The organism is Paenibacillus sp. JNU01, from assembly GCF_059130585.1.
Window position 1 is genome coordinate 922,741 of sequence record NZ_CP169723.1, and the last position, 230,686, is coordinate 1,153,426.

At 44.2% G+C, this 230,686-nt stretch carries 204 protein-coding genes, 2 pseudogenes and 3 riboswitches (2 of these 209 running past the window's edge); of the genes and pseudogenes, 47 read left to right on the forward strand and 159 right to left on the reverse strand.

Annotation, left to right across the window (positions count from 1 at the left end):
- The 3 genes in view from NLBNIHML_RS03695 to NLBNIHML_RS03705 are tightly spaced (at most 15 nt apart) and all read left to right on the forward strand, a layout consistent with a single transcriptional unit that may run on beyond the window.
- Positions 1-769, forward strand: partial view of an arsenic transporter gene (locus NLBNIHML_RS03695; RefSeq protein WP_339255622.1) — the 3' portion only. The gene continues 659 nt to the left of window position 1, outside the view; only the last 769 of its 1,428 coding nucleotides appear in the window; its start codon lies beyond the left edge, outside the window; the stop codon is at positions 767-769.
- 15 nt (positions 770-784) lie between these two features.
- A complete protein-coding gene (gene arsC, locus NLBNIHML_RS03700) occupies positions 785-1,210 on the forward strand; it encodes an arsenate reductase (thioredoxin) (RefSeq protein WP_339255624.1) in 426 nt (141 codons plus the stop codon).
- 1 nt (position 1,211) lies between these two features.
- Entirely contained in the window at positions 1,212-1,649 is a 438-nt protein-coding gene (locus NLBNIHML_RS03705) for a protein-tyrosine phosphatase family protein (RefSeq protein WP_494353814.1), read from the forward strand.
- A 447-nt stretch (positions 1,650-2,096) separates the two neighbouring features.
- Here the strand turns inward: NLBNIHML_RS03705 and xerS (NLBNIHML_RS03710) are convergent, their stop codons facing one another.
- The 13 genes and pseudogenes from xerS (NLBNIHML_RS03710) to NLBNIHML_RS03770 form a co-directional block, all read right to left on the reverse strand.
- Positions 2,097-3,182: a tyrosine recombinase XerS gene (xerS, locus tag NLBNIHML_RS03710; RefSeq protein ID WP_494353815.1), complete on the reverse strand. Its 1,086-nt coding sequence runs from the start codon at positions 3,180-3,182 to the stop codon at positions 2,097-2,099.
- A gap of 271 nt (positions 3,183-3,453) precedes the next feature.
- Positions 3,454-3,639, reverse strand: a pseudogene (locus NLBNIHML_RS03715) (VOC family protein); the annotation flags it as partial.
- 78 nt (positions 3,640-3,717) lie between these two features.
- A pseudogene (locus tag NLBNIHML_RS03720) lies at positions 3,718-3,813 on the reverse strand (ArsR/SmtB family transcription factor); the annotation flags it as partial.
- Positions 3,814-4,191: 378 nt separating this feature from the next.
- A complete protein-coding gene (locus NLBNIHML_RS03725; protein WP_442952320.1) occupies positions 4,192-4,485 on the reverse strand; it encodes an S-Ena type endospore appendage in 294 nt (97 codons plus the stop codon).
- A 45-nt stretch (positions 4,486-4,530) separates the two neighbouring features.
- Positions 4,531-5,421: a multicopper oxidase family protein gene (locus NLBNIHML_RS03730; protein WP_472477812.1), complete on the reverse strand. Its 891-nt coding sequence runs from the start codon at positions 5,419-5,421 to the stop codon at positions 4,531-4,533.
- A gap of 384 nt (positions 5,422-5,805) precedes the next feature.
- Complete coding sequence (locus tag NLBNIHML_RS03735) at positions 5,806-7,794, reverse strand: peptidoglycan D,D-transpeptidase FtsI family protein (protein WP_472477810.1); 1,989 nt, start codon at positions 7,792-7,794, stop codon at positions 5,806-5,808.
- A gap of 167 nt (positions 7,795-7,961) precedes the next feature.
- Complete coding sequence (locus NLBNIHML_RS03740; RefSeq protein WP_472477808.1) at positions 7,962-8,579, reverse strand: TVP38/TMEM64 family protein; 618 nt, start codon at positions 8,577-8,579, stop codon at positions 7,962-7,964.
- A gap of 158 nt (positions 8,580-8,737) precedes the next feature.
- Positions 8,738-11,122 carry a heavy metal translocating P-type ATPase gene (locus NLBNIHML_RS03745; RefSeq protein WP_217506366.1) on the reverse strand — a complete coding sequence of 795 codons (2,385 nt, stop codon included), beginning with the start codon at positions 11,120-11,122 and terminating at the stop codon, positions 8,738-8,740.
- A gap of 70 nt (positions 11,123-11,192) precedes the next feature.
- Positions 11,193-11,390, reverse strand: a complete 198-nt coding sequence (locus NLBNIHML_RS03750; RefSeq protein ID WP_024634437.1) for a cation transporter — start codon at positions 11,388-11,390, stop codon at positions 11,193-11,195.
- A 256-nt stretch (positions 11,391-11,646) separates the two neighbouring features.
- Positions 11,647-11,976 carry a four-helix bundle copper-binding protein gene (locus NLBNIHML_RS03755; RefSeq protein WP_081718281.1) on the reverse strand — a complete coding sequence of 110 codons (330 nt, stop codon included), beginning with the start codon at positions 11,974-11,976 and terminating at the stop codon, positions 11,647-11,649.
- 181 nt (positions 11,977-12,157) lie between these two features.
- Entirely contained in the window at positions 12,158-12,394 is a 237-nt protein-coding gene (locus NLBNIHML_RS03760; protein WP_024634435.1) for a glutaredoxin family protein, read from the reverse strand.
- A gap of 47 nt (positions 12,395-12,441) precedes the next feature.
- The gene (locus NLBNIHML_RS03765) at positions 12,442-12,645 is read right to left on the reverse strand and encodes a cation transporter (RefSeq protein ID WP_024634434.1); all 204 of its coding nucleotides are present in this window, start codon (positions 12,643-12,645) and stop codon (positions 12,442-12,444) included.
- Between the two features lie 311 nt (positions 12,646-12,956).
- A complete protein-coding gene (locus NLBNIHML_RS03770) occupies positions 12,957-13,277 on the reverse strand; it encodes a metal-sensitive transcriptional regulator (RefSeq protein ID WP_024634433.1) in 321 nt (106 codons plus the stop codon).
- Between the two features lie 149 nt (positions 13,278-13,426).
- On the opposite strand from NLBNIHML_RS03770, the gene NLBNIHML_RS03775 reads away from it, so the two are divergent.
- Positions 13,427-15,016: a multicopper oxidase family protein gene (locus tag NLBNIHML_RS03775; RefSeq protein ID WP_472477804.1), complete on the forward strand. Its 1,590-nt coding sequence runs from the start codon at positions 13,427-13,429 to the stop codon at positions 15,014-15,016.
- A gap of 294 nt (positions 15,017-15,310) precedes the next feature.
- Here NLBNIHML_RS03775 and asnB read toward each other — a convergent pair whose 3' ends face one another.
- From asnB to NLBNIHML_RS03850, 15 genes are all read right to left on the reverse strand, one after another.
- Positions 15,311-17,206: an asparagine synthase (glutamine-hydrolyzing) gene (gene asnB / locus NLBNIHML_RS03780; protein ID WP_175395183.1), complete on the reverse strand. Its 1,896-nt coding sequence runs from the start codon at positions 17,204-17,206 to the stop codon at positions 15,311-15,313.
- Positions 17,207-17,416: 210 nt separating this feature from the next.
- Entirely contained in the window at positions 17,417-17,890 is a 474-nt protein-coding gene (locus tag NLBNIHML_RS03785) for a C40 family peptidase (protein WP_301882202.1), read from the reverse strand.
- A gap of 5 nt (positions 17,891-17,895) precedes the next feature.
- A riboswitch (cyclic di-AMP (ydaO/yuaA leader) is annotated at positions 17,896-18,029 on the reverse strand.
- Between the two features lie 165 nt (positions 18,030-18,194).
- Positions 18,195-18,902 carry a response regulator transcription factor gene (locus NLBNIHML_RS03790; protein WP_175395185.1) on the reverse strand — a complete coding sequence of 236 codons (708 nt, stop codon included), beginning with the start codon at positions 18,900-18,902 and terminating at the stop codon, positions 18,195-18,197.
- Between the two features lie 89 nt (positions 18,903-18,991).
- Positions 18,992-20,383, reverse strand: coding sequence for a sensor histidine kinase (locus NLBNIHML_RS03795; RefSeq protein WP_472477801.1), 1,392 nt, complete (start codon positions 20,381-20,383; stop codon positions 18,992-18,994).
- 186 nt (positions 20,384-20,569) lie between these two features.
- On the reverse strand, positions 20,570-21,190 hold the full coding sequence (locus NLBNIHML_RS03800; protein ID WP_472477799.1) for a nitrite reductase: 621 nt from the start codon (positions 21,188-21,190) through the stop codon (positions 20,570-20,572).
- Positions 21,191-21,417: 227 nt separating this feature from the next.
- Entirely contained in the window at positions 21,418-22,326 is a 909-nt protein-coding gene (locus NLBNIHML_RS03805) for a WD40/YVTN/BNR-like repeat-containing protein (protein ID WP_175395187.1), read from the reverse strand.
- A 252-nt stretch (positions 22,327-22,578) separates the two neighbouring features.
- Positions 22,579-23,571, reverse strand: coding sequence for a stage II sporulation protein P (locus NLBNIHML_RS03810; RefSeq protein ID WP_175395188.1), 993 nt, complete (start codon positions 23,569-23,571; stop codon positions 22,579-22,581).
- A 361-nt stretch (positions 23,572-23,932) separates the two neighbouring features.
- The gene (locus tag NLBNIHML_RS03815; protein WP_175395189.1) at positions 23,933-24,490 is read right to left on the reverse strand and encodes a YdhK family protein; all 558 of its coding nucleotides are present in this window, start codon (positions 24,488-24,490) and stop codon (positions 23,933-23,935) included.
- Positions 24,491-24,906: 416 nt separating this feature from the next.
- The gene (locus NLBNIHML_RS03820; RefSeq protein ID WP_175395190.1) at positions 24,907-25,350 is read right to left on the reverse strand and encodes a protein-tyrosine phosphatase family protein; all 444 of its coding nucleotides are present in this window, start codon (positions 25,348-25,350) and stop codon (positions 24,907-24,909) included.
- A gap of 1 nt (position 25,351) precedes the next feature.
- Positions 25,352-25,777, reverse strand: coding sequence for an arsenate reductase (thioredoxin) (arsC, locus tag NLBNIHML_RS03825; RefSeq protein ID WP_175395191.1), 426 nt, complete (start codon positions 25,775-25,777; stop codon positions 25,352-25,354).
- A 2-nt stretch (positions 25,778-25,779) separates the two neighbouring features.
- A complete protein-coding gene (locus tag NLBNIHML_RS03830) occupies positions 25,780-27,231 on the reverse strand; it encodes an arsenic transporter (protein WP_472477795.1) in 1,452 nt (483 codons plus the stop codon).
- Positions 27,228-27,557, reverse strand: a complete 330-nt coding sequence (locus NLBNIHML_RS03835) for an ArsR/SmtB family transcription factor (protein WP_175395193.1) — start codon at positions 27,555-27,557, stop codon at positions 27,228-27,230. The genes NLBNIHML_RS03830 and NLBNIHML_RS03835 overlap by 4 nt, the downstream gene beginning before the upstream one ends.
- 293 nt (positions 27,558-27,850) lie before the next feature.
- Entirely contained in the window at positions 27,851-28,888 is a 1,038-nt protein-coding gene (locus NLBNIHML_RS03840) for a flavin-containing monooxygenase (RefSeq protein ID WP_175395194.1), read from the reverse strand.
- Between the two features lie 88 nt (positions 28,889-28,976).
- A complete protein-coding gene (locus NLBNIHML_RS03845; RefSeq protein WP_175395195.1) occupies positions 28,977-30,365 on the reverse strand; it encodes an NAD(P)-binding domain-containing protein in 1,389 nt (462 codons plus the stop codon).
- Between the two features lie 68 nt (positions 30,366-30,433).
- Positions 30,434-30,862 carry a MarR family winged helix-turn-helix transcriptional regulator gene (locus NLBNIHML_RS03850; protein WP_029881702.1) on the reverse strand — a complete coding sequence of 143 codons (429 nt, stop codon included), beginning with the start codon at positions 30,860-30,862 and terminating at the stop codon, positions 30,434-30,436.
- A gap of 159 nt (positions 30,863-31,021) precedes the next feature.
- Between NLBNIHML_RS03850 and NLBNIHML_RS03855 the strand changes: the two genes are divergently transcribed.
- On the forward strand, positions 31,022-31,510 hold the full coding sequence (locus NLBNIHML_RS03855) for an arsinothricin resistance N-acetyltransferase ArsN1 family A (protein WP_175395196.1): 489 nt from the start codon (positions 31,022-31,024) through the stop codon (positions 31,508-31,510).
- Positions 31,511-31,694: 184 nt separating this feature from the next.
- On the opposite strand, the gene NLBNIHML_RS03860 is transcribed toward NLBNIHML_RS03855, so the two are convergent.
- Both NLBNIHML_RS03860 and NLBNIHML_RS03865 read right to left on the reverse strand, forming a co-directional pair.
- On the reverse strand, positions 31,695-32,024 hold the full coding sequence (locus NLBNIHML_RS03860; RefSeq protein ID WP_443146625.1) for an ArsR/SmtB family transcription factor: 330 nt from the start codon (positions 32,022-32,024) through the stop codon (positions 31,695-31,697).
- Positions 32,025-32,299: 275 nt separating this feature from the next.
- Positions 32,300-34,954: a heavy metal translocating P-type ATPase gene (locus tag NLBNIHML_RS03865; RefSeq protein ID WP_494353816.1), complete on the reverse strand. Its 2,655-nt coding sequence runs from the start codon at positions 34,952-34,954 to the stop codon at positions 32,300-32,302.
- A gap of 204 nt (positions 34,955-35,158) precedes the next feature.
- Between NLBNIHML_RS03865 and NLBNIHML_RS03870 the strand changes: the two genes are divergently transcribed.
- Both NLBNIHML_RS03870 and NLBNIHML_RS03875 read left to right on the forward strand, forming a co-directional pair.
- Complete coding sequence (locus NLBNIHML_RS03870; RefSeq protein WP_494353817.1) at positions 35,159-36,199, forward strand: flavin-containing monooxygenase; 1,041 nt, start codon at positions 35,159-35,161, stop codon at positions 36,197-36,199.
- Positions 36,200-36,510: 311 nt separating this feature from the next.
- The gene (locus tag NLBNIHML_RS03875; protein WP_472477784.1) at positions 36,511-37,374 is read left to right on the forward strand and encodes a cupredoxin domain-containing protein; all 864 of its coding nucleotides are present in this window, start codon (positions 36,511-36,513) and stop codon (positions 37,372-37,374) included.
- A gap of 681 nt (positions 37,375-38,055) precedes the next feature.
- Here the strand turns inward: NLBNIHML_RS03875 and NLBNIHML_RS03880 are convergent.
- Both NLBNIHML_RS03880 and NLBNIHML_RS03885 read right to left on the reverse strand, forming a co-directional pair.
- Positions 38,056-40,332: an AAA family ATPase gene (locus NLBNIHML_RS03880; RefSeq protein ID WP_494353818.1), complete on the reverse strand. Its 2,277-nt coding sequence runs from the start codon at positions 40,330-40,332 to the stop codon at positions 38,056-38,058.
- Between the two features lie 130 nt (positions 40,333-40,462).
- The gene (locus tag NLBNIHML_RS03885) at positions 40,463-40,822 is read right to left on the reverse strand and encodes a helix-turn-helix domain-containing protein (RefSeq protein ID WP_175395201.1); all 360 of its coding nucleotides are present in this window, start codon (positions 40,820-40,822) and stop codon (positions 40,463-40,465) included.
- A 143-nt stretch (positions 40,823-40,965) separates the two neighbouring features.
- Here NLBNIHML_RS03885 and NLBNIHML_RS03890 point away from each other — a divergent pair, with 143 nt between their 5' ends.
- Complete coding sequence (locus tag NLBNIHML_RS03890) at positions 40,966-41,964, forward strand: DGQHR domain-containing protein (RefSeq protein ID WP_494353819.1); 999 nt, start codon at positions 40,966-40,968, stop codon at positions 41,962-41,964.
- A gap of 53 nt (positions 41,965-42,017) precedes the next feature.
- Here NLBNIHML_RS03890 and NLBNIHML_RS03895 read toward each other — a convergent pair whose 3' ends face one another.
- The 7 genes from NLBNIHML_RS03895 to NLBNIHML_RS03925 all read right to left on the reverse strand — a co-directional run bounded on the left by NLBNIHML_RS03895 (position 42,018) and on the right by NLBNIHML_RS03925 (position 49,243).
- Positions 42,018-43,490, reverse strand: coding sequence for an RING finger protein (locus tag NLBNIHML_RS03895; RefSeq protein WP_494353820.1), 1,473 nt, complete (start codon positions 43,488-43,490; stop codon positions 42,018-42,020).
- Positions 43,490-44,518 carry an ATP-binding protein gene (locus NLBNIHML_RS03900; protein WP_175395204.1) on the reverse strand — a complete coding sequence of 343 codons (1,029 nt, stop codon included), beginning with the start codon at positions 44,516-44,518 and terminating at the stop codon, positions 43,490-43,492. The genes NLBNIHML_RS03895 and NLBNIHML_RS03900 overlap by 1 nt, the downstream gene beginning before the upstream one ends.
- Positions 44,478-46,472 carry a TnsB C-terminal domain-containing protein gene (locus NLBNIHML_RS03905; protein ID WP_175395205.1) on the reverse strand — a complete coding sequence of 665 codons (1,995 nt, stop codon included), beginning with the start codon at positions 46,470-46,472 and terminating at the stop codon, positions 44,478-44,480. The genes NLBNIHML_RS03900 and NLBNIHML_RS03905 overlap by 41 nt, the downstream gene beginning before the upstream one ends.
- Entirely contained in the window at positions 46,465-47,118 is a 654-nt protein-coding gene (locus NLBNIHML_RS03910) for a PDDEXK family nuclease (RefSeq protein WP_472477775.1), read from the reverse strand. Before NLBNIHML_RS03910 ends, NLBNIHML_RS03905 begins: the two co-directional genes overlap by 8 nt.
- A 234-nt stretch (positions 47,119-47,352) precedes the next feature.
- A complete protein-coding gene (locus tag NLBNIHML_RS03915) occupies positions 47,353-47,751 on the reverse strand; it encodes an RDD family protein (RefSeq protein WP_342570134.1) in 399 nt (132 codons plus the stop codon).
- A 300-nt stretch (positions 47,752-48,051) separates the two neighbouring features.
- Complete coding sequence (locus NLBNIHML_RS03920; protein ID WP_494353821.1) at positions 48,052-48,516, reverse strand: hypothetical protein; 465 nt, start codon at positions 48,514-48,516, stop codon at positions 48,052-48,054.
- A gap of 436 nt (positions 48,517-48,952) precedes the next feature.
- Positions 48,953-49,243 (reverse strand): hypothetical protein, encoded by a 291-nt coding sequence (locus NLBNIHML_RS03925; protein ID WP_494353822.1) that lies wholly within the window; start codon positions 49,241-49,243, stop codon positions 48,953-48,955.
- A 213-nt stretch (positions 49,244-49,456) separates the two neighbouring features.
- On the opposite strand from NLBNIHML_RS03925, the gene NLBNIHML_RS03930 reads away from it, so the two are divergent.
- Together NLBNIHML_RS03930 and NLBNIHML_RS03935 are read left to right on the forward strand one after the other, a co-directional pair.
- A complete protein-coding gene (locus NLBNIHML_RS03930) occupies positions 49,457-50,014 on the forward strand; it encodes a helix-turn-helix domain-containing protein (RefSeq protein WP_307535746.1) in 558 nt (185 codons plus the stop codon).
- A 53-nt stretch (positions 50,015-50,067) separates the two neighbouring features.
- Positions 50,068-50,541: a YbaK/EbsC family protein gene (locus tag NLBNIHML_RS03935; RefSeq protein WP_339234164.1), complete on the forward strand. Its 474-nt coding sequence runs from the start codon at positions 50,068-50,070 to the stop codon at positions 50,539-50,541.
- Between the two features lie 153 nt (positions 50,542-50,694).
- Here NLBNIHML_RS03935 and NLBNIHML_RS03940 read toward each other — a convergent pair whose 3' ends face one another.
- The 10 genes from NLBNIHML_RS03940 to NLBNIHML_RS03985 form a co-directional block, all read right to left on the reverse strand.
- Positions 50,695-53,202, reverse strand: a complete 2,508-nt coding sequence (locus NLBNIHML_RS03940) for a WG repeat-containing protein (RefSeq protein ID WP_494353823.1) — start codon at positions 53,200-53,202, stop codon at positions 50,695-50,697.
- Between the two features lie 161 nt (positions 53,203-53,363).
- On the reverse strand, positions 53,364-54,764 hold the full coding sequence (locus NLBNIHML_RS03945) for a hypothetical protein (protein ID WP_494353824.1): 1,401 nt from the start codon (positions 54,762-54,764) through the stop codon (positions 53,364-53,366).
- A gap of 13 nt (positions 54,765-54,777) precedes the next feature.
- The gene (locus NLBNIHML_RS03950) at positions 54,778-55,320 is read right to left on the reverse strand and encodes a sigma-70 family RNA polymerase sigma factor (protein ID WP_339255640.1); all 543 of its coding nucleotides are present in this window, start codon (positions 55,318-55,320) and stop codon (positions 54,778-54,780) included.
- Between the two features lie 225 nt (positions 55,321-55,545).
- On the reverse strand, positions 55,546-55,824 hold the full coding sequence (locus tag NLBNIHML_RS03955; protein ID WP_494353825.1) for a hypothetical protein: 279 nt from the start codon (positions 55,822-55,824) through the stop codon (positions 55,546-55,548).
- Complete coding sequence (locus NLBNIHML_RS03960) at positions 55,811-57,643, reverse strand: hypothetical protein (protein ID WP_494353826.1); 1,833 nt, start codon at positions 57,641-57,643, stop codon at positions 55,811-55,813. The genes NLBNIHML_RS03955 and NLBNIHML_RS03960 overlap by 14 nt, the downstream gene beginning before the upstream one ends.
- Before the next feature lie 4 nt (positions 57,644-57,647).
- Positions 57,648-61,202 (reverse strand): DUF4132 domain-containing protein, encoded by a 3,555-nt coding sequence (locus NLBNIHML_RS03965; RefSeq protein ID WP_494353827.1) that lies wholly within the window; start codon positions 61,200-61,202, stop codon positions 57,648-57,650.
- A 19-nt stretch (positions 61,203-61,221) separates the two neighbouring features.
- On the reverse strand, positions 61,222-62,445 hold the full coding sequence (locus NLBNIHML_RS03970; protein WP_339255648.1) for a VWA domain-containing protein: 1,224 nt from the start codon (positions 62,443-62,445) through the stop codon (positions 61,222-61,224).
- Positions 62,430-64,898 carry a DUF5682 family protein gene (locus NLBNIHML_RS03975; protein ID WP_494353828.1) on the reverse strand — a complete coding sequence of 823 codons (2,469 nt, stop codon included), beginning with the start codon at positions 64,896-64,898 and terminating at the stop codon, positions 62,430-62,432. Before NLBNIHML_RS03975 ends, NLBNIHML_RS03970 begins: the two co-directional genes overlap by 16 nt.
- Positions 64,886-65,986 (reverse strand): ATP-binding protein, encoded by a 1,101-nt coding sequence (locus NLBNIHML_RS03980; RefSeq protein WP_494353829.1) that lies wholly within the window; start codon positions 65,984-65,986, stop codon positions 64,886-64,888. The genes NLBNIHML_RS03975 and NLBNIHML_RS03980 overlap by 13 nt, the downstream gene beginning before the upstream one ends.
- A 417-nt stretch (positions 65,987-66,403) precedes the next feature.
- A complete protein-coding gene (locus NLBNIHML_RS03985; protein ID WP_494353830.1) occupies positions 66,404-67,381 on the reverse strand; it encodes an aldo/keto reductase in 978 nt (325 codons plus the stop codon).
- A 188-nt stretch (positions 67,382-67,569) separates the two neighbouring features.
- Here NLBNIHML_RS03985 and NLBNIHML_RS03990 point away from each other — a divergent pair, with 188 nt between their 5' ends.
- The 4 genes from NLBNIHML_RS03990 (at position 67,570) to NLBNIHML_RS04005 (ending at position 70,978) form a co-directional block, all read left to right on the forward strand.
- Positions 67,570-68,769 (forward strand): cytochrome P450 family protein, encoded by a 1,200-nt coding sequence (locus NLBNIHML_RS03990; protein WP_339255654.1) that lies wholly within the window; start codon positions 67,570-67,572, stop codon positions 68,767-68,769.
- Positions 68,770-68,809: 40 nt separating this feature from the next.
- On the forward strand, positions 68,810-69,157 hold the full coding sequence (locus NLBNIHML_RS03995) for a ribosomal protein L7/L12 (protein ID WP_339255656.1): 348 nt from the start codon (positions 68,810-68,812) through the stop codon (positions 69,155-69,157).
- 130 nt (positions 69,158-69,287) lie between these two features.
- Positions 69,288-69,575: an ArsR/SmtB family transcription factor gene (locus NLBNIHML_RS04000; RefSeq protein ID WP_494354668.1), complete on the forward strand. Its 288-nt coding sequence runs from the start codon at positions 69,288-69,290 to the stop codon at positions 69,573-69,575.
- 245 nt (positions 69,576-69,820) lie between these two features.
- A complete protein-coding gene (locus tag NLBNIHML_RS04005) occupies positions 69,821-70,978 on the forward strand; it encodes an MFS transporter (protein WP_494353831.1) in 1,158 nt (385 codons plus the stop codon).
- A gap of 147 nt (positions 70,979-71,125) precedes the next feature.
- Here the strand turns inward: NLBNIHML_RS04005 and NLBNIHML_RS04010 are convergent, their stop codons facing one another.
- The 9 genes from NLBNIHML_RS04010 to NLBNIHML_RS04050 form a co-directional block, all read right to left on the reverse strand.
- A complete protein-coding gene (locus tag NLBNIHML_RS04010) occupies positions 71,126-71,881 on the reverse strand; it encodes an SDR family NAD(P)-dependent oxidoreductase (RefSeq protein ID WP_278294762.1) in 756 nt (251 codons plus the stop codon).
- A gap of 324 nt (positions 71,882-72,205) precedes the next feature.
- A complete protein-coding gene (poxB, locus tag NLBNIHML_RS04015; RefSeq protein ID WP_494353832.1) occupies positions 72,206-73,933 on the reverse strand; it encodes a ubiquinone-dependent pyruvate dehydrogenase in 1,728 nt (575 codons plus the stop codon).
- 496 nt (positions 73,934-74,429) lie between these two features.
- On the reverse strand, positions 74,430-75,191 hold the full coding sequence (locus tag NLBNIHML_RS04020; protein WP_494353833.1) for an SDR family NAD(P)-dependent oxidoreductase: 762 nt from the start codon (positions 75,189-75,191) through the stop codon (positions 74,430-74,432).
- Between the two features lie 151 nt (positions 75,192-75,342).
- Positions 75,343-75,648, reverse strand: coding sequence for a Dabb family protein (locus NLBNIHML_RS04025; protein ID WP_494353834.1), 306 nt, complete (start codon positions 75,646-75,648; stop codon positions 75,343-75,345).
- Between the two features lie 438 nt (positions 75,649-76,086).
- The gene (locus NLBNIHML_RS04030; protein WP_278294759.1) at positions 76,087-76,338 is read right to left on the reverse strand and encodes a type B 50S ribosomal protein L31; all 252 of its coding nucleotides are present in this window, start codon (positions 76,336-76,338) and stop codon (positions 76,087-76,089) included.
- A 144-nt stretch (positions 76,339-76,482) separates the two neighbouring features.
- A complete protein-coding gene (locus NLBNIHML_RS04035) occupies positions 76,483-76,749 on the reverse strand; it encodes an HPr family phosphocarrier protein (protein WP_026081056.1) in 267 nt (88 codons plus the stop codon).
- A 180-nt stretch (positions 76,750-76,929) separates the two neighbouring features.
- The gene (locus NLBNIHML_RS04040) at positions 76,930-77,997 is read right to left on the reverse strand and encodes an NAD(P)-dependent alcohol dehydrogenase (protein ID WP_494353835.1); all 1,068 of its coding nucleotides are present in this window, start codon (positions 77,995-77,997) and stop codon (positions 76,930-76,932) included.
- An 81-nt stretch (positions 77,998-78,078) separates the two neighbouring features.
- Positions 78,079-80,220 (reverse strand): alpha-glucuronidase family glycosyl hydrolase, encoded by a 2,142-nt coding sequence (locus NLBNIHML_RS04045; protein ID WP_494353836.1) that lies wholly within the window; start codon positions 80,218-80,220, stop codon positions 78,079-78,081.
- Positions 80,217-82,406 (reverse strand): glycoside hydrolase family 52 protein, encoded by a 2,190-nt coding sequence (locus NLBNIHML_RS04050; protein ID WP_494353837.1) that lies wholly within the window; start codon positions 82,404-82,406, stop codon positions 80,217-80,219. Before NLBNIHML_RS04050 ends, NLBNIHML_RS04045 begins: the two co-directional genes overlap by 4 nt.
- Before the next feature lie 219 nt (positions 82,407-82,625).
- On the opposite strand from NLBNIHML_RS04050, the gene NLBNIHML_RS04055 reads away from it, so the two are divergent.
- On the forward strand, positions 82,626-83,537 hold the full coding sequence (locus tag NLBNIHML_RS04055) for a helix-turn-helix domain-containing protein (RefSeq protein ID WP_339234216.1): 912 nt from the start codon (positions 82,626-82,628) through the stop codon (positions 83,535-83,537).
- A gap of 41 nt (positions 83,538-83,578) precedes the next feature.
- On the opposite strand, the gene NLBNIHML_RS04060 is transcribed toward NLBNIHML_RS04055, so the two are convergent.
- Positions 83,579-84,982, reverse strand: a complete 1,404-nt coding sequence (locus NLBNIHML_RS04060; RefSeq protein ID WP_339255668.1) for an aldehyde dehydrogenase — start codon at positions 84,980-84,982, stop codon at positions 83,579-83,581.
- A 90-nt stretch (positions 84,983-85,072) separates the two neighbouring features.
- Complete coding sequence (locus tag NLBNIHML_RS04065; RefSeq protein WP_076331658.1) at positions 85,073-85,375, reverse strand: ArsR/SmtB family transcription factor; 303 nt, start codon at positions 85,373-85,375, stop codon at positions 85,073-85,075.
- A 285-nt stretch (positions 85,376-85,660) separates the two neighbouring features.
- Between NLBNIHML_RS04065 and NLBNIHML_RS04070 the strand changes: the two genes are divergently transcribed.
- The 5 genes from NLBNIHML_RS04070 to NLBNIHML_RS04090 all read left to right on the forward strand — a co-directional run bounded on the left by NLBNIHML_RS04070 (position 85,661) and on the right by NLBNIHML_RS04090 (position 89,643).
- Positions 85,661-86,335 carry a GntR family transcriptional regulator gene (locus tag NLBNIHML_RS04070; RefSeq protein ID WP_339261461.1) on the forward strand — a complete coding sequence of 225 codons (675 nt, stop codon included), beginning with the start codon at positions 85,661-85,663 and terminating at the stop codon, positions 86,333-86,335.
- 40 nt (positions 86,336-86,375) lie between these two features.
- The gene (gene uxuA / locus NLBNIHML_RS04075; protein WP_339234221.1) at positions 86,376-87,443 is read left to right on the forward strand and encodes a mannonate dehydratase; all 1,068 of its coding nucleotides are present in this window, start codon (positions 86,376-86,378) and stop codon (positions 87,441-87,443) included.
- A complete protein-coding gene (locus NLBNIHML_RS04080) occupies positions 87,440-88,303 on the forward strand; it encodes an SDR family oxidoreductase (protein WP_339255670.1) in 864 nt (287 codons plus the stop codon). Before uxuA ends, NLBNIHML_RS04080 begins: the two co-directional genes overlap by 4 nt.
- A gap of 213 nt (positions 88,304-88,516) precedes the next feature.
- Positions 88,517-89,245, forward strand: coding sequence for a DUF421 domain-containing protein (locus NLBNIHML_RS04085; RefSeq protein ID WP_339234224.1), 729 nt, complete (start codon positions 88,517-88,519; stop codon positions 89,243-89,245).
- A 26-nt stretch (positions 89,246-89,271) separates the two neighbouring features.
- The gene (locus NLBNIHML_RS04090) at positions 89,272-89,643 is read left to right on the forward strand and encodes a DUF4363 family protein (RefSeq protein WP_339234225.1); all 372 of its coding nucleotides are present in this window, start codon (positions 89,272-89,274) and stop codon (positions 89,641-89,643) included.
- 101 nt (positions 89,644-89,744) lie between these two features.
- Here NLBNIHML_RS04090 and NLBNIHML_RS04095 read toward each other — a convergent pair whose 3' ends face one another.
- The 7 genes from NLBNIHML_RS04095 to NLBNIHML_RS04125 form a co-directional block, all read right to left on the reverse strand.
- Positions 89,745-90,446, reverse strand: coding sequence for a M50 family metallopeptidase (locus tag NLBNIHML_RS04095; RefSeq protein ID WP_339234226.1), 702 nt, complete (start codon positions 90,444-90,446; stop codon positions 89,745-89,747).
- A gap of 43 nt (positions 90,447-90,489) precedes the next feature.
- Complete coding sequence (locus NLBNIHML_RS04100; protein WP_339234228.1) at positions 90,490-90,972, reverse strand: hypothetical protein; 483 nt, start codon at positions 90,970-90,972, stop codon at positions 90,490-90,492.
- Between the two features lie 165 nt (positions 90,973-91,137).
- Positions 91,138-92,259, reverse strand: a complete 1,122-nt coding sequence (locus tag NLBNIHML_RS04105) for a metal ABC transporter substrate-binding protein (protein ID WP_339255672.1) — start codon at positions 92,257-92,259, stop codon at positions 91,138-91,140.
- On the reverse strand, positions 92,246-93,139 hold the full coding sequence (locus NLBNIHML_RS04110; protein WP_339255675.1) for a metal ABC transporter permease: 894 nt from the start codon (positions 93,137-93,139) through the stop codon (positions 92,246-92,248). Before NLBNIHML_RS04110 ends, NLBNIHML_RS04105 begins: the two co-directional genes overlap by 14 nt.
- The gene (locus NLBNIHML_RS04115; RefSeq protein WP_339255676.1) at positions 93,085-93,792 is read right to left on the reverse strand and encodes a metal ABC transporter ATP-binding protein; all 708 of its coding nucleotides are present in this window, start codon (positions 93,790-93,792) and stop codon (positions 93,085-93,087) included. Before NLBNIHML_RS04115 ends, NLBNIHML_RS04110 begins: the two co-directional genes overlap by 55 nt.
- A gap of 49 nt (positions 93,793-93,841) precedes the next feature.
- A complete protein-coding gene (rpmG, locus tag NLBNIHML_RS04120; RefSeq protein WP_339255678.1) occupies positions 93,842-93,991 on the reverse strand; it encodes a 50S ribosomal protein L33 in 150 nt (49 codons plus the stop codon).
- A gap of 70 nt (positions 93,992-94,061) precedes the next feature.
- Entirely contained in the window at positions 94,062-95,261 is a 1,200-nt protein-coding gene (locus NLBNIHML_RS04125; RefSeq protein ID WP_339255679.1) for a GTP-binding protein, read from the reverse strand.
- Between the two features lie 223 nt (positions 95,262-95,484).
- On the opposite strand from NLBNIHML_RS04125, the gene NLBNIHML_RS04130 reads away from it, so the two are divergent.
- Together NLBNIHML_RS04130 and NLBNIHML_RS04135 are read left to right on the forward strand one after the other, a co-directional pair.
- On the forward strand, positions 95,485-96,519 hold the full coding sequence (locus tag NLBNIHML_RS04130; RefSeq protein ID WP_342570202.1) for a permease: 1,035 nt from the start codon (positions 95,485-95,487) through the stop codon (positions 96,517-96,519).
- An 83-nt stretch (positions 96,520-96,602) separates the two neighbouring features.
- Positions 96,603-97,592: a TIGR03943 family putative permease subunit gene (locus tag NLBNIHML_RS04135; RefSeq protein ID WP_339255684.1), complete on the forward strand. Its 990-nt coding sequence runs from the start codon at positions 96,603-96,605 to the stop codon at positions 97,590-97,592.
- A gap of 122 nt (positions 97,593-97,714) precedes the next feature.
- Here NLBNIHML_RS04135 and NLBNIHML_RS04140 read toward each other — a convergent pair whose 3' ends face one another.
- From NLBNIHML_RS04140 to deoR, 6 genes are all read right to left on the reverse strand, one after another.
- On the reverse strand, positions 97,715-99,016 hold the full coding sequence (locus NLBNIHML_RS04140; RefSeq protein ID WP_339255686.1) for a pyrimidine-nucleoside phosphorylase: 1,302 nt from the start codon (positions 99,014-99,016) through the stop codon (positions 97,715-97,717).
- A gap of 245 nt (positions 99,017-99,261) precedes the next feature.
- The gene (gene deoD / locus NLBNIHML_RS04145) at positions 99,262-99,969 is read right to left on the reverse strand and encodes a purine-nucleoside phosphorylase (RefSeq protein WP_017688193.1); all 708 of its coding nucleotides are present in this window, start codon (positions 99,967-99,969) and stop codon (positions 99,262-99,264) included.
- A 98-nt stretch (positions 99,970-100,067) separates the two neighbouring features.
- Positions 100,068-101,246, reverse strand: coding sequence for a phosphopentomutase (gene deoB / locus NLBNIHML_RS04150; protein ID WP_339255688.1), 1,179 nt, complete (start codon positions 101,244-101,246; stop codon positions 100,068-100,070).
- Positions 101,247-101,276: 30 nt separating this feature from the next.
- Positions 101,277-102,464 (reverse strand): NupC/NupG family nucleoside CNT transporter, encoded by a 1,188-nt coding sequence (locus NLBNIHML_RS04155; RefSeq protein WP_339255690.1) that lies wholly within the window; start codon positions 102,462-102,464, stop codon positions 101,277-101,279.
- Between the two features lie 228 nt (positions 102,465-102,692).
- Positions 102,693-103,343 carry a deoxyribose-phosphate aldolase gene (gene deoC / locus NLBNIHML_RS04160; RefSeq protein WP_339243108.1) on the reverse strand — a complete coding sequence of 217 codons (651 nt, stop codon included), beginning with the start codon at positions 103,341-103,343 and terminating at the stop codon, positions 102,693-102,695.
- Positions 103,344-103,557: 214 nt separating this feature from the next.
- Complete coding sequence (deoR, locus tag NLBNIHML_RS04165) at positions 103,558-104,496, reverse strand: DNA-binding transcriptional repressor DeoR (RefSeq protein WP_062836066.1); 939 nt, start codon at positions 104,494-104,496, stop codon at positions 103,558-103,560.
- 234 nt (positions 104,497-104,730) lie between these two features.
- Between deoR and NLBNIHML_RS04170 the strand changes: the two genes are divergently transcribed.
- Positions 104,731-105,357 carry an FMN-dependent NADH-azoreductase gene (locus tag NLBNIHML_RS04170; RefSeq protein ID WP_339255692.1) on the forward strand — a complete coding sequence of 209 codons (627 nt, stop codon included), beginning with the start codon at positions 104,731-104,733 and terminating at the stop codon, positions 105,355-105,357.
- A gap of 160 nt (positions 105,358-105,517) precedes the next feature.
- Here NLBNIHML_RS04170 and NLBNIHML_RS04175 read toward each other — a convergent pair whose 3' ends face one another.
- The 4 genes from NLBNIHML_RS04175 to NLBNIHML_RS04190 form a co-directional block, all read right to left on the reverse strand.
- A complete protein-coding gene (locus NLBNIHML_RS04175; RefSeq protein ID WP_339255693.1) occupies positions 105,518-105,868 on the reverse strand; it encodes a hypothetical protein in 351 nt (116 codons plus the stop codon).
- Positions 105,869-106,226: 358 nt separating this feature from the next.
- A complete protein-coding gene (locus NLBNIHML_RS04180) occupies positions 106,227-106,889 on the reverse strand; it encodes a class II aldolase/adducin family protein (RefSeq protein WP_339255695.1) in 663 nt (220 codons plus the stop codon).
- A gap of 71 nt (positions 106,890-106,960) precedes the next feature.
- On the reverse strand, positions 106,961-108,451 hold the full coding sequence (locus tag NLBNIHML_RS04185; RefSeq protein ID WP_339255697.1) for a rhamnulokinase: 1,491 nt from the start codon (positions 108,449-108,451) through the stop codon (positions 106,961-106,963).
- 125 nt (positions 108,452-108,576) lie between these two features.
- Positions 108,577-110,367 (reverse strand): L-fucose isomerase, encoded by a 1,791-nt coding sequence (locus NLBNIHML_RS04190; RefSeq protein ID WP_339255699.1) that lies wholly within the window; start codon positions 110,365-110,367, stop codon positions 108,577-108,579.
- Between the two features lie 410 nt (positions 110,368-110,777).
- Between NLBNIHML_RS04190 and NLBNIHML_RS04195 the strand changes: the two genes are divergently transcribed.
- A complete protein-coding gene (locus tag NLBNIHML_RS04195; RefSeq protein ID WP_339255701.1) occupies positions 110,778-111,794 on the forward strand; it encodes a LacI family DNA-binding transcriptional regulator in 1,017 nt (338 codons plus the stop codon).
- A 185-nt stretch (positions 111,795-111,979) separates the two neighbouring features.
- Here NLBNIHML_RS04195 and NLBNIHML_RS04200 read toward each other — a convergent pair whose 3' ends face one another.
- The 3 genes from NLBNIHML_RS04200 to NLBNIHML_RS04210 are packed head-to-tail and all read right to left on the reverse strand — an operon-like array spanning position 111,980 to position 114,646.
- Entirely contained in the window at positions 111,980-112,873 is an 894-nt protein-coding gene (locus NLBNIHML_RS04200) for an NAD-dependent epimerase/dehydratase family protein (RefSeq protein ID WP_339234262.1), read from the reverse strand.
- 27 nt (positions 112,874-112,900) lie between these two features.
- Positions 112,901-113,635, reverse strand: coding sequence for an SAM-dependent methyltransferase (locus NLBNIHML_RS04205; RefSeq protein ID WP_339255703.1), 735 nt, complete (start codon positions 113,633-113,635; stop codon positions 112,901-112,903).
- A 30-nt stretch (positions 113,636-113,665) separates the two neighbouring features.
- Positions 113,666-114,646, reverse strand: coding sequence for a Gfo/Idh/MocA family protein (locus NLBNIHML_RS04210; protein ID WP_494353838.1), 981 nt, complete (start codon positions 114,644-114,646; stop codon positions 113,666-113,668).
- A 381-nt stretch (positions 114,647-115,027) separates the two neighbouring features.
- On the opposite strand from NLBNIHML_RS04210, the gene NLBNIHML_RS04215 reads away from it, so the two are divergent.
- Both NLBNIHML_RS04215 and NLBNIHML_RS04220 read left to right on the forward strand, forming a co-directional pair.
- Positions 115,028-115,612 (forward strand): bifunctional transcriptional activator/DNA repair enzyme AdaA, encoded by a 585-nt coding sequence (locus NLBNIHML_RS04215; protein ID WP_339255707.1) that lies wholly within the window; start codon positions 115,028-115,030, stop codon positions 115,610-115,612.
- Positions 115,609-116,427 (forward strand): SPL family radical SAM protein, encoded by an 819-nt coding sequence (locus NLBNIHML_RS04220; RefSeq protein ID WP_339234271.1) that lies wholly within the window; start codon positions 115,609-115,611, stop codon positions 116,425-116,427. The genes NLBNIHML_RS04215 and NLBNIHML_RS04220 overlap by 4 nt, the downstream gene beginning before the upstream one ends.
- A gap of 167 nt (positions 116,428-116,594) precedes the next feature.
- On the opposite strand, the gene NLBNIHML_RS04225 is transcribed toward NLBNIHML_RS04220, so the two are convergent.
- From NLBNIHML_RS04225 to paiA, 6 genes are all read right to left on the reverse strand, one after another.
- Positions 116,595-117,701: a Gfo/Idh/MocA family protein gene (locus tag NLBNIHML_RS04225; protein WP_339255710.1), complete on the reverse strand. Its 1,107-nt coding sequence runs from the start codon at positions 117,699-117,701 to the stop codon at positions 116,595-116,597.
- Between the two features lie 96 nt (positions 117,702-117,797).
- Entirely contained in the window at positions 117,798-118,523 is a 726-nt protein-coding gene (locus NLBNIHML_RS04230) for a ThuA domain-containing protein (protein WP_472477696.1), read from the reverse strand.
- Positions 118,524-118,602: 79 nt separating this feature from the next.
- Positions 118,603-119,775, reverse strand: coding sequence for a Gfo/Idh/MocA family protein (locus NLBNIHML_RS04235; RefSeq protein WP_494353839.1), 1,173 nt, complete (start codon positions 119,773-119,775; stop codon positions 118,603-118,605).
- Positions 119,776-119,829: 54 nt separating this feature from the next.
- Entirely contained in the window at positions 119,830-120,879 is a 1,050-nt protein-coding gene (locus NLBNIHML_RS04240) for a LacI family DNA-binding transcriptional regulator (RefSeq protein WP_494353840.1), read from the reverse strand.
- 280 nt (positions 120,880-121,159) lie between these two features.
- Positions 121,160-122,242 (reverse strand): class II fructose-bisphosphatase, encoded by a 1,083-nt coding sequence (gene glpX / locus NLBNIHML_RS04245; RefSeq protein WP_339255716.1) that lies wholly within the window; start codon positions 122,240-122,242, stop codon positions 121,160-121,162.
- A gap of 692 nt (positions 122,243-122,934) precedes the next feature.
- Positions 122,935-123,453, reverse strand: a complete 519-nt coding sequence (gene paiA, locus NLBNIHML_RS04250) for a spermidine/spermine N(1)-acetyltransferase (protein ID WP_494353841.1) — start codon at positions 123,451-123,453, stop codon at positions 122,935-122,937.
- A gap of 131 nt (positions 123,454-123,584) precedes the next feature.
- On the opposite strand from paiA, the gene NLBNIHML_RS04255 reads away from it, so the two are divergent.
- Complete coding sequence (locus NLBNIHML_RS04255) at positions 123,585-124,175, forward strand: YczE/YyaS/YitT family protein (protein ID WP_494353842.1); 591 nt, start codon at positions 123,585-123,587, stop codon at positions 124,173-124,175.
- 133 nt (positions 124,176-124,308) lie between these two features.
- Here the strand turns inward: NLBNIHML_RS04255 and NLBNIHML_RS04260 are convergent, their stop codons facing one another.
- The 19 genes from NLBNIHML_RS04260 to NLBNIHML_RS04350 all read right to left on the reverse strand — a co-directional run bounded on the left by NLBNIHML_RS04260 (position 124,309) and on the right by NLBNIHML_RS04350 (position 151,271).
- Positions 124,309-126,888: a X2-like carbohydrate binding domain-containing protein gene (locus NLBNIHML_RS04260; RefSeq protein WP_494353843.1), complete on the reverse strand. Its 2,580-nt coding sequence runs from the start codon at positions 126,886-126,888 to the stop codon at positions 124,309-124,311.
- 382 nt (positions 126,889-127,270) lie between these two features.
- Positions 127,271-127,789 carry a (2Fe-2S)-binding protein gene (locus tag NLBNIHML_RS04265; RefSeq protein WP_494353844.1) on the reverse strand — a complete coding sequence of 173 codons (519 nt, stop codon included), beginning with the start codon at positions 127,787-127,789 and terminating at the stop codon, positions 127,271-127,273.
- Positions 127,786-130,242, reverse strand: coding sequence for a molybdopterin cofactor-binding domain-containing protein (locus NLBNIHML_RS04270; protein WP_494353845.1), 2,457 nt, complete (start codon positions 130,240-130,242; stop codon positions 127,786-127,788). Before NLBNIHML_RS04270 ends, NLBNIHML_RS04265 begins: the two co-directional genes overlap by 4 nt.
- 33 nt (positions 130,243-130,275) lie before the next feature.
- Positions 130,276-131,190 (reverse strand): FAD binding domain-containing protein, encoded by a 915-nt coding sequence (locus NLBNIHML_RS04275; RefSeq protein WP_494353846.1) that lies wholly within the window; start codon positions 131,188-131,190, stop codon positions 130,276-130,278.
- Between the two features lie 286 nt (positions 131,191-131,476).
- Positions 131,477-132,127: a nucleotidyltransferase family protein gene (locus tag NLBNIHML_RS04280; protein ID WP_494353847.1), complete on the reverse strand. Its 651-nt coding sequence runs from the start codon at positions 132,125-132,127 to the stop codon at positions 131,477-131,479.
- Positions 132,093-133,367: an XdhC family protein gene (locus NLBNIHML_RS04285; protein WP_494353848.1), complete on the reverse strand. Its 1,275-nt coding sequence runs from the start codon at positions 133,365-133,367 to the stop codon at positions 132,093-132,095. The genes NLBNIHML_RS04280 and NLBNIHML_RS04285 overlap by 35 nt, the downstream gene beginning before the upstream one ends.
- Before the next feature lie 41 nt (positions 133,368-133,408).
- Complete coding sequence (locus tag NLBNIHML_RS04290) at positions 133,409-134,731, reverse strand: 5'-deoxyadenosine deaminase (protein ID WP_091019519.1); 1,323 nt, start codon at positions 134,729-134,731, stop codon at positions 133,409-133,411.
- 95 nt (positions 134,732-134,826) lie between these two features.
- Positions 134,827-136,422 (reverse strand): gamma-glutamyltransferase, encoded by a 1,596-nt coding sequence (gene ggt / locus NLBNIHML_RS04295; RefSeq protein WP_339255735.1) that lies wholly within the window; start codon positions 136,420-136,422, stop codon positions 134,827-134,829.
- Positions 136,416-137,657: a pyridoxal-phosphate-dependent aminotransferase family protein gene (locus NLBNIHML_RS04300; protein WP_494353849.1), complete on the reverse strand. Its 1,242-nt coding sequence runs from the start codon at positions 137,655-137,657 to the stop codon at positions 136,416-136,418. Before NLBNIHML_RS04300 ends, ggt begins: the two co-directional genes overlap by 7 nt.
- Before the next feature lie 6 nt (positions 137,658-137,663).
- Positions 137,664-138,971, reverse strand: a complete 1,308-nt coding sequence (locus NLBNIHML_RS04305) for a M20 family metallo-hydrolase (RefSeq protein ID WP_494353850.1) — start codon at positions 138,969-138,971, stop codon at positions 137,664-137,666.
- Positions 138,968-140,371 carry an allantoinase AllB gene (allB, locus tag NLBNIHML_RS04310; RefSeq protein WP_494353851.1) on the reverse strand — a complete coding sequence of 468 codons (1,404 nt, stop codon included), beginning with the start codon at positions 140,369-140,371 and terminating at the stop codon, positions 138,968-138,970. The genes NLBNIHML_RS04305 and allB overlap by 4 nt, the downstream gene beginning before the upstream one ends.
- Positions 140,372-140,415: 44 nt before the next feature.
- Entirely contained in the window at positions 140,416-140,793 is a 378-nt protein-coding gene (gene uraH / locus NLBNIHML_RS04315; RefSeq protein ID WP_494353852.1) for a hydroxyisourate hydrolase, read from the reverse strand.
- Positions 140,793-142,298, reverse strand: coding sequence for a factor-independent urate hydroxylase (gene pucL / locus NLBNIHML_RS04320; RefSeq protein ID WP_494353853.1), 1,506 nt, complete (start codon positions 142,296-142,298; stop codon positions 140,793-140,795). The genes uraH and pucL overlap by 1 nt, the downstream gene beginning before the upstream one ends.
- Positions 142,299-142,536: 238 nt before the next feature.
- Positions 142,537-144,159, reverse strand: coding sequence for a PucR family transcriptional regulator (locus NLBNIHML_RS04325; protein ID WP_091019529.1), 1,623 nt, complete (start codon positions 144,157-144,159; stop codon positions 142,537-142,539).
- 221 nt (positions 144,160-144,380) lie between these two features.
- Positions 144,381-147,125 carry a CHASE3 domain-containing protein gene (locus NLBNIHML_RS04330; RefSeq protein WP_472477670.1) on the reverse strand — a complete coding sequence of 915 codons (2,745 nt, stop codon included), beginning with the start codon at positions 147,123-147,125 and terminating at the stop codon, positions 144,381-144,383.
- A gap of 178 nt (positions 147,126-147,303) precedes the next feature.
- The gene (gene fumC / locus NLBNIHML_RS04335) at positions 147,304-148,692 is read right to left on the reverse strand and encodes a class II fumarate hydratase (protein ID WP_074095411.1); all 1,389 of its coding nucleotides are present in this window, start codon (positions 148,690-148,692) and stop codon (positions 147,304-147,306) included.
- A 132-nt stretch (positions 148,693-148,824) separates the two neighbouring features.
- A complete protein-coding gene (locus NLBNIHML_RS04340) occupies positions 148,825-149,835 on the reverse strand; it encodes an aldose 1-epimerase (RefSeq protein ID WP_494353854.1) in 1,011 nt (336 codons plus the stop codon).
- 179 nt (positions 149,836-150,014) lie between these two features.
- The gene (locus NLBNIHML_RS04345; protein WP_342570234.1) at positions 150,015-150,824 is read right to left on the reverse strand and encodes an MBL fold metallo-hydrolase; all 810 of its coding nucleotides are present in this window, start codon (positions 150,822-150,824) and stop codon (positions 150,015-150,017) included.
- 180 nt (positions 150,825-151,004) lie between these two features.
- The gene (locus tag NLBNIHML_RS04350; protein ID WP_278294696.1) at positions 151,005-151,271 is read right to left on the reverse strand and encodes a hypothetical protein; all 267 of its coding nucleotides are present in this window, start codon (positions 151,269-151,271) and stop codon (positions 151,005-151,007) included.
- Between the two features lie 239 nt (positions 151,272-151,510).
- On the opposite strand from NLBNIHML_RS04350, the gene NLBNIHML_RS04355 reads away from it, so the two are divergent.
- The 4 genes from NLBNIHML_RS04355 to NLBNIHML_RS04370 all read left to right on the forward strand — a co-directional run bounded on the left by NLBNIHML_RS04355 (position 151,511) and on the right by NLBNIHML_RS04370 (position 155,827).
- Positions 151,511-152,743, forward strand: coding sequence for an aminopeptidase (locus NLBNIHML_RS04355; RefSeq protein ID WP_339255754.1), 1,233 nt, complete (start codon positions 151,511-151,513; stop codon positions 152,741-152,743).
- 85 nt (positions 152,744-152,828) lie between these two features.
- Entirely contained in the window at positions 152,829-154,061 is a 1,233-nt protein-coding gene (locus NLBNIHML_RS04360) for an aminopeptidase (protein ID WP_494353855.1), read from the forward strand.
- A gap of 244 nt (positions 154,062-154,305) precedes the next feature.
- On the forward strand, positions 154,306-154,896 hold the full coding sequence (locus tag NLBNIHML_RS04365) for an RNA polymerase sigma factor (protein ID WP_339234332.1): 591 nt from the start codon (positions 154,306-154,308) through the stop codon (positions 154,894-154,896).
- Complete coding sequence (locus NLBNIHML_RS04370; RefSeq protein ID WP_339255760.1) at positions 154,874-155,827, forward strand: hypothetical protein; 954 nt, start codon at positions 154,874-154,876, stop codon at positions 155,825-155,827. The genes NLBNIHML_RS04365 and NLBNIHML_RS04370 overlap by 23 nt, the downstream gene beginning before the upstream one ends.
- Positions 155,828-155,829: 2 nt before the next feature.
- Here the strand turns inward: NLBNIHML_RS04370 and NLBNIHML_RS04375 are convergent, their stop codons facing one another.
- The 19 genes from NLBNIHML_RS04375 to NLBNIHML_RS04465 all read right to left on the reverse strand — a co-directional run bounded on the left by NLBNIHML_RS04375 (position 155,830) and on the right by NLBNIHML_RS04465 (position 173,446).
- Positions 155,830-156,342: a hypothetical protein gene (locus NLBNIHML_RS04375; protein ID WP_339234334.1), complete on the reverse strand. Its 513-nt coding sequence runs from the start codon at positions 156,340-156,342 to the stop codon at positions 155,830-155,832.
- Between the two features lie 282 nt (positions 156,343-156,624).
- Complete coding sequence (locus tag NLBNIHML_RS04380) at positions 156,625-157,884, reverse strand: hemolysin family protein (protein ID WP_494354669.1); 1,260 nt, start codon at positions 157,882-157,884, stop codon at positions 156,625-156,627.
- A gap of 429 nt (positions 157,885-158,313) precedes the next feature.
- Positions 158,314-159,897, reverse strand: a complete 1,584-nt coding sequence (locus NLBNIHML_RS04385) for a sigma-70 family RNA polymerase sigma factor (protein ID WP_494353856.1) — start codon at positions 159,895-159,897, stop codon at positions 158,314-158,316.
- Positions 159,898-160,120: 223 nt separating this feature from the next.
- Positions 160,121-160,582: a spore coat protein GerQ gene (gene gerQ / locus NLBNIHML_RS04390; protein ID WP_445252831.1), complete on the reverse strand. Its 462-nt coding sequence runs from the start codon at positions 160,580-160,582 to the stop codon at positions 160,121-160,123.
- Positions 160,583-160,681: 99 nt separating this feature from the next.
- Entirely contained in the window at positions 160,682-161,104 is a 423-nt protein-coding gene (locus NLBNIHML_RS04395) for a cell wall hydrolase (protein WP_278294688.1), read from the reverse strand.
- Between the two features lie 159 nt (positions 161,105-161,263).
- Positions 161,264-162,949, reverse strand: a complete 1,686-nt coding sequence (locus NLBNIHML_RS04400; RefSeq protein WP_339234341.1) for a hypothetical protein — start codon at positions 162,947-162,949, stop codon at positions 161,264-161,266.
- A gap of 204 nt (positions 162,950-163,153) precedes the next feature.
- Positions 163,154-163,903: a glucose 1-dehydrogenase gene (locus NLBNIHML_RS04405; protein WP_494353857.1), complete on the reverse strand. Its 750-nt coding sequence runs from the start codon at positions 163,901-163,903 to the stop codon at positions 163,154-163,156.
- Positions 163,904-164,050: 147 nt separating this feature from the next.
- A complete protein-coding gene (locus tag NLBNIHML_RS04410; RefSeq protein WP_339234346.1) occupies positions 164,051-164,443 on the reverse strand; it encodes a DUF2500 domain-containing protein in 393 nt (130 codons plus the stop codon).
- Between the two features lie 355 nt (positions 164,444-164,798).
- Positions 164,799-165,947, reverse strand: coding sequence for a collagen-like protein (locus NLBNIHML_RS04415; RefSeq protein WP_494353858.1), 1,149 nt, complete (start codon positions 165,945-165,947; stop codon positions 164,799-164,801).
- A 311-nt stretch (positions 165,948-166,258) separates the two neighbouring features.
- On the reverse strand, positions 166,259-166,852 hold the full coding sequence (locus NLBNIHML_RS04420; protein ID WP_342570241.1) for a C39 family peptidase: 594 nt from the start codon (positions 166,850-166,852) through the stop codon (positions 166,259-166,261).
- Positions 166,853-166,893: 41 nt separating this feature from the next.
- The gene (locus NLBNIHML_RS04425) at positions 166,894-167,436 is read right to left on the reverse strand and encodes a GNAT family N-acetyltransferase (RefSeq protein ID WP_494353859.1); all 543 of its coding nucleotides are present in this window, start codon (positions 167,434-167,436) and stop codon (positions 166,894-166,896) included.
- Positions 167,437-167,687: 251 nt separating this feature from the next.
- The gene (locus tag NLBNIHML_RS04430; protein ID WP_494353860.1) at positions 167,688-167,960 is read right to left on the reverse strand and encodes a DEAD/DEAH box helicase family protein; all 273 of its coding nucleotides are present in this window, start codon (positions 167,958-167,960) and stop codon (positions 167,688-167,690) included.
- Positions 167,961-167,989: 29 nt separating this feature from the next.
- On the reverse strand, positions 167,990-168,736 hold the full coding sequence (locus NLBNIHML_RS04435) for a class I SAM-dependent methyltransferase (protein WP_494353861.1): 747 nt from the start codon (positions 168,734-168,736) through the stop codon (positions 167,990-167,992).
- 36 nt (positions 168,737-168,772) lie between these two features.
- Positions 168,773-169,195, reverse strand: a complete 423-nt coding sequence (locus NLBNIHML_RS04440) for an NUDIX hydrolase (RefSeq protein ID WP_494353862.1) — start codon at positions 169,193-169,195, stop codon at positions 168,773-168,775.
- Positions 169,196-169,219: 24 nt separating this feature from the next.
- On the reverse strand, positions 169,220-169,645 hold the full coding sequence (locus tag NLBNIHML_RS04445) for an NUDIX hydrolase (RefSeq protein WP_472477636.1): 426 nt from the start codon (positions 169,643-169,645) through the stop codon (positions 169,220-169,222).
- Positions 169,646-169,704: 59 nt separating this feature from the next.
- Positions 169,705-170,484, reverse strand: a complete 780-nt coding sequence (locus tag NLBNIHML_RS04450) for a phosphotransferase family protein (protein ID WP_494353863.1) — start codon at positions 170,482-170,484, stop codon at positions 169,705-169,707.
- A gap of 59 nt (positions 170,485-170,543) precedes the next feature.
- Positions 170,544-172,337, reverse strand: a complete 1,794-nt coding sequence (locus NLBNIHML_RS04455; protein WP_494353864.1) for a serine hydrolase domain-containing protein — start codon at positions 172,335-172,337, stop codon at positions 170,544-170,546.
- On the reverse strand, positions 172,327-172,449 hold the full coding sequence (locus tag NLBNIHML_RS04460; protein WP_494353865.1) for a hypothetical protein: 123 nt from the start codon (positions 172,447-172,449) through the stop codon (positions 172,327-172,329). The genes NLBNIHML_RS04455 and NLBNIHML_RS04460 overlap by 11 nt, the downstream gene beginning before the upstream one ends.
- A 478-nt stretch (positions 172,450-172,927) precedes the next feature.
- Positions 172,928-173,446: a DUF3231 family protein gene (locus NLBNIHML_RS04465; RefSeq protein WP_342570247.1), complete on the reverse strand. Its 519-nt coding sequence runs from the start codon at positions 173,444-173,446 to the stop codon at positions 172,928-172,930.
- Between the two features lie 254 nt (positions 173,447-173,700).
- Between NLBNIHML_RS04465 and NLBNIHML_RS04470 the strand changes: the two genes are divergently transcribed.
- Positions 173,701-174,546 (forward strand): MBL fold metallo-hydrolase, encoded by an 846-nt coding sequence (locus NLBNIHML_RS04470; RefSeq protein ID WP_494353866.1) that lies wholly within the window; start codon positions 173,701-173,703, stop codon positions 174,544-174,546.
- A gap of 142 nt (positions 174,547-174,688) precedes the next feature.
- Here NLBNIHML_RS04470 and NLBNIHML_RS04475 read toward each other — a convergent pair whose 3' ends face one another.
- Together NLBNIHML_RS04475 and NLBNIHML_RS04480 are read right to left on the reverse strand one after the other, a co-directional pair.
- Positions 174,689-174,898 carry a hypothetical protein gene (locus NLBNIHML_RS04475; RefSeq protein ID WP_494353867.1) on the reverse strand — a complete coding sequence of 70 codons (210 nt, stop codon included), beginning with the start codon at positions 174,896-174,898 and terminating at the stop codon, positions 174,689-174,691.
- Positions 174,899-175,045: 147 nt separating this feature from the next.
- A complete protein-coding gene (locus NLBNIHML_RS04480; RefSeq protein ID WP_494353868.1) occupies positions 175,046-176,323 on the reverse strand; it encodes a WD40/YVTN/BNR-like repeat-containing protein in 1,278 nt (425 codons plus the stop codon).
- Positions 176,324-176,659: 336 nt separating this feature from the next.
- Here NLBNIHML_RS04480 and NLBNIHML_RS04485 point away from each other — a divergent pair, with 336 nt between their 5' ends.
- Positions 176,660-177,589 (forward strand): L-lactate dehydrogenase, encoded by a 930-nt coding sequence (locus NLBNIHML_RS04485; protein WP_494353869.1) that lies wholly within the window; start codon positions 176,660-176,662, stop codon positions 177,587-177,589.
- A gap of 291 nt (positions 177,590-177,880) precedes the next feature.
- On the opposite strand, the gene NLBNIHML_RS04490 is transcribed toward NLBNIHML_RS04485, so the two are convergent.
- The 5 genes from NLBNIHML_RS04490 to NLBNIHML_RS04510 form a co-directional block, all read right to left on the reverse strand.
- A complete protein-coding gene (locus NLBNIHML_RS04490; RefSeq protein ID WP_494353870.1) occupies positions 177,881-178,801 on the reverse strand; it encodes a tyrosine-type recombinase/integrase in 921 nt (306 codons plus the stop codon).
- Positions 178,802-178,852: 51 nt separating this feature from the next.
- Positions 178,853-179,932, reverse strand: coding sequence for a hypothetical protein (locus NLBNIHML_RS04495; RefSeq protein WP_494353871.1), 1,080 nt, complete (start codon positions 179,930-179,932; stop codon positions 178,853-178,855).
- A 264-nt stretch (positions 179,933-180,196) separates the two neighbouring features.
- Positions 180,197-181,633 carry a branched-chain amino acid transporter BcaP gene (bcaP, locus tag NLBNIHML_RS04500; RefSeq protein ID WP_494353872.1) on the reverse strand — a complete coding sequence of 479 codons (1,437 nt, stop codon included), beginning with the start codon at positions 181,631-181,633 and terminating at the stop codon, positions 180,197-180,199.
- Positions 181,634-182,155: 522 nt separating this feature from the next.
- Complete coding sequence (locus NLBNIHML_RS04505) at positions 182,156-183,523, reverse strand: amidohydrolase family protein (RefSeq protein WP_494353873.1); 1,368 nt, start codon at positions 183,521-183,523, stop codon at positions 182,156-182,158.
- Positions 183,524-183,643: 120 nt separating this feature from the next.
- A complete protein-coding gene (locus tag NLBNIHML_RS04510; protein WP_339234390.1) occupies positions 183,644-184,195 on the reverse strand; it encodes a CGNR zinc finger domain-containing protein in 552 nt (183 codons plus the stop codon).
- Between the two features lie 143 nt (positions 184,196-184,338).
- On the opposite strand from NLBNIHML_RS04510, the gene NLBNIHML_RS04515 reads away from it, so the two are divergent.
- The 6 genes from NLBNIHML_RS04515 to NLBNIHML_RS04540 all read left to right on the forward strand — a co-directional run bounded on the left by NLBNIHML_RS04515 (position 184,339) and on the right by NLBNIHML_RS04540 (position 190,302).
- Positions 184,339-184,839, forward strand: coding sequence for a DinB family protein (locus NLBNIHML_RS04515; protein ID WP_339234392.1), 501 nt, complete (start codon positions 184,339-184,341; stop codon positions 184,837-184,839).
- 84 nt (positions 184,840-184,923) lie between these two features.
- Positions 184,924-185,077, forward strand: a riboswitch (FMN riboswitch).
- Positions 185,078-185,221: 144 nt separating this feature from the next.
- Entirely contained in the window at positions 185,222-186,202 is a 981-nt protein-coding gene (locus tag NLBNIHML_RS04520; protein WP_339307844.1) for a DMT family transporter, read from the forward strand.
- 330 nt (positions 186,203-186,532) lie between these two features.
- Positions 186,533-188,029, forward strand: a complete 1,497-nt coding sequence (locus tag NLBNIHML_RS04525; RefSeq protein ID WP_494353874.1) for an amidase — start codon at positions 186,533-186,535, stop codon at positions 188,027-188,029.
- A gap of 54 nt (positions 188,030-188,083) precedes the next feature.
- The gene (locus tag NLBNIHML_RS04530) at positions 188,084-188,692 is read left to right on the forward strand and encodes a DUF1989 domain-containing protein (protein WP_339255802.1); all 609 of its coding nucleotides are present in this window, start codon (positions 188,084-188,086) and stop codon (positions 188,690-188,692) included.
- 139 nt (positions 188,693-188,831) lie between these two features.
- Positions 188,832-189,458 carry a LysE family transporter gene (locus tag NLBNIHML_RS04535; protein WP_339255804.1) on the forward strand — a complete coding sequence of 209 codons (627 nt, stop codon included), beginning with the start codon at positions 188,832-188,834 and terminating at the stop codon, positions 189,456-189,458.
- Positions 189,459-189,540: 82 nt separating this feature from the next.
- Positions 189,541-190,302 (forward strand): YqcI/YcgG family protein, encoded by a 762-nt coding sequence (locus NLBNIHML_RS04540; RefSeq protein WP_342570256.1) that lies wholly within the window; start codon positions 189,541-189,543, stop codon positions 190,300-190,302.
- 2 nt (positions 190,303-190,304) lie between these two features.
- Here NLBNIHML_RS04540 and NLBNIHML_RS04545 read toward each other — a convergent pair whose 3' ends face one another.
- From NLBNIHML_RS04545 to NLBNIHML_RS04560, 4 genes are all read right to left on the reverse strand, one after another.
- Complete coding sequence (locus NLBNIHML_RS04545; RefSeq protein ID WP_494353875.1) at positions 190,305-191,651, reverse strand: amino acid permease; 1,347 nt, start codon at positions 191,649-191,651, stop codon at positions 190,305-190,307.
- A 646-nt stretch (positions 191,652-192,297) separates the two neighbouring features.
- Positions 192,298-193,188: an aldo/keto reductase gene (locus NLBNIHML_RS04550; protein WP_494353876.1), complete on the reverse strand. Its 891-nt coding sequence runs from the start codon at positions 193,186-193,188 to the stop codon at positions 192,298-192,300.
- Positions 193,189-193,317: 129 nt separating this feature from the next.
- Entirely contained in the window at positions 193,318-194,091 is a 774-nt protein-coding gene (locus NLBNIHML_RS04555; RefSeq protein WP_253437089.1) for an SDR family NAD(P)-dependent oxidoreductase, read from the reverse strand.
- Positions 194,092-194,161: 70 nt separating this feature from the next.
- Complete coding sequence (locus NLBNIHML_RS04560) at positions 194,162-194,650, reverse strand: GNAT family N-acetyltransferase (RefSeq protein ID WP_017688107.1); 489 nt, start codon at positions 194,648-194,650, stop codon at positions 194,162-194,164.
- Between the two features lie 177 nt (positions 194,651-194,827).
- Between NLBNIHML_RS04560 and xerS (NLBNIHML_RS04565) the strand changes: the two genes are divergently transcribed.
- Complete coding sequence (gene xerS, locus NLBNIHML_RS04565; protein WP_339234415.1) at positions 194,828-195,934, forward strand: tyrosine recombinase XerS; 1,107 nt, start codon at positions 194,828-194,830, stop codon at positions 195,932-195,934.
- A gap of 185 nt (positions 195,935-196,119) precedes the next feature.
- On the opposite strand, the gene mobB is transcribed toward xerS (NLBNIHML_RS04565), so the two are convergent.
- Positions 196,120-196,653 (reverse strand): molybdopterin-guanine dinucleotide biosynthesis protein B, encoded by a 534-nt coding sequence (gene mobB, locus NLBNIHML_RS04570; RefSeq protein ID WP_494353877.1) that lies wholly within the window; start codon positions 196,651-196,653, stop codon positions 196,120-196,122.
- A 7-nt stretch (positions 196,654-196,660) separates the two neighbouring features.
- Entirely contained in the window at positions 196,661-197,929 is a 1,269-nt protein-coding gene (locus tag NLBNIHML_RS04575; RefSeq protein WP_494354670.1) for a molybdopterin molybdotransferase MoeA, read from the reverse strand.
- A 225-nt stretch (positions 197,930-198,154) separates the two neighbouring features.
- On the opposite strand from NLBNIHML_RS04575, the gene hlpB reads away from it, so the two are divergent.
- The gene (gene hlpB, locus NLBNIHML_RS04580) at positions 198,155-198,445 is read left to right on the forward strand and encodes an HNH nuclease-like protein HlpB (protein WP_494353878.1); all 291 of its coding nucleotides are present in this window, start codon (positions 198,155-198,157) and stop codon (positions 198,443-198,445) included.
- Positions 198,446-198,562: 117 nt separating this feature from the next.
- On the opposite strand, the gene NLBNIHML_RS04585 is transcribed toward hlpB, so the two are convergent.
- The 5 genes from NLBNIHML_RS04585 to lpdD all read right to left on the reverse strand — a co-directional run bounded on the left by NLBNIHML_RS04585 (position 198,563) and on the right by lpdD (position 201,473).
- Positions 198,563-199,309: a DUF4247 domain-containing protein gene (locus NLBNIHML_RS04585; protein WP_253437105.1), complete on the reverse strand. Its 747-nt coding sequence runs from the start codon at positions 199,307-199,309 to the stop codon at positions 198,563-198,565.
- An 11-nt stretch (positions 199,310-199,320) separates the two neighbouring features.
- The gene (locus NLBNIHML_RS04590; RefSeq protein ID WP_076317633.1) at positions 199,321-199,827 is read right to left on the reverse strand and encodes a DUF4178 domain-containing protein; all 507 of its coding nucleotides are present in this window, start codon (positions 199,825-199,827) and stop codon (positions 199,321-199,323) included.
- Positions 199,828-199,850: 23 nt separating this feature from the next.
- On the reverse strand, positions 199,851-200,252 hold the full coding sequence (locus tag NLBNIHML_RS04595) for a DUF350 domain-containing protein (protein WP_017688100.1): 402 nt from the start codon (positions 200,250-200,252) through the stop codon (positions 199,851-199,853).
- 95 nt (positions 200,253-200,347) lie between these two features.
- The gene (locus tag NLBNIHML_RS04600) at positions 200,348-201,019 is read right to left on the reverse strand and encodes a PspA/IM30 family protein (RefSeq protein WP_124115240.1); all 672 of its coding nucleotides are present in this window, start codon (positions 201,017-201,019) and stop codon (positions 200,348-200,350) included.
- A 112-nt stretch (positions 201,020-201,131) separates the two neighbouring features.
- Complete coding sequence (lpdD, locus tag NLBNIHML_RS04605; protein ID WP_339234425.1) at positions 201,132-201,473, reverse strand: prenylated flavin chaperone LpdD; 342 nt, start codon at positions 201,471-201,473, stop codon at positions 201,132-201,134.
- Positions 201,474-201,627: 154 nt separating this feature from the next.
- Here lpdD and NLBNIHML_RS04610 point away from each other — a divergent pair, with 154 nt between their 5' ends.
- Positions 201,628-202,422: a polysaccharide deacetylase family protein gene (locus tag NLBNIHML_RS04610; protein WP_494353879.1), complete on the forward strand. Its 795-nt coding sequence runs from the start codon at positions 201,628-201,630 to the stop codon at positions 202,420-202,422.
- A 107-nt stretch (positions 202,423-202,529) separates the two neighbouring features.
- Here the strand turns inward: NLBNIHML_RS04610 and NLBNIHML_RS04615 are convergent, their stop codons facing one another.
- The 3 genes from NLBNIHML_RS04615 to NLBNIHML_RS04625 form a co-directional block, all read right to left on the reverse strand.
- On the reverse strand, positions 202,530-203,201 hold the full coding sequence (locus NLBNIHML_RS04615) for a 3D domain-containing protein (RefSeq protein WP_339234429.1): 672 nt from the start codon (positions 203,199-203,201) through the stop codon (positions 202,530-202,532).
- 2 nt (positions 203,202-203,203) lie between these two features.
- Positions 203,204-203,400, reverse strand: a riboswitch (cyclic di-AMP (ydaO/yuaA leader).
- 221 nt (positions 203,401-203,621) lie between these two features.
- Positions 203,622-204,344, reverse strand: a complete 723-nt coding sequence (locus tag NLBNIHML_RS04620) for an amino acid ABC transporter ATP-binding protein (protein WP_339234430.1) — start codon at positions 204,342-204,344, stop codon at positions 203,622-203,624.
- Positions 204,331-205,794, reverse strand: a complete 1,464-nt coding sequence (locus NLBNIHML_RS04625) for an ABC transporter substrate-binding protein/permease (RefSeq protein WP_339234433.1) — start codon at positions 205,792-205,794, stop codon at positions 204,331-204,333. Before NLBNIHML_RS04625 ends, NLBNIHML_RS04620 begins: the two co-directional genes overlap by 14 nt.
- 180 nt (positions 205,795-205,974) lie before the next feature.
- Here NLBNIHML_RS04625 and NLBNIHML_RS04630 point away from each other — a divergent pair, with 180 nt between their 5' ends.
- Positions 205,975-207,150, forward strand: a complete 1,176-nt coding sequence (locus tag NLBNIHML_RS04630; RefSeq protein ID WP_494353880.1) for a M20 family metallopeptidase — start codon at positions 205,975-205,977, stop codon at positions 207,148-207,150.
- 264 nt (positions 207,151-207,414) lie between these two features.
- Complete coding sequence (locus NLBNIHML_RS04635) at positions 207,415-209,181, forward strand: alpha-glycosidase (RefSeq protein ID WP_494353881.1); 1,767 nt, start codon at positions 207,415-207,417, stop codon at positions 209,179-209,181.
- A 147-nt stretch (positions 209,182-209,328) separates the two neighbouring features.
- On the opposite strand, the gene glgA is transcribed toward NLBNIHML_RS04635, so the two are convergent.
- Complete coding sequence (glgA, locus tag NLBNIHML_RS04640; RefSeq protein ID WP_494353882.1) at positions 209,329-210,771, reverse strand: glycogen synthase GlgA; 1,443 nt, start codon at positions 210,769-210,771, stop codon at positions 209,329-209,331.
- Positions 210,768-212,687, reverse strand: coding sequence for a 1,4-alpha-glucan branching protein GlgB (glgB, locus tag NLBNIHML_RS04645; RefSeq protein WP_494354671.1), 1,920 nt, complete (start codon positions 212,685-212,687; stop codon positions 210,768-210,770). Before glgB ends, glgA begins: the two co-directional genes overlap by 4 nt.
- A 280-nt stretch (positions 212,688-212,967) precedes the next feature.
- Here glgB and NLBNIHML_RS04650 point away from each other — a divergent pair, with 280 nt between their 5' ends.
- Positions 212,968-214,194 carry a glucose-1-phosphate adenylyltransferase gene (locus NLBNIHML_RS04650; RefSeq protein ID WP_339234441.1) on the forward strand — a complete coding sequence of 409 codons (1,227 nt, stop codon included), beginning with the start codon at positions 212,968-212,970 and terminating at the stop codon, positions 214,192-214,194.
- 107 nt (positions 214,195-214,301) lie between these two features.
- Here NLBNIHML_RS04650 and NLBNIHML_RS04655 read toward each other — a convergent pair whose 3' ends face one another.
- The 5 genes from NLBNIHML_RS04655 to NLBNIHML_RS04675 all read right to left on the reverse strand — a co-directional run bounded on the left by NLBNIHML_RS04655 (position 214,302) and on the right by NLBNIHML_RS04675 (position 219,830).
- Positions 214,302-215,801 (reverse strand): sensor histidine kinase, encoded by a 1,500-nt coding sequence (locus tag NLBNIHML_RS04655; RefSeq protein ID WP_494353883.1) that lies wholly within the window; start codon positions 215,799-215,801, stop codon positions 214,302-214,304.
- Positions 215,798-216,496, reverse strand: coding sequence for a response regulator transcription factor (locus NLBNIHML_RS04660; protein WP_017688086.1), 699 nt, complete (start codon positions 216,494-216,496; stop codon positions 215,798-215,800). Before NLBNIHML_RS04660 ends, NLBNIHML_RS04655 begins: the two co-directional genes overlap by 4 nt.
- Complete coding sequence (locus NLBNIHML_RS04665; protein ID WP_494353884.1) at positions 216,489-217,808, reverse strand: hypothetical protein; 1,320 nt, start codon at positions 217,806-217,808, stop codon at positions 216,489-216,491. Before NLBNIHML_RS04665 ends, NLBNIHML_RS04660 begins: the two co-directional genes overlap by 8 nt.
- A 22-nt stretch (positions 217,809-217,830) precedes the next feature.
- Entirely contained in the window at positions 217,831-218,556 is a 726-nt protein-coding gene (locus NLBNIHML_RS04670; RefSeq protein WP_036613671.1) for a phosphonate ABC transporter ATP-binding protein, read from the reverse strand.
- Between the two features lie 83 nt (positions 218,557-218,639).
- Complete coding sequence (locus NLBNIHML_RS04675) at positions 218,640-219,830, reverse strand: MFS transporter (RefSeq protein ID WP_339234451.1); 1,191 nt, start codon at positions 219,828-219,830, stop codon at positions 218,640-218,642.
- Between the two features lie 208 nt (positions 219,831-220,038).
- Here NLBNIHML_RS04675 and NLBNIHML_RS04680 point away from each other — a divergent pair, with 208 nt between their 5' ends.
- Complete coding sequence (locus NLBNIHML_RS04680) at positions 220,039-220,959, forward strand: ArsR/SmtB family transcription factor (protein WP_494353885.1); 921 nt, start codon at positions 220,039-220,041, stop codon at positions 220,957-220,959.
- 49 nt (positions 220,960-221,008) lie between these two features.
- Positions 221,009-221,773 (forward strand): HAD family hydrolase, encoded by a 765-nt coding sequence (locus tag NLBNIHML_RS04685; protein WP_339234454.1) that lies wholly within the window; start codon positions 221,009-221,011, stop codon positions 221,771-221,773.
- Positions 221,774-221,801: 28 nt separating this feature from the next.
- On the opposite strand, the gene NLBNIHML_RS04690 is transcribed toward NLBNIHML_RS04685, so the two are convergent.
- The 7 genes from NLBNIHML_RS04690 to NLBNIHML_RS04720 all read right to left on the reverse strand — a co-directional run.
- A complete protein-coding gene (locus tag NLBNIHML_RS04690) occupies positions 221,802-224,141 on the reverse strand; it encodes a type IA DNA topoisomerase (RefSeq protein WP_494353886.1) in 2,340 nt (779 codons plus the stop codon).
- Positions 224,142-224,266: 125 nt separating this feature from the next.
- A complete protein-coding gene (gene fur / locus NLBNIHML_RS04695; protein ID WP_339255825.1) occupies positions 224,267-224,758 on the reverse strand; it encodes a ferric iron uptake transcriptional regulator in 492 nt (163 codons plus the stop codon).
- 231 nt (positions 224,759-224,989) lie between these two features.
- Entirely contained in the window at positions 224,990-226,477 is a 1,488-nt protein-coding gene (locus tag NLBNIHML_RS04700) for a glutamate synthase subunit beta (protein ID WP_339255827.1), read from the reverse strand.
- Positions 226,478-227,106: 629 nt separating this feature from the next.
- Positions 227,107-227,595 carry a dihydrofolate reductase gene (locus NLBNIHML_RS04705; protein WP_339255829.1) on the reverse strand — a complete coding sequence of 163 codons (489 nt, stop codon included), beginning with the start codon at positions 227,593-227,595 and terminating at the stop codon, positions 227,107-227,109.
- A 233-nt stretch (positions 227,596-227,828) separates the two neighbouring features.
- Entirely contained in the window at positions 227,829-228,623 is a 795-nt protein-coding gene (gene thyA, locus NLBNIHML_RS04710; protein ID WP_494353887.1) for a thymidylate synthase, read from the reverse strand.
- A 275-nt stretch (positions 228,624-228,898) separates the two neighbouring features.
- A complete protein-coding gene (gene lpdA, locus NLBNIHML_RS04715; protein WP_024630356.1) occupies positions 228,899-230,314 on the reverse strand; it encodes a dihydrolipoyl dehydrogenase in 1,416 nt (471 codons plus the stop codon).
- 3 nt (positions 230,315-230,317) lie between these two features.
- A protein-coding gene (locus NLBNIHML_RS04720; protein ID WP_339234468.1) for a dihydrolipoamide acetyltransferase family protein crosses the window boundary here: on the reverse strand, positions 230,318-230,686 show its final stretch. 954 nt of this gene lie beyond the right edge of the window; only the last 369 of its 1,323 coding nucleotides appear in the window; the start codon falls outside the window, past its right edge — the gene reads right to left on this strand; it ends in the stop codon at positions 230,318-230,320.

The following is a 230,686-nucleotide window of genomic DNA, read 5'->3' on the forward strand; positions in this document are numbered from 1 at the left end:
GGATAAGAAACTGTTCAACATATCTTGGGTGATCTTAGCTGTGCTACTGGTTGCGTACTTGATGAGCGAGTTCATTCAAGTTCCGGTGTCTGTAGTCGCTGGGGTTATTGCAATCTTGTTTATTTTAGCTGCAAGGCGGAGTCACGCTATTCAAACGTGGAGGCTCATTAAAGGAGCTCCATGGGCAGTCGTGATTTTCTCCATTGGTATGTACGTCGTGGTTTACGGACTACGAAATGTGGGATTGACAGTTGAACTTGGGAAGGTCATTCAAGTTATCGCCGACAAGGGACTTTACATCTCCACACTTGGTATGGGTTTTCTGGCTGCTATATTATCTTCGGTTATGAACAATATGCCGACAGTGATGATTGATGCGCTTGCTATTGATGGAACCAATACGCAAGGGGTCATTCGGGAATCGCTGATTTATGCCAATATTATCGGCAGTGACTTGGGTCCAAAAATCACACCGATCGGATCGCTCGCCACACTTTTGTGGCTACATGTACTGTCCCGTAAGGATGTAAAAATCAAGTGGGGAAGTTATTTCAAAATTGGGATTGTGCTCACTATTCCAACACTCTTTATTACGTTAACAGGACTATATTTGTGGCTACACTTGATTCATTCAACAAGCATAAACGTTTGGTTAATGATTGGCGTTATTGCAGTAGCATTGGTTGTTATCGCAATGATCATAAAAACGTTAATTAACTCACTCAAAAATGGGCGAAGCGAAAGTACAAGTAAGCCAAACCAAAGATAAAGGAGATCAGTAATCATGAACAATAAACCACTTGTTTACTTTTTATGTACAGGAAACTCTTGCAGAAGCCAAATCGCCGATGGATTTTTGAAGGCACTTGGTAGTGATAAATACGAGGTGAGAAGCGCAGGATTAGAGGCGCATGGCTTAAATCCTCGTGCTGTTCAAACGATGAAAGAAGCTGAAATCGATATTTCGAGACATACATCAGATGTAATTGATCCTGAGATTTTAAAACAAGCAGACTACATCATCACGCTTTGTGGTCATGCCAACGATAATTGTCCCGTTGTACGTAATGACAAAGCTGAAAGATGGCACTGGGGATTCGATGATCCAGCCAAGGCGACAGGTACAGAGGAAGAAATCACAGCTACATTCGCTGAGGTTCGCGATTCAATTAAAGCTCGTATCGAGCAATTCTTGAAAGAAGGTAAGTAAAATGGATCACGCAGAAAAGAAATATCATGCACTTATTGCTGAACAAGTTTTTATGGGCGGAGCTGCCGACGTAGAGGCAATGGTTCTTAACGAAGGCATTGAAGTCGTGGTGGATCTTCGAGAAGAAGCAACAGAGTGCGCGTATCCAACAGATCATGTGAAGTGGGTAAAGATTCCGCTTGATGACGATACGAAAGAACATGAAGCCGAGCTTTTCAAACAAGCCATTGATGAGGTTGTTGGAGCGTATAACGCTGGCAAGAAAGTTGCCTTTCACTGTGGAGGAGGCAAGGGAAGAACGGGTACCGTTGCAGCCGGGATATTATTAAAGCTAGGGTTGGCAAATACGTTTGAGGATGCTGAAATAAAGGCAAAAAGCATCAGAAGTATCATTAATATTAAGCCGGTGCAAAAGGATTTATTAAATAAAATATTCTGAAACAAGGCTTTTAATCGTTACGCTAACGAGAAACGATAGTACAATAAAACTAAGAAAGTAGCTGATCGATTTGATCGGCTGCTTTTCTTTAACTAACATAGATTCATGTCATGAGGGAGAGAAGTAATTCAAAGAATCTAAATTACGCATAGCTCCAGTTGGGTGAAATCTATAAGGAACATATTTAGGACATCAAATTAGAGCTAAAGATCTGCATTAAACATATGTACAAAATACGAGTTTTGTGAAACAGTACTAATGATTTAAAAGCTGCACAGTGATTTTAACCCTTGTCCGTTGAAGTTAAGCTTATTGCATTAGTGAAATTAAGGTTATTGCATAAGCAAAAATGAAGATAAAGTTGTTGCATAAATCATATCATACATCCAATAATGCAATAACTTTATCTTCAATAATGATCTACTGAGTTAACAATTGAACTTAAAATTATTGCACAAAAAAATTTAAATCCATTTTATTAACCGCTGTCTTCAGATCGTCATCTGATAAATGTGTGTATATCATCGTTGTCTGTACTGATGAATGACCTAGTTGATCCTTTAGTTTTGGAACATCATTGTTAGCCTTATGATATCTAGTTGCAAATGAATGTCTCAATGCATGCACATTTAAAGATGGTTTACCATAAAGATTAGCATATTTTTGAATTAACTTTTCTATGGATCTTTGAGTAAGTCTTCGTGTGCCTCCTTTTCTTCCTACAGGAGCAGCTATAAATAAGGCTATCTCTTTTGAGCTGGGTTTATACCTTTGATCTCTGATTTTCATATATTCTTTGATGTCATATAATGCAAGGTCACTAAAGTAAACATACTGCTCCTTACCGCCTTTACGGATTACTCGTAGTAAATTTTCAGTCAAGTCTACATCTTCAATGTTAGCGCCAACCACTTCGGACAGTCTCAATCCAGATCCCAAAATCAAAGAAGCAATGGCTGTATCACGCTCACGATTAAATATAAAATAGTTATATGATCTCTTATTTCCTTTAATCAATTCACCATAATCATTTGCAATAAATTGTCTGAATAGATTGAATTCCTCATGTTTCAGAATCTTACCACTGATTTTTTGTGCACTCGACTGAGGTGTGCTTAGCACAGTGTTTAATTCTAACTTGGCCATCAGATTACGCTTAATATAAGGAACTAATTCAGAGGTTTCAGCTTTATTCTGTAAGTAATTAAACAATGATTTAAGTGCAGCCAATTTTCTGTTCACTGTACTTTTAGAGTTCCCTAATTGATTTTCCAAGAAGAAAAGAAAGTTTTCTCCATCACGTACAGTCAATGATTCCAGTACACTCAATTCGACTTCTTTACGACTACATTTAACAATCCCCTCAGAAATAAGCCAGTCAAAAAAAATTATATAATCATGGCAGTAGTTAAGCATGGTAGTTGGTGATAATTTTCTTTTTCTGCTATCTATGTATTCTGTAACATACCAGGGCAAACCATCGAGTTTTTCTTCAATACGTTCTAAGTATTTGATTTTTGTTTGTTTTTCCATGGAATTCTCCTTTTCTTAAATTAAAAAAGAAAACTATGTACATATTATAATTCTTATTATTTAAATTCGTCAAATTATTATTTTACGTAATTATATGAGATTATTTGATATCGTTCTTACCATACCATATATATCCATACCAGCAGCCGGGTTGGTTTGGGAAGATAATCAAGGATAAATTTAACATCAAATTAAACATTATTTCCGGCGGGGAGCAAAATTCCGGTATATTTGGCGCAGCGACAGCAGTAGAAGTACCACCCATGGATGCATGAAAAGTCACTGGATAGAGTACGTTTTTACCTTTCATTAGAGTGAGAATAAAGCCTTCATCATCAAACATAACTGCAAATGCGTTTCCCCTCGTACCTTCACATTTCATACCAAAATAAGTCTCTAAAAACTCGCGAGCAGCTGGAACATCAGTAACTGTTAGGTTCAGATGATTTAATTTCATAATTACACCCTTTCCTACATATTTTGTACGTCCTCCGTAGAGCTTTATCTTCAATCCAAATAATACCACATAATGGATCCGTTCTGTAGCGACAACACCGGCACTGCGAAGTTTCTGCAAATGTTGAGATACGGTTGATTGGGGTAGATCAAGACATTCCTGCACATACTCAAGAATTTTGTCCAGAAAAAGCTTTAATTACTCTTGAGAGCTAGTTTAATTTTTAAATGCTAACAGCCTTCTCCCGATACTCGGTGAACCTCTAAGTGTTATTGAGGTTTTAACTACATATGCTTATTATTTAGATGATCATCTAATCGGAATATGTTCTTGTCCTTGTCCATTTCGGCAATCGGTACAAGTTCTTGTCCTTACCTTGAGACAAGAACTTGTACCGATAACATAAAAAAGCCGCTAAAATAGCGACTTCAATGGGAATATGTTCTTGTCCCTCGCCATCTGCGGTCTGCTGCCACAATGTGTGCATAGCGAGAGGTTTGAGGATCTCTTTTCATTTTTTCATTTAATTACCATTAGAACTGCTGAATGTAGTCAGAATATTTCCATAATAAATTTCCCACTACAGTTATTCGTAATTTCTGATTCAGGTGCTACAATTATTTGGGTTATGTTTTGACAGCTACATGCTCTTGAATTTCCGGGGTATACTGGAAAAATGTACGAACCATCATTATAGAATATATGAACTAAAAGTGAGGTTGTATTCTTTTGATCATTATATATGGTTATTGATGCATGTAGTTCTTTGTTATTTATAGAGGACCAGATCGTAAGGTTCTCTAATCCCGTCTTTGGATCAAAAAATATTTCTCCACTTAATGAGATTTTAGCCCCTCCATTCGCTTTCTTTACTGGGTTATCATTTTTTTCTTATTTCTCATAGACAATTGTCTTAAACATTCCACCAATTGGTTTAGTGAAGTTATTGGATATATGATGTGGCATATGGCAATGGAAGGGCCATGTTCCTGGGTTATTCGCGCAAAAGAGTAAGTCGTATGTCGTTCCACTCGAAACTTCTATCGTATTTCGAAGTAATCTGGCGGAACTTGAGATTTCATTACCGTCTGCAGCTGTGAGAAGAAATTGATGTCCATGAAGATGAATGGGATGTGCATTCATTCCTATGTTCCCAAGACGAATACGAATGTTTTCGCCATATTTAACTGGTAAAGAATTAGAATATGGAAAACAACGCCCATTCATTGTGAAAAAATTAAAACTGTCCGTTAAGGGGTCTAAATCGTAATCTCCTTTCTTCAATTCACCCTTAGGCAGGCCTTGAAGATGAAATTCCTGAAGCATGATGAAGTAATCTCTATGAATATAGTCATTACATTCCGATTCTATTATAAATCCACCCCCTAGTCCCATTAATTCTTGAGTAACTGTATTGTGATGAGTATGATACATATGCGTTCCCGGTGCATTCATAATCTGAAAACAATAATCAAAGTATTCACCTGGTCTAATTTTGGGTGTTGGTTCAACTTCAGGAACACCGTCCATAGAGTTGGGGATATCCAGGCCATGCCAATGGACACTGGTTGCCTCCGGTAGATGGTTTATAACCCTGATCTTAACCCAATCGCCTTGTTTAACTCGTATAGTTGGACCCGGAATGGAACCGTTATACCCCCAGCCCTTCATTTTTATTCCAGGCAATAGTTCTCTCGTTACAGGCTCCGCAACTAACACAAAGCACTTCATTCCCTCTTCGACGGTAAAGGGAAGATCCGGGATATCCGGTGTGATAACCATAGTACTCCTCCATCCCAAATGGAATTGTTTACAATGGAGGATATATATGAAATTCGAGGCTTGTGCTATTACTTTATTTCCATAGCCGAATACTATGTCTAAGATGAACCTTAGTTTATATCAAATGCTTGCTCGCTAGTACATCCAAGGACATTTATGATTTTCAGCCTACGTTGTTGTTCTCCGATATAGTTATTTCTGTGTTGTGTCGCAGGAGCCTAAACGATATCCCCTAAGTGACTTCTTCTTCACTTTTCAAGTCCAAACAAGAAAAGCGTGCAACAATCGGAATTCTGCCCTATCCCCCAGTTCTTACTAACAACTCTTGCTATCATATGGCCACTATAAATCAATTGAATAATATTTTTGTTTTTATTTGACGGCTCATTTTGCTGGATTGCTACCCAGTCCATATTCCCTATCATAGGCATCAAATATTTCACGAGCAATGGGTGCTGCGCTACTTGATCCATACCCCCCTTCAGGTACAACCACGGCTACTGCCAGTTTTGGATTCTTACGAGGTGCAAAGGCGATAAATACGCCGTTCTCAACATTAATCGATTGACCATTTATATAAATAGTCTGCTGAGAGGTGCCTGTCTTTCTCGCGAAATCATAGGGAAACCCACTGAACGCGGCATCTACATTGGTAGACATTCCACGTTGAATGGCACTCCAGTATCTGTCATCATAATTTGCTGTATTTAGTGTTTTTGGTTTAATTTTTTTAACTAAATTACCCTTAGAGTCACGTATTTCTTTTACTAGGTGTGGTTCAAGACGTTGTCCTTTATTCGCTAACATCACGGTATACTGTGCAAGCTGCATTGTTGTATATTTCCCTTGTTGCCCAAATGAAGCAAAAGCTAAGCCTGTGAGTGCAGATTGATTTTCTTGGTTATATTCAATTCTACCTCTAAATTCTTTGGGCAAATCCACTCCAGTGTCCACGCCCAAGCCAAATTCTTTCATATATCTGTCCCATACTTTAATACCTTCAACATTATACTTGTTCCAAAGCTGCTCACCGATCATGTCAATCATAAAAGCATTAGATGATTTCATAATGGCTGTTTCGGGGTTTAGAAGTCCATATACACTTCCTGAAGAGTTTCTGACTCTGGTACGGTCTTTACCAAACTCCGCATATCCGCGATCCTGATATGTTGAATTCGGAGTGAAAAATCCTTCATTTAAGCCAATCAAAACACTTAATGGTTTTATTGTTGACCCCAATAATACGGTTGACTCTGGGTGCTTTCCGGTGTCGTTTGGAGGAAAGGATTCAACTGTACCATTTCTATAGATGTACTTAATCTTTTCATAATCCCATTCCGCATTCGGATCATAATCAGGCATACTTGCCATAGCCACGACATTACCGCTATCTACTTCCATTGCGACAGCAAAAGCTGTTTTTGCATTAGTATGAAGTTTTCCTGAAACTGGAGTCCGCTGTAACCAATTCAACTGTTCTTTTATAGCTTGTTCTGTTTGAACTTGTACGTTTTTGTTGATGGTCGAGATGATATCGTATCCTTTTTCTGGAGGGAGCATGTTTCCTCCCTCTTCAGGCAAATTTAACGCATTAATGGGGATCTCTTTAAAACCACTTTGTCCTCGTAACACGTCCTGATATTGAAGTTCAAGACCATCAACACCAACATTTTCTAGCTCAGAGTATACAAGCCCAGGATTGGTTTGAGTTGGATTTAAACGATCAATTTCTTTATATTTTGCTAGTGTCTTTGATGTTTTGAATGTTTTCATGTAACCAATAGCTTGAACAGCCACGCTATCCTTATCATATTTGCGTTTGCTTTCTTCCACTACACTCAATCCAGGAATGATATTTTTATTCTGAAGAAAGTAAGCGACTTCTCTATCAGATAGGTCACTCTTGATCAATCTCGGAGAATAACCTTGGGTCTGTCGATATTCCAGATCCATCGCATTCAAAATATCATCTACCGAGAACTCTTTACTCCCTGGATCTTTAAATTCCTGAAATACTTCATACAATTTTTCTGCAAATTGACCAGCTTCCTCACGATTGGGATTTTTAGGCCCCCCCTCCTGTTGACTATAATTTTTATACAATGTGATGTATAACGACTGAATGGGCTCGGAATATGCCAATTTTATTTTACCTGATGAATCATAAATGGAACCACGAACGGGCAACAAAGGACTTGTTCTGGTGACACTTTCACTTTGTAAACGGCTAAGCTCGGGGCCTTCTACGAATTGCATATAAGCGAGACGAATGATGATAACTGAAAAAATGACAAAGGATACAAAAAAGAAAAAGTTAATGCGAAACTTAGAACTGATTGGTGCTGGTTCTTCTGCATCGTAATGATTGTTCATCTGATAATACTCCTCTTGGTCGTTCTTAAGTAACAGTGTAAATTTTAAATTTGAAGGAAGTGTGTTTTTTTGTTATATCAATACAACCAAATTTCAAATAGCTGAAGGCAAAGCAAAAAAGCTCTACGAGGACGTAGAGCCTTTTTTGTCACCTTATTGAATTGTATTTATTCTTTATATCGAAGATATATTCTATAGCCGATAAAAACCAGTAATAAAAATGAAGCATACATCAAACTGACTTGTACTAGTCGTGTTTCTTCATTCCATATTTCATGCCCTATATAGGCAAAGGTCATCATTGCGGGGATTTTACCTAATAAGGTTGCGAGTATGAAAATCTTAAAATTTAAATGGAATACTCCTGCGTAAATATTGATTGCCGCAGCTGGTAAAATGGGTATGATGCGAGCTGATAGAATCATCCAAAACAGGCGCTGGCTACTCATCGCATGTAGTTGATCTAGAGATGTAAATCTCTGGGTAATCCTTCTTCCCCAAGAATAAAGTAAGTATTTTGCCAATAGATAGACAATAATCGCAGCTAAAGTGGATATGGCCACGTTCATAGTACTGCCCAATACTACACCATATTTAGCGCCGATCACTCCACCTACAATGCCAAACGGGATCACAGGAAACATAGCAAGAATAGTAATTACAAGAAACATCAGAGGTAAGCTAGCCGTATTATCCCCAGCTATCCATGCATACAATAAATCCCGCTTCATGAAAACAAGCATAAATACAACCAGGTTAATACAGAATATAATCCATTTTTTCAACCTAACATTCTCCTGAACGAATTTCTAGTTTACAAGTGAGTTTTGGCAATCTTTTTCTAACGTACACAGAGGGGTACCCCTGTTACTGATACTTTATATAATGTAACACAAACGTACCCCTATCTTTATATTATACAATGATTTTATCACGTCAGTTTTTAAGAATTACGTATTTTCACACGTTGTAGCCGAAGTGCATTAAGAACAACAGATACTGAACTTAATGCCATTGCAGCACCAGCTACCCATGGAGCCAAAAGGCCGATCGCAGCTATTGGAATACCCAGCGTATTGTAACCGAGTGCCCAAAATAAATTTTGTTTAATGTTAGCCATAGTTTTACGGCTCATATAAATAGCGTCAGGGATACTTGAAAGATCGCCACGCATCAATGTTACATCAGCAGCTTCCATAGCAACGTCTGTTCCTGTACCAATAGCCATTCCGATGTCTGCCATAGCAAGGGCCGGAGCATCGTTTATACCATCTCCTACCATCGCTACCTTTTTACCTTGTGCTTGCAGTTTTTTAACTTCTTCCGCTTTACCTTCAGGGAGAACTTCAGCCAGGACGTGGTCAATGCCAACTTGAGCCGCAATCGCTTTTGCCGTCCGTTCGTTGTCCCCTGTAATCATAATGACCTGGATACCCATCTCCTTCAAACGGCTGACAGCAGCCTGAGAGGTTTCTTTAATGGTATCTGCCACAGCAACCATCCCCGCATACTCTTTATCAATAGCGACAAGCATAGCTGTTTTCCCGGATTCCTCTAAAGTAGACATCATGTTGTAAGCTTGTTTTGCTTCTACATCGAATTTATCCATTAGACGACGTGTACCAATTAATAACTCTTTACCACTCACAACAGCCTTGATTCCAAAGCCTGGAATGGCCTCAAAGGATTCTGTTCTGAGCAGTTCAATATTTCTTTCCATAATGCCCGCAACTATAGCCTCAGCTAATGGATGTTCTGAATTTTTCTCAGCTGCCCCCACAAGTTTAAGGAATTCTGTTTCATCGCCCTCGACCAAAACATCGGTAAGTTCAGGTTTACCTTTTGTTACTGTACCTGTTTTATCGAGAATAATTGCATCAATTTTATGGGTCTGTTCCAGATGTTCTCCACCTTTAAACAAGATTCCAAGTTCAGCTGCACGTCCAGAACCAGCCATAATGGAGGTTGGTGTAGCAAGCCCAAGTGCACAAGGACAAGCAATAACCAGAATGGCAATTGCTTTTTCTAAAGAACCAGCAAAATCACCCGGTGTTACTCCGAAGTACCATACCAAGAATGCCACTACAGCGACTCCTACAACAATCGGCACAAAAATCCCTGAGATGACGTCTGCTACCCGTTGAATAGGAGCTTTTGATCCTTGCGCTTCCTCGACAACTTTAATAATTTGTGCAAGAGCTGTTTCTTTACCTATTTTTGTTGCTTTCATTCGAAGCACACCGTTTTTGTTCATGGTTGCTCCGATAACAGCATCCCCCACTTTTTTTTCTACAGGGAGACTTTCACCAGTAAGCATCGATTCATCCACAGACGAGAGTCCTTCCAGAACTTCCCCATCCACAGGCACTTTACTCCCTGGTCGAACAATTACAACATCACCTACAATCACTTCTTCCACGGGAATGGTCAATTCTTGATCTTCTCGGACAACTATCGCCGTCTTGGCTTGAAGTCCCATTAGGGATTTAATAGCTTCTGACGTACGTCCTTTTGCCAGGGATTCGAACAGTTTCCCCATAACCACTAAGGTAATCAACACGGCACTTGTCTCATAGTACATCGCAGGTCCATGATGTACGCTACCGCCTTCAATTGCCCAAACGATGGTTAAATACAGACTGTAAAAATAAGCAGCTGAGGTCCCTAATGAAACAAGAACGTCCATGTTTGCACTGCCATTGCGTAAAGCTTTATATGCACCAATATAGAAGGGTCTTCCGATATAAAATTGAACTGGCGTTGCTAATGCCAATTGGAACCATGGATTCATAAAGAGATCTGGTAACCATACCCACGAAGTAAATGAAAAGTGACTTACCATTGCCCAGAGTAAGGGAAACGATAAAATCGCAGAAATAAGAAGTTTTCTTTTTTGTTTTGATAATTCTTTTTGTCGACGTTCAGCTGGGTCGCTTTGTTCCTGTTTCGGTACAGCTTGATAGCCGAGTTTCTCTACTCTCTTTTGCATATCAGTCACAGAAACATCTGCCGGATTATATTCGACATGAGCAACTTCCATGGCGAAATTTACGGTGGCCGTGCTTACGCCAGGTAACTTATTCAGAGTCTTCTCGATTTTTAAGGCACAAGCCGCACAAGTCATACCGACAAGTTCCAAATCAACGGCTTCCTTAACTGTACTGTAGCCAAGCTTCTCAATGCTTGCTTCCATCTTACCGATGTCGACTTTACTTGGGTCATATGTTACTGTCGCTTTTTCCATCGCAAAGTTTACGTTAGCTTCTGATACACCTTCCAGCTTGTTCAAAACCTTCTCAATTTTTAAAGCACAAGCAGCACAAGTCATACCTGAGAGTTGAATTGATGTTTGTGATTTTTTCTCTTCAATTGTTGACACTATATATACACCTCACCTTTTAGACTTCATATCCTTGCTCTTCAATAGCCTCTTTAATGGTCTCTAGAGTCACCTTATTTTCATCATATACTACGGTAACAGTGCCATTTTCAAGATTAACATTCCCTTGAACACCGAGCGATTTCAAAGCACCTTCGATTGAGTTGACACAATGTACACAAGACATGCCATTCACATTTAACACTTCATTTTTCATAATTCACTTCTCCTTATATATGAGATTTTTATTTCAGTAATATTAACTTCACTTCATGTATAAAGAATACCCCCCTACCCTATATTTTGTCAAGCGCAATACCCGAAAATTTTAAGCCCATTTTATTGTTGATATGTAATTATGTTATTCTTCCTTTTCAAAATTCGAATTATTTCTTAGGAATTTAATAAAAGGAGTTCTCTCAGAATTTATGAACTGATTCTGAGAAAACTCCTTCTGTGCTACATTTCTTTTATTAAGCGGCCATTTCACGACACATTTTTGCACAAGCAAAACACGCTTCTGCACATTGTTGACAATGCTCATGATCATGTTTTTTACATTCGTTCCCACAAGCTTCACAAGCGTCTGCGCAAGCAAGACATATCTCTTTAACATATTTGCTATTGATCGACATGGCATGAGCGGCAAATTCACAGATATCCGCACATTCACGATCCAAGCGAATACATTCTTTCATCATTCCAATATGCTCCTCATCTAAACAAGAAACATAACAATGATTACATGCAACCATACATTTTAAACACTCTTCAATACACTCTTTGTACTTTTGATGTGACATTATAATTCTCCTCTCGTATCTAAAGTAGTAGGGTAGTCCCTTATTCTATATTTACCCCATATAGAAATTTCTATTCATGGCGGCATTTCAGAAGATAATCTACTACTCTAGAGTGTGAAAGAGGATAATTCTGTGCACATTTCACAATCGATGGAGTGAACCGAAATATCATTTAGGGTTCTTATCCAAGAAGTGTTTTTTCAATTTCTTGACGATTGAAGACAAATCCGAAATAAACTTTACCTTCAATGAAAATTGTAGGGACCAAATTTTTACCTGTTCGTTCGCGCAGAAGGACAGCATTTTCTGGATGATCAGCTATACTAAACTCTGTATACGGTATTTGATGATCATTTAAGAATTTTTTGAAATTTTTGCAATCTTCACAAGTTGGCGTTGTAAATACCTCGACATGCATACGCTTCACCTTCTTCTAACTTGAAGTAATGATTCAAGAAGATCATGTTATTCGACTATGTCGTAGCCTTGATTTTCAATTGCTTCTTTAATATCCGAAAACTCTAGTTTGGTTTCGTCAAATTTAACTTCAACCTTACCTTCCGCGAGAATTACTTTTCCTTCTACGCCTATTTGATTTAAGGCACCTTCAATTGAATTTACACAATGCCCACATGACATACCTTTTACTTTTAGTGTAACATTTTCCATTTTTCATACTCCCCTTTAATTGAGTTTAAATATATGTTATTTCATTGAGGCATGAACTCTTTTGATTAATTCATTCACTACTTCAATATGCTTTGTTGACTCCATTAAGTGCACCTGCAGCGGATAGGAGCATTAGGCCTCAATGATTGTTTGTCATTGGACCATTAACTTCATCCTATATTGTCCAAATGAATGACTTTTAATGTACATCACCTCCTTCATTAATACCATACCCCCCCTCACTATATTTGTCAAAGTATTTAGCTGTAAACAAAAAAAGAGTTTTTGCAAACCCTCTTTTGTTTACAGCACTATTTGATTAATTTATTTATGGTCACTAACAATTCATCTATAACTTCGTTTTCACCTTCCTGAATTCGTTCAATTACACAGCTTTTCATGTGATGCTCTAACAAAAGTTTTCCAACACCGTTCAAAGCCGATTGGACTGAAGAGATCTGATTCAGCACATTATCACAATAGGTATCTTTTTCGATTAATCCTTTTAGCCCTCTAACTTGTCCTTCAATTCTGTTAAGTCGGTTAATTAAATTATTCTTTGTTTTCTCAGAATGATGGCTCCTGCGTTCTTCCGTGTTGCATGACTCATGCTCTTGAATTAGGTCTCCCATTTTCCGATCACTCCTCATTATTTTATCTTATATTATACTATAGCCCCCCTATACTATACAAAATGAAATTCATCTACATTATTTCTACATATATTTTCTATACTATTATCGTTATTACCAATCAAATACAAAACGGTGGAGGAAAGAATATGAAATTGATGCTTTTAAAGAGGTTTATCGTAATTGGTTCTTTAGCTATTCTCGCTACGGGATGTACTAATGCGATTAAAAATAATGCAATGGAAGGAATGGATCATTCAAACACGAATAATCCTACTTCGGCTGGTTCCAGTCCTGTGAAATTCACATCTAGTACTCCAGTGGTAAATGGCAAAGAATTTACGATCACCGCACAAGAGAGCAATCTTGAAGTTTCCAAAGGTAAGATATTACCTGTTTGGACTTTCAACAATTCTGTCCCCGGACCTCAAATCCGTGTAAAGGTTGGAGACAACGTAAAAATCAATCTAAAAAATGAGTTGAATCAGCCTGTCTCCATTCATTGGCACGGCTACCCCGTTCCGAATAACATGGATGGCATTCCTGGCGTTACACAAGATGCCGTTGAACCAGGTAAAACATTTACGTATACGTTCAAAGCTAATGTACCAGGTACCTATTGGTATCATTCTCATCAAGACAGTGTAAACCAAGTGGATAAAGGCTTGTACGGTTCCCTTGTTGTTGAGGAACTGAAAAATGACTATGACCGGGACTATACTCTCATGTTAGATGAATGGATGAGTTCCAGCGACATGAATACGAGTGATTCCGACAATATGGGTATGAAAGAGATGAATCATAATGAAATGAATATGTCCGGATCGGATATGAACATGGACGAGAACACTACGGGTATGGGCGGACATGATATGAGCATGTATGACCTATACACGATAAACGGGAAATCAGGTACTGCCATTGATAAACTCATGGTTAAAGAGGGCGATAAAGTTAGAATTCGCTTAATTAATGCAGGATACATCAGTCATCAAATGCACTTACATGGCCACAATTTTAAAGTAATAGCGTCGGATGGACAGCCCATAAATGAACCCGAGATGATAAAAGATCAATTACTTTCTATAGCTCCTGGAGAACGTTATGATATTGAATTTACAGCGGATAATCCAGGCTCCTGGCTACTTGAAGAACATGGAATTGAGTCGCCGAAACAAAATATGAAAGCCGTTATCCAATACGAAGGTTCAAAAGTTCAAAATGACAATTCCAATGCTTCAGCTACGCTTCCTGTGTTTGACTTCGAAAAGTATGGTAACATGTCAGATTCATTATTTTCGTTGAATCAGATATTTGATCAAAACGTGACAATGAATTTAAATACAGAAATGAAAGATGGAGAAATGGTGTACACCATAAACGAAAAGGTATTTCCGGATACAGATGTCATAAAAGTCCAGAAAGGTGACAAGGTCAAAGTTACTTTTGTGAATCAGTCCAAAACGGATGACCATCCTATGCATCTCCATGGACAGTTTTTCCAAGTGCTAAGTAAAAATGGTCAATCCTATCAGGGATCAACGATCATAAAAGATACACTAAATGTTAAACCAGGGGAAACTTATGTTGTTGCTTTTGAAGCCGATAACCCTGGAAATTGGATGTTCCATTGCCATGACTTGCATCATGCTTCCGCGGGAATGGTAACGGAAGTCATGTATACAGATTATGAAAGTAACTATACACCTGATCCGAGTGTGGAGAACGTAGCGGAATAAATAAGTAGCATTGATTTACTCTTTATTAAGATCTGCTAATAATACGTTAAAAGATAAACAGAAGAAATTATAATGCGGCGATCTTTCCCGGAATGTAACCGAGGATTGGTTGCCGCATTTTTTTAGAAACACCTTAATTGTAAAAAAGCGATACTGTTCCGCTTAAATGCATATCATTCTCTTCTATTAGCTAGCATACCAAAATCCCCCAGGTATAGAGAACTCATTAAAATGAACTCTAATCCGAGGGGACGATATTTCAGAACTATATTGGCGACGTTACTGACTTTTTTATTACAATATCATTCTATTGGAAGATGGACCTGAAAAGGAATACGCACGATCTTCAATATATATTTGATGCCATAAGATAAATACAAGAATGGTCCACAATTTACGGCTTGCATCCAATTTCCCTTCCTTATGGATCTCAAGTAGCTGCAATACATACGTTTTATTGATCCATTGATCTACGTCTGCTGTCATAATCAGATTCCTAGCCCATGAATACCATTCACTTTTTAACCATACTCTCGTTGGGACAGGAAAACCTAATTTTTTTCGTTGCTGTACATCAGGTGGAACCACATCTTTCATAGCATCACGGAGTAATAATTTAGTTGCTGTGGGTGTAACTTTATACTTTGTAGGGATGGTAGCAGCTAATTCAAATACTTTGGTATCTACAAAGGGAACGCGAAGTTCCAAGGAATTTGCCATCGACATTTTGTCTGCTTTCATTAGGATATTCCCACGTAGCCACGTATGAATATCAATATACTGCATCTGTGTGACTTCATCATATAACTTCGCTTGTTCATAAAGTGGCTTAGTCACCTGCTGGGTTGGTTTACATACTCCCTGCTCCGATAACCATGGTGCTAATACCTTACTTTTTTCATGATCCATAAAAATCTTCGCATTTCCAAAGTAACGTTCTTGCAGAATAAGACTCCCTCTTTCCAAGAATCCTTTGCCTTTCATGCCGGTAGGCATTAATCTTCCAAGATGTCCTGCAAGACTTCTCCATGGACCTGGAAGACCCTGAAACATGCGGAGAGCATAGGGTTCCCGATAAATGTTGTAGCCACCAAAAAATTCATCTGCACCTTCACCTGAAAATGCCATCTTAACATGCTGACTAGCCAACTTCGATACAAAGTAGAGACCCACGGCTGATGGGTCTGCTACTGGCTCATCCATATGCCATATTAGAGAAGGTAGTATATCTATATAGTCGCGGGCATTAATCCGAATTTCATGATGCTCAGTCCCTAAATAGGCTGCTGTCTTCCTAGCATCATCCAATTCACTATAGCCCGGCATATCAAATCCAACGCTGAATGTTTGGGTTGGCTCCAAGCGATGAAGTAAACCAACTAAACTGCTTGAATCAATACCACCCGATAAGAATGCTCCCCTAGGGACATCTGAGTTCTTATGAATACGAACAGATTCCGTTATTACTGATCGTGTTTCCTCTACTAAATCGGAATACGACCTACTTTCATGGGGCTCAAACTTCACTTCGTAATACGGTCTGATGGTCATTCCATTATTCTGTACAATCAAATAATGGCCTGCTTTCAGTTTATGGATCTCTTTGAACATCGTTAGAGGTTCAGGTACATATTGAAATGTGAGATACTGATAAAGAGCATTTTCATCCACTTCCCTATCAATCCTACCTGAAGCCAGCAACGTTTTAATTTCAGAGCCAATCATGTATCCGGAGGCGGTCTCACTGTAATAAACAGGCTTGATTCCGAAATGATCCCGTGCCGCAAATAAAAGATCACTCCTTTGATCCCATATGGTGAACCCAAACATGCCTCGTAAATAGTTGACACATTTAATTCCAACGTCCTCATAAAGCCTCAGTAATACTTCGGTATCGGAATCTGTATAAAATGTATACCCCTTCTGACTCAACCAATCCCTCAACTCTTTATAATTATAAATCTCTCCATTGAATACCAACCAAATATCTTTGTTCTCATTGGTCATGGGCTGTGCCCCGTGCTCAATATCCAGTATACTTAGTCTCCTAAAACCCAGACCGATATGATCATGGATATATATCCCTTCATCATCTGGGCCACGATGAGCTATGGAGTCGGTCATATGTTGCAGAATGTTTGCATCTACTGGCATACGATATTTGTTATATAAACTTACAAATCCACACATAGGGCTATTCTCCTCTAATCAATATAAGATTAGTTTAGCTTTTATGTATGTGGAATCTGTGAAAGATTACCGTCCATATCATAAATCACAGTTTAGATAAGTTATTTACTTATTTATTAGTTTAGTTCACTGGAGAATGGTTCTATCTGTTCGAGGCAAGTTGCTAAACAAAATGGACAAACCCGTGAATTACCCACGGGCTTGTCCATTTTAATGACTATCGTTAACCATTTTAAGATAGTTCTGCTCGCTAACCACTCTACGAGCTGTTACATATTTGGTTTTATAATAACTTTCAGATAAGCTACTAATTCGAACACCCTTACTGCTTGATGAATGTGCAAATTGATTGTTACCTACATAAATTCCCGCATGTGAAATGCTGCGACCATTCGTATTGAAGAAAACGAGATCCCCTGGGCGTAATTCTTCTTTCTCTACAAACGATCCCTTTGCTGCTTGCATACTAGAGGTGCGCGGCAAATCTAGTTTAAACTTATTAAAAACATACAGGATAAAACCGGAACAATCAAAACCAGATGTTGTTGTCCCACCATAAAGGTATGGCGTTCCAACCACTTCTTTTATTTCTTCTGTTAGCTTTGCCTGACTAGCAAATGCACCTGTTGCTGTGGAGGTAAATAAAACTGCTGCTCCAAGAACCGATAAAATGACTTTCTTCAAACTTTTGTTCCTCCCTTAGATGCCTACGGAGTTAGCTTAAGGATTCGGTTAAAGGCTCCCTATATTCTTTTCTTACAAGAATAATTCACCCAACAAATGGTTCCCCCGTTTTCAATACGAAATTCGGCAAAAATAGTTAAATATTTGTAACCTATAGAGTATTATATTGTTAAATTGTGTGGATTTAATGTGGAATTCTCGTATATCTTATTCTAAAAAAGAAACGACCGTCTCCTGCTGAAGTTAGGGAGCGATCGCTTCTTAGCACATGTTCTTTTTGTATTGCCGAATTCTAGTTATAAGTTCAAGGCTCCTCTACACTATACAACCACTTATACCCTATGCCCCAAACCGTTTGAATGGGGTTCTGTTCCAATCCAGCCAACTGCAACTTCTCCCGGATATTTTTCACATGGGTGTCTACGACTCGGTTATCCCCAAAAAAGTCACTTCCCCAGAGACGTTCAATGATTTCATCTCTAGAGAAAACTCTTTGTGGATTCTCGGCCAATATAAGCAATATATCAAGTTCTTTTTGGGTCAAATCCAGATTTGTGTCGAGTACCATAACCTGTCTTCGATCTGGATAAATAATCATGTCAGTATACATGATTTTTTTACCGATTTCTTTAAGGCTTAAAGACTGTGAAGAGCGTCGAACAAGCGCAAACAAGCGAGCAATGAGTTCATCAGAATTTACAGGTTTCACCATATAATCATCAGCACCGACACCTAACCCATGTACCTTATCCTTCACATCCCCTCGAGCTGTAAGCATCAATATAGGTGTTTCAGTAAACGATCTGATTTTTTCACAAAGATGCCATCCATCCATATCCGGCATCATAACGTCTAATAAAATGACATGATACGAATTTTTCTGAAGATAGGACAGTCCTTCGGTTCCATTATGAGCTTCCGTAATATCAAAACCCTCTTTAGTTAAATAAATTCGCAACAGATTTCTCATGTTCCATTCGTCATCAATAACTAATGCTTTCAATTTATTCATATGGTCATCCCATCCATTTCATTAATCTTTAGTAATATGCGGTTTCTGACCGTAAATTTGAACGATCATTAGCTCATTTGTTTCACATATTATATTTTGAAGCTGTGTGATTTTAATGAAGAAGAGGTGATGGACGGGAACATCACTTTAAATTGCGTCCCCTCTCCAATTTTACTTTCCACATGAATTGTTCCTCCTTGTTGTAAAACAAGACTTTGAACAATGGACAGCCCCAGTCCTGTTCCTCCATATGCCCGGGATCTGGATTTCTCAACCCGGTAAAAACGTTCAAATATATTGGGAAGTTCTTCTGTTGAAATTCCGGGTCCCGTATCGCAAATGCTTATTACAACCCCTTCTAATTCAGAAGTTAAAGAAACTTGAATATACCCCTCGGCTGTGTAACGAATGGCATTATCCAATAGATTCAAAATAATCTGTTCCAGTCGGTTAGAGTCTACAAAAATATGGGGTACGGGACTCAACTTACTTCGAATCGTAAGATCTTTTTCTTGGGCTTTTAATTGAACCTTATCTATAGACCTTTGAATAATCGAAGTGGGTTCTACAGACATCAGTTTCAAGTCAATTTTACCTTCTTCCATCTTAGACAATTCAAAGAGATCATTTATGATTACATTTAAACGTCGTGCTTCCTCAGAAATGATTTGTAGATATTTTTTCTTTTCTTCATCATTTTCCACAAGATCTTTAGCCAATATGTCTGCATACCCTTCCATATAAGTAATGGGTGTTTTCAATTCATGAGAGACGTTGGCAAAGAACTCCGAACGATTATCTCGATATTGTTTTAATTCTTTAGCGAGGTCGTTTATGGCTTGTGACAATGAACCAATCTCATCTTTAGTTTCCACAGGAATTTCAAGATTCAGTTCTCCTTTGGCAATTTGGCGAGTTGCACTTTCAATTTTTAATAATGGATTCGATAATCTTTTGGATAGAAAAAATATGCAACCCAACGCTAATAACAGTGCTCCAAATCCAGTGATAAACAGTAAATTTCTAATCGTTTGGATCGAATCTTTCATATTTTCTAGAGAACTAATCACGTAAATCCCTTTGACCGTTGGATTAGTGGTTACGGGGATACCATGAAGCAGGTAAAGTTCGTTATTAAAAGTGAATTCTCTTTCCACCTTCTTCCCTTCTAACAATTTGCGATTATCCCAGATATAGTTAGGATAAATGGAGGCGTCTGAAGTCTTTGATTCAATGAATCTTCCTTGTGAACTCAAGATGTACATCTGGACGCCTGTAAAATCAGCCATTTGTTCCGCACTGTTGCCTTGCTCCTCAAGCATAGTAGACAAATGTGCTGCTAACTCATTAGCTTCATCGTGTACCTTTGATGACAAAAAATTCGTGAATATGAGGTTAAGTACAATACTTAGCAATATTAAAATCCCAATAAACAAGCTGAAAATGGTAAAGCTAAGTTTTAAATGAATTTTATTCCACACCGAATATATCACCTTTTGAAATCATATTAGGAAAACAAAACAGTCGCCATTATGGCGACTCATAAAATTTATTTTGACTCAGAAAGGACGAATTGTTTTTCACGCTACGTAGTATGCACTTCATTTGTTATTAGACGGTTCCCCACTTGCAGTGCTTTAATTTTATTTTTGCCAAATACTATAGAATTAAAGCATTCTCTTTAATTCTTCAGCAGTGATTCTCTTCAAAAACTTGCTGAATTTTTCTTTACCTTTTGCATGAATTTTGTAATAATCGATTATTTTCATTACCTTTTGTGTCACTTCCGCTTCCGTTAAACCAGCTAGAAAAAGTTCAGCCAAAGAAGCTTTGATTCCCTTTGGATCTCCACCTATATACATATCGAATTTGTCTTTCATTTTAACGATTCCGATATCTCTCAAGAGTGGTTCACTAGTCCCGAGTGCACAGCCAGCATATCCGATCTTCAGAGGTGTCGGTGTCAATATCCCAGCTATAGCTTGATTTAACTTTTGAGCAATGTCTAGTCCGGAATCTTCAGCCCCTCTGCAGAAATTACAAGCGATCAAGGCCTTAGTTGCATAACCTGCAGGGTTTACCTCAAGTCCAATGCTTCGAAGATTGTCAGTTACGACGCCTTCCGATTCAGCCGATATTTCAATATAAAATTGTTTAAACGGAGTCATCTCGGTCTTTTGCTCTGGACCCATAAGTTTACTGATAGCTGAAAGTTGTACTGCAGTAAACAAGCTTCCTCCTACTTGAACCGGTGGGGAAACTGCAATCATCAATCTTTCATTGTTCACTTCTTTTTCTCCTTTAACCGAATTAATGTTATAAAGAATGCGTTTAGTTTATTGCCCTCTTCATGTATTTCATATGACTGAATCAAAGCAACTCTTACTTAAGTCCACCGTTGCATTTGATGACTTTAGAATACCCCCCTATAGTATAATTATCAAGCTTTTTCTTTATATATACACTTTGATTTAAATTCTTTTTCATAATAAAGGAGCTACCTAGGTTTATTCTTTCACGATTCCCCTAAAGACCAGTTCTCTCCACCATCATTGCTTTCATAAACCGAATACTGATCTGTCACAATGATGAGCCGATTGGGATCTTGTTTTGAACTTTTGATCCCCAAAGGCATCTCACCATTTAAGTCTACGTCGAGGTCAGACCATATTTCCAAATCAGTAGATTTTAAAAATCCACTCTCTGTCATGATAATCGTTCCTCCATCGAACAAAGACAGTACTCCGTATGCCGGCTCGTTTGTAATCTGGATTTGTTCCAAATCTCTGCCCTTGACATTATAGCGAACCAGCCCTGATTCCGTTGCAGCCAAAATGGTCTCTTTAGCCGAAGGAAGTATAGAAATCGAATACGCCCCTTGGGGGATACTTCCGATTTTGTTCCACTGTTTCCCACCATCCTTCGTTTGATACACATTGTTGTCAGCACTAGCCAACAACGCAATTAATCGACTTGAATTCCTCGGGTCCATCGCTAAGTAGTGCACATCCGGCTCATTGGGTTTTGCTTTATTTGGAAGTCCATTCTCTGCAGTTTCCCAGGTCTCCCCACCATCATTAGAACGTTTCACAAAACCATGGCCCGCGACAAAGATGTTCATGGGATTATTCGGATTCGTTTCAATTGCCATTACATCACTTGTCATAAGTTCTTTACGAGTTCGCTGCCATTTTTGATCTATAAATTCATATATACCATTATGAGTTCCCATCCATATGGTTGTATCATCATCTGCAAAACTAAAGATATGCGGATGGGTGGTGGACTGAGGTGTTAATAGATCCAAATTTGCAGTCCTGTCTTCTCTACTCTCCCCCCAGAAAATAAAACCGACAATCACTACTAATGATAATGCGAGATAAAATCCAACACCCAGGGATAGCCCTTTTTTCTTTTTTGGCATGGGTCATTCTCCTTGTCTAAAATAATTTTAGGTCAGTATAGAGAAAAATTGTGAAGATTCTGCGTGTTTTGACGAAAATATAAAGGAGGACACCCTATATCTACAAGATGTAATAGCTTAAATATACAAGCGCATCAATAGCCAATGGTCAACACGATTTCCATGTATCAGCCCATGATCAGCTTTTAGTGGGGGAAAATCAATAAAAAAACCCAATCAGCAGAGCTAATTAGGGTGAGTGCATACTTACTGTTATGAGAGGGTTGAGCCATGGTCTTCATGCCAGATTTGATGGATTACATCGGCCAAGATCGAAATCGTTCTATAATTTTCTTCAAGTACATTTTCTACACCACCGATTTCGATCAGGGCACTAGATTCAGCAAGCGATTGGTTGTATTGTCCGTTACCGCTAGAATGATCTTTTGAGTATATCCCCTTTGATATTCCGGGTATTTTCTTGTTTAATTTATTCTGTAATTTGGTGGCAAACTCCATCGTTTCTTGCCAATTGGGATTTTCTTTTCCTACGACAAAATATAATTGTGCATAGTTAAGTTCATCAAACTCTATGGTCGTCTGATCTTTGGGTTGTGAATCACGATGGATATCAAAGACATAGTCAATGGATTTATGATTAGACAATTCTTGGCTCAATGTATCCTTCGAATAACTATACGATTTAGCGTAATCGAAGTTCTTAACTACACTTGGATAATCAGCAGTAGATTGAATCACATTCATCCCCTTTGCTGTTAGTTTTTTAGTGAGGTCCTCTCCTAGTAAGGTGACATTAATATTAGAGTCAAATGCTTCATCTGCAGAGGTTTTGCCTTGCAGCTCCGGCAACCAAGATTCACGGTTATGAGTATGATAAATAAGAATTTGTGGTTGTGTGGATCTAGAACCACTTTTTTGCTGGTCTTTGTTTTTCGTGACGGTTATATTATTTGGCTTCTTAGTCACATGCTCATGGTTTGTATTTTCATTTTTTGTTTTAGTCGTTGATTTGGTTATCTTATCTTTAGAAGCCTGATTATCCTTACTCAGTTTGGTTACTTCTTTAGATTTTATTCCGACTGTTTGATCTGAAGTAATGTTGTTCATCTTTACCTGGTTGCGTGGAGGTAGGCTTTCCTCTTCAGGAATGAAGTCAATGTACATAGGGATAACCTTCAAGGAAATTATGAAGGATGCTAGAAATGTAAAAACGACTAACTTACTCCTTCTTCTTCTACGTGCCATTTCGTTCCTCACTTCCTTTTCGTTTTGTCTCTACCATTTCTATTCGCTTTTTCATAGAATAGAACAAATGCCCTTCCCTTACCCGCAATAAAAATAGGAAGGCCTTTGAAAGCCTTCCTTTGGATTTATATATCGATCTTATTGAATTAATTGCCTGTTCTCGACCTCAATTTTTTTACTTTTTCTTTTCATGTGTATACCAACAATGGTTAGCGACTAAGAGGCTAGATCTTCTGAAAGATATTCTTTAATTTTTTGAGATTTTGAACACGACAGTCTATAAAGTATGTAGTTTAACTTCGCTACATATTGCAGCATAAGAAAGAATGACGTCATTACTGACGTCATTCATCATAAAGAGCTATTTTGTAGAAAGTTCACTCTCTACTAACCATTGGTGATTTTTAACCGGGTTTCCACCGGTTGCTGGTGTATAATCGACCATATAAACCGTTGTTCTCTCAGCTGAGTCAATAGTGGCCTCAGCACCCATCATGCCTTCCATATGATCAGCTTCAAGGGTAACCTTGTCCCCTTCTTTTAAGGGCTCACTGCCTGCATCTTTGATTTCTTCTTGAATAACCCACTTATGATCCGGTATTGGGTCTCCTCCAGTAGTCGGAGTAAAAGTTACTGTGTAGGCTACCGTATCATATGCGCCTACTACTGTTGCCTTTGCTCCGTTCATACCCTCCATGTGATCAGCTTGAATGACGACTTCGTCTCCAACTTTATAAGTAGGATTCTCCGCATCCTTTATACCCTCCGGAACCTCACCCGATCCTGAATGATCCATCTCACCCATATTCGAGTGCTCGCTTTCTGTAGCCGTGTTGGAATTGTTGCTGTTTTCCTTGTTCCCACAGGCACTCAACACCAATATAACTGCCAAGCTAAGTAAAACAAGTGATTTTTTCACTGCTTTCACGCACCTTTACTTTTATTTTTTTGTACTTATGGGTGGGTGTAATCGAGTCACTTTAACATTTTACCCAAAAACTTTGAAGATATTGTGAAGATACTCCGATTGATTTGAGCATTTTAACAACTTCTTTTCAAGAATGTACGCTGAGCAAATGCTAGGAACAAATTGCATTTCTAGTTTTTTGGTGATATTATCCCCTTGTTTAATTCAACTATCCTGGCCCGTTAGTTGAACAAAAACAGCCGATCACATTGATCAGCTGCTTTCTTTGTTGTATTGAACTAACGTTTCCCGGTAGTAGAACAAAAGCAGCTCACCCTCTTGGCCGACGGCCTCCTTGTTTTAGTGAGCTATCGTTCCCCGAAAGCAAAATCCGGACGATATTGTTTCCTAATTCGACTTTATCAAATCTATTTGGAATATATTTTTTGTAATAATTCCTTTTGCACAGGCTTAATATTGATGATATTTCTGATTTCTTTTGCCTTTGTTTCAGCATCATCAAGTGTACTTGCCAAACCTAGTTCTAATAGTATACCAGCTGCAACGGTCCCCGTTCTGCCCTTGCCTCCTCCACAGTGAAAGGCAACTTTCTTGCCGGCGTTATGAGCTCCAACAACCTCATCAATTGCATGTTTAAAAAGCTCGGCTTCATTTTCTTTTGTATTGTCATCAAGCGGAACTTTCACCCACTTCACATGATCCGCAGGATACGCGCACTCTGTTGCTTCTTCCCGCAGATCCACCACGACTTCAATGCCTTCGTTAAGAACCATTGCCTCAACGTCTGCCGCTCCGCCCATAAAGATTTTGTCAGCAATGAGTGCATGGTACTTTTTCTCGGCATGATTCATTTTACTTACCCTCTTTCAAGAATTGCTCTATACGAGCTTTGATTGAATCACGGACATCAGCGAATGTAGCTGTGATTTCTTCCTCCGTACCTGTCGCCTTTGCTGGATCATCGAAGCCCCAATGCCATCTTTCAGCCTTGTCATTACGTACAACGGGACAATTATCATTGGCATGACCGCAAAGCGTGATGATGTAATCTGCTTGTTTTAAAATCTCAGGATCAATTACATCCGATGTATGATTTGAAATATCAATTCCAGCTTCTTTCATGGTTTGAACAGCACGGGGATTTAAGCCGTGAGCTTCTAGACCAGCACTTCTCACCTCGTATTTATCACTTCCAAGTGCTTTCAAAAATCCATCGGCGATTTGGCTTCTGCAAGAGTTTCCTGTACACAAAAAGTAAACAAGTGGTTTGTTGTTCATGTTTATTGATCTCCTTTATCTTCGGTTTGGCTAACTTTTACTAGTTCATTTTGAAATTTCGCTTTGCCCATTTTTGTGTTAATCAAAGCTTTTACCAACATAGCGATAACAATTAATACTACAGTGATAACCGCAATGATTAACCAAACATTTACGCTTGTTGCATGGATCAAATGAAGCCACAAATATAGTCCTGTCAATGTGATAAAGAGCGTTGGGATAGTGAGCACAATCCCAATTTTAAAATAACTCCCCCATGTGATTTTTACATCCTTACGGGACAGTACGTGTAACCATAATAGTGTTGCAAGCGAGCCGATCGGTGTGATTTTTGGACCCAAGTCACTGCCGATAATATTGGCATAAATCAGTGATTCTCGAATCACACCTTGCGTATTGGTCGCATCAATAGCTAGCGCATCGATCATCACTGTGGGCATATTGTTCATGACCGAAGACAATATCGCAGCTAGGAATCCCATGCCGATTGTGGAGATGTAGAGCCCCTTGTCGGCAATGGCTTGAATGACTTTCCCAAGTTCATCCGTTAATCCCACGTTTCGTAGTCCATAAACTACGACGTACATACCAATTGAGAAAATCACGACTGCCCATGGAGCCCCTTTAATGAGCTTCCACGTTTGTATTGCCTGACTGCGGCGTGCAGCCAAAATAAACAAGATTGCAATAATCCCAGCGATGACAGACACCGGAACTTGAATGAACTCGCTCATCAGGTACGCGACAAGAAGCACGGCTAAAATCACCCAAGAGAATTTGAACAGCTTCTTGTCTTTGATTGCATCAACTGGCGTTTTGAGCTGACTGACTTCGTAGTTCCCTGGAATACTTTTTCTAAAAAACAAGAACAAGACCAGAAGACTCGCTAATATTGAGAAGAAATTAGGGATAATCATCCGACTTGCATACTCCACAAAACCAATACCAAAGTAATCAGCAGAAACGATATTGACGAGGTTGCTGACTATAAGTGGGAGCGAAGTTGTATCTGCAATAAAACCACTTGCAATAATAAAAGGCAAAATCATCTTTTGATCAAACTTGAGCGCTCGAACCATGGCAAGCACAATAGGCGTTAATATCAGTGCGGCACCGTCATTCGCAAAGAACGCTGCTACCCCTGCACCAAGTAGCACAACATAAACGAACATCAGCTTACCATTGCCTCTTGCGAGCCTTGCCATGTGTAGAGCAGCCCATTCAAAAAAACCGATCTCATCTAAAATAAGTGAAATCAGAATAATGGCTACAAAAGCAAGCGTGGCATTCCATACAATTCCTGTAACCGTACCCACATCGGATAGACTTACGACCCCAAATAGGAGAGCGAGAACAGCTCCAGCAGATGCTGACCACCCAATATTAAGTCCCTTAGGTTGCCAAATCACAAAAGTGAGTGTAAGCAAAAAGATTAAAATTGCAATGAGTGTCATGCTTCCTCCTCAGGACCACAGCAGTTTTTCAATCCTGCTATGTTGTCTTTCATGGAAGGCAGGTACGGATACACACATTGAACATATGCTTTCGCTTCAGGATTAAGGGAGTAGTAAACCCACTGCCCTTTTTTCTTTTCATTAAGAAAACCAGCTGCCTTCAGTTTTCGAAGGTGCTGACTGGCGTTTGGTTGAGACATCCCAATAATGTCTGTGATATCACATACGCAAAGTTCCTGTTCCTGAAGTAGCGCAATAATGGTCAACCGCGTTTTATCAGCTAATAACTTATATGCCTCAGCCATTTCCTGAATTTTTTGTTCCATATGTACCTCCCCTGTGATTATCTTCGTTGGCTTCATTTAATGATATAATCATATAATAAACCAATTATATAATCAATTGCGAATATATATAAAATTATATAAAATTCAATTCACGAAAAAGCCGGTAATAAAATTACCGACTTTAACGTCGCTATCTTTGCTCTCGAACTAAAAATACACATTTTGACTTAATGAAAGAGTGACCGTCTTCCATCTTTAATATCCTTCGTCTGATACTCAATGACTCCCCTTCATTTTAGTTCACAGCTTATACCATTTCTAAATCCAATACCTCACAATTTTTTCGCAAGCGCTAGGACCGCTTTCTTCGCATCTTCCCCTGCACCTCGAATCGTCGCCGAAGCAAATGATGTCTGCCAGGGTATACCTACAAAATGAATATTTTCATCGATTTGTTTTAAGGGGTTACCCAGGGAATCAAGAACATTCAATCCGTTAAGATATTCAAAATTTGGAATATAACCTGTAGCAAAAATAACGGCATCCACATCTTCACGAGCATCATCTGACCACACTACACCTTTTTCCGTAAAAGCTTTAAACATATTTTTAGTGTCTGGCCTATTTTTATCAATTGCATCTTTATAAAAACCATTATCAAGGACACCTTCACTGTTTTTCTGCAGTAAGCGTTTACCCCAAGTCGATTGATCGAGTCTAAGTATGGTTAGCCAAAAATGAATATCTTTCCCCGCAATGACCTGCGGCTTAAATTTGATCGGACTTCTGGATGCAATTGTTACATGGGCCGCCCGGGCAAGTTCAACGGCTATTTGGACAGCTGAATTCCCTCCGCCCACAACAACGATGCGTTTGTTTTTAAACTCTGCCTCATTTCGATAGTCTTTGGCATGAAGCATTTCCCCCTTAAATTGATCCATCCCTGGAATGTCTGGAATACGAGGATTTACAAATGCCCCACTTGCGCAAATGATGGACCGTGTAAGAAACTTTTCTCCGCTCAAGGTATGGACCGTATAGATATTGCCTTCCTTATCCCCCTTGATTACTTCTTGCCCTGAGTATATTGGAAACTTAAATGTAGCCGCATAGGAAATTAAGTATTGAACAACCTCATCTCTGCGCGGATAATAATTTGCACCGCCTGGAAATATAAGTCCTGGCAATGAGGAGTACGCTGCGGGTGAGAACAACGTTAAGCTATCATAATAATTTGCCCATGATCCTAAATGTTCTTCACTTTTTTCGAGTAGAATAAAGCTCCGTCTAGCTTGCTGTAAGTAATATGCTGCTGCCAAACCTGATTGACCACCGCCAATGACAATGCAATCATAAATAATGTTTTCCATTTTGCCCTCCTTCTATAAAAAAGCTACTGCATCACGTTAAGGATGTAGTAGCTTTGAATTCTTGTTTATCCGTAGCAAGAATTTGATCCTACCTTTCCGATTTTGAAGGAGAGCAGCAATTCGTAGAGGCTTCCTCCACTTGTACGGGTTCACAGCAGCTATCTGCACCACTAGCACCAAGACTGCAAACACCTGTCTCCGGCAGTTCCAGCTCTACTTTTTGTGCTGAATCCATATCTCCCACTAAAGCCGCTACAATGGATCTGACTTGCTCGTATCCCGTCGCCATTAAGAAGGTTGGTGCTCTTCCATAACTTTTAGCACCAACGATATAAAAGTCCTTTTCAGGTTGACGTAGTTCCTTTTCGCCATGAGGTCTAACTGTACCGCAGCTGTGTATATTGGGATCAATTAATGGCGCGAGCTCATAAACGCAGTCTAAACTGGGGTCCATTAATACCCGCACTTCGCGGACAATCGATAAGTCAGGACGAGAACCTGTATTACCTACGATTTCATCAATATGATCAATAACCACTTTTACATTTCGAATGGCTCCGGAAACCTGTATTTTTCCACCTTGTTGTTTAAGTTCTTCAATATGGAATGCCGTCATGACTTTTACTGTACCGGATTCAACCACCTTTTGAATTCGGGTACCCAGTTCTCCTCTTGCCTGTAGCCCATCTAATTCTCGACCGCCATACACATCTTCAATATTTGCCTTACGAATTGCCCAAACAATTTCAGTTCCCGATTCCTCTTTTTGAAGCTCTGCAAGTTCAAGCAAAGTGTTGATCGCAGAATGTCCGCTTCCTACAACAAGAACTTTCTTGCCTTTATAACGATTTTTCTCTTTCCCTAATACAGCAGGAATACCGTATGAAATGTGGCTTTCAAGCGCTTTTTCTTCTTCTGAAAAAATACCGTCTGAACGAAGCGGGTTTGGATTGGACCATGTTCCAGAAGCATCGATAACTGCCCGCGCCTCATAAATAAACGGGGATCCGTTTTGTTCAACATGGATAACAAACGGAAGTTTCTCGCGTCCACTTGTTTTCACTTTGCTTAACCCTTTACGACTGATCGCAGTAACTTTCGTATTCAAATGCATGTATGGACTTACTTCAGGTAGTGCAGCCAAGGGTTTTAGATAATGCTCAACAATCTCCTTACCCGTTGGGATGGTTTCGTTTTGAGGAGCGACCCAATTCGTGGAAAGCAGCAATTCTTTAGCAGCTTTATCGATGTTATATTCCCAAGGTGAGAACAGACGTACATGTTCCCATTTTCTAATGTTTGCTCCCACTTCATCTCCGGATTCAAACAACATAAATGGCTCACCTTTTGAAATGAGTTGTGCTGCTGCCGCAAGACCAACCGGTCCAGCTCCAATGATCGCTACAGGTAATTGGTTTGTTTCTTTTACGGGTGATTCGCAGCAGTTCACTTGGTTAACAGGGATACTTTTAAACATTATATTTTCCTCCTCAAAATTACTTGCATTTTACAAGTATTATATGAAGCAAATGGGATAACAAATTATTATCCCAGTGGTGTACAGCATACGCTGGATTTCGCCATACTCTCGTTTAGCAGTTTGACCGCATTAATCACCATATCACGTTCAAACTCAGACATATGCGAAAAAACTTCTTTTAAATAATCATTCATCTGCTCATCAATGACAGTAGCGACAAATTTACCTTGTGTAGTCAAGGATAATATGTAAATCCGCCGATCTTCTGGTAATGGCGTTTTTTGAACCAATCCCAACTTCACGAGACTTTGAACCTGACGGCTAAACGTTGTGATGTCAATGGAAAGTGCATCTGCCACCTGCTGAATGGAGGGATTATGTTTACGATCAATTTCATAAATGATATGACTTTGAACGAGTGAAATATCCAACCCTCCTGCGGTGCAGCAGTTTTTATCCAATAATCCAAAACGCCGTGTCATGATCTGAAACATCACTCTTAAGTTGTTTTCCAATTCCCTCACCTCTTGTTATAGTTATACCCTTATTATTTGCAAAACGCAAATGTTTTTTTGTTTTATTCTTTGCCCTTCCCATTTCGAATTACAGTATGATATATAAACATGTAAAAAACAAACGTAGGAGTGATCATCATGGTAATAATACGACAAGCTACCGAAGGGGATCTGGGTAGCATTTTGACTATCTACAACCAAGGTATCGAAGACCGCATTGCCACGCTAGAAACCGAGTTAAAAGACGAGGTGTATATGTATGAATGGTTTAAAAAACACCAGCGACGCTACACCGTACTCGTCGCTGAAGTGAACCAATGTGTTATCGGATGGGCATCCATTAATGTCTACAATCCTAGAAGCGCTTATGACGGTGTCGGTGACCTTTCGATTTATATTCATCGTGATCACCGCGGCAAAGGGATAGGCAAACAGTTGCTTGGGAAATTAGAGAAAATCGGTATGCAGCATAACTTCTATAAGTTTGTTCTTTTCACCTTTCCATTTAATACGCTTGGGCAGAGCTTGTATCATAGAGCCGGATACCGAGAGGTAGGTGTATTTCAGAATCATGGCTTTCTAGAGGGGAATTTTGTAGATGTGATGGCAATGGAGAAATTACTTTAAGCATCGTATCGTATATGTATTGTTTGTCATAATTGGTCTTCTAAGAAAACCTTCGAATTATTAGAGTACAATTCAGTAAAAATTGCACCTCGGTAAATAATCCTGCTACCAGCGACAAGAAGCCGATTTCTGAAGGAATCAGCTTCTTAGGTTATTTTCTGTCAAAAGTACATGACAGTTAAATTTATAGGTTCAACGCTTCATTTCTATCGCATGAGGCTACTTCATTCTCCACTTGTGCATACACATCATCCATGACTTGCAATAGGTTCCTGATCTGTTCATTTCTTAAGGAATAATAGATGTACTTTCCTTCCTGTCTGCTTATGATAATTCCACATCCTTTTAAACAGGCGAGATGCTGCGAAATGTTGGATTGGTTGCCCCCAAGCTCTTCTACAATTTGCGAAACCGTTTTTTCTTTCTGATGTATGGAATCTAGAATTAGCAACCTCGTTTTGTCGCTGAATCCTCTCAGAAACTTGGCTTTTACCTCACAGCCGGTTGTATTCAATTTTTATCCCCCCAAACCTTACACTATTGATACTAATTTAAATTTAGCATGTTGCCATAGAAGATTCAATTCAACCGTTGTACTTCAAGGTTTAAGGCTTATGAGCTTCAAACAACTACTCGTGGAATTCGGAAAGTACAGGGTTGTTCTGGGAGTAGTCATATATGATTTATCCTACTCCCCGCAATAACGCACTCAGTAACGTAGCAATGATCAATTTTCGCGAATGCTGTTTGTTTCAGAAATTAACCTCGTCTCTAAATAACGTTCAGATCTTAGCTTCTCATTCGCAACAATCTCATGCTGTTCAAAATCACCAGCAATGCCGCTCCTGTGTCACTCATCACGGCTGCCCATAAGGTTAACCAGCCAGGGAAAATGAAAGAAAGAGCAACGACTTTTACTAACAGCGAAAACCAGATGTTTTGCTTAATAATTCGAAGCGCTTTGCGGCTCAGTTTCATCGTATGAGGAAGTTTTTCCAGATTATCGGCCATCAGGACGATGTCTGCTGTTTCCATGGCCGTATCCGTGCCGGCTCCTCCCATTGCAATGCCCAAGTTGGCTGTAGCCAGCGCAGGAGCATCATTGATCCCATCTCCTACCATGGCCACGAGCTTGCCTTCTTTTTGAAGCTGCTCCACTGCGGAAACCTTCTCTTCCGGAAGCAATTCGGCGAAATAACGATCAAGTCCAGCTTCCCTTGCGATTTTGCGTGCCGTGCCCTCATTGTCTCCGGTAAGCATCACGACTTGCTCGATGCCCGATTGTTTCAGCGCCTGCATCGTGGTTATTGTAGTCTCCCGAATTGCATCAGACACGGCTATCATGCCGAGCAGATTGGATTGCGTACCGACAAGGATCAAGGTGTTTCCTTCCTGTTGGAGTCGGGAAGCCTGCTCTTCCAGGTGCACCATCGGTACGCCCATTTCTTGAAATAGCTTTGGATTACCAGCGAAATATTCGGTGCCTTGAATGGTTGCATACGCACCTTTACCCACGAGAGCTCCGTATTGTTCACCTTGGAGCGGGGATAGTTCCCGCTGCTTCGCGTACTCCACGATGGCTGATGCGATTGGATGTTGCGAATGCTCTTCAATCGTTAACGCAATGCGAAGTAATTCTTCTTCGGAGACCTTTTGCGTAAATAACACAGATACCTGGGGTTTACCCACAGTCAGTGTTCCTGTTTTATCAAAGGCAATCGCCTTGATCGAACCGGCAACCTCTAGGAACGTTCCGCCTTTGATCAGCACGCCGTTTTTGGCTGCGTTCCCGATGGCAGACACGATGGCGACCGGTGTGGAGATGACCAATGCACAAGGACAGGCCACGACAAGCAACTCAAGCCCCCGGTAGAACCAATCGCCCCAAGTGCCCCATCCAAACATAGGAGGGATTACCATGATTAAAAGAGCGATAGCAAATGTAATCGGGGTATAAATTCGTGCAAAACGGTCTACGAAGGCTTGCGAAGGGGCTTTTTTCTCTTGTGCTTCCTCCACCAGATGAATGATTCTCGCAATCGTGGTATCTTTCACCAATTTTGTGACGCTTACCTCAAGAGAACCACTTTCGTTTACCGAGCCTGCATAAACAATACTTCTAGGTTCCTTCTCTACAGGGATGGATTCACCGGTAATTGGAGCCTGATTGACCACAGAGTGCCCTCTTGTAACTTCACCGTCCAACGGTATTTTTTCACCCGGCTTGATGACGATGACATCCCCGATATGAATGTCTTCTACGGGTGTGCGCACCAATTGTTGCCCTTGTTTGACCCATGCTTCCGGAGGAGCCAAGTTCATTAGACCACGAATGGATTTTCTTGTTTTTTCGATCGCTCTATTCTGCAGGGTGTTCCCTAACGAGAACAGGAAAACGACCGTGGCGCCTTCGAACCATTCGCCAATCAGTGCGGCGCCCACAGCCGCAACGGTCATCAATACGTTCATGTCGAGTGAAACGCTTCGTACTGCATAATAGGCACTTCGGGCAGGTTTGTATCCACCTATAACGATAGCCAGAGCATAGAGCAATGTGATGAGCATTTCCGACACATTGCCGTACGAGCCCACAAATCCCATAACCAAAAATATGCCGGAGTACAAGGTTGCTGGTATTGGCTTCTTCGATTTCTCTTCCACCGTATCAGATGAAGACCGACTATTGGTAGGCAACAACGCCTTGAACCCCGCTTTGGATACCTCTTCCTTCACTTTATCATTCGTTAAATCATGATCGATCCGCATCTTCCCCGTCGAGAAGTTTACGTTAACTTCACGGACTTCAGGAAACCTGAGCATATGTTTCTCCAAGGTGACGGCACAAGCCCCGCAATCCATGCCTTCAATGACATAGGTCTGACCGGTTTGTATCGGAGTAATCGGTTCAATGGAATACCCCAATTTTTTAACTTGTGATTCAATTCGATTTCCGATGGATGGATCGGAGACGGCAACACTCATCTTGGCCGTGCTGAAATTCACTTGAACCTCTCCTGTACCTTCCATGCGGGAGATGCTCTTTTGAATCGTTTCCGCACAAGAAGAACAATCCATGCCCAGAACCCGATATTGAAGCATCTGTCCTGTAACTAATTTCAAATCGGACTCAGAGACCCTTGGAACGGAAGCTACAGAGCTGGAACAACAAGAGTCTTCTTTGCTTTTTTCTTGCCCCGCACTGCAATAGTCTTTTTCATCCGCACAGCAGTCACTTTTTTTCGTTGGTTTGGAAGTTACCGTGAACTGAATCTGCTGTTTAAACGTAGTGCCTGGTTTGACGCTGGGTTGAATGGAATCGGTGCAGGAATGGCTTGAACAACAACTTTCCTGCTGAACTTTTTGTTGTGGCTCAGGTTGTTTTGCTGATGAGTTGCATCCTTCCGTTTCAGAACAACAGGAATTCGGATGATTTTGTTCAGACATGGCCAATCACTCCGTTTCTTTACTTCACATCATTGTACGGTAAAGTATTGCATTATATATTAGTTTCTATTAATATGTTAATCATATTAGCATCCACTAATGTATACGTCAATGCTCAACCACATCTTTGTTCTTAGGTGTAGATTACCTTCATTCAGTTATGTAATAAGAGATTGAAATAAATGGACTTTAAGGGAGAGAGCCATGATAGAACGATACGATGTCATTGTTATTGGTGCGGGACAGGCTGGTCTTGCTGCATCATATTTTTTAAAGAATCGAAACCTTCGGTTTTTATTGATTGACAAGTCTAATCGCATAGGGGAATCATGGAGACAACGTTATGATAGTTTAACATTGTTTACACCAAGATCGTACAGTTCGCTACCAGGCTTGCCGCTAGAAGGTGATCCGAACGGATATGCAACCAAGGACGAAATTTCGACTTACTTGGAGAAATATGCTACTACCTTTACATTGCCAATTCAGCTATCTACGGAAGTCATTTCGCTTGAAGCAGCCGAGCAAAGTTTCGATATAAATACAACCAAGGGGATGTTAAAAGCAACAAATGTCATTGTAGCCACGGGCCCGTTTCAGTCACCTTACATACCTTTAGCTACTGATCAATTCCATGAAAGCGTATTTCAGATTCACACTTCGGCGTACTCCCATCCCAAACGATTGAACAAAGGAACTGTTATCGTCATTGGTGCCGGAAATTCAGGAGCACAAATTGCGGTGGAGTTGGCCAAGGAGCGGGACGTTTTTTTATCCGTTGGCCGTCCATTACACTTCATGCCTTTGCAAGTCATGGGAACGAGCATTTTTTCTTGGTTCAGAAGATTGGGGATTATGAATGTCAGTGCTGAAAGCAAATTGAGCAAGTTTATTCAAAAGAAAGCCGACCCTATTTTCGGTATAGACCTAAAAAAGATGATCCGTAATAAAAAAATCAAACTTGTACCACGGGCGGTTCAAGTTATGGATCGACATGTACAGTTCGAAGATGGCAGCAAATTGCAGGTTGATAATGTGATATGGGCTACCGGTTTTCGTACAGACTACACCTGGATCAAAGAAAAAACGCTATTTAATGAAAAAGGCGGGGTGCGGCATCAAAGAGGCGTGAGTGATGTTCAGGGGTTGTTTTTTCTAGGAATCCCTTGGCAGTCATCCAGAGGATCGGCTCTGATCGGAGGCGTTGGAGCAGATGCGGAGTATATTGTGAGCCAAATAAAATAAACAAAAAGCCTTCGCCCATGTTTTATAGCCGGCCCAATATCGGGCCGGCTTATGATTTGCTACTACACATTCTTCGAATAATCCTTATCGCTCATCAAACATCTTGATTTTTCGCTTACAGACCAATTTCGCCATAAATGTATGAACAATTATTGAATTATTGAAATTTGATCTATTGTAATTTCAATAATTGCACTACAATTCGTAGTACAGAACTATATAAAATTTTATATATTATTAGATCGATCTTTACATTGAATAGAAACTACATTCACTCTATCTCAGTCACCAGATGTTAAGGGGGTAAAAATGTGATATTAACCATATTAAGCATAGTTATGATTGTATTATTCACTGGATACATTGGTTTAGTTGCCTATAAACGAAAAGAGAAACTTGCAGGTATGGCTGGTATGATGATTGCAATGACCGTTGGTATGATATCTAGTCTTGCACTCGGTTTTCAATTAGGCCTAGTGTTTCAACACAGTTTAGAAGTCCCATCAATAATCGCCATTTTGTTTGGTTTGGGAGCGGGATACTTCATTGGAAAACCTGTAAGCTTAATGGCTGCTTTGGATGGGATGCTTGCAGGAATTATGGGTGGATTGATGGGCGCAATGCTCGGGGCCATGGTGGGTTTTTCCTATATGATGGTATTATTTATTGACATCCTTTTTATTTTTATTATGAGCGTTGTTCTCCAATTGGCCAATCAAGAAACGGGCCAAACTCATGAAACCAAGAAAAATGGTATTAGTTTACCATTTATTTGGGGTGTACTTATGGTTGCTTTTGGAACCGTTTCGATCGGGATATTACTGTTTTTCCAGTTATACGATAACCAAACCTCTGCGATTCAATCACAAGACTCACAATCAAGCGATCAAAGTACCCTTCAAGAAAATGTAGGGTATCAAATCGTTTCAGTCGATGTAACAGCTAAGGGTTTCAGCCATGAAAATATAAAGATAAAAGCGGGTGTTCCAACAAAAATAAATTTCATAAAACACTCAGGTTATACTTGTATAAGAAGCGTTGAATCTACTGATTTAGGATTAGATGTGTATCTCGAAAAGGGAGATAACTTCGTGACTTTAAATGACTTGAAGCCTGGAACGTATCAATTCAATTGTGGCATGTACATGTATTATGGAACGATCACGGTTACGTAATATCTTCAGCTTATTTCTGGTTTCATCATGAAATGAATTTACCTTCACTAAAAACTCTCCCAAAAGAGAGTTTTTTTCATCCAAACCCATACAATGTGATGTTCAATGTCATATTAACAACTTCTTTCCAAGAAAGTACGCTGAGCATATGCTATGTGCTAGGAACAAATTGCACCTCTTTTTTTTGGTGAGATTATACCCTTGTTCAATTGAACTATCCTGCCCGTTAGCTTAATGATTAACGGGTGGAAACCGATTAGTTATATACCTAATCAGCAATCGGATCATGTTCTTGCCCATTACGGTAATCTGTACAAGTTCTTGTCCTTGGCTTGGGACAAGAACTTGTACAGATAAAATAAAAAAGCCGCTAAAATAGCGACCTTGAATGGAACAATAATTCCTGAGACAGCAGACGAACCGCCTCTTTCTTCGATTCTTCGCTATATCGATTAAAGGTTTGGACTTTCTTCACTGGAGTTTGAGCTCATTGTAACATGTCCTCTTTTTACACTGTCTACTAACAGGGGATAATACCATTATGAAGGCATTTTTTATTCACTAATTAGTTCACGCTTTTACTTATATTGTGAGTTAAGGTCAATTAGCTACCTAATAGCAATATACCCATAAGGTAACCTTTATATGCGTTTTTTCGTTGATAAATACGGAAAGCATTTCTTACTCGGAAATTACACTTGCAACTTCCTGTACTCCAGATAAGATCTCCTTCATACTTTGTTTGGAATCCTCGATTTTGTCTTCAGGAGAGACTGGTTCAACATTTTCCTTCATCATCATGGAATAATGAGCAGAATGACCATTCTTTATGAAAATCTCTTTAAACACAACAAGGTATTTTTGAATTAAATCTGTATTATTTTCTACATACAAATCTTCGCTAATGAAATGAGAACCATCATTAACCCAAGATATTAGGGAGCGGCAGATCATTCTTTCCTCGTGATCAAACTTATCTTCAAGTACATCAAGACTTATACCACCGTAAAATTTAAAATAGTTTTCTAGTATTCTCCTCATACTATTTTGGATAGAGACAAAACTGATATTATCTGAATATTTAAGTTCTTTCCATAGGAGTTCATAAGAAGTACTTATAGGGTTTTCCTCAAAATATTTTACTGATGAAATATTGTTATCTTTCCTTATTATCCAATAAGTCCCTTCTCCAAACCTTTTGGAGCCTTTGTTAAAAGTTATTTCTTTATGAAAGTATATATTATGAGTTAATATAAATAACTGTTTAATATCTGACTTCCCACTATTAACATCAAACATGATTTCACGCACTAAACTGCTCACCATAAAGAGAACACTACTATCTAAGCTAGATATTGGGTCATCTATTACAACAACTTTATTTGTAGTTATTTTACTGATGTCGTTACTACCTTTTAATAATTGATAAAAATAGAGAAAAGTAATAAATGTTTTCTCTCCTTCGCTTAGTGTATCTTTTACATCTTCACCATTCTCACGGATGATTTTATAATTTCCTTCCTCGGCAGCAGCTGCTAACTTAAAGTTTTTAAAGCCAAAAGAATTTAAGTATTTATTTATTTCATTTACCGAGTGTTCGACGCTTGTTATCTGTTGTTGATTTATAGCCAGTTCTTTTTCATGAGAGATTTTATACTCGATTTTTTTTGATATAGAATTTTCAATTCCTCTGATCATCTTATCTTTATCTGCTATAATATTATCAAAAATTTTCAAGTCTTCGCTTATTTGATCTGCTATGTATAACCAGATTTCCGCTGATAATTTTTCTCGCTCAAGCTTTATATTCTCCATACGTTTGTTATGGTGTTCGATTTTTATTACTGATGCTGTTATTGAAATGTTTAGTAATTGAACTAATTCTGAAATTTCAACCAATTCAATGCTTCTGCTTGGCTCTTTGATTTTCTGTTTTAAAAGTAATTTATTTTCTTCATGTTTTGATTCAATTAAACGTAATGTTGAAATTATTTCCTCAAGATCTACAAAAGTATTATTGGAGTGAACATTACAAAACGATTTGATTTTAGAGATAATTTCTTCTGTGTGCAACAAATAATTTTCAGAGGAATTTCCAAGTGTTTCAATATTTTGTTCATATGTATCATCGAAATATAAATTTATTTGTTCTGTAAAGTAATCTGGAAGTAATTGCTGACAAAATGGACAAATCCCATCTGTATCATGGATTTTTAGTATTCCTTGTTTAACCCAATCGCTTATTCCTAATTTTGTTATAAGCCTTGCGATGTCTACATCTTCTTTTCCAATAATTTTATTTTTAAAAATTGGATCGCTTTCAAAAGTATTATCATAATTGATTAGTGTAGGCATTGCTACTAGCTCGACCTTTCCATTATATAAACCTTCCTTAAGAATCTTAATTTCCTCCAAAGTTCTTATACTGGTTGTGGAATTTATTAGTTTTGATTCCTCTATACATTTTTGCATGAATTTCTCTTTAGAATTTCTATACCCCTCAATTAACTCTTTAAAATCCGGATCAATGCTTTTCTTTAGCCTCCAGCACTTTTCCTTAAACTCATCGACAATAACCGCTCTGTCGTGACTTTTTTCTCCTAGTAGTATTCTTTTCTTTCTGATCTCTTCATCATGCTTAATAATATTTCCCTTTAACTCGTCAATCTTTGTTTGTAATTCTACAGATTCCTTGCCAAGTGTGAAAATACCCTTAATGGAATTACTTAAGAAGTTCTCATTTACGAAATTACGATTATAAACGCATGTGGTCATTGGGTTGCCTTTCCACTCCATAGAACAACTTGGGAAATTTACGGGATTTCGAATAAACTCTGATAATGTTGTCTTGCCAGATCCATTATTTCCAAAGATGAAGTTGACATTTTTAAGATTTTCTAGTTTAACGCCAAAATTATTATAAGATGCGATTTCTTTTAATCTAATTTTCTCTATCATTTGATTATTTACACCTCTTGGACAATAATTTTTTAGAAATATAGGAAATAGAAAACAAGTTTTTCCTTTAGAAATAAAAACTAATTAAACCTGAATTAACTGCTTTAAAGAACATAACTAAAGAACAGATTTAACTAGAAATTTTCAATTTATCAATTGTTTTAAGAAGATCATAAATAAAGTTCTCAACTATTCTAATTTCTTCAATATTTCTTTGTGAAAGAACCTCGTTAATTCTGTCTAAGATTTCAAACATCTCTTTGTTTGGTAGTTCATTTTCAAAATGACGGAATAATTCTGCTGGTGTAACATCTAAAGCTTCAATTAGTTTCTGCAGGGTCTCCAAAGAAATGTTTCTCTCCCCTTTTTCAATCCCACCAATATAAGGCTGTGGGAGATCTACTTGTTCACCTAAGTTCGCTTGGGTCAATCCTTTTGATTTTCTTAACGATTTTATTCGCTCACCTACGAAAGCACTGATTTTTATCATAAGTACAATCACCTCTCTTTTAAGAGTAGGTGTACTTATGTATGAAATAAATATACTCAAACTATATATTACCATTAGTAATTATATATTTTAAGATATATATTTTATTTAGATATAATAAAAATTCTATAGGAGTGTACTTAATGAGACAATTACCTCATCAAATAGTTATAGAAAATGTAGTTCAAACTAAAATGAGGGGAAAAATCGCTTATCAAAGCGCGTTTCCATCCTCAATTGCTGTGGATTTAACCTATGTTAAACCATATAACGACCCATCTGGAAAAGGATATCAACGGCCAGTTGATCAAAAACGTGTTGATGAATTTGCTTTATACCTTTCTAAAGGGGATAACGCATTATTCACACCGATTCTATTGAATGCATCTGGTATGTGGGAATTCACAGCGTATGATTCTAGTAGACCAATGTTTGGAAGATTATTCTGCAAGAATAAAGCATCTTTAATGGATGGACAGCACCGGCTAGGTGGTATAAAACGTTATACGAAGGAAACACAATCAGAAATAAATGTTCCCTTCATGGTGTTTCATTATTTAGATGACGATGAAGAAATTCAATTCTTTGATATAATTAATACAAAAGCCAAAGGGCTAGGTACTTCTTTAAGTAAGTTTTTGAAAAGAGAAAACGACGAGCTAAGCTGGATGTCTACTGAGCTGTTGATATTAAACGATAGTCCTTTCTATCATATTGGTAGCATCACAGGTAAACGTAGTAAAGGAAGACATATTACTCTTCAGAATCTTTATCGTATGTTAAAGTATTTTTTCAAAGACACTGGAGTTACTAACTTATCAAAACACGAAAAGGTAGATATAGTTCTTGTATTTTTTAATATAATGCGTCAAGAATATCCTCATGAATGGTTAAACTATAAAGAATACAAACTTACTCACATCGTATGTTTGGATGCATTAGCAATGGCAGCATCCAAAATGCTATTCCACTGTAAAAAAGAAAACTCAACACAAATAGACCATCAAGAATTTATTAAGTCAGTGAAACGCTTAAAAAATATTGATTGGTCTATATATGGTCCTTTTAAATATTTAAAAGGTATTTCAAGTTCTAAGACTTTAGCTATAGAATTATTCGATATTATGAATTTAGAAAAATAAAATTAAAAGATCTAGGTATAGGTTATGAAACAGTTTCCTATACCTTTATGAACTCACTTGTTATTTGAAAATGGGCACGCGAGCTCATTATACTCTCTTTTATCGTCCCACCAATGAAATTCAAGTTCTTCATTACTCTCATTTGAGAAAACAGCAATAAATAGAGGATACTTATCTTCAAATTGAGGAACTGCTGGCATAATTCCTTCTGAAATGAATTCTTTAGAATGTTGAAGCCAGTTATCAAACCACTTTAGCAAAAATTGAACCAAGATTCGATTTAACAACCATTTCGTGGCCGCTCGACTACTCAAGGTAATATCATCTATCTGATTATTCCATTGATCATATAGGTCATAGAGAAAGTAAGCACTTGAGGGAAACTCAAAGATAGGTTTATTAAGACGTTTTGGACGCCCCATATTATCGACTAATGAGAAATGATCAAAATTTTGAATGGTTCTACGCCAAGCTATATACGCATAAGCATAACTACAAATTGGTCCACGCCCTTTGAAATTTTTCAATTCATATAGACAAGATTTATGTTCAGCTAAGATGGTTTGCCTTATATGCTTGGAGACACCAGCAATAATCCGTTTGTAGTTTTGGTAAAATTCTTTCTGCAATATATCAAATCTAGCCTTTTTGATATAAAATTCATTTAGGTTTGAGAAATCACCTTTCTTTGAATATTTGAATGCAAATTTTTTCTCTTCAAAACTTCTTATTGTTTTAATACTTTTACTACTCTCTACAAAGTTATGGCCTGGAATATTGTTCGCTTTATTTGTAACAGTTAAAAAGTTTATTAATGAATTTGGATGTTTTTCAAAATCAGTTTGAGGGATAAAGTACATTTTTTTAAGCCTGGACTTCTGATGATTTGTTAGTGTTAGCCATTGAAGAAGCTCAGGTGGAAGTGTATTGTAATGTTCTTGGGGTTGATTCCAAGAATCATAAAAAAGTTGATCCTGGTTTATTTGACAATATTCATGACCACAACTACATATGAATGGGGAATCAAACATTTTGTTGGATAATGAATAGTCATATTCCGAGCCACATTCTGGACAACATTGTATGAGTTTTTTATTGTGGAATGGACAATGATGCAATAGTTTGAACTGATGAAATATTGAGTGATAACCTTGCTCTAAACATTGAACACAAAAGTACAATTTTTCTCTTAAATAAACACTTTCCCATGGACTAACTACACCCAATAAATGGTCTTGAGGTAAAACCCTTATTAGTTCATCTAAATTTTTACGATTTCTTTGAACTAGGTCAATACCAAATACGTCTTTAATTAACTGTTCATTTAAAGAGAACATTTTAACTAAATCATAATGGCTAGGTCTAATAACACGAAGATTTTCCACCTCATCTATTCCAAACTTTCTAATAATATCTAAATCCAGAACTTCATTAGCAATTTTAAATTTTTCGAATATACTCCAAGGCGATTCATAAGGCTTTATCCAATTTGCTCTCCATGTATAAACATCTTTAGGCGGGCTCATCAATCTGGACCTCTATAAATTTCTGCTTCTATATACCCTGAGCTTTTGATTGCTCTTTTCCATAGGGCTTGATTCAGACTCTCTACATCATTTCCTTCACACCCATATTTTTTCAAAGCAAATTCTATTGTTCTAGTTACATACTGCATAGGAATTTCGAATGACTTGCTGATCCCAGCTTCTTGTCTCAATGAAACAAAAACATCAAAAAGTTGTTTTGAATAATTACTCAGCCTGAATTCTTCCTTCTCAAAGCTTTCAGGAAAATAATATCTCGTGAACGACCACGCAGAATCGTATGGGTAAAAAGCCCCCTCATCGTAACAAAGCAAACACTCATTTAAATCGTCCTCTGATCTAATTCCATGAAATTTGTATGGCTCCACCATAAATCTTCCAATGATTTGATACTTTTCTTCTTCAAAAAAGACAGATCTTTGATTAAGTAGTTCGTTCTGGCCGACTAAAAATACAGTTAGATTTATCCCATAACGATCCAATTCATTAGAAATATCCATTAACCAGCCATATTGAATTTCATGAAGCCTCTGTGCATCATCTAAAAAAAAGACAGTTCGATTTTGTCCAGCAGCATCCGCTTGTTCAATAAGAAATTTCAATAACCTCTCCCGCTTAAGAACAGCATTTCTTGAAGAGTAGAATCCATGTCCTATATCCTTTAATATTTCCGTAAAAAAAACATCTTCATTTGGTTTTGTATGCTCACGACATAACAAATTGTACATAGGCAATTTTTCGAAATCCATAGGTAATGCCTTCATTAGATAAGCAATGGCACGGGTTTTTCCTAGACGTGGTCTACCATGGACAACTGTTCCGGGTAATCGGTCTTCAATACTTTCCTTCACCCTTGCATAAAGATTGTTAATTTCATTGGTAGGGATATCGTATTTACCAGTTTCAACAGGATGAGCTCCTTTAGGCAGAAGTGGGCGTTTTAAACTTGGAGGAGAATTTTGTTCTTTTTCAGTAGATAATAGCTCTTCTAAATTTCCTTGAATCTCCATGTTTATCCTCCTCTGTCGGTTTTACTATTTTTTTAGGATTCGCGGAAATCGTATTATTTGAATTAACTTCAGTTTGGCAAACTTCACCTGGCAAACTAGGCTGATCTATATGATCATCTTGCTCAAGTGAGACATCTTTATTTCTTTCTTGATTTCTGGATAGTTCGTATGCTTTTCCAGCCTTTCTACTGCTCGTTTTTGCTCCTTCTCCTAGAAATTTTTGATAAACTTCTATAGGGTTTTCTGAAGAAGAATAACGTATTAGCTTTTTTCGCTTAAGCCTAAATATCTCTCTACGAACCTGTAAGGTATGCGGTGTAATGCCCCACTTTCCTGCTGCTTTTAGTTTTCCTAGTTCGGAACCATCAGGTAGAAATGCTCTTATTACTCGTAGGTCATCCACATTAACAAAAATATCGACTTTTTTTCCAATTAAACCAGGTGAACGAGAAAGCAATGAGCTTGTGTACCTAACATTTTCATATTGAATATATGGACGTCGACCATGCTTAACGTCACCTTTGATTTCACGTGTTGTTTGTAAAGATAAAAAAGCTACTTCGTTCCTCTGCTCCTCTGGTAGTTGGTTTACAGAAAAATTTTGAAGCCGACTTTTCATTGTTTCAAGTGGCGTCATAAAGTTCACTCCTTCATGCTCGGTACCGTTGTAGTCTGCAATCATGACATCAACCAATTCCTCAACATGCTGTACAGTTATACGATGCTTCTTAGCTAATTTAGAAGGATTCGCCCTTCTCGGATCCTTTGAATTGCTACCTGTTGTACTAGGTAATCTGTGAAATCCATTTTCTTCAAAAATACCGAACCATCTTTCGATATGAGCTCTTTTAATAGGAAAACCAACTTTCCCAGGATTCACTCTACACTTCACAACTTGTTTTAATCTGTCTTTGACTATAGTGGCCAAGTTAGCCTTTGCCTGATCATAAAGAATTTCATCCCATATTGCCCACTGAGTTTCTTCAATGATCGTAGAGGGATACCCTCCGTCAGTTGGATATTGCAATCCTGGGATTGTCAAAATTTTAGGTACCCAAGGTACAACACTATTACGAATACAATGTAAAACATCGGTTGAAGAATATTCACGGTTAAAACTCAAATAGTGTCCCAAAATGGTCCGAGTACCTACATCAAAGATAACAAGTAACCAAATTCTATCTATAACGGTATAGATATCATCACCTTCAGGAGTCTTTAGAACTAAAACAGCATGTAGATCAATTTTATGGCCATCAAACTGTACTTGCTCATAGGGTCTTATGATCTGTCTGTACACTTCATCAGAACCAGTGCTCTTGATTAACTTGGATATATCCTGACCGTATCGACCTGAGGCTTTATTGATATCGTGGTCTTCTAAAGTTTTAAGATAAGAGTATAGACTTCGCCTTGCCACTTCCTTTGTATTAAACGGATAATCATTGGGTGCTTTCAAACCAACTTTCCTACATTCCTTTACCATTGCTCTGTGAATGTCTTTACCTCTTGTAACAGGATCTGAGACAGAGCGTGATTTTTTTCTGTAATACAACCGATGAATTTCATCACGGATAGTAGGATATGTTTCAAGTAAGAGTTCAAAAGATCCGTTCATACCAGATGATTCAAATTCAGCATTTGGAAGATTTTCACGCTTATAAACGGTTATTCTTTTGTTAGGTATAAGGGCCCTGTATCCCCATGGAGCCTTTTGAGCATCGAGTGCAAGACATCTTTTCACCAATCGGGCCACTTCGTTACGATGCAGTCCTGTCTTATCTTCTATTTCAAAATGAGAATGATCAGCAAAATACATTTCTACGGCTTTCTTTCTCTTCTCATAAACAATTTGATTATGTTTGGATAATTTATCGATGTTAACTGTAGACCACTGTGATAAGTCAATAGCATGACCTAATTCAGTGTTCTCTATTAATTTTCTTTTACTCATCGATCCACACCTCCAATTTTGGACCTATTGGAGCTCTATCTAAACTACTTTTAATAAATCCTTTATAAATCATCCAGCAAACGCCTTCAGTTACTCGTAAAAAAGGAATCTTACTATCTAAGCTAGCTTTTAATTCCTGTATAGTTATTTTTTTCAGACTAAGTATTTGAGAGATTAGATGTATGTCTGTATCAATTGGATGCAGCCTATTAGACACTATTGAGATAAGAAGTTTCTTGTTGGAGAGAAGAAGAGGGTTAGAGCGAATTTCTTGATCATTTACAACACAATGTTTAATATTTTTTTCTTTACACCATTGTTCTTCTATTAACAACTGATTTTTTAATTTTCCATTTTTTGACGTCTCTACTTTTGAAAATCTAACTTTGATGATTGCTTCGGTGTTATCTTGATATTTCACCCAATAACTAGGTACGGAGGTGATAATTTTACTTGTGAAAGAGGATTCAATTAAAATTGGTCTTTCACAATACGATAGAATTCTAGGATCTGTTTCAATAAAGAGCCAGTAATCGTATTCTAGATCACCCAGAAGGGTGACATCTCGCTTAAGTTTAGGACTGTAGGCTTCCCAGTACCCAACTCCTGTTTTTTCTGACTTAGTTAATGGGATTGGACTATACATAAATCACCCCTTGAAATTAATTCCAATATTTATTGAAAATAGATTAACCTATTGCTAGAAGTTATGCAAGAAGTTTATGTTCATTTTTAAGTTATGCACTAATCTTAACTTCATTTATTTTGTGAAGTTAAGATTAGTGCATAAGAAAAAAAGCCTTGAGTATCAAGACTTTTAATGCAAGTATTTTAAGTTCACCGTACAACCCTGTACAGCCAATTCTTATAAGCATTCCGTTTAATCCCAGACTACTTCTGTTCCTGCAATAAAATCATGAATCGCACGTCGATCCTCACGTAAACCAACCATAAAAGCACTCACAATAACTCCGATACCCAAAGTTATTACATACACAAGTCCAGCCACAACAACTCGCATCAGCATCGTACCAATTTTTGGCGGTTCATGTGTATCGTATTTACGGATTCGAATTCCACATATACGTTTTCCAATGGTTCGGCCATACCAGTAAACTGGTAATAAAATTGAATATATCGCACTAAGTAATTTGGCAATCGGTTCATCCGTATCAAAATTACCCGTAAGCACACCTGCAATAATAACTAACGGAATTGAAATAATAAGACTATCCAATACATTTGCTCCTAATCTAATCCAAAAACCTGCTTTATACAAAATGTTTTCCTCCAAACTACAATTTTAAACTAAATTTCTAAATTACTTCCTGAACTCCCTTCATTAAAATATCTAACTTTATGTACACAACTCAAATAGTATAACAGAAAATTTTACCTTTTCACGATAAAACTCCTATTTCATTTTAATTGCAACCTTTGTGAATTTTATAACAAACTTCGAATTAACTTAATTGCTGTTCACACTGCTTACTCTCATCCTTTCTAATATTTAGCTTCTGAGTCTCCAATAAATACACCATAATAATTATGTAAACCAAGAAAATCTACTCAACATTTGTTAAGTAGCCTTCTGTTCGTTCTGCATCTGCCCTCTTCGCCAAATCTTATTCTCCACAATGGCATAGACTAAACCGGCGATGGCAAATACCCATATCGATGTCATTCGGTTCAGATGGTATCCATTCACGAAATATGGATTGTACATGAGATCAAAAACCCACAGCCCGCCCCATCCAAACCCAATCATATAGATGAAAGTTCTCATCATAGGAAAGCATACATATTTCCGCAGCAGCCATGAGATCGGGATAAGAATAACAACATAAAAAACGACTAAATAGTGACCAAATCCCAGGATAAGCGACAAAATATATATCAAGCCCCCTAGATTACGTAAGCCGTAATACTCTGTCGTTGTAATATGGTACCCTTCAATCCTCTCAAGAACGATGAGTGCTGTAAAGAAGATCCCGATAAATATCAGTCCTAATACCATGTAACGTTGAACCGCGTTCACCAACATCAGATCACCCCAATGTCTAAACGCAGCCAGGATCGTTCAAGTTACATGATTTCGAACAAATTACACATAGGCGTTATTAGGTTATGTTAAATGTTAAAGTTAATCCATCGTAAATTGGTCTCATCCAACGACTACTTCTGACCTTCCAGAATCATCGTATCCAGGCGGTCCATAAGCTCATTTTATAGATCTTTTCATTCTTCACTGCATTCATCATATTCCACACTTTGCTGTCTACCATCTTATTCTCGCTATTCTCCATCAATAGCAGACGATTCGGATTAACAGTAACCAGAGCCTCCTGTGCGATCTGTTTACCGCCCCAGCCCTCTGGATCAGGGATCCCCCTCTGTGCGCTTCAGGCCCCATTCACCGTATAACATCTCAGCTGCCCCTTTATATGAATAGACGACTAGGTTGTTTGGATATGTCTTAATTACGGCAAAGGATTCACCATGTACAGCCCCCTCCAGCTTTTGTTTCCACTCTGCAGATTTCGCATCATACTTGGCCAGATATTCATCCTTCTTGCTTTCTTCTCAATTGTAGGTCCCATGATGCCTTCCAACCCAATGGAAGCTGACTTCAATTCATCAAAAGAACGACGCATCCGTTCAAAACGTTTGCCCCCCCATATTGTGGGTGTCTTGATCTCACGAATACCGCTCAGATATTCATGCAGCCGACTGGCGGCTTCATTTTTGATTCTATTTACAATTCTCGCCAAGCAAAAGAAGTGTCGTCGGAGAAAATTTTCGTTTTTTTAATTGTATAGACAAATGTGACTTTTTTGATCTTTAACTCCCGTAATATTTTCCATTTATTATGGATAAATATGAGAAGTAGTTACTTATATCATTAAACTGTCGCCTATTGAATCCAACCGCTTGTATGTTATGATATATTTTAAAATGTTATAACATACAAAAGGAGTGATGCAATGCAATCGCCGGTATTAACTATTGGAGAACGGTTAAAAGAAATACGAGCAACTAGAAATCTTACACTTGAAGATGTTTCTAAACTGACTGATGTAAGTAAGCCTATGCTTGGACAAATTGAAAGAGGACAGTCTTCACCAACGATTACAACTCTTTGGAAAATCGCAGTCGGCTTAAAAGTCCCTTTATCTTTATTATTGGAAGAGCTAGAAGATGAGTGCAGTGTGGTTGATACACGGTCCAAAGACGCTATCATTGAAAATGATGGAAAAATGAGAGCATTTCCTGTTTTTCCTTTTGACCCTACCCGTAACGTTGAAATATTTTATATCGAATTTGATCCTGGATGTCACCATCCATCTGAAAGACACCTTGATGGTGTGGAAGAATATGTTTTTGTGGTACAAGGTATGTTAGAAATGGTAGTCAACACAAAAAAAATTGTTTTAAAAGAAAATCAAGCACTCCGCTTCCGTGCTAATGTTTTTCATTCCTATAATAATCTCTATCAGGAACCATGTATCATTTACAACATGATTTTTTACCCAAGAACATAGGCAAGTTTCATCTGTGATCATCTAGAAAATATTTAAAATGAGGTGTGGTGATTATGGCAATTGAAAAAGTAAAAGATTTTTTTAAACAATATGGTATGAATTCTCAAATTATCGAATTTGAAGTATCTAGTGCAACCGTGGATTTGGCTGCATCTGCATTAGGTTGTGAGCCAGAGAGAATCGCAAAAACACTTTCTTTTATGGTGAATGGACAAGCTGTTTTAGTAGTTGCTGCCGGGGATGCAAAAGTGGATAACAAAAAATTCAAAGAGTATTTCAAAACAAAAGCAAAAATGCTTTCTCCTGATGAAACCATGGATATGGTTGGTCATGCCATTGGAGGTGTTTGTCCATTTGCTATTAAAAATGATGTTTCTGTTTATCTAGACATATCTCTAAAACGTTTTGAGACAATCTATCCAGCTTGCGGGAGTAGCAATAGTGCTATTGAACTTACCATAAAACAATTAGAAAAATACTCTAGTTATTCAGAGTGGATTGATGTGTGTAAAGGATGGAATGTTTGATTTATAGTAGCTCTATATGGGGTAGCGCCAACATTTTGACTAATTTATACGCTAAGTATCAGCGGACATTTGCTTAAAGCAGGAAAAATTCGCTGTCTTTGCGCCTTACGTTCTTAGTGTATATTTTCGTTAAAATGTTGGCTGTACCCTCAATCAACTATGAAAAGATTTCCAGAACGAACCTTCTGTATTAATGATATCCTTGATCTGCACAAACGGAATCGTAAACGTTGGAAACCCTGCTGCATAAGGTGCAATATCATATGGATTGAAATAGAGATGCAACGCATCCGCTGTAACAAAAAACGGCTGATCCGCACTAATGCCCGTATAAGTGTCTGGAAACACATACGAGTATTGAGGATCATTTTTGATCTGATCCCCCACAATCTGGCTTAACACTTTGACATAGTCACTATTCGGTTTAAATAAATCTTTCAGCTCATACAACTGACCGTTCGTCAGATTAATAATCGCATAGATCATCGTAGGCATACCATGCGCTGCACCAGCCGGGTAGTTATAACCTGTGAGTTGCAATTGCAATAATTGCTGCTGATAGAACGTGATATCAAAATCCCCTGTATACGTGTAATCTAGCTGCTGATCAGCAGGGATTGGTTTAACCTGTGAGAGCTCCTTCAACTTGGCATTCAGCGCAAGTTGCTCCGCTTGGTTCGTGAATCCTTCCACTTGCGGATAATATACGAGGTAGTCCCTGTTCGGTTTGTACTTCTCTTCGCGTACACGGTACGGCGGATGAAGTGGAACGATTGTATTTTGCCGCCAAATGATCTGTCCTGCCCGGTTCACATATGATAAGCGCTGATCTACATAGGCTTTAATCAGATCTGGTGCCACGACTTCCAGCGTACCCGAACCTTCTACATGGGGATATCCAGCAGCAGGTCTTCCACTCAGATCCAGCAGATAGGTCTGTCTTCCGTCGGATGCAGATGCCAGACCGTTTGTATAATTGCCTACATCGCGATATATGAAATCCGTAAGCCTTCTGCCATTAATCTCTGCAATCGCGTATACAGAACCAATATAAGGCTGCTCCGGATGAATGGCTTGCCCTAACGCATAACGATGCTCTCCTAGTTCGCGAATATCATTATACGCGGGTTGAATAATAAATGATCCTTGCGTATTAATGACACCATAGTTCGATTTGTAGTCCTCCGCTGTATTAACAATCGCTTGCCCGCCACTAAAAGGAAATGCCGATGAAAACTTGGGCTGAATGCGAATATTCCCCCGTTCGTCGATATACCCATATTTGCCAGAAGCCTCTTTTTGAAAAGCAAGCAGTCCATCCCCCAGTGGTCCCACATAGGCATATGGATAAGTCGCGAGTCGATGTCCATTGCGATTAATAAGCGCATATTCATTATCTTTGATCTGCACAACCGCTCTGCCATCTTGAAAATCATTCCCTGATGTGAACTGTGCCGGTATCACCTCATTGCCCGAAGCATCCAGATAACCATACAGACTCACCGTTCCATCTGTCTGACCAGGATTGGAATCGTAAAACAACGCTCGGCCGTCCTTCATATTCGAGATATACGGGTATGCCCGTTTGGTAAGGACTGTACCTTGTTCATTAATCATCTTAAATCCTTGAGAATCAATGGTTATCGCCCGTTCTTCAGAAAAGGAATTGATGGAATCGTATACAGGTTGAACGACATACTTCCCTTGAAGATTAATTACGCCGGCATGACCATCCTTCACAACCACAGCCAATCCATTGGGCTGGAACGCTTGCGCGTCATCCAGAACTGGCTCAAGCCGAATGTGACCTTGGGCATCCATATACCCCCAACGCGTCCCATTCGTGGTTCGAACGGAGATGGGGTATAACCATGTTGTTACCCGAGCATGGCTTATGGGGACCATCGCCTGCTTAATTTTCTTTTCCAGTTCCTGTAGTACTTCCCTGGAAGGATACGCTTCCGGGAAACGGAGTGCCTTCTGAACGGAAACGAGTGCTGCCGGATACTGACCTGCATGGTACTGAGCATCCGCAAGGTAATACCAGTAGAAGATATAATCAGGATATTGCTGGGTTAGTTGCTCGTAATATTGCACCACTTTGGGATAATAGGTTGCATATACGTCCGGTGCAGGAACCCATTTCCCGTTCTGCCATCGGATAATCTCTACACGATAGGCTTCACCTGTGTCATGAATCCAGAGTGCAATCTCCACCTTACCATCTCGACCATGCGGACCAGGCATATCTATAATCTCTGCATAGCTATAATATAGATCGTCAGGCGCCAGATCTTTGAGCCCTGATTCAGTCCACTCATATACAGCAAGCTTAGACCAAATAGATCCAATCCGCCAACCAATGATGAGATTGTTCCTTGCCGTTGAAGTTACAGGGGCAGCAGTCATTAAAGTCACCCCATAACCCAATCCCTTAATTAGTGCCATCTTGATCCAATGCCCTTGAACAAATTTCAGAATGAGCAAATACAGCTCACCATTCAACTGATAGACTGCTGCAATCTCCGGCATACCGTCACCGGTAAGATCTGCCGCATAGATTGCTTGATGTTGAACAGGTTTATCAATAGTGACGACCGTTGCACCAGCCGGAATATGTTGATTCACAATCTGCGTTAACAGCGGTTCGCTCATGGACATCTCAGTTTCCTCCCTTATGACCGCATTCGCCTAATGGTATGCGTCATAAATCGGGATATGACATGTAATTCATTTTATATAAGTTGGACTTAAAAATATTCACACTCACAACTCCGGTGACAAAACCGCCTTCCGATCACTGCTTTCCACTTTTTAATTATTTATCTATCTTGCAAAGTCACTTTCTTTCCATTGAGTAACAGGTAGCTCACATCGTTCACCGGAATGGTCTTAGGGGATATCCACTTAATGAGATCCTGATCAAGCTGGAGGAAACCGGATTTGCCAGTCAACTTGGTACCATCCTTCAGGTGAACTTCAATACTCAGATTCTCCATGTGAATCTTGCTCAGTGCCTCACCTGTAAGTGTGACTCCAACTGCGGAAAGGGTTACATTTGCCTGTGAGGCTCCATTTGCATCAAGCTGAACGTTTCCTGTTTTACTCAAACCATTTTGACTCAAGTTAAACGTCGTTTTCCAATTCCCCTTTACAACTTCACTAATACTCGTAAAACTGCCTTGAAGTCTCAACTTATCTAAATCGTCAACAGCAGACAGATCATACACATACTCCTCATAATCTCCTCCATACCCGACCCCATCTTTCATATAATGTCCATAGCTAACGGAATATTCAGGTATATCGAGCTTTTGACCTTGCTCATCAGTGAAGTAGAAGTACCCATGATTGTACTCGCCAATTTCATTATCTGGATTAATCTGAATGTGTAACTTGCCATCCACAAAACCTATATTGGAAATATGCATCCATGCGATGCCCTCAATAGGTATATTCGTTACATCCTGATGCAATACCGGAATTGGATCGGTTTCCATCTGAATATCGGTTTTACCTCCCAAGCCACTTATACGATCTTGATTCAGAATATCATAGTCATTAATTTTCTTATCTTGTAACAATCGATCCCAGTCTACTTGGACATTGTAACCATCTTGACGAGAGGTACCCGACATCAGCGTATTGACCTGAACTGTAATTCGATTTTTGCTGACTTCTCCTTGAATGAGGAATCGGACAATAGCCGTTTTATTAGCATCATCGTAATGAATAATCTGAGCGTTGTTTGCATTACCTCCGGTTACTCTGTAATCATATACATCCAATGTATCGTCAATGCGATGACCCGTCAGATCTGATAATGAAACATAGATTTCCGTTGTATCTCCGTCTCTGACAGCACCTATAACCTCCATTCGAATCCCTTGATCTTCACTCACCTGATGAACAGGCTGAAGAATGCCAATCCGATCTGCACCTAAAAAATGAAGAATAGAAGGCAGATCAATGATGCCTACAGATGCAGCTGCACCTGTAACAAGACATAACGATAACGCAGCGGTTACAGGAATATAGATGGCTTTGCGATACTTTCTTCCCCTATTCATGGACTTCTTAGACTGTGCAGATGGAGCAGATGGATATAATGATGAATCTGATCTCGTAACGGTTGCTGGTTCATTCATCGCCAATTTATCATAGAACAACTTTTTAATATTAAAGAGGTTCTTCTCAGTGAATTCTTTCTCGGATTTTCGCATTTGATCGCCTCCTTTATTTCCTGTTCATCCACCATGTCCTCAATCGTTGCCTGGAGCGATAAAGCTTGTTATGGACTTGCCTAACGTGTAGGGACAATGCTTCCGATATCTCATGGGGTCTCTGTCCTTCGTAAAACCGACGTTTCATAATCTCCCGTTCCGGTTCTGGAAAAGATTCAATCATTTGATTAAGTTCCGTATATGTCTCTTTACTGATCATCTGAACCAACAAATCATCCGTTTGCACCGAATGAATCTCCTCTACATATGTAAGCTCAGTTCTTCGATTAAGTTTCCGGTAGCGATCAATCGCTTTATGTTTTGTGATCGTTGCAAGATAATTTTTCAAGCTACTTCGCCCAGATTGGAATGCATCCGGATTCTGCCAAAAAGCAAAAAATGTATCTGCTACGCATTCTTCAATCTCTTCTGCCGATGCATGATGTAGGATAGAATGAGCAATCTTCCATAACAAACCTGCGTAGTGGTTCATCACCCATTCCATGGCTTCAGGATCACGATTCACTACTGCCTTCCGTATCTGTTCTTCTTCCACGATTATATATCCCTCCCTTCCATGCGCATATGAGTCACAAATGCTGGTGTTGATCCGTGCTTCCTACTTATATTCGTTTGAGAAATGACTTTTACTTACTCCACGATAAAAAAAGATTTGCATTGACCTCTACGGCCTTCTGCAAATCTTCTTATTTCTATACTATATCTTATTTTCTACATCATATCGCTTCATGTGCCTTCGCTTCGCGGTTATTATCCAGTATCACGTCTCTTCTTGCACACTAAGCTGTACATATTGCGTGAGACGGCAATACTGAAATAACAGCATCTCTTCATTACCTTGTCCCAGAGCCACGCTACGCCCTTCCTTGATCATGTGATTCAACAACTCATGCAGGAAACTCATCTGCAACCGCATGGATTCAGCTACGAGCTGCTCAAGAACTTCAATATCTCGGATCGCAAACTGGGATAACCCCCGCAGGAGCAGCTCTTCAGACCAGCTGCTGATTCTTTGCATGAACTGATTATGCTCTTCCAAGTCTCCCCATCCTTCCATTCCCGATTTCCAGTTTAAGACTAAGCACCGTTTGACCCTTCAGGAAACTGATTGGGCTAATCCGTCTTGATTCCACACGCACAAACGCATAGAAGTGTTCAAGGGATTGGGAACCATATCCTGATTCCAGTCTTTGGATCATTGTCTGCCAATCTGTTGAATACGGGAGAGTGAGTGTCAGTAGTTCTCCATCGGCACTCTCAACCTTTAGGACAAGATCTTGCGTTTGTTTGACAAAGCTATGGTCCACAATTCGGGCAACTTTGATCACAGCCAGTCGTTCTCTAGGCGCAGTGAATAAGGCGAATGTTCGCGATTCCTCTTGAAGTACAGACGATGCATCCTGCATGATTTTGCCCATATTCAGCGTTTCCACGCCCAAACGTGGCAAAATGGTAAGCTTGGCACCTTCCCCGGAGGAAATCCGGCGTTCTTCATTCACTTTCACGGAGTGGAATTGAACTTCTTCACCCACGAACTGACGAAAGGTCACATGAGGCAGCCATGGTGTAAATGCACCATAATGCTCTGTATATGAGAACTGCTGATCATCATAATACACAGCACGTACATCGCTATAGGTGTAGATTTCCCCATCATCGAAACAATAGAAGTAATAGGTGATACCACGGAAACCGGATCGTGTCTCCCATGCATCGGCTCCCAGTCCATATAGGTGAAGTGAAGGAACCGTAAAGTATTTACTTCGAAAACTGCCAATGAGCTGACTCTGTTGAATGGTTGACACCTTTTTCTCTTCAAGAACCTGGAGTGCAAGATACAGCTTGCTTACTCGATCCAGCATGGATTGCATGGAGAAACGGATATGTCTGTTGAAAAACAACTGTAGTTCGCCTTGAATCCCTCGCAGACTGCGTTCGATGTCAGGCAGGTTGCCACTATGGGCAGCAATGGCCAGTGTCTCCAATTGTGCCATATAGGACTGCGGAAGACGGGCCAGTCCCGTCTTCAACAATCCTGCCAGCATCATGCGACATTCCTGCACGGTCTGCAAAGAAAACTTGGCTTCGTACACTCGTCCACTTAATGCATCCGTATCATCCAGCCCTTTTAGTGCACGATACCGTAACAATGCTTCAAGCTTGGCCAGCTTTCCGGCTGTCTGCGGCACCTTGCAAAGAGCTTTCGCAAGACTGGCTTCCTCAGTAAAAGACACCTCAATGTTCTGGCTTGTCAGCTGTACCGTAAGAAGTGAATCTTCAATGATCTTCACCTCTTCAGGGTACCTTAAGCGGAATACAACTTCCTCTATCATGGAGGCACTATATGGTTTAATTAACACGCTAAGATCAGACTCCGTCATCCAGCGGAAACGAGACTCGATCTCACGAGATGCTCCATGCGAAACTACGTCTGAATCATCCCTATTTGATCCTACGTTTGACACAAAGTCTGTTACTGTTAAACCTTTTAATACGTCCAAGGAATTCTTTTCCGATATCCCTGAGTCCTTATCTGGCATTTGCTTCTCGTCAACACTGATCGAATCCTCTAACGAATGTTTCCGTTGATCATATAGAATTGCAATCAGCACATGCTTGCAGATATGCTCTGACGGACAGGAACAATTCCAATGATCCAGCGTATCCTCAAGCGTACATTGTGTCCCATCACTTAACTCGCAGCTCACGGATGATTCATTCCATGTGTATGTTACAGTTACACCATTGTCCAACTCTTTCAAAGACCTTTTGTACAATCCCTTGTTGGCGTAACGGATCAGATAATCCTCTGTACACAGCTTCGAAAAAATCCGGAATTTCTCCTTGAACGCACTCACGTTATCAACGCCCCGTTGCTCTCAAAATATCGTAGATCGTTTCACTGAATACGCGACCTGAAACGTTGCCCAGAGCAATGGGTTTGTTGTCACCGTAGTAATAATATTGCTTGTTATTCGGTTTGAAGAAATGTAGGGATTCCAGGGTAATGTCATCCAATCCCTCGTAATACGTAATACTCGTACCACTGAATTGCAATTCCGCAACAAGATCTCCGTACTCTTTATAAAATTCATGATACCAGCCGCCGTCCTGTGCAGGCCCCTTGATCCAGCCGTATTTCTCCAGTGCTTTGGGGAAAGACGTTGGTGAGAAATCAGACTCAGGTAGACGATCGTATTCATTCTTGGTCTTGTCCTCATCTTCAGGCTGATGAATTTCACGATTCAGTTGCTCAAACGGCTGCTTGATCTCGTAATCCTCCAACTGCGTTATCCAACCTTCAAGCGTCGCCTGATCCAGTTCCAATGGGTGTATAAGTCCCACTTGTGCACCTGAAGGCAGATCAACCTCATCTTCATCCACGGAATTAAAGGTGCCGTCCTCCATATAACGGAACGTGCTGATCAGAACGCCATCCTCATACGTCCCCCAGATCAGACCAACAGCAAATTTTTGCATGATGACATTATCAACAAACAGAGATTTCCACTCATCGGCAGACCACAGACGTTGCTTGGACAATGATTCTTCCAGACGCTGCGCCTGAATATTAACCATGGATTTGAGATCTTTTTTCAGCTGCGTAAAACGTGCCTTGGACTGTGCTGCGAGTTCAGCATCGTCTTTCTGTGCAGGAGCAGGCAGACTCTTCACGGATTTGCCCGTTTCTTCATTGAGTACAACCACTTGCAAGTCTCCATTCACCTTAACCAGGAAGGAGCGCTCCCCGTAACTCAGCTGCATGGTCCCTTTTTCATCAAAACCAAGTGTAGTGACCAGCCGATCTTCCAATTGTTCCGAGGTAAGTCCCATATTATCAGCTGCAAGCTGCAATGCTTCTTCAGCTGCACCTTTCACTTGGCGGTTCTTCACACCACGTTTGATCTTGTCAATCGCCATAAGAGCGGATGGATCTTTCAGATAAGCGAGCACTTTTACAGCATCCGCTGCAATCGCACCACGACTGTTTTCGGTCCATTCCTTAATTTGCGGAGCCAGAATATTTACAATCTGAATATCACCAAAGAGTGCTGAAACATACATCACCCACTTCTCTTTCGCGGGAGCACCTTCCTGAATCCAGACCTGAAGCAATTCACTTGCAAAACGAGCGAGCGATGCCTCACTTACGTAGTCCCGTAATTCATTTAACCTTTCATTGGGACCAGATGTATGATCCAAGGATTGCACCAGCACATAAAGCTTAATTCGGTCATCTACCGGCTGATTATCTTCTGTCCGTATCAGGGATGGGAGATCTTTCAGGGACAACCAGCTTAGTCTGGACAGCTTCTTGCTATCTGCCTGATCAGCAAGCGCAGCATGAGCATACTCCGGGCTCAGATCTGCGGTATCGAGCAGAATTTGAATCAGGTTCTTCCAATCCGCTGCCTTCTCTTTCTTCAAAAGCTCACCGTACAGCTCCTTGCTGTTTTCGAGACTGCGGATTGCAGTCAGAGCCATCTCCTTGATTCCCGCTTTTTTCTCCGAGAGGTATACGAGCGTATACAAGTCCTCATCAGGAATCCGGTTAAATTCGGCTAAAGCCACACCATTGGCCTTCTTGGACGAATCCTGCAATCCGGCACGAATTGCTTCGGACAGTTGTTTCTTCGAGATCTCATCACGTTGTTCAAAAGTAATCTCCAGAATTAAAATGCGCGTATCCGTTGGCAGCTTCTTGTACTGTGTCAGTGCATAGTCCAAGTTCTGCTGAATGATTCGGCGGTATTCGTCATGTGGCATGGCTTTGTATCTGTAGTCGGTCATGCCATTGAGAGAGATCAGGCTGGTCAGCAATTTCTCACGCTGCACCTCAGGATCTTGCCCATAACGTTGAAGCAGTTTCTCTCCACTAAACGCGTATGAATTATACATGTCTGAGACAATATCCAGCGTCCAATCGGGATGAGTGGTCAGGATTGCGAATCTGCGCATTGCTTCCGACTCCAAGGGCAGAAAACTAATACTGATGAGAATATGAACACGCTTCTTGTCCCGATTCAGTTGATTAAACAACGCACGACTATTCGAGTCTTGCCAATATTCCTCAAGGGTGTTTTCCCCACTTAAGTATCTTGCAATCGCAATTCCCTGGCGCCCCCCATCCAATGGATGCCGCAAAGCGCTGAATACCGCTTGCTCCAATGACTCCTCTGCATTTGGCAGCTCCAATCCCTGATCCTCCATGAATTTTTGAATGCAAAGTTTGAGGAATGGCGTTTTGATCAACTCGTAAGCTCGAATTGCTTGTTCAGGATGATTCGTGACCGTGGATCGTAACATGTTCCAGGATATGGTATACATATTAAGCTCGTCTCTCAGCATTTCAACCAACTGATAAGGCTCATCCAGAGGCACAAGTCCAGCAAGCAGATCATTGGGACTCTTTGCTCTCGGGTCCATACTCAGCAAGTAACTTCGAACTTCAAGTGGATAAATCTCATGTAACTGATGCAGGGTATGAAGCAAAATATCCCCAATCTCACTCTTTGCATCAAGAAACCGTTGTTTGCCTCCACTAATATTAATCAGGTACAGCAAGGCACTGCTCACCAGTACCATCGTTTGATGGAATACAGCGTGTGAACATTGCTCTTTAGGAGAGAAAGACGTATTGGGATACAGCTCAGCTATGAGCTGACTACGCTTTTGCTTGAGGAATTCATCTTTCAATTCTTGGGAAGATCCGTTATGCTTCCCTTGAATGTTACTGACCACTATAGGTTCGATCAACGTATGTAGCTCATTCCGCAACTGATCAGGATCATTCGCCATCACATGTTGAAACAACGCTGGCAACGATTGCGCAGCAGATTCAACCTCTGCATGAGAAGAGGTATCACTTAGCTTCGAATATAGTTGCAGGAGCATTAATGCATTAATGACATCCCGATAATTCCCCTGACTGTCCGCTTTTTTGGAATCAAAAAGCCACTGGGCACGTTTTAATTTGCTCTTCAATTCAGCCAGAATTTCGTTTTCGCCCGCAAACTGTTGGATCTTCTCCAACCTGGCCAACAACCCGCCCATGCGATCAGAACTTTTGCTCTTCCCGCTTAAGCCGTAGGCTTCAGAATCATTTCCCATACAGATGGTAAAGGCATCCGTTCTCCATGTATTTCTTTTTGAATAAGTCGATTCCAGATATATCACAATAGCCCCGGCACGGTAAAAGATGTCTCCGTCCTCTTTTTTGGCGAGCTTCATGAGCAGATCAATCGTCTGATACACATAATGACTCGAATTTCCCAACATATCCGGGAACTTGTCTGTCGTTCCTAAGACATAATCAATAATCTCGGAGCTTCGATCTGTTTTTAATGAATACTCGTTTGAACACGTTACTGCGAATTTCTCCACCAAAGTTTCTACTGCACGATCTGTGGTAAGCATTACACATTCCTCCTTGAATTTAAGTGATGATCTCGCCAATCCAATCCGCAAGCTCGTTTGGGGTAATTGCTGCTACATGTGCGCCCATATTGGTCAACGTCTGTGCTGCATGTTGGTTATAGACTGAATCTCCGTTAAAATCGAGCGCAGTGAGAACCAGCAATTTGCAGCCTGCGTCGATGATATCTTTACAGGCTTTGTACATCTGCGCGATTGGGTAACCTTCCTCCAGGTCACTGACCAGAATAAAGATCGTTTTGCCTGGATTATCGATCAGCGTCTCGCCATAACGCAACGCTTTGGTAATATGTGTGCCCCCGCCGAGTTGTACATTCATAAGCACGTCTACCGGGTCTTCCAGTCTGTCGCTCAGGTCAACCACTTGGGTATCAAATATGAATAGTTTTGTTCGTAGCGCATTCAAGCGATAGAAGATGCTGGCCATTACCGAACTATAGATGACTGAATCCAGCATACTGCCACTTTCATCCACTCCAATGATGATGTTCCACTTGTTATGGGGCTGTATATTCCCGTCGAAATAGAGTCGATCAATCACAAATCTGCGCTTATTTTTATCATAATTTTTCATATTTTTGGTGATGGTTCGTTTGAAATTCAGATTGCGCAAGGATCGTACTGAACTGGAGGTATAACGACTGCGCTTACCCATGATACTGGCTCGAGTCTGAGACTCCAGCTTGCTGCGAAGTTCTTCCACCACCGTTCGCACGATCTCTTTAGCGCTTTTTAACACCTCACCTTTCATCCGTCCTTTGAACTGCATAATGTTCTTGAGCAGATTCATGTTGGGTTCAAGGGACTCAAGCAGCTTTTTGTCTGTTAACAATTCAGTCAGTCCATAGCGGTCGAGTGCCTGCTTCTCCAATATTTCTACCGTTGGTTTGGGGAATAGGTCCCTGACCTTGTGTAACCATTTCGGTACAGTCAGGTTGGACGCACCGCGTCCTCCCTCTTTTCGATAACCTTGTTCTTCACCGTATTCACGGTTATAGAGATAGCCCAGAATCTCATCCATTTCCGTATATTGAAATTCACTCGAAGTGTATTGGTCTGTATTGCACAGCCCTTCTTCGGCCGATTCACCAAGAATCAGACGCCAGCGATTTAAGGTTTCAGCAGAAGGATGCTCCCCTCGTTTGCCTCCATCCAGATTGGAACTTTCATGGTTATCTCTGGATTCGCCCGCTCTCCGATTCGCCTCATTCATATTAGCTTCCATGCGGCAAACTCCTTTCGAAGCGCTTCGTCCCATGCTTTGGACTGGATCAGCATCTGTTCATCAAGCGCAGGTCTTGACATCTCCACTGGTTCAACCTGATGCAGACTTGCCACCCGTTCAGCAATCAAACCTGTTTCCATTGGTGTAAAGTAAGTGAATGCCAGCCTTAATTCCGGTACCATGCTGATGAAGTCGTCGTATGACAGCTTTTCAATCAACACATTCAACTCGGATAAGAGCTGATCTTCATATAAAAAAGCGTCACGTGCGACTGTGAATACGCCCTGTAAAAAAAGTGCCGTTTGACGGGTCTGATCCGGTGTACCATGGATATACCCGCGAGCACGATCAACAATCTCATCTCGGGGCCTGTCTCCGAGACCTGAGGAAATAGCCACACACACACCCTCCAGCTGTGCCGGAAGCTGGTGATCAGACAAAAGCTCATTCAGATGAATTCGGAATGTCTCATCCTGAAAATACGCCTCCGATGACTCCGCGAGCATGGCTAGCAGCTTCAGTCCCTGAATAATGGCTTCATGTTCATCCGGATTGGCTCTGGAGAGCTGCAACAACTTGTCCACGGCGTTCCTATAAGCTTCGGATACCAGGTCAGGGAGATGTTGCTCGTAAGATAATCCCAGCAACCTGCGGTGTTGATGAATTCGGTTCAAGACTTGCAAGCTGTTACATAAGGATAGGAAATTCCCGTCGGTTCTCAGCGCCGAGCGCACCTGTTCATAGAGCTTCATTGCTGTGTTCTGAAGTCCCATGAGCAGTGCTTGAAGCATGAGCCCGGCAAGTTCACCGCTATGATGATCCGGGATCTCCTGCATTTGTTCTTCCATTTTGCGTGTGGCTGCTCCAGCAAGCGTTCCGCCATAGAGTGAGTTCTCTATCAATCTGGCCTCAATACGGGAAGAGTACATATAAACCCAGGTTTCACGAACCAGATTCATGTCACGCTCTGCGATCCAGTCTGGCCCCGATTGCCGTTTTGCGAATTCTGGAACCAGATACGTGATGCATTGAATCAATTGGCTGATCTGACGATGCTCTGGTTTCGCATACAAATCCAGCACTTTCTTGTGTTGTCCTGTTGTGCGAATCTGCAATTTGTAGACTGTACAACGCGCCTTGAAATCCTCCACGATGGGGATACTGAATGAATTGGGAGCCACGCTTCCAATGACGTCTCCTGTCAATAACTGCTGTAGCTCTTGCAACGGTTTATCGGTAGCCAAGGTAAGCTCCCCCTTCACAAAGGAAGAGAGTGCTGCATCCATCAACTCGTACACGCCGCCTTCCCTTTTACCCCGAAGACCGGCAAGTCCCTGAATCATACTGTACGTCTCAATCGCATCACTGGTTGATACATGTTCGTGACCGTCCCGTAATTTGCGCATCAGCCGAGATAACAAGTCCAGAGCCGTTAGATTGTATGGTGTACTCTTCTTGCGAAGCAGCTGGTTCCAGATCTGATCGTAATAATTCACATAAGGCATGCCGCTTGCATATCCATTAAGCCGATCTGCTTCAGCAAAGGTATAGACCATCGGGTACATCTGTTGGTGAACCGCACTTGGATCAAACGCACTGTGTGGAGACCTACCTGGTTTAACTTGTGCATCCAAATGTTGTTCTGCATGTTGTTTATCCATTTCTGGCTGTTCCAATTCTGATTCATGTTTCTCTGACATCAACAGTCCATAAGTATGAAATCCACCAGTAATGACAAGCACACGCTCATGCTCAAGTACCGCTTGTTGAATACGTTGTTTCATATACACTTCTCTTGCCAAATCACCTGAAGACTGTAATCGTTCCGTGGAATAACACATTCGGGATAGCGTGCAATACGTGAATACATCCTGCACGAATTCCTCAGTAGATTTCTCCAGTCCACCAATCTCAAACACCTTTTCCCACAATTCATCAAAACTGCGACAGTTTGTTTTTTGGCACAATCGGTTGATAAATTCCGACCCTGCAAGCAAGGTTTCGTCTTGGATGGAGATCTCCTTTTGCTCTATCTGGCCGGATTTGGATGCATGAGTGGAGAAATGTTGGTAGTCCAGGTCAATAAACTTCGCCGGAATGCCCAGTCGTTTTGCTTCTTTCATGGCCACATATTCAGGCGAATAACGAAGCATCGGATAATAGCAGGCTTCTCTCTGCAACTCACTCTCATAGGTGTAGTACAGACTGACAGGAGGCAAGGTTGCCTCATCACTCAGAACCGAAATGAATGGATTACCGCTCTCTGGTCCTTCGATCAGAATGATATCCGGCTTGTACTCTTCGATTAATCGTAACAAGTGATATGAACATACAGGACTGTGGTGTCGTATTGGATAATAGACCGTATGATTACTCAGGTTATAGACATGGGACTTGAACAAGGATTGTAACTGATCAACATCAGGGTCCAAAACTGCTGTTAACCGATCCATTTTCTCTCCTCATAATAGTCCTTCCATATTCCATCTTCCCTGGAACGCTCTTTAACAACCTTGGAGAAGTAGGTTTTGAGAATGGACAGATCCTTGTCGTTTTCCTTCGCAATGGTCCCTAGCATGTTCTGCACTAATCGATCCAGCGCAATAGCCTTATCTTCGTAGTAATAGGAAGTCATCGCACTCTGGACATAGACTGACACCGCTTCTGCTGTACTCATGGAGGCTTGAGGTGTATCCAGCTTGTAGCCTTCCCGTGTCATGCCGGTGCGCAGTTCCATAAAGGTTGTAGCCAGCAATTCAACCACATCCGGGTTAATTTCAATATCAATTCCACTATGTAATAACAGGCTTCTTGCCTGGGATTCAATAATTTTGGCTTCCATCTTCACGTTATGAATGGGCTTGATCGTTTCAAAATTGAACCGCCGTTTCAAGGCACCGCTCATTTCGTTAACACCTTTATCCCGAATATTGGCTGTAGCAATAACGTTAAATCCCGGCTGGGCAAACAGTACACCGCCATCCAGTTCGGGAATGCTCATAACCTTGTCACTGAGAATACTAATCAGACTATCCTGCGCTTCAGCGGGACAACGTGTAATCTCTTCAAATCGGGTAAGAATGCCTTTCTTCATTCCGTTATATAACGGCGATGGTACAAGCGCCGCTTCCGAAGGGCCTTTATCCAGCAACATGGCGTAATTCCATGAATACTTGATCATGTCTTCCGTCGTACCTGCTGTACCTTGAATCGTGTTCAGGCTGGTGCCGGAGATCGCTGCGGTTAATAGTTCGCTAAGCATGGTCTTGGCTGTTCCGGGTTCTCCCACAAGCATTAATCCCCGATTGCCTGCCAGAGTGACTACTGCACGTTCGATCAACACGTCATTGCCATAAAATTTGCGGGTAATCGGGATTTCTTCTCCATTCCATAGCGCTGGCTTATCCCTGCCAATAATAAAATCACGCACATAGGCGGGAGATAACAGCCAGTTCGGGGGACGTTTTCCCTGATCCTCTTCTCGCAGTGCACGTAATTCAACCTCGTATAATGTCTCGGCGGGTGGTTTAAGCATCTCCATCGTCAAGGTGTCTCCTCTCACATAAACAGATCGTATGTTCTTATTCCTATCATTTTATCACAGCACCCTAACATCTACCCGGTAAAACGATAAAAATGGTTGAAACGTCCTTCTTATCAGCACTCTTCCTAAGCCCATGGACATATCCTCTAGCACAAATATGAAGTTGAATTATCCTTATAGTCGTTTCGACACACGGGTTTCGAGCAAAAGAGCATGCTTATGACTAGTACATTCGCAGTGTAGGTCATATGATCATAGGAATCATTACACTTTCCATATTGTGTTTCAACCAAATGAGGCCAGATATCACAAAGAAAGACACAGCTCAGCAACCGTGTCTTCTTCTACAATCATCTTTCACACAATATCTATTAATTTTTCGATCAAAACGAAGCAATCCTCTGATATCTCTAGTTACATCCTACGCCCGCATGAAGCGGAATACAGCTCGTACCACTCATAACGGGTAAGCTCCATATTTGCTGCATCACGACAGGCCAGAATACGTTCTGGTCGAATCGAACCAATGACTGGCTGAATCCCTGCTGGATGCTTCATTAACCAAGCCAGTACAATAGATTCCGGTGTCACCCCACGCTCCTTGGCCATTCGATCAACCAGCCCAGCCGTATGCGCAATCTCCGGGCGTTGCCCTTCGACGACCCTGCCCGTAAATCGACCTTGAGCAAGGGGACCCCAAGCTTGCAGTTGAATATGTTCTGCCTGACAATATTCCATCGTGCCATAGGGAAATACGTTGTCTCTGGCTTGGGGGCGATTCACCGTCACACCAGCTTCTACGAATCCGATTTTGTCCAGACTCATCTCCAACTGATTCACAATCAGAGGTACTTTACTATGAAGCTGAAGAAGGCGAATCTGTTCAGACCCCATATTGGACACACCAAAATGGCGTACTTTACCGGAATGATGCAGCTCAGCCAGTGCTTCTCCAATCTCTTGTGGATGGGCTAGTGGATCAGGACGGTGTAACAGCAAAATGTCCAGATAATCGATGCCAAGCCGTTCTAGGATACCGTCGACACTCGCCAGGATATGTGCACCTGAAGTGTCATAACGCTGCGGTCCTTCATCATCACCCACAAGACGTATACCACACTTCGACTGTATAATGATCTGTTCACGTAAGCCAGGAGTTTCGGATAAGACTCGCCCCAATACATGCTCTGCCTTACCACGTGTGTATATATCCGCCAGATCAAAGTGATTAATCCCTATTTCGATAGCCGCTTCGACCGCTCGATGACCCTCCACGACAAGATCTGAAGTAATGGGAAACCCGTCCCATTCGCCCCCAAAACGCATACAGCCAAGAACCATTCGACTTGCCGGAATCCGGTGTTGATGCAAAGGAAGTTGTGTGTAAGACATGTCAGCGTTCACCTCGTTTTCATTTTTACCAAGCATAATAATCATTTCTATCTACCATGTCTTCTTCCATCTTCCTCTATTTTCCTGCTCAATCATTCACCTGGACCAAAAACAAGGTTTCAAAAGCCTACGTATTGAATATATAGAAGGTGCAGACATATGAAGGAATATGAGAGGAGATTTTGCATTTGAAACCGAATGAAATAAACGAATCCTCAAAGCCAGCGTTTTTTACCAAAGAATTCACACATAACCCTTACCCGGTGTATGAAAAGTTAAGAAAAGATGAGCCTGTTTTCAGAGTCATGTTTCCACATGGAGAATTCGGTTGGATTATTACCCGATACGAGGATGCAGTCCAGATTTTGAAAGATCCTCGCTTCAGCAAAGACATGGTCCGACGTTATGGCGCTGAAAATCAAAGCATTTTCTCGAATAATATGTTATTCTCCGATCCGCCAGATCATAGACGTCTTCGGGGACTTGTGCAGAAAGCATTCACACCCAAAATGGTCGCTAACATGCGAAGCCATATTCAGGACATCGCTGATGAACTGCTGGACAACCTCCCGTCACAGGAAAAAATGAATCTGATCGATGATTTTGCTTTCCCGCTGCCCATCATTGTTATCAGTGAAATTTTGGGAGTCCCTGCCCAGGATCGTGACCAATTCCGCATATGGTCCAATACGGTAATCGACGCTTCCACAGCGGAGAGCGCTGAGCTGTTTGAGCAGCATTCCAAGGAGTTTACAGATTACCTTACGGCCTGGTTCGCGAAAGTACGCCAAGACCCGGGCACAGATCTGATCAGCCAGCTCGTCATTGCAGAAGAATCCGGGCAGCAGTTAACTGAACAAGAATTGCTTGGCGTGGTCTCTTTATTAATCATTGCCGGTCATGAAACAACCGTTAATCTCATCGGGAACGGCATTCTCGCCCTGCTGGAGCATCCGGAGCAACGCGAACTGCTGATCAAGCAACCCGAGCTTATTCACAATGCCATTGAAGAGATGCTGCGTTATAACGGACCGGTAGAGTTCAGCACATCCCGTTGGGCTCTTGAAGATATTGAATTCCGTGGACAGCATATTGCTCAAGGTGAACTTGTCATCGTTGCGCTTGATTCTGCCAACCGGGACGAACAGCAGTTTAAGGATGCTGATATCTTCGACATTACCCGCGAAAAAAGTTCACACCTGGCTTTTGGCAAAGGCATTCATCTCTGCCTCGGAGCCCCGCTTGCTCGTCTGGAAGGTGAGATTGCAGTCAGCACACTTCTGAATCGTTTTCCAAATATGCAGCTTCAGGCAGATGTGAATGAACTGGAATGGAGACCTGGCATGATTGTTCGTGGTGTCAAGGAAATCCCGGTTCAACTTAAATAATGGCTAATAAGGAATACATGAAAGCGAGGCACATGACATCATGGAAATGAACACCTTGATATGGATCGTTCTGTCGCTTCTGATCCTAGTATTATTGGTCCGAGTTACCAGCCTGCAACGCCAATTGAATGAATTGAAAAGAGATGTGGAGCGTCTGGAGAATGGTTCAACCGCAATTGCCAGCCCACGCTCCGACTACAATTTCACCTTGTCGCCGAAGGAAGCATCTGCTTCACACACAAGCCCACCGGGTCAAACTGATCTGGATTTGGAGCTGCTTGCACTTATACAACAAGGGAAAAAAATTATGGCGATTAAACGACTGCGCGAGGCCAGAGGTCTTTCGTTGAAGGAAGCCAAAGACTATGTTGATTCCCTGGAACGGTAATATACAACTATTTACAACTCACATCACTCTCGGGGGAAGAATCTTCGTCCGAGAGTTTACTTTTCAAAGGGCATATGATACTGTATTTCTATATTACTAGAAATAAGAAATAAAGACGAAAGGACGGATGATGATGCAACCAAACCCGAATGAACTTGATCAAGTGGTCAAAATTCATAAAGCACTGGGTGAGCATACACGCTATAAAATCATTCAGATTCTATCGGGCGAAAGTAACCTGTGTCCTGCCGATCTGGAGAGCCGCCTTGTTACCGTTGCCCTATCAACTCTGTCTCATCACCTGAAACAGCTGTCCGATTGCGGCTTGCTCACCTCACAGAAGAAAGGTACATATATCTACTACAGCCTGAACACGGAGACCGCACAGAAGTATGTTCCCTATCTTCTAAATAAATAAAAAATTTAAGTTATATTTCTATATAATTAGAAATATCGAAACATTGAACAATTATCATTGTAGAATGAGGTCACATAAGTTTACGCTTATGCCAATCATCATGATCTCAATTGTTACATCACCATTCGCAGATGGGTTACATTTCACATATGATTTGCATTCACAGATTCATGCCTTGTTCTCTCGTCTTTATTTCTATATTTCTAGAATTATAATAATTACGAACAGAAAGAGGTTATGTATCCATGTCTTCTACGCTCAAAATCTATGTTCTTGCCTTGGTCAGTTTCCTTGTAGGAACGTCCGAATATGTCATTGCCGGCATTTTGGATCGCATTGCAGATACCATGAATATCTCTTTGATCGCTGCCGGGCAACTCATTACGATTTTTTCGCTCGTATATGCGCTTGGTACACCTGTCATTATTGCACTGACTTCGCGCTGGGATCGTCGCAGGCTGTTGCTGTACTTCCTTGGTCTGTTCGTTCTAGGGAATGTACTTGCTTATCTGTTGCCGGGCTATGGTCTGTTCGTCGCAGCACGTGTCTTGATGGCTCTGGGTGCAGGCGTCGTTGTTGTCACGGCGTTAACAGTCGCTTCCCAAATAGCTGCCGAGGGCAAACAAGCTAGTGCAATTGCCACAGTAATCACTGGCTTTACCGCTTCATTGATTGTGGGCGTTCCGCTAGGAAGGCTTGTAGCTTCATCATGGGATTGGAAGCTTGTTTTCGCAGGTATAGCCGTTCTCGGCATTCTCGCCATGCTGGTTATTGCGGCCACCATTCCGCCTTCAAAAGCGGAAGCATCTGTTCCACTGAAGAAACAACTATCGTTGCTCAAACAGCCACGAATTGGTTTAGCACTGCTCGTGACATTTTTCTGGTTAGGTGGTTATTCCATTGCTTACACGTATATTTCACCTTATCTCGTAACCGTTGCAGGAATGAGCGAAGCACTACTCAGTTCAGCTTTACTCGCATTCGGCATAGCTAGTCTGATTGGTTCAAAAGTAGGAGGATTCAGTGCTGACAGATGGGGTGTCAAACGGACGTTGATCACAGGCATGACACTGCATATCGTGAGTCTGGTCCTGCTGAATATAACGGCAAGCTCTCATCTCACTGTCTTGCTTGTTCTGATTTTGTGGTCTTTTGCCGCATGGTCTTCGGGTCCAACTCAGCAATATAACCTCGTGACGATGGCTCCCGAATCCTCAGGTATTATGCTTAGTCTGAATAGTTCGGTCATGCAATTAGCCATGGCCGCTGGAGCAGGTATTGGTGGCATCGCGGTCAGCAGTGTATCATTGTCATCGATTACCTGGATTGGGGCTGTCGGGGTCGTTGTGGCCATCATCATTGTTATTGGCTCGTATCGTTCATCATCTAATAAAAGTACATAAACTGATGCATCACACAACGTTTCCTGATATGGATCCGCAATACCATTCGTAGCATAAAAGAGGAATCAAAAAGAGAGGCACTGTACACATACAGTGACCTCTCTTTGACCATCTTAAAAACTATTTTATTACCGATAAGCTTAACGCTTATTGGGCTGTTACTGCACCATCGATCGGGTATACTGCACCATTGATATATGGCGCTTCATCTCCCAGAAGGAAGGAAACCAGGTTCGCGATCTCTTCCGGTCTGCCAAGGCGTCCAGATGGAATGCTGTCCACCGTTGCTTTGAACACTTCAGGATTATCTTTACCAAACTGAACAACCATCGGTGTCTCAATCGTGCCTGGCGCAATCGCGTTCACACGAATATTGTCCTTGCCATATTCAATTGCAGCTGTGCGGGTCAAGCCGACCACGCCATGTTTGGTTGCTGCGTAAGGTGCAACCGCGGGTACACCAACAATACCGGCTGTGGAGGCTGTATTCAGAATGGAACCCCCACCTGTCTTGAGCATTTCCGTAATCACATACTTCAACCCGTAGAACACACTTCTCAGGTTAATATCAATAATTTGGTCAAACTGCTCGATCGTATGTTCAATCAGCTTGATCCCAGGACCCGCAATACCTGCATTATTAAAGAACATGTCGATTCGTCCGAACTCTTCGACTGCTTTTTTTACATAATTCTCAACTTCAGGTGCTTTACTCACATCTGCTTGTACAAAAATAGCTTTACTTCCCAGCTTCTCAATCTGCTTAACCGTTTCACGACCTGTCTCTTCGACAAGATCCACAACGACAATGGATGCGCCTTTCTCAGCCAGCTTTAGTGCTGCTGCTTGGCCCAATCCACTTCCTGCTCCAGTGATAATGGCTACTTTTCCTGCGTGACTCATGTTGATCTCCTCCATGTGTGTGTGTGTCATCTTGTGATTGGATCGATGAATACGATATGAAACGTACGTACATGCAATGATGCCATATGTAGGTCAAAAATGGCATAAAACCTTCCTGACTTTACCTATTCTAATAGACTTTCGACATAAAAACAAATCATATAATATGTATCCATACTATATGACATGTCACATTTTCATCATTTCATGGAAGGAGCACGCAACTAGAATGTCTTGTTGCATGCTCTCTTTATTACATAAATAACCCTATTAAAGTTAGTGTTTCCACACCTTCAAACGTGCATATCCACTTTAACGTAGCGCCTATCTCAGCAAATTGGTTTTTGCCAATTCAATGATCTCGTCACCGCGTCCGCTCAGCACGGCTTTCATCATCCATAAGGTGAATCCTTCCGCCTGTTTGAACTCAATCTTCGGTGGTAAGGACAATTCCTGACGGTTCACCACCACATCAATCAGTACAGGACCATCATGCTGAAGCGCACGCTGCACAGCTCCTTCCAGTTCACCCGGATCTTCAACCCGAATACCTTCCATGCCCATGGCCTGAGCAACCAGCGCAAAGTTCGGATTGACTAGCTCTGTTCCCGATTCCAGGAATCCGGCAGCCTTCATCTCCAGCTCAACAAAACCAAGGGCTCCATTATTAAACACCACAACCTTGATCGGCAGATTATGCTGTTTCAATGTCAACAGATCACCCATCAGCATCGTAATACCACCATCACCCGACAACGAGATGACTTGTCTGCCGGGATCAGCGACCTGGGCACCAATCGCTTGTGGCAGCGCATTGGCCATCGTACCGTGACTAAATGAACCGAGCAGTCTGCGGTTGCGGCTCATCTCAATATAACGGGCTGCCCATACTGTCGGTGTACCGACATCACATGTGAAGATGGCATTCTCTGCGGCGGCATCACTAATGATCTTGGTCAGGTACTGCGGATGGATCGGCTTTTTACCCGGTTTTCCAACGGCTAGCTCGTCCAGTTCTTTCCGTACTTTCACATAACGATCCACACTTTTACGCAGATGTTTGTCACTGTGTTCTTCTGTTAGATATGGAAGCAAAGTTTCAATGGTCGCTTTTACATCCCCACATACGCCATAATCCAGCTTCGTACGCCGACCGAGATGGGAAGATTGTATGTCAACCTGAAGGACTTTTGCATCTTCGGGATAGAATTGACGATATGGGAAATCCGTCCCCAGCATTAATAATACATCACAGTCCATCATGGCATGATAACCGGATGAATACCCGATTAGGCCGGTAAGACCGACGGAATAGGGGTTTTCGTACTCCAAATATTCCTTGCCCCTTAGCGCAATAACCATGGGGGATTTCAACCGATCACAGAGCTGCATAAGGGGTTCCCGAGCGCCTGCGCAGCCTGCACCGCACAACAACGTAATTTTTTTGCCTTGATTCAGATATTCTGCCAATTTCACGAGTTCCGGCTCAGAAGGATGTACCACAGGATTGGTCGCGTGATATACATGCTCTGGCACAGGCAGGTCCGCTGCCTCAAGTCCAGCTACATCCCCCGGTAATACAACGACAGATACACCTGAACGTGCGACTGCTGTCTGGATCGCCATCGTAAGGGAACGAGGCATCTGTTTTGCTGTTGTAATGACTTCACAATAATCGCTACATTCCTGGAACAGATACTCCGGATGAGTCGCCTGAAAATATTCGCTGCCAATCTCGTCACTTGGGATATGGGCAGCGATGGCGAGTACAGGAACACGATTGCGATGACAATCGTATAGACCGTTAATCAGATGCATGTTACCCGGACCGCTGCTCCCTGCGCAGACAGCGATACTTCCACTGACCTCAGCGTCTGCCCCAGCAGCAAAAGCAGCCACTTCCTCATGCCGCACATGAATCCACTCGATCTTGCCTGAACGACGGATGGAGTCAAGCACCGCATTCAAAGAGTCTCCAACAATGCCATATATTCGTTTGATGCCAGCGTTCAATAAGGATTCAACCAGAACGTCCGCGACTGTTTTTTTCATAAGTGATGGGTCTCCTTTAATAGCTCATTTTGATTATGTTTCCACTCAGGTAATATACCTATTCTTATACCCCAATCAGCTGAAAACCGAACCAAATCATATGTATATCTGGATATATGAATAATTAAGCACCTTATAACGGTTGTTTCATTGTTAGCAAATTTCCAAAAATTAGGCTTTTCAAAAAGAATACCGCTTCTCTCCAATGACTAACGAACGCTAACGAACCTACCGCACCTTAAAAGGAAGATTATCATCAGTTGCAAGATTTAACGAACCCCAGCAACGCTATATAGTCATAAACGGGCTTCTACACCTAAAAAATCAAGTGAATCGACGAAATAACGTCTCTGTGATTCGTTAGATCTCAGATCTCGGCAAATGGGGGCGAATAACGTGTGTCAGGTTCATTACAAAAAAACAAAGCAAAGAGGATGCCCCCGCCATATTCATGACTTATGGGACACCCTCATTAAGGTTGAACTCTTATTCGTATTTAGATGGCAGGCATCACATTTCCACCACTTACCGGGATATAGGCACCTGTGATGAATGAGGACAGATCCGAAGCGAGAAAAGCAACTGCATTGGCAATTTCCTGATCTTCACCCCTACGCTTCAGTGGCACGGTACGCGTGTATGCTTCATCGTGTCCAGACTCACTGGAGCGATCACGTTCACTGATTGTCCATCCAGGTGCAACCTGGTTTACGGTAATCTGATACTCGCCAACCTCCTTGGCCAGCACGCGATATACGCCATCCATTCCACGCTTACCAGCAGTGTAGGCCGATTGGTGAGCGAAGTTTTGCATCGCACATTCGGTATTAATGCCAATAAAGCGACCTGCTTTGACGTTTTGCATATGTGGAATGAAAGCTTTGGCAAGATACACACTCTGCATAACACAGGACTCGAACTGACTCAAATAATCTTCAGGAGACTGTTCCAACACCGTTGTCCATTCATATTGAATGACCGCATTGGCAACGACGATATCCACTCCGCCGAGGACAGGCTGAATTTCATCACGAATCCGAAATGCCGTATCCTGCTTCGTAATATCTCCCTGTACAATTACAGCCTTACGACCAAGTGCTTCAATCTCACCCTGGAGCTCCCGAGCTTTGGTATCATTATTGATGTAATGTAAAGCCAGATTGGCGCCACAGTTGGCCAACGTGCGTGCGATGACTCTCCCCAGTTGTCCGGTTGCGCCTGTAACAAGAGCAGTTTTTCCAGTGAGATCCAATTGCATAACAGCGAAAACCTCCTTTAATTTATTTTAACGAAAACGGTTTCGGGAAGTATTGTATTATCTCTACAATCACGCATTATGAAGAGAAGAATACAGCATTGTACAATGCTGTATATGGTAAGTCAGCTTGCTTCCCTATATGTAGAGAATATTAATGATTATGCTGGGTCAGATCAATTTCCTGGAAGCGACTGACTTCCTTTTCCCAACGCTCTTCTACATACTGACGGTGAACCGGGTGATTGTTGTATGCATCATACGCAGCCTGATCCGCGAAGACCATCGAGAAGCTGTAGTCAAACTCATTCTTCTCACTTACCTGTCTCAGAACCCGAAATTGCTCTACCCCAGGAATGGCTGCCAGTGCATCCGAACTTTCCTTCAAAAAGGCTTCTGCCTCAGGTGTATCTTTACCTGCGTATAGTGTAAACGTTACCATATGTGTGATGCTGCTCATCTCTATTTCCTCCTTCATATGTTCTTGCTCTGTTTTCTAGTGTACATCCGAATGTGTTGTAAGCGCAATAATTGGTTGAATTAATTTTTAATCAGATGGTTATCTCTATATAAATTGAACTACAGAATATTTACACTGGTCACTTCGATGACAGAACAACCTTCCGATCGCTGTTATCCCCAGATTTTTTTGATTCCTTCTATAAAAGGGGTAAATCCGGGGATAGCTTATGCTTCCGATGTAGCTTTCTTGCAGAAAGCTTGTAGGCGAACGCTACGCTTCTTCAGGTTCTTTCTGTCCTCTCCGTTTTGTGTAAATGTTTAGTTCAATTTATATAGTTACAAATATTAATTAAAAATCACAAGGTTTTACCCTAAATATGTACACAAAAAAACCTCAGGACGAATCCCGAGGTTTTCTTGTAATGTATGGACAAACTTATTTGTTGATGTTGTATTTACGGTTAAATTTATCAACACGACCACCGATATCCACGTTTCTTTGTTTACCAGTGAAGAACGGGTGGGATGCGGAGCTAGTGTCCACACGGATTACCGGGTAAGAGTTACCATCTTCCCATTCCATAGTTTCGTTAGAGGACTTCGTGGAAGAACTCAGGAATTTGTAATCAGCACTTGCATCGTAAAAAATTACGATTTGTGTCTTTGGATGGATGTCAACTTTTGGCATAATCTATTTACACTCCTTTAATATGGGTACTTCTTTAGAATCAAACTAAATTTTATTATACTCTTTTTTTGGACAAAGTACCAGCAGGATTTGAGGAATAGCCAAAAAAAATATGATATCTGTGATTTTGCACCTAATCAGGTGTTACGCCGTTCCTTTCTCCAGTACATTCAGCATGTACTCCAAAGCCTCCAGTTCATCCCTGCCCCTTGTCTGTAATCTGACAACACTACCATATCGAATGGGTAGTAACGCCATTCCAAGCAGGCTTTTGACATCTACACGATGCTCATGCTCAGACTCCATATACGACAAAATAATATCCGAGGAAAAACGTGACGCTTGAGAAGATACCGACATCAGATCATCCCGATGAAAATCAGCGTGAATCATAAATTCATGTACTCTCACAACTTTCATTTCCTTTCGCTAGGTACTTATTCAAGGTACTTATTCACCATGATGGTGTGTATCCTTTTATATATTAAAATCTTCATGAATTATACCATGTTATGGGAGCTTGTCTATCCCTTAATTTTGTGAAAAAAACAAAAAAAGAGTCCTGAACTGCCGGACTCTCTCAAGTTGTGCCTATCTGCCGTTCGGATATACCATGACCTTCAGACTACCGCTCTTATTGTGTAATGCACGTTCCATCGCCTGCTGTGTCTCTTCGAGTGAATAACGATCTGTAATCAGGGACATTACGTCATGCTGGCCGGAGCTCAGGAACTCGATCCCTGCCGGATACGTGTTGGCATAACGGAATATGCCATAGATATCAACTTCATTGTCCGCAATAAATGGAACATTGAGTGCAATCTCATCCTGTGCAGGCAGACCCACAATCGCAAGTTTGCCTCCGCGTCGAAGTGAGTACAGAGCGGATTGTAGCGCCTTTGGATTGCCCGCTGTTTCCCATGCGGTATCGACACCCACACCACCTGTTAACTCGCGAATCACAGCCAGCGCATCTTCATTCCGCACATTAATGGCATGAGTGGCCCCCATGCGGCGAGCCGCTTCCAGCCTAACTTCTTCCAGGTCCGTTACAATGATCTTCTCTACACCGAAAGATTTGGCAGCAGCCACGGCCATGAGTCCAATTGGACCCATGCCCATAATCGCCAGGGTTGTACCCGGAGCCAATTTGCTCCGGCGTGCAGCGTGAATCCCAACGGAGAATGGCTCGTTCATTGCTGCTTCTTCATAAGACAGATGATCTGGAATCGGGAATACCATATCTTCACGCATCACCATGTATTGTACAAATGCGCCATCCACGGGAGGAGTCGCCAGAAATTGTACATCCGGACACAGGTTATAGCGACCTTCCTTGCATGCCGTGCAACGTCCGCAAGTCACCCCAGGCTCAATAGCAACCCGGTCCCCTGTTTTCAAACGTGATACGTTCGAGCCCACAGCAGCAATGATCCCCGCACACTCATGACCCAGAATGATCGGTTTTTCCACGACAAATCTGCCGATGCGCCCATGTTCGAAATAATGCACATCCGAGCCACACACCCCGACAGCCATCACCTGGATTAACACCTCATCCGCTTCTGGTTGGGGAACGGGTTGTTCCTCAATAATAATATGTCCTGGCTCTGTCATGACTGCGGCCTTCATGTTCTCGGGCAGTTGATGTTGTCCCATACGTATCTCCTCCTCAGGTATGTCCATGCTGTCTATTCTACATCAAAGAAAACAAGGTATCTTCCCTCTTTAAATCATCAATTAATAGATTGTTCGACCTTGTTCATCCGCAATACCGCTCTTGCGATAGAAATACGTATTGATCATGTCCCGCCATTCCTTGGCATGTTCGGCCTGGTTATCCTGTAATGAAGCAACTTTGCTGAAAATAACCGGGTCGATATGGCCCTCAAGCTGTCTCCATGTCTCAGCTAATGCCTCTGCCTGTGCAACACCTTCAAAATGTGTATCATAAATATGCTGAATGACCGTTTTACCAGAATGCAGAACATGGGTGTATGGCACGTGATGGAAAAATAAGATCAGCTCATCCGGACAGGTGTCCAAGGACTCATAGCGATCCGCATTCTCAGGGTGATACTGTGAGGTGTATCCTGTACCGCTCTTCACGGTACGATCTACACCAATGCCATGACAATCGGCAAAGTGATACGTTCCCCATTTGGAATACTCGTATCCATCTACATTCGGTCCATAATGATGTTCCGGATTAACCATCCAACCCACACCGAGAGGCGCCGTGTAATTCTCATAGATATCTAGTGATGTCAAAAGCATATCCGTAACCTGCCGTACAACTTCTTCATCATGTCCAAATGTGAGTCTCACCCACTCATCGGCAATCTCTTCTGCCGACAGCTCCGGATTCCACGCAAGTCTTCCGTATCCATACAGATTCGCCTGCGCGAGTGGGTGTCCTGTCCAACAGGCATCTGCACCAATGTTGGAGACTGCCGCGAAGCCGCTGTGAGGTCGTTTATACAGAGAACCATCCGCGATTCTCTTGATCTCTGAACCTTTGCCTTTGGCGTAGGTGTCAAAGTCCAATACTTCTTTCCACTGGGGAACCAGATAACAGAGATGACGCTGTTGTCCGGTATACTCCTGTGTGATCTGAAATTCAATTACCTGATTCGTATGTTCCATGGCTCCGAACAGCGGGGATACCGCCTCCCTCACCTGAAAGTCCATCGGCCCGTTTTTGATCTGCAAAATGACATTTTCGGCAAAACGCCCGTCCAACGGCGTAAAGTGGTCATATGCTGCACGTGCACGGTCAGTGGAACGATCCCGCCAGTCCTGCTTGCAGTTATAGACGAAGCAACGCCAGATCACCAATCCACCGAATGGCCGAAGGGCTTCAGCCAGCATGTTTGCACCATCAGCATGATCACGGTTATACGTGAACGGTCCCGGCCGATTCTCGGAGTCTGCCTTGATCAGGTAACCGCCAAAATCCGGAATGGCTGCGTACACCTTGGCCGTTTGAATGTTCCACCATTCCTGTACCTGCGCATCCAGCGGATCTGCTGTACGTAACCCACCAATCTCGATTGGACTCGCGTAGTTGGCGCTCAGGAACAATCGAATACCATACGCTCTGAATTCAGCAGCAACCTTCGCCACATCGCTAAGATAACGTTCCGTCAAAAACAAGCTCTCACGGCGGTGTACATTGACATTATTGATCGATATGGCATTGATGCCTGTCGAAGCGAGTAAACGTGCGTAGTCCCTGATGCGGTCCAAGTCCAGTGTGAATTCCCCGTTATCATAGAAAATGGAGTCTCCTGCGTATCCACGTTCAATGCTGCCGTCCACGTTATCCCACTGATTGATCATCCGTAGCGCATTGGTAGGCTGCTCTGTAATGAAGCTCCATTTACTCACAGCGCCATCCGCCTCACTTGCACTTCCTTGATCCATTGTCAGTTCCCGAAGCAGATGGAATGCACCATACAATAATCCTTGGGGAGTCTCTGAACCAATGACCAGCACACCCTCGCTTTCACGAATGATGTACCCTTCTCCTTGAACAGCAGAACGCTCTGTCTCACTGAACGACGCAGCCACCGAATCGCTCCCTGTCCAAGTACCGATTCGTATGGCGGGATCGGAATCGTGATTGTGCCGCTCACTTTGCTGAGCATCAGACAGCTGACTGACTGTCGGTTTCACGCCATACAGCTTCTCCAGTCCCCGTGAAAGTTCTGTCAGCGCTGTTGTGATTACTCCATGCTTCTCTTCCGCCAGTATCAGCTTGCTCCACGCAGGAGCCTTCATACGGGCAATTCCATTCGCTTTTGGCAATTCGGAGTGATACCCCAGCCATGCATCATACTGTGGACCTGACAAAGCAGATTGAACGATAGATTGGTTCATTGTACCGCCTCCTTGGTAGCATAGATCTGTGCAAGGTGATTCCCTTTTCCTTCGAGTAGCCATAGAATCGACGTCACACCACGCGGATAGTACTTGCTGCCAACCGCTACACCAGACAGGATCTGATCACTCCAGCACCAGTACGATTCCTCCGGATGCAACAGCCAGTTGACATGAGCCGCGTCCGCTGCCTTGCCTGTCTCATTCCATTCCACATCCAGCAGCTCTCTAGCGATGAACTGGGACAGATAGATTTTGCTCAGCCACGAGTTATTGCTTGTTGAGGACAGTTTCCAGCCTCCATCTTCGAACAGGCATGTTCCTGGTACAAGAACCGTCTTCAGATGAGTTTGGAGTGCTTTCAGATAAGGTCCAAAACGACCATTGACATCCAATGCTGCTTCACAGCCTGTAAAGTAAGGGAATACCAGACCTTCAATCGCCGGAATGATTCGGGAATCATTATTTTCTGCAATAACAGCTGGAATGTAGCCGCCATCCGTCAACTGTGCAGCAATACTGGCTGCGCAGCGATCCGCCTGAAGCCCCGCTTGATGTGACAGATCCGCCAACTTCTCCGTTGCGAACAACTTCTCCAATGCAACATAGACCGCCCAACATTTACCCGCCAGATAGATATTATTGCGAGACTGACCCAGTGACACATCCAGGCTGTCATAAGTTGTAATTTCCGCTCCACCTTGGGTACGGCTGCTATCTAGGCCCATCAGACCGTTACGCTGTTCCGCGATAGGATGGTCACGATTAAGCATACTTTCGAAGCAATTTTGGATAACAGGCAGCATGTTTTTCACAAATGCTTGATCCTGTGTCTGTTCAATGTATACTGTCGCGCAGCAGAGCCAGTTCACCAGTTCCTCGTGGCTCATCTGTGAAAAGCAGTCGTCAATGCCAACCAGTTCATATGCCGAGTGTCCAGGGCGTGAGAACACGTTGGCAACACCCATATCATGGGTAAAGGTTATTCCGCCCGGATGTAACTTTTCTTCCCCCGGGAAACGAACCTGATCGGTATAACTGTATCGTTTGACAAACCACTCCAGCTCATTACGCACCGTCCATGGATTCAAGGCAAGCTCGAAGTACAACTGATCGGCCGTCAGATCAAGTGTGTTCATCATCCGATACTCCCCTTCGTTCACCACCCAGAGTGGCTCGCCATCGGCATCCAGCAATTGAGTACTGGCATAATAACTGTGAATGGAATGAGCAAGCATGAATGATTGATCTTCGGTCAAAGCAGTCGTTCCAAGGCGCTGTTCAACCTCTCCACAGGATGCGGTCAACTCACTGAATCGTTGGAGTGCATACGCTCCTGCTGCCTGAATATCGGAGAAGTAGCGCGTATACCAATACGTTGTGTCCATTCCGGTTGTCACAATGCCCCCGCGATAGAAACATACGGCGAATTGATACGTACGTTTCTCTCCAGCCGGCACCTCCATCAGTAGTGCAGCGGTTGAGCCAAGTCCAAATGCCAGATTATCCCGATGTTTCTCCTGCAAGAGCTTCTCCAGCGTGAATCCGCGTGCTGGCCACAGTCCGTCATCTGCCGACATAATCGCTGTAAGTCGACCTTGTCCCACACCTGTGATGGAGCCGCCCTCAGGTCCCCCAATTAGACGCATTGCAGAGTACGGATCATTGCCCTGATAGCCAAAATAGGCTTTACGTGCTTGTTGACCTTGCGTATTGTCAATCGTCATCTCGACCAATACGGCAGGTACGAGTGCATCCATTAAGGCTTCACGATCTCCACTCGTTGGGTCAGGTACTGGACGTACAGGCGAGTAGATGCAAAATGTCAGATCTCCTGCAGTCCATGTATCTGTACCTGAGGTGAATTCACGGGTAATCTCTTCATCACGAAAAGCCGCAATCAGAGGTTGCGGAACTTTGGACGCTGTGGTCAGCGCCGTGTCCCCATTTTCCAACTTCTCTACATCATAACGGCTGCTCTCATCCTCGGAAGCTTCATAAAAAGGAAGCGCCTGATAATTCTCTCCATCGCGAGATTGTAATCCAATATATACATTCTGGTCTGCCGGTTTGCCGAGCTCAAGACCCAGCCCGCCTTTGGCTCCTTTATATCCCAGTGTGAAACTCGCAAAAGCACCAATCGGTGCGTGATGTGCATTATAAAAGATGGATTTCGATGTGCTCACGAATCATAACCCCTCTCTAAATAGTTTGCATACGTTTTCATTAGCCCCATCCTAACACGTGGTTCCACCTCAGACCATGATCAAATCAATCTGATATTTACCCAAATCAAGCTGATAGACTATAATGGATTAAAGCGGTTACACAAAAGCATTCCATTTGAAATAAGTACGTAATCAAAAGCGCTTTTTTGAACAATCTCTATAAAAGGGGGATCTTCCATGTCGTCAACGTTCTTGCCTCCTGCTTTGGGAGAAAGTGTCCATGAAGTTTTTTATCCAGATGTGCAAACAACAGTCAATCTGTTCGCCATTCATTTACGAAGAGTTGGTACGGACTGGGATTATCCGGCGCATGAGCACCCTCAATATGAACTGAATTATGTTACCGAAGGCGAGCAAAGGATGATGGTGAACGGTACCCTATATATTCAAAAGGCTGGCGAACTGCTCCTGATTCCACCGGGAAGCATTCATTCCAGTCAGAGCCATAACGGCAAGGGATTCACGTATTTTTGTATGCACTTTGATATTGATGATCAGTTGTTCCTATCGTTGTTGGCACGCATCAAGCAAATACGATTCAGCGCGGATAGTCCGGTTACACAGCAGATTGAGCCGGTTTTACACAAATTGATGTCATCTGCGGATGATGAAACTGCAAATACGATGGTGCAGCGTATGCAGTTGCAATCTGCGGTATTCGAATTATTTGGTCATCTGTGGGAGGCGGTCTCGCAAGAGGCAGCACAATGGTTTACCGACGGACATGAAAAGATCGAACTCGCCCACCAGATTCGCAATCGACTGCAGGGCCTGATGAGTCAGCAATTCAAACAGGGACACGAATCGAGTGGTCACTATGGCATTGATGATATTGCAGCCGAGCTGGGTATCAGTTCTTCTCACTGTAATCGCGTGTTCAAGCAGGTATTTGGCCAGTCTCCCCGTGCTGTATTGTCCCAGTTGGTTTTGCATGAAGCGAAGCTACTTCTGGGCAATCCGAAGCTATCCGTTCAGAATATTGCCGTCATGCTTGGATACAAGGATATTGCCCATTTCAGTCGTCAATTCAAGCGCTGGTCCGGCATGTCACCATCCCGTTACCGACAGGAAAAGCCTGCTCTGGAATAAGGTCCAGTAGCAGGCTTTCGTCTTTTTTATTGATTTCTTATTTATTTCAACAAACGTTTAATCAGCTTCAGCTTGTTATCATACGGGGGATACAGAATCGGCAGATTCAGTTTGGTGCTTTTTTTCAGTACACTTTTGAGATGGGAGAACGTTTCGAAGCTGTACTTTCCATGATATGAACCAACACCGGAATGACCAACACCGCCAAATGGCAAACGCGGATTCGCAACATGTGTGATGGTATCGTTAATGCAGCCGCCTCCAAAAGAAACTTCACGCAGCACCTTGTCCTGAATCTGTGTGTCGGAAGTAAATAGATACAAGGCGAGTGGTTTCGGCCGCTTTACGATCTCTACAATGGCCTCATCTACGTTACGGTAGCTAATGATCGGCAGAATCGGTCCAAAGATTTCATCTTCCATCGTAGCTGCATCCCAGGATTCAGCATCAATTAATGTAGGTTCAATGAAACGGTCTTCCTCATCCGATGCGCCACCATATATCACTTTGGCCTGATCCCGTTCAATCAACGTCGTCAGACGTTTAAAATGACCCTTGTTCACGATTCGTCCATAGTCCTTGTTGTGCTGGATATCCGATCCAAAGAAGGACACGATCGCTGCTTTCATCTCTGTAATTAACGGTTCCTTCACGCGCTCATGCACGAGCAAATAATCGGGTGCGATACAGGTCTGTCCTGTATTGAGCAGTTTGCCCCATATAATGCGTTGCGCAGCTACTTTGATATCCGCCTGTTCATCAACGATGACCGGACTCTTGCCTCCCAGTTCTAACGTAACGGGAACGAGATTTTTGGCAGCTGCCTCCATCACAATCTTGCCTACCGGTACACTGCCTGTAAAAAAAATATAGTCAAATGGCGCATTAATCAGCGCTGTCGTTGTGTCTTTGGCACCTTCAAGCACTTGTACGTATGCCGGTTCGAACACACTCGCAATCATTTCACGTACAACCGCGGACACTGCCGGTGTATTCTCTGACGCTTTGAGCACGGCTGTGTTACCTGCTGCAATCGCCCCTACCAATGGTTCGATTAAGAGTTGAAATGGATAATTGAATGGTCCAATGATCAGAACAGACCCATAGGGTTCAGGTATAATAACACTTTTGGACCCCAAGAGTGCCATTTGCGTTTTCACTTTAACGGGTTTCACCCATTTTTTCACTTTACGAATGGTGTGTGTAATGCTGTCCATCATAAATCCAATCTCGGTCGTGTAGGATTCGAACTCGCTTTTGCCCAAATCCTGATGTAGAGCTTCTGTCAGTCTGGTCTCATACTTTTGAATCGCCTGCTTGAGTTGGGTCAGACGGGCAATTCGAGCTTCTGCTGATCGTGTGGCCCCGGAATGAAAGAATTGTCGTTGCTGCTCCAAAATTAGTTCAACTTCCTGACTGGTTACTTCCTGCATAATCGTTGTCATATATACATACTCCTCTGTTTAGTTTTGATTAAGCGTTTAAACTTACGAACCTATTAGGTACATGCAAAAGCATGTTACAGCACTATTCCTCTACAGGCACTCTTCTTCCAAAGCAGCTACCAGTTCCTTCAGAAGTTCCACCGATGCATTCAATGAAGCCGAATAATATCGCTGTGTGCCCTTCTGTTCCACTGATATGAGTCCTTTCTCTAACAAAAGCTTGAGATGATGAGATATGGCTGGCCGGGATAGACTGGATTGCTCAGTAATTTCATTCACGGTCATTCTGCCCTTCTCGGTGAGTGTCAGCAAAATGGCTTGACGGTGATTGTCACTTAACACCTGAAATAACGGGATACAGGTTTGAAAAACGCTGATTGCTTTTTGTCCCATGGTTTCACCTCTATACGATTTCTTTATATTTCTTTATCAATATTCCAACGTGTAATTTCTCCGTTATTTGCGTCTGTTGGTTTAAACATTCGAACCTAATAAACTGAATTGTACTCTGCATTTCCTTGAACTGCAAGTGAATCATCAACTAAATTTAATATAATGCCGATAAAGCGCTTCCATACTACCATACAAGTATGGTAGTATGTCAATGAAGGAGTTGAAGTTGTGGAATATACCCCGAAGTTATCATCCAAAACCGATTTGTTACCTGTTGCGAGCAGCATGTTTTCCATGAATAAACAATCTTATTCAACGCGAGATATTCTTTACTTCACGCTGAAACAACTCATTTTAAGTCTGAAAATGCCTCCAGGAACAGCTATTTCTGAGAAGGAAATTTCAATGGAGTTTCAGGTAAGCCGGACACCTGTTCGAGAGAGTTTTGTAAGACTTGCTCAGGAAGGTCTGCTGGAAGTGTATCCACAGCGTGGCACATACGTCTCTCTGATTCAGGTCGATCTCGTTGAGGAAGCACGGTTCATGCGTGAACAGCTCGAACGAGCCGTAATCAGGCTCGCCTGCGAGAACTTTCCAAACGAACAAATGGTAGCTCTTGAACAGAACCTTGCGTGGCAGCAGGAATGCAGGATCAAACCGGATGATGAACGAATGTTTCAATTGGATGAGGAATTCCATAGCACTCTTTTTGCAGGATGCAATAAAAGCAACATCTGGACTGTTATCCAGCAGATGAATGTACACTTGAATCGAAGTCGCATGTTACGCCTGTCCTCGGATCATCAGTGGGATCATTTAATTGAACAACACCTGTCGATGGTCAAGGCCATTCAACAGCATGATGCCGACACAGCAGAGCGACTGATGCAGGAACACTTGCATTTAACTGTTACCGATTTGGCTGTCCTGCAGGATACATATCCTTCCTATTTTCAATGACTGCATTTTTCTTACTACTATTCATGATGAGGTGAACGTGATGAGAATGGTTTTTCGCTGGTTCGGCGAAGGCAATGATACGGTAACGCTGGATCATATCCGGCAGATTCCGGGTGTTGAAGGTATTGTGTGGGCACTGCATGATGTTCCTGCTGGCGAGGAATGGCCGATGGACAAGATACTCGCTGTCAAAACGGCAGCGGACAAGGCCGGGTTACATCTGGATGTCGTTGAGAGTGTGAACATCCACGAAGATATCAAGTTGGGTCTGCCATCAAGGGATAAATACATTGCGAACTATATTAAAACGATGGAGAAACTGGCTCAGGTGGGTGTGAAGGTCATCTGTTACAACTTCATGCCGATCTTCGACTGGCTTCGCACGGATATGCACAAGGAAATGGAGGATGGTTCAACTGCCCTCTTCTATGAGCACAGTAAACTCGCAGATATAGAACCTCTAGAACTCGTTCGACGCATTACGGAAAACTCCGCACTCACCATGCCAGGTTGGGAACCGGAACGATTGCAGTATTTAACAGGTCTGTTCGAAGCCTACAAGGATGTAACCGAGGATCATATGTGGGAGCACGCACGTTATTTCCTGCAAGAGATTATGCCTACAGCCGAACGGCTGGGGATTCGAATGGCCATCCATCCGGATGACCCGCCTTGGCCAATCTTTGGATTGCCGAAGATTATTATAAGTCAGGAGAATGTTCGGAAATATTTGAATCTTTATGATAGCCCTTACAACAGCGTGACACTATGCAGTGGCTCTTTGGGAGCAAATGCGGATAATGACATTATCGGCATGATACACGAGTTCAAGGATCGGATTCCATTTGCCCACATTCGTAATGTCAAAATCTACGAAAACGGCGACTTTATCGAAACTTCACATCGCAGTCAGGATGGCAGTGTTGATATTGCGGGGGTTGTTGAGGCTTATCACGATATCGGTTATGAAGGTTATGCAAGACCCGACCACGGTCGTCATCTCTGGGGAGAACAGTGCCGACCTGGCTATGGACTCTATGACCGGGCTTTGGGAATCATGTATCTCTGGGGCGTCTGGGATTCCCTGCAAAGGAGGGCAAAAGCATGAGTGAACACCAATATGAACGCTCAACTCGTCTCGAAGGCAGAACAGTTGTAATCACCGGAGGTGCTGGGGTATTATGCCGCTCCATGGCGGAAGAACTCGCTCGACATGGTGCAAACGTAGCCATTCTGAACCGTACCGTGTCCAAGGGACAAGAAGTTGTAGCTGCAATTGAAGCTGCAGGTGGCAGAGCGATTGCTGTTGCCTGTGACGTAACCCAGGCTGAGAGCGTGCAAGCGGCGGCAGATGCTGTGCTGGAGCAACTTGGACCCTGTGATATTCTTATTAATGGCGCCGGTGGCAATAACGCCAGTGCCAACACCACGAATGAAATTTTTAGATTGGTAGATCTGGCGCAGAATGATGTCACTACGTTTTTCGATGTATCTGTAGAGGGTTTTCGTCAGGTGATGGATCTGAATTTTGTCGGTTCTCTCATCCCCACTCAGATCTTTGCAAAACATATGATAGAGCGCGATGTTCCTGCCACTGTCATTAATATTTCTTCCATGAGCGCCCCATCGCCCATGACGAAAGTTCCAGCGTATAGTGCTGCGAAGGCCGCAATTAACAACTTCACGCAGTGGCTTGCCGTTCATCTGGCCGAATCGGGTATTCGTGTCAATGCTATTGCACCCGGGTTTTTCCTGACCGAGCAGAACCGTAATCTATTGCTGCAACCAGACGGCTCACCTACGGAGCGTTCCAGTAAAATTATTGCACATACACCCATGCGCCGCTTTGGCAAACCGGAAGACCTGCTTGGCACATTGATGTGGCTTGCGGATGAAAGACAGTCCGGCTTTGTCACTGGCACAGTCATTCCAGTAGATGGTGGATTTATGGCGTACTCGGGTGTATAACGATAAAAGCGAATGCTTCCTTTTCATAGTTTTTTCTTTTATCTTCGTTACATGTAAATGATTCAGTTCAACTCATATAGGTCATTGTTGAAACCGATACTTGGAATACTTATCCATGTGTCGGTTTTTTGCGTTCAAGCATAAGATCACCCAGCCTAGGAAATGCTTGTCATAGAGAATTGGAGAAGTGAAGTAAAGGAAGGTGATACATATATGATGGAAGAAACATGGGTTGTTGCAGTAAGGTCTATTATTGCCTTCCTGACCCTCATCATCTACACAAGGGTGCTGGGCAAACAGCAAATGGGTAACTTAACGTATTTTGATTACATCAACGGCATCACAATTGGTTCCATTGCGGGAACGTTTGCAACTGATCTTTCCTCCAAAGCGTGGATTCATTTTGTGGCCTTGACCATTTTCACAATCATTACGATCATCTTTCAGTATATTACACTGAAGAATCGTACCATCTCCAAACTAATGGACTCTGACCCCACATTGATCATCCAGAACGGTAAAATTCTCGAACAGAACCTGAGCAAAATGCGAGTTAAATTTGACGAGTTGACCATGATGCTTAGGCAAAAAGATGTATTTGATATCACGACGCTAGACTATGCCATTCTTGAACCGGATGGAAGCCTCTCCGTCGTTTTGAAACCTGAGAATCAGCCTGTAACCGCAAAAGACATGCATATGCACCCGCCCAAGAGCAAGCTGATGACAGAAATCATCATTGACGGCCTTCTGATTAAGCAGAATCTGGAGGAACGAAACAAGGATATCAATTGGCTCAGCGAGCAGCTGAAAAAGCAAAAGATCACGATACAGGATATTGCTTTTGCCGCGATATTGCCCAATGACAAATTGTATGTTGATCTGTTCAAGGACAAGATCACCGATAAAATCGATATGGGCGATTATGAGGGGCCTTTCTAAACTCTTTACATCAAGGAGGCGTTTGAATGAAAACGCGTTTCTGGCTGTTATATGTGCTTCCGATCTGCCTCATTCTTGTGTTCGTTGCAATTATGGCTAGCGGAGCCTTTCTTAAAAAGCCATTTGGCACCGATGATCGCTTGCTTGAATCTATACAAACATTAGAGAAACAAGTTGAGGGTAAAAAATGGACTGAAGCCAAGTCTCAAGTTAATTACGCCATGAAGGCCTGGGATAAAATTGTCAACCGCATTCAGTTCAGTGTGGAACGTGAAACCATATATGATATTCTGGGCACCCTTGCGCGGATCAAGGGCGGCGTTGCGGCAGAGGATGATAAGGCGATTATGGAAGAGATTTATTACTTTTATGTGCTATGGGAAAATCTCGGAGATTAAATTCCGTGTAATCTATATCCGATGTAAGTCCAACAGCAAAAGGCACTCTCCCTTCAGGCAGAAAGGAGGTGCCTTCTTTGCTTGATATATCTTCATATTCGTTACGCTCTTCGTAATCCCCGAGAACGTGATGAACGCGAAGTACTTTCTTTGCGGAAAAAGAGTGTCAGCGCACCTTTGGCGCACCACAGTGCAAACAAAGCAAACAGTGTTCCCCAGAATAGCGCCGGAAGGAATGTCTGCTGAGCGAGATTCGCCGCATCGCCTGCCCGAGAAGGTTGAGTCCAGGACATCAGTCCAACGTATACGGCACTAACGACAGACTCTTCCAGTGTAAGAAACGCCAGTAGTAGATAATAGTACTTCACAATCTTGGCACCAAAAATCATAATGACAACGTTAAGTACGATGAACCCGGTCAGCCATAACATGCCGAACTCTCCTCTTACATATAACAGGAGCGACACCAGAGCGACAGCCGTCATAATCCCGAGTCCCCACATATGCAAGCCTTTGCGGTATAAGTAAAACAACAGCCAGGCGAACAAGGATGCACTGATATATCCTGCGAGAGAAACCAATATAGATCTGCCTGGCGTCAGCATGGATGAATACGTTACACCGCTATGATCAGCGTACAATTCAATCCGCAGCACTTTACCCGACAATATTAACGTCATTAGTGCATGGCCGAATTCGTGAATCATCGTATCTAGGTTGCGGAACAGGGACGAGAATGGGATGAATCGTGTGAGAAAGACGGAGCCTAATAGAAAAAGTATCGTTTTGACCCACTTATTCAATCGTGTCATACCTCCTTTACCTTCAAATAAACAAGCCTATCCTTTATACTACGCTTTTTTCACTCGATTCGTTTCGGCTTCCGAACTGTAAAGCACAGTGCTCCATCCACCAGCAGAAGCTCCGATTGTGTCCAATGAAAAAAGAAGATAGATCATAGCGGCCTTTTTCGGCCTCTAGCGTAACGAGTAGTCGATTCCGCATCCGATGGAGCGCGTAGTGCACGAATTGATCGGCAACTTCACTTTGTACCAGAGTAACATAAGCATAGAGGGAATGATCAACAGGTTCATCAAGCGGACTCACCCCTGCACATGAAAATTCCGTCGTTACCCCCGCCTTCTGAAGTATGGACAATGCGTTCACGAGCTCGGCATCAACTTCAACACCGTTCCATATCTCCGTTTTCTTCGCGGAAACCGTATGTTTGTCGCGTTCCGTCCAGTGCATCAGCTCCAGCTTGCGCCGTCTCCACAGATGGGCAGGCTGTTCACTTAGCAGCACTTCATGTTCTTCATTTAAATTCATCCAATGCGTCCTCCTGTTCTCCTTGATCCGGTCACCTCATCAACAAAGAGAGAGCACATCCCTGTGCTCTCTGCTTCGCAAAAAGGCAAAGGAATGGCACTCCCATTCCTCAGCATGTTGTATTATTGTACCTTTTTCATTGAAAGGCATCAAACTGATCTTTTATTATTCGTTCAATGCCAGTTTCAGAGCCTCCAGATTCTGTCTCATCACACTAATGTAGTCCATTCCCGACGCGATCTCTTTCTCGGTGAGCCCCTCAATCGGGTTCAGTACTGCCGTCTTGGCTCCCACTTCACTTGCAATCGTCTCAGACACTTTGGAGGACACTAGTGTTTCGAAGAAAATCGTCTTCACCTGATGCTCTTTTGCAAAGTCAATGACGGATGCCATCTGCGCTGCCGAAGGTTCTTGTTCCGGAGACAATCCTGCGATGGGCACCTGTTGCAATCCATATTCCTGTGCAAGGTAGCCAAATGCAGCGTGTTGTGTGATGAAATCCTTGCGTTTGCTATCCGCCACAGCCGACTTGAAGTCTTGATCCAGTGACTCCAGCTGAGCAACGTAGGCATCTGCATTCTTCTTGAACTGTTCAGCATGTTCCGGGGCAGCCTGTGCCAATCCCGCTTCAATATTACGTACTTCTTTGACAGCCAGTGCAGGTGACAGCCATACGTGGGGATCCAGTCCACCGTGATCGTGATCATGTCCTTCTTCCGCTTCAGCGTCATGATCATGGTCGTGTTCTTCCGTAGTCACTCCAACCGCATGATCGTGGTCGTGTTCATCTGTAGTCGCTCCATTCGCATGGTCATGGTCATGATCGTGTTCTGTTGCCTCAGAATCTCCATGATGGTGATCATGTTCTCCACCTTCAAGCAGGTTGATGCCTTTACTTGCCTCCACCTGAATGAGCGAAGCATTGCTCAAACTTCCAGTGACCTGATCCATCCATGATTCCATACCCGCACCGTTGTATACAAGTACATCCGCTTTTTCAATGCTGGCAATGTCCTGTGGTGTGGGCTCCCAATCATGAGGCTCCATCCCTGCTGGAACGAGCGTATGCACCTCTGCCAGATCCCCTGCCACATTTTTGGTGAACTCGTACATCGGGTAGAAGCTGACCTGTACGTTTAGTTTGGCAGCTTCACTCTCTGTGGGGGCCGTATGACCGGTACCTGCAGAACTTGCATTTGTATTCGAAGCGGATTGTTGTCCGCAGCCTGCAACGATAAGTGTAAGACTGAACAATAATCCGAGCGTAGCTTTTTTACTGAATTTCATGTGATGTTTTCCTCCTTGAATGGTTGACCCGAATGACGTGCTGTGATTTTGTTTCTGTGCGGTGACGCTTGCGATTGTATCGTGCAATCAGCTTTTGCGCTGATATTCCAGTCAATAGAAAGACCAGCAGGATAAGAGCAATTGTTCCTCCTGGAGGTGTATTTAGATGGTAAGATGTTGTGAGTCCGCTAAAAATACCGATTAATCCTGTAATTACCGCGACAATAATCGCTGCTGTAAAACTTCGAGACACTCTCAGTGCCAAGGAAGCGGGCAGTACTATGAGAGCTGATACCAACAACACACCGACAATGGGCATGGCTGAAGCTACAGTCATTCCTGTCAGAATGGCAAAGGCAAACGATAATCCTTTCACCTGAACACCCCCTATGGAAGCTGTCTCTTCATCAAAGGTAAAGCTGTACAAAGGTCTGCGTAACAGAATGAAAAAAAGTAAACCAAACACACATACACTTGCCATCATCCACAACTGTATATCGCTAACTGCGACAATTGATCCGAATAAGTATGAGCTGAATGCCTTCGACAGATTAGTTTGGAGACTCATTAACACTACAGCAAGGGCCAGCCCCGAAGTCATGATGATCGCTACTGGTACCTCACTGTAGGTTCGGTAACTTCGCCGCAGTTGTTCAACCAATAATGCACCGATCAATGCGACAGCGAATCCACAGATGACCGGGTTAAGATTCATGACTGAACCGAGCGCAACCCCTGCGAGTGAGACGTGGGATAACGTGTCTGCCATTAGTACCTGCCGCCTGAGCATCAGATAGACTCCGAGAATTGGAGCGATGACTCCAATCAGTCCCCCTGCCCAGAAGGCACGTTGCATGAATTCGTACTCAAACACTGCCATTCCTCACTTTCTTGCCGCTCCAGAGTTATCGTTCGGTCCAATCGATCTCCCATTTCTTCCAGCCCGTGAGTAACCATAATAATGGTGATCCCATGTTCATCAGCATAGTGGCGCATCAGATTGTAGAATCCTTCACGACTGTGGCGGTCCATTCCTGTTGTAGGCTCATCCAGTACCAGAACCTGCGGTTGCCCAGCCATCGCTCTCGCGATACAGATCCTCTGCTTCTGTCCACCGGACAGTTCACCAACTCGTGTATCCCGATACTCCCACATGCCAACTTCACGCAAACTTCGTTCAACGATGGCATCCTGCTCTACTGTGAATCTGCGGAATAGTCCCAGCCTGGTGTAACACCCTGACCGAACCAGTTCAATTACGGTGCTGGGAAATCCACTATTAAACGATGCCACCTGCTGGGGCACATAACCGATATTGGAGTTGTTCCCACGTTTCAACTGTGGATTCATATGTATCGTGCCGCTCCAGGGCTTGAGCAGCCCCAGCAGCAGCTTTAACAGGGTCGTTTTGGCAGAGCCATTGGGACCTGTAATGCCTATGAACTCTCCCACATGGATATCCAGCGACAGTTGATCAATGACTGGCTCTTTGCCATATCCAAATACAACATCACGCATGGAAGATAGGATCATGCCGCTCCCTCTTTTCGTAAATTTTACGATTTAAAAATATCAAAAAAATTTATCTGGTTTCCCGGTGGATCGTCATTTTCTTCAAACGTGAGGAATACTTTTTCATCTCAAGTCTCTCCGGATGGTTACGCTTATTTTTGGTTGTTGTGTAGTTGCGATCGCCGCACTCGGTGCAGGCTAAGGTTACAATGACTCTCATGGTTGTTGCCTCCTCTTATTTAATCGTAATAATTACTATTTAATGATATTAGCCTATGCCTTTTCTTTTGTCAACTCCACGCCGGAAAAGGATCTTTCAATTCACGCCAGTTCAATTGCATCTCCTCCTCCGTAAGAAGAGTCTCATCCAAAGTACGTTCAATCTCCGCCCTGTTCATGTCAATACCGATGAATACCAATTTCGTTACCCGGTCACCCCACTCATCATCCCAATCCGGTATGTTTGGTAATGTATCGCCAAAGTGAAGTTGCCTTTCCTCCTCACTCATCGCACCTACCCATATTCCTGCTGGCGCAAGTTGCTTCGATGTCCCTGCATGACTGAACGAAATCGCCATATGGTTCCTTGTCGCCAGCCACATCAGACCCTTGGATCGCACGATGCTATCTGGATATTTGGCAATCCAACGCAGCAAGCGTTCCGGGTGGAATGGACGTTTACGATGATAGACAAATGAATGTATTCCATATTCTTCGGTCTCGGGTGTATGCTCCTCTTTCATTAATTCGCGGATCCAACCCGCGGACTGGCTTGCTTTTTCAAAATCAAAACGTCCTGTATTCAATATTTCTCTCGGATCAATCTGCCCATGTGTGGTGCGAATCAGCCTGGCTTCCGGTTGCATGGCGTGTAGTGCCTTCTCAAGCTTCGTCAGTTCTTCCTCCGACACCAGATCACATTTATTCAAAATCAGCACATCACAGAATTCCACTTGGTCCGTCAACAGATGAACAATTCCTCGAACATCGTCCTCGCCGGCTTCCTGTCCGCGGTCCTTCAATGTTTCTTTGGAATAAAAATCACGCCAGAACTGGGCAGCATCAACAACCGTAACCATCGTGTCCAGACGAGTGAATTTCGTCAAATCAATGCCGAGTTCCTCATCAATATACGTAAACGTCTGTGCAACAGGCACCGGCTCTCCAATACCCGTGGATTCAATCAATATGTAGTCAAAAGAACCATCCAGCGCCAGCCGCTCAACTTCTTTCAGCAGATCCTCCCGCAACGTGCAGCAGATGCAACCATTCGACATCTCTACCAGCTTTTCATCAATACGTGATAATCCTCCAGCATCTCGTATTAAGCCTGCATCGATGTTAACCTCACTAAGATCATTCACGATGACAGCAACCCGCATTCCCTCGCGATTATGAAGCACATGATTGAGCAGTGTCGTTTTGCCTGCACCCAAATATCCACTAAGTACGGTTACTGGAACCCGATGTTGAACCTGTTGATCTGACATTTCTACTTCCTCCACTCTGTTTAAGTTGTAGCCTTAATCGTAATTATTACCATTAATCATGATCAATCCGAACTATACCTCAGTTTTCTTTAGATTGTCAACTCTACTATGATAAAGAATCTTGATTAATCGTAAAAATGTTGATTAGAACACAGAAATGATGTATGTTGCTGCACGTACAAGCATATATTTTAGCAAAGTCCTAGTTGTGGAGGTCTGTTTCATGAAAATGGCAGCCAATCTGAAGCTCCTGTCCTTCCTTATCCCTTGTGCATTTCTTGTTCCCGTGTTGATCACGATGGCTCCAGATCTGAAGGAAGCATGGAACAGTGAAGCTTTGCAAAATATGAAAACCGTATTCATAGGTATTTTCCTTGAAGCCGCACCGTTTCTGCTCATGGGTGTGCTATTGTCTTCGCTCATGCAGTGGTTCGTATCCGAAGAAATGGTCCGCAGACTTACGCCTAAGAACCCGATCGGCGGTGTGCTGGTTGCGGGGCTGCTTGGTATTATTTTTCCTATCTGTGAATGTGGAATGATCCCGGTCGTAAGAAGGTTGATGCACAAAGGCATGCCTGCCTATATCGCAGTTACGTTCATCTTGAGTGGGCCTGTAGTGAATCCCATCGTATTTACCGCAACCTTGCTCGCCTTTCCCTCCCATCCTGAGATTACCATTGCCCGCATGGGACTGGCCTTTGCCGTGGCAGCTTCCATAGGTGGATTGGTATATGTGTTCGTTCGTCGAAATCCCCTTCGATTGCCAAAAGTTGCAGTGACAGAGGTCAAGACGCATCCTGGATTTAAAATGGCTCAACCTCATGCTCATGCAAATGCTCATGAACACAACCATGTGAAAAACTGGCGCAGCTTCTTCATTCATGCCGGAGATGAATTTATCGATATGAGCAAATATCTGGTGATCGGTGCCCTGATTACAGCCTGCATCCAGACATTCATTAGCCGCAGCGATCTCATCTCACTTGGCAATGGTCCTGTCGCCTCCTATGTGTTTATGATGGCCTTTGCTTATGTACTGTCTCTCTGCTCCACTTCGGATGCTTTTGTGGCTTCTGCGTTCTCACATACGTTTGCACTGGGGCCGCTGGTATCCTTCCTTGTGTTAGGTCCGATGCTGGATTTTAAAAGCACGCTTATGCTGCTCTCGACCTTCCGTACCCGGTTTGTTATCGGTCTAAGTCTGGCGATTATCACACTCGTCTTTGTCGGCTCTTGGTTGATTAACCTGCTGGTATAAACGTTGAGCAACATACTTCATGACCTGAATGGTTAACCCCATGAACTTTCATCCTAACTATGATATAGAAATGAGGTGATGATATGAACCACACTGTTTATACGATAACCAAATCTCCTGTTCCAAGATCACACTTCATCCAATGGCATAACCTGATCCGTGCAGGATGGATCGGCGGGTTAGCAGTATACATTATTCACTTGAATTCGAGTGATTCTCTTCATTATTATTTGGCACCAACGATGCAAAAACTGCTGTTATGCTGCCCTGTTCCCTTTTTATTTATTGCTGTTATCATGGCTTGGCATGGATTATTCGGCAGAAACGAGGTTCATTGCGACTGTGAACATCCACCGCCTTCCGGTTTGCTACGCAGCTCGTTAGTCTATGGTCTGATTGCTATTCCCTTGTTGCTGGGATTTCTGTTACCTGATCGGGCTCTTGGCAGCTCTATGGCCAGTCAGAAAGGCATGTCTCTCACCTATGCTCCTCCGGAGATTCGTCGTAAAGAGCCTTTACCTGAAACAGTAAAATTAAATGTACAGGATCTTGCACAGCAAAAACAGCAACAAACTGCTGTTACATCTACAACGGCCACTACCGTGCAATTTGTACCGCCGGATGAGTACAGCCGTGAATTCGCAGAACTGGCAGAGAAGTTATATGCCGAACAGGTCATTCGAGTCTATCCTGAAATTTTCTCTGAAACACTCGGCACGATCGATATGTTCCAGCGACAATTTGCAGGCAAAGATATCTCGTTATCCGGGTTTGTTTATCGGGACAAAAGCATGGATCATGAATCACATTTTGCACTCGGACGATTTCTCGTCATGTGCTGTCCTGCTGATGCTGCTCCCTTCGGCGTCATGGTTCACATCCCAGAAGCAAATAATCTCCCTACTGACAGCTGGGTGCAAATCGATGGCACCATCGGCTCTGCACAAGTAGATGGCAAAGATACCATTGAGATTCGTGCAACAAAGGTGACACCTGTATCCGAGCCGTCCACGCCTTACATTTATACAAGTGCCGATTCCGTAATGGCGTATGAACAAATTAAGAGCCGATAATCGCTATCATTAACAGCGGGCTCTTCAACGACAAAAAAGCCCCAAAACTATGGATTTCATAGTCTGGGGCTTTCGTGTTCAGTCAGATATTAGATTAGATTTCATCTGCTCTGATTTGTTTATTATTCCGTAACGATATCATGAACCAATACAGGAGCATCGGCATGATCCGAAATCGTAATGTTTTCTTTGATCTTCGCAATGACATCTGCTACATCTTCACGATTCGCATGGATCGTTACGAGGGACTCACCAGCTTTGACTGGGTCACCGACTTTTTTGTTCAGCATCAGACCAACCGCGAGATCGATTTCAGACTCTTTTGTTGCACGGCCCGCGCCCAGCAGCATTGCAGCAGTTCCGATTTCGTCAGCAACGATTCCGGCAACATATCCGTCTTTGTCTGCTGGTACTTCAATCAGGTACTGTGCTTGTGGCAAACGATCTGGATGATCCACAACCGAAGCGTCTCCGCCTTGGTTTGCCAGGAAATCTTTGAACTTCTCCAGTGCTTTACCGTTCTGGATCACTTCTTTCAATTTCTCCTCAGCATGCTCCAAAGAATCTGCCTTACCAGCAAGGAATACCATCTGACGTCCAAGTGCCAGACACAATTCTTCCAGATCTTTCGGACCTTTCCCTTGCAGGGTGAGGATAGCTTCTTTTACTTCAAGCGCGTTACCAATCGCCAGACCCAGTGGTTGGGACATGTCGGAGATAACCGCCATCGTTTTACGTCCAACATTGTTACCAATGCTAACCATGGCATGTGCCAATTCTTTAGCATCTTCCGTTGTTTTCATGAATGCACCTGCACCCGTCTTAACATCCAATACAATCGCATCTGCACCTGCTGCAATTTTCTTGCTCATGATGGAGCTGGCGATCAGTGGGATGGAGTTAACGGTAGCTGTTACATCACGCAGAGCATAGAGTTTCTTGTCAGCTGGCGTGAGGTTACCACTTTGTCCGATAACGGCAACCTTATGCTCGTTGACGAGACGAATGAACTCTTCTTTTTCAAGCTCTACGTGGAAACCAGCAACGGATTCCAGCTTGTCGGTTGTACCACCTGTGTGACCAAGTCCACGTCCGGACATTTTGGCAACAGGAACATCCAGCGCAGCAACGAGCGGAGCGAGTACCAGTGTTGTTGTATCGCCCACTCCTCCTGTGGAGTGCTTGTCTACTTTGATTCCTTCGATAGCAGACAGGTCGATCGTTTCACCGGAATTCACCATCGACATGGTCAGGTCCGCGCGTTCTTTATCTGTCATATCTTTGAAGAATACCGCCATCGCCCATGCGCTGACTTGATAGTCCGGAATCTCTCCTTGTGTGTATCCTTGAACAACAAAATCAATCTCAGCTGTTGTCAGTTCTTTACCGTCGCGTTTCTTGGCAATAATGTCTACCATTCTCATGATGATCTCTCCTTGTGTGTATTGATTGTATAGAACACTTTGTTATTAGACCGTTGACCGTTCCGGCTCCGGATCGTTCTTTCGATCGCTGTTGTCTCCAAGTTTTTTGATCCATTTGGCAATGGGAAAACTCGGAGACAAAGGCGAACGCTTCGCTTCTTCAGAATCGATTCCGGGTCCTTCACTCCGTGCTTAAAACAAAAGTTTCGATTAAATCAAATGATGATGAATATAAAATACAACAATTACAGTGTGATTGCTGTGTCCAGAGCCACTACCATCATGTCGTTGAACGTTTTTTGACGCTCTTCGGCAGATGTTTCTTCGCCTGTCAGCAAGTGGTCACTTACTGTCAGGATGGTCAGTGCGTTAACACCGAACTTAGCAGCGATGGTGTACAGTGCTGTTGTTTCCATCTCTACGCCGAGTACGCCGTGCTTCATCAATTTCTCAGTGACGGAACGGTCATCACGGTAGAATGAATCGGAGCTGAACACGTTACCGACATGAATCTTCATGCCTTTAGCTGTTGCACGGTCATATGCTTCTTTCAGCAGAGAGAACGTAGCGATTGGCGAGAAGTCATATCCACCAAATACATGTTTGTTCATGCTGGAATCCGTACATGCTGCTTGTGCAAGGATGACGTCACGTACACGTACATGCTCCTGCATACCGCCGCAAGTCCCTACACGAATCAGGTTTTTCACGCCATATTCACTGATTAACTCGTTAGCATAGATTGCAAAAGACGGAATGCCCATCCCTGAACCTTGTACCGAAATCCGGTGTCCTTGATATGTACCTGTGTAACCAAGCATTCCACGAACCTCGTTGTAACATACAACATCTTCGAGGTACGTATCTGCAATATACTTCGCGCGCAAAGGGTCCCCTGGCAATAGGATTGTTTCTGCGATATCTCCGGGTTTTGCTCCAATATGTGTACTCATGAATGAATCTCCTCCAGTTATATATTTAGTCTATTATGATGGCAGGAACCGGAGCAGCAGAGCTACTCCGATATCCCCTATCCAGTTTCAGCAAAAACCTATTTCAGATCCTTCAGGAAGCTGGTGCCGTATTCTGGCATTTTCACGCCAAAGTTCTCGGCTACGGTTGCACCAAGGTCAGCAAAAGTGCTGCGCAGATCAAGCTGTTTGCCCTCGCTGAAGCGCGGAGAGTAGGCAAGCAGCGGAACATATTCACGTGTATGATCTGTTCCACGGTAAGTTGGATCGTTACCATGATCAGCTGTAATCAGCAGCAGGTCATCATTGGTCATTTTGGCAAAAATCTCTGGCAGTCTTGCATCATAGTCTTCAAGCGCCTGAGCATACCCTTGTGGATCACGACGGTGACCATATAGGGCATCAAAGTCAACCAGGTTCAGGAAGCTGAGTCCAGTGAACGCTTCATCCATCGTCTCAGACAACTTGTCCATGCCATCCATGTTAGAGACAGTACGAACAGCCTTGGTTACACCTTCGCCATCATAGATATCTGCGATTTTACCGAGGGCAATCACATCAAATCCGCTATCTTGCAGTTCATTCATTACTGTACGACCAAAAGGTTTGAGCGCGTAGTCATGACGATTCGCAGTACGTTTCCAGTTACCCGCTTCACCGACAAATGGACGGGCAATAATGCGGCCGAGCATGTACGGATCTTCAAGTGTTATTTCACGGCAGAACTCACAGATCTCATACAGTTCTTTCAGTGGAACAACGTCCTCATGTGCTGCAATTTGCAGAACCGAATCCGCGGATGTGTAGACGATGAGCGCGCCAGTTTCGACATGCTCTGCACCCAGTTCATCGAGAATTTCCGTGCCACTAGCCGGTTTGTTACCGATGACCTTCCGGCCCGTTTTCTCTTCAATGCGCTGAATCAACTCATCGGGAAAACCATTCTCGAACACACGGAAAGGTGTATCAATATAAAGACCCATCAGCTCCCAATGACCTGTCATGGTGTCTTTGCCTCTGGAGGCTTCCTGCATCTTGGTGTAATACGCTTTAGGTGCATCCACTACAGGCACACCCTCAATTTCTTTGATATTGGACAGTCCGAGACTGGCCATGTGAGGCATGTTTAGACCTCCGCGTTCACGTGCAATGTGACCAAAGGTATCTACATCAAAATCATCAAATTCTGCTGCATCCGGCGCTTCGCCGATCCCTACAGAATCCATAACAATCAGATGTACTCTTTTAAATGTTGACATAACCTAAGCACTCCTTCCAAATAATCCAGCTTACAAGAACAGTCCAGTAATAATCGCTGACAGCACGCTGACAAGCGATGCACCGTAAAGCAGCTTCAGACCGAAGCGGGCGACCACATTACCTTGCTTCTCATGGAGTCCCTTCACCGCACCAGCAATGATACCGATGGAGGAGAAGTTGGCGAACGACACGAGGAAGACGGATACGATACCCGTTGTTCTGGCAGACATTGCAGTCTCCTTCAAATTAAGCATAGCGACAAATTCGTTGGATACCATTTTGGTTGCCATAATACTTCCTGCCTGAATCGCTTCTTTCCATGGAACACCCATGATGAAGGCAAATGGTGCAAACACATAACCAAGCAGCTCTTGGAACGAAATGCCAAGCACCGAGCTGAAAACTCCGTTAACAAGGGCAATCAAGGCAACAAAACCGATTAACATCGCAGCTACGATGATAGCAACTTTGAATCCATCCAGGATGTACTCGCCGAGCATTTCGAAGAACGATTGTTTCTCTTCATCCTGCACTTCCAATATATCTTCTTCTTCCGTCACCCGATAAGGGTTAACGATCGAAGCAATGATAAAACCGCCAAACAGGTTCAGTACAAGAGCTGTAACCACATATTTCGGCTCGATCATGGTCATATAAGCACCAACGATGGACATCGAGACCGTGGACATCGCCGAAGCACACAAGGTGTACAGCCGATGTTTTGGCAACAACCCAATTTGTTTTTTCACAGAAATGAACACTTCAGATTGCCCCAATACAGCCGAAGCAACCGCGTTATATGATTCCAGTTTGCCCATTCCGTTGATTTTGCTTAATACCAGACCAATATATTTTATAACAAAAGGCAAGATTCGGATATACTGCAATATCCCAATAAGTGCCGAGATGACAACAATCGGCATCAACACATTCAGGAAGAAGGGCGCCCCCCCGCTCTCTGCACCTACGGTAGTTAAACCCCCAAATACAAATGCGATACCTTCATTCGCATAGTCGAGTAAACTTTTAAATACGGTAGCGAAACCGCCAATTAAAAAAGTACCCACTCCTGTATTCAACAGAGCATAAGCTAGTATAACTTGCAAAACAATCATAACGACCAGCGGCCGATATCGAATCTTCTTTTTACCGTTGCTTGCGATATAAGCCAGTCCAAAAACAACGAGTAAACCAAGAAGGGCAATTAGAAATTTCATTTGATCTCTCCTTTGAAGGTAGTTAAGCCGGATGTGAAATTCAGCTCAAAGGGTGCTTAAAGCATTTTTAACAGTAATCTTTCAGAAAACTTATGAAGCGCTTACAATAAGTTCCGTTAATTAAAATATAAGTGTAAATTGTATTCCCTGTACCTGAGACGAACGCTCAAGTACAGAGAACATAACATTACTTTTGTTGGATAAGCTTGTGCTTATTAAACTTTTTGCTTAATAAGAAGATGTAGATTGACCGCCCTGCATAATCTTCACGCCAGAGCTTGCACCGATCCGAGTCGCACCCGCTTCAATCATTTTCTGCATATCTTCCAGGCTACGTACACCACCGGAAGCTTTAACGCCAACATCAGGACCTACAGTACGACGCATCAAAGCGATATCTTCTGGCGTTGCTCCACCTGTAGAGAAACCTGTAGAAGTTTTAACAAAATCAGCTCCAGCTCGTACAGCTGCCTGACAAGCACGTACTTTCTCATCATCCGTCAACAGACAAGTTTCAATAATAACTTTCACCAAAGCTTTACCCGCAGCCGCTTCAACGACAGCACGAATATCTTGTTCAACATAATCATCCTTGCCATCTTTCAAAGCACTGATGTTAATGACCATATCGACTTCAGTTGCACCTTTAGCAATCGCATCCTTGGTTTCGAAAGCTTTTGTCTCCGTTGTGGATGCTCCCAGAGGGAAACCAATAACGGTGCAGATGTCAACGCCAGTACCCTGCAACTGCTCAGCAGCATAAGCAACCCAACCTGGATTAACACATACAGAAGCAAATTGATATTGCTTCGCTTCTTCGGTTAACTTGGCCATTTCACTTTGCGTTGCGTCCGCACGAAGCAACGTATGGTCGATCATTTTAGCTAATTGTGGTGTAGTCAATTGAATCTCTCCCTTATCTGAACTAGTTATTTTCTATACCCTTACACTAACATGAACATATGTAAAAATCAACTTGAACTTTTGTTCACACCTTGACTTACCGTTCTTGCTTCATTATATTTTCTGCCTAACAAAGCAAAACATCCGCCCTTTTTACGTGGCAGATGTTGTCATCCATATCCATTTGAAATTAGAACCGCAGTAATGCCTGGGCTGTGTACTGATCCGTAACCAAAATATTCGCATAATGACCTTTAAGCGCGGCGTGAATCGCTTCAATTTTGCGTTGACCCCCGGCGACCAGGATGGATTTTTCCTTATTTCTCAATTCAGCCAAGTCAATGCCGACGGTTCTGCTGTTAATCTCTTCACTAATCAACTGACCTTCCGCATCGAAAAAGCGTGAACAAATGTCACCTGCACCAGAGTTCATTAATAATTGTTGCTCTTCTTCATTAAAGTAGCCAAGCCTGAACAATAAAGCATCTTCTTTTACAGTACCCACGGTGAACAAAGCGATGTTGGCCTGTCTGCCCAGTTCTACGATTCTGCCGATATGCCGATCGGCCTCCACCATGTTCTTCACTTCGATGTTGTCGAAAATAACGGGCAGTGGCAAATACCTTGGTACCGTGTGGAAAGCTTCAGCGAATAAATGTACAATCTCAGCAGCATACGTATTGACATGGGAGTGGCTTACGCCCCCCTTCAATTGTACAACTTCGACACCTTTAACCTGCTTGGGACGGAGCTGACGTGCTACGGCATGCATGGTTGTTCCCCAAGTCACCCCGATAATATCCGCATCCTGAACCGTCTCCTGAAGGTAGTCTGCTGCTCGTTTGCTGATATGCTTCTGTATTTCCTCATCACTCTTCAACGGGGCAAAACACACAAGTGCCGTATCCAGATCATATTTCGACTTGAGTTCTCCGGCAATGATATCGATATCCTCCAGCGGGTCCATTATTTCAATCCGGACGTATCCCCGATCTTTCGCATACTGAAGTAACCTTGATACGGTTGGACGCGACACGCCCAATCTTGCAGCAATATCCTGCTGGCTGTAATCGGACTGATAATACAATTTCGCTGCTTCAATGCTTAATCGTTGCTTCTCCAGGTCCATTCCCATGTGCGCTCATCTCACTCATCCCTATTATCGTTGGAACACAAATACTCGTCCTGTATATTATACATGGATTTAGTATCTGGTTACTATATAGCATTCAATTCAGTATCGGCTCCATCCATTCAATTCCTTTCTGACGTATAAAACGAGGAAAACGATGCATACTACTGCGGTCGCTTCATTATTGCCAAGATTGGTTCAACCATTAATCGCACAGAGAGGAAGAACTGCATGTCTACCTTATTGTATATTACTGCCCATCCTCATGATCATGAAACCTCCTTCAGCATGGCTACGGGCAAAGCATTTATTGATGCGTATCGTGAAAGTCACCCTTCCGATGAGGTTGTTCACCTCGATCTGTACCGCTCGGATATTCCGCATATCGATGCGGATGTCTTCAGTGGCTGGGGCAAACTGCAATCGGGCAGTGACCTGACTTCGAAAGAGCAGGCGAAAGTAAGCCGTTTGAATGAACTGTCGGATCAATTTGCCTCAGCAGATAAATATGTTTTTGTAACCCCGATGTGGAACTTCTCATTTCCTCCCATTCTGAAGGCATATGTGGACTCTATCTGTGTGGCCGGCAAAACATTCCGGTATACAGAACAAGGTCCTGTTGGACTGTTGTCTGACAAAAAAGCGCTGCATATTCAAGCACGCGGTGGCATTTATTCCGAAGGCCCAGCGGCTCAGATGGAATCCGGTCATCGTTATCTAAGCATTATCATGTCATTCCTCGGTGTGCCGAACCTTGATGGCATCTTTGTAGAGGGACATAATCAATATAAAGATCGTGCAGATGAGATCAAGCAACAAGCCATTGAACAGGCGCGCACTTTCGCAAAACAGTTTTAGAGAGGTAGTTTCATCCCATCTTCTCGGTACTGAAAACCGAACTTTTTGAACACTCACTTAAAGTGTATTAAACAAAACTAAACCAAAAACAAAACCCGCGTGCGACCTAGGGATATTCCCAGGAAACACGCGGGTTTTCAATGTATAATCAACCTGGAGCTTATTGACGTCCAGCGCTGGCACGGCTCATCGTTTCAAGTTTACGTGTAATCGCATGACGGTCCACTTTCAATCCCCATATCATCTCGATAATCTGCTCTTTCTCTTCCGGATTGTCCGCATGCTTCAGTTGCATTAACAGCTCATGCATCTGTTCATTAATGCCTTCAAATTGGTTCCATAGATCCTGTCTTACCTCTGTTGAATCCAGATGATGATTCGCATCGACTTCTTCCTTCAATGCTTGCAGAATGGCATCTTTCCATTCGTCATCACCTAGCTGTTTCGCAATGTTCAGGAGATCCAGATAATCGTCAACAAGAAGTGAGTTCAATTCAGCATGTGTTTTCATCGTTTATTGCATCCCCTTTTCGTCTATTTACCAAGTATTATACTCGGTATTTCAGCATATGCAATAGCTGTCGGAAAAAGTTGCTTTATGTAGCCTGTGCCTATCCATTCAGATAGCTGCATAACAGTCCGCGTTCTGTTCCGCTTACGCCTGAACCAAGGCAGTAGAAAACCAACTACAACGCATTGTTCGGATTTGTGCTGATAGCCACGAATCCAACCTTCGATGCTTTCTAATTCAACAATAAAAAAGAGCATTTTACATCCTTTAGTCCAACGTTTAGCTGGAGGATGCAAACTGCCCTCATGGAAGTAATATTTTGAATCATGAACACACTCACGAAGGAACAAATAAGGTCTCAGGACTTGAGTTGTTGCAGCAACTGCACACGGTATGCTTCACTCTCAAGGGATTGAATTTCCTTGTATTCTTCGGCAGTAAGCACTTTGGGTTCCCCCGCTGCCTTGGCGATCATATACACCTTCGCACTTTCTTCCACGACCTGGGTGCGGTAATAGGCTTCACGGAGGTTTTTACCCGTTGTGACCAATCCGTGATTGACTAGAATGAGTGCCGTATGTTCCTCTACCTTTGCTGAGACTGCATCCGCGAGAAGTTTGGTCGTTGGCAGAACGTAAGGCACGAATCCGATATCACCCACCAATGCGGACTGATCCGGAAACAAGTGTGGCAATTCATTGAAAACGAGACTGAGTGCGATTGTATATGCCGGATGTGTATGTACAATGGCTTGAATATCCGGATTCACACGATAGCTGTACAGATGCATCAAGACTTCAGAGGAAGGGCGTGTTGCTCCGGCACGAGTCTCCCCTGTCTCGATATCAATTGCAATCCATTCTTCAGGCTCCAGATCTTCAAGCGCGTAACCACTCGGAGACAACAACATCGTCCCCTCCGAACGGGCGCTCAGATTACCACCTGGGCCTACGACCAGTCCTTGGGCAACTGCTCTGCGGGCATATTTCGTCAGCTCTTCCCTTATTTGCTGTTCAGACATGTTCCTCACCACTCCTCGAACTTTTCTTTTTTAGCATTTTGCGTTTATGCTCATTACTTTGAATCTGTTCATTACCTTTTGATGTGATTCAGACTTTGGTAGTTTTCATAAGCTTCTTGCCACACCTCTGTATCCTCAGGTTCATAGGTTTCGGGGGAAAAGGAAGCAGCCATGACCTCCCGAACATCGGCCAAGCTACTCACTTCTCCATGAGCAAGGAATTGCAGCATGCAATTCCCGGCTGAAGTCGCCTCTGCGGGGCCTGCCACCACCGGTACACCGGCTGCATTGGCTGTAAACTGACACAATAGTCGATTGTGCACACCGCCACCAACCATATGAATGACACCAGGTCTTGTACCTGTAATCAACTGCAGTTCATCCAGCGTCTGTCTGAATTCCAGAGCAAGACTTTCCAGAATGCAGCGTACAACCGCTCCAGTCGTTTCAGGTACAGTCTGTCCGCTGGCGCTGCATTGTTGTCGTATTCGCTCAGCCATATTCCCTGGCGCCAAATATACGCTATCTCCCGGCGATACGTAACTTTGATGCGGCGTTGCCAAGGCAGCCAGCTGAACCAGTTCTTCATGTGTGAAACGTTGATTCTCCCGTTCCCATTGTCGTTTGCATTCCTGTAGCAGCCACAGACCTGAACGATTTTTCAGGGTACGCACTTTACCACTTACGGTGCCTTCATTGGTGAATCCCAATGCACGGCTTTGGTCATCCAATACAGGTGTATCACGCTCCACACCCATAAGAGACCAGGTTCCACAGCTGATAAAAGCGAAATTCGAATCCATCGCAGGGATGGCTGCCAAGGCAGATGCGGTATCATGTGAGCCCACAGAGACCACCTGCATCGGTCCAGTCCGTAATTCGGCGTACAACTCAGGTGTTAAATTGCCCAGTATGGTACCAGGCTGAACGAGTTTTGGAAATAATGTTTCCGGTAGACCGAGACGCCCGAACAGGTGCTTATTCCATCGCGCCTCACCTGCATGCAACAGCCCGCTGGTACTTGCAATCGTATATTCACAAGCCTGATGACCGGATAGATAATAGTGAAATAAATCAGGCATGAATAACATCCGCACATCCGGACGCAAACCTTCGGCCTGCTCTCGTACACTCCCTACCAGTTGAAATACGGTGTTGATCTGCTGCGGCAGGACACCGGACATGGCATACAGTTCTTCTTCTTTCACCATGTGCAGAACTTCTTCCATCCACTGTGCATTGCGTGCTTCCCTATAGTGACGTGGGTTCGAGCACAATCTTCCCGCACCATCCACCAATCCATAGTCCACCCCCCATGTATCCACTGCTATTGAACGGACCGATGGAGAGATACCTTGCGTCCCTTTCACAATGCCATGTTTTAATTCATGAAAAAGTCGCAGGAAATCCCAATACAATCCGCCCCCCAGCTGCACGGGTTCGTTGTTGAATCGATGTACTTCTTGTAACGAGAGTTTGCTTCCATCAAAAGAACCCCGGACTACACGTCCACTACCAGCACCGTAATCGGCAGCAAGCACATGTGTTGCTTGATCGCCCAATCTACCAAGCCTCCTTAACGCTACGCGATGAGCTGTATTCAAGTTCTGAACACAGCTTTCAAGAGAACGCCATGGTACCTTCATTTCACAAGGAACATGGCGTTTGACAGGAATGGAACTTTATTTTAACGATACAACGGGCCAAACACACTGCAAGCACGGTAGTCTGCACTCTCGGGTTCACTTGTGCCGAATAATCCCCATGCACGTGGCCGGAAAATCTCCGATTCTGGTACATTATGCATATTTACCGGAATGCGAAGCATGGAAGCGAGCGTAATCAGATCAGCACCGATGTGTCCATACGAGATGGAGCCATGGTTCGCACCCCACTGATTCATGACCTCGTATACGGAAGTAAACGCTCCTGCCCCGGTTAGAACAGGTGCAAACCAGGTGGATGGCCAGGTTGGATCTGTCCGTTGATCCAGCGTATCATGCACGGCTTCAGGCAGATCGACCGTGTAACCCTGAGCGATCTGCAGCACTGGTCCCAGTCCTTTGACAAGATTGAGACGTGTCATCGTTACGGGCATACCACCTTTGGTCAGGAAATCCGCAGAATAACCGCCTCCGCGGAAATATTCAACGGATGCCGGTCTCCACGATGTTGCTTTCAGACAGTCCTGAACTTCCTCATCTGTAATTTCCCAGAAAGGCTTAAGGACAGGCTTCCCTTCTCTGGACTGTTGTCCTGTGCCATCCAAAGCTGCGGAACCGGAGTTAATCAGATGCAGAATGCCATCCTTCGCGTTTCCTTCCAACTGATGCCCCGTCACACGCTGTACCGAATCCGGACTCCAATACGTACGCACATCAGCGAAGATCTGTGCTGTATGTGTCAGCAGTGAACCAAACAACATGGACACACCATTCAAGCTATCATTCTCTGTTGCAACCAGATAGGGCGCGCGCTTGCCATTCCAGTCAAAGGAAGAGTTTAATATCGACTCCAGAAAATCTCCGTTCGGAGAATGATCCGTCCACTGCCGTTGTCCCTGGAAGCCGGATACAATCGCGTGGTGGCCCATCGATTCCTCTGTAAACCCAAGCTCTGCCAATCTCGGGTTGCCCGCCATCAAGTCACGCACGATTTGGGTCATTTTCACAACCGTTTCCCATTCGTACTCTTTGCGTTTACGATCCGTTTGCAGATGGGCAGCGTTGTTATCCGGACCTTCGCTACAATTCTCCTTCACCCATGCCAGCGCGAGCTTATACTCCTCGGGGTCGTAGATTTCTTCTTCGATACGGCGAGTAAGTTCGCTCATATCCACGTATTCATTGCGCATACCCAAATACTCCTGGAAAAATGAATCATTCACAATCGAACCCGCAATTCCCATGGATACCGATCCAATGGACAGATACGCTTGCCCTTTCAAGGTAGCGGCTGCAAGACCCGCACGGCTGAACCGGAGCAATTTCTCACGCACATCATCAGGAATCGTTGTATCCCCGCCGTCTTGCACATCCTCTCCATAGATCCCAAAGGCCGGAATCCCCTTCTGTGCGTGGGCAGAGAGTACCGCTGCCAGATATACTGCACCCGGACGTTCAGTCCCGTTAAAACCCCAGATGGCAGTAGGGATGGATGGCGACATATCCATGGTTTCCGTACCATAACACCAGCATGGTGTCACGGTGATCGTTACGCCCACATTGGAACGACTGAACAGTTCAGATGCTGCGGCCGCCTCGGCCACACCGCCAATACAAGTCTCAGCGACAACACATTCCACCGCGGAACCGTCCGGGTAACGCAGTTCGGCTGCAAGCAGCTCGGCAACGGATGTCGCCATCCGCATCGTCTGCTCTTCCAGTGACTCACGGACCCCTTTGCGTCTTCCATCAATCGTTGGACGAATACCAATCTTGGGGAAAGCCTGCTTATAACGATAATCCTGATGTGTCATACTAAAGTGTCCTCCTTCAATTCGTTTCATAGAATTTGGGTTGAATTGAGAAATCTTTTGTCTGATCCATGTGTATTGAATGGCATGAGATAGTGACGGTATTACAACCGATACCCGGGTGGCACACAAGAACTGCATATACAGATTATCAAGAGCTTTCTCGAATATTGAATGCGTTTACAAGTTTGAAAAAATACAATAAACCATTTCATTAATCAGCTATATATGTAGTTCCTCTATTCTAGAAAATGGAACGTGCATGAGCGAATTTAACAAAATGGTTATGTAGTAGTGACGTTCAGAACCCTTAGGGTTATCGGTAACCCTAACATAGCATGAGCCTATCTTGCTGTCAATTGGCATTATCCTATAGAATGGTAAGACTATGTTGCGGAAAGGTTAGATTTCTTATGATTACCATTTACGATATTGCTAAAAAAGCCAACGTCTCCGCCATGACGGTCTCCAAGGTCATTAACCATACAGGCCGCATAAGTTCCGCTACACGTGAACGTGTGCAGCAGGTGATCGACGAACTTGGCTACATCCCGAACTCGAATGCGCGCAGCCTTGTGCTTCAGCGAACCCAGATGCTCTCGCTGCTTATTACGGATATTACCAACCCTTTTTATACAACACTCGCCCGTGGTGCTGAGGATGCAGCCCATCTTCGAGGGTACCGTCTTTTATTTGGCAACAGTGATGAGGATTACAATAAGGAAAAGGACTACATGGATGCGATTCTGTCAACTCGCGTCGATGGTGTACTCTTTGCCCCGGCTGGAGATCGTTCTCTCCCTCATCTGAAACAGTTGCAGGAACGTCACATTCCGTTTGTCTTTCTGGACCGGACCGTCCCTGGCATTACGTCCGATATCATTGCTGGAGATAGCCGGGAAGGCGCAATTGAGCTAATCCGCTATCTGGTGCAATTGGGGCACCGGCGCATTGCTCTGGTTAATGGCTCTTCCGAGGTTTCTACCGCCAGACTGCGGGAGGAAGGTTATATAGAGGGTATACGTGAGGCCGGAGCTGAGATCGATCCCGAGCTTGTGCTTCGAACAGGGTATCGGAATTTCACCGATGAAGAGGGACTGGATCGACTACTCTCACAACCGGAGCAACCAACCGCTATTTTTGCAGCCAACAACATGCTGGCGATTGGGGTCATCCGACTTTTGCGCAAACGTGGACTACGTGTACCAGAAGACATATCTGTCGTGTGCTTCGACGATCTGGATCTGGCTTCTGCCTTTGATCCATTTCTGACCGTAGCGGCACAGCCGGCATATGACTTTGGGTTTCAGGGGGTACAGATGCTGATTGACAGGATTGAGGGAAAAGCCCCTTCCGAGCCCCAAACCATCATTTTACCGTCAGAAATGCGCATAAGGGCTTCTGCCTCTGCTCCACGAGAGCCACACTGACAGAACAACCTACCCATTGCTGTTATCGTTATCGTGTACGTGATTTCTCCCTCCTATCTGGATTGAGTCACGTTCAAATTCTGAAAAAAAGTACAACATAAAGAGGGTGCACCAGAGATTACGCTCTGGTTGCACCCTCTTTATGTTCATTCCGTGATATTTCAGTTCTATCCAATGCGATATGTCTACCGCTCCGACTGTAATGCGAGAGCGACTTCTCGAACAAGTCCCGGGAACCAGTCCATCAGAGGTTCGAACGTATATCCAGCTTGTTCTGCCTTGGTCGTCACCATCGTCCATGATTGCTCAACGCCGAAGGGAGACATATCTTCTTTCACCGTTTCCGTGAGGATCTGGGACTGCATGCCCGTGACCGTCTCGATCAGATGTATCATGGCTGACAGCGTAATTGCACCCTTAGAAGCTGCATTCACCGGACCGGTAATGGAAGAATGTCCCAGCCAAGCAAGAAATCTTGCCGCTTCGGTAGAATTAATGAATCCAATCTCTGCATCCGGATTTGGCATGCCAATCGGTTTTCCTTTTTGCACATGTTCAATATGAAAATGGAGTCTTCTCGTATAATCATCAATCCCGAGTACAATTGGAATACGCATCGCTACGACCGGGAAATCCGCTTCCTGAAAAAAGACAGCCTCTGCAAGCCGTTTACCTTCTCCGTACGAAAAATCCTCCGCACTCCCATACTGTAATGGATATGTATACGGGTCAAAATCCGTTTCCTTAAATCCAGGTCTGGGATCACCGTACACCGAGAGTGTGGATGTCAAAACGTATCTTTTGGTTCGCCCAGCGAATGCCTCGCATGCCGATTTTGCCGCATCTGGTGTATAACAGATATTGTCGTACACGACATCCCACATGTCTGTCTGCGCAACCTCTGCCAGAGATTCCGGGTCTTCACGATCCATCTTGATCCGGTTCACTTCGGGTCCGAAGTCGACATCCGTTTTACCACGAGTGGCGACTGTGATCTGCGACTTCCCTTCCCACAGTAAGTGATCCACGAGACGTTTTCCAAAAAAGCGTGTACCCCCAAGTATAAGGACTTTATTCATCCGAAAAACCTCCTATCTTGTTCAATTCTATTTAACAATGTGAAGCATGGTGTGAGCATTCCGTTGAAACTCATATGACGTTGGTTCTTCGGAAACGGCGTATCCACGCTGTTCGAGTATTAATTTTAATTCATCCATGTGCTTGTAACGTTCGCCAGACAGATCCACTGTTGGGAAAATGCGAACCTCTCGTTTGCTCACACGCAGCAGCTCCATTACGGTTGCAACATGAAAATCAACATGCAATCGATCCGCATACGTAAACAGGAAATGAGCGGATAACGTCAGATCGAATTGTTCATCGGCAAAAGGAAGATCCGGGAGCGCAGACGCCACATAACGGTCAGGGAACATTCTCATATCTGCGATGCAATCTGTGATGGCACGAGTTCGCTCTTCCTTTAACCCCTGGATTGATCCAAATTGATCCCACACATATATGTTTTGCACGGGTTCCATCTGTTTCATCGTATGCTCAATATCCTGATATCCCTTTACTTCAAGCTCGTCGATCCCGTAGTCGTAGGCAATATCTACAGCTATGGGGTCTGCACCCAACTTGCGCGCCTGACTGCTGAACGAACATGCTCCGCCGGGACAATCCAGAATCGACTTGCCAGTAATCTCCTCTACCGTTAAGTTGAACATTTTCATATATTCCTCGAAGGTTCTTCCTATAAAGACAATCTGTGACAATTCCAAACTACCAGAATCATTGGCACGATTATCTTCTCTGCTGTTCTTCTGCTCATCTCTGCTCATCTCGTCTCAGCTACCTTTCTTGTTTTGGAATCAATCGTTAGGGAACACAAGCCCAATCTGCTTCCGAATCTGATCCATGACCTGCATCGTAACATAAGAGCGTTCATACGTGTTCATACTGGACTCCATCTGGCCTTCCTGAACCAGATTCACGAACTCCTCCACTTCATAATACATCGCCGGATGGTTTTGTTCGACTGTGAGTTGCTCCACCGTACCGTCATTGTATCGTATCTCTGCATGTTCTGGTGAACCAATCTTGTCAATGATGATGCTTCCCAGTTCCCCCATGATTTCGCTTGGTACATGAGAGTTGGAGATTTTGGAATAGGTAACGACCGCATCCATCCCATTATAATCCAGAAGCACACTCCCTTGTCCATCCACGCCAGATTCCAGCATCATCGCTTGGGACTGGACACGGTTAGGTGCACCAAACAATGTAATCAACGGATAGAGACAATATACACCGAGATCCATTAACGCACCATTGGCGAGTTCAGGCTTGAACGCGTTCAGGACAATCCCTTCTTTGTACTTGTCGTAACGCGAAGAATACTGAGAGTATCCTGCTACGTATTTGCGGACAGGACCGATTTTATGCAGGTTTTCCTGCACCATTTTGAACTGGGGAACAAGAGTAGATTTCATCGCTTCCATAAGCAGAACCTGATGTTCTTGTGCTGTATCGATCATACTCCGAACTTCGGCGCTATTTGCAGCCAGAGGTTTCTCGCACAATACATGTTTGCCATTTCTCAGAAAAAGTTCAGCCTGCTCTGCATGAACCGTATTCGGTGTTGCAATGTAGACTGCATCGATCACATCACTTGCCGCCAACTCTTCCAGATCGGTGAAGCGATGCTCAACATTATATTTATCTGCAAATGCATTAGCCTTATCTTCAGTTCTTGAATACACGGCGGTTAATTTGAATCCCTCAACCTGTGCTGCGGCTTCCAGAAGCCTTTCTGTAATCCAGTTGGTACCCACTACGCCAAAACGAACCATGCCTACCTACCTCTTTCATCTATAAATTTCATTTGAGTTCTATATGAATCCAACTAAAGTATCTACACTTACCACTCCGATGACAGAATAACCTTCCGATCGCTGTTATCCCCAGATTTTTTTTAATTCCCTTCTTCAAAGGGAAAATCCGGGGATAAAGGCGAACGCTTCGCTTCTTCACGTTATTTCCGTCCTCTCCGTTCTCGTGTAGAAAGTTTAGTTGAACCTATATAACCTTTTATACCATCTTGTATATTGTAGCTCATATTTCATTCAGATTGAAGAAAGGTACGGTATCCCGGTATTGATATCTTGCTTTTTAAGCTGAAACTTCGTCAATCCCTTGGAATCAGGGGTATAATTAGAGATGAGGTGATCACCATGGAAAGTCCGGATCAAGATCGCATACTGCCCAAATCGATAGATGAAAAATACTGGCGTGCCATCATCCACAACGATAATTCTTATGATGGAACGTTCTTTTACGGTGTGCAGACAACAGGCATTTTCTGCCGCCCTTCCTGTAAGTCCAGAGCACCCAAAGCTGAAAATGTGCTGATATTTCAACGTGTTGAAGAAGCGTTGGCACGAAAGTTCAGGCCCTGCAAACGTTGCAAACCTACAGGGGAGCGGGTACCTGATCAGGAGTGGATATATGGGATCACCGATTACATTGAACATCATTACGCCGAACCGCTAACCCTGGATGTCCTTGCCACCGTGAGTCACGGCAGCCCTTATCATCTGCATCGTGTATTCAAGCGGATTACAGGCCGCACACCGGTTCAATATATTCAGGATAAACGAGTGACCGAAGCCCGGAAGTTGCTTGAACATACCAGACTAACCGTCACGGATATTGGACGCCAGGTCGGTATACCTAACTCGGCTTATTTCATTACTGTATTTCGCAAACACACAGGTCTTACACCTGCACATTACCGCGAAAGGTATGACAACTCATGAAAACCAACCTTTCTTACAAAGTACCCAAAACGTTACTGAACAAAGGAACAGGTTTCCTTAATGGATATACACATACGTTGAATCCTTACACAGGCTGTGCCTTCGGTTGTTCCTATTGTTATGTCAGACAGATGCCAGTCTCTCTATTTCGCAAAGAGGATTGGGGGAGCTGGGTTGATGTGAAACAGGAGGCCTCCCGAGTGTTCGCCAAAGAATTGCAGCGTGCCCTGGCGAAAGGCAAAGTCACGCTGTTCATGTCATCCAGTACAGACCCGTATCAACCCGCCGAATACAAGGAATGTATCACGCGTTCATTACTTGAAACGATGGTACAGTATCCGCCCGATTTTGTATTGGTCCAAACCCGCAGTCCCCTCGTTACCCGGGATATAGATCTCTTACTACAGTTAGGAGACCGGGTTCGGGTCAGTATGACTGTCGAGACGGATTTGGACGATATGCGCAAACATTTCAGTCCTTCTGCTCCACCGATTGCAGGCCGATTACGTGCATTGGAACAGTTGCGGGATGCCGGAATACCCACACAGGTTGCGATTGCTCCCGTATTACCCAGCAGTGAGGATTTTGCAGCCATCTTGAGACCTCTCGTTCAGCGTGTATGCATTGACGATTATTTCATGGGCGATGGCAGTGAGGGCAAGCGCACCCGGCGACTCGGCATGGAGTCGCTCTACCAGCAAGTGGGGATGGCGGACTGGTATCATCCAGATGCGTATCAGATCGTCGTTGAGCGGATGAAAGACTATTTTGCCGAGGATGAAATCTGGATCAGTCAGGCTGGATTCGAGCCGTAAATGACTATATAAGTTGTCCAAAGAATATTTACACTGGACACTCCGATGACAGAACAACCTTCCGATCCCAGTTATCCCCAGATTTCTTGGATTTAATAAAAAATAGCCCCTTTCCTGATTTGCAGGAAAAGGGGCTATTCGTTATGACATAAACAATAATGGCTATCTTACTTATCCAATGTATACAATGGCAGATCCGCTGGCAATGCAGCCGGGCGCTGACACGAGCTTTTCATCTGGTAGAAAGTCTGTTCGTCGGATGAATCGTGGAATGCCCACATGGCCTCAAGAACATGGTACGCCAGTTCCCCGCTCGCCCGATGTGCGCGTCCGCTATGAGCTGCATAGGCCATATCTGCCACACCAATGCCGCGAGTATTTTCCTGATACCCTGGTAGAAGCGGAACTTCCGTCCATTCCTGTTCACCCAGCAAGCGGTAACGAACAGGACCGCCGAAGGTGTTGGGATCAGGTACCTGCAAAGTACCGTGCGTGCCATATATCTCGATCGGTGGCAGTGCACTTCCGCCAAATACGTCAAAGCTCGTAATCAGCGTGCCAATGGCACCCTGCTCAAACTGCAACAGACCCGTAACGTGAGTCGGAATTTCAACGGGAACCACCTGACCTCTTTTTTTCTCACTCGTAATCGTGCGTTCTTCCATGGCTTTACCTGTCATGCCCGCAATGGACTTGATCGGCCCCATCAGTTGAACCAATGCCGTGAGGTAGTACGGACCCATGTCGAACATTGGCCCACCGCCTGACGCATAATAAAACTCCGGATCTGGGTGCCAGTGCTCATGACCACGGCTCATCATAAATGCCGTCGCCGCCACTGGCTTGCCGATCACTCCTTCCTCCACCAATTGAAGTGAAGTCTGGATGCCTGATCCAAAGAACGTCTCTGGTGCGCAGCCCACGAGCAGTCCTTTACGCTTCGCTGTTTCGAGCACAGCCTGACCTTCCTCACGGGTAACTGCGAGCGGTTTCTCCACATAGACATGTTTGCCTGATTCGAGTGCCCGCAAGCATACATCCGCATGAACAGAAGGAATCGTCAGGTTGATGATCAGCTCAATCTCGGGATCAGCCAAGATTTCATCCACGCTGTATACGTTTGGCACGTTATAGGCTGCAGCCTGCTCCTCTGCACGTTTCCGATCAATATCCGCAACAGCAACAAGTTCCAGCACCTCGAACCGGTGACAGTTTTCCATATATATACCGCTGATTTTACCGCAGCCAATAATGCCTACTTTCATTGTTTTCATGCCTGGGGCTCCCTTCGCCGTGGATCAGAAATGGTTTATCCATTGAGGATGAATTGTTGACACTGAAGTTACGTTTGCAATCAAACTACGATCTCATTAGTTCTGGTTGTCCGCCATACCTGTATACACTTCGGTTGCTGTACTTACTCGACTCTTGGCAAGCTCTTTGCCTGCTGCTGTCCATTTGAAACCACTGCGCATCATTTCAGTCACAGGTTTCATGTCTACAATGTCTGCATGGTGTCCCAGTGAGTTGTAAAATACCCGTCCTGCTCCCCATCGTTTCGTCCAGACAACAGGCATATCTACCGGTCCATTCGCTGCATGCGGACCACTTACCACTGGAAAACGAGTTGTGGCCAACACTTCCACGGCCGGGTCTACGTGCAGGTAATACTGTTCACTTTTCACCTGAAAATCTTCGATATGATCCAATAACGGGCTGGAGCCACGCTTCATGTTCACCATGTATTCCACACCATCGTTACCTGGATGGGCAACCCATTGTCCACCCGTCATAAACTGCCAGTCCACGTTATTTCGGAAGGCATCACACATCCCGCCGTGAAGACCAGCCAAGCCCACACCGCTCTGAACAGCCGCTGATACGTTATTGACCAGTTCCTGCTCAATCTGTCCCATCGTCCACAAGGGTACGATCAAATCCAGACCCATCAGCTTCTCTGCATCTGCATAAGACTCCAACGTATTTGAGACTTCAACCTCGAACTGCTCTTCCTTCAAAATACGTTCAAAAATCGCTGCTACCTGCTCCGGTTCATGTCCATCCCAGCCGCCCCATACAATAAGTGCTTTACTCATCGTTTCATCACTCGCTTTCGGATATATTAGTTGTGCTCAACTCTAATCCTGACGTCTCTGTCTCGCTGTCCATCTTTGCTCACATTTCTTCAAGCGTCACCCAGCGCCGCTCCGTCACCGAACGTTCCACCGCTTCCAGTACAGCCTGACAAGCGACCCCATCGTGGAAACTCGGTGATGGTTGTCGTCCTTCAGAGATCGCTGTCACCAGCTCCAGCATCTCATGGGTGAACGTGTGCTCGAATCCAATCGTATGTCCGGCAGGCCACCAGGCCTCAGCATATTTGTGTGCAGGATCAGTTGCCAGTACACGGCGGAATCCCTGTACATCCTCTTCATCCTTGGTAAAATACACTTCCAGTTCGTTCATCCGCTCAAAATCAAACCGTACACTCCCGAGACTTCCGTTAATCTCAAACGAGTTCGTACTGCGATGCCCCGCTGCAAAACGTGTAGCCTCGAAGCTGCCCAGCGCACCTCCTGCGAATCGTGCCAGGAACAGCGTCGCGTCGTCAACGGTCACTTCTCCTTTCGGTGCATCCGCATTCGAACTGCCCTTAGCGCTCAGTCCTGTCATCTCGGCTGCGAGCGGTCGTTCTTTGATGAATGTTTCGCTCATGCCGATGACTTCCTGGAATTCACCAACAAGGAAACGAGCCAGATCGATTAAGTGCGCGCCCAGATCCCCATGGGAACCGGAGCCAGCCACTTCTTTTTGCAAACGCCATACCAGCGGGAACGAAGGGTCCATGATCCAGTCCTGCAAGAAAAAAGCACGGAAATGATAGATCTTACCCAGTCTTCCGCTCTCCACCAGATCCTTCGCTAATTGCACCGCTGGTGAGAAACGGTAGTTGAACCCGACCATATGTGCGACTCCAGCATCCTCTGCTGCCTGAAGCATCTCACGCGAATCCGCAAGGGACAGGGCCAATGGTTTCTCACAAAACAGATGTTTGCCCTGACGAGCTGCTTCCAACGCAATTTCCTTATGGGCATCACTTGGCGCGTTAATATCAATCAGATCGATATCATCCCGCTTCACCAGTTCGCGCCAATCGGTTACACTTTCGTACCAGCCGAACTGATTCGCTGCCTCCTGCACTCCCTGCTCGTTACGTCCACAGATCACAGACATCTCAGGCTGCAGCGGAGCAGACGGGAAAAACATCGGCAGACTGCGATAAGCATTACTGTGGGCCTTTCCCATAAATTTGTATCCAACCATTCCGACACGAAGACGATTTGACATGGTCATTTCCTCCTTTGGAATAATAAAAATTCTTTTCATATGTGTACCAATAAACTATCGACGGATAGAAGAAGCACGGATGATCAGTTCGGTAGGCAACAACGCTCTCGCTGATTCGGTTACCGCTAGAACAGAGTTATTCGCATTATGTGTGTCACCAACAGAGCCATGCATAAGCTTCGATGCTGCAAGTTCACCCATTTCAAAAAATGGAACCCTGACGCTGCTCAGCGGCGGAACCGCCATCTCGGCGGCATCGGAGTCGTCATAACCCACAAATGCCGGGAAATCCGCAGGCCCTATTCCCCGCTCACGCAAACCATGCATGACCCCAATGGCCATCCGGTCATTGGCCGCAAATACAGCATCAATCTCATGCAGCCGATCTGCTACAATCGCTGCCGCCTCAATGCCACTTCGTCTGCTATAATTCCCCTCAAGCAACAGACTCGGGTCCAGTTCCATACCTGCTTCTTGCAGACCAAGACGGACACCTTCCATTCGTTCCTGGCTGTTGGAATAGCTGTCTGGACCATTGAGAAAAGCGATTTTGCGATACCCCTGATCCGTAAGATGTCGTATGGCAAGCCTGCTTCCTTCCACATGATCCGCATCCACTTCCGTAAACGATTGGCCCTCAAAATGCTGATTCATGACACAGAATGGGTGTCCTTCCTGGTGAAGCTGCTGCATGGCCGCCAGTTCTTCATGATCATCTCTGGCACCAAGGATAATGCAAGCGTCCACTTTCTGACGCCGGAACAGATCCGTATAATTCATTACTTCACCGGGTGTCCGGAACATAACCAGCAGATCCATGCCATGGTCTCTGGCTTTGCTTCCAATCCCACTCAGCATTTCCGAGAAAAAATACGCCGAGAACAGATGCGCCTTCGGAACATAAGGTAATACCACGCCAAGGTTCCCGCTTTTACTTCTGGCAAAACTGCGAGCAAGAGCGCTGGGCACATAGCCTAACTGTTCGGAAGCTTCAAGAACCTTGCGGCGTGTCTCTTCTTTAATAGGACCTACCCCATTAAGCACCCGGGAGACCGTCGCCTCGGAAACACCCGCAAGATCAGCCACTTCTTTACGAGATGCCATGGATTTCAACCCTTTCTAGCTCACCTATTAATGGTGTAATAATTAAAAATCGATATTTATGTACGCGCGTACATTTTCTCATGCCATGTAACCGTTGTCAATGCTTTTAACACAAAAAATAATGAGGGCTGTGGATTAATCCAAGCCCTCATTATTATCTTACCAGAGATGGTACTTTCAATGATTCAAGCACCTGTAATCTTAGGGGTTCAAGTTACTTATCAACACTCAATACAACGATTTCAGTTGATCCTATTTGTTCAATTATGGAGAGTCCAGCTCACAACGTGGTTGTAACGCCATGATCAACGGAGGATTGACTAAACTCAGCCTGCTCCATCGTTTTCACAAGATTCGGAATGCGGTCCGATGGTTCTGGCGTGGATTGGAGCTGTCTTACCTTGTGCAGCACTTCTTTGTTAGGTAAGAAGTGTTGGGAACGAATAAACCGAATGGTTTTGGTTTTGGCACGCATGACAATCGAATCCGTCTCGGCGCGATCATCTGCAAGATACCGTACCCCTCCCAGAATTTCACCTGGCGTCACTCCCGTTGCGGCAAAAATGACGTCCTCCGTGCCGATCATATCCTGCATCGTTAACACTTTGTATGGATTATCAATCCCCATCTGCAGGCAGCGCTGGAATTCGTCGGCGTTGGCAGGCATCAGGCGACCTTGAATCTCGCCCCCAAGGCAAGATAGCGCTGCGGCTGCCAGCACTCCTTCTGGCGCTCCTCCTGATCCGACATACAGATCAATGCCTGCCTCCGGAAAGGCCGGTGCCATTGCACCCGCAACATCACCGTCACTGAGGAACTTGATCCGCACCCCAACCTTGCGCAGGGTCTTAATTGTGCTCTCATGGCGCACACGATCCAGAATCATCACCGTTAGATCCGAGATGTTTTTGTTCAATGCGGTAGCGGCTTTCTCCAGTGTGACTTCAACCGGATCTTCAATGCTGACCTTGCCTACAAGCGCAGGTCCTACCGCCAATTTCTCCATATACATGTCCGGTGCGTGGAGCAGGTTACCTTTTCCCGCCACTGCAATAACCGATAGAGCGTTGTTTAGTCCTTTGGCCACGATTTCTGTACCTTCGAGCGGGTCTACAGCCACGTCAACCTCAGGCCCCTCAGCGTTGCCCACTTCCTCGCCGATGTACAACATGGGTGCTTCATCCATTTCTCCTTCACCGATTACCACCGTGCCGCGAATAGACACGGAATCGAACATGGCGCGCATGGCCAAAGTAGCCGCTTCATCTGCACTGTTCTTGTCACCTCGTCCCATCCAGGGTGCTGAAGCTAACGCAGCCAATTCTGTTACTCTGACAATTTCCAACGCCAGTTCGCGTTCCATTTTTCCCACTTCCTTTCCAATTTCCAAAAGCATATCGTGAAAGCGCCACTAAATCCATCGCAAATCTATATGAAATTGATCTGTAATCGGCGCAGCAGCGCCTTTCGGACGATTTATCCCTTATTTATCCAATTAATATTTTGATTGATTTCAGTCCTTTTTCGGCTCGTTTCAAGAGCCTTATTCGCCTGATTTTCACTTAAAATATTAATTTTATTTTCCATTTTCCGCGTCTAAAACCAAATAGTTTAACATGATGAATTAGCACGCCCTGTTCATGCGCAAGAAGTTCTTTTAACATAGTATATGTACAACTAATATAGTGATTATTAAGAACGTAACACGATCTATTAGACGACAAACGAAAACGATTTTCAACTGGCTGTCCAAACGCAGAAATAAACTAATACATTGTAATAACATACCTTGAGACCAGCCTGCTCCCTTGAGGGATATTGAGCTAAACAATACTGCCAATTATGTATTAATCAGGACTTTAACTTTTACTAATGCCATAGATGCAGCTTATAATGGTCATCGAAAATAATAAGTTTACATAATATTTATTATGAAACATTTCTCGTCCATTTCTACATTTTATTATTCAACGGTTCTGGCAAAACATAAAAAAGCCCGAAAGAATTCTGCTTAATTAGCATTTTTTCTCCCAAGCTTTCCCCTCAATGAACCAGTTACAGTATCGTTTTGGTCATTATCAAATCAATCTGTTCATCATCTCCCATGTAAAAAGCATGAGCTCCTGTCTGTACAAACCCCATCTTTTCATAAAAAGCGATGGCATTTTCGTTTTTCTCCCACACCCCTAACCAGATACTCGTTTTGTGATGTGCTGTTGCCATCTCTATGGCTTTATGGAGCAATACTTTACCAAGGCCATGCTTTTGGAACTCTTTCCTGATGTATACCCGCTCAATCTCAAGGGATTCCACGCCCATCTTCTCAGACTGCGCATCATTGATATTTACTTTCATATATCCTGCAAGTTCATGGTTTACATAAATAAAAAGAAATTGCGAATCCGCCATGGACAGTTCCGTTTCTAATTGTTCCCGATTAAACGCCTTTTCCAGATAAGCATTTATATTTTCGGATGAATTTTGCGCTTCAAACGTTTCATTAAACGTCTCATAACTAATCTCCTGCAGTTCACATACATGTTCAATGGTACATATGTCTATACGAATCGTCATTTAGGTTCACATTCCTTTAACAAGTTAATCATGAATCATTTGTTGCAAATGCAATAAAAAAGGATTACATTGAATTTATCTTATTTTTGTTGTATTTGCAACAAAAAAATCTCAAAAAGAGGTTGAATGAATTGAAATATGTCATTTTTGTCGCAGGTATTCTCATCTTGACACTTGGCATTTCCCTTACCATCCAATCTGAACTGGGCACCTCACCGTTTGATGCACTTCTGGTGGGGCTTTCCCAACATGTAGGGCTAAGTGTAGGAGGCTGGGAGGTCATCATTGCGTTCCTATTAATTGGATGCAATTCGCTTTTGAAGCAGCAAAAACCCGAGTTTCTGGGGCTCGTCACCGCATTCATTACTGGTGTGGGGATTGATCTATGGCTATATGTATCTGAATCTATAATCACGCCTGAGGTCTGGTACAGCAAACTGATGACTTTTGTCATTGGATTAGTGATCATAAGTATCGGCACGGCCATCTATTTACAAACCAATTTCGCACCCATTCCAATTGACCGCTTAACCTTAATTCTGCACGAAATCACGCGAACGCCCTTATTCGTATCGAGAACATTGATTTACTTTGTATTTTTGATGCTGGCATTCCTTTTTGGCGGACCGATCGGGCTTGGTACATTATTAACTGTATGTTGCGCAGGTCTGCTTCTTCAGTTCATCATGGGCCATACGAATAAGATCATAGATCGCATATGAACAGATAGGTATACATTGTCACGTACTGAGCTTGAAAAAGAACATTCCTTTTAACGAATGTACACCGTCTACATCATAAAAAGCTGGATCAGAGGTTAACTCCCTGATCCAGCCCCTCAATGTTCTCTCTTCCTTACGGTTCAATTCCCCATACCAGCTGACCATTCACATACCCGGTAACCTTATCATGGTTTGCAAACTGACTGTCAGATGCCTTGAACGAGTAATCATTAGTCTGGGTGTAATTCGTCCAATTGTTTTTAGAGAAGCGAGCTTGAACCTCTGCGCTCTGCCCTGCATTCAATGTTCCCGCTGCACTTGTAAAGCCCACTTCAAGATAATGATCTGCCCCTGCAACTGGAGTGGCCAATTTAACGAATTGACTGGTTACATTTGCACTTCCCATACTGGCCCAGTCCGACCAGAACGTCTGAGTTTCTTCCCCGTCAATCGTATAGTAATACCGAAGTTTGACATCACTCAACGGAATGGCCGAATCACCAGAGTTGATCAATTTGAATTTGGGTGATATTCCGTTGGTGGATGCACTTGTATTGCCGTTAAACGCTTGAATCGTCATATCTCCGACAGGCACAGTAACTGTACTGTCTACTACGTTCACTGTTAATACAGCGTTATTTCCTCCATTGAAGTGAAAGGTCAATACGTTTTGGCCCAGCGGCAGCGTGGCAAGATAGGATTTGTTCAACACAACAGCAGCGCCGGATGCCGTATAATCCTGACCCGCTACAAGCGTCACATTCCCCTTCGTGATGCTTGTAAGCTGACGGCCATTCAAGGTGAGAGACACATTCATATCTTGCGCGTAATTCGTCGCTTTATCGAATGTTGCATTCACAGGTGAAATCACAGCATCGGTACTCGGTGTTGAATCCACGATTTTGACTTTTAACACAGGGTCCTGGCCTTGATTAAAATCCAGAACAATCGAATGCTCGCCAACGGGTAGTGTCGCCAGATAAGCTTTTTTCAGCAGCAGCGTACTTCCGCTCAGGGTATAGTCCGTATCTACGGTCAACACATGGTTGCCTGCCCGAAGAGCGGTCAGCGTATTACCATTTGCATTCACCGTTACGGCTTTGTCGGCTTGATTGGGTGCATATTTGTCAAATTCGACGTTTGCAGGTGTAATGGATGCGCTTGGGTTAGGATTGTTAACCTTTAAATTCGGCAGCTCATCCAACGTAATGACATAATCACTTTGATAAAGCGTTTTCAGTGTTGCCGGGTAATTAAATGCAGAACTCATCAGATGCTCGCCATACCAAGCACAGAAGTACAGCCATCCTGATTTCTCCTCTGTCAGATTTTTCACGCTTGGAATCGTGTCATTCTCCGTCATCGCTACCATTTTCGTACCACCTGTCAACTCAACAAGCTTATAGAAAATCGAGGTAATCGCATCCTCATTGGGCACGCCCGACAAACCGTCATAACGGTTGTAGATCGTATTGTATTTGTCGTATCCGACAAGATCTACCTGGTCATCACCCGGATACCAAGCCGGAGAAGTACTATATACATAGCTGTTGTACGTCCAGATCAGATTGTGCAAGCCATACGTCTCGGTCAGTTCAGTATAGAGCAGATCCCATAGCTCTTTGTACACGTCTGCGCCTGCTGAAGCCCACCAGAACCATGCGCCTTCCCCGTTCAGTCCGCCGTTGCCCTCCGCTTCATGATACGGACGGAACAAAACCGGCACGTTGTTGTCCTGCAAAATCAGCAGTTGTTCTGCCAGATCCTCAATGGTCATCATCACGTATTGATACTCTTTGGTACCAGGAATGACCGCATTTGCAGTATTAAAATTCGTTTCGGTTGGCTTATACGTAGCTTCTTTCCAATCAACAAAGTCCCCTAGTTCATACGTATTGAAATTGCGGGGTACATTGATATGCCAGGAAGCTGTTGCAATACCTTCACGATTATTCACCCAATCAATCATGCGATCGGTTGTACCGTCCTCCCAACCATACAGCGGATTGTAATTCATCATATCAAAGCCGCGAATAGCCGGATACTTTCCGGTCAGATCATGAATCCATTCGAATTCAAGTTCTGAATCTCCGTCATTCCCTCCTCCGTAGATTTCTTGTTGACCAGAGATGATGTTGTTTCCGTATACCTCCGTTAAATAATTCATCAAAATTTGTGTTTCCGGTGTCGCCTCAGGATCACTTAGAATTGGCTGTACATTCAGAGGGTCCAGTTCCGCATAATCCACGGTAAAAGTATCAAAATACGCGAAGCCCCAGCCAGCCTTCAGCTCAATGGTATTGCTACCCTGATTCAGCTTGTGAAAGCCAAAATCGAAGTCTGACCATGTTGTCGTGTAAGGCAGCATGTACGCACCTTTTGTAACACCATTTACGATTAAATTTTGAGACCTTCCATCCGCACTGAGCTCCTGCATATATCGTGTGGAGATTGCGTACATGCCAGTTTCCGGAACAGTAACGGTGAACGTTATTGTGCCAGAGTTCTGCATCCAGACAAAACCGGCCCCTGAGAATCCAGGCTTGGGTTGTCCATAGATCGAAGTGACCACTTGAAGATCCGGGGTGAGCTGCGCATCTTCGCTTTCGATGGTGAACAGTGGGGTGTCTGCATGAACGGGCGCTGTCATTAATCCAAGCAGCAGGGCCAATGCCAGCATCATTGCGGTTGCCTTTTTGAGCAAATTTTTCATCCATTCCATCTTCCTTCCCATGTAAAATATAATAATGAAATGTCAATGAACCCATTCATGATGGCGCTTTCATTTTAAACATATCACGCCCGTCAATATTTGTAAATATATGGTTAAAGTAAACATTTGAAATTCCTTTGTACCAGTACTTTGAATGCCATATTCCTATTATTTCACCAATATTGATGACAATCGAAAACGGTTCATTATCTAACCAGAATCGGGCGTAAACCTCATCTCCCATTATATGATTGTACTTGGCAGAACACCTAAAAAAACAAAACAAAAAAAGCATTCCTGGATCGAATGCTTTTCTAAAGAATGATTCTTCAATTCTCCTTGTTTTTATTTTTGTTTTTATGCTTACGTCCTACGCATCAACTCAACTAACTGTTTCTTCGGCAGACGTTTCCTTTATCGCACAGCGTTCCCCTGCCTTGCGTACCGCCCGAATAATGCCACCATAGCCGGTACAACGACACAGATTCCCGCACAACCCCGACTCAATCTGTTCTTGAGATGGCTCTGGATGTGCATCCAGTAATGCCTTGGTTGAGATCACCATGCCCGGAGTACAGTAGCCGCACTGGAAGCCCCCTTCCTCCACAAAAGCTTGTTGAATCGGATGCAGGGTGCCTTTCTCCTCGCCATGCAGACCTTCAATGGTCACAATGTCACTGCCTTCACATTGATAAGCCATGACAAGACAGGAATTCACCGGCTCTCCATCCATCAGAACCATACATGAGCCGCAGCGACCAACTTCGCAGGATACTTTGGTACCCGTCAGTTGCAAATGAGTCCGAAGCACATCGACAAGTCGGATCGTTTGCGCAATCTCCAGATGTTTATGTTCACCATTCACAATGGCTGTCCAGTGATTCTCAAGTGGCTTATTCATGATGGGCTCACTCCTTCCTGCAAAGGTACATTTAAAGGTCTGACCAGTTGTTCCCTCGGTACAGGAAGACGGTTAACCCATACACCTGTCGCCTGATGTATTGCGGCAGTAATGGCTGGCGCAAGCGCTACGGAACCAATCTCACCGATCCCCCTCGGTCCAAACGCATCACCTTCGGGTAAGTCTTCAATAGCTTCAACCTCCAGTTGGGTATGAATATCCTGAATGGTTGGGATCATATACGTGTCAAGGTTCGTGGTTACATAACGGCTGTCCTGCATGACCGCATCCTCGGTCAACGTGAATCCCAGCGCCATGACACTGCCGCCTTCAATCTGTCCAATATAGCCCATAGGGTTGATAACTGGACCTGCCGCTACAACATGACGTGTATCGAGCAGCTTGGTTTCTCCAGTCAACGTATTGACTTCCACCTCTGCCGCAACCGCCGCATACGTATACAAATAATGCCCGCCTACCACATTGTCCGGCGTAGTTGGATAATCAAACTTCGTATCAAAAATCCATTCATCGGCTTCGCCCTGTGTCGCGAGTTCAGCATACGAGATCACGGAGTCTGAACGCTCTCCTTCTTTCGCCTTCGCTTCAGTTCTTTCAGCCTTCTCTGCTTTTCCTGCTTCTTCAGACATTTGATTTACGTCTTCCTGTGCCAAGGTTACTTCCTTCTTGCTTTTTCCTGTCCCTTGCACATCTGTTTCTACTTCTGAACTTTCGGCAGGAAGCTGACCTTTGCGCCATATCCCCCCGGGTCCTGTTACCAGTTCATCCGCCGGAATGCCCGACGCCTCAGATGCAACAGCGAGGACATGGGAACGAAATGGAGACTGCAAACGTTGAAGGGCCATCCAGGCCATCGTTGTTGAACGTGAAGCCGTACTTGATCCGCTGTGTGGCACACGATCCGTATCTCCAATGATAATACTGAGATCCGATGTACTGCATTGGAATAGATCACATAACATAATTTCCAGCGTTGCAACGAGCCCCTGACCGAATTCCTCGTAGCTGAATGCCACCTCAATCTTGCCTTCATTATTCAGGGACAAGCGACCGCCCGCAGGATCTGGAATGCCATAACCGAGCCCTGCACCATGCATGGCAATTGCTGCTCCGACACCACGCTTGATCCATGGTGGCAAAGTAGGATCTGTCGGGGGATGCTGATGTTTTTGCCACAGTTCGGAGCGATCCAATGCCTCCCATACTTGGGACAGTCCATCCGTGACCAAAATGCGTTGATTCAGCGGTCCGGGATCATTCTTTTCCCTCATATTGCGTCTGCGGAACTCCCAAGGGTCCATGTTCATGATTTCTGCAAGCCGATCCATCTGGCCTTCCATGGCAAAAATCGCCTGGTTCCCGCCAAATCCGCGAAACTCACCCGACAATCCATTATTCGTATACACAGACACACCTTCCACATCCACATTCGGAATGGCGTATGGTCCAAGACAATGTTCGGTACAGAAGTTTAGCACGGGTGCACCCAGTGTGGCATACGCTCCCGTATCTGCTGTAATACGGACACGATGAGCTTGTATGATACCTTCTCGACTCATACCGGTCTGCATTTCAATCTTCATGGGGTGCCGTTTTAGCCCTGCACGCACGGATTCTTTACGTGAATTATGCATTTTCACAGGACGTCCGCATCTCAAGGCCAGCAGTGCACCATAAGGCTGTACGTTGAGTTCATCTTTTCCGCCAAATGAACCACCAATCGGTGAAGACACCACGCGAATATCTTCTTCAGGACAGCCAATAATGCGTGCAAGCTGCATCCGGTCTTTATAGCCATGTTGCGTTGCCGCGTATACATTCAGCCTTCCCTCTTCATCCGGGACAAACAGGCCACCTTCTGTCTCCATGTACGCATGCATCTGGCGTGGCGTATAATAGGTCTCTGTCACGATATGATCACATGTGGCAAAGGCTTGCTCGGCGTCTCCACGTTTGATCTCCGTCCGATGCAGCACATTACCTGGACCATGCTCATGCAGCTCTGGTGCACCGGGAGCCAACGCAGCGTCTGTGCTATTCAGCGGCGTGAGCTCCTCATACTCTACACGAATCGCATCCAGCGCAAGTGCCGCACGTTCCGGGGAATCCGCAGCAACCGCTGCAATGGCATCCCCAACATAACGAACGATATCCTCGCAGAATACAGGCTGATCCGGGGTCGCAATGCCAAAACGATTCAGACCAGGTACATCTTTGGAGGTCAGAACCGCATAGACACCTTCCAACGCCTCAGCTTCCGAAGTATCTATAGACAATATGCGAGCATAAGGATATTCGCTTCGCAATACTCTGCCATGAATCATGTCAGGCAGCGTCATATCCGTCAGATATTGAAGCTGACCTGTTACCTTGGGTGCCCCATCTGGCCGCAGGTGCCAGCGTTTCCCGCTCTGTTTCCGATTCAGCAGCATAATCCCTCTCCCCCTTTGCTTGATCCCATTGATCTATTTGTGAAGTGCCTCCCATAGCCCTGCACCAAGCAGGTTGCCTGCGGTCTGTTGACGATAATGTTCCGTTGCAAATGCATCGCCATAAGTCGTAAATTCATCAGCCACAGCAGTTGCGAGAGTCGCCGCTTGCATGACAGAAGCTTCGCTACCAAAAAGCTGTTGTTCCGACTCCAGAAGTCGCATCGCCATGCCTGAACCTCCACCAGCCGCAATCGCAATCTTGGTCCAGCGATGATCCGAATCAATCTCACCGTATAACGCAACCGTCACCAGCGATGCACTGAACGTCTCCCGTCGACCCAGCTTGCGGTAAAAGGAAACCTCTCGTGCAGCAGGCTTGTTTCCACTGTCCACATCAAGCAGAGAGGACGGTCTCATCGGGATATGAATCGAGATTAATACGTCCCCTGGATTACGGCTACCATCCGGTCCACCCTGAAGCCACGAAGACACACTTCGAATTTCAATTCCGTTGTCCGTTAACCAATGCAACTTCGCATCATATACGAGCAAAGCAGTCAGGGTATCCCCGACTCCAGACACAATATTCCCGCCAATGGTTGCCACATTTCGAATGGAAGGAGCTGCAATTGCATTTACCGCTTCTTGCAGGATCGGCAGTTGATGCAGCAACGCCTGTGAAGCACATTCCTTTAAACGGGTCATTGCGCCAATGACGATCTCATCTTCACGATTCGATATACCGCTCATTTCAGGAATACGAGCCAGGCTAATCATGTGTTCAGGCGCCGGAACCAAGCCGCCCTCCCACTGGGTTCGCAGTAATGTTCCACCTGCTGTGAAACAACATATTCCCTTGAATCTAGTTCTCAACGTTTGCAGTTCTTGCAAGTTCTCAGGCTGCCATACGGATGGCAATGCTCCAGAACCGTATGCCGGTGTCACCATCGCCGCATCCCCTTTCTCTCTCTTCCATGGGCAGGACATTCAACCGTCTGATCCAGATAATTCTTCAAATCATATGAGAGTTAAGCAGCAACGTCAATTACCTTCACATCGTTTTGGATAAATGTATAAAACCTGCGTTCTATTTGTGCTTGATGCATTATCATCTATCGAAAGCTAACATGAAGTTTCTTTCACCACACGTAAAAAGAAGACAAACAGGCCAACCAGACTGCCTGGCTGACCTCATCATGTTATAAATTTATACATGGTCATTAATCTTCTCCTGTTATATGGTCTCCTGCCCCGATTCATATACATGATTCAAAATGCGTTCCAATTCCGGTTCTGTATCCGCATCCCAGAAACTCGTCTCAGACAGTGGCACATGCACACCTGAATAGTTAGCGCTGCGCATAATCTTGCGTGCCCCCTCATCTCCATGCAGAGACAACAGAGGTCCGAACATATGGGAGCGAAAAGCAACGGGCGGCTTGCCTCCCTCACCGTCGGTAGCTGCGACATAGTCACTCAGCTTGTGGGTAGCCAGTGCGGTAGTCACCCGATTAATATCCTGCGCTTTTACTAAAGGCTGATCACCCAGTAACATGAGAATGCCCTCCGGTTGGTACTCCATGGCCGACAATACGCCAGAATGAAGAGAGTTGGCCATACCGCAAGCATAGTCAGCACAGGCTACAATTCGAAGTCGCGCTGTGGGATGATACGCATACGTGGCAGAATCAATCCATTTTACAGGCAACCAAGCCAATGAATCTTCCGGTTTGACCACACAGATCACCTGATCCAGATCTGAATCCAGCGCAGCTTCCAGTGACCATGCAGCCAGTGACCTCCCGTCTGGCATGACAACCGAGAGTTTATCCCGACCAAGGCGAGAACTCCTACCTGCTGCCAGAACGATGCCCGTCATTCGCATGTGCAACGCTTCCCTTCTGCCCTACCTCAGTACTCAAGGCAGAAACCTTATGTTTACATGCGATCAATTCCGCTGCAATGCTGATGGCGATCTGTTCGGGACCATCTGCTCCGATGCTCAGACCAACGGGAGAATGTACATTTTTCAATGGTGGTAAACCATCCAGCAGACGGGCTGTTCGTGTTTTGGAACCCATGATCCCAAGATACGCATACTCACAGTTCACTAACATCTCCAACAGTTCACGTTCGCGGGGGAAATTGTGACTCATCAAAATCAAATAATCCCCTTTATTTACGTTTAACAGAGGCATGATCTCACATGGGAAACCCAAAACGAGCTCGGTTCCAGGGAACCGTTCCGAGGTGCATAAGGATTCTCGCCAATCGGCTACCACAACACGGAATCCTGCGGACCCGGCGAGTCTGGCAACAGGAATAACATCATTTCCGGCTCCGATGATAATCAGGCGAGGTTTAGGTGTGTACTGCGAAGTAAGTTGCTGCGGGAGATCCCAAGGATTTGTTGAAATCGCATCGTTAGTCGGTATATCAGCCTCAGAGATATGTTGTGAATCACTGGACGGAGGGGAAGAGTGAGATCCGTTTGACGTAGCAGGTACCATTTCAGGCACAAGCGTTAGGCGAGGTATATCGCGAGAATATTGTGTTAATGCGGTATGTTCATGCTTGATATTCTCTCTGCTGTGTTGTACATCAACCTGCAATGAAGTTAGATTATAATTTGTCACACGATCATGAGGAGGGACGAGCGAAGGACGCAAGACCGGATGCCCCTTTGCCGTAGGCTCAACTCGTTTCCAGCCATATTGAACCCTTGTGTAATCATCATGGAATGTTCGGATTAACGTTGTTGCAGCGCCGGATTGCAAACACTCATGCATCTTCTGCAACGTAGATCGGAGTTCACCACACACAGGTTCAAGCAGCACAACAACGAGCCCGCCGCAGCCAATGGTCTCCCCCCAGGACAGATCATCCTCAGGACGCATGTCGTACTCCACGAACTCCATCTGCTTGGTATCCAGCACATGGCTCACCCTGGCCTGAAGGTCACTCTCCAGGCATCCCGGACTGATACTGCCATGCATTTGGCCTTCCTCGGTCAACAGCATAGAGACTCCCTGCTTACGGTAAGCATGACCCTCTACCTTAATCGCTGTTGCAAGCACACAGCGCATTTCACGGGCTGCGATTGTACACAGATCATGCATTTCCATATCGGTCTCCATCCTTTCTGAATTGCATACGTTTCCTTCGATCAGATGCGCTTCATCAATCTCGCAATGCTTTTATCCGACTCACGCAGCACAATACCACGATCAATTGTCTGAATCTTACGATTCTTGAGCACAATGCTGCCATCGATAATTACGGTGTCCACACAACTGCGTGTTGCGGAATAGACCACGCGTGAATAGACATCCGTCTCATAGGAAGGGTACGTGTGGAAATCATCCAGATCCAGCAGCAGCATGTCTGCCTTTTTGCCCACTTCGAGACTGCCAATTTCCTTCGACAAGCCGAGCACCTCTGCACCACCCATGGTAGCCATGCGCAATACAGTCCGGGCATCCATCACTGTAGGGCCATGAGGAATCTTCTGCATCAGCGCTGTGAGGCGCATCTCCTGAAACATATCCAGATTGTTGTTGCACGCGGCACCATCGGCCCCGATCCCAACTGCGATCTGACGATTCAGCAGATCCGGAATATCCGCTACTCCAGAGGAAAGCTTCATATTCGATCCAGGACAGTGAGTGACTTTGACTCCGCGCTTGCGGATGATCTCTTTCTCTTCCTCGCTCAACCATACACAGTGGGCCAGCACCAATCTTGGGGTCGCCAGACCAATATGATCGAGGTATACGATGTTACGCATTCCACGTTCATGCTCTACCAGTTCAATCTCTCCGCGATTCTCGGAGGCATGGGTGTGGACTTTGACATGATATTTATTGGACAGGTCGCGGACCTCTATCAGCAACTCTTCGGTACACGATACAACAAAGCGTGGACAGAACGCATATTGAATGCGACCTCCGCCAAATCCGTTCCATTTCTCCAGCAGATCCACACTCTGTTGCAGCGAAGTTGCTGTATTCTCACGCAAAGGTTCCGGAACCTCGTCTCCATGATCCATCATCACCTTGCCGGAGATGACCCGGATGCCGCTCTGTGCCATCGCCTGAAACGCCGAGTCTGTGTGATGTACCGTCTCCATATCCAGAATGGTCGTGGTTCCGCTGGAGATCAATTCGCCAAGTCCGAGCATTGCTGAATAATATACGGACTCCTCATCATGCGCTGCTTCCAGCGGCCAGATCCGTTGACGGAGCCAATCCATCAGTTCCAGATCGTCCGCACGTCCACGGAATAAGGTCTGACACAGATGAATATGCGTTTGGATAAAGCCTGGCAACAGCACTTTGCCACGCGCATCAATGACCTGATCAGCCTGAACATCGATGTGCGTTGCAATCTCCTTGATTTTGTTATCCTCGATCAACAGATCTCCAATGAACACTTCTTCCTCTGCATTCATCGTCACAAGCTGTGCGCCTTTCAGCAGGATCGTTCCCATGCCAATCTCCCCTATCTGTATCTGTCTATATCGTTCAACTCATACATACTTACACTTGCACTCCGATGACAAATTAACCTTCCGATCGCTGTCTGTTACCATCCAATAGCTATACCATCACCTCTGGGGTCTGCCGCGCCGCTGATCATGCCGTCCTCACGAATGACAATGCCTTGCGACTGTCCCATAATACCGTCCCACGGTGCTCTGGCTTCAACGTTATGTCCCCACTGGGCGAGGGTTGCACATACGTCATCATGATATCGGTTCTCCACACGCATCGTATCGCCGTCTTCGCCCCATGTACGTCCGTACACCCAACGCGGCAAGCTGATTGCTTCCTGAATGTTCAGCCCGTAATCAAGCACTCCGGTAAGCACCGATAATTGGGTCTGCGGCTGGCCTTCTCCCCCCTGTGTACCCACGAGCATATAGGGTTTGCCATCTCGTGTAACAAGGCCCGGCATGAGCGTGTGGAATGAGCGTTTGTTGGGTTCCAGAACGTTAGCATCCCTCGGGTCCAAGGAGAAAAACGACCCCCGGTTCTGCATGATAACACCCGTATCCCCTGGGACATAGGCTGCACCGAAGTCAAAATACAGGCTTTGAATGAAGGAAACGGCATTACCCTCGCTATCAACAACTGCTGCATACGCCGTGTCCTGACCTATTGTTTTGGACAAAAACGGCTGTGCCACAGGTGGAGCAGACTGAATCTCATTCCACAATTGGTCTCCGTAATCCTTGGATAACAGATGTTCCAGCGGGATGTCCCTGAAATCCGGATCCGTCAGATATTGGTCACGATCACGAAACGCCTTTTTTACCACTTCCGCCATCAGATGATAGAATTCCGGTGAGGTACGTGCAACCGAGGACAGATCAATATGCTCGAGCATATTTAACATCATTAGCATGGAGAAACCCTGCGAATTGGGCGGCATCTGATGAACCTCATACCCACGATACCCCGTACTGACGGGCTTCACCCATTCTCCCTGATGACCCGCAAAGTCCGCTGGTGCAAGCATGCCCCCATCCTCACGAATAGCCGAAGTCAGACGATCCGCGAGTTCTCCTGTATAAAAAGCATCTCGCCCTTCCGTCTGAATCAGACGAATGGAGGCAGCAAGTTCAGGCTGGATCAGCAGCTCACCTTCCTGCAAAAGTGTACCCCTAGGGGCAAATACCGCTCGCAGCGGTGTATGCCCCATAATGAAATCTTCATCCCTTTCCATCCACAGGCGGAGATTCCGGGATACAGGACATCCTTTTTCCGCATACTGCGCAGCAGGTTCAAGCAGTTGCCCCCAGGTTAACTTTCCGTACCGGGACCAGACTTCCCACCACGCATCGACCATTCCTGGAACCGTGATAGCACTAAGTACACCGCGCTGAGGAATGGCATTCATACCCATCGCTTTGAACGTATCCGCATGAATGCCTGCGGCTGAGCGGCCACTTCCGTTATAGGCGGTAATCTCACCGCTGGCTCCATCATGAATCAGGAAGAAGGCATCCCCGCCAAGTCCGGTCATATGCGGATATACCACGCCCAGTGCTGCACTGACCGCAACAGCAGCATCATAAGCATTCCCGCCCTGCTGGAGGATGGAGCTTCCCACTGCACTCGCCAGATAATGAGGAGTGGTAACCATGACTTCTCTGGAGATTGGCATCTGGTTTAACATAAGGCACCCTCCTTCCCTGCATACACATCCAAAGCAGCCTGCACTGCTTCACCGGCAGGTAATACGTGTCGATGACGCAATAGAACAGCTTCCAGCGCTCCGAGCACATGAAGTACGTTTTTGCGTTGGCAGCTGAATCCCATGGTACCGATCCGCCAGATTTGCCCTTTCAACGGTCCGAATGAACTGGCAATTTCAATGCTGAAGTCGTTCAGCAACATGCTGCGCACCGACTCACCATCAATTCCTTCCGGGATCGTAATACAGGTAACCACCGGAAGTTTACTGGACATATCCCCGTACAGTTGCAGTCCCATTCCCTGAATTCCGGCGACCAACGCGCGTTCATTCATCAGATGTCTCTGGAACCTGGCTTCCAACCCTTCTTGCAGCAGAATACGTAATCCTTCGTGAAGGCCGTAGAGCATGGAGGTGGCTTCTGTATGGTGATTCAGCCGGGCCGAACTCCAGTAATCCTGCAGTTGGCTCAGGTCAAAATAATTACTGGCAATGGTGCGGCCTTCTGCCCGCGCACTGGTTGCGTCTCGGAGTCCACGTTCAACAGTTTTGCGGCTCATCAGCTTCAGTTCCACACGACTGTTGTACGTGAGAGGTGCCATCCCTGAAGGAACGGACAGGCATTTCTGCGTTCCGCCCATCACCGCATCCAGATACCAGGCATCCGTCTCCACCGGTGTCCCGCCAATGGTTGCTACAGCATCGACGACGAGTAAAATATCAAGGTCGCGACAGGCTTTGCCAATGTCGGCAAGGGGCTGCATCTGGCCAGTGGAAGTCTCACCATGAACCATCGCAACCAGACTCGGTTTATGGGCATGGATTGCCTTGATCACCTCTTCCGGATCAAATACCGTTCCCCATTCCGTTTCAAAAAAGACGACCTCTGCACCACAGCGTTCCGAGATTTCAACCAGCAGATGTCCGAATCGTCCATAGATCGGGACCAGAACTTTGTCACCAGGCTGGATCAGACTGACCAACACCGCTTCAATGCCTGAACGGGATGTGCCATCGATCGGATAACACCACTCGTTATCTGTCATATATAACTCACGCAGCATCGCCATCGTCTCGTTCATCAAGGATGTGAACTCGGGGTCAAACTGCCCCAGGATCGGGAAGGATAATGCTCTGAGAACACGTGGATCAACTTCAACCGGTCCCGGGGTCATAATGGTCCGCAAGGACGGAGATAACTCTTTATAGCTGGACATCTGCATTCAACTCCCGTAACCGTATTTATAGAGTAGCCGAACCAGAACCCGAAAACCGTGCATCAGGTCTGCTTCAGCTGTATATTCAAGTGGATTATGACTGATACCGTCCTGACTCGGCACAAAAATCATGGCTGTCGGACAAGCCGGCTGAAAAATCTGCGAATCATGTCCCGCTCCGCTTGGCATTAGCCAATAGGACAACTGCTCCTGCTCACAGGTATCTTGGATGTCTGAGATCATCTCTGCATTCATAGGAATGGGCGTCACCGACAGATGTTCTTCCCAGTCCAGTCCGAGCTGCTGCTCGGCTGCGATCTTACTAAAAACCTGGAGCATATCCTGCCAGCAGCGATCAATACTTTCCTGCCGAATATGACGGATATCCAGTGAAAACACAGCTCGTGCTGCAACCACATTCCCCACACCCGGATCGGCTGTGATTCGCCCAACCGTGGCTACCAGCGGTTCTCCTGCTTGCAATGCAATATCCCTTACTGCAGTAATCATCTCAGCTGCTCCGGCTAATGCATCCTTGCGCCAGGACATCGGTGTCGTTCCCGCGTGATTCGCTTCTCCGCTGACGGTGATACTGAACCGCTTCTGACCTACAATATCGGATACAACGCCAATCGAATGTCCAAGACGTTCCAGAACCTGACCTTGCTCAATATGAAGCTCAATAAAGGCACCATATTTTTTTGCGGCCGGTCTATATGCACTATCGGGTCCAAAGCCCGCATCGCGGATCGCTTGTGCAAAGGTGACGCCGTCTTGATCCTTCAAATGCTCTACATCTTGCAGAGACGTTGTTCCTGTTATACTGCGTGAGCCCCAATATGCAAAAGGGAATCGACTCCCCTCTTCCTCACATAGGGATACCACTTGAAGTGTGCGCTTCGGTGCTCCGAAATGCTTCTGCAAATACTCCAAAGCAAGGACACCCGCCACCACACCGTAGGCACCATCATACTTTCCACCATACACCACGGTATCGATATGTGATCCGGTCACGATTGGTAATTCTTCAGTACCAGTCGCTGATCCCTTACCCTCGCCCTCCAGTGTGCCATACAGATTACCGGACTGGTCGAACTTGGGAGACAGCCCTTTTTCCTGCATTTTGGCAGCAAGGGCACCTTGTGCTTCACACCAAGCCGAGTCATACAACAGCCGTGTGACGCCGCCCTGTGCATCCGCACCATATGTCGACAGCCAGTCAAGCATGGCTTGCAGCTCCACCTGTTCCACATTTGGCAAAGGAAGCGGTGCGTTATTGGTACCGGATGACCGGTATACTCCAGACTCCGTCATGGCGTCTCCTCCGTTCCCGCTTCGATGGGACTAGAAGAATAAGCCGCAATGTGTTGCCCGATAGGAACAGGAGATAACCCGGATTCCGAGTTGTAGACGCGCTGCCCACGACAAAATACGTCTGCAATCTGACACTTAAAGGTACGTCCCACATAAGGGCTCTGTTTATGCGTGTAGAGCAGATCTTCCGTGTTCAGGGTCGTGCTCTTACCCCAGTCAATCAGAACCAGATCTGCATCCATGCCAATTGCAATCTCCCCTTTATTCTCCAGACCAAGCCTTCTGGCAGGCTGCAGAGAGAGCACTCTTCCGAGCAACGGAAGGTCGATATTTCGCTGAAGATGTCCTTCCTCCAGCATGATTAGCAATGTGCTTTGTGCCCCGGATATACCGCCCCAGATTTCAAAGAAGTTATCCGATTGTTTCATGGATGGTGGGCAAGGAGAATGGTCTGAGGCGATAACATCAATCAATCCTGAAGTCAGTGCATCCCATAACTGCTCCTGTTCGGAAGAGCTGCGAAGAGGTGGAGCGCATTTTGCTACAGCACCCAATCGAACCACATCCTTCTCGGTCAGCGTCAGATAATGAGGGCATGTCTCCGAAGTTACGTCTTGCCCACGCCGTTTGGCTGCTGCAATCAGATCCAGCGCTTCCCGGGTGCTGATATGCACAAAATGCAGCGCACACCCGGTCTGTTCGCCGTATTTCAACGCTCGGGCAACCGCGACGACTTCAGCTTCCACAGGACGAGACCGGATATAATCCATCGGTTCCGTCTTTCCCTCTGCGATGCTTCTCGTAGCAAGTTCGGCAACGATGCCTTCGTCCTCTGCATGAAGTGCCAGCACACGGTTTAATGTTGCAAGTTCTTTCATCCCGTCCAGCAGCGTATGGTCATCAGCTCTGGCAAAGATGTCTTCCCCATCTCCACCCGGCTCGGACATAAATGCCTTGAATCCTGCAGCCCCCAGCCGTGCCAGTGGAGCAAGTTCATCCCGGTTGCCGGGAACCAAACCTCCCCAGAAAGCAAAATCAACATACGATTGGTCTGCGGCTGCTTTCATTTTCATGTCCCATGCTTCCGGCCTTGTGGTTGGTGGTACGCCGTTAAGTGGCATATCGACATAAGTCGTGATTCCCCCTGCGGCAAGGGCTGCCGAGCCAGACCGGAACCCCTCCCAACTGGCGAGTCCAGGTTCATTAAAGTGTACATGAATGTCCACGACACCTGGCATCACTGTCAGACCCTCACCTTCTATGATGCAAGTCGCTTCACCAGCGGTCAGCCGCGTGGATAGTTCCGTAATTTTCTCACCCGTAATGCCAATATCCAGTTGCTCTACCCGATCTCTCAGCACCACCCGGGCCCCCCGGATGATGGTATCAAATGTTGTCATGTGGATGACCCTCCCCCTGAATCTGAACAGGTATATGTGCATGTTCAGCTTCCCCGGTATGTACTGTAACCTCCTGGAGCAATCAATAATGGAATATGGTAATGGCTTGAGGCATCAGATACGGCAAACCGTATCGGAACAATCGTCCATAATGCCTGCCCCAGCTCCTCCAATGAACGATGTGCGTAATAACTCTCGACATGGAATTGAAGCTCATATATCGCTGGCTCCAACTTGCCTCCATCCAGCAGCGGTACATCCAAACGCCCATCCGCATTGGTCACCGACTCAGCTACTTTTGTCTTGTTTTCCTGTTCTCCATCCCTCTTCAAGGTATACAGTTCGATCCGAACACCCACAGCAGGGACGCCTTTGGATGTATCCAGCACATGTGTTGTAATTCGGCCGCTAGACATCGACATTAGACGTCACCTTCTTTCCCGGCGTCACGGCCGTCTGTTCCTAGATCATCCCTTGTCATCGAGAAACCCTGGAATCCATAAGGTGGTCTCGGTTCGGTAAATACTTTGCCTTCTCCCTCTTTCACTTCCTCCAGCACTGTCTCCCAAGTCCGATTGTTGGATTCAAATGAAACCTCACTCAGTTGCTCAAATCGACTTAACAACCTCCGTCCAATCTGGTAAATCAGATGTTGAATGGAAGCAGATCGACACTCGTGAAACACCGCAGCAGCCAAATCTCTGACCTGTTCCGCCGCTACATACCGTCCACGCTGATCATCCATGCCATCTCTCGGATCTTCATAACGCCAATTGATGTTCAGGAAAATAAATAACGGTCGATCCCATGTCTCTGGAAGAGTGGTATATTCATCCTGCATAAATCCGGCAAATTCACTGCCTTTGACCTTGATCAGTCTTAGATCGGCTACACCACTGAAATGGTTGCTTAATTCGATCGAGTCTCCTGTTCGTTCTGCTTCCACGGCAGCTGTCGCACGATCATTCTGTGAATAACGAAATACGAGCGTACTCGGTCGATAACTGCCTTCCAATCCAATGAGTATATCTTCAAAAGGAATCTGGTCCGCTGTCATCTGAACCTTGCTCATCTGCGGATACGTCTCCAGGAAACGACGGCTTACCAGCGCAAGAAATCCTTCCACCGTTGCCCCTGTATAATCCGCTGCATGTTTGAGGATAAAATTACTCATTGAATCGGTTGCGACCACCAGCGAATTGTCCCCTTCTGCAAAAGAAGGCAAGAATTCATCACCCTGCACAGCGACCTTAATGTTTAATCCAAACAGAATATTGCTGCGTCCCATAAAAGGAGATTCCGGAATGGACTGTATGCCCGTCAACGGTTTGGCGTAGGAACGGTACATCCACACATCCCCTTTGCCGTAATACATGGTCCGCTGCTGCACTGCGGCTGGCTTGCTCACGAACTCATGTTCATGACCGATCTGTACAAGCCATTGCTCCAAACGTATGCCTGCAATCTTGAATACTTCCTTCAATGCAGTCTCGAATTCCTCTTCCCTTCCTCGGCGATGACGTTGCCTCATGGATTCGAGGATGGAGCTTGCGGTATGGCCTTTTACAGCCAGTATGAATGGAAAGCCGAATTGGCTTGTATATGCTTTGTTTAATTGTTGAAGTTCGTTGTATTGCTCTTGTGAGAGTGAATCAAGGCCTGCACCAGCTTGTTCCTGAACGGAATTGCTGCTCATGCTGATTCGTGCTCCAAGATCCGGGTGATTTCGAAGCAATTGCAACTTCACCTGGTCATCCGATGCCTGAACCACGTTCTTCATCACGTTCATCATCTGTTCAAATGAATCAAAAGGTCGTAAAAGCCCGGAACGCTCAGCCACCCATGGTGATTCTTCAAATAAGCCGCCAAACGTATGCACAAACTGCGTGATAGACCAGTTGTTAACAAGTTTAATTAAGTCGCTCATGTTAGAACCTCCGGTCTGTTATGGATTATTGTTCTTCATTCTAAGTGTCGTTCAATGTCGCGACAACAATATTTACGCAATTTTGTAATATAACATAACATCAGAGTTTCGATTTGTTTGCTGTGCACGGGAAGTTCAGCTTTTATTGTCCTTAAACATGAAAAAACCGCACTCCATCGAGGGAATGCGGTTCATGGGTCTAAGACCCAGTAGCATTGTCATCTTGCACAATGCGCGGTTAGAGTTGCACATTATGCGGTCTTGCAGCTGCTTTGTCCCGCACAAACTTGCGGAAGGTGAATACCAGCTTTAATTTCAGCAGATCATTCGTTTTCTTAAAGTCCATTTGCAGCAAGCTGCCGACTTTCTCCATACGATAAGTGACTGTGTTGCGATGCACAAACAGCTGCTTGGCAGCTTCATTGATCAGTCCATCGTTCTCAATAAAGGACTCCAATGTATTCATTAATACCTGATTGGGATCACCGTCTCTGGCAAGTAACGGTTCAAGTACTTTATTGCAGTAATTCTCCATGATGTTATCCGGTACATGTTGGAACACATAGGCAAATTCGAGCATTTCAAATTGCAACGCACGGTCTTTCATGCCGAATCGACGAGCCAGTTGTCGAGTATCTAGACATTCCTGATACGCTTCACGGAGCGATTTGGGTTCATGTTTCATTTTGCTGATCCAGAAACGCGGAGCCGGTGCCCCTTTTGCTTCTTGTGCTGCCAGTACATCACCGAACCGGTTCAACAGAAAACCTGACAGTTCCTCTCCATAGTCTCTCCCTGTTGGACAGGTATAGATGGACAGAATGCCATCTTCGATCTGAAAATGCTGTGAGGCCGTGAATTGCATCAGCGGATTGTATTGTAATTCACGATGAATCTGTTTAAGCAGCTTTCCCTCGGCGAAGAGAGTCGGCTCAAGCGTAATCAGTACGCACTGATACGTTCCCTGGAACAGATGTACACCTTTGTTTTCACTCAAGGTGGTCAATTCCTGAATGGTCATTTTGTTATCCAGATACTGCGAAAGCAGCGTACGCATCTCATCTTGAACGGTTGGATTAATATGCTCGCGATAAGTCATATCCATATAGAATGCCAGTACATCGGCAGCCTGTTGGAACAGTTCCTCCTCTGCTCGAAGGGATAAGGCTGAATCGGTAAACACCAGCAACGATCCGTATTCTTCATCATTCTGTTTGATCGGTACGCGATGACAACTTCCCTGATTCCATTTCACTCGGTGCATGACGGATTTCCATGGCCAGCCCTGGGTTACAGCATCCCCTGCAATGCCTTCACTACCATAGAGCACATGCCCACGTGAACCAATGACGGCAAGTGGATAGTTCAACACCGTAGCAAGTTCGGCAAACACATTCCGGTGTGGCTGTTGTTGCAGTGCAAACTGCATTAATTTCTTTTGCTTCTGCACAACCTCATGTAGCAATCGGTTACTGCGTTCATGTTCAGCCTTGAACAAGGCATTCATCTGGTCCGAGAAGGTGAATTGAAAAGGAAGCTCCAGCAATGGTAACCGAAGTCGATCCGCTTCCTCGACAATGCCTTGGGGAATGGACTGCCAGAAGCGTCCCAGCTTGATGCCCAGACCTGCGCAGCCACGTTCATTCAAGCGCCGCATCAAACGCAGTGCATCTGTTTCACTGTCTTTCATAATAAAAGCGGTGGTGAACAACATTTCTCCGGATTTGATCCAATCCGCGATATCAGGAGCGTCCATGACATTAACGGATTTCATCATCCGTGAAGTCCCTTCTCCACCCGCAACCAGTTTGGCCTCGGACAACGGGTATACCTGTAAAGCCTCTTTAACCGTAAGTTGCATGGACACTACCTCCCATATATATAACACAAAATCATGTTATTTTCGTTTCCACAGGATTAATTCTGGATTACATTACTAATTACATCTATATTCATCCATTTAACTTCGTTTGTTGTTAAGTATTATAACATCAATTCATTCAATAAAGCTTACACGACAAAAAAATAAAACCTATGACCTAATTACAGCGCACTTTGCTGTAATCGGCATAGGTTTTCAGATCAGATTTCCATAGTTTCGTGATTCATCCATAATTTCATACGAGATAATACATCTTTGACATTCAGCGGTTTGCTGAGATAGTCTGAAGCACCTGCTGCAATACATTTCTCCCGATCCTCTTTCATGGCCTTGGCTGTGAGTGCAATAATCGGAAGCTGAGTCATGCCAAGCCGTTCACGGATCTGGCGAGTCGTCTCATAACCATCCAGTTCCGGCATCATAATGTCCATCATAATAATATCAGGCTTGACGCCTCCACGCTCCAACAATTCTAGACATTCATAGCCATTCTGAGCTGAAATGACATTCATGCCGTACTGCTCAAGAGCGTTAGCTAGCGCATATACATTTCGAATATCATCATCAACAACAAGCACTTGACGACCGCTGAGCAAAGATTCCTCCAGAGGTGTCAATAAAACATCAGATGGTTCGGAAGTCATTGAAGGGAGCTTATTGATCTCAGGTGTAGTGCTTGCCACCTCATTCAGGAACAACCGCGATGCATTCATGGTCTCCGGTTCATCTCTTCGCAGTGGCAGGAACAACGTGAACACACTGCCATGTCCTTCACGACTTGTTGCCGAGATTGAACCCCCCAGCAAAGTTGCAAGCGATTGAGAGATCGACAGACCAAGTCCTGTCCCGCCATATTTACGTGCCGTAGCTCCATCCGCCTGTTTGAATGCATCAAAGATCTGCAAAAGTTTGTTTTCCGCAATGCCAATCCCTGTATCACTGACGGAGAAAGCAATCACTTCGGTCTCTTGGTCTTTCACTTCAGGATGAGCCAGACTCATTCTGGAGATGGTTAAGGCAACTTCACCCTCACTGGTGAACTTGAATGCGTTTGAGAGCAGATTTCGGAGAATCTGGTGCATTCTCATCTCGTCAGTCACGATGGTTTCCGGTAAAGGACTCTGGAGCTGAATTCGGAAATCTATTTTTTTCTGCTCCGCTGTTTTCAGGAAATACTGATTCATGACTTCAGGCAGGCTGCTCAGATAGACATCATCAAAATCCACTTCCATCTGCCCGGCCTCTACCTTGGATAGATCAAGAATATCATTGATCAGATTCAAAAGGTCCTTGCCTGACTTGTGAATGACCGAAGCATAGTTCTGCTCTTCACTATTCAAGTGTTGGTTTTTATTCTCAGACAATATTTCGGACAGAATCAACATGCTGTTAAGCGGTGTCCGTAATTCATGGGACATGTTGGCCAGGAATTCGGATTTGTACCCCGAGCTTGTTCGTAACTGATCTGCCACAACTGCAAGTTCATTGGCTGATGTCTCAGCAGCGCTCTTCTGTATTTCCAGACGTTCATTAAGCATATGAAGCTCTTCGGTCTGCATTTGCAGTTCCTCTGTCTGAGACAGCATTTCTTCGGTCTGAGACTGAAGTTTCTCCGATTGTGCCTGTAACTCTTCATTCAGAACTTGTGACTCATCATATAATTGCTGTAATTCCATGCGAGTGACGGTCGAGTGTAAAGAAACACCAAAAATGTCCGTCAGTTCTTGCATCAGCTTCATATCATTCTCTTGCAATGGCTTCATCGAAGCAAGCTCGATGACCGCAATCGTTCTGCCTTCGAAGAGGACCGGTACTACGGTAAGAGAGGTGGCAGATGTATATCCGAGACCCGAAGAGATTCGAATATAGTTCTGGGGCAGATCATTCATGCGCAAGACTCGCTTCTCCACGGCACTTTGACCTACCAGCCCCTCACCGGGGGCAAGCGACACTTTACCGAGCGAACGTTCTTTCTCTCCATCCGCAGCATATGCAGCCACACGCAGCAGTCGATTGTCTTTCCAGTAATACAAGACGCTGTAGGGAACTTCAAACAACATGCCAAGCTCGCTCAGGAACAAGCGGGACAATCCCTCCAGATTGGTCGGATTCTGCAAGAGTGTCGCAATGCCTGTAATCTGGTCCTTGACCCGATTCTGTTCCTGTACTTCATCCAGTAATTTGTTGGTTTCGTGGCCCAGATCCCCCACTTCATCATGTGTCCGCACCTGAATTCGCTGCTTCAGGTTCCCACCTTTGGAGATATCACTGATGGTCTGCATAACATCTCGCAACGTTTTGACGATATTTCCAGATATCACAAGAGCCGCTGCAATCGATAATGCTGCAATAATCCCCCACAGCGTATACATAATGGTCAACAATGTGGAGCTCCGTGTGGCTAGATCGGTTACCCTTGCCTCTGTCAATGCGATCTCTGTGTTACGGAAGGTAGTAAGTTGGGAGCGTAGTAGATCCATTTCAGTTTTACCCGGATCAGTTTGAAAGAATGCAACAACTTTGGCTTGATCCTCTTGCTTTTTCAACTTTACCAACGGCTCCCCAGCAATCTCAATCCAGCGCGTAATATGAGTTTTGATGCTTTGCAGACTCTGCTGCTGCGAAGGATTGTCACTAATGAGAGCATTCAACTGATCATAGTTGGAACTCCACTGGGATAGACCTTGAGAATAAGGTTCCAAGTAACTCTCATTGCCTGTAATCATGAATCCACGCTGTCCTGTCTCCATGTTCAAGACATTTTTTTCAATCGCGTTGGTCAGATTATGTACTTCCAGATCATGATGAGAGATAAAATCATTTTCCTTCTGTAGTACATTAATTTGGGCCGTAAGCACTAGCAGAACAGCTCCAAACAAAAGCACAACCACAAGATAGCCCAATAAAATTTTGGAGCGTATCGTAAATCTTCTCGTTTTTGACAACGCGGAAACCTCCAAATATATACGAATCCCATTCTATTAAATGAAAACTGGTGCATATGTAGTTTATATGGATACGTATAGTCTGACAAGCTTTAAGTTCATCGGTAAGCATAAGAAAAACGACCTGCTTGTGCAGGTCGCCCTCTTCATTGATCTATATTGTTCATTTGGTCTGATTTTAGGCCTTTGGAGCGATCATTTTGGCTGGATCGACATATTGATCAAATTGCTCTTCGGTAAGCAGGCCTGTTTGTAACGTCGCCTGTTTCAAAGACAAGCCTTCTTTATGCGCAAGCTTCGCAATTTTGGCTGCATTCTCATATCCAATATGCGGGTTGAGGGCTGTAACCAGCATGAGCGAATTGTTCAGATTATGTTCAATCTGATCCAGGTTAGGCTCAATGCCTACGGCACACTTGTCATTAAACGCAATAATGGAGTCCGCTAGCAGTTGCACGGATTGCAAGAAGTTATAGATGATAACCGGTTTGAATACATTCAGTTCAAAATTACCCTGACTTGCCGCGAAACCAATCGCTGCATCATTACCCATGACCTGCGTAACCACCATAGTGATGGCCTCGCTTTGAGTTGGGTTGACTTTACCCGGCATAATGGAACTGCCTGGCTCATTCTCAGGAATACGGATCTCGCCCAATCCACTGCGGGGGCCACTGGCCAACCAGCGAACATCATTGGCAATTTTCATCAAATCAGCTGCAAGCGCTTTAACGGCACCGTGCGCATATACAACTTCATCATGACTTGTAAGGGCGTGGAATTTGTTTGGTGCAGATACAAAATCTTTCCCCGTATGTTTACCAATCTCCTTGGCAGTGAAGTCCCCAAAGTCCGGATGAGCATTGATGCCCGTTCCGACAGCTGTACCACCGATCGCAAGCTCCTTCAGGTACTGTACACTTTCACGGATCATACGCTCACTCTTGCCCAGCATGGCTTCCCAACCACTGATCTCCTGGCCAAGCGTAATTGGTGTTGCGTCCTGAAGGTGAGTACGTCCAATCTTGATAATATCTTTGAATGCCTCCGACTTGTCTGCAAAAGTCGCTTTTAATACCGCAATGGCCGGCAAGAGTTGATCCTCAACAGCTAGAACACCTGCGACATGCAGAGCCGTTGGGAATGTATCGTTGGAGCTCTGGGACATGTTCACGTCATCATTTGGATGCAGACGCTCTTCTTTTCCCTTTTGCTCCAGCAGTTGGTTCCCCAGATTGGCAATCACTTCGTTCACGTTCATATTGGATTGCGTTCCGCTACCAGTCTGCCACACGACCAGTGGGAAATGGTCATCGATACGACCTGCAATAATCTCGTCTGCTGCATAAGCGATGGCATCGGACTTAGCGGCAGATAATTTACCTAATTTATGGTTACTGGCCGCAGCACTTTTTTTCAAAATGGCAAGGGCACGGATAACTTCCATCGGCATATGTTCGCTGCCAATCGGGAAATTCTCCTTGCTGCGCTGCGTCTGAGCTCCCCACAGCCTGTCGGCTGGTACTTTCATTTCGCCTAACGTATCTCTCTCAATGCGGTATTCCACTTGCTTGTCCTCCTCCAAAAAGATGGTTTGGGTCTCTACAAAGCGTGTGTATCTCGTCATATTATACATGATTTACGAGCAGGTTTTCACCTTTTCGACAAAATTGTAAGCGTAGCGCAAAACGAATATCAATTATTTTTGTGCCGCAATTGGATACAATCGGCTGCTCTGTTCGAATAGTTCACCTGGTTCCAGACCGACCAATCCGATTTCTTCTGCCGGGATGCCTTCAACATTAGGAGCGTTAACCAGGTTCATCTGTGGTTCAGGACAGAAGAATTCGCCACCCATGTTATTATTCCAGATCATCCAGTGCTTGTAGGAAGTACCTACATCATAGACCAGTTTGTCTCCAGTACGGTGGTCCGTGAGCTCCATATAGTTACGACCATTTTGCGGTTCTGCAGTGTAATGATTATCCATGGCAGCAAAGAACGGACTAACTCCGTCTTTCTTCAATTGTTCTTCCTCAGGTGTAAGCGGTTGAAATTGTCCTGTTGGCAGAGAACGCTCATTCAATTCACGTCGTTGTCCAATCGTAACTTTGGCCGTGTAATCCGAGGATTGACTATCCGGTGCAAAAGGAACAGCAATTGCCGTGTGGAATGCAAACAGATTAGGCATGTATTCTTGCCCGTTATTACGAACAATTAATTGTTGCTGAAGCCCTTGGCTGCTCAAAGAGTAACGAAGCGTCACGGTGAACGTAAACGGCAGGTACTGATAGAATGTATGTCCTTCTTTCACATCTTGGCTAAGCAACACATAGCTCTCCAGCTGATCAGAACCATATCCTTCGACCTTCCACTCCGCATCATGCAAAAATCCATGTAAATGGTTACCTGTAGCCGGTTCGTTCACAGGCAACTGATAGACTTGACCATTCCAAGGGAAACGTCCATCCTCATAACGATTCGGCGGAGATAGAATCGGAATTCCATAGACCGCTGGTGCAGCCATAAACTCATCCATCTGATCCTGATTCGGCTCTCTTAAGTAACGGAAACCCTTTTCTGTATCACGTAAAGCAACGAGGTTGGCACCCACGCTTGGAATAACAGCCGCTTCAAACTGATTAAAACGAAGCCAAATGGCCGGTATCCCTCCAAATTGTTCTTCAAATGCTGCATTTTGTTGTGTCATCGTTATATGTACCTCCTGCATACTAAGGTTATATTATACGGCTCGACTATATCATGCCCGAGCACAAAATACCAATCTATGAAAGAGAACAAATTCATGATAGAAAAACAAAAAAGACAGGAAAAAGACAGCTGCAATCCCCTGCGGCTGTCTCTGCATACTTTCATATGTTCGTTGAATTAATCCACATATTTGCCGTGATCCGGCACAGTGCTTTCTTCAAAGTCCATATCAAGCCTCTTCAGGGATTCTCTCAGCATATCTCCGCTCAAGGCATGCCCATGCCCGGTAATCGCAAGTTTCGGCTCCAGATGCCTTATATGCTGGACCGATTGATGAGCAGCCTGCCAATCGGTTGTAAAATAGGAAGGCGGGCCATGCAACTGTTTGTCCTGAAGCAACACACTCCACAGCGATTCCTGCTTCACTGTAATGATTGCGTCTCCCGCAATTAACAGACGGTCCGATTCACGAAACAGTGACACATGTCCAGGTGTATGACCTGGCGTGTGCACCCACTCCCATCCTGCTAAGCCTGGAACAGTGTGATCTTTGGGTAGACTGAATATCCGATCATCCAGATTGATTGCCTCATTGGGATACGCGAATGACAACCTGGACATTAAACCTCCACCTACAGAAGGGTCCGCTGGCGGGTAATCTTTCAATCCCGTTAAATACGGAATTTCAAGCGGATGAGCATATACGGGCACACCCCAGAATTGTTCCAGTTCAATAACGGTTCCTACATGGTCGAAGTGACCGTGTGTCAAAATGATCGCAGACGGCGGACCTTGAAATCGTTCTGTTGCAATCTGAACAATATGATCTGTGAACCTCGCCATTCCGGTGTCCACGAGGACCCAGTTCCTGCTTCCTGGCTCTCCGATGAACACGACATTAACGAATAGTGTACGTAAACTGAGAATATCGGGCGCGACTTCTTCAAGTCCCGTCAACCCTTCTGTAATCAGATTGTCAGATGCCATTCACGGTTACCTCCCATTTGGCGGATTATTTCTCTGGTTCCATTCATCTCGTAGACTTCCCTTTTTTGGATCATCTATTCAACATTTCCAATAAAATAGACGGTATACACCCTGTTTCGGGCATACACCGTCTAGTATAGTCATCGACACGACACAATAGAACAAGAACATCTCGGCCAGTTAAGCCGGATATGCCTCCAAAGCAGCATCGAGCAATTGATTGTACAGATCATCATCATTCTCCAGTAACTCGTCCATACGCAGTAACTCTTCTTCATCACCGGATTGCTCCGTGAAATGCAAACTGTAGTCCCAATCTTTTCCGTTCTTGCTCATGAAGGTAATCTCATATACTGACTTTTCACCTTCTGTACGGAAAACGGTATTTCCTACGAAACTTTTTTCATCTTCACGGCGCATTTCAGCACGGATAATTTCAATATTCACAATCATTCTCTCCTTTAATCTTTCATCTACAGTCGGTCTCCAACATTTCTGGTAAACCTAGTTTGGTAATTATTATTGGTTAATTGTACAATATATAACGTAGCAACGTATACCTTATTCAATGAAGGAACCATTTGAGTCCTTACATAGTTGTAATGAGGACTATAATACGTGTTTGACCAACATCTATAATAGCCAACAAGCTACGATATTATTATCACATTGGAGGAAAAAATAGCATGAATACTTTCGAAACGAATCTGCAGCAATATGCTGAACTGGCTGTACAAGTCGGTGTCAATATCCATCCTGGGCAGACGCTAGTGGTTAATGCACCAATCTCGGCAGCACATTTTGTACGACTGATTGTCAAAGCAGCTTACGGTAAAGGTGCCAAATTGGTCAAAGTAAACTGGAGCGACGAAACCGTTACACGTCTTCATTACGATCTTGCACCTGATGAAGCCTTCTCCATTGAACCGAAATGGTTTGCAGCTGAAATGACTGAACTCGTTGAAGAAGGAGCAGCTGTACTGCACGTCATTGCTGAGAACCCGGATCTGCTGAACGGTGTAGCTCAGGAACGCATTATTACGAGTCAAAAAGTGCGCGGTAAAGCGCTCGAAAAATATCGTTCGTATCAGATGGCTGACAAATTCAGCTGGTCTATTGTAGCCGTTCCTTCTCCGGAATGGGCAGCTAAAGTATTCCCGGACCTGCCGGAAGCACAGCAAGTGGACCGCTTGTGGGATGTTATTTTCAAAACCGTACGGATCGGTGAACAGGATGCTGTTGCCGAATGGAAAACCCATTTGCAAAATCTCGATTCCCGCGCTGACCTGCTGAACAACAAAAAATACAAGAAGCTTCACTATACAGCGCCAGGCACAGACTTGACCATTGAACTTCCAGAAGGTCATATCTGGGTATCCGGTGGAAGTGTGAATGAGCAAGGACATGTCTTTATTGCCAATATGCCTACCGAAGAAGTATTCACAGCTCCCCTGAAAACCGGTGTTAACGGTACCGTTCGCAGCACGAAACCACTGAGCTACGGCGGTAATCTGATTGACGGATTCTCCCTGACATTTGAGAATGGTCGAATTGTAGATTATACCGCTGAGCAGGGACTAGACGCACTGAAAAACCTGATCGAGATGGATGAAGGCGCACACTATCTGGGTGAAGTTGCTCTTGTTCCTCATCAGTCACCGATTTCGGATACGAATATTCTGTTCTACAATACGTTGTTTGATGAGAATGCGTCCAATCATTTGGCGATCGGTAATGCCTATGCCTTCTGTCTGGAAGGTGGTAAAACGATGTCCAAAGAAGAGTTGATTGAACGTGGCATGAACTCCAGTCTCACTCATGTGGACTTCATGATTGGATCTGGAGAAATGAACATCCACGGTGTAACCTCCGAAGGTGCGGAAGAGCCGATCTTCCTGCAAGGAAACTGGGCATTTTAATCCCGTTTGATGTGGAGAGAGGAGATTACTCCTCTCTTTTCCTGCGTCAACAGGTCGAAAAATTCAATAACTGGAGGGAATGCATATGTTAAGTTTTGAACAAAAACTGGATCGTTACGCTGAACTGGCTGTAAGAGTAGGTGCCAACGTGCAGCCTGGGCAAGTATTTGTCATTAGTGCGATGATTGATACCGCTGAATTCGTACGCTTGCTTGTGCGTAAGGGATACGAGGCCGGTGCCAAGCAGGTTATTGTAAAATACAGTGATGAAACGGTGAATCGATTGCGGTTTGAGATGGCCCCAGAGGAATCCTTCCAAGAGCCGCCAAAGTGGCATGCAGCGGAGCTTGAAGAACTGGCGGCCAATAATGCAGCCTTCCTGACCGTATTGTCATCCAGCCCGGATCTGATGAAAGGTATTGATCCTGCGCGGATCTCGGCCCATCAGCGTACATTTGGTCAGGCGATGGCCAAGTACCGACAGTATCAACAAGCGGATAAAATGAGCTGGACGGGTGTGGCTTGTCCTTCTCCCGCTTGGGCAGCCAAAGTATTCCCGGATCTCCCGGCAACGGAGCAGGTTAACCAGCTGTGGGAAGCCATTTTTGCTGCGGTGAGAGCCGACCTGGAGGACCCTGTAGCGGCCTGGGAACAGCATATTGAACGACTGGAAACCAAGGCTGTGGCACTCAATAACAAAAAGTATCAAGCACTTCATTTCCTCTCCCCCGGGACGGATCTTACAGTCGAGCTTCCAGAAGGCCATATTTGGGCGCAGGCGGGTAGCGTAAATGAGCAAGGCATCCCTTTTGTTGCCAATATCCCGACAGAGGAAGTATTCACCGCTCCATCCAAACATGGCGTTAATGGTAAGGTGTCCAGCACCAAACCACTCAGCTACGGTGGCAGTATCATTGATCGTTTTTCACTCACATTCGAGAACGGACGCATCGTTGATTTTCATGCTGAAGAAGGTCAGGACACACTGGAAAGACTCATTTCGATGGATGAAGGCTCTCATTACCTCGGCGAAGTCGCATTGGTTCCCTTTCATTCACCGATCTCTGAGAGTGGCATCCTGTATTACACGACATTGTATGATGAGAATGCGTCCTGCCACCTTGCGATTGGCAGTTCCTATGCATTCAATATCGAAGGTGGCAAAACGATGTCTCCTGAAGAGCTTGCAGCCCGTGGCATGAATAGCAGTATCACCCATGTGGACTTCATGATGGGCTCCCCCGAGACGGACATCTACGGTATTACGGCAAACGGTGAACGTGAGCCCATCTTCCTTAAAGGAGACTGGGCATTTTAACTGATTACGGAAAAGTGCTCGAAAGAAACATTCTCACTTTTCGGTCATAAGGCTGTCTTGCAACTATGTATTCATGGTTGCAAGACAGCCTTTTTATTAATTTTCAGCAAACTGTCCGGAGGCTGCACATGCTCTCTTCTTCTGGTTTTTCTCGGACCAACCTCCCATTGTATCGTTTCCATATTATGTTGTAAAATGTAATGATACCAATGTTTGTGGATTGTTCACCAGAAAGGAGAACATCATGGCCAATCGGCTCCAGTTACTACTTGCCTCAGATTTCCATAATTTAGGATCTGCACTTCAGGAAGAAGTGTATTATGAATATTATAATATGGTACATGGTCTTATCGTTTATATTATCAAGGAGCGTGCTGCAGCAGAAGATATTATTCAGGAAGCTTTTATTAAAATTATTAAAAACAAACCCATTTTCGAAGACGAGGTCAAACTGAAAGCCTGGCTCAAGGTCGTCACACGGAACACCGCTATTAATTATCTGAGAAAAAATAAAAATAACCGTAACCAATTGGATACGGATAGTGTTTTTATAGATATGGAGACGATGAATCAGACAGCAGCTTCCGTGGAAAGTATGGTAGAAACGCAGATGATGGAAGAGTCCATTGAATATTATCTCGGACAGCTCAAACCGGAATACCGTGTACTAGTGGAGTTACGGTGGAAAAAAGGTCTCTCCTACCGAGAGATGGCCGAACTGCTGGATACCTCCGAAGAGATTGTGAAGCAACGCTTGTTCAGAGCCCGCGGCAGTATCAAGAAGAAATTACATAAGGAATGGGGTGGAAGCATTGAGCAAAGGCAAGTCCGATAAGCATGTGGAGCAATTCGATTCCGAGCTAGAAGACGAATATTTCGACGCTGCGTTTGAAATGGCTTTTGATGAGGCTTTCCATCAAGCTGTCTCTGCCCCTTCCGCCTCCCATACCGAATCCATGCAGCAATCCTGGCAGAAGGTACAACGGGAAATTAACAGAATCGGTTTACGTAAAAAAAGAATACGTACCTTGCGACTTTCAGTTGTCGTAGCTGCATCCGTGACCATCGGGGCGGTTATTTTCAGCCTGCCATCCGGTACGCAAGCGGTATCCCCATTCGTGCAATCCATCAAGGATTGGGGCAACGGCATGAAATCCATTATCATCGAAGATCGCACGACCCATCTGGGGGCTGATCCGTCAACCGCCAAAACGCCTCCACCACCGGAAACATCATTGGAAGATATTCTTAGAGTACAAGAAGAAGAGGCTCTTAATACACCTTCGTATGAGTTATCGCGCCACGTGCTTCGTCCAGTGCTTGTTACGGAAGAGATTGCACGTGAAGGGTTCATGGGTGACTTTCTGTTATCCAAGGCCATTCCGGAGCGATTCAATAAGGTCAAATTCGAACTTGTGCTTGATACAGAAAACCCTGTGAATCCAGACGATTATTATGAGTCCACCCAAATGAGAGTTCAATATACCAGTGAAGGCAAGAGCATAGAAGATGAGATTATCCAGTTTGATTATGTTTATGTCATGCCTGGGGAGAAAATTGAAGGGGCCATGCTTCGTGATATGAGCACCGTTAAGCTGGCAGACGGTACGGAAGCACTAATGTATATCGGCCCACCCTATAACTCCTTTCAGTGGATGATGGGCTCGAACAATATGAGTCTGTTTGGCACCCTTTCAGAAGAAGAAATGACTGCGATTGCCAACGATTTTCAAGAGCAGAAGTTTCCTGGCAGTACCCGCCGATAATATCAAAACAACACGGTGCCAGAGACATGTTTGCTTGTATCCGTAGTACTTCCATCATACGCTGTATGAATACTGGTAACGCGATAATAATATCCTGGCATAACGGTCCAATCCGATGAGGCATTGAGTAAGTTTGTATTCATTTCATTGTTGGAACCAGCTTTGAAAGTCACCCATGCTGTTCCTGTCCAACGCTCAAGCCGATAATCTACGGAAAGTGTCTTCATTGCTGTATAGGTCGTAGTCTTGGTATTCACGATGGCCGACAGTCCTCCACCAGGGATGACTGCACCGACCGCTTGATAGATATGTCCCCGTTCGCGAGTGTTAGCGAGCGAATGGATGGATGGTTCTGGCGGCGGTGGAGCTGTAAGTGCACCAGAGGACACCTTCATAATCGGGCTTGCAACGGCTGGTTCAGACGTAGGAATAACCAGAAGTGTTGGCACCATGAACAAGGCAACAAGGGTTATTTTTAGTATAGATACTGCACTCTTATTATTCATCTTCCGCATATTGATCCATCCTCCGCTTCTATACTTCATTTTGTGTAAGGGTATAAACGGACGAATCAGGTGACAGGTTTCAAAAAAAATTAGACGCTCCGATTCTATGTCGGCAGCGTCTTTTGTTTTTTTATACATTTTCAAATATGGTGAAACCTAAATTATTCCATCCCGTATGTATTCAGTAATGTAAGTATTGTTGTTCACACCCCAGGAATCATGAGCATGCAAAGAAGCCGTACGATGACCATTCGTCACCATACAGCTTCATTTGTTCGAATTTCGATCTGGCTAAGCGCCTTCTTCTTCAACCAACAGTTCCAGCTTAATCACATTCACTCGGGAAATCCGCTTATGCTCTGTCTCTTGAATGACAAATACATAACCTCCATACTCAACCGATTGACCGACCTCAGGTGGAATGGCATCCACTCTGGAGTATAGCCAACCTCCGATGGTATCGTAATCGGCACGGTCCATCTCCAGTCCGAATCGTTCACTGACTTCTTCAATCAGCATCATGCCATCAATGGAGTATTCCATCTCATCCACTTGCTCAATGGCAGGACGCTCCTGGTCGAATTCATCCTGAATCTCGCCTACGATCTCTTCCATGATATCTTCAAGTGTGACAAGCCCGGAGGTTCCCCCGTATTCATCAATCAGAATCGCAATCTGCGTTTTGCTACGCTGCATACGCTTAAGCAGATCACTGATCAGGGTGGTATCTGGCACAGCCAGGATAGGCCGGATCACGGAGATGGTATCCGTAAGTTGGGATCGCATCAGATCCTTAATGTGAATAAAGCCGATAATATGATCCTTGTCTCCGTTATATACCGGATACCTTGTTCGCATACTCTCACTGGCAATCTCCAGATTTTCCAGCATGGACTGATTGGCATTCAGACAGATCATTTCCGTCCGCGGAATCATAATTTCACGGGCGGTTGTATCCGTAAAATCAAATATATTATCAACAAGTGCTAATTCAGTGTTATCAATTAAACCGCTCTTATTGCTTTCTTTCATGAGAATACGTAATTCATCTTCACTATGCGCGTCGTCCATCTCGGAAGCGGGTGCCATTCGGAAAAGTCTCAACAAGCCATTAGCCATACCGTTTAGTGCCCATATGAATGGATACATTAACTTGTAGAAGAACGTTAGCAAGGCTGCAGACCACAGCGTGATCGTTTCAGACTTTCGAATCGCCATCGTCTTGGGAGCTAGTTCCCCCAGTACAATATGCAGGATTGTAATAATTACAAATGCAATGGCAATAGAGATTCCATGAACGTAGACGGGTCCTAGTCCAAATGCGGTAAACATGGGCTCTAACAAGTGTGCAATTGCGGGTTCTCCCAACCATCCAAGTCCAAGTGAAGCGAGCGTTATACCTAATTGGCAAGCTGATAGATATGCATCCATATTACGTATGATATTGGAAGCATATATTGCATTTTTGTTGCCTGTTTCCACCAAAGTCTCGATCCGGCTTCCACGAACTTTCACCATCGCGAATTCCGCCGACACAAAGAAACCATTCATCAATACAAGTAAACCAATTAATACTAAATTTAAAATACTCGGTAAGGGGTCACTCAAATTTTCATCCTATTCGCCGTCATTCTTCGGCAAATAGGTCCACCTCCTTCGAAAATGTAGGATATTAGCCATTCTGCCGTTCATATGCAATTTCAACTTCCCAATGCTTCCACCTCCACCTTGTTCTGTCGAATAACAAAGATATGCTTCTTTTATTATATAATTCTACACTACACAGTCAATCCGTGTCCTATGACAACGAAATGGCACAATCGCCTTTTTTCTTTAACAAAAGTAATGATTACGCTGTTTTTTTTAACATTTCACATACAATCATCTAACCAAACCAAAGAGAGCACCCTCGCTCATGCTTCCGCATGGCTGGATACTCTCTTTTACAATACTATTCTTTCCCCAGATTCTATCCACTAATTACGATGTAGACTCAATCTCCACTACAGTCTCAGAGGCAGGATTCCAGCGCCAGCTGGGCTGTTTCCCACTTGCATTATGCAATCCACCGATCCAGAATTCATCCTGTTTCAGCAGTGCCCAATCGACTTCTCCATTCAAAACCTGAATTCCGAGTTCCGTTAGCGACAGGACTCCTTCACGGAATGTTTCATCATGTTGCTTGAAATTAGGGAAAGTTGTTGCTCCAATCATATGAAGCAGAGCATGAGGGCCTTCTGTCATCCGCCTCAGATGTGCCCAGTATTCAAGATCACCCATCCCAAGAATATGCAGCTTCTCCCCTACCTCGCGAAACAAAGGATATGGACGATCTACTCCCGCTCTAACGGTCTCCAGGGTCGTCTGTTCAATGACTCCAAGGCCATTGGATACCGACGGCACACGGGATAAATGCGCCTTAAAGGCAGCTTTTGCAAAGGGTAGCGCAGAAGTCTCTGCCTGTAAATAATCCAGATGATTCCGTATATCCGTTGACGTATAGGCTTCCCAGAACTGTGTACCGGCTTGTAGCTCCTTTTTCTCAATCAGATGCCAACTCCCGGACAACCGTTCGATCTGCGAGGAAGTAAGCTGACCCAATCCCCTAAAGTGCTCAATCTCTGGATACGAGTCGATACAGAGCAGATTCAGCTTCGTATTCTGGAGCGCTTGTCCGTTGAAATAATGTAACAGGTAAGATAACATCGTCTGGTCATAGAGATCGTATTCAAACCATAGGACAATCTCCTTATATTGTTGAAACGAATGCAACTTGCGTTCAAGTTCCTCAATCTGCAAGTATTCCGTCTGTGGAATTCCCAATTGCCGTTCCAATACGGATGCCCGATTCTTCCGCTCTTCTGCGCCTCCCATATCTTGGACTACCGGTCCAAACGTATATAATTCTCTCCATACGAGGATATCCCCCTCGATTCCACTCTCTCTTAAACGATTGGCAGCGTGGTCCCCATTCATAATGTGTAACAATCCTTTTCCTCCTTCATATAAATCATTGAACATCGAGACCAGATCTCTCACAGGCATAGAGCGCTTGAGTTTGGATCGGGCATCGAACAGTCTTTTCTTTAATGCAGGTACGTTGACCCCGAGGAAATCCGATATTTCCTTGAGTGAGTATCCTTCCAAATAAAACAGTTCAACAGCTATCCGCATCGATGATGGAAGTATTGCAACAGAATCACGCAGCGTACGATTCATTTCGTTTTGCACCGCTTGTTTTTCCGGATTATGCGCCTGATCCTCTTCCTGGAAAACATGCTCCAACTCCTGAACGGGAATCATGGTATGCTGCTTGCGTCGTAGCCAGCGATAACACTGCCTCTCCACGATTACCTTGAACCACCCAGGGAAGGCCTCTGGGTCCTCCAATTTGGACAGATTGCCAAAGGCCTCCGTAAAGGCCTCCTGCACAACATCTTCTGCCCAGAATGGTTCCCCCAGCCGGTGATGGGCTACAGTAAGAGCCATTCCGCGATATTGCGCCATCAGTTGCGCATAAGCTTCGGGTTCGCCCTTCATTGCTCCTTCAATCCATGACTTCAATGCTATGGACTCCCTTCATATAGGCATGTTGCTTGTTCTGTTCATATATAAGTGCCATCTTTTTATCAAAAGGTTACGTCTGACTCAATTATTTTTGTAACGATTCCGCTTAAATGCTTATGTAAAAAGCTGTCCCGTCCGCGGATCATCTCCACATTCGGGACAGCATAATATATCAGGATGTGTTAGACATATCCAATCAATTGAAACGAAGAACCACCAATTAGAATCTGCTCGGAGCTTGTGGGTAATTGCCTACCACGCCCGGATATTGATACAACAATGGCTCATCAAATGTAGCATAGTCGAAATTGACCATCAACAGCATGATCCGTCTTCCAGTCTTCGGGTCGCTGATAATAATATGGTCACGGCCCGCTGCCTCAATAATACCTTGGAATATGCGAGCATTCCATTCTTTGTTGCCTTCATATGTCATGTAGAACGTGCCGTACTTCCCGAGATTCAGACGCAGAATATTTTCAATGTACGATTGCTCAAATTGAGGAGCCGTTGTCGTAACCACAGCACCCGAGGGAGTCATTGGACTTCCGCTGGATACGAGTGGCGGTACACTAGTTGAGCTAGGGGATACCATTCCTGGCGTTGGTGACATGCTAGGCATGCCGTTACCAATTTTGTAAGATGTACCTTGAACCTGAGAGTTGGCTTGTTGACCCAACACAGAATTCGCTTGCTGGCCCAATACGGAATTCGCTTGCTGACCCATTGTTTGAGTCGTAGGTTGATACGGTTGATTAATCATAGTGATTCCTCCCCAAATTTAATAGACTTCCGGACAGTCGTCGCCTGTCGGACTGAAGAAACAATGTGCTTTGAAACGTCCTGTATTTTGCTGGTTATACCACGTATCCGGACAGTCGCCCACAGGTCGGAAAAACCACAATGAATTGCTGGCTGGCCAAAACCGTTCTCCATTAATTACACGTTGTGCCAGACGAATCTCGGATTGTCTCGCCCGTTGGTAGAAGTAACCCTTCTGTGTTGACTCGAAGCCTCCGGGGTTCTGAAATACCATGCGGTTGATGTCACGAATATCTTTGAAGTCCAGACAATCCACCAGCACCCGGTTCACACCTACATTACCTACAAGCAGCATGCCTTGTTCGCCGTCACCTTCAGCCTCCGCCCTCAGCAGCCTAGCCAGCAGCTTGACGTCCTCTGAGTTGGCTTTAATAACAGCCATAGTCTGTTTCCTCCTTTGTTTCAGCTGTTCATCACCGTACATCGTATTGTGCAGGAGCCCATTCGGTGACACGATTCCATCTTTTTTCCATAAAAAAAGCCCGGAACCCCACCCAAGGTGAAGTCCCGAAGCAATTCGTTTCTTATAATACTCGCCGGTTTAAGGCTTGGCTTCAATCCAATAATCATAGGCATGTACAATGTTGCCTTGGTAAGCCTGATGCTCAGCCAGCAGATCCGGAAGCTTGGCGAGCTGAAGTTCCATTTCCGCCGCCCCTTTCTCATAAAAAGAAATATGCTGACCTTCATGGTTCTGCTTCATTTCTACGGAAATCATTAACCTTTTGCCCAGACGATCTGCAATCTCCATCTCCTGACTCACAACAGCAGCAATGCCATTGGACCCTTCTGCCTGATTACGGAATGCCATCATCGACACATGATCAAGTGTATCAATCATAAACTCTGTCACAGACATGTCTTTTCCCGGCAACGGGAAGGTATCCAGCCATACAGCAAGGTCTGCACTTGTTTCGAGATCACTGTCCTTCTTCGTTTCTTCCTGGAAAAATGTAATGTTGGCTGCCCATTCGGTCAACAGGGTGTCCCGATTATTCTCCCATTCCGGCAAAGTGTAAGGTTCAATATCCAGATGGATACCTTCAAATCGTTCATCCGGCTCGGATTCCGCATTATAGTTTTTCACATAATCAATCAGGCGCTGAATGCGTGGACGGTTTTCCTTTTTGCCCCAGATCGGATGTCCGCCCATGGCATGGATTTCAATGCCCTGTGCATTGGCCCGTTTTACAAAACTGCGGTAACTCGAATACGGTTGATCCAGATCTAAACGAACATACAACCAGTTAATATTTTGCGCTCTCGCAAACTCTAGTATGTGCTCTCCCCCGTCATTCGTCACCTGAGAGGCCTCCCAGATATACGTCCCCCGAATCTCGGGCTGATTGGCTGGAATCTCCGGTAATGGCAGTTCTGACGGCTCCAGTTGTCCCCAGTATACGATGTCATGTACAGCAGAACCGGCGTATGAAGTATGTTCACTGAATGCGGAGGCAACTTCTTCAATAACGCTTTCCAGCTGCGCTGCACCTTTACCGGCAAAAGTCGTGAATTCCTCGCCAGGCATTGGTTTGGTGTTCAACCCAACCGTGACACTCACATTGCTGGCGTCGGCCCAGTTCATTTCCTGTTCAATTAAACGTATGATACCGTTGTTTCCTTGTGCGTTATCACGGTAAGCGAGTAAAGTGACATGATCCACTTGTTCGATGAACCAACGTGACAATGGTTCGTTATCTGCATCCTCCGAAACTCTATTCCCTGTGATAGTATAGGAATCCAGCCAAAATGGCAGGTCCATATTCACGGCAACCGCGCCATTCTGTCTCACTTGCTCAAATAACAGATTCATATTGGCCACCCAGGATTGTACCAGTGGCTTGGCATCTTCTTGCCAAGCTGATAACACATAGGGCTTGATATCCAGATGTATGGCATCAAATTGCTCGTTGGGCTCAGCAGCCTGATTGTAGTCACTTACCCACGACGCTAATCTGAGCATGGGGCCTTCACGGCCACTGACTGCCCAGGATGGATCGCCTCCTAGCGCTTCAACCGCGATATCTGCACGGCTGGCTTTGGCTATAAACGTCTGGTATACCTCCTTGGACAGCGTCATGTCTACATTTACGTATAGCCTGTTTATCTTATGTCTAGCTGCATTGGCCAACAGCTCATCTCCGTTGCTAACAGACTGTGCCTGCCATACCCAGGCCGCCCGTATATCCGCGCCGTCAGCTTCAGCAGGTGACTCATTCCCTATCATTATCATCCCTCCGATCAGCAGTAACAGCCAAAATACCTTCCGGGATTGTTTCCCGAACATATACTCCCTCCATTCCTCTACGGTTGTAAAATCACATTTATTATAGCAACCGAGTTATCAAAAACAAATAAGCCCAAGTGCTTAACTTGGGCTTATTACTCTTAAGTTGGTATAGTGGCGGGCTCGCCCGGATCGATCCCGGTTCTAGTCCTCATATATCATTTTTCGGGTCATGCCTCCATCAATAATGAGGTTGGTCCCTGTGACAAAGGTATTGCTTGGATCAGATAAATATAGACAAGCACGGGAGATATCCGAAGGAACACCCACTCGACCGGATGGATGCTGTTCATAATCCTCCTTCTTCAATTTCTCCACGTCACCCGTTTCAATCCATCCCGGACTGATACAATTGACCCGAATTTGGTCTTTACCCAGTGAGACCGCCAGCGCATGCGTTAGAGCTACTATCGCTCCTTTGGATGCGGCATAAGCTTCGGTATCCGGCTCAGACATCAGTGCACGTGTAGAAGCCATGTTGATAATGGCACCCCCGTGCTCATTGCTTTTCATATGTTTGGCTGCTTCCCGACTTGCCAAAAAGCAACTTCTCACATTCGTATTGAGTACATCGTCCCATTCTTCCAGCGTTAGCTCATAGGGGGACTTCCATTTGGCGAGTCCTGCATTATTCACCAACACATCAATTTGATTGAACTCTTCCACGGTTGTGCGAAAAAGGTTCGTAATGTCCCGCTCACTTCGAACATCACATTGGACAAAAATGGCTTCTCCACCTTCATTACGAATGGAAGCTGCAGCTGCCGCACCCTCCGCTTCCTGGTAGTCAGCAAGTACAACTTTGGCACCGGCGACCGCGTAAGCCTCAGCCACACTCCGTCCAATTCCCTGTGCCGCACCGGTTACAACAACAACCTGGTCTGTAAATGACATGTTCATTGCCTCCTCTATGGTAATGATCCTTTGATCATAATCTCAGTATGCCTCTTCTTATATAAATACACGTTAAAGCCATTAAGAAACGCTTGTCCAGCAAATAATCAAAAAAAGCTCACGCCATCCTGGCGCAAGCTGCTTAGTTTAACCCCGTAGGCGTTCGGAATACACACGATTATATCGCTCGAAGCCTACATAACGCGTTCCTTTGAACGAGAGCCGTCCTTCGTCTCCCTCAGCACACAAACCATACTCTTCGCCATTAACTTTGAATTCGAGTCGATCTCCACTCTCCACTTCAAAGGTGACGTAGTATAACGTTCGTGCTGTACTGCCTGGTTCAGATTGAGTCTGGCTCAACTTCATCCGTCTGCTGGTGATTCGTGAAGGCACGGTCAACAGCGGCTCCGAGTTGTTGCGTCCCCACCTCCATACCTCTTTTCCCATCGACAGAAGGACTATACCTATAATCAGAACAAATACAACCGGAAAGACGGTTCCAAACAAATCAAACATCCAGGATGATTCAATGCCCATGTCTCTCCCTCCGTTCATACAACTTAGGACAGCCGGAGTCTTGACCCGTCTCCTGTAATGTATATGCGGACGGACACGGAACTTGTTAACCCGATTAAATATTTGAACAATTAAATCAAAGAAGGAGTGAATGAATAGGTATGCTTCATTGAAGAACTCTTGTCCGCTACCTGCTACCGAAACAGGGCTAATATTATTTTTTGGTCTTCAAATCTAATTAATATGTACAACATCAGCCCCAACGGAGATAACAGCCTGAGTAAAGCACTGAGATCTCCGTTCAAGCACACCAATGTTACATTGGGGATGCCTATTTAATAAAGCAAAGTACACTTAGCCAGGGCTGATAACGGACTCATGCTAATTGTGTGATCACAAGATGTGCCGATACAGGTCTTGTTCCGCCCGCAAGTGGCGTAATTGTTAACGCAGTAGAATTACCAGCCGGGTTTCGAACGGTCAGAATAGAATTAATCACGGTTGTCTGTACCAAGGCCATACCCACAATCTGAGACGTACCCGTAGCTCGCCCAACTACTGTAGGGGCCAAATCTGCCCCATTGAGGGTCAAGATTAATTGACCCGCTTCATTGATGCTCACTTGGAACAAAATCTGATACGTACCAATGGCTGCCAGATTGAATGAACTAGGCCCCGTGCGGGCGATAGTTGTTCCACTTGTTGGCCCATCCTGAGGAAAGCTTACATCCGTACCGGGAGCAACCGTTGCAGCATTATCAGGTGGCATCAGTGCGAAAAAGTCAGCGAATCCCAGCACGCTTCCGGCTGCTCCGGTCGCTCCTGTAGATCCTGTTGCCCCAGCGGGACCAGCTACTCCTGTCGCTCCTGTCGCGCCCACTGCTCCAGCAGGGCCTACCGCTCCTGTTGCACCAGCTGTGCCTGCAGCTCCAGCAGGGCCTGTTGCTCCTGTTGCACCGGCTGTGCCTGCCGGGCCTACTGCTCCAGCAGGGCCTGCCACTCCTGCTGCACCGGCTGTGCCTGCCGGGCCCGCTGCTCCTGTCGCACCCGTCGGCCCAACAGCTCCAGGGGGACCAGGAAAACCTTGAGCTCCAATTGCACCGGCAGGCCCAGGATTACCTTGCGGACCCTGTGGCCCTACAGCCCCTGCTTCTCCCGGAATGCCCTGGGCTCCCATGGGGCCAGCAGGTCCGACCGGACCTTGAGAGCCTACGGCTCCAGCAGGACCAGGCTGTCCCTGAGGTCCTTGTGGTCCAGGCGGCCCTCCCGCTGGTCCTTGAGCTCCAGGTGGCCCTTCTACCCCTTGTTTACCTGGAATACCCTGTACACCCTGCACGCCTTGTATCCCTTGCGGTCCTGTTGGACCAACGACAGTAGGGGTAGATATATTCACTTCTGGAGGCGGACATTTTACGTGAACGAACTTCTTAACCACTTTCATTCGGCGTTCTTTTCTTTTAAGTTTACACGGATGTAATGTTGCCTTTTTTCTCTTCATTCGTTTCTTCACTTCTGAATGACTCACCGTGTGGACACCTCCCTATGGACATAGTTTAACGTACGTATGTAGATAAATAGATGCGTGGACGAACAACCAATTAATTAAAAAGCTTAGCCTGATTTATAAGAAAAACTATAAATTCGGTAGCAACTGCCTATACGTTTTATCTATATTTCATAACCAGCGATTAAAGCGAACTTGTTTACGTGAGTAGATTTGTTCACAGAAAAACTCATGCCAATTGGGCATGAGTTTCATGTCTTAACCCTGCAGATTTTTCGAATAATGCCAATTCGTTCGTTCAAAGTAAATTCCTTTCCCTCGAGTGGGCCTTCTTAAGTCTTCTTCGGATGTACGACGATATATGAGTTCTGACAAAAGGGCAACCATGACCTCCATACCGTGTTGAGTTCATTGATGCTGATTTTTCGGTTGTAATACTCTTCATCACAATTAACCTTGTGATCTAACGATTCTGCCAAGTAAAAATGCGTTTCATCATAACCAACAACGGGAACAAAATGCAAGTAACGTTGTTTGGCATGGACTTTAATAAATAAAATAACAGGCACCCCTTGGCTGATCTGTTGCTTCAACGTATTCACATTACCACGTAAGTACATTGCCTGGTATCCTAGCTTTCTGAAAAAAACAACAACCGCTTTCGGATATACGGTTCCATCCAGTAATTTGCGAGGATAGGATTCATAAAGCTTAGTTCCGTTGGACTCCAAACCGAAATGTCTCAAGACGAACGCACTGGAAAATGCAGCACATTCATTATTCTTTTGCATATCCAGTTGATTGGAAGATTGAATGTAATATGTACTTGGCACGTTGACGCTGTTCATACGATCTTTCTTGGGAAAACTGAAATAGATAGATATCACCCAGAGGATGATCAACCAAAGTAATCCATTGAGAAACAATCCGTGCCCTCCTTCGCTTAGCAGACGATATACTCTACCGTTTAAGTATCCCATTCACCAGATAACAGACTATAAGTCAATATATTCTCGTAATGATCGTAAACCCATTGAGCTTCTCGCGATGTACCCTCATTAATAAATCCGATTTTCTCAGGTATGGCTCTGCTTTTAAAATTGTTTTCTGCACATTGAATGATTACACGATTTAACTTCAACTCGTTGAAGAGATATTGAAGCAATTGTTCTATCGATTTGGTAATAATTCCTTTACCTTGTGCTGACTCAGCTAAAAAATATCCAATGCTCGTTGCTCTATTGTTCCAATCAATATAGTGCAACCCTATCATCCCGACCAATTGTCCATTAAACCATATTCCGGAATCAAAACCGTTTCGCTCTTCATAATTACGTGTCCATAACTCTATCACAGAATCTAAATCTTGGGGCGATTGCCGTTTATCAACCCAGAGTAACCACGTTCTCAAGTGCTTTCTATTCTCATCTATTAATGCATACAACACATCTCGATCTTGAGATTCGATCAGCTTTAATACAATAGATTCATTTACTTGAAAAGGTAACATCTGTTCCTCCCACTCAATCTAACTATAAGGTTATTTTAGGTGTTCATTCCTCGCACCAGTTTTTTAGAACCCATTCTTTGATCTGTTCAGCTACTTCCTCTGCTGTAAGTTCTGCCGTTTCGATTTTTTGCATGGGCGGGTCAAATGCAGTTTCCGAATTCTGGAGTAGCCAATTTGCAAAATGCTTGTGATCTTCGATCGAGTTCTCATCCCACCCACGAGCTCTTAAACGCGTCTCGCGAGTAACGTCGTCACAATGCAAATTCATATATAGAATCTGATCGAATCGATCGATGTAGTCGGACGATGCAATGTTTTCCGGCACCATCGTTCCGCATAAAACGGTTCCTCGTCCACTTAGGGATATGCAACCAATTCTCTTTGGCAATCTGCCAATCCACATTATTGATGATATCCATATCAAAGACGTCAAATTCGGGAAGTTGCTTGCGAACAAGCGATGAGATCGTTGTTTTTCCTGTTCCACTTGCGCCTGTCACTATAAATAAAGGTATTTTGTTCACATAAGTTCCCCCGATAACTAAGTCCGCTTCTAAAGTTTCCTCGCTTTGATCACAAAAGTTACAGGTAACACCTTCGCTCTTTTAAGGAGATTATCGCTATTATCATGTAATTGCATGATATCCTCATCGGATTCCTCGATCATGTGTTCAATGACAAATCCCGCTTTTGCCAACGAATTGATATAGGTTGATATTTGCCGATCCGCTAAAGTTAGTTCACCCTGAACAAGATCAGGAGATACCGCATACCACGATTCATCAGAATATGGCTTATTGAAGACAAATCTATCGTTTTCTTCAACGACACATCTATGAATTGGATGAGACCAACTGAAAATAAAAATGCCATCTTTCTTTAAATAAGAAGCGATTCTGCTGAAAGTACCTTGAAGATCAGTGGTCCAACCGATGGCATAAATTGAATACACAGCGTCAAAATAATTCGTAGGAATTCCACATTCCTCTTCCATGGGTGAACATATCAATGTTGCCGAAATACCGTGTGTCCTCAAGTGTTGTTGTGTCTTTTCTATCTGTTTCTGTGATATATCCATACCCCACAGTTCACCAGCATTGTGATCCCCATGATACTGCAAGGATTGGCCATCTCCACAGCCCACCTCTAACATTTTTAATCCTGAGACATCCCCAAATAGTTGGTATTTTTCTTCTGATATGAATGCTCCATAATGCGGAAGCACGATTGCTCTCAAATAGTCATTCCCTCTTGTATCCCAATAGAAGCTGTTTGTTTCATAAACACTGTTCTTGTTCATCTGTTAGCCTCCCATTTATACACTACATCCAGAACATCACTTGTTACCTTCGTTGAAATATGTAATCTCATGGCCATTAAGTAAGCTTTTAAAGCCGCTCTTGTAGTACGGCATGAGCTCATCTGCCTGTGTAATATCCAACCATGCCATCTCAGAGATTTCATCTGGTCTTGATATCCCTTCTCCCCCTCCGACAATTTCTGCTCTGAATGTGATAAAAATCGCATGTTCCTGTATTTCTTCAAATTTACACTCGTTGATTGCTACAATACCGTGCACGCTAACATCAAGTCCCGTTTCTTCTTGGGCTTCCCGGATTGCTGATTGTTCCCATGATTCACCAGCTTCAACAGCTCCGCCAGGCAGCGACCAGCTTGAACGCCCTACATTCTTTACTGCAAGCACTTTAGACTTGGATGGATTGGTCAGTAGTGAGTAAACTACATCGACTCGTTTCATTGATTGACTTCCTTTCCGGAAACATTAAATATTACTCTTATCACTGAACTCAATGCAAAAAGGTTGCATCTCAGGGTTTAAACAAAACTCTATTCTTTCTCTGAAGTTTTTCCATTCGACTTTTAAAATGGCTTCTTCCATTGGAAAGAAACCAGAGTCTAAACTCTCCAATGATGTCGTTAATTCCCCACCTATTGGTTTGGCTAAAAATAATGTGTTACATATTGAATTTTCGATATTCTGAAAGATGCCGCAGAATTTGATAATTTCAATGTCGATGCCAGATTCTTCTTTCGTCTCTCTAATTGCAGCTTGACTAAGAGATTCTCCTTCCTCCACTTGACCACCCGGCATTTCCCATCCTCTTCGTGGGCCTCTAATAAGTAATAATTCATTTTTGTCGTTGATCACGATTGCAGCGGCAGATACGATATGTTTTGGAGGGCTCATTTGTTTTACTCCTTCTATAGAGATTGATATACGTTGGAATATAATAATATAAAACCAAACTAAAAGAAGTTATATATCCCGTCTTCAAAATAATTGTATTCTTCATCCGTTATTCTTAACTTTCCATACCCATTATAAAATATTTCTTTATCTCTTTCATTATCAAACGCATTAGGTTTCGGTCTAATGGCTAATGCTACATCATATCTTGGATCGCCATATGCCGCTCCTGCCCAGTCAATAACTCCAACAATATTGCAATCATTAACTAGCACATTATCTATAGTAAAATCTCCATGAATAAAAGTATTATCTATTGGTCTTGGCCGTGCTTCTTTCAACTGTTGAAGTCGTTCTGCTGAGCCGTCTACCGCAAAATGAGTTAGATTATATTCTGCTTTGCTAAGCATTGTATCTAACCAAGGACTGTCATTACTCAATAATTCAACAGGACAAGAACATTCATGTATTTTCTTTAAACAACGCCCAAAGTTAAAAATCGCTTTTTCTTTACTTTCAAGGTCAGGCATTGTAGAGAGAAATTCTCTTAAACTTATTCCGTCAATATAATCCATCAGAAGCCATCTCGATGTCTCCTCCATATGAAACGAATATACCTTTGGAACAGGGAGTCCCGAATGATGAAGGTATTGAAGCACCCGATGTTCATCGGATAACCATTCATTATAAAGAGCATTTTCTGTCTTCTTGATGATGTACTTTTGGTCGCACGTATGTAGAATAGCCACAGTAGAAGTATGACCTTGCTTAGGAAAAGTGATTTTCTGAACTTTCCCTATATGTTCTTTTATTTCAATGGGGAGATCCTGAATATTCATGGTTTCGTCCTTTCTGTTATTTCGTACTCTTTCTGATTGAGTGCACGTTGCATATCGCTCTAAAAGTACAAATCCCATCCCATAATAAAAGTAGCAAATAGGAAAGCAGATATGCCAGACATGATGTATACCGCCTTTTGCTTTTTGCTGTAACTTCTCTTCAGGAGCTTGTAGAACATCAAGACAAGGTACGCTGCTGCTAGAATCACATAAACCAGGTTTAAGATGAGATGTACGCGTAATGAAGAATAGGGGGCAAAGCCTAAGGCTCGCATGAACAATAGGGTCGTATTTAAAATCAATGCTAAACTGGCAATATTAATAGCAATATGATACTTATCAAAGCCTGTACCGGGTCTTTCCCAGTTTTTTAATTTGTATTTGGATAACCGAATAAAATAGCCAATTATCGCTCTCAAACTGAGCAGGATGGCTACTGCAAGCGCAATAAAAGATGCTTTGATCAAGTTTATCGTCAAGTTGGATACGGGCAAAAAGTCATTATAAGGAATGGAGACCTTCTCAATAGTCCCGTTACGCTCAACAACATTTGCAAAGTTACTAAGGTCAAATGTTGTATACTTCTGCAGACTTAACATCGAATATGCCTTCGTAAAACCAGAAACGACCCGTCGCGCAGGCAGATAATATCCTCCACTCTCAGATGTAACCGAATTTGTACTGAAGCTACTTCCAAACACTTTTTGAACAAGACCAACGCTATAAGCCATTTCATTTGACTGGTTTGTCATGACCACTAACCCAAATTTAGACTCCGGGTCAATAACAAATTTACTTGTAAATCCCGCCGTACTTCCAGCGTGTTCAAGTGCAGGCACCCAGTACTCCACTTCAAAGAAGCCATGTGCAATTCGAGGATTAGAAGTTCCATCATAATATAGACTTGGTGACAGCATCTCGTCTAACGTTTCCTTATTCGTGAATAATAAATTGCTATGATCCACCGGCATTAAAGCTGCGAGAAATTTAGCTGCATCCTCTGCTGTGCCAATGGCGGCCCCCGCAGGGTATAAGCTTATGTATGCTCTGTTCTTAGGGATGAGTTTCAGACTCGTAGTGTACCCTTGAATCTCATTTCTCTTTTTCAAGACGTTTAGATTATCATGTTGTGACGGGTGCATCGAAGTTTCTTTCATATTCAGCGGTTTAAATATATGTTCATTTACATATTTATAAAATAGTTGTCCGCTTTGCACTTCAACGATGTAAGCAGCCATAGCCGTACCATAGTTTGAATAAGCAACGACACTCCCAGGTTGATCAATCTGCCTTGGCTCAAATTTTTGCAAAGCTTCACCTAACTCCACAATATCACTCTCGGATGAATACCATAAATCGATCAATCTATCCTCCCACCCTGCGTTATGATGCATTAGGTTCCTTAGGGTGATGGGAGCATCGTATTCAAGCTTCTTAAGAAACCCTTCTGGTAAATATTCCTGAATATCGGTATCCAAATCAAGCTTCCCCTGCTCTACAAGTTGCATAACACTCGTCCAGACCAACAGTTTAGAGGTTGAACCCCATTCAAATACAGTAGAGGTGTCTGCCTGTCTCTTTTGCTCAAAATCTGCGTAACCATAGGCCTTATTCACAATCGTCTCACCGTTCTTGATAGCTACAACCGATACGGCAGCGGTTTTCTTTTGATTCGTGGCCACATATGAATCAATCGTTTCCTCTAGTGAAGACAACGCAATTCTGGAGGGTGTTGTCTCCACCTGCTCTACCTCAGCGCGCACAGATCCCGGACATGTCATTATGATGAATACAAGTACAAGAACAGAAGTGATTGCTTTATTAACATAGGAATATTTTTGATTAATCTTCATTCGCTACACCCTTATTATCTACTATAGTTTTCATGCCTTTATTTTGTAGTTGCATTAATTCATCATCAGATTCCTCAATCAATTGCTCAATGGCAAATCCAGCTTTGGCCAAAGTATTCACTTAGGTTGATAATTTACGGTTCGATAGTGGTGGCTTAAATCAATTCCACATTTTGAGAAAATTACCTTAATTATTTCTATAATAACCCATGCTGCAATATTTGCGAAGTACATTTAAAAGCGCATACATTTCACTCCAAATCAAAAAGAACCTCAGGAGCGTTCTCCGTGAATATAGCTAAGCGTTATATCAGACCCATCTTACTATCTTTTCGCTGACATAAGTTTGTAGTTATACAAGTTGATTTATTACTTCCCATCTGAGTTTTAGTTATAAAAAGTATCTTTTATATATTGAATCATATTACGCATCCTCCCTGCTTTGGGCAGCGGAAAGAAAGCATCGAGCAGTTAGAGAGAGGTGTCCTATGGAATAATATATGGTTACATATCAATCCAGCAACATAATTTATTTTAAAATATAAAAATCCCTGCTAACTTTTAATGTCAGCAGGGATCCTTTTTCATTTTTAAACTTCCACAGCTTCCGGTCTTTTCACTTGAAGAGGCGGAGGAATAAGCCACCCTTTTTCTTTACTCATTTGGAGAATACGAAGGCCTAACGCGGTTTTAGTAACGTGATATTTCGCAAATAAGGCTCCGATATCTTCTCTAATGGATTGGCCCATAACTTGACTACAAGCAACCAATCCCATTGAAGTATCAGAAGCAATACTTGCTGCTATCTCAGGATCTGTAATCCTTGCACCAACAGGAATGTCTTCCAGTTTTACTGGAGGTCTTTCTGGTAAAACTGGTGTTGTAGCAATTCCGTTATCAATGAGTAGAGTATCACACTCCTTGATCTCAAGTTTAGCTTGATCAATTAGTGCCTCCAATATTTTTTTCAAATCTTTATCTCCTGCATGATTAGAAAATGCTTGGTAAAAGGAAAGTGCCCCCTTCGCAACCGTTGAACATTGCCATACGCTGAAGATTTCACCGTAATGCATAGGTTCATTTTTTGGATTACCACTTAATATTCCCATCAAAACAGCTCCTTCAAATTTTAATGACCACCAGAAGTATAGTTCCATGTTCATGAGATACATATTCATAAGTTAAAAAATACCGATGGTATAATGGATTCATTTTTTTACACAGCGACATGCATGTAAGATGCGCTAGTTTTGTCCATTAATTGTTTGCTAATCCGCCTGCGGAAGGGTACAAAATCGGATAATTCTAAACTTCTGGGTATACTACAGCAAGTCAATTTAACATCGATAAGGAGGATGAGCTAATGAAAGAAGAATTGAATTACGGTACAGATTATAAGTTTATTCCTGTAACTTCAGTGGGAAGTGGTGTGGGGACTGAAATACGACCTGATTTATTTTGCTACACGATTCAAATTGTAAATATCTGTTTAGTAGGTAACCCGAAATCTGACGAGTTCGTTTTAGTAGATGCCGGAATGCCAAAGTCAGCAAATGAAATAATTTCTGTCATTGAGGAACGTTTCGGTGCAAACAGCCGGCCCAAAGCAGTAATTTTGACCCATGGACACTTTGATCATGTCGGAGGGGTGATCGAAATCGTAGAACACTGGGGAGTTCCGGTTTATGCACATCCATTGGAGATCCCCTTCCTCACAGGGGTTAAAAGCTACCCGGAACCAGACCCTACGGTTGAAGGTGGTTTGGTAGCAAAGATGTCCCCAGCTTTTCCTAACGAACCAATAAACCTTGGAAGTCATGTACAAACGTTACCTCCGAACGGAACTGTACCCCATATGCCAGGATTTAGGTGGATTCATACCCCAGGACATTCTCCCGGTCATGTTTCGTTGTTTAGGGAAAGTGACGGAGCATTAATCGCAGGTGACGCCTTTGCTACTGTAAAACAAGAGTATATGTATAAAGTATTAAATCAGGAATTGGAGATAAGTGGACCCCCTCGCTATTTAACAACAGATTGGGAAGCTGCAAAGCAATCTGTTGTTAAACTTGAGAGTTTAAAGCCATTGGTTGCTGTAACTGGCCATGGACTACCGATGTCTGGTGAATTACTAACAACAAGTCTGAGAAAACTGGTTAATGAATTTGACCGTATTGCCATACCGGATTATGGAAAGTACGTAAACTAATTTTTCCCTTCGAGCATAGTAATGTGAAGTGATATGAGTGCGCTGTGGAAATGTGATTTTTTCAGTTGTTTTCAAAAAAAGAAAGCCCCCAGCAGGGGGCAAAACGTTGATATATCAGCCTTTTTTTGATCAGTTTTGATGACTAAGCGTACATCAGATCCATAAACCCGCGAGTTACTTCTCCACCTTCGGCTGGTTCGGGCTGGTCTGTCTTTGCGTGTTCTGCCATGCAAGCCTTCACTGCTTCTTCTGTCGTACAACGATTGGCATCATCACATGTGTAGCATAATTGAAGCATATATCTGGTTAAATCATCCGCCTGCGTGAATTGAGTCTGTCCGTTGGTTCTCATCTTCATCACTCCTTCTCTTGTTGAGTTAAATATATCACCTTCTAACAACTTTATTTGTGATTTATTTCACAAAATAAACAAAAAAGAAAAGGAACCTTTCGGCTCCTCACTTTCCCTATATTTAATCACATCGATAACACTCTACTTTTAAAGCACTTTCCAATGTACACCGCCGTCCACCGTTTGCAATAACAACGATCTTTTGGCATCTGTATTCTCAACCAATATCCAGCCAAGTTTGGAGGTAATCATCTGAATCTTCACGATCTCCGGATAGTCTTCAAGAATTTTCTCCAGTACACTGCTCGCAGGAAGAGCGCTCCATGTTTTGCCCGCATCCTTGGTGTGGTAGGTTATGCCCTTTTGCATCGCCCAACCTTCTAGAGCGTTCAGAAATACCGGTGAAAGGTTACGATTCGGACCCGTTTGTTTATTCAAAGTAAAATTGGATAACTTCCAGCTCTTTCCACCATCTGTAGTGAAAAAACCATTAAATGTCGTGCTCTCCCCTTGAGAACAGGACATTGACATCCAGGCTGACTGTGCTTCACGTCCAAAAAATTGGGGTGAACTGACACTAAAATTACCACACCCGTTGAATTTATTCCGATCAAAGAAAGATGGTCCTTTATCCCAGTTCTCTCCACCGTCTGACGTTACGTACAACTTCGGTGTGCCGAACTCAATCGCCGTTAGGAAACCATGCTTCGGATCGGAGAAGGTCATACCTGTTGTGTATCCACGCTGAGAAATCTCTTCTGCTTTCGGTGTACCATCCCCATCACTCGATGACATCCGGTTCCAAGTGATTCCACCATCTTCGGTAAAGTACAGTTTCTTGTCCTGCTTACCAATAGCGGTATCCACCGTGGTGAGAATCCATCCTTTTTCAGGAGATACAAAGGAGATCGCAGTCACTTTATCCGTCTTGGAAAGCGATGATAGACTCCAACTTACCCCTCCATTGTTGGTACGAAGCACCATGGTGTCTGTTCCACCCATGCCTTCGCGAACAATCCAACCGTGCGTACGATCTACAAAATAAATGCTTTGTCCATATTGAGGGTTAGCCGGAAACTGTACATTTTCCGAAGGTGAAATATTGGTCCAGGTCTTTCCTTGATCCTGTGTATAGTACAGACGCAGCGCATTACGCGTCACCCCCCATGCCAACCCTCCATTGTCATTAAGCAACTGGAAATCGGTCAAACGGGTCTGTATTTGATACTTGGCCATATCCGCAGATTCTGTACTGTTGACAGGGGGAACGACAGTTAATGTCTGCCCTGTATTCCCGGAATCCTCCTGCTGCTGCGGAGGTTCTGCTTCCGGAGGTTGATCTGAGTCGGTGCATGCAGCCAGTAAGGCTGCTATACCTATAGACAGCAATGCTGTCTGCGCGATTTTGATCCATTGCAAACGCAAGTGGGTTCCACCTCTCTCATCCAATATACAGGCGCGCATGCCTGTCCTATGGCGTTATATTTACGATTCATCAGAATCCACTGCTCCTATTCTACCACAAACCTTGTGTAAAAGGCTCATTGCCCCCTCTAGGGCTGCCCTACTCCCTCTTTTTAACTGAAGCTCTGGGCTAGGTGTTGCACATTTATTATCATTAATTTCATCCTAAATTGTTTTTCGACGGAATAATTGGTAAAAAGACATGTAATGTGAACTATTTTATAGACAACACTCGCTTTCTATTCTGTAATCCCTTAATATGGATGGGAGTATAACCCAAAAGGAGTGGATGTGAACATGACAAATAGTGCAGCATTGAAACCAAGTCGTGTCGTGATTGTAGGCATGGGTGCGGTGGGAACAACAACGGGATACACGCTAATGTTGAGACAGCGTTCGTCCGAGTTGGTATTTGTGGATGTGAATCATGATAAGGCAACCGGCGAAATGCTGGATATGAACCACGGTCTTCCGTTTACGGGAGGCGTGAAAGTATGGGCTGGCGATTATTCCGACTGCAAAGATGCAGATATCATTATTATTACAGCAGGTGCCTCCCAGAAACCAGGCGAAACCCGGATTGATCTGCTGAAGAAAAATGCAAGCATTTTCAAAGAAATTATTGAGCGTATTACTGAAGTGAATTCTCATGGTATTTTGTTAATTGCAACGAATCCTGTAGATATTTTGTCCTATACTTCATGGAAACAAAGCGGATGGCCTGCTTCCCGTGTCATCGGTTCAGGCACATTGCTCGATAGCGCACGTTTCCGTTACCTCATTGGTAAGAATAAAGGGATCGACCCACGTAGTATTCACGCCCACATTATTGGTGAGCATGGTGATTCCGAAGTACCGGTATGGAGCCTGGCTAACGTTGCAGGAACAGATCTGGAATTGGATGAAGAAACACAGCGGGATATCTTCGACCATACCAAAAATGCAGCGTATGAGATTATTAATGCCAAAGGGGCCACTTCCTATGCAATCGCCCTTGCTCTGGACCGCATTGTAGCTGCAATTCTCGGCAACGAAGGCTCCGTCCTGAACGTGTCCACGTTGCTTGAAGATTACAATGGCGTATCGGATGTATATCTGGGCGTTCCATGTGTTGTTGATCGCAACGGTGTGCGCGAGATCCTTCCTCTTCCGTTGAATGAAACCGAAAAAGTGGCTTTCCAGGCTTCTGCTAACAAATTAAAAGAACAGATCGCTGGCTTGGAATAATCCGACCGCTTATCATTCATGTCGTGAACGATTAAGCATGTTAACCGTTGTCATTTAACATATCTGTCATACCCAAAGGGACCATTGGAGTCTTCCAGAGAGAAGCTTCAGATGCTTCCCTTTGGTTTGATTTTGATTATAACTATGATTGTGAATGTGATTATGATTATTTAAATTATAAAGTTAACATAATATATATTATGTTATTAATTCTCCCCTCCACATGAAAACAAATAAAAGCCTGTCCATAGGACAGACTTCTCTTCAGATTAAATAAGCGTTATTTATTTCTTAATATGTCGGAAGTTTAACGTCAAGCAGAGCCATAGCCTCTTCTTTTTCCCTACTGGTGACATGTGTATAGACAGTTGTCGTTTGAATCGATGCGTGACCGAGCAGCTCCTGCACCGTTCGCAAGTCGGCTCCGCGCCGTAACATCATGGTCGCGAAGGAGTGACGCAGCTTATGACTGGAGTAGTTTTGACGCTGATTGGCTGGTGATTCCTGCTGGAAGCGTTCAAAGGTTTCCGTAGATATGAGCTGAATGCTGCGAATCGACAGTCTCTTTCCTTTTTGCGAGACAAACAATGCTTCCTCTTTCGGTCGCCAAGGTTCCAAACGCTCTGCCATAGCTTGAGACAAGACGTTTGCCACGGTCTCCGGTACAGGTAGCGAGCGCCATTTACGACCTTTACCAAATACATCCAATGTACGCCGCTCCGCATTATAGTCTTTGCAGTCCAAAGCATGCACTTCTCCAACCCGTAATCCCATATACCCCATCAGCAGAAAAACAGCCAGATTGCGTGTGCGATACTTGCCTTCTACCGACTCCAGAAAACGTGTCAGCCCACTTTCATCCAGGAAAACGGGCGCACGGTTTTTCTCGGTTTTGGATTTCTTAATCCCAAAAGCCGGATTATTCGTTAACAATTCGAGTTCAATGAGGGACTTGTAAAAGCAGTTCACCGCCGCATGTTTGCGATTTCTCGTGGCATCACTAACCCCACGCTCCCGCGCACGGGACAGAAAAGACAACACATGCAGCTTTTTGACCTGCTCCAGTGACTTTCCTTGAATGGAGACCAGGAATTCCACCACGTCACCTGTGTATGATTTTACCGTATGGCCTGTATATCCGGCGTCCTTCATCCATATGTGAAAAGCTTCTAGCTCGTCCGCATACTGCTCCTGGATCTCCTCAGTCATCATCTGTCTACGTCACCTCGATTCGGTTAAAATTGGCTCTGCTGAACACAAACCCTATGTTTCATCCACTATAACAACGTCAATTAGCGGAAGGATCACTTCGGGTTTGCCTTGACTGCGCGTAAGTACAAACGATGGCAATGGATTCTCATGCAGCCCATTCACGGATTCACAGATCTGAGTATACAGATCCATATGCAAAGTCTCACCTTCACCTGCCACATCGATAACAGGCCAATCGTTCTGAACACATGCAGGCCAGTAAGCCAGTTCATTCGCCGGCACGATACTTAATTGCTGAATGGACGTGTCCATACAGTAGATCCCTTGCCGTTCAGGTTCATCCCCCAGCTTGTCTACAGCTATCATTCGAGCGGACTGCTTGTCTGGTGCAGAATAGAGTGAATAACACCAGGGAGTCACGCCCCAAGCCATCGCCATCAGACCTTCTTCCAATAAAGTATCTGACAGATCCCCTTCCGCAAATTGTTCAATCAGATTATGGTTACCCGGTCCAATCAGTTCTTCTACACGCTTAGCGAGCCGAGGCAGGTCAGCAAGAATAAATCCTGCTCTACCGTAGGAGTCAAATACATGATGGTTTCTGCTCCATACAGCTTGAGATGGTGAATTCAACGACGCTGCTTCTGCCGGGAAAAGCGATATATATACGGTAATCACCTGCGCGTACTTAACCATGGCAATCTGCTCAGGTTCGAGCGTGCCTTCAGCAATACGGGGTGTTTTCATATGCAGGGAGATTCGAAGTTCGTATTCCCCTTCTGTAAATGCTGACCAACCCAGATGAACAGGCTGTTCAACACCTTCAATTGAAGCAATAGAGATCGTGCTATCTGGTTTCAGGTTAACTGCATATTGTACGTATGCCAGCTCCTGACCATAGATGATATGGGCGTCTTGTCGATTGACGGGTGATTCCAACGGTTGTGCAATGACAGATACTTTACGTCCATCCTTCAAAAGGCGCTGTGGATCTATATCCAACTGTAAAGTTTGTGAAGCCTCTGAATCTGAAACAAGCAACTGAGCCTCCGACAGTACGGTTGAGTCAGCCAAAGCAAATCCAAACGCTGCATTTTGATGCTCTGAATTCGTATGTAATGGTGTGTTCATGATACATCCCCTCTCTTCTGTCTGATGGCATGTCACATCCCCAAATATATTTCATATTTGGCTTAGCCGCAACCCCGGCTCCCTAATTATGTTAATCATGCCCCTTAATACTTACCCATATATGAAGAAAATACCAACCTTCTCCGGCTGTTATCTCCCTTTGTCCTTCTATATAAAAAATCCCCATCCCGTTTCGCCTAAGCGATACAAAATGAGGAAACTAGAAGATATTTCTCGATTTAATCTGTTCTCTGCTTGTCTACTTTACTTATCCTTCGCTCTCATAGCACTGGAGATTCGGCGTGCCGGATTCAGATGACTATAATGGCGTCCATACGCAAAGTAAATAATCAACCCGATGATTAACCAGGCAAAAAACGTAATCCATGTCAGAGCCGCAAGGCGTGTCATCAAGTATACACAGCCCAAGGCACTCAGAATCGGAATCAGCGGCACAAGTGGAACGCGGAAGCCTCGTTTGAGATTCGGGTTATTTTTACGCAACACGATAATACCCAGACTTACCACTGCAAAAGCAAACAACGTTCCGATGTTCGTAAGTTCTGCCAAGTGTCCCAGCGAGATGAACCCGGAGAACAGAGCCACGATAATGCCCGCAACCCAAGTCCCTACGGCTGGTGTCTGACTCTTGCCACTAACTTTGGAGAAAACGGGAGACAGCAGTCCATCACGAGACATGGAATAGAGCAGTCGTGTCTGGCCATACATCATGACCAGCAATACCGTCGATATGCCCGCAATCGCTCCAAGAGATACAATCCAGGATAATCCCTTTAATTGAACAAATTCAAATGCAAACGCCACCGGATCACTTACATTCAACATGTTATACGGCACGATCCCTGTGAGAATCAATGATACAACGATGTAGAGCACGGTACAGATCGCCAGTGACGCAATAATTCCAATCGGCAAATCCCGTTGTGGCCGCTTAACCTCTTCTGCAGCTGTGGAGACCGCATCAAATCCGATATAAGCAAAGAATACGGTCGCTGCTCCCGCAGTTACGCCTGAGATACCAAAGGGCAAGAATGGCTGCCAGTTGGTTGGCTCTACATAGAAGACACCCACACCAATAAAGATCAACACCACGATAATTTTAATCGCAACCATGATGCCGTTCGCACGAGCCGCCTCCTTCACCCCTCGGGTTAGCAAGAAGGTGATAATTAACGTAATGACCGCAGCCGTGATATCAAAATAGGTTCCTTTTTCCGGGCTGAACGCACTCGTCAGTGCATGTGGTAACTCCAATCCAAATCCGGACAATAACGTTTGGAAATATCCCGACCATCCGCTGGCTACCGCCGCACTCGCGAATCCATACTCCAATATCAGATCCCATCCCAGAATCCAGGCAATTACTTCACCAAAAGCCGTATAACTATACGTGTACGCACTACCCGATGCCGGTATGCTTGAGGCAAACTCCGAGTAACACAATGCAGCGAAGGCACATATGATACCTGCCAGCAAGAATGACAGTACAAGACCCGGGCCAGCATACGTTGCGGCAGCTACACCGGTCAGCACAAAAATCCCGGTACCAATAATTGCACCTACCCCAAGTGTGGTTAAGTCCAAGGGGCCGAGCGCCCGTTTTAATGCACTGCTGTTATCTCCCTCCGAAGCAATTGGTTTTTTACGAAATAATGAAGATCGATGTTCGTTCTCACGCATAGTCATGTTCCTCTCGTCATGAATCTTGAATGTGCTATGGATGCAGCAGAGATTAAATGGTTTCCCATCTGTTCTATGAAAAAGTCATTTGTTCTATCTTATCGATCAACTATAAAAACCTATCGAATTCCACACGTTATCGCGTTGCTTGGTTAAATTTATTTTTTAGGATCTCTTATTTTGTTCTTTTTTCGCGAAAATTATCATGAACTGTTGCACGGGATTGAATATGAAAATTGATTTAAAACAAAACTGCGTATAATTTATATTATGCGCAGTTTTTATGAGTCTAATTTTCTAAGTAAATCATCTATAACCCTCTGTTATATGAAGCCAAGAGAATGAGAGCTTTTTTCGTCTTTTTCCGCTGTCCCTTCCTCCGTTATCCTGTCTAATTCGACGATATGCAAGCATGTAAAAGAGCCACATCGCATGATATGGCTCTTCCTTTCCTCTTTATACAGCTAGAGGTGTATATGAAAATACGAAGTAACTATTTCTTGGCTTTTATGAAAAAGCGAATCAGGAAAAAGCAATTCTCTCCGCGTCTGACATCCGGTACTGGGATAACAAATATTCTTGGCTCTGCATCGCGGTATGACGAATGGCGTCCAAATCAACATGGAGCAGCTTACCCTCTCGCTTCACGAGTTTACCTGCTACAAAGACCGTATCCACATTGGAAGGATTGGCGAACTGAACGACAGCGCCGATTGGATCATGGACGGGGAACAGATTCAGATCCGTAGTACGAATCATGATCAGATCTGCTTCCTTTCCTGGGGTCAACGTACCGACCTTCTGCTCCAATCCCAATGCTTGTGCACCAGCCGAAGTTGCAAATCGCAGTACTTGGCTGGACTGCAAGTTCAATTCACCAGGCATCTCACCCTGCTGCAGAAGTTGTTCGTTGGCTCTGGATCGTTCTGCCTGAAGTGCAAACTTCATCTGCGAGAACATATCTCCTCCTGTGGACGTGACAACATCTACACCAAGTGTAGGGGTTCCCCCATGTTCAAGAAAATAGCCGGTGGCCGGGTATCCATGACCCATCATCATTTCAACCTCAGGTGTGACCGACAGGGAAGCACCGCTATCCGCCAACATTTTATATTCATCCATACCCATGGTGTTACCATGAACAATATTTACTCGAGGACTTAGCAACCCCGCTTCATACATGTGACTAATCGAGCGATCTACCGATCCCCAGCTGCCAAATCCGGCGTGCATGGAACAGATGGCATCCAGTTCTTGGGCCAGTTCGATCTCTTTTACCGTTGTATCCCAATGACTGAACTCTGGACCACGAATAGCAAGCCCATAAGTAAGCAATTGATCCCGTGATGAAAAATAACGTTCTTTGACTCTTCGCACATCGTTTGAATATGTCAGTTGACTATCCCGGTTCCAGTAGTTCGTCTCACCAGGAACTCCGTGAGCAAATACTGCCCGAATCCCCGCATCCTGAAGACCACGAATCAGTTCATCCGTATGGTCTGAGGAATACGGCATGCTCCAATCCAACACTGTCGTAACACCTGCATTAAGCGCTTCCAAGGAACCGAGCAGGTTAGCAATATAACTATCCTGTGGGCGGAGCTTGCTTCCCATCGCACCATAATAGAGATTCTGCAAATAAACAGGCAATGACCAATTGGTTCCCGCTGTTTTGACCAGTGATTCCCACATATGCCGATGTGTATCCACCAGCCCAGGCATAATAATCATGGATGAAGCATCGATGACCTCCACATTCGGAATATCCAGGTCGGGTTGAATCGCCATGATTAATGAATCCTGAATTAGAACGTCCGCCCTTTTATACTGTCCAATCCGTGCATCCATCGACAACACGCAGCCATTTTTCAACAGATAACTTGTCTTCACAAGACACATCTCCCATCTATTTTGGTTTGAAAGACGATTACATCCTGCATACGAACCCGTACTGCTTCTGACTATTATTTCGCTAGTATATATACATTATATAGCTGTTGTTAATATTTTTCAATTTTGGGTTTTGCGTTTGGCTCGAAATCTTCTGACCTTCATCAGGTTGCCGCACATCTTATCATCACAGTACTTCTGAGTTCTGCTTCGGGTATCATCATAGAACATCCAGCGGCAATCCGAATTATCACAGATCCGAATTCTGCCCCCTTCTCCCTCCACCAACGTTGTTGCAAAGTCAGCAGCTACCTCAGCCATAACCTGTTGCCAATGAGCTTCTACAGCTATTAGTTGGAGTTTCAGTCCCTGATCAATTGTAGTCAATGTTCTTTTTACATACCCTGCTTCCATAACATCATTCAGCCATTGTTGTTCTTCATCCGTTAATGATGCTCCAGAAGACAAGCGGGCTCCAAGAGCCATCAATTCATTCCTGAAGTCTCTCATCAATAACTCATCTTCTGGAGAAGCAGGAACAGAAGCCTGAAGTTGCCATCGATCCAGAAATTCTTGCTGCCAGTTCGCCTTCCCGAGCCTGTCCTCCGATCGATCTCCCCCACGCCAATCGTGATAATCGCTGTTTACAAAATCAGTCCAAAGTCTGTCCATGTCTACCTCCGTTTAGTGTAACCATCTTAATTCAATAAAGGTGGTTACACTCTGTCTTTGATGTGTTATATTAAGTGTAACCTCATTAATCAGTTTTAGCTAGTTACGTCATACATCACAATAATACTCAAGGAGGAACGGCAATGACGAAAACAACAGCATTAGATGTGTTACTGATTCAAAAGGATGATACATGGGATCAATGCAATTGGATTGTACCTTTGTCGAAGTCTTTGGAAGGTCTTACAGCAGAGCAAGCAGCCTGGATTCCACCCTCAGGAGGATTAAGCATCTGGCAGTTGGTTAACCATATGTATTATTACAATCATCGCTTATTATGTCGCATGCAAGGTAAAGAACCTACCCTTCCTGCTGTAGACTCCAATGAATACACGTTTGGCAATCCTGGAGATGCAACGGACACAGCCGGATGGAATACACTGATGAAGAGTACAACTCGATTAGCCCAACAATTGCGAGATCAATTGGCTGCACTTGAAGAGTCAGACCTTGAAGCTGCGTATATGGACTCCGAAGAGAAATGGGTACACGAACTTGCCCGCTGGATACTTCATGATGCCTATCACGCAGGACAGATTGTGCTGCTTCGCAGACAGCAAGGAAGCTGGAAAATCGTTTTCTAAAAAAAATGCTTGAACTGCTAGCGCTTACAGGAATAAGATGAACTTATTAATGTTACAGCTTGTTCAACACACTATATAATTGAATAGGATCTTCGGGGTAGGGTGCAATTCCCAACCGGCGGTGATGTTCTTCGGAACCAGCCCGCGACTCGCTATTTGTTCTTAACAAAGGACATTTAGCGACTGACTTGGTGTGAATCCAAGGCCGACGGTACAGTCCGGATGAGAGAAGATCAACACATTGACATGCCGTTCACGGGAAGGCCTCTTTCCTGACGCATGTCCTTGGATGAGCCCCCGTTTATTTGGTATATACCAAAACGGGGGCTTTTGTCGATTTTGCCAACTGAAGATTCCGTGTTCTGACGAAGGAGTCCTGAATATGGAAAAGACATCAGCAGCATCACCTGTTTACCGCAAGGAACGAAGTAATACCGGATTCTGGCTTGTAGTTCTCGGCGCCGCTTTATGGGGTGTCGACCCACTCTTCCGCATTATTTTGCTAAATACGATGACATCCACGCAGATTGTACTGGTGGAACATATCATTGTCAGTCTGATCGCCATTCCTGTGCTGTGGAAATTCCGGGCTGATCTGAAAAACCTGCGTGCTCGCCACTGGATTGCCGTGATCTTTATCTCATGGGGAGGTTCAGCTCTCGCAACGGTGTTGTTCACCATGGCACTTACGCATAATGATCCAAACACGGTTCTTTTATTGCAAAAAATGCAACCACTCTTCGCTATCGTGCTGGCTAAGCTGTTATTGAAAGAGACGTTACCACGTCGCTTCGGTGGATTGTTCTTCATCGCATTAGCAGGAACGTATCTGCTCACATTCGGCTTCACATTGCCATTAGGTAACTGGGACAACTGGATTCATGCTGGAAGCTTGTTATCCCTTGGGGCTGCTGCCTTATGGGGAGGTTCAACCGTTATGGGACGATTGATGCTGGGACAGGCGCGTTACGAAACCGTCACCTCCCTTCGCTTTGTCGTTGCGCTCCCGCTCCTGATTTTTATGACGTGGAACGAAGGTGCGGCATGGACGTTTCCATCCGGAACGGGTGAACAGACTGCTGTTATCCTCAATATTCTTGGTCAGGCATTGTTACCAGGTTTGCTAAGTCTTCTGCTGTATTACAAAGGTCTGTCGTCAACCAAAGCTTCTGTTGCAACACTCGCAGAGCTTAGCTTCCCGATGGCAGGTGTGTTGGTGAACTGGATTGCTTTCCGTACACTGATTACATGGGAGCAGTTGCTTGGTTTCATCTTGATCTGGGTTGCCCTCTTTGCCATTTCCAAACAGCAAGAAAGATCATCCACTGTGGCCGATGCGGCACCAAAGCTGCGAACAGAGTAAGGTAATATCCACATCACATATAGATCAATAATTATCAAATATTAAAAGAAAGCCATTGTACATCGGATTAGATGAGCAATGGCTTTTTCATTTCCACTCCATTGATATGACTAGATCATTTTCTCAATGAGTAATACGAGCTACTAACCCCCTATTTTATTCGATATCGCAACTGATATCGAAACTCCTCCCCTCTTTTCCCTTCAACCTCATATCGAATATGCAAATCATTGCACTACGTCTCTTCAATGTTTTGTCTTTTGTCCAATCCGGTGGTACGATGACATATGGAATAAACAGATGAATTATATTCAGAGAGGAACGATCATCATGTCTTCATTCTCATATACCTCCTACGACGCCGTAGGTTTGGCTGAACTGATCCGATCCCGGGAAGTATCCCCGGTTGAATTGCTGGAAGCGGCGTTTGCACGCCTTGAAGAAGTGAATCCGCAACTCAATGCGGTTATTCGTACATACGAAACTCGCGCCCGGGAGGAAGCAAGCTTGGTTCGCCCTGGAGAACAACCTTTTGCCGGTGTGCCCCTACTCCTGAAAGATATCTCGCAATCCTTGGAAGGTGAATTTCTGACTTCAGGCTCCCGTCTGTTCAGCGAGCATCGGGCATTACGCAATTCCAATTTTGTCACTCGACTCCGAGATGCGGGTTTTATCATCATAGGACATACGAATACCCCCGAGTTTGGCTTGAAAAATATTACAGAGCCCCGCCTCCATGGTCCAAGTCGCAATCCCTGGAATATCAATCACTCGCCAGGTGGATCAAGCGGTGGTGCCGCTGCCGCTGTAGCTTCGGGTATTGTTCCCCTAGCTGGAGCCAGTGACGGAGGCGGTTCGATTCGTATCCCGGCTTCCTTTAGCGGATTGTTTGGATTGAAGCCAACCCGCGGGCGCACACCTGTAGGACCGGGAGTTGGTCGTCAATGGCAAGGCGCATCGATTGATTTTGCCCTCTCTCGCTCGGTTCGGGACAGTGCTGCATTGCTGGATACTTTGCAAGTCATACAGCCTGAAGCTGCGTTTCATGCTCCACTCTTTCCAGGCAGTTACTTGGCAGATATGAACTATCCACATCAACGCAAACTGAAAATTGCATATACAACGGATTCACCGGTGGGTACACCCGTCAGTGCAGAAGCCAAAGAGTCTGTATTCAAGCTCGTTCGCTGGTTGGAAGACCAAGGTCATCATGTTGAAGAAAAGCTGAGTCCAGTCAACGGAGTCAGATTGATGGAGAACTATTACATGATGAACAGTGGAGAGATGGCCGCGATGATCTCTTCCATGGAACGCTCCATGGGCCGGGCTCTGACCTCCGATGATATGGAGATTGAATCCTGGGTTCTGGCTGAAGCTGGAAAAAAGGTGTCCGCAGCAGAATTTGTACATAGTTTAGCTGAATGGGATGTAGCCGCAGCTCAGATGTCTATCTTGTTTGAGCGTTATGACTTCTACGTCACACCTGTTAATGCTTTTTCTGCGCCTAAGATTGGAGAATTAACACCTCACGACGAACAGATCCATAATCTGATGCGAATTAGTGAATTGGACAAGACCCAGCAGCAACAACTCATCTATGAAATGTTTGAGCCCAGTCTTACGTATACACCTTTCACCCAGCTTGCGAATCTGACCGGCCAACCTGCGATAAGTGTACCTCTGCATCTCACACCTGAAGGTTTGCCAATGGGTGTTCAAGTGATGGCAACCAAGGGACGTGAAGATTGGTTATTACATCTGGCTGCACAGCTTGAACAATCAGACCTCTGGATCGGGATGAAAGGTAATCCACTTTTCCCAGCATGAAAACTTCATCTGCTCCGCATACTGAAAACAAAAAGTAGCGGAGGAATGTGACGGATGAATACGAATCAACGCCATAAACAGTCTTATCGTATCCCTGCCAAAACGGGATATGCTCTGAAAGTAAGCAAAGGTTCCTTACTACGCATAACAGATCTGGAGGGACAACAAGTTATTGATTTTGTAGCGTACGATGCTACAGATGCTAATCATCGCTTGGACCCCGGTGTGACCATGGACGTATTGCGTACTTACCGAATTAAACCGGGACAGTATGTGTATTCCAATCAATATCAACCAATACTCAAGATTGTTCGTGACACCGTTGGAGTACATGATTTCTTCAACTCCGCTTGTCGTCCAGAGATGTATGAGGTGTTATACGATAAAAAGGATCACGCCAGTTGTTACCACAATCTGAACACGGCACTGGAACCCTTTGGGATCTTACCACCGGATCAACACTATCCCTTTAATTTGTTTATGAAGTCCGTTGTAGACAGTGAAGGCAAGATTGATGTTGTAGCTCCCGATTCTCGTGCGGGGGATTATATCGAGATGGAGGCGTTAATGGATCTCACGATTGGGCTCTCCGCTTGTCCTTGTGAAGAAAGCTCTTGCAACGGCTACAACTGCACCCCAATCCAATTGGATGTGGAACTTTAACAGAATAAACAATGCCTTGATACAATACGATAAAAAGCAGCTTGTTCTAATTCACTCCTTGCGGGAATACGATGACTTGTACCCATGTTCTGTGACGACTGGTACAATTCATCGAACCCGTTAAGGAGTGAACGTGTTTATGTCTGTACTGTTCAGTTATATTATTCTGGGAATATCATTGTCCGCTCCAATCGGTCCGATTAACGCCGCCCAACTCGACCGTGGAGCCCGACATGGATTCATGCATGCATGGATTTTGGGGCTCGGTGCCATGTTTGCGGATCTGGTGTATATGCTGCTGATTTACTTTGGGGTTGCCCATTTTCTGGACACGCCGTTCATGCGCTCTTTTCTCTGGTCATTTGGTAGTTTTATTCTAATTTACACGGGAGTGGAAACGCTCTCGAAGCTGAAACAGGGGATTCAAGGTACATCTACTGCAGAGGCCACTGTTCAGAAATCTTTTATATCCGGCTTTTTGATGGCCCTGTCCAATCCACTAAATATTTTGTTTTGGCTCGGGATCTACGGCTCCATTCTTGCGACGACTGTGAAGCATACCGACACGGCCCATTTGCTGCTCTACAGTTCAGGCATATTCATCGGTATCCTGGTGTGGGATGTCATTATGGCTGGCATGGCCAGCCGATTCCACAAACATAGTAGTGAGAATGTATTGCGCTGGATCTCCATCATTTCGGGAATCTGCCTGATCGGATTTGGTTTATATTTCGGGTACGAAGCCGTGCGTTCCATTTTTTTCTGACAATAAAATCAGGCTGGACAGTCACCCAACTTCCCCCACATTAATACTGTAACGGTATCATGTGGAATGGAGTTGGGTATTCATGGCGGAGCTGTATAGTGCCGACGAAATAAATAATTTATATGAGCGTCTTCCATCTTGGCAGCAGGACGCTTATTCGCAATTTGCCAAGATGATCGCCGATGAACATAATACGTATCCGTGTGTACCTGGACGAATGGGATTTCTGTCAGGACATTTGAGATACGGCTTTACGTGTGACCCTCGTTCAGAACAGGCTGCTGTAGATATGGCCGATCTGCTCAGACAGTATGGCCCTGTTTCCAGAGATACCGGTCAATACGCTTCGATGGTTGTGATCTGTGAGACGCCAAGTGATCTGAAAGAGCATACAACGGTAGAGCAATATCAGACGTTATTCTGGCAAATGCTTAATCGGGTAAGTTCACACGATACCGAGCCGTGGCCTGAACATATTTCAACTGATCCTCATGATTCATCATGGGAGTTTTGCTTTGGCGGAGAGCCATATTTTTGTTTCTGTGCGACTCCAGCACATGAACTCCGAGCTAGTCGGCACTTTCCTTATCTCATGTTTGCCTTTCAACCACGATGGGTATTCGAATCCATTAACGACAACACGCCTCTAGGCCGTAAAATGAAAACTTTGATTCGCAAACGTCTCGCTGCGTATGATGCTGTACCTGCTCACCCTTCACTGATGTGGTATGGTCAGCAGGATAATCTGGAATGGAAACAGTATTTCTTGCCTGATGATGAGCAGACACCTTCCAAATGTCCTTTCATGCGGATGAAGCAAGCTTTAGGTAAGTTCACGAAATAATCCTAAGGTCTGGATGGTGAAGATTGTGCCGATTTGGAGCCACGTACTTTGTGAACAATATATGTGATGATCCCAAGAAATACGACAAGTCCCACACTTGCCAGCAGACCCGTTCTGCTGGCTTTTTCCATCGCTGTTCCGGCCACAGCAGCCACAATGAATACCATGGCAATCCATACTTTGATGCGATTCCATTTCACAGGCTTCAATTTCTTAATGTATGTGATGCAGATAAGTAGCCATGTATACATCAAGACCAGACTGCCTGCTGTCGTCACATATTCAAAAAGACTCTTGGGCATCCATAATGCCATCAACGTAGACAGAAGCAATCCGGCCGCTGTGCAACACAATGCCTGAAGTGGCATGTCCTTTTTCCCCCAGGTCTTCGTGAACAGCTTAGGTGCATCTCCATCTTCTGCGAGTTTCACCAACATGGACGTAATGGCATATAGCGAAGCCACCATTGTCGAGAATCCGGCAATAATCAGAATTCCGTTGAGAATGTGAACTACTACGGTTAACCCAATGGTTGACATGGCTTTGACCAGAGGACTTTCATCCGGGGTCAATTGAGCAGAAGGCACAATAAATAGGATCAATGCAATGGCAATCACATAGAGTGTACTCACCGATAATAGCATTACTCGGCCTGATTTCACTGCATCTTTTGGTTCTTTCAGGTTGGCTGCCATCAAGCCCATGACCTCGATCCCGGCAAAAGCAAAGAATGCATAGATGAAACCAGTCCATACCCCTATACCTCCATGAGGGAACCATTCATTCTTTAATTGTTCGGGCGTCACTTTTACAGGTAACCACCCCAGACAAGCTGCTCCTGCTATAGCTATAAATGCAACCGTTGCAGCAATTTTAATTACAGCAAGGATATTCTCCGTTTTGGTTAATCCCTTCGCTCCCAGTGCTGCAATGAACAGACCTATAGCGGCATAGATCGCAACAAATGCCCACAGCGGAATCTTGGGAAACCAGAATTGAGAGAATAGCCCAAGTGCAGTCAATGAGCTGCCCATGATGAGCATTTCAGAAAACCAATACATCCATCCACTACCAAAACCAGCCCAACGTCCGAATGCTTCGCCCGCATAGGTTCGAAAAGCACCTTCCTTTGGGTCATCTGCGGTCATCTGTGCCAGCGCACCAAATACAAAGTAAGTCCCTGCCGCCGCCAGCACCAACAATATAAGCACGGATATGCCAGCCCAATGAATCGCGAGACTGGTTCCTAGAAAAAATCCCGTTCCCAGTGTGCAACCCGCGCCAAATAAAGACAGGCTTACCCAACTTAGTTTTTCTTCGTCGTTTTTACGGTGTTGCTGACTTTTCATGAAGCTCCTCCTTCAACCTGTTCCCCTTACGATTTACAGGTCATGGAGGTTTTATGTCCGTATTGCCAAAAGAATTATTGTTAGTTTACATAATATTTAATATGTTATTTTAATCCGATGATGAATATAAGCTATATACTTTTAGACAACATTCTGAAGAATATTTTCAATCCTATTTAAAATTCGCAAAAAATGTTGTTGACTTCTAACGCTTGGAGCGGTACTCCTTTTAAACATGTTGGAGCGTTAACGAAACTTTATGTGATATGGTAACTAAGGGGAAAAACGATCTTTCTATTTTGAATTTTTCATATGTTGAAATATTATAATAAAGTTGTTGTTTCATTCGTATCGAACGCAGACTTGATATTTTTCGTATGATCTCAAAAGCTTTGTCGTTTTTTTATAAATTTAGTCGTTTGTAAAACGAAGGTTCCCATCCTGGGAATGTTCTTTTTCATTCTTTTTCATTTTTTCTCATCCTTTTTCACCTGTTTTCTGGCTAGGCTGATCTAGACATGATTGCCTGAAGTTTTCGCAGCCTCTGTTCCGAATCCATTGTGAATTTTTCATATGTTGAAAATATTTTATGTAGGGTATAAAAAAAGCCGCCAAAATGGCGACTCCCTAAAATATATGCATTTTATTAAGTCCGGCCAGGCCAATCTGCTCCGGCGATTTCTTTCCATCGTGCTCTAATCTCATCATATAATTCCTGTGGTAGTGGCCCTTTGGCCACAAGGTCAGCATTTTGCTGCCAGCGATTGGGCTTGGCTGTTCCTACAATCGCTGTATCTACACCTTCCGTACTTAGTGTAAAACGCAGTGCAGTTTCTACCGCTGCCCGGGCATCTTCACCCAGAAAACCATATTTAAGCTCGCTTAAACGCTTCCAATATACATAAGGATATGCTTCTTCGGAGAGCGTTTCAAACGTCCAGGCCACATTAGCTATGGGCCTTTTGGCGATTACCCCCATATTTCTCTTTCTCGCCTCGGGCAATGTCAGTTCAATCGCTTCCTGATCTGCTATATTTAATGAAGTCTCCAGGCTATCAAATACTCCGGTCTGAATCGCATACAGCGCATCTGTTGTATCCCCACTATATCCGATAAATCGGGTCTTTCCTGCTTCCTTGGCACGTTGCAGTACTTCAATTACTGCTCCTTGTCGAAGAACTTCTTCAGAACAGCTATGCAAATGGATAACATCCACATAGTCCGTTTTCAACCGCTTCAGACTACGATCAATTGTCTGCGTCAGTACTTTAGCATCCCAATCCGGACCATCAATCCCGGCAGCATGTCCACATTTGGTGAACAAATAGTAGTCATCACGCCGATGTGACAGGACCTCACCGATTAATTCCTCGCTGTCACCATAACATTCAGCCGTATCAATCACATTTAATCCCGCATCCAAGGCACTATTCAGCAATTTTTCAACATCGCCTCTGGATGAATTCCGGATCTCCGACCCACCGAATCCTAGTGTGCTTACTTGCATACCTGTGTTTCCGTAATTACGCGTTTCCATGGTTATCTTCCTCCAAGTTCAATGAATTGGGTACCAGATAAATAGAAATATAGCTTAACATCCCTTATGTTATTACCCATGTGTTGGAGATGCCACCCACTTTTTTGGACTTTTACCAACTTAACTCATCTAAAATCCGTAGATGGACATGCCACCGTCAACCAATAACGTCTGACCTGTGATATATCCCGCTGCATCTGATGCTAGGAACACAACCGGTCCTACCACTTCCTCCAGTTCACCCACTCGCTGTAGCGGTGTGCGGCTCACAATTTCCTGCAAATACTGGGGATCATCCAGCAGTTTTTCGGTCAGCGGTGTTCGGAAATACCATGGTCCCACTGAATTGACACGGATGCCATATTTCCCCCATTCCAATGCGAGAACTTTGGTCATATGAATCAATGCAGCTTTGGTCGCACCATATACGACACCTGTTCGTAGAGCTGTGTGGCCGCCTACCGAAGAGATATTGATGATCTTCCCACCCTCGCGCTCCTTCATATGCTGACCCGCCAATTGCGAAGCAAAAAAAGCGGATTTTAAGTTTGTCTGCATGATGGTTTCCCACTGCTCGTCCGTAACTTCAAGTGCTGGTGTCCGTATGTTCATACCTGCGTTATTCACCAGAATGTCAAGACTCCCCATCTCCGAGATCGCCTCTTGAAACGTCTCTTCCATTTGTTCTCTTGAAGTCACGTCTGCAGTTAGAGCAAGCGCTTTACGCCCTGTCTGTTCATAAATGTAAGCGGCTGTCTCCTCAATTTCTTTCATTGTTCGGGATACAAGTACAACGTCACTGCCTGACTGGGCAAGTCCAATCGCAATTGCTTTTCCGATCCCTCTCCCTGCACCTGTCACCAGTGCTGTCTGTCCATCGAGATGGAATGTGGGTACGTTCATGTCACTCACTCCTTCATTAAATTCTTCATTTAAGCAGAATGCTTTATATGTAAGTAAATCCCGATTGGGATCAGGTTACAAAATACTGGCTTGGATTACCTAGTTCCGGATGGAATTTCTCTCGAAAACGGCCTCCCGTATAATCTCCTATAATTTTTCGCCAAAACGCCTGTGCAATGACATTGTTACGAACCTGAGTCACTTTCCACCTTCCTGGAAAACGTTTAAACAACTCATAGGCTGCCCGAGTGCCCACGCCACTGCGCCGATATTTTTGCATCACAAAAAACTCAGTCAAATAGTAGTCATTATCCTTGCTTCCAGGTTCCAATTTCTCCACCAGAGCAAACCCTGCAGGTGCCCCATCACTTGTAATCAAAAAAGGAAATTTGCGGTCTTCTTCTGTCCAGAATGCCTCTAGACCGGGATATTCAGGAAAAATGCCGTTACTGTCCACATCAATATTCAGATATTTGGTAAAATCATAGAGATAAAATTGCATTAAATGCCGAATCACCTGACTGCGTTCACGGGGAACCAGCTCTATTTTCATATTCATCCGGTTCACCTCCTCTGCTCTACGTATACTGATTACTTTAAAGGTTTACGCGCCGAAGGGCAAGGAAGCATCCCATACTTACGCCTACTTTGGTGAACAAGCTGTGAGCATGTAAATTATGGTACACTAGAGAATAGAATACGATTAGATTGATTATTAATTTATATGTTTTTTCACATGGAGGTGTCGAACTTGACCAACGTGCAAAAAGAGATTGATCGACGCAAGCTGGATGATAAACTACCTTCCATGCCTTGGTTCGTTCAGCAATTCATGGACTACAAGCTACCTGACCTGTCCCCCTCTACCCTGCTCGAATATCTGAGAGATTATGAGGCTTTCTTCGGTTGGTTGCGAGCAGAAGGGCTGTCCGAGGCAAGCTCTAATAAAGATGTAACGTTGAATGAACTGGAAGTCCTGCGCATGGATTCGGTTACCGCCTATCGGTTATTTCTCACAACCAAACGGGAAGGAACCAATTCTAGAATCACCGTCTCTCGCAAACTCTCTTCCCTTCGCTCTCTTTTTCATTACCTGAGCCAGATTGCGGAAGATGAAGACTTCTACCCTTTGCTGAAGCGGAACATTATGGCCAAAATCGAGATCAAACGAACCCATAAACCCAAAGACACCGCTGCCAAACTCAAAGGTAAAATTCTGGAGGAAGAGGAACTGCTGGAATTTATCGGATATATCCTTGAAGGTTATGCTGTCGATATGGAGAAGAACAAGCAGGCATTATATTCCCATGAGCTCAACAAAGAACGGGATGCCTGCATTGCCAGCCTGATTCTCAATTCAGGTTTACGAGTATCGGAAGTTGTGAACCTGAACGTCGATGACCTCGATCTGAACAACAAACTCCTGTATGTATATCGTAAAGGTAATAATGATGAGACGTACAAAACACCCGTTTATTTCAGGGAACAGGCCAAGGACGAACTCGCGAACTATATGAACTTGCGGCAATCACGTTACCGTACGCCCAAGCGGGAGAAAGGTCTGTTCATTGCTTTGCGTAACGGAGATTCAGAAGGAAGCCGAATGACCAAAAGAGCGATTCAGGCCATGATCATGAAATATGCCAAACGTTTTGGCAAACCCTACTTGACCGTGCACAAATTGCGACACTCATTCGCAACCGACTATTATTTGCAAAATGATATCTACAAAACCAAGGAGCAGCTTGGACATGCTTCTACGGAAACAACCGAGATCTATGCTCACCTTACTGACAAAACGATGTCCGAAGCCATCGAACGTCGTACGGACGACGGGATGTAACATCTTAAACAACATAAAGCAGCAAAGCGCTTCAAGGATGAGGATCCGAGAAATGCCTGCTGCTTTTTTGATGAATTCTTTTGCTAATATAGATGTATCTTGTTCCGAAGTGATTTTCTAAACAATTTTAGTTTACATAATAAATATTACGTTGTAACATTTCTCCTACCTTACCCACGAACTACTCATTCGCTCTTGACCCTCTCTAACAACGATTGGGCTATCTCCTGCGTTTCATGAACGGAGTACCAAGTCATATCTCTGCTTACGATGCTCAGCTCCATAAACTTCTCTGAAGATAACCATGAGATTATACCCACTACCCCTTCAAGCTGATCAACCAAGGTCAGATGCTTGTCTTCTCGAACCATCACGAATTTGGGATAAGAAGTATCCTTGAATCCTTCGATCAAAATCCAATCATACCCGGACAGATGACTTAACATATCCTCCAACCTGGTTGCTTTTCTTTCCATAATTGCAGTACGTTTCTCTGACATGACAACCACAGCCGCGGCCCCTGCCTCGCCAAATTGATATGAATCCGTTCCTTGTTGATCCATCTCAAAATGATCGTGTCCATCATGCTTAATCGCCGCTACCTTAAGTCCCATGGAAGAAAAGTGCCCGATCAATGCGGCTGCCAGGGTTGTCTTGCCCGTATTTTTGTATCCGACAATCTGTATAATATGTGGTTTTGTATTACTCATTGTCGTCATCGATCAACTACCTCACATGACCTGTGGGCAGTTTAAGAATACGTACCTGCTCGCCCGCAGGAATACCTTTTTTCTCAGGTGGAACAACAATCAGGCAATCACTGTCCTTAATGGTGATCATCACACTGGACTCATCTACACGGGAAGCAGCCGGTATCGCGTACACCATTCCGTTGCGGATCTCTATACGTCCACGTACGAACCGTGTAAAATTGTTCACTTTCGTGTATTCTTCTTCCAAAATTGCAGTCCATTCTTCCAAATAAGGATGAGCATCCGCCTGCATGGAACGAATGGTTGGGCGAACAAAGAGACCAAAACCCACAAAGCAAGCCCCCGGGTTACCCGAAAGTGCAAAAAGTAATTTATCTTTATATACAGCAGCTGTGGTTACACTTCCTGGTCGCATCGTCACTTTGTTAAACAACATCTCCACATGTTCTTCCAGCACAAGTTCGCCCATAATATCATAATCTCCGACAGAGACACCACCTGTGGTCACTACGATATCATTATCTTGAATGGCTTCTTCCAGTTTGGCTCTTGCCGTATTCACATCGTCCGCAATTGAACCATACATCACAGGCTCTCCACCGGCTTCAACGACCAGAGAGCGCAGCATGTAACTGTTACTGTTGCGAATCCGACCTGGTTGTAATGGCTCATCCACATCAAGCAACTCCGTACCTGTTGCGAATATAGCCACCTTTGGACGTTGGAAGACGGGAACTTCTGCTATGCCAAAAGTAGCTAACACGGACTGTTCTCCTGCTCTGATGATTGTTCCTGCTTCCAGCAGTTGCTGTCCCTCTTTGACTTCCAGTCCGATTGGTGTGATGTTAGCACCCGACAATATGTGCCGTTTCAATGCAATCCACTGTTCCCCGTTCTCAATCTTGCTCTCCGTCATCTCCATCATAACTACCGCATCTGCACCTTCCGGAACCTGTGCACCCGTCATAATGCGAGCGGTCGTACCTGACACAATGGTCTGGTCCGAGGTGTAGCCGCAAGGAATTTCATCAATTACACGAAACCAAACTTGATGATCACTCGATGCTTCTATGGTATCTGTACTTATAATTGCGAATCCATCCATGCCTGATCTCCGGAAGAATGGATACGGATGAGGTGCCTGAATGCTCTCTGCAAGAGTACGTCCATGGGCAGACTCAAGGTGAACTTTCTCTATAGAGCCTGAATTTACGTGTGCTGCTACTTTGGCTTGAGCATCCGGGACCTGTACAGCTGTACGGTTGAACTTGGCAGTTGTCATATCATGTGAATGTGAGTTCAGTTTCAAAAGTATTCTTACCTCCTAGAGACATATCATCTTTTAAGAAAGTGTAGCCCGAATGCTGTAAGATAACAAGCACATCAGTTAATTGAATCCTGTGACAAAATCTTATTTTCATACAGGTGTAACATTCGTCGACCTTATATTTAACATGAAAGGACTCTTGTCTGCCCATAATATAATTTACAAAAGGAGGTAATCATCATGAATGACCAATGTGAACTATGCGGAAGAGAACCTGTAGACACGACCGTTCATCATCTGACACCCAAAGAAATGGGAGGAACCTTTCTGCCTACGGCCAACTTGTGCATCCCTTGTCACAAACAGATCCATTCGCTATATACCAATCGCGATATTGTAACGCTTGGTCTTACGGATCTGCAGTCCTTGAGACAGGATGAACGAATGGTTCCATTTATCCGCTGGATTCGCAAACAACCTGCTTCAACCATTCCCCGTGTACGTAAATCCAACCATGTTCGCAAATCGTAAACCAAAAAGAACAGCTCCAAGGTAAATGTGCCGGCAGAGATAAATCCGCCTTACCTTTTCACTGTTCTTATGAATTGGACTATTTGAGGGTTGGTTACCACGCTTAGGATTAGATTATTATCTACGCCTCATAATGCGGCCGCCGCCCACTCTAGTTTTCGGTTTTTTGTAGGATTTTTTGGGTGAATCAAACAACCCGCCCAGACCACCACTGCTTTTGTTGCGATCAATGGTTCCCTTGCTCTGATCCTTGTTGCGGTTGAATAATCCTCCGCCAGATCCCACACTTGAATCTTTATCACTTCCGCGCCTTGTAATCGTACCTTTCCGATCGACAGTAATAGGTGGTGCAAGCTTCTTGTCATTGCTTGTTGGCGCACGGTAAGATCCTGCACTCGGTTTATACGTATCTTTATTGGTATATCCCCGATAATTGCCATAACCTCGCCCGCCAAACGAATCAAAAAGATTACCAATTAATGTAGCGGTCAGGTAGCCTTGTAGAAAAGATGAATCGTAGTTCTGTCGAACATATTCTTTGGAGTCCACCTCAACCAAGGTATCCTCCGGCTTGTTCGGGTCTTGTTGCAGGTGATAATACTCGTCCTGATACACGAGGAACATACGCTCTGTGTTCTCTGCCGAGATCTGATCCGGTTGCCTTTGGTCAGACAATTCCTGAGCCACTTCCGGAACGGTGCGGTCCGAAGCCCGGTACACATACGACGTTGAGTTACCACTGCCGTTAACCGATTCAAGCGGGTATGTGTCCTGAACAGAAGGTGCTCCGCACGCGGACAACAGAGACATCACAAGGCTGAGGACCAGCATTAATTTTAATCCATGTGCCAAGCGTTTTTTCATTGGAACCTCTCCTAGCTCGAACGAATCACTTTGATATCCGCAGGAAGAATGGACTCACCCTCATACAGTGTAAATCTTCTGTCTTGCCACTCCACGCGAAGAAGCATATTATCATCGGACTGATACTGCCATACCAATTGTTCCCCAGCCTGGCCATACGGTGTTCTGCCTGCTGTTGACACCATTCCTCCATACTCTTCCTCCAGATGATATGCGCGTCCATCCAGATCCAACAATGTAGGTACTTCATCAGGTGCATCAAGCCTGCCATCAATGGGTGTATATAGGGCGTAACGTGTGAGTTCCCGTTCTTCGATATGCAAATATCGAAATGCGGTACCATCCTGCAGCGTGAGCACAACTGCATTTCGAGCGCGATTTTGTACCCGACCAACGACTTCATAAGTGACGAGAGAAACCTCACAGATATCACCAGGTGCAAGCTGAAGCATGGTTTTCTCTGCCTGCGGTGGTTCAGGTTTCGTTAGTATTCCTTTAATTCGTTTCCATACACTCATGAGAATTACTCCTGTTCCTTATCTTATAAACAAGCTGCAATAATCAGTGCGCCCACGATATGTAAAGCGCCAGAGAACAACCCATATCCTGTCTTACCTTGCTGAATTCCTGTATCCAGATCGAGATTGGCCCATCTGCGAATCATAAAGTGAACGACACTCTCCAGAATCAACAAAATGATAAAGGATACCACGGACACCAACAACGCTTCTCCAAGATGACCAGCCGTAGAAATGGACGTAGCAAGTACATAACCTTGTGCAAATAATTTCATCACCATACGAGTGGTAACCGCCATGTTGCCAGCCTTAACTTCAGCAAAATCCTTATATTTCGTGAACAGTGAATCGACGTACATCAAGACAAACAGCAAAACCGAACCAGATACCGTCCAGACCAGCATCGCCAAAATGTTCAAATCCATTTACACAGCCCCCACATCTCAACATGAACCGCATTTAAAAGCGAAGGAGAAACATTCTTCTCCTCCGCTGGTTAACCCTGCTGACAACCAAGGTATTAATTCTTATTATCGTACTGTTTCATCAATGCTGCGAGTTCATCTTCAACAGCCTGATCTTTACCCAACTTCTCGAACTCTTCATCAAGCGATTTGCCTTTGGAAGACATCTCGTTGCTTGCTTCTGCCTGTGCTTCCATCTGCATCATTTTCTCTTCCATGCGTTTCATACCCGCACTTGCAGTATCGGAGCCAAATCCATTCAACGCTTTGTTGATTTCCGTTTGGGCTTTTGCTGCATTGTAGCGCGCTACCAGTGTTTCCCGTTTGTTCTTCATTTGAGTCAGTTGCTTACGCATTTCGTCCAGCTTGCCACGCAGGTTATCTGCTGAAGCCTTGTTTTGATCATAACTGGTTTTGTACTCAGTCATCTTCTCTTCGGCTGCTTTTTTCTCTTCCAAAGCCCTGCGGGCCAGATCCAAGTTTTGAGCACGTGCCGCCGTATGCGCCTGCTCTTCACGTTTTTTCACTAGAGCTTCCTGCTCTTCGAATAACTGCTTGAATTTCTTCTCAATGGCGATCTGTTGCGCTACTGCTTTCTCCGCATCTTCCAGATCCTCTTGCATGTCACGGATATATTGGTCCGTCATCTTGATTGGGTCTTCTGCCTTGTCAATAATAGCGTTGATGTTAGACATGGTTAGATCACGTAAACGTTTGAAAATGGACATTATGTTATTCCTCCTAGTCGATATTACATCGTATATAAACATACATACGTAACAATCTACAACTCGTTTCAATTTTAGCAAATAAAATTAAAACATGCGATTGCTCTTTATATTAGGAAGATCGTTTATCCTTGCTCAGATGATCCTCCATTAGCCTCTCTGCAGTCTGCACGATTTCATCGATCTGCATCCGTGTAATGGAATCAAAATGGATACCCATAATTACCGTAACGGTCATTTTTAATTGTTGGGCAGCCTTTCGGGCAAGCCGCTCACACAGTTCTTGTTCCTTATGTCCCGGAATATGGACTGTCGTGCCGCTGACCCGCTCATCTTCCACATAGAACGTGGCTACAGCGCCAATATGAGCTTTTCCTCCCGTAACGAGAAAAACCTTATCCTCTCCTGCTTCAATCACCTGTAAACGTATCGATTTCAAATCATATGTACTCATGGCTATTCCACCGCTCCTTTTCTATATGTTATATATGGAGGAATTATGGCTGTCATGAGTTAAATCAGCAATGAAACTTCTCACACTGCGCATATTTTCTCAAGTCCACGGGCATACCATAGAGAACGTCATTTTGGAAAAGGAGGCTGTTATTATGCGCGTACGCCTCATTATGCTGATGGTTATCGTTGTTTTTCTAGGCGGATATCAAGCACCATCAGCTTCATCACGGGATGCTTCAGACCCGCCAAGTGAATCGGTATCCAATACTGATTCCGTGGAAGAAGAACAATTAACATTGGGACAGTTACGTCAGAAATATGCCGATACGTTCAAAACTAATGGTCCTTCAACTAAACAGGTTGCGTTAACATTTGATGATGTGCCCGATCCACGGTTTACTCCGCAGGTGTTGGATCTGTTGAAAAAGTATAAAGTCAGAGCTACGTTTTTCATCGTTGGTAGTCGTGCTGAGAAGCACCCCGATTTGGTAAAAAGGATTGTTAAGGAAGGGCACATCGTTGGCAATCACAGCTACAATCATCCGGAGTTCAGTAAGCTGTCGATGAATGCCTTCCGCAAACAAATTTTACATACCGGGGATATCATTCGCCATTTGGCGGGATATACGCCCAAGATGATTCGACCTCCGTATGGAGACATTAATGAAGAACAGCTGCAATGGGCTGCCAGACAACATTATAGTATTGTGAACTGGAACGTTGACTCTCTGGACTGGAAAGGTCTTTCCAAGGAAAAGGTGAAAGATAACATCCTGTCTGCTGTAAAACCTGGCTCCATCGTTCTACAACATGCAGGAGGCGGTGTTGGATCGAATCTGAATGGCACGATTGAGGCTTTGCCTGAAATTATTGAGGAACTGCGTAACCGGGGATATGAACTGGTCACCTTGGACGAAATGCTGGGATTACCGAAGGCGAAAGAATAGAATAACCGTGTTAGGTAATCATGGAAATATTAAAAGGGTGCTGTTCAATCGCAAGTTAGCGACTGGCAGACACCCTGTTTGAATTCAGTTTAAATGAAATTTACGCTCTACTTCAGAATGTACAGCTCGATATCCTGAAAACCAAATGTGCTTACCGACTGTTTGCTACCAGGGATAAAGATATCAATCCGGTGACCCTTGATTGCACCGCCCACATCACGTGCTGTAGCCACAAAAGCCTGTTTTGGCAATCCTGGATGGCTGTGACCCGTTACCAGTACTTTGGTTCCAAGAGGAATGACACTAGGATCTACTGCAATCGTACCCAGTTCAAGGTCATTTCCGAAATAATCGACCGCACCCCATCCTCCATTTTCAGACGGATCTGCAGAGTATGCTGTTGCTTTCACGTTCACAGTTTTACTGTAATCAAATGTTTTACCCCACGCTTGAACCACTTTGTTATCTGTGTTAACGTCCAAGCTTGCTGTCGTAACCGTTTTGGCTTGGGTCTTGCTCTCCGTCGCCGCGGCAGCTACATTGTTTGCCTTACCGGGAATCGTAATTTTCAAACCACCATAAATGTTGTAAGGCGAAATGTCATTGTTTGCTTTAACTAACGTGTTCATTGATACTCCGTATTGTTTCGATAAGGTGTAGAAGGTATCCCCCTCTTTGGCCACATGAACTGAATCGGCGTGAGCCGGAACGGCTTGAATGAGCATTGCTGTTGTCATTAATGCTACTGCTGTTTTGGCTATACGTTTCTTGTTAATCATGGTCTTCCTCCCTCATTGTGCCTGCGAAGTTAGTTGTCGGATTCGGATGAGGAGCCCACCCTATAGGTCCATCATTACATTTGAAACGATATGTACCCCTAATTCACCCCAAGCAGTGTGCTGTAGATCTTCCCCCTGCACTATCTGCATCGTTACATCCCCCGCACTCCCTGTCCGGAAGTTTCGGCAGAGTTCAATATATCACAATTTTGTAACCTGAACTTGTAGTAATTCTTACCAAATGGATTCAACATGTATAAGCACGTGTAAGAATATTGAATAATCTAAAAGTGTTTGGGCCAGGTATCCGCTATATATTTGGTAACAGAATAGTTACTTTTTGAATCCCATATGTAATTATTTTCTACAAAAAAATAGCGTTACCGACTCGAAGTCAGTAACGCTATTTAATCGATTCATTTAGAGTACTTTCGCAAGGAAGTCACGTGTACGTGAATTTTTCGGTGCTCCAAACACCTCATCAGGTGTTCCCTCTTCCACAATAACCCCGCCATCCATGAACAGGATACGGTCTCCCACTTCACGTGCAAACCCCATCTCATGCGTTACGATGACCATGGTCATCCCGCCTTCTGCAAGACGTTTCATGACATCCAGAACTTCGCCGACCATCTCGGGGTCCAGTGCCGATGTAGGCTCGTCAAACAGCATGACATGCGGCTGCATGGCCAGTGCTCTAGCAATGGCGATCCGCTGCTTCTGTCCACCGGACAGCTGATTCGGGAATACATCTTTTTTATCGTACAAGCCCACGGTGTTAAGCAGATCAGCAGCAATTTTTTCCGCTTCCAGCGTGGATTGTTTCTTTACTTTGATCGGAGCGATTGTGATGTTTTGTTCTACCGTTTTGTGTGGGAACAGGTTGAAATGTTGAAACACCATACCCATTTTCTCACGAGTTGCGTTAATGTTGTGCTTCGGATCGGTGATTGACACGCCTTCAAAATCAATCTCTCCCGAGGTAGGTTGTTCCAGCAGGTTCAGACAACGTAAGAATGTACTTTTCCCTGAACCGGAAGGACCGATGACCACGACAACCTCACCTTTGCCAATCGTCACGTTAATGCCCTTAAGCACATCGTTATTTCCATAAGATTTGTGTAATTGTCTAACGTCTATCACTTGCACTCAACTTCCTTTCCAGTCGTCCCAGCAGCTTGGACAAAATGAACGTCATTACAAAGTAGATGGCTGCTGCAATCAAAAATGGACTCAAGCCTTGGTACGTAATGTTTTTGACCACACTTGCCTGATACATAATGTCCACCATACCGATAACGGAGATAATGGAGGATTCTTTGATGATGGTTATGAATTCATTACCGATCGCCGGTAATACAGCTTTGAAGGCTTGCGGTAAAATAATATAACGCATTGCTGCCCCTCTACCCATTCCCAGGGAACGAGCTGCTTCCAACTGACCCCGATCCACACCTTGAATACCTGCACGGAAAATCTCTGCCAGATAAGCACCACTATTAATTGAAAGTGTAATGATACCTGCCTGAAGTGCAGTGAAGTTAATGCCAAAGCTTAGGGAAAAACCATAGTAAATGATCATTAATTGTACCAGCATTGGTGTACCACGGATCACTTCAACGTAAGCAGTACCGATCCACCGCAAAATTGCAGCGTCATGCAAACGGAACAAACAGATGATCAATCCAATAATTACCCCGAAGATAACCCCAAGTGCAGACAATAGAAGTGTGTAGCCTATACCTGTAGCATAGAAACTTTTGTACTGCCAGAATACTTGGAAAATATTTTGTGATTTGTTTGCTTTGTCCGCCATCAAGAGGCTGGCGTCCGTCACCATCTGATTGATTTTATCTTCGCTTTTCAATCGCTCCAGTGTTCCATTTACGGCTGCTAGCAGCTCGGTATTGCCTTTACGAATCCCGATTGCCGCTTCTGCTTGCTCTTCGTCCGGAACAGCAGCAGCAAGTCCAATGATATCGTCCAGATAACCTGCAGCCACGGTATCTTCTACGATTGCCGCGTCAATACGTTTGGTTTGCAGTTGAAGCACGATATCCGAGATTTTATCAAGCGCAGTAAGCTTCGCTCCTGGAATACTCTGTCCGATCGTTTCCTGAATGGAGCCTTTCTGAACGCCAATCTTCGCATTTTCAAGTTCGGTCATGGTTGGATATTTGTCTTTATCCACATTGCGAACCATGATCACTTGTTTTGATTTATAGTAGGTGTCGGAAAAATCGATACTTTTCTTCCGCTCATCCGTCGGCGTCATACCTGAAATCACCAGATCAACACGCCCGCTCTGCAATGAAGGCAGAAGACCGTCGAAGCCCATATCCTCAATCACAAGCTCAGCGCCAAGATCTTTGGCAATCTCTTTGGCGATCTCAATATCAAAACCAACGATTTCATCTTTACCATTAATCACTTTATGGAATTCATATGGTGCAAAATCGGCACTTGTACCGAGCACCAGCTTTTTACTGCTTGAATTATCTGTAGTTCCACTTGCCAATGCCACAGGAACGGCAGTCGTCAGCAGAATAACAAAGGTCAACAGCATCATGGTGTAACGACTTATCAATTTCAACCTTTTTCTCCCCTTACAGTACATTGTATGCTTCTCATGTTGATGACTGAGTCATTATAAAGTACAATGCATGATTATGCAATGCATTTTGAAATTACAAATCTTGACTTGTTTCTGAAAAAATAAAGCAAACATGATATAATCAATGAATTATTTTCATTACGCATAAGGAGTTTACCAATGACATCTAAAAAATCACAAATTCTTACGGTTATTGATCAATATGCTTCCCGTTTTAAAGCCATTTCATCATATATCGGTGCGAATCCCGAACTGGGAAATGAAGAGTATCTCGCTTCTGCCCGTTTGAAAGAAGAACTTCTCTATCATGGTTTCACTGTAGAGGCTCCCATTCTTGGACTGGAGACAGCCTTTATCGGAACGTATTCCGCCGCCAAACCTGGCCCTACCATTGCATTATTGTGCGAATATGACGCCCTGCCGGAGATCGGTCACGCTTGTGGTCACCATCTGATCTGCATGATGAGTCTTGGAGCTGCTGTTGGGCTTAAAGCCATTCTGGATGAAGCAGGTGGAACAATTAAAGTGTTTGGCACACCCGCTGAAGAGACTCGTGGTGCCAAAGTTCCAATGGCGGAAGCAGGCTTATTCGATGACTGCGATGTTGCCCTTATGGCGCATCCATACTATGCCTACGAAAAGTCAGGCAGCTCGCTGGCGATTGATGCTGTTCAATTTGAATTTCATGGTCGATCTTCACATGCTGCCGCAAGTCCGCATGAAGGCATTAATGCTCTGGATGCCGTCATTCAAACGTTCAACGGAATCAATGCATTCCGGCAACAAGTGAAAAGTACCGTTCGGATTCACGGTGTGATCAATAACGGAGGTCAGGCAGCAAACATCATTCCTGACTACGCTTCTGCACAATTTTATGTGCGTGCTGCAACCCGTAAAGAACTGAATATCCTCACTGAACGTGTGATTCAGATCGCTGAAGGTTCTGCGCTGCAGACAGGTTGCAAGCTCGTGACATCCAACTATGAAACGTCCTATGACGAGATGGTCACCAATGAGGCATTCTCAGCGGCATTTAGTCAAAATCTGATGGAACTCGGTATCCCGCAAGAAGAGATTGTGAGTGGTAACGATCATGGCTCCATGGACATCGGTAACGTTTCCCTGAAATGTCCCGCAATTCACCCCTACATCCGTGTAGTGGATGAAGTTCATACCCTGCACTCCATTGCCTTCCGTGATCTTGCACTTCAGGACCGCGCGCTGGATGGCATGATTCTGGGAGCAAAAGCACTTGCTACAACAGCCTACGACATACTCAGTCAGCCAGAACTGCTTCAAACCATCCGAACGGAATTCGAGCAAGCTATTCGCTAAGAATCTAATCAACATGTGATATAGGCACCCTTAACAGACTTGAATTCCAAGCTGTCTCAGGGTGCCTTTTTCTTAATTAGTTGTACGTATATTCAACAAGAAGCTGGAGATGCTGTGAAAGAAACCTTTGAAAACGATGAAAATAATTCATTTTATTACAGTAAATGTGGTTCATTTGCTGGCTAACTTGGTTATTTATTGATATAAGTACGTGTTCAAAAAGACCGGTTTTCATAACTTATCCTATATTGAGGAGGTGCTGTCATGCTGCTCGAAGCCATGTATCATGTTCCTCGTGACAAGTGGGCTTATGCCTATAATTCGTCTACCATACATCTGCGTGTACGAACCAAACGAAATGATGTACAATACGTGACTGCACTGACCGGAGATAAGTACAATTGGAACGGAACGTATAAGGAAATACAACTGGAGAAGGCTGCTGCGGATAGCATATTTGATTATTGGGAGGCTGCCGTCAAGCCACAATTCAAACGTCTCACCTATATATTTCGAATAACCGCCGGTTCGGAAGATGTTTTTCTTGCCGATAACGGAATTCATTATGAGCTCCCCTATCCAACCGGAGGATATTATGAGTTTTCGTATATACATGAAATCGATGTGTTTAAGGTACCTGAATGGGCCAAAGAAGCCGTCTTTTATCAGATCATGACTGAACGGTTTGCTAATGGTGATCCCAAGCTGAATCCTCCAGAAACGCATGAATGGGGTGGCAAACCGGAGTTGGACAATTTTTTTGGTGGAGATCTGCAAGGTGTGCTGGATCATTTGCATGACTTGACCGAACTTGGCGTGAACGCCATTTACTTTACCCCGCTATTCCAAGCCAATTCCTATCACAAATACGACACAATAGACTATAAAAAAGTCGACCCTCATTTTGGTGACAATGCCCTGCTCAAACAATTGACAGAAGAATGCCATCGTCTGGGTATCCGAGTGATGCTTGACGCTGTGTTTAACCATTGCAGTGAAGACTTCCCTCCTTTTCAAGACGTTCTCCAGAATGGAAAAAACTCAAAGTATGCCGGCTGGTTCCACATCAATGAATATCCGGTTCAGATCAAAGACGGTATCCCTACCTACGATACATTTGGTTTCTATGGCAACATGCCCAAGTTCAATACAGCCAACCCAGAGGTTAAAGCATATCTACTTGATGTAGCAGAGTACTGGATTAAGGAAATCAAGCTAGATGGCTGGCGTCTGGATGTAGCCAATGAAGTGGACAACCATTTCTGGCGTGATTTTCGCAAGGTTGTTAAGGCGGCGAATCCGGAAGCCTATATTGTTGGTGAAGTATGGAGCGACTCGTTGACCTGGCTTATGGGTGATCAATTCGATTCCGTCATGAATTACCCATTTGCCGACAAAGTGCTTCAGTTCTTCTGTGGTTCAATGGATGGTTATAACTTTGCCAATGAGATGGGTTCACTTATTATGCGCTATCCACAACAAACCAACGAAGTCATCTTCAATATGCTGTGCAGCCATGATACCCCACGACTGTTGACCCGGTTAGGAGAAGACAAACGCCGTTTAAAGTTGTCGGTTGTATTTCTTTTCACCTATATCGGTACACCCTGTATTTTCTACGGCGATGAGGTGGGAATTAGTGGTGATGCTGATCCAGATTGTCGAAAATGTATGGAATGGGACCCCGCCAAGCAAGACAGAGAACTGTATGATTTCTATCGTCTGATGATTGATTTACGTAAAAGCAATGAAGCCCTGCGTAAAGGACGCTTCCGTTTCCTTAAGGCGGATCACCATGATCCCTGTATTGTGTACGAGCGTGTGGATGACAACCTTCACTTTACCGTATGGATGAATAATACACCTCAAGATCGAACGCTTTCTCATCCCATGGAAACGAAAGACTGGAAGGATGCATTAACCGAAGAGCCTGTATTTCCAACCGATGGAATGATGAATATTAAACTTGACCCGTATGGGTACCGCATTTTGTATAGACAGCTTGATCAGACAAACATCCAACACTATTGAAGTTTATATTCAAACAGTCATATAAAAAAAGAGAAAACACTACCACTGTCTCAGATGTTGACTTTCATTCTGAACTTTGGAAGTGTTTTTGTTTATTAGTTTAAAAAAAGCCACAGCATGATATGCTGCGACTCATTCAGGATTACATCAGTTTACAGGCTCATGTGTGATCCGGCGATATATGTCCATATATTCTTCAGCTGAGACGTTCCAACTGTATTCCCCGCTCATTGCATTTTTCACAATCTTCTTCCAATGTTCTGGCTGTTTGTAGATTTCCTCGGCACGTCGAATGGTATTCATCATGTCATGTGCATTAAAGCTAGTGAATGAGAATCCATTCCCTTCTCCAGTATACTCATTGTATGCCTGCACAGTATCATTCAGCCCCCCTGTTTCCCTTACCAGAGGCACACTCCCATACCGCAGAGCCAGTAACTGACTAATACCACATGGTTCGAACCTCGATGGCATCAGGAAGATATCACTCCCTGCATAGAAGCGGCGGGATAACCCATCGTTAAACGTGATCTGGGCAGACATTTTGAGCGGATAACGATTAGCGGCTTCACGGAACCAGTGTTCATACGTTGGCTCTCCTGTTCCCAGTACAGCGAATTGAATGTCATCATAGTACAACAATTCATCCAGGATACGGCAGACCAGATCAAGCCCCTTTGAGTCCACGAGCCTTGTCACCATCACCATGAGAGGTACATCGGGACGAACTGGAAGTCCAAGTTCCTTTTGCAGCTCAATTTTGTTCTCCGTTTTCTTGGACAGACTTGTTCTGTATTTTACTGGAATTTTAGTATCCGTTGCCGGGTTGTAGCTCTTGGTATCAATCCCGTTCACAATCCCGCTGAAACGATCTCCAAGTGAGTTTAGCAGTCCGTCCAATCCGTATCCATAATAAGAGGTTTGCACCTCCTGAGCATATGTTGGGCTCACAGTTGTCACATGGTCAGCATACACAATTCCTGCTTTCAGGAAATTGACATTACCATAATATTCGGCTCCATCTACGGTGAAATATCGATCGTCCAACTCAAGGATTTCACTGAATAACTCATGCGGGAATACCCCTTGGTACAACAAGTTATGTATGGTGAATACCGTACGAATATCACTGTAGAATGAATCATGTTTGTAATGGGCTTCAAGTACCAAAGGAATCATTCCTGCATGCCAGTCATGACTGTGCAGCACGTCAGGTTTGAACTCAATCTGTGGCAACACTTCGAGAACTGCACGGTTGAAGAAGGCGAAACGCTCGCCGTCATCCATATACCCGTACACTCCATCACGACCAAAATAATACTCATTATCCACAAAATAAACTGGAATTCCATCATAAACCAGCATTTCTATCCCACAATAAGGTCTGCGCCAACCAAGAGGCACATCAGTTGTGATGACTGGTTGCAATGCCTCTTTATATTCATCAGGAATCCCTTTGTATTTAGGCATAATCACCCGCACGTCTGCCCCGTTCTTCTTTAATGCGAAAGGGAGTGCACCGATTACGTCAGCAAGGCCACCTGTTTTGATAAATGGATGTACTTCAGCAGCAGCAAATAAAATATTCATGCCTTTGTCCTCCTCTTCGGCTTTAGCGTGTTGTTTTCTTTCTTATTTTTCGTTGTTGAACTGACGGAAGTAATACTCGCAGGCGATTCATCCGTTTTCCGACGCGTGTTCTTTTTTAGAATCACAATGCTCAGCGGAGGCAAAACTAATTCAAGACTATGCGGATGCCCATGAAAAGGAATCTTTTCGGTAGGCAGTTGCATATCATTAGTAATGCCTGAACCGCCGTAGACGGAATGGTCACTGTTCAGAACTTCGGTATACATACCGGGACGCATGACACCAATCCGGTAACGCTCCCGCTTGACCGGCTGAAAGTTTATGAGCACAAGGAGTGTATCCGCAGGTTTTTTTCCTTTGCGTACATATGAAATGACACTCTGGTCCTGATCATCCGGAGTGATCCATTCATAACCGTCCAAGGAATGATCAAGCTCCCACAAAGCTTTTTCGCTCAAGTACAGGTTAGACAGCTCACGCTCAAACTGATGTAAATTGCGGTGACTGTCATAATCCAGCAAGAACCAGTCCAGTTGATCCTCATCTTTCCATTCAATGAACTGGCCGAATTCTCCACCCATAAACAACAGCTTTTTCCCTGGGAAAGTCATAAAATAGCCCAGAAAAGCACGCATGCCAGCAAATTTCTGCTCATAGGTTCCTGGCATCTTGTCGAGGAGCGACTTTTTGCCATGAACAACCTCGTCATGAGACAGAGGAAGCACATAATTTTCAGCAAAGGAGTATACGACCGGGAAAGTCAGCAAATGATGTTTGGAAGGACGTTCATGAAAATCAGATTCCATGTAATCAAGCGTGTCATTCATCCAGCCCATGTTCCATTTGTAGTTAAAGCCCAGACCACCTTCATGTACTGGTAAAGTCACCATTGGCCATGCACTTGATTCTTCAGCCATCATCAATGCATAAGGGAAATACTTAAACACCGTCTCATTTAGCTGCTGTAAGAAAGCTACAGCCTCTTTGTTTTCAAGACCACCTTCATCATTGGTACGATATTGTCCTGGCTGCTTCTCAAAATCAAGCCGAAGCATACTCGTAACTGCATCAACACGGAGTCCGTCAAAATGATACATCTCCATCCAATATAATGCATTGGAGATCAGAAATGAACGAATTTCAGGTTTCGAGTAGTCAAAGCTGAGTGTCCCCCAACCCGGCTTCTCCGCTAACATCGGATCTGCATACTCATACAAAGGCGTACCATCAAACATACGCAGCCCATGAGCGTCTTTGGCAAAATGTGCAGGAACCCAATCCAGCAATACGCCAATCCCAGCCTGATGTAATGTATCCACCAGGTACATCAGATCTTTCGGATGCCCATAACGACTGGTTGGCGCGTAAAATCCTGTGTTTTGGTATCCCCACGAAAGGTCGTATGGATGTTCACTGAGGGGCATCATTTCAACATGTGTATATTTCATTTCTAATAAGTAAGGAACAAGTAAATCAGCCATCTCGCGATAATTATAGAGGCTTCCGTCTTCTTTTCGCCTCCAGGTTCCCATATGCATTTCGTAAATATGTAGAGGTTTGTTATACATGGCGCGTTGTTTGCGTCTCCAGGCTCCATCATTCCATTTATACCCTTCGATTGAACTGGTGACAGAAGCTGTCTGAGGTCGAACCTCTGCTTGAAACGCGTATGGGTCCGCTTTGAGCAATTCTGTGCCATCTTCCGTTAGTATTCGGAACTTGTATAAAGTTCCTTCACTGATTTCCGGAAAAAAACGACTCCAAAATCCTGATTCGGGTATCTTATATAAAGGTTCCTTTTCGCCTTTCCATTCATTGCGGTCCAGAGCCAGTCCTACTTCTGCGGCATTTGGTGCCCATACGGTAAAGCGATACCCTTGAAGGCCATCGCAAGTCTCAGGCTGCGCGCCCAACATTCGATAACTGTGATGAAGGTTTCCTTCATGAAATAAATAAATATGCTCCGGCAAAATATCCGGATGTGCTAACGGTTGAATGGCCAAGAGATCACCTTCTTCTCAAGAAAATAGATATAACAGTTACCATTACCCCATTCTAGCCAAGTTGAAAAGAAAAATGCGGTGCTTTAGAAAATGTTGTATTTTTTCTGAATTTTTACAGCAACAATAGTTTCAATTGCTCTACTTTGCGTTAATGATGTACTACAATGCACAATATTTTGGGAGGGAAACGATTATGTTTAATAAAGATTGCATCGCTATGCTGTTGGCGGGAGGAGAAGGGAAGCGATTAGCCCCTTTAACCTCGAGTATCGCAAAACCCGCTGTACCGTTTGGCGGGCACTACCGGATCATCGATTTTCCTCTCAGTAACTGCGTAAACTCAGGGATCGATACTGTAGGAGTATTGACGCAGTACCAAGCGGAATCGTTACATGATCATATTGGTGGAGGAGAACCATGGGGACATGGCAACTCAAATGAGGCAGGAATTTCCTTACTTCCATCTTATCATACAGGAAATGACGAATACTTGGGAACGGCGGATGCTATTTATAAAAATATTGACTATATTGATCAACAAAACCCCGAAAATGTTCTAATTTTGTCGGGTGACCATATTTATCATATGAATTATCGTGATATGTTGGAGGCTCATCAGGCCAATAATGCCGCAGCAACGATTTCAGTTATGGAAGTTCCTTGGGACGAAGCACATCGTTTTGGCATTATGGCTGCCGATGCTGATCTGCGTGTAACAGAATTTGCCGAGAAGCCGGCTGAACCAAAAAGTAATCTGGCTTCAATGGGCATTTACATGTTCAAATGGGAGTACTTGAAGCGCCATCTATTGGAAGATGCTGCTAACCCTGAGTCCAGCCATGACTTCGGTAAAGATGTTATTCCACAGATGTTGAACGAAAACAATCCCCTTTTTGTCTATAACTTTAATGGGTATTGGAAAGATGTCGGTACAGTTAAGAGTCTGTGGGATGCCCATATGGACCTGCTCTACAACGATGAGAACTGGAGTCTGCAAAAAGAAAACTGGCCGATGTTTACTCGCGGCTGGCGTTCCAAGCCAAGTGCTTACAAAGCCAGAAATGCGAAGATCGAACAGTTAGCTTCCATGATTCATGACTCTTGTGCCATCGAAGGTCGTGCAGAACGTTCCGTTATCTTCTGCGGCGCTGAAGTAGGTAAAGGCTCTGAGGTTAAAGACAGTGTCGTTATGCCTAACGCACGTATAGGCCGTGGGGTTCACATCGAACGCGCCATCATCGGTGAAGGTGCAATTATCAAAGACGGTGCAATTGTGAAGGGTACAGCGGATGAAATTGTTGTCGTTGGACCTAACGAGGTCGTCTCTGCCAAACCGGCTGTCCGTACGCAACCCGTTCGTATGTTGAAAGAAGTATATGAGAAAAGTGGGCGCTTGCGCGCTGGTGAACTTTCTTCCTAATGAAATAAACATTATACAAAAAGGCGAGCCTTGTATGGCTCGCCTTTTTGATATTGATATGAATATTGTGAAGCAGACCTGGTCGGTGATCGCAAATGGATTCAAGCTTAAGACTTTTCCTGATCCAATTTTACATCACTTGCTGCTCGTTCTTGAGGCAATGCATGATCACCAGACTGCGTTACAGATTCTTCTGTACCCGTCTCATCAGCCACAGCCGGTAACGTCACCGTAACGATTGTACCCGATCCAAGTTCACTCTGCATCGTAATTGTTCCCTCATGCAGTTCAACCAGTTCTTGCGTAATCGCAAGTCCCAGTCCCGTTCCCCCATTTTGATGATTGACCTGGAAGAAGCGATCCCGTACTTTGATCAGGTGTTCTTCACTAATTCCGATACCGGTGTCTTGAACCGCTGCAATAATCTGACCATTCTCTTCTTTAACAGACAAGAAAATCCAGGAATTCTCATGTGAAAATTTGATCGCATTATCTACAATGTTTAAAAAGACTTGTTTCAGTCGATTGCCGTCTCCATGGACATTATAAGCTCGAGTCTCGTCTGTTTCCAGCTTCAGATGAACCTGTTTTTGTTCCGCTTTGGCCCAGACATTCAACATCGTTTCCTGCACAATCTCACGTATGTTGACCGTTCCTTTAACCAGCTTCATCTGATTCTGCTGCAATTTGGAGAAATCCAGCATCTCTTCGACCAGTCCAATCAATCGTTCGGTTTCTTTGGAAATGATACCCATGCCGATACGGGTTTCTTCCGGATCATAACCGCCTGAGTCCAGTGTCTCGCTCCAGCCCTTGATACTGGTCAGCGGTGTTCTTAATTCATGGGAGATCGACGAGATAAAATCATCCTTGATCTGATTGCTGCGCACAATCTCATGTGCCATGAAATTAAGTGTTGATGCCAATTCGCCCAGTTCGTGCTTGTAATTCCCCTTTACCCTGACATCCAGCCGTCCTCTGGCCATTTGGGCAGAGACTGCGGTGATGTTGTTGATTGGACGTACAATGGAATTCGCCATCCCAATACTAATGATCAAAACAAGAGTAAGCACAGCAGCACCTACAGCAGCAGCTAGCAGCCCCATTACTAGCAATTTAGAGTTGACTAGATCAAGGGATGTCAAATATCTTACAACGTAAGTATTCTCGCCTCCTAGATCAAGTTTATGAGCAACAGCCATCACTTGTTCTCCAGTAATAGGTTGTCTCCCGACCCAACGACCTATATTTCCATTCATCGCCTGTGATATATCACTGGTCTGAAGAACAGCATGTTCTGACTCGAATGCCGTGGAACTTGCCAATACTCTTCCGTTCAAATCAAGAATTTGCAACTCAGTATTATCAAGTTGAAGATTCACAAGCAAATAAGATAGATTATTGCCATCTTCTGCTCCATTCACAAGTGACAAAGGTTCTTTAAAATCATTCGTCATCGTAATCCGCTGATTTATAGTGTTATAAATGCTCTCATAGTAGTATCTTTGCACTGCAAGCATAAATATAAATTCAACCAGCAACAGAGCCAGAAAAACTACGATAAAGTAGTGTAAAACGATCTGTCGCGTAATGCCTTTTTTAATCATTGCTCCCGGCCCTTCCATTTGTACCCGTGACCCCATACAGTCTGCAGGTATTCGGGCTCGGAAGGATTGTTCTCAATTTTTTGACGCAAACGACGAATGTTAACATCCACAATTTTGGGATCACCCATGTACTCTTTTCCCCATACATGATCTAACAATACATCGCGGCTGAGCGGTGTATTCTCTTTTTCCAGGAAAAACTGAATCAGGGAAAACTCCGTTGGAGTCAGCTCAATGGCTTCATTCTGTTTCTTAAATTGCTTCGAAATGAGGTCCAGCGAAAATGGTCCGGACTGGAACGTAACCTTCGCCGCAGTTTCCCGATGCACGTTCACACGGCGTAATAACGACTGAATACGTGCAATCAACTCTGTTGGGCTGAAAGGCTTGCTTACGTGATCATCTGCACCAACAGAGAGTGCGTACACTTTATCCTGTTCCTGAACTTTCGCGGTCAAAAAGATGATGCCCAGACGTTCATTCGTTTCACGGATCCGTCGACACACCTCGAATCCATCAATACCTGGTACCATGACATCCAGCAGAGCCAGATCAATATCAGGTACCGTTTGCAGTATCCTTAGCGCTTCATGCCCATCTCCAGCTTCAAGCACTTCAAAACCGTTCCTTTTCAAATTGATTACAATAAAACTGCGGATGGATTCCTCATCCTCAAGAATAAGTACTTTACTCATTAAGTTCTTCCTTTCTATTTGTCTGCGATAAATTCTCTAGCAGTCCAGGATTTGTGTCGAGTTGGGAACCACGTGAAGCAATAATATGATCATTGTTCCGTGTGATTTCTTTCCAGCTATTCCCCTTCTCCTGTTCCCACTGTGAAAGTGTGAAATATTTAATTTCACCAACCGTTTCATCGCTGTCAATCTTTTTAAAACGAATATACTTTTCTTTTTCCGATTTAGTATCAATAGTTATTTTTCCATACCAATTCGCTTTGAGGTTTAGATGGAATGAATTTGCATCGTCTCGATACTGAAAAGAGACGAATTTCTTGCCGTCTTTTCCATCCCATTGGTAAAACGTATAGAACCACATTCGCTCATCAAAAACATAATGCTCCCATCCCTTAGGTGTTTCTTTTAATCCAAACTCAATAATATCATCATTGTTAACATCACTACTTAAAATTTTGTCATCTCTATACGTTTGATCGGGTGATTTAAAAGCATTTATCAATTTATCGTCTTTTACATACACGATCTGCGAAAAAGTACTTCGATCGTCTAACTCAGCGTCCAATACAATTCCCATTTTGTTCTCAGCGATCTGTCCGCCAAGTGCACTATATATTTCCTTAACCGTATAGTCAGTCTGCATACGATCCACTTCTTTAAAACTACCTTCATTAAATTGATACAAGGCAACTGTAGCAAAACCACTCGTATTTAAAGTCACTATTACAAAATCACTTTCTTTATCCCCATTTAAATCCAGCGCGTTTCCTTGAATGTCATCAATAATAAATTGATTGTAGGGGACACCACCCATTACCTGTTCAAGGGCGCCTCCTTTATAGGAGTATGCCATTAAGGCTTTTTGCGCTTCAACACTTACCCCCAGAACAATATCCGGATTTCCGTCATTTGTAATATCCAATAATTTAAACGATTGCAAGCTATTACCCGGAACATCAAATGTAAGTTTTTTCACCCATGTATCACCCTGTTCCTCTAAAAGCATTCCATGAATTCGTACATTCTCATTAGGGGTTTCATAGAAAACAATAGCCTCACGAGTACCATCACCATTCAAATCAGCAACACGAATCATGCTTGTATTATTCAGATCTTTAGGCCTGATTAGCTTACTCTCCGGTGGTTGTTCCTTCTGTACAATCGTATATAATTTCTCCTTATCCATGGACATCATAGGTTGCTTCATCAGAAGCTTGGGGTCACTTATGACTGTGCATCCGCTCAGAACAGAACCAAGCATAATTGCCATAGTTCCTGCTGCAATGAAGCGTCCCCACCGTGAATTAAACAATCTCATCACTCTTTTCAATAGTTTAAATCTGGTTTTTTTCTTGCTGCGTCAGTCTCCGCCCACGAATATCAAAAGCAATCTTGCCTTCTGCCAATCCCCAGATCCGCGTGGCATGTTTCTCAGCAAGCTCAATAGGTAGTACTGCAATGACTGTAGCACGTTCTTCTTCACATAATTTGCGCAACGTTTCCAGCACCGAATCTGCCGTGTGAGGGTCAAGACCAATCACAGGTTCGTCGGCCAGAACCACTTTGGCACCATGAGCAAGTGCTCTTGCAATGGCAACACGCTGCTTCTCGCCACCACTAAGCTTTTCTGCGATTTGATGTGCCTTATCGAGTAATCCCAATCCTTCGAGATAATCCATAGCACCCATATAATCATCGGAACGTACCATACCGGTCACCATTCTCCATACGGGAGTCTGACCCGATCGCCCGATTAATACATTTTTAAGAGCTGTACGTCTGGGGAATAACTCAGGATTCTGCTCCAAGTATGCCCATTCCCGTTTGATTTTCCGTTTTCCGGACCAGCCTTCTTTCAAGATCTCGGCACCATCCACCGTGAATCGGCCAGAATCCCATTTTTCCATCATGGCCAAACATTTAAGCAACATGCTCTTACCGCTGCCGCTTGAACCAACGACAGCAATCATCTCACCTTGTTGCATATCAAATCGAATATCCCGCAGAACGGGAACGCGGTCCACGCCAACGGATTTACTCAAGTTCTCTACTCTGATCATCGCGATGTCTCCTCTTGTCCATGTTTTTCCCTACCACTAGTGTACTCGGAAATGGACATCAATTTCCATGCGAACACCAGCTTCTATTTTAACACAGATTCGAACTCAGGTTTACGACGAAATAATATACCTGCCACACCAAAAAGAAGGTACATGATTCCAAGCAGTGTGAACATACTTCCGGGTGAGATCCAGTTGATCATCTGACCACCCAGATTCGGTCCGATAATGCTTCCAATCGTGAAATGAAAGGATGCCACCACGTTGGCTGCGGGCAGCAACACTTTAGGCAAAATGTCTGCGGCATAGGCCAAGCCCAATGAGAAAAAGGAACCGACCAGACCACCTGCGATCGTTAACAATACAAGTGTCCACCAGAAGTGCGTACCTGCAACAGGAACCAGCATGAATACAATCCCCCCACTGATGCCCGCAAACATCAATATCTTCTTACGCCCATATCGGTCACTCAACATTCCGAGGGGCAATTGAAGGAACAAACCTCCAATACCGATAAATGGAAGCAACGATGAAATCTGATTGGTATCGAATCCAATCCGAAGGCCGTACACGGGGAAGTTGCTATTCATACCGGCCTCCATATATCCGTATAAGAGTGCTGGTAAAAGTGCATACCAGGCCCATGCCAGACTGCGACGGAAGCGACGTTCCGGCAGTTGGCCATGCTCTGCTTTTTCCGGTTTCGTATCCGGAAGCTTCATTAATACTAGGATAAGTACTGCTGCAATACAGATGAACAAGACCCAGAAAGGGACAGCATCACCGAAGCCAAGCAGCTTTATTCCGAGAGGACCAATACTGAATCCGAGACCGTAGGACATGCCATATAACGATATGTAACGTCCACGCTTTTCAGGTGCAGTAACAAGCAGCACCCAGAGCTGGGCCGCATAATGTAGTGCGCTATCTCCTATTCCAACGACCAGACGTAAAATGAACCATATTTTAATATCCGGTAAATAAGGAAACAGGATCAAAGGAACCATGACCAATAACAGGCCGCCTACAATCAGCTTTTTGAACCCCAATGCACCCAGTAGTCGCTCCGCAACTAACGTCATGGCAAATGAACCAACATACAAGGCGGCAGCGTTTAATCCGTTTAAACCTGGTGAAACCCCTTTTTGCTCCAAAAAAATCGAAAGCACAGGAAGCAAAAGCCCCTGACTTATGCCCGCCACCACAATAACCGTAATCAGAATCAGATAATTGGCTGTCGAGTGTGATCGTTTGGGACGAGTAATCGATGACACGAATTCATTCCTCCTGCAAGCACACAAAGAAAAATCGCCATCGCTGACGACTTTCGTATGTTATACATATGGTTTTAAACTGCTATTCATGGACCAGGGCTTTGCCCCGGACTTGAACATTATAGTGGACAACGCCCTGCAAAACAAGCCATAATAGTAGTTAAGTCGCTGCGTACATTTAGATGTGACGGGAGGATTCTGCAACATTATGGCTTATCATGTGAAAATTGATGTTTCACCGATATATGAAATGCTTAACAGCTTTCTGGTTTATGTCACGAAAAAATGGATTCAGCATCTGGATATTGGTCCTGAATGGATTCTGGAAGTGGAAGGCAAACTAAGTTCCAATGTACGAGCTGCGCTCGCACCTGCTGCCACTTGGCCTTTTGATGATTTTGATGTTTTGTTTGCATGGGCAGCATATCAAAATGATACATCAGAGAATCGTGATTTCCTGGACATGCTTGCCGGAATGACAGCGAAAGACCTATATGCACGTGTGTCTCCTCTTCTGCCCGCACTTACAATAGAAGAATCTACACGCATTCGGAACAGTTATGTCCCATTATTGCGACTATGGGATGAACACTACTGCCAGAATATGAGCGAAGATCAGCGTGTATGGCTGGAAGAAGATGCCGAGGAAAAACGCATTTTGCTTGATAAAATGGGCTCTGAACTGCTTATTGAATATGCTACAGCGGGCGTTCTTGTTGAACCGATGCCTGGACTGAACGAAGTTATCCTGTTTCCAACGGTGCACAATCGCCCTATTAATATGTACTGCTTCTATGAGGGAATGATGATTATGCAGTATCCGGTAGATGCACCTGAAGAAAATGAAGATCAGCCGCCAACATGCCTTTTACGATTCACCCATGCACTGGCTGATCCCGAAAGACTTCGCCTGCTTCGTTACGTATCGGATGAACCCAAGTCTCTCGCTGAGATGTGTGAAGAATTGGGCAAAGACGAAGATACGGTCAAAGATCAGGTGATGGCGCTGCGCATCGCAGGTCTGCTGCGAACTCATCTGCTCGGAAGCAACCGTAAAGAGAAATACAGTATTCGCCCAGATGGCGTATCTGAATTGAATATGTTTCTGGAATCTTACATTCGCATATAATTCATTTGACCCAATGTGGAGTTGCTGGCTACAAGGAGTGAGTTAGATCATGAAATTAATGAAACAACATATTTTGTTTGACCTTGATGATACACTCGTATACTGCAATAAATATTTCAACCTGATTTTGGGAGAATTCTTTGAGAATATGCAGGAGTGGTTTGATGGACATTCTTTGACAACGCAAGAGATCCGTGAGAAACAGCTGGAGATCGATGTAACCGGAGTGGACAAGCTTGGCTTTGCAAGTCACCATTTCCCGCAATCCCTGATTGATACCTATCGTTACTTTTCTGGGAAGTTTGCCAGATCAACTTCTCCCAGAGAAGAATCTTATCTGAGCAAATTGGGTATGAGCGTGTACGAACAGGAAGTTGAACCCTATCCTCATATGGTTGAAACGCTTGAGAACCTCAAAGGCGCAGGACATTCCCTCTACTTATATACCGGCGGCGAAACTGTGATCCAGCAGCGTAAGATTGATCAGATGAAACTCTCGGCGTATTTTGATGATCGGATCTATATCCGACAACACAAAAACATAGAGGCACTGGAAGGCATTCTGTCTAACGGTCCGTTTGATCGTCGTGCGACATGGATGATTGGCAACTCACTGCGGACAGACATTATGCCCGCGGTAAAAGCCGGAATACACAGCATATATATCAAACAACCAAATGAATGGCAATACAACATCGTAGAACTTCAACCCAATCCGGAAACATCGATGTATACCATCACTGCACTGGAAGAGGTACCCAAAGTCATACACGAAAATATACAACAGCAGCAACAAAAAAGGACCCTTGGATAAGGGTCCTTTTACTTTATCATGACTAACATCAAGCATCCTGTTTCTCACCAGATAACTTGCCTGTTACCACGTCTTGCAAAATAATACGTGCCTTCACGGTACTCCCGTCTTTTCGTTTGAACGATAGGACCTGGGTACTCCCCTTCTCAATCAGCGATTTTAACATCGTACTGGTGATTTTCTTGCCCGCATACTCTTTCCATACCACAAACGAACAGCCTTCCTTGAAACGTGAGCATCCATAACCCTTCTTGCCCTCTATAATCTGACCTGTACAGCCGGGAGAAGGACAAGGTGCCAGTAACTCTCTCACTCCGGTTGGGCTCGCAGTGGAAGATGGCGCCTTGTTGGTGGTGCTTTTCGCACTGCCGGCTCTCGATGAAGATGCCGAAGTCTGACGGGACGTTTTTACAGTTGAACCGCCACTAGCTGTCTTGGCTGATGTCCTTGTATTACCTGCCTGGGTTCTGGCTCCCTTGCCTTTCCCCCTGCCTGCACGCGAATCTTCTCCAAAAGCATCTGCCGGCGCCGGAGCTTGCACACGCACTTTCTCAATGATGGACAACGTAAATTTCTTAACGTTCTCCATGAACTTGTCCTGCCCCGCCTCACCTTTGGAAATCTGATATAATCTTCTTTCCCATTGGCCTGTCATCTCGGGTGAGGTTAACAGATCTACGCCTGCTCGGCGAATCAATTCGATAGCCGTTCTTCCTTTGAGCGTTAACTGCATTTTTTTCCCCTGCATCGTAATGTAACCTACGTTTTTGAGGCGCTCAATTGTAGCAGCACGTGTAGCCGGAGTACCCAAACCACTGTCTTTCATCGCATCTCGCAGCTCTTCATTCTCGATCTGTTTGCCTGCACTTTCCATCGCTTTTAGCAATGTTCCCTCGGTATAACTTTTGGGAGGCTGGGTCGCCTTCTCTTTGAACTCACTCTTTGTACATTGAACAGGCAATTCAGGTTGTACGCTAAATGCCTTGTCCGTCCACTCTTCAGCTTCCTCTTCTTCATTGCCGTTTTTCTTGGTCTTCTTCTTGCCTGCCCCGCCCTGTTCCTGATCTCCGGAACCGAGAACCACTTTCCATCCGAGGGACAGCAGCTCTTTGACAGATGTCTTAAACTGATGTTTCTCCACTTCGGTGAGCACGGTATGTTGCTTATACTCCGCTGGAGGATAAAAGTGAGACAAGAAACGTCTTACTATCAAATCATAGATGTTCTGTTCATCCTTGGATAAGGTACCTGGTCGCTTCAAAGTAGGTAAGATTGCATGGTGATCTTCAACCCTGCTCGGATTACATACCCCTTTATTATTCTTATGAACAAGCTCTGGTTTAGCCCCTTGCGCAAGCTCACTATAGGCACCATTTTTAAGCAGGTTTAGCGTTTTGTGCATACCTTCAATATTCTGTTCCGTAACATAGTTGGAGTTCGTCCGCGGATACGAAATTACCTTGTGTTTTTCATACAAGGCCTGCGCGATATCCAGTGTTTTTTTGGCACCATATCCGAATTTGGCATTGGCTTCACGCTGTAAAAGGGTCAGGTCATACAAACGATACGGATACTCCTTCGTCTGCTTCGCTTCATATTTGGTAATCTGCCCTCTCTTGCCCTTCACACTCGTTGCAATGGCCTCTGCTGCCTCCGCATCTGTCAACTTATCTCCTTGACGCAGTCCCCGGTACTCGACACCTTCCTGCCGAAACCAGGCGGCCACTTCATAAAAGGTCTGCGACTGGAACGCTTCAATCTCTATTTCCCGATCGTAGATTAGCGCAAGTACCGGCGTCTGCACACGGCCTACAGACAACAATGCATTATGACGGGTTGTAAATGCCCGTGAGGCATTCATACCAATCAGCCAATCGGCTTCACTTCTGGCGCGAGCAGCATGGGTCAAATTTTCAAATTCAGAGGCATCCTTCAGCCCATCAAAACCACGTCTAATGCTCTCTGCTGTCAAATCCGATATCCATAAACGCTTTACAGGCTGACGCAGCTTCAATTGCTGTTGTATAAGAGCGAAGATGTACTGCCCTTCTCTCCCTGCATCGCAAGCATTAACGATCGCTGAAGCCCGTTTCGCCAGTTCTCCAATCATTTTGAGCTGATCTTTCGTTCTCGGATTGGGTACAATCTTGAACTGATCGGGTATGATCGGCAGATCCGCTATATTCCAACGCTTGTACTTCGTATCATAGGCATCCGGTTCAGCCAGTCCAAGCAAATGCCCTATCGCCCATGTGATGATGTAATGCTCACCCTCCAGATAGGTGCGATTGTTCTTGGCCTTTGGTTCTATGACGGCGGCAATGGTTCGACCCATGTCGGGTTTTTCCGCTATAACCAGTGTCTTCATCCGTCCATCTCTCCTCCTTCACCGTCCGCATGACGGCAAAAAGGGGCCTTCCGCCGACGGAAGCCCCTTGCTTCTGATACATATTATATCAGATTTTGGATTCGGGAGCACCCTCCCAGAATGAATTAAACTGCAGCCTGTTCTTTCAGTACATGTTTTTGTCTGCACTCTTTGCATACACCTTGGAAATCCAGACGATGATCCGTGACAGCAAAGCCATACTGACGCTCTATCTGTTGTTCCAAACGAAGCAGACCATCTTCCATGATCTCTTCTACTTTCCCACATTCGGTACAGATCAAGTGATGGTGATGATGAGAACCATCTGTACTTCGCAGATCGAAGCGCGCAGCACCATCGCCAAAGTTAATCTTTTCAACGACTTGAAGATCACTCAGCAGTTCGAGAGTTCGGTATACCGTAGCCAATCCGATCTCAGGGAACTGCTCTTTAACCAAGAGGAAAACTTCCTCTGCACTAAAATGATCCTTTTCATGTTCAAGCAACACACGTACAGTAACTTCCCGTTGTTGTGTTAACTTATATCCTTTTTCAACCAATTGATTTTTAATGTGAAATATCTGTTCTGAAATGGACTTGTCCCGGTTACTTGCCATAGCAGGTCGCACCTCCGGTTTATATTCATTGAAATTTACTTTTATCGTACGGATTCGTGGTTTCATTCAATCCTTATTTATAATTATTATAATATAATAATAAATCTTTATCACGTAAAAAGCAATGCTATTGCTCACACTTATATGAAATATGTAGTCAAATTGGTTAAAATAACAGCAAACAACCCTCGCTGATCGCGAAGGTTGTCATTAATACTCGTTCTATACTTTTTACACCAGAACCGAAGCACCCATCAAGTATTTGTCCACTTCACGAGCAGCCTCACGGCCTTCATTAATTGCCCATACAACCAAGCTTTGGCCACGACGCATGTCACCTGCTGCGAATACTTTATCCACATTGGTGTTGTATTTGCCGTAACGTGCCTTAACGTTAGTACGACGATCTGTTGCAAGACCCAGTTGCTCTACCAACGTTTGTTCCGGTCCATCAAAACCAATGGCAATCATGGCCATCTGAGCCGGGAATACACGCTCTGTACCAGGAATCGGCTGATAAATCTTGCGACCAGTTTCATCCACAATACGCTCGATCTGTACTGTATGCAATTCTTTGAGGTTCCCCTCATCGTCTCCAACAAATTTCGTTGTCATGATGGAGAATTCACGCGGATCTTGACCAAACAACGCTTTGGCTTCCTCTTGTGCATAATCAAGTGTGTATACGTTCGGGAATTGTGGCCAAGGGTTGTTAATGCGATCACGTTCCATAGGTGCTTGCGTATGCGTACCAAATTGAGTGATCGTACGACAACCATGACGCAGCGATGTAGCTACACAGTCAGATCCTGTATCACCGCCACCAATGACGATAATATCTTTGTCCTTAGCGGACAGATATTGACCATCTTCCAGATTGGAGTCCAGATAGCTCTTGATACTGCCATTCAGGAAATCCATGGCGTAATGAACGCCTTTCAAGTCGCTGCCTTCAATATTGAATTCACGCGGCTTCGTTGCACCACCGCACAATACAACAGCGTCATATTCATCCACCAGTTGTTGTGCTGCAATATCTTTACCGATCTCGGTGTTTGTAATGAATTGGATCCCTTCTGCTTCAAGCAGATCAACACGACGTTGAACGACCTTTTTATCCAATTTCATCGTTGGGATACCGTACATCAGCAATCCGCCGACACGGTCCGAACGCTCATATACGGTTACCAAATGTCCCGCTTTATTCAACTGAGCCGCAGTTGCCAAGCCAGCTGGACCTGAGCCTACCACAGCTACACGTTTACCTGTACGTTTTTCAGGAGGCTCCGGAACGACCCATCCTTCTTCGAAACCTTTTTCAATAATTGCTTCTTCAATCGTTTTGATGGTTACAGGCTGACCGATTAAGCCAACTGTACAAGATCCTTCACAAGGAGCTGGACAGATGCGACCTGTAAATTCCGGGAAATTATTAGTTTTGTGAAGGCGCTCAAGTGCTTCTCTCCACAGTCCGCGATATACAAGATTATTCCATTCCGGAATCAGGTTATGCACGGGGCAACCTGACGTGCCGCCAGTCATATCTATACCTGTATGGCAATACGGGGTACCACAATCCATGCATCGTGCACCTTGTGTTCTGAGTTCTTCTTCAGCCATGTGTTTATGAAACTCTTCCCAATCCTTGATCCGCTCCGCTGGCTCACGATCCGCTGGCAGTTGACGTTTGTATTCCATAAATCCAGTAGGTGTAGACATCTTACGTTTTCCCCCATCCGTTCTTGTCTTAATCCCTTCATGTGCATGGTTCTATATGAAATGGATTACTCATTACTTGAGTTTTTGTCTATTGTATCACAAAATCTTCTCGAAGATATTTCAATTATAGTAGCATTTACTGTGGTGAATATTAAATGGATTATCCGCATAATTATTTGTATTTTATACATCATATCTTTGAAGTCTACCTATGGTCAATACCCTTATTTTGGCGTTAAATGTGGTCTTGAACTCCGAAATCTGGTGTTTGATAAAGAGTTAATAAGTCGAAACGTCATATAAATGTTAGATAATTTGTCATGAAATTCAACATATTCTGCTAGGAATCGTTCGTATTTCCGAATTCCAGACCTCTTTTAGGGCTTCACAACGTTAAATCCCCAAATCTTTTACACTTTTTTACTATTTAATGCTGAATCGTATGCATAATATACATACATTTCAATCATTCATGTTATATTAATGTAATATGGATTCCATTCTAAACAAATGGCTTATTTTTTTATAAAGAAAAGACGCTGTTCACGAATATTTCGCAATCAGCGCCTCCCATCATACAACCACGACCATACAACCACGACCGAATTCAGGATTTTTATATGCCATATTTACTGTTTACGCTCATAAAATTCAAACGTATATGCGTGAACATTTTTTTCATCCTGTTCGCCTTCAATCTGGTCAATCAGTTCCCATTCAGACCAATCCACGTCGGGGAAAAACGTATCTCCCTCAAAATTCTCATGAATTTTGGTCACCACAAGACGATCTGCAAAGGGCAGGAACTCGCGATACACTTGGGAACCTCCAATTACGCACAGTTCCTCACCTTTGGTTACGCTCAGCCCTTCTTCAATCGTATGAACGATCTCAGCCTGTTCCACCTTGTAGTTCAGATCTCTTGTCACTACGATATTACGGCGCTGAGGAAGCGGCTTACCGCCAAAAGATTCCCACGTGTTACGTCCCATAATAATCGTTTTGTTTAACGTACGTTGTTTGAAAAAGGCCATATCTTTGGGTAACCGCCATGGAATCGTATTATTCAATCCGATCACACCGTTCTCCCCCATTGCCCATACCAATTCAATACTCAAGGGTAATACACTCCTTCAATCCAAGTCTCTTCTAGAGGTTGTTCAAAAAATCCACTTTTGATTACGAATCATGCCTAGCGGCATCATCAGCGTCGAAGTTGAAATTCAACCGAAATGTCCGTTGCTCACGTAGTTTGCCTACGCTCCGCTACTCCATTTCTAGCTTCATTCCATCTTCTTGTTACTGAAAACCAGACTTTTTGAACACGCACTTATCGAGATTGAACACATAATTAGACTGCAATTGGAGCTTTAATGCCCGGATGATACTGATAGTTCTCAAACTCGAAATCTTCAAACTTATAATCAAAAATCGAATCGGGCTTACGCTTGATTACTAGCTTAGGTAACGCATAAGGTTCACGCTCCAGCTGAGTTTTGACCTGATCAACATGGTTGGAATAGATGTGAACATCCCCACCAGACCAGATGAAATCACCCACCTCAAGGTCACATTGCTGCGCGATCATATGAGTTAAGAGCGCATAACTCGCGATGTTAAAAGGCAGCCCGAGGAAGGTATCCACTGAACGCATCGTAAGCATACATGATAATTTACCCTCTGCAACGTAAAACTGAAACGCAAAGTGACAAGGTGGAAGCTTCATATTATTGATCTCTGCCACATTCCATGCGCTGACAAGATGACGTCGTGAATCTGGATTATTTTTAATTGAATCAATGACTGCAGAGATCTGATCGATCTTCTCCCCATTGGGTGCTTCCCAAGTACGCCATTGTGAACCATACACCGGTCCAAGATCTCCATTTTCGTCCGCCCAGTCGTCCCAGATCTTCACACCATTTTCTTTCAGATAAGATATATTGGTATCGCCACTCAAAAACCACAACAGTTCATGAATAACCGATTTGAGATGAATTCGTTTGGTTGTTACCAGCGGAAATCCTTCGGAGAGATCATAACGGAGTTGTCTGCCGAATACGGATTGTGTTCCTGTTCCCGTACGATCTCCTTTATGAACGCCATTGTTCAGAATATCCTGTAATAAATCGAGATAGTTTTTCAAGTTGATTTCCCCTCGCATCTCTATATATGTTGCCACTCAGTTCCAGATTGGTCTGAGTTACATCATGTCTGATCATCTTAATAGTTTATCACACTGTGCACGATGGAAAAAGAGTTGAAAACACATTCAATCGGACCTATGTTTTACAACACAAAGTACATGATATAACTCTACGGAAGGCTTCTACACTCACAAAAAAGAGGCGAATAACGCGTTAGCGCTATTCACCTCTTGATATACGTATAATGCCGGACGGATCCGAAGCTTAGATGATCTTAACGGGAGATGATGTGGATCGGGTGACCCATAACCAATTCCGCAGCTTCCATCACGATTTCGCCCAAAGTTGGGTGAGCGTGAATTGTGAGAGCCAGATCTTCCAAAGTAGCGCCCATTTCAATTGCCAATCCAAGCTCAGCAATCAAGTTAGAAGCTTCCAGACCTACGATTTGGCAACCCAATACAAGGCCGCTTTCCTCGTCAGCTACGATTTTCACGAAGCCTTCAGCGTGGTTCAAAGATACAGCACGACCGTTACCCGCATAAGGGAATTTGCCTGCTTTAACTTTGTAACCTTTCTCTTTAGCTTCTTTCTCCGTGTAACCTACGCTGGAACACTCTGGATCTGTGAACACAACAGCCGGCATACATTTGTAGTCAACTACAGATGGTTGTCCTGCGATTGCTTCAGCAGCCACTTTACCTTCATAAGAAGCTTTGTGTGCCAGAGCCAAACCAGATACGATGTCACCGATAGCGAAGATATGAGGAATGCTAGTACGACCTTGGTGGTCAACTTTAACGAATCCACGCTCGTCAACGTCTACACCGATCAGGTCCAAACCAAGCTCACCATCTGTGTTTGGACGACGTCCAACAGTTACCAGCAGGTAATCTGCAGTTACTTCTTTGGACTCACCATTTACAGAATATTTAACAGTTACATCTTTATCCGTTTGCTCAGCACTTTCAGCTTTTGCACCCGTTACGATTTCGATGCCTGTTTTCTTCATGTTTTTAGCCACGAGGCTAGTCATGTCTTTATCGAAACCTGGCAGTACTGTATCCAAACCTTCGATGATTGTTACTTTCGCACCAAATTTGGAATACATTTGACCAAGCTCAGCACCGATATAACCGCCACCGATAACGATCATGCTTTTTGGTACTTCAGGCAAGTTCAGAGCTTCTGTTGAAGACAGAATGCGTCCGCCAAACGGGAAAGGTTTCAGTTCGATTGGACGGGAACCTGTTGCGATAATTGCATTTTTAAATTTGTAACGCGGAGACTCGTGGTCATTGAATACACGAGCTTCGTTTTCATTGATGAACATGCACTCACCGTTGAAAACTTCAACTTTGTTGCCTTTGAGCAGACCAGCTACGCCGCCAGTCATTTTCTTAACAACGCCGTTTTTGAACTCTTGAGTTTTGCTGAAGTCCACTTTCACGTTCTCAGCAGAGATACCAAAAGCTTCACCGTGAAGTGCAGACTCATATTGGTGTGCAGCAGAGATCAGGGCTTTGGATGGAATACATCCACGGTTCAAACAAACACCGCCCAGTTCGGATTTGTCTACGATCAATACGCTTTGGCCCAGTTGAGCAGCGCGGATGGCAGCTACATAGCCGCCAGGACCCGCACCAATTACTAATGTGTCGATATTGAGAGAAGCGTCGCCTACTACCATATCTTACACCTCCATAACAAGCAGCTCAGGGTTAGCGAGCAGCTGTTTAATGTAATTCATAAAGTTTTGTGCTGTTGCGCCATCGATGATACGGTGGTCAAAGCTCAGGGAAAGAGCCATTACAGGTGCTGCAACTACTTCGCCGTTTTTGATCACTGCTTTTTCGCTGATGCGTCCTGTTCCGAGAATAGCAACTTCAGGGAAGTTAATGATTGGAGTGAAGAACATACCGCCAGCAGAACCGATGTTACTGATGGAGATTGTGCTTCCTCTCATTTCATTCGCGCTCAATTTGCCGTCACGTCCACGAGCTGCCAGATCACGGATTGAATCAGCGATCATCCAGATGGATTTGCGATCAGCATCTTTGAT

What these genes read in the sequence shown, in the direction of transcription:
- arsC (WP_339255624.1), top strand. Translation starts at nt 785, where the DNA reads ATGAACAATAAACCACTTGTTTACTTTTTATGTACAGGAAACTCTTGC.
- NLBNIHML_RS03705 (WP_494353814.1), top strand. Translation starts at nt 1,212, where the DNA reads ATGGATCACGCAGAAAAGAAATATCATGCACTTATTGCTGAACAAGTT.
- xerS (WP_494353815.1), bottom strand. Translation starts at nt 3,182, where the DNA reads ATGGAAAAACAAACAAAAATCAAATACTTAGAACGTATTGAAGAAAAA.
- NLBNIHML_RS03730 (WP_472477812.1), bottom strand. Translation starts at nt 5,421, where the DNA reads ATGGTTATCACACCGGATATCCCGGATCTTCCCTTTACCGTCGAAGAG.
- NLBNIHML_RS03735 (WP_472477810.1), bottom strand. Translation starts at nt 7,794, where the DNA reads ATGAACAATCATTACGATGCAGAAGAACCAGCACCAATCAGTTCTAAG.
- NLBNIHML_RS03745 (WP_217506366.1), bottom strand. Translation starts at nt 11,122, where the DNA reads ATGACTTGTGCTGCTTGTGCTTTAAAAATTGAGAAGGTTTTGAACAAG.
- NLBNIHML_RS03750 (WP_024634437.1), bottom strand. Translation starts at nt 11,390, where the DNA reads ATGAAAAATGAAGTGTTAAATGTGAATGGCATGTCTTGTGTACATTGT.
- NLBNIHML_RS03755 (WP_081718281.1), bottom strand. Translation starts at nt 11,976, where the DNA reads ATGTCACATCAAAAGTACAAAGAGTGTATTGAAGAGTGTTTAAAATGT.
- NLBNIHML_RS03760 (WP_024634435.1), bottom strand. Translation starts at nt 12,394, where the DNA reads ATGCATGTCGAGGTATTTACAACGCCAACTTGTGAAGATTGCAAAAAT.
- NLBNIHML_RS03765 (WP_024634434.1), bottom strand. Translation starts at nt 12,645, where the DNA reads ATGGAAAATGTTACACTAAAAGTAAAAGGTATGTCATGTGGGCATTGT.
- NLBNIHML_RS03770 (WP_024634433.1), bottom strand. Translation starts at nt 13,277, where the DNA reads ATGGGAGACCTAATTCAAGAGCATGAGTCATGCAACACGGAAGAACGC.
- NLBNIHML_RS03775 (WP_472477804.1), top strand. Translation starts at nt 13,427, where the DNA reads ATGAAATTGATGCTTTTAAAGAGGTTTATCGTAATTGGTTCTTTAGCT.
- asnB (WP_175395183.1), bottom strand. Translation starts at nt 17,206, where the DNA reads ATGTGTGGATTTGTAAGTTTATATAACAAATATCGTATGCCAGTAGAT.
- NLBNIHML_RS03790 (WP_175395185.1), bottom strand. Translation starts at nt 18,902, where the DNA reads ATGAATAAATTGAAAGCATTAGTTATTGATGACGAATGGAACATGAGA.
- NLBNIHML_RS03805 (WP_175395187.1), bottom strand. Translation starts at nt 22,326, where the DNA reads ATGCCAAAAAAGAAAAAAGGGCTATCCCTGGGTGTTGGATTTTATCTC.
- NLBNIHML_RS03810 (WP_175395188.1), bottom strand. Translation starts at nt 23,571, where the DNA reads ATGGCACGTAGAAGAAGAAGGAGTAAGTTAGTCGTTTTTACATTTCTA.
- NLBNIHML_RS03820 (WP_175395190.1), bottom strand. Translation starts at nt 25,350, where the DNA reads ATGAATCATGCCGAGAAAAAGTACCATGCACTCATTGCTGACAAAATC.
- arsC (WP_175395191.1), bottom strand. Translation starts at nt 25,777, where the DNA reads ATGAACAACAAACCACTTGTTTACTTTTTGTGTACAGGAAACTCTTGC.
- NLBNIHML_RS03830 (WP_472477795.1), bottom strand. Translation starts at nt 27,231, where the DNA reads ATGACACTCATTGCAATTTTAATCTTTTTGCTTACACTCACTTTTGTG.
- NLBNIHML_RS03835 (WP_175395193.1), bottom strand. Translation starts at nt 27,557, where the DNA reads ATGGAACAAAAAATTCAGGAAATGGCTGAGGCATATAAGTTATTAGCT.
- NLBNIHML_RS03840 (WP_175395194.1), bottom strand. Translation starts at nt 28,888, where the DNA reads ATGGAAAACATTATTTATGATTGCATTGTCATTGGCGGTGGTCAATCA.
- NLBNIHML_RS03845 (WP_175395195.1), bottom strand. Translation starts at nt 30,365, where the DNA reads ATGTTTAAAAGTATCCCTGTTAACCAAGTGAACTGCTGCGAATCACCC.
- NLBNIHML_RS03850 (WP_029881702.1), bottom strand. Translation starts at nt 30,862, where the DNA reads ATGTTTCAGATCATGACACGGCGTTTTGGATTATTGGATAAAAACTGC.
- NLBNIHML_RS03855 (WP_175395196.1), top strand. Translation starts at nt 31,022, where the DNA reads ATGGTAATAATACGACAAGCTACCGAAGGGGATCTGGGTAGCATTTTG.
- NLBNIHML_RS03865 (WP_494353816.1), bottom strand. Translation starts at nt 34,954, where the DNA reads ATGTCTGAACAAAATCATCCGAATTCCTGTTGTTCTGAAACGGAAGGA.
- NLBNIHML_RS03870 (WP_494353817.1), top strand. Translation starts at nt 35,159, where the DNA reads ATGATAGAACGATACGATGTCATTGTTATTGGTGCGGGACAGGCTGGT.
- NLBNIHML_RS03880 (WP_494353818.1), bottom strand. Translation starts at nt 40,332, where the DNA reads ATGATAGAGAAAATTAGATTAAAAGAAATCGCATCTTATAATAATTTT.
- NLBNIHML_RS03885 (WP_175395201.1), bottom strand. Translation starts at nt 40,822, where the DNA reads ATGATAAAAATCAGTGCTTTCGTAGGTGAGCGAATAAAATCGTTAAGA.
- NLBNIHML_RS03890 (WP_494353819.1), top strand. Translation starts at nt 40,966, where the DNA reads ATGAGACAATTACCTCATCAAATAGTTATAGAAAATGTAGTTCAAACT.
- NLBNIHML_RS03895 (WP_494353820.1), bottom strand. Translation starts at nt 43,490, where the DNA reads ATGAGCCCGCCTAAAGATGTTTATACATGGAGAGCAAATTGGATAAAG.
- NLBNIHML_RS03900 (WP_175395204.1), bottom strand. Translation starts at nt 44,518, where the DNA reads ATGGAGATTCAAGGAAATTTAGAAGAGCTATTATCTACTGAAAAAGAA.
- NLBNIHML_RS03905 (WP_175395205.1), bottom strand. Translation starts at nt 46,472, where the DNA reads ATGAGTAAAAGAAAATTAATAGAGAACACTGAATTAGGTCATGCTATT.
- NLBNIHML_RS03910 (WP_472477775.1), bottom strand. Translation starts at nt 47,118, where the DNA reads ATGTATAGTCCAATCCCATTAACTAAGTCAGAAAAAACAGGAGTTGGG.
- NLBNIHML_RS03920 (WP_494353821.1), bottom strand. Translation starts at nt 48,516, where the DNA reads ATGTTGGTGAACGCGGTTCAACGTTACATGGTATTAGGACTGATATTT.
- NLBNIHML_RS03930 (WP_307535746.1), top strand. Translation starts at nt 49,457, where the DNA reads ATGCAATCGCCGGTATTAACTATTGGAGAACGGTTAAAAGAAATACGA.
- NLBNIHML_RS03935 (WP_339234164.1), top strand. Translation starts at nt 50,068, where the DNA reads ATGGCAATTGAAAAAGTAAAAGATTTTTTTAAACAATATGGTATGAAT.
- NLBNIHML_RS03940 (WP_494353823.1), bottom strand. Translation starts at nt 53,202, where the DNA reads ATGTCCATGAGCGAACCGCTGTTAACGCAGATTGTGAATCAACATATT.
- NLBNIHML_RS03945 (WP_494353824.1), bottom strand. Translation starts at nt 54,764, where the DNA reads ATGCGAAAATCCGAGAAAGAATTCACTGAGAAGAACCTCTTTAATATT.
- NLBNIHML_RS03965 (WP_494353827.1), bottom strand. Translation starts at nt 61,202, where the DNA reads ATGCTTACCACAGATCGTGCAGTAGAAACTTTGGTGGAGAAATTCGCA.
- NLBNIHML_RS03970 (WP_339255648.1), bottom strand. Translation starts at nt 62,445, where the DNA reads ATGGAAGCTAATATGAATGAGGCGAATCGGAGAGCGGGCGAATCCAGA.
- NLBNIHML_RS03975 (WP_494353828.1), bottom strand. Translation starts at nt 64,898, where the DNA reads ATGGATCGGTTAACAGCAGTTTTGGACCCTGATGTTGATCAGTTACAA.
- NLBNIHML_RS03980 (WP_494353829.1), bottom strand. Translation starts at nt 65,986, where the DNA reads ATGGAGATGCTTAAACCACCCGCCGAGACATTATACGAGGTTGAATTA.
- NLBNIHML_RS03985 (WP_494353830.1), bottom strand. Translation starts at nt 67,381, where the DNA reads ATGTCTTACACACAACTTCCTTTGCATCAACACCGGATTCCGGCAAGT.
- NLBNIHML_RS03995 (WP_339255656.1), top strand. Translation starts at nt 68,810, where the DNA reads ATGGAAATGAACACCTTGATATGGATCGTTCTGTCGCTTCTGATCCTA.
- NLBNIHML_RS04000 (WP_494354668.1), top strand. Translation starts at nt 69,288, where the DNA reads ATGATGCAACCAAACCCGAATGAACTTGATCAAGTGGTCAAAATTCAT.
- NLBNIHML_RS04005 (WP_494353831.1), top strand. Translation starts at nt 69,821, where the DNA reads ATGTCTTCTACGCTCAAAATCTATGTTCTTGCCTTGGTCAGTTTCCTT.
- NLBNIHML_RS04010 (WP_278294762.1), bottom strand. Translation starts at nt 71,881, where the DNA reads ATGAGTCACGCAGGAAAAGTAGCCATTATCACTGGAGCAGGAAGTGGA.
- poxB (WP_494353832.1), bottom strand. Translation starts at nt 73,933, where the DNA reads ATGAAAAAAACAGTCGCGGACGTTCTGGTTGAATCCTTATTGAACGCT.
- NLBNIHML_RS04020 (WP_494353833.1), bottom strand. Translation starts at nt 75,191, where the DNA reads ATGCAATTGGATCTCACTGGAAAAACTGCTCTTGTTACAGGCGCAACC.
- NLBNIHML_RS04025 (WP_494353834.1), bottom strand. Translation starts at nt 75,648, where the DNA reads ATGAGCAGCATCACACATATGGTAACGTTTACACTATACGCAGGTAAA.
- NLBNIHML_RS04030 (WP_278294759.1), bottom strand. Translation starts at nt 76,338, where the DNA reads ATGCCAAAAGTTGACATCCATCCAAAGACACAAATCGTAATTTTTTAC.
- NLBNIHML_RS04040 (WP_494353835.1), bottom strand. Translation starts at nt 77,997, where the DNA reads ATGGGACAACATCAACTGCCCGAGAACATGAAGGCCGCAGTCATGACA.
- NLBNIHML_RS04045 (WP_494353836.1), bottom strand. Translation starts at nt 80,220, where the DNA reads ATGAACCAATCTATCGTTCAATCTGCTTTGTCAGGTCCACAGTATGAT.
- NLBNIHML_RS04055 (WP_339234216.1), top strand. Translation starts at nt 82,626, where the DNA reads ATGTCGTCAACGTTCTTGCCTCCTGCTTTGGGAGAAAGTGTCCATGAA.
- NLBNIHML_RS04060 (WP_339255668.1), bottom strand. Translation starts at nt 84,982, where the DNA reads ATGACAACGATTATGCAGGAAGTAACCAGTCAGGAAGTTGAACTAATT.
- NLBNIHML_RS04065 (WP_076331658.1), bottom strand. Translation starts at nt 85,375, where the DNA reads ATGGGACAAAAAGCAATCAGCGTTTTTCAAACCTGTATCCCGTTATTT.
- NLBNIHML_RS04070 (WP_339261461.1), top strand. Translation starts at nt 85,661, where the DNA reads ATGTTTTCCATGAATAAACAATCTTATTCAACGCGAGATATTCTTTAC.
- uxuA (WP_339234221.1), top strand. Translation starts at nt 86,376, where the DNA reads ATGAGAATGGTTTTTCGCTGGTTCGGCGAAGGCAATGATACGGTAACG.
- NLBNIHML_RS04080 (WP_339255670.1), top strand. Translation starts at nt 87,440, where the DNA reads ATGAGTGAACACCAATATGAACGCTCAACTCGTCTCGAAGGCAGAACA.
- NLBNIHML_RS04085 (WP_339234224.1), top strand. Translation starts at nt 88,517, where the DNA reads ATGATGGAAGAAACATGGGTTGTTGCAGTAAGGTCTATTATTGCCTTC.
- NLBNIHML_RS04090 (WP_339234225.1), top strand. Translation starts at nt 89,272, where the DNA reads ATGAAAACGCGTTTCTGGCTGTTATATGTGCTTCCGATCTGCCTCATT.
- NLBNIHML_RS04100 (WP_339234228.1), bottom strand. Translation starts at nt 90,972, where the DNA reads ATGAATTTAAATGAAGAACATGAAGTGCTGCTAAGTGAACAGCCTGCC.
- NLBNIHML_RS04105 (WP_339255672.1), bottom strand. Translation starts at nt 92,259, where the DNA reads ATGAAATTCAGTAAAAAAGCTACGCTCGGATTATTGTTCAGTCTTACA.
- NLBNIHML_RS04110 (WP_339255675.1), bottom strand. Translation starts at nt 93,139, where the DNA reads ATGGCAGTGTTTGAGTACGAATTCATGCAACGTGCCTTCTGGGCAGGG.
- NLBNIHML_RS04115 (WP_339255676.1), bottom strand. Translation starts at nt 93,792, where the DNA reads ATGATCCTATCTTCCATGCGTGATGTTGTATTTGGATATGGCAAAGAG.
- rpmG (WP_339255678.1), bottom strand. Translation starts at nt 93,991, where the DNA reads ATGAGAGTCATTGTAACCTTAGCCTGCACCGAGTGCGGCGATCGCAAC.
- NLBNIHML_RS04125 (WP_339255679.1), bottom strand. Translation starts at nt 95,261, where the DNA reads ATGTCAGATCAACAGGTTCAACATCGGGTTCCAGTAACCGTACTTAGT.
- NLBNIHML_RS04130 (WP_342570202.1), top strand. Translation starts at nt 95,485, where the DNA reads ATGAAAATGGCAGCCAATCTGAAGCTCCTGTCCTTCCTTATCCCTTGT.
- NLBNIHML_RS04135 (WP_339255684.1), top strand. Translation starts at nt 96,603, where the DNA reads ATGAACCACACTGTTTATACGATAACCAAATCTCCTGTTCCAAGATCA.
- NLBNIHML_RS04140 (WP_339255686.1), bottom strand. Translation starts at nt 99,016, where the DNA reads ATGAGAATGGTAGACATTATTGCCAAGAAACGCGACGGTAAAGAACTG.
- deoD (WP_017688193.1), bottom strand. Translation starts at nt 99,969, where the DNA reads ATGAGTACACATATTGGAGCAAAACCCGGAGATATCGCAGAAACAATC.
- deoB (WP_339255688.1), bottom strand. Translation starts at nt 101,246, where the DNA reads ATGTCAACATTTAAAAGAGTACATCTGATTGTTATGGATTCTGTAGGG.
- NLBNIHML_RS04155 (WP_339255690.1), bottom strand. Translation starts at nt 102,464, where the DNA reads ATGAAATTTCTAATTGCCCTTCTTGGTTTACTCGTTGTTTTTGGACTG.
- deoC (WP_339243108.1), bottom strand. Translation starts at nt 103,343, where the DNA reads ATGATCGACCATACGTTGCTTCGTGCGGACGCAACGCAAAGTGAAATG.
- deoR (WP_062836066.1), bottom strand. Translation starts at nt 104,496, where the DNA reads ATGGACCTGGAGAAGCAACGATTAAGCATTGAAGCAGCGAAATTGTAT.
- NLBNIHML_RS04170 (WP_339255692.1), top strand. Translation starts at nt 104,731, where the DNA reads ATGTCTACCTTATTGTATATTACTGCCCATCCTCATGATCATGAAACC.
- NLBNIHML_RS04175 (WP_339255693.1), bottom strand. Translation starts at nt 105,868, where the DNA reads ATGAAAACACATGCTGAATTGAACTCACTTCTTGTTGACGATTATCTG.
- NLBNIHML_RS04180 (WP_339255695.1), bottom strand. Translation starts at nt 106,889, where the DNA reads ATGTCTGAACAGCAAATAAGGGAAGAGCTGACGAAATATGCCCGCAGA.
- NLBNIHML_RS04190 (WP_339255699.1), bottom strand. Translation starts at nt 110,367, where the DNA reads ATGACACATCAGGATTATCGTTATAAGCAGGCTTTCCCCAAGATTGGT.
- NLBNIHML_RS04195 (WP_339255701.1), top strand. Translation starts at nt 110,778, where the DNA reads ATGATTACCATTTACGATATTGCTAAAAAAGCCAACGTCTCCGCCATG.
- NLBNIHML_RS04200 (WP_339234262.1), bottom strand. Translation starts at nt 112,873, where the DNA reads ATGAATAAAGTCCTTATACTTGGGGGTACACGCTTTTTTGGAAAACGT.
- NLBNIHML_RS04205 (WP_339255703.1), bottom strand. Translation starts at nt 113,635, where the DNA reads ATGAGCAGAGATGAGCAGAAGAACAGCAGAGAAGATAATCGTGCCAAT.
- NLBNIHML_RS04210 (WP_494353838.1), bottom strand. Translation starts at nt 114,646, where the DNA reads ATGGTTCGTTTTGGCGTAGTGGGTACCAACTGGATTACAGAAAGGCTT.
- NLBNIHML_RS04215 (WP_339255707.1), top strand. Translation starts at nt 115,028, where the DNA reads ATGGAAAGTCCGGATCAAGATCGCATACTGCCCAAATCGATAGATGAA.
- NLBNIHML_RS04220 (WP_339234271.1), top strand. Translation starts at nt 115,609, where the DNA reads ATGAAAACCAACCTTTCTTACAAAGTACCCAAAACGTTACTGAACAAA.
- NLBNIHML_RS04225 (WP_339255710.1), bottom strand. Translation starts at nt 117,701, where the DNA reads ATGAAAACAATGAAAGTAGGCATTATTGGCTGCGGTAAAATCAGCGGT.
- NLBNIHML_RS04230 (WP_472477696.1), bottom strand. Translation starts at nt 118,523, where the DNA reads ATGAGTAAAGCACTTATTGTATGGGGCGGCTGGGATGGACATGAACCG.
- NLBNIHML_RS04235 (WP_494353839.1), bottom strand. Translation starts at nt 119,775, where the DNA reads ATGTCAAATCGTCTTCGTGTCGGAATGGTTGGATACAAATTTATGGGA.
- NLBNIHML_RS04240 (WP_494353840.1), bottom strand. Translation starts at nt 120,879, where the DNA reads ATGGCATCTCGTAAAGAAGTGGCTGATCTTGCGGGTGTTTCCGAGGCG.
- glpX (WP_339255716.1), bottom strand. Translation starts at nt 122,242, where the DNA reads ATGGAACGCGAACTGGCGTTGGAAATTGTCAGAGTAACAGAATTGGCT.
- paiA (WP_494353841.1), bottom strand. Translation starts at nt 123,453, where the DNA reads ATGACGATTCGTATAGACATATGTACCATTGAACATGTATGTGAACTG.
- NLBNIHML_RS04260 (WP_494353843.1), bottom strand. Translation starts at nt 126,888, where the DNA reads ATGAAAAATTTGCTCAAAAAGGCAACCGCAATGATGCTGGCATTGGCC.
- NLBNIHML_RS04265 (WP_494353844.1), bottom strand. Translation starts at nt 127,789, where the DNA reads ATGAATAAGCCACTTGAGAATCACTGGACAGCCATTGTGAATGGTGAA.
- NLBNIHML_RS04270 (WP_494353845.1), bottom strand. Translation starts at nt 130,242, where the DNA reads ATGCTGCTGAATCGGAAACAGAGCGGGAAACGCTGGCACCTGCGGCCA.
- NLBNIHML_RS04275 (WP_494353846.1), bottom strand. Translation starts at nt 131,190, where the DNA reads ATGGTGACACCGGCATACGGTTCTGGAGCATTGCCATCCGTATGGCAG.
- NLBNIHML_RS04280 (WP_494353847.1), bottom strand. Translation starts at nt 132,127, where the DNA reads ATGCGAATGACGGGCATCGTTCTGGCAGCAGGTAGGAGTTCTCGCCTT.
- NLBNIHML_RS04285 (WP_494353848.1), bottom strand. Translation starts at nt 133,367, where the DNA reads ATGGAAATGCATGATCTGTGTACAATCGCAGCCCGTGAAATGCGCTGT.
- NLBNIHML_RS04290 (WP_091019519.1), bottom strand. Translation starts at nt 134,731, where the DNA reads ATGGGAACGATCCTGCTGAAAGGCGCACAGCTTGTGACGATGAATGCA.
- ggt (WP_339255735.1), bottom strand. Translation starts at nt 136,422, where the DNA reads ATGTTAAACCAGATGCCAATCTCCAGAGAAGTCATGGTTACCACTCCT.
- NLBNIHML_RS04300 (WP_494353849.1), bottom strand. Translation starts at nt 137,657, where the DNA reads ATGTCCAGCTATAAAGAGTTATCTCCGTCCTTGCGGACCATTATGACC.
- NLBNIHML_RS04305 (WP_494353850.1), bottom strand. Translation starts at nt 138,971, where the DNA reads ATGACGGAGTCTGGAGTATACCGGTCATCCGGTACCAATAACGCACCG.
- allB (WP_494353851.1), bottom strand. Translation starts at nt 140,371, where the DNA reads ATGACAACATTTGATACCATCATCCGGGGGGCCCGGGTGGTGCTGAGA.
- uraH (WP_494353852.1), bottom strand. Translation starts at nt 140,793, where the DNA reads ATGTCGATGTCTAGCGGCCGAATTACAACACATGTGCTGGATACATCC.
- pucL (WP_494353853.1), bottom strand. Translation starts at nt 142,298, where the DNA reads ATGAGCGACTTAATTAAACTTGTTAACAACTGGTCTATCACGCAGTTT.
- NLBNIHML_RS04325 (WP_091019529.1), bottom strand. Translation starts at nt 144,159, where the DNA reads ATGCAACTTACGGTTAAAGAGGCTTTACAGGTATACCCGTTGTCCGAG.
- NLBNIHML_RS04340 (WP_494353854.1), bottom strand. Translation starts at nt 149,835, where the DNA reads ATGACACAACAAAATGCAGCATTTGAAGAACAATTTGGAGGGATACCG.
- NLBNIHML_RS04345 (WP_342570234.1), bottom strand. Translation starts at nt 150,824, where the DNA reads ATGGCATCTGACAATCTGATTACAGAAGGGTTGACGGGACTTGAAGAA.
- NLBNIHML_RS04355 (WP_339255754.1), top strand. Translation starts at nt 151,511, where the DNA reads ATGAATACTTTCGAAACGAATCTGCAGCAATATGCTGAACTGGCTGTA.
- NLBNIHML_RS04360 (WP_494353855.1), top strand. Translation starts at nt 152,829, where the DNA reads ATGTTAAGTTTTGAACAAAAACTGGATCGTTACGCTGAACTGGCTGTA.
- NLBNIHML_RS04365 (WP_339234332.1), top strand. Translation starts at nt 154,306, where the DNA reads ATGGCCAATCGGCTCCAGTTACTACTTGCCTCAGATTTCCATAATTTA.
- NLBNIHML_RS04375 (WP_339234334.1), bottom strand. Translation starts at nt 156,342, where the DNA reads ATGCGGAAGATGAATAATAAGAGTGCAGTATCTATACTAAAAATAACC.
- NLBNIHML_RS04380 (WP_494354669.1), bottom strand. Translation starts at nt 157,884, where the DNA reads ATGAATGGTTTCTTTGTGTCGGCGGAATTCGCGATGGTGAAAGTTCGT.
- NLBNIHML_RS04395 (WP_278294688.1), bottom strand. Translation starts at nt 161,104, where the DNA reads ATGGCTGTTATTAAAGCCAACTCAGAGGACGTCAAGCTGCTGGCTAGG.
- NLBNIHML_RS04400 (WP_339234341.1), bottom strand. Translation starts at nt 162,949, where the DNA reads ATGATAGGGAATGAGTCACCTGCTGAAGCTGACGGCGCGGATATACGG.
- NLBNIHML_RS04405 (WP_494353857.1), bottom strand. Translation starts at nt 163,903, where the DNA reads ATGTCATTTACAGACCAGGTTGTTGTTGTAACCGGTGCGGCACAGGGA.
- NLBNIHML_RS04410 (WP_339234346.1), bottom strand. Translation starts at nt 164,443, where the DNA reads ATGGGCATTGAATCATCCTGGATGTTTGATTTGTTTGGAACCGTCTTT.
- NLBNIHML_RS04425 (WP_494353859.1), bottom strand. Translation starts at nt 167,436, where the DNA reads ATGTTACCTTTTCAAGTAAATGAATCTATTGTATTAAAGCTGATCGAA.
- NLBNIHML_RS04435 (WP_494353861.1), bottom strand. Translation starts at nt 168,736, where the DNA reads ATGAACAAGAACAGTGTTTATGAAACAAACAGCTTCTATTGGGATACA.
- NLBNIHML_RS04440 (WP_494353862.1), bottom strand. Translation starts at nt 169,195, where the DNA reads ATGAAACGAGTCGATGTAGTTTACTCACTACTGACCAATCCATCCAAG.
- NLBNIHML_RS04445 (WP_472477636.1), bottom strand. Translation starts at nt 169,645, where the DNA reads ATGAGCCCTCCAAAACATATCGTATCTGCCGCTGCAATCGTGATCAAC.
- NLBNIHML_RS04450 (WP_494353863.1), bottom strand. Translation starts at nt 170,484, where the DNA reads ATGAATATTCAGGATCTCCCCATTGAAATAAAAGAACATATAGGGAAA.
- NLBNIHML_RS04455 (WP_494353864.1), bottom strand. Translation starts at nt 172,337, where the DNA reads ATGAAGATTAATCAAAAATATTCCTATGTTAATAAAGCAATCACTTCT.
- NLBNIHML_RS04465 (WP_342570247.1), bottom strand. Translation starts at nt 173,446, where the DNA reads ATGGGAATATTAAGTGGTAATCCAAAAAATGAACCTATGCATTACGGT.
- NLBNIHML_RS04470 (WP_494353866.1), top strand. Translation starts at nt 173,701, where the DNA reads ATGAAAGAAGAATTGAATTACGGTACAGATTATAAGTTTATTCCTGTA.
- NLBNIHML_RS04475 (WP_494353867.1), bottom strand. Translation starts at nt 174,898, where the DNA reads ATGAGAACCAACGGACAGACTCAATTCACGCAGGCGGATGATTTAACC.
- NLBNIHML_RS04485 (WP_494353869.1), top strand. Translation starts at nt 176,660, where the DNA reads ATGACAAATAGTGCAGCATTGAAACCAAGTCGTGTCGTGATTGTAGGC.
- NLBNIHML_RS04490 (WP_494353870.1), bottom strand. Translation starts at nt 178,801, where the DNA reads ATGATGACTGAGGAGATCCAGGAGCAGTATGCGGACGAGCTAGAAGCT.
- NLBNIHML_RS04495 (WP_494353871.1), bottom strand. Translation starts at nt 179,932, where the DNA reads ATGAACACACCATTACATACGAATTCAGAGCATCAAAATGCAGCGTTT.
- bcaP (WP_494353872.1), bottom strand. Translation starts at nt 181,633, where the DNA reads ATGCGTGAGAACGAACATCGATCTTCATTATTTCGTAAAAAACCAATT.
- NLBNIHML_RS04510 (WP_339234390.1), bottom strand. Translation starts at nt 184,195, where the DNA reads ATGGACAGACTTTGGACTGATTTTGTAAACAGCGATTATCACGATTGG.
- NLBNIHML_RS04515 (WP_339234392.1), top strand. Translation starts at nt 184,339, where the DNA reads ATGACGAAAACAACAGCATTAGATGTGTTACTGATTCAAAAGGATGAT.
- NLBNIHML_RS04520 (WP_339307844.1), top strand. Translation starts at nt 185,222, where the DNA reads ATGGAAAAGACATCAGCAGCATCACCTGTTTACCGCAAGGAACGAAGT.
- NLBNIHML_RS04525 (WP_494353874.1), top strand. Translation starts at nt 186,533, where the DNA reads ATGTCTTCATTCTCATATACCTCCTACGACGCCGTAGGTTTGGCTGAA.
- NLBNIHML_RS04530 (WP_339255802.1), top strand. Translation starts at nt 188,084, where the DNA reads ATGAATACGAATCAACGCCATAAACAGTCTTATCGTATCCCTGCCAAA.
- NLBNIHML_RS04535 (WP_339255804.1), top strand. Translation starts at nt 188,832, where the DNA reads ATGTCTGTACTGTTCAGTTATATTATTCTGGGAATATCATTGTCCGCT.
- NLBNIHML_RS04540 (WP_342570256.1), top strand. Translation starts at nt 189,541, where the DNA reads ATGGCGGAGCTGTATAGTGCCGACGAAATAAATAATTTATATGAGCGT.
- NLBNIHML_RS04545 (WP_494353875.1), bottom strand. Translation starts at nt 191,651, where the DNA reads ATGAAAAGTCAGCAACACCGTAAAAACGACGAAGAAAAACTAAGTTGG.
- NLBNIHML_RS04550 (WP_494353876.1), bottom strand. Translation starts at nt 193,188, where the DNA reads ATGGAAACGCGTAATTACGGAAACACAGGTATGCAAGTAAGCACACTA.
- NLBNIHML_RS04555 (WP_253437089.1), bottom strand. Translation starts at nt 194,091, where the DNA reads ATGAACGTACCCACATTCCATCTCGATGGACAGACAGCACTGGTGACA.
- NLBNIHML_RS04560 (WP_017688107.1), bottom strand. Translation starts at nt 194,650, where the DNA reads ATGAATATGAAAATAGAGCTGGTTCCCCGTGAACGCAGTCAGGTGATT.
- xerS (WP_339234415.1), top strand. Translation starts at nt 194,828, where the DNA reads ATGGAGGTGTCGAACTTGACCAACGTGCAAAAAGAGATTGATCGACGC.
- mobB (WP_494353877.1), bottom strand. Translation starts at nt 196,653, where the DNA reads ATGACGACAATGAGTAATACAAAACCACATATTATACAGATTGTCGGA.
- NLBNIHML_RS04575 (WP_494354670.1), bottom strand. Translation starts at nt 197,929, where the DNA reads ATGACAACTGCCAAGTTCAACCGTACAGCTGTACAGGTCCCGGATGCT.
- hlpB (WP_494353878.1), top strand. Translation starts at nt 198,155, where the DNA reads ATGAATGACCAATGTGAACTATGCGGAAGAGAACCTGTAGACACGACC.
- NLBNIHML_RS04585 (WP_253437105.1), bottom strand. Translation starts at nt 199,309, where the DNA reads ATGAAAAAACGCTTGGCACATGGATTAAAATTAATGCTGGTCCTCAGC.
- NLBNIHML_RS04590 (WP_076317633.1), bottom strand. Translation starts at nt 199,827, where the DNA reads ATGAGTGTATGGAAACGAATTAAAGGAATACTAACGAAACCTGAACCA.
- NLBNIHML_RS04595 (WP_017688100.1), bottom strand. Translation starts at nt 200,252, where the DNA reads ATGGATTTGAACATTTTGGCGATGCTGGTCTGGACGGTATCTGGTTCG.
- NLBNIHML_RS04600 (WP_124115240.1), bottom strand. Translation starts at nt 201,019, where the DNA reads ATGTCCATTTTCAAACGTTTACGTGATCTAACCATGTCTAACATCAAC.
- lpdD (WP_339234425.1), bottom strand. Translation starts at nt 201,473, where the DNA reads ATGAGTACATATGATTTGAAATCGATACGTTTACAGGTGATTGAAGCA.
- NLBNIHML_RS04610 (WP_494353879.1), top strand. Translation starts at nt 201,628, where the DNA reads ATGCGCGTACGCCTCATTATGCTGATGGTTATCGTTGTTTTTCTAGGC.
- NLBNIHML_RS04615 (WP_339234429.1), bottom strand. Translation starts at nt 203,201, where the DNA reads ATGATTAACAAGAAACGTATAGCCAAAACAGCAGTAGCATTAATGACA.
- NLBNIHML_RS04630 (WP_494353880.1), top strand. Translation starts at nt 205,975, where the DNA reads ATGACATCTAAAAAATCACAAATTCTTACGGTTATTGATCAATATGCT.
- NLBNIHML_RS04635 (WP_494353881.1), top strand. Translation starts at nt 207,415, where the DNA reads ATGCTGCTCGAAGCCATGTATCATGTTCCTCGTGACAAGTGGGCTTAT.
- glgA (WP_494353882.1), bottom strand. Translation starts at nt 210,771, where the DNA reads ATGAATATTTTATTTGCTGCTGCTGAAGTACATCCATTTATCAAAACA.
- glgB (WP_494354671.1), bottom strand. Translation starts at nt 212,687, where the DNA reads ATGTTGGGCGCGCAGCCTGAGACTTGCGATGGCCTTCAAGGGTATCGC.
- NLBNIHML_RS04650 (WP_339234441.1), top strand. Translation starts at nt 212,968, where the DNA reads ATGTTTAATAAAGATTGCATCGCTATGCTGTTGGCGGGAGGAGAAGGG.
- NLBNIHML_RS04655 (WP_494353883.1), bottom strand. Translation starts at nt 215,801, where the DNA reads ATGATTAAAAAAGGCATTACGCGACAGATCGTTTTACACTACTTTATC.
- NLBNIHML_RS04660 (WP_017688086.1), bottom strand. Translation starts at nt 216,496, where the DNA reads ATGAGTAAAGTACTTATTCTTGAGGATGAGGAATCCATCCGCAGTTTT.
- NLBNIHML_RS04670 (WP_036613671.1), bottom strand. Translation starts at nt 218,556, where the DNA reads ATGATCAGAGTAGAGAACTTGAGTAAATCCGTTGGCGTGGACCGCGTT.
- NLBNIHML_RS04680 (WP_494353885.1), top strand. Translation starts at nt 220,039, where the DNA reads ATGGCTTATCATGTGAAAATTGATGTTTCACCGATATATGAAATGCTT.
- NLBNIHML_RS04685 (WP_339234454.1), top strand. Translation starts at nt 221,009, where the DNA reads ATGAAATTAATGAAACAACATATTTTGTTTGACCTTGATGATACACTC.
- NLBNIHML_RS04690 (WP_494353886.1), bottom strand. Translation starts at nt 224,141, where the DNA reads ATGAAGACACTGGTTATAGCGGAAAAACCCGACATGGGTCGAACCATT.
- fur (WP_339255825.1), bottom strand. Translation starts at nt 224,758, where the DNA reads ATGGCAAGTAACCGGGACAAGTCCATTTCAGAACAGATATTTCACATT.
- NLBNIHML_RS04700 (WP_339255827.1), bottom strand. Translation starts at nt 226,477, where the DNA reads ATGTCTACACCTACTGGATTTATGGAATACAAACGTCAACTGCCAGCG.
- lpdA (WP_024630356.1), bottom strand. Translation starts at nt 230,314, where the DNA reads ATGGTAGTAGGCGACGCTTCTCTCAATATCGACACATTAGTAATTGGT.